Below are 230686 nucleotides of genomic sequence, written 5' to 3' on the forward strand. Positions count from 1 at the left end.
CGGCCAGAGGCCCGGAAAGCGCGGCGTCGAGGTCTTCCACCGGCAATTGCTGCAGCTGTTCCAGCTCCGCTTGCAGCGCTGCCTGGGGCACCCCCAGGTCCAGCAGTGGCTGCCAGAAGCGCGGCAGTTGCTTGAGGGCCTCGCGCACCCGCTGCTGTTCGGTGGGTTGGCTGAGCAACTGGTTCAGCGACAGGTAGCCCTTGAGCTTGCTCAGGTTCACCAGTGGTTGCAGGCGCAGGTCCAGGGCGTCCAGGCGTTCCAGCAGTTGCTGCTGATCGGCAGCGCGCACCAGGAAGAACTGGCTGGTGGGCTGATAGCCGGTGATCCGCGCGATGGCCTGGGCTTCCTGCAACAGTTGCGGCGGCGCGCCGACCCACTGGCGGATGTCATTCTTGCTCTCGAGCTGCCACAGGCCGGCGGCGCAGAACAGCGCCAGCAACACCAGCAGCACCGGGCTCGGCACGCGCTTGAGCAGGGCCGCGCGAACCTTGAGCAAGGCTTCGGCCACTTGCAGCGGCCACTGCGCCGGGCGCAGCTCCACGCCCTTGAGCAGCGCCGGCAGCAGGCACACCGCTGCCAGGTAGGCGCCCACCAGGCCGGCGGCGGAGAACACGGCGATCTGGGTCAGGGCCGGGAACGGGGTCCAGGCCAGGGCCAGGTAGCCGATGCAACTGGTGGCCAGGCTCAGGCTCAGCCCCGGCAGGGTCAGGCGCAGTGCCGGCCAGCTGCGCCAGGGTTTCAGGCTCCAGCTCTTGGACAGGTAATGCAGCGGGTAGTCGACGGCCACGCCGATCAGGCTCGACCCCAGCACCAGGGTCATCACGTGCATGTGGCCGAACAGCGCCACGCAGGCCACGGCGCCGAACAGCATGCCCACCAGCACCGGGACGAAGGCCAGCAGGGCGCGCCAGCGGCGGAAGGCCAACAGCAGCAGCAAAAGAATGCCCAGGGTGGCGCCACCGCCGACCCAGGTGATTTCCCGGGTGGCCTGTTGCTGGCCGTTGGCGGCGTACAGCAGGCCGCTGGCGGCCAACAGTTGGACCTGTTGCTGACTGGCCTGCTCACGGCTGTGGCTCAGCAGTTCGGCCACTTGCAGCGGCAGTTGCATGTCGAAGGCGTTGCCGCCGGTGCGGGCCCGCAGCAGCACCCAGTGCTGGCCGTCGGCCTCGGCGACCAGGGCGCCGCTGCCGATGTCCAGCTGTACTGCGCCGTGTTGCGGCTGGCTGTTCTGGATGCGCCCGGTCAGGCCCAGCCAGTCATCCTGGCTGGGCACCAGGGTAAAGCCGGCGAAGGGGTCGAACAGGCTCTGCACCCGTTGCTGGATAAACGCCTGGGGCTGCTGGACCAGTTGCTCGCGGTCCTTGGCCCCAAGCATCGCCAGGCGGCCTTGCAGCAGTTGCTTGCGCAGGGCCGGCAGGTCGGCCTGGAGGTTCCACTGGACCTTCTCGAACAGCCCGCTGGCCTGCCATTGCTCGGCCAGTTGGCGAGCCATGGCCACCGCCTGCTGGCGCTCGGCATGGCCCACCAGCACCAGGATTTCCCGGTTCAGCGGTTCCTGCATGCGTTGCTCGGCCTGCAGCTCCAGGGCATCCGGCGCGGTGCCGGGCACCAGTTCCATGAGGTTGGCCGACAACGGTGCGCCATGGCGCCATTGCCAGGCACCCAGGGCCAGGACCAGGGCCAGCAGGATCAGGAACAACCGCGGCAGCCAGCGTTCACTCGGCAAAGTCATGTTGCTCCGTCTCGCTGAGCGGCTGGGCGCTGCTGCTGTCCTGCATGCTCAGCACGGTGCGGTCGCCCTGGGCTTCCAGCAGTTCGATGCGCTGCACCAGCTCGCCGCCGTCGATGTTGATCTGGGTGAAGATCTGTTGCAGCAGCAGGGACCGGGGCAGCAGTTGCAACTGCCAGTGCTGCGCACTGCCTTGCAGCTTGAGTTCGAAGTCCCGCTGCAGGCCGCTGCTGTCGCCCTGCAGCACGGCGAGGAACAGGCGGTTCTGTTCGGCCCCGGCGCTCTTGCCCGGGAGCATCTGCCAGCCGCCGCCATCGCGCCGGGCGATGCCCTGGGCGGTGATGCGGTAGTCCTGTTGCAGCGGGGTCTGCAGCAGCCACAGCAGGCCGTGGTTTTTCGCCAGCACGAAGTGGCCCTTGCTGGTCAGCGGCTGGGGCAGGGCCCGCAGGTGTTTTTCCTGGATGAAACGGCCGTGGATCACCTCCGGCCGCGACAGCTGCTCGCTCAACTGCTGCAGATCGAATGCCTGGGCCAGCCCCGGCACCAGCAGCAACACCAATACCCTAGGAGCGAGCTTGCTCGCGAACCGCCGCACCACCGTGCTCAGCGCCGTGTACAGGGCAGCCAGACCGACCCTCTTCGCGAGCAAGCTCGCTCCTACGGTCATGGCAAGGCCCTCGCTACGGCGTCGGTGAAGACCTTGGGCGAGGCCAGTTGCATCTCGCGGCTGGCGATCTCCACCGCCACTTGCACCGAGCTGGCGCGGGTCATGCGCTCGCCCGTGGCCTGGTCGGTGATCAGGTAGTTGATCTTCAGCCGGCTTTCCCACTCCACCAGGCTGGCGCGCACGTTCAGGGTCTGGCCGAACACCGCGCCGCGCACGTAGCGCAGTTGCAGGTCGATCACCGGCCAGGCGTAGCCGGATTCGAGCATCTGGTTGTAGTTGTGGCCGAGCTTGTCCAGCAGGGCGCAGCGGGCGACCTCCAGGTACTTGACGTAATGCCCGTGCCAGACGACGTGCATGGTGTCGACGTCGAAGAACGGCACCTGGACCTGGGTGTCGGCGTGAATCACTCCCTTGCTACGCATGCAGCCTCCAGTGTTGTTCGCCGATGCGCTGCAGGCACAGGCGCAGTTCGCGCTCCAGGGCGCGGTCTTCGATCACCGGCGCAAAATCCTCGGCCAGTTGCCGGTGCATGGCATCCAGGGCCGGTGGCAGTGGCCGGGCATCGGCCTCCTGGCTGCGCAGCCAGACGCCCTGGTTGGCGGCGAGCAAGGTGGCCGCGGCCACTTGCTCGGTGAGCTCGAGCACGCGGATGGCGTCGCGGGCAGCGATGGTGCCCATGCTTACCTTGTCCTGGTTGTGGCACTCGGTGGAGCGCGAGAACACGCTGGCCGGCATGGTGTTCTTCAGGGCTTCGGCGGTCCAGGCGCTGGCGCCGATCTGCACCGCCTTGAAGCCGTGGTTGAGCATGGCGCGCTCGGCGCTGGCGCCGGACAGGTTGCTCGGCAGGCCGTGGTTGTAGCGCACGTCCACCAGCAGCGCCAGTTGCCGGTCCAGCAGGTCGGCGACGTTGGCCACCAGGTTCTTCAGGCTGTCCATGGCGAAGGCGATGTGCCCGCCGTAGAAGTGCCCGCCGTGCAGCACGCGCTCGGCCTCGGCGTCGATGATCGGGTTGTCGTTGGCACTGTTGAGTTCGGTTTCGATAAAGCTGCGCAGCCAGTTCAGGCTGTCGGCCAGCACCCCCAGCACATGGGGCGCGCAGCGCAGCGAGTAGCGGTCCTGCAGGCGGTGCAGGGGCGCGGTGGGGGCGTCGATCGCCAGGTCCTGGCGCAGCCAGGCGGCCACTTGCATCTGCCCGGGGTGCGGCTTGGCGGCGAACAGGCGCTCGTCGAAGTGCTCCGGGTTGCCTTGCAGGGCCACCACGTTGAGGGCGGTGATGCGGGTCGCCAGGCGCAGCAGGTAGTCGGCCCGGGCAAAGGCCAGGCAGGCCAGCCCGGTCATCACCGCGGTGCCGTTCATCAGCGCCAGGGCTTCCTTGGGCCGCAGCACCAGGGGTTCCCAGCCCAGCTCACGGTGTACGTCGGCGGCTTCACGGCGCTCGCCACGGAACATCACCTCACGCTCGCCGGACAGGGTCGCGGCCACATAGGACAGCGGCGTCAGGTCGCCGCTGGCGCCCACCGAGCCTTCCTCGGGGATCAGCGGCAGGATGTCCTGGTCGAGGAACGCCTGCAGGCGCTCCAGCAGTTCTACGCGGACCCCGGAAACCCCGTGGCACAGCGACTGCAAGCGCGCCGCCAGCACCGCGCGGGTGGCCTGGGCGTCCAGCAGCTTGCCCAGGCCGCAACCGTGGAAGGTGTACAGATGGCGCGGCAGGGCCTCGACGTGCTGCAGCGGCACCGCCACCACGCAGGAGTCGCCGTAGCCGGTGGTCACGCCGTAGATCACCCCTTCCTTGTCCAGCAGGGAATCGAGGAACTGCGCGCCCTTGGCAATCCGCTGGCGCCAGGCGGCGTCGCCTTGCAGGCGCGTCGGCACCTGGCGGTTGGCCAGGGCCAGCACGTCTTCGATGCGCAGGGGGTGTTCGCCGAAGGTTACCGGCTCATGGGTCGAGGTCGTCATCGGTCTTCCAGAATGGGTAAAAGTTGAACCATTGTTGCGGGGCTTGCAGGCAGTACTGGCCCAGGCGCTCGGCGTAGCGGGCGGTCCACTGGGCGATCACCTGCTGGCGGTCGCTGCGCTTCCACTGCACGGCCTCGGAGAAGGGTTCGAGGATCACCTGGTAGCGGCCCTGCTGTTTCAGGCACAGCAGCAGGTTGACCGGGCACTTGAGCAGCCCGGCCAGCAGCCAGGGGCCCTGGGGAAAAGCCGCCTGGTGGCCGAGAAAGTCCACCCGCACGTTGCGCCCGCCGTGCAGCGGCACGCGGTCGCCGGCAATCGCCAGCCACTCGCCGCGATCCAGGCGCTGGCTCAGTTGCAGCATGATCGCCGGGTCCAGCTCGCTGACCTGGATCAGCCGCAGGTGGCTGGCTCCGGCTTCGCCCAGCAGGCGGTTGAAGCGTTCGGCGTGCTTGGTGTGCACCAGCACGTTCATGGTCACCTGCTCCCCCAGCTCGGCCAGGGCCCGGCACACTTCCAGGTTGCCCAGGTGCGCACCCACCAGCATCTGCCCGCGTTCGCCGCGCAGCTGATGGCGCAGCTGCGCCGGGTCGACGATCTCGATCTGCTCGATGCGCAGCTTGCCGTTCCACACGTCGAGCTTGTCCAGCAGAGCATCGGCGAAGGCCATGAACTGGCCGAACACCCGCCGCTGGCTGGGGCGCAACTCATCGCGCCCGCTCCAGGTCGCCAGGCGCTCCTGGTACTGCCAGATGCTGCGCCGGGCGCGGCGGCCGAACAGGAAGAAGTAGAACACGATGGCGTACAGCACCGGGCTCAGCAGCCGGCGCCCCAGCACCCGCACGCCGAAGGCGGTGAGCTTCATCAGCCAGAAGCTGCCGCGCTCCTGATGGCTGGCCCAGTGTTCGTTGCCGGGCTCCTTGGGTTGCTCCTGGCTCATGGACGCCACCGCCGCCAGAGGATCAGCGGCAGGCGCGCCAACATGCCGAAGAACAGCTTGGCGTGCATCTTCGAGATCAGGGCGTTGTCGTGGAACAGGCGAAAGTGCGAGAGGCCGTCCTGGGGATAGTGCACCCGGGTCGGCAGCCAGTGCATGGCCTGATTGCGCCAGGACAGGCGCACCAGGATCTCCGGGTCGAAATCCATGCGCCGGCCCAGTTGCACCGAATCGATCAGGGCCAGGGTCGCCGGCAGCGGATAGACCCGGAAGCCGCACATGGAATCCGGGATCTGCAGCGACAGGCTGTTGATCCAGACCCAGACATGGGTCAGGTAGCGGGCATACAGGCGGCCCTTGGGCACGCTGGCGTCGTACTGTGGATAACCGCAGATCAGCGCCTCGGGGCGGGCCTGGGAGTGGTGGATGAAGTTATCCACATCCGCCAGGTCATGCTGGCCGTCGGCGTCCACTTGCAAGGCATGGCTGAAACCCAGCTGCACCGCTTCGCGCAGGCCGGCCATGACCGCGCCGCCCTTGCCCTGGTTGAGGGCCAGGCGGATCAGGAACACCTGGTCGCGGCTGGCCATGCCTTCCAGCACGGTCGCGCAGGCGGGGCTGCTGGCGTCGTCCACCAGCACGCAGGGCAGGCCCCGGGCCAGGAGCGCCTCGACCACCGCAGGCACGGCGGTTTCGTGGTTGTAGACCGGGATGACGGCGCAGGGCCTGTGGCTCGGGGTTGGCCCCTTCGCTGGCAAGCCAGCTCCTACAGCCGTGAAGCCGGAAGAGTTATCCACAGCTGGCCTCCAGGACGATCCGCCCGCTGGAGCAGGGGGCCCCGTCATTCAGGTAGGCGAAATACAGTTTCTGGCGCTGGGCATCGAAGCGCAGGTTGAGCTGGATCCGGTCGCCGGGGCGTACCAGTTGCTGGAACTTCAGCACTTCCATGCCGGCGAAGCGGCCCGGCAGCTGGAGCAGTTGCTGGCCCAGGGCCAGGGCCCAGTCCACTTGCACCACCCCCGGCAGCACCGGGGTGGCGGGGAAGTGCCCGCTGAAATACGCCAGGTCTGGCGGGATCGCCAGTCGCAGCTGCCACTCTTCCTCGTGCTGCACCTGCTCCAGCACCTCTGGTGCTTGCGGGCGCGGCGCCAGGAGCAGGGCCTGGACCTCGGCCTGGGGCAGTTTGCCCTGGTTGTTCAGGGGCATTTGCCGCAGCAGGCGCCAGCGCCGGGGCAGGGCCAGGGCTTCGCAGTGCCGGGACAGGTGCTGGCGCAGGGCCTGGGTCAGGTGGCGTCGGCCCTGGTTGCGCAGGGCATGCAGGCCGGACTCGCTGAGCACCAGCAGGGCACCAAGGTAGGCGCGGTTGTCTTCGATCACCCCCAGGCGTGCTTCCGCCACCCAGTCGTGCTGCTCCAGGGCCTGTTCCAGCATGGGCAGGGAAATGCGCTTTTCTTCCAGCTTGACGATGCGGTCCAGGCGGCCCAGCAGTTCGAAGCGCCCGTCGGCGGCAATCCGTGCGGCGTCGGCGCTGTGTTCCACATGCCCGGCGGGCAGATAGGGTGAGGCGATCAACAGCGCGCCGTCGGCATCCTGGCTCAGCCGTACATCGGCGAAGGGCTGCCACAGGGTCGGGCCCTGGCGCCAGGCGATACCGCCGGTTTCCGAGCTGCCGAGGATTTCCGTCGGCCATTGCTGCAGGCGCTGTTGCAGCCCGCTGGCGGCCTCGGCAGGCAAGGCGCCACCGGAGGAGAACACCCGTCGCACCGGGCTCAGGGCCGACCAGTCGAGGTTGTCACCCATGCGCTTGAGCAGTGCGGGGCTGGCCACCCAGGCGAATGCCGGGCATTCGCGGCTGGCCCGTTGCAGGTCTTCGGGGAAGGGCAATTGTCGGCGCACGAACGGGCGTGCGGCGCACAGTGGCCAGAGCACGCGGAACAGCAGGCCATAGATATGCTGGGTGGCGACGCTGCCGATGATCCAGGCCGGGCCCAGGTCTGCGCCCCACAGCTGCTCCAGGGCCTGGACCTCATTGGCCAGCTGGCGCAGGTTTTTTTCGATGCGTTTGGGTTCGCCGCTGGAGCCTGAGGTGCACAGGCTCAGCCGGCAGGCGTCCAGGTCCAGTTCGGCCGGCTCCAGAGGCGCAGCCGGCAGCGGCTGCAAGGGCGGGTCCTGGTCGGTCAGCCACAGGTCGACGTCCGCCGCCCAGCGCTGGCGGGTCTGGGCCTGCAGGTCGGCGGGGAGCAACACGCTGACCCCGGCGCGCCAGGCGCCCAGCAGCGCCACGGCCAGTTCGACGGCGTCCTCCAGGTGCACGGCCAGGCGCTGCACGCCCCGGGCCTGCAGGGCCGCAGCCAGGCTCAGGGCCTGTTGCTGCAGCTGTTCCAGGTCGATGCCGGGATGGGCGCTGACCACCCGTGATGCGTGCGTCTTGAGCAACAACCGCTCAAGGGGAATCCAGTTCATCTACGGCCTCGTACCCTTTGTCGTAAAAGCCATTCAATGGCAAACAGCAAACCCATCAGCCCGTAGGCGATCAGGCCGTTGTACAACGTCCACCAGCTCAGCGGCGCCCACAGGGTCAGGGCTGCGGCGAGCACTCCGTTACAGAGGAAAAACACACTCCAGGCAATGGTCACCTGGCGGGTATAACGTATGGCCTTTTCCGGCAGGTCCGGCTCGCTGATGCGGGCCAGGCGCTCGGCCACCGGCGGGCCGTACTTCAGGCTCAGGCCGAACAGACCGAGCATGCAGCTGCTGATCAGCACCGGGTACCAGCGCAGCAGCGCCGGCTGGTCGAACCAGGCCAGCAGCAGGCAGAAGACGATCGCCGCCGTGGCCATCCACAGGCTGCCGGGCCGGCGCTCGCCGGTCAGCGCCCGGGCCAGCCACAGGCCGCCCAGCAGCAGGCCGAACTGCCACGGCGCGAAGTGCTCCATGCCGAAGTACACCGCAAAGGGGTAAAGCAGGCCGGCCAGCAACAGGCCGAGGCCGATCAGTCGGCTCATGCGGCCGGCTGGACCAGGCGGTAGACCGCCTCGACCACGTCATTGACGGTGCGCACCGACTTGAACTCTTCGGCGGCGATCTTCTTGCCGGTCTGACGTTTGATGTGGTCGATCAGGTCGACCGCATCGATGCTGTCGATTTCCAGGTCCTGATACAGGTTGGCGTCCAGGCTGATGCGCTCGGGCTCCAGCTCGAAGAGTTCGACCAGGGCATTGCGCAGGGTGTTGAAGATATCGTCACGGGTTTGCATGGTCGGGTCTCAAGCTGCCTTTTTTGCAATGACGAACGCCGCAAGGCTCGCCACGTTACTGAAGTGGTTGCGGGTGTCCTTGGCGTCGGCGTCGATCTTGATGCCGTATTTTTTCTGGATCGCCAGGCCCAGTTCCAGGGCGTCTACCGAATCCAGGCCGAGGCCGTCACCAAACAGTGTCTGATCGTTGCCGATGTCCTGGGCACTGATGTCTTCGAGGCCAAGGGCGTCGATGATCAGCAGCTTGATCTCAAGAATCAGGTCCGGGTGTGTATCGCTCATCTCTGGCGAGCTCCTTGATGAAATAGTGGTGCAAGTGCTCATTGAGCTTGCGCGAAGCCTGGGGCGCCGGGCCCTGGGCTGCAAAGGTTTGTGGGTCTATATCGGCACCGACGTGAAAACTGAAGTGCACACGGCGTTGCGGGATGCGGTACCAGGGCTCGGCCTTGGTCAGGGTAGTGGGGCTGACCTTGATCACCACCGGGGTGATGATCTTCGCACCGCGCAGGGCGATTGCCGCGGCCCCCCGATGAAAGGCGGGCGCACTGCCGGGTTGGGTGCGCGTGCCTTCGGGGAAGACGATCAGCGTCTGGCCTTCCTGCAGCGCCTGGGAGGCGGCATCGAGCATGTCCAGGCTGCCGTCGTTGCTGATGTACTGGGTAGCGCGCACCGGCCCACGGGTGAAGGGGTTGTCCCACAGGCTGCGTTTCACCACGCAGTTGGCGTCGCGCACCAGGCCGATCAGGAACACCACGTCGATCAGCGACGGGTGATTGGCGATGATCATCTGCCCCGGGCGCCCGAGCCGCTCGCTGCCCTGGACTTCGTAGGTGAGCACGCCGCTGCGGGCCATGAAGCGGATGAACCGCCAGAACAATCGGCTGACGGTCTGACGTGCCCGCAGGCGCCGGCTCCGGGCATCGCCCGGCAGGCAGGCGAGCAGGGGGAAGACCACCAGGCGCAGGCACAAACCACCTATTCCGAACAGTGCAAAGCTCAGGGCGGTGGCCAGCAGGCGCCAATAGTAGGCATGGCGGCCCTTGGCGTTCAGGGGTTGCGTTGCCAGGTCCATAGGCGATTCATCCAGGCATGTTGGCAAAAGGGCTGAGCGCCGAGCAGGCTACGCAACAGGTTCAGGGCATGGGGCCACTGGGGCTTGGGAACTTCGCCGGCATGGCTGTCCAGGGTCAGTTGCCAGTCGTCGCCAGGGGTCAGCAGCAGGCCCAGGGCATAGGGGAAGGGCACGTCGTCGATCCAGCTGGCGTAGGCCTCGGGTGGCTGTTCTTCGGTGATCACCAGGAGTACGTGGGGGGCACCGTCGGCCAGCAGGGTAGCGGCCTCCAGCAGGCCATGCTCCAGGCCGTCGCCGGCAGCGGCCAGGGCGGTCATTTCACTGGTTTCGCCACGCATGATCGACCACAGGCCGATCACCGCATTGTGCACCGAGAGGCTGAACTGAGTGGGCGACAGCGGCTGTTCGGCGGCCAGGTCGCTGAGGATGTCGAAGGTGCGTGGGGTTTCGCCGTGACGGGAGATGAACACCAGCGGCAGGTGCTCAAGGCCTTCGGCCAAGGGCCAGCCAACGCTGAAGGCCATGCGTGCCAGGCGACTGAGGCGACGGCGCTGCATGGCGGGAAGGAAGGACACATCGGGGACGGCATCGCAGCTTTCAGGCAGGGCCGGCCGTTGGCTCCAGGCCTGCCAGGCGTCCACGCTTTCGAGCCCAGGGGCCCACGCACGCCATTGAGCGATGTTGAACTTGATCACTTGGTTTCATCCCGCCCCTGCGGGCTTCCTTGACGCGGCATATCGCTTCGATCGGCGACTGGCCTGGGTGACGCAAAGGCGTCAGTGGCGCGCATTATCCCGGTGCGACTGGCTTGTAGCAAATGCTGGTTGGGCTGTTGGTCGCAAAAGCGACGAATCTGACGGGATTTTGGATGTCTAGTTGCCACTATCGGTTTTGCCTGCCTGGATTCCTTTCCGCCGCGCCGTTGCGAGGCTGCCTGCCCAGCGGCGCGGCCGCGCAAACTCGTGCACGCCCGAGGTAGCTAAGAAACGGGGCGGGCTACTACACTCGGTGATCTTTGATACACGGAGGTTTAGACATGCGGCGCGTGGTGTTCAATCAGAAAGGTGGCGTTGGCAAGTCCAGCATTGCCTGCAACCTGGCGGCGGTCAGCGCCAGCGAGGGCTATCGCACCTTGCTGGTGGACCTGGATGCCCAGGCCAACTCGACCCAGTACCTCACCGGCCTGACCGGCGAGGACATTCCCATGGGCATCGCCGATTTCTTCAAGCAGACCCTGTCATCCGGCCCGTTCTCGAAAAAGAACCAGGTGGATATCTACGAGACCCCGTTCGACAACCTGCACGTGATCACGGCCACCGCCGAGCTGGCGGATCTGCAGCCCAAGCTTGAGGCCAAGCACAAGATCAACAAGCTGCGTAAGTTGCTGGACGAGCTGGCCGAGGATTATGACCGGATCTACCTGGATACGCCACCGGCCTTGAATTTCTATGCGGTATCGGCGCTGATCGCCGCTGATCGCGTGTTGATCCCCTTCGACTGCGACAGCTTTTCCCGCCAGGCGCTGTACGGCCTGCTGGCGGAGATCGAAGAGTTGAAGGAGGACCACAACGAAGGCCTGCAGGTCGAGGGCATCGTGGTCAACCAGTTCCAGGCCCGGGCCAGCCTGCCGCAACAGATGCTCGACGAGCTGATCAGCGAAGGCTTGCCGGTGCTGCCGGTGTACCTGGGCAGCTCGGTGCGCATGCGTGAATCCCACCAGGCCAGCATGCCGCTGATCCATCTCGACCCACGGCACAAGCTGACCCAGCAATTCGTCGACCTGCACAACCTGCTGGAAAACGCCTGACCCTCAAGCTGCCGTGAGCGCAGGTTATGCCTGCGGCTCATGGCGGCGGGTCAAATCCCCTGGCTGCGCAACCAGCTCAACAGCTGCGGCAGCGGCAAGGCGCCGCTTTGCCGGGCCACTTCCCGACCGTTCCTGAACAGGATCAGGCTGGGAATCGAGCGAATGCCCAATTGCCCCGACAACTGCGGGTTGGCTTCGCTGTCCAGCTTGGCCAGGCGGCATTTGCCACTCAATTGCGCGGCGGCCTGCGCAAAGACCGGTGCAAAGGATTTGCACGGCCCGCACCAGTCGGCCCAGACATCCACCAGCAACGGCAGGTCGCCCTTGATCTGGCTGGCGTAGTCGCCCTGTTTCAAGTCAAAGGGTTTGTTCAGCAACACCTCGGCCTTGCAGCGCCCGCACTTGGGGTGGTCCCCCAGGCGTTCGGCGGGGATGCGGTTGAGGCCGTTGCAGTGCGGGCAGGGGATCAGCAGTGGCTCGGTCATGGTTGGGTTCCGCAAACAGGGTAGAGCGCCTTAAATGGCGGTGCCCGGGGTGAATATCAAGTCGCCGCTGCCGGGCGGGCGTCGCCCTGGCTTCAGCTGCTGGGCGGGGCCTGTTCGACGCTGACCAGGCGGTCCATGGAGCGGCCGATGTAAAAGGTAAAGGGGCGGCCCAGGTCCATGGCCATACCCTCGCACCGGCCCATGAAGCCTATGTGTTGCAACGGAGAAATCTCCCCATCCTCGTGGTACTGCAAGCCGAGGGAACCGACACTGAAGCCGACGCGGTCGGCCCGGCGATCCGCTCGCGTGCCCCAGGAGGTCTTGATCGCGGACAGTTGGATGCGGTTGTCGAACAGCATCTGGTTGAGCGTGGGGTTGGCGAACCTGATGTTGCCGAACAAGAACTGCGCCGGTTCGCGCTTGTTGTCCTTCCATTCCAGGTAAACGTTGTAATCCCCAGCTCCGCTCCCGGCCTTGCTGCCCATCTGGCTGAACGGCATGCCCGGCGCCTGGAGGGTGGCCTGGTATTGGCAAAACGCCTCGTTGGGCGTGCCGGTGGCCGAGAGCTTGCCGCTGATCAACTCCTCCATCGAGTAATGAAACAGCACATCGGCGTATTTCACCGGCTCGAGCGCCAGCGAGATACGCCGCGGCAAGGCCATGGCCCTCTTGCGGTACTCGGGGCTGGTGTATTTCCCGGTTTCCGGGGCGATCTCCAGCACCGCCTCGAAGGTGCCGGCTGCGCGAGCCTCGACTATTTCGCTGAACAGTTGCCGCAGACGTTGGCGCTGGGTTTCCGGCACGCTGCTGTCCAGGCTGAGGTGCAGGGTCCTGTCGTCCTTGCGATCCATCTCCAGGCCGATGTGGTCAGGCTCGATGCCGATCCCCACGGCCATCTGAGTGATGGTTTCTGCAAAGTACGGCACGATCCGGGCCTGTTTGGGGTCACCCACTTCTTCCTGGAAATGCAGGGTGAGGTAGGTCTGCTTGCAGCCGCAGAGCAGCATCAGCAGCAGGGCGGTGGCGTAGAGGCGGCGGTTCAATGGCAATCCTTGGCGTGCACGGGGTGTTAGCGGTAGTCGACGCTGGTCAAGCGATCCAGGGTCCGACCCATTTGAAAGGTAAAGGGCCGACCCAGGGTCTGCATCTTCTGCTCGCACAGCGCTTGCAGTTCGTCCTTGCGGGTGTCGAAGGGCAGGGCTGCGGTCAGGGTCTGGACACCGATGGAGCCGATGACGATGGCGAACTCATCAAGGGGCACCGGGGCGGGGTGGGTGATTTTCGAACTCGATGGCCAGGCCTGGATGGTTTTCTGTTGCAGGTGGCGGTTCAGGTCCGGGTCGGCGAAATGCACCTTGAGCGCCACCTTGGCAATGTTGCCGCTGCGGGTCAGCAAGGAGATCAGGCCGCGCTCGCTGTTGTCCTGTTCCAGGGCTTCGTAGGCGATCAGTTTCAAGCGCGCGGGCATTGCCAGGTGCGCGGTGATCTTGCAACTGACCGGGCCTTCGATTTCGCTCTCGTTGACAATGGCGCGCATGCTGTCGTCGTAGCTGCGGTCCAGCAGCATGCCGAACTCCGGGTCGAACTCCAGGGTGGCGTCAATGCTGCCCGGCAAGTCGCTGGTGCCGGACGGGGTGACCTTGGCATGGGCATTGTCCAGCTCCAGGTGCAGGTTCATCGAGCTGGCCTGGCGTGCAGCGGTGACCTGTTCGAAGAGGGCCTTGAGGCTGCCCCGCTGTTCCGGGCTCAGGGAGTAGTCCACCAGGCGCAGGTGGATCACCTTGTCATCCTCCTTGTCGCGCTCCAGGGCAATGGCGTCCGGGTCCAGGCCCTGGGCAGCGATTGCGGTGTAGATGCTCTGCTTGTACGCCTCGTGCACCAACTGGTCGGAGTATTGCGGGCCGGCCTTGGGGTCGGAACGCACCGAGTCCTGGAAGTGCAGGGTGGCGAAATCTTCCTTGCACCCGGTCAGGGCGAGCAGCAGGGGCAACAGCGATAGGTAGCGAGGTTTCATGATGGACTCTTGCTGGGGGCGACGAGGGCAGGGTTGGCGACAGGGGCGGGCGGTGAGGATGGCTGCCGCTGCGTCACTGGGCCAGGCGATGCCCGTTGAGGCCGATGACTACGGCGAACTTCTTGGCGATGACCACTTCGGCCAGGTTGCTGGCGGCGAGGAAGCTTTCCATCGGGTAGGGGAATTCCACCGGGATGTCGCCGATCGACAGGTGCTGCAGCGCCTGGGCCGGCAGTTCCAGCCCGTCGCTCGCGCTGCCGCCACGAATCAGATAGACGCTCTCGCTGAGCGGCTGGTAGGACATGCCGCCGCTGCCCTGGATGCGTTGCAGGCTGGCGGTCTGCTGGGCGAGCGCGTCCAGTTCGGCCTGGGTGATGGTGCGGTGCGGTTGCCCGTGCAGGCGCAGGTCCTGCAGGTTCATCCGGTACTTGGCGCGCCGGCTCAGGTAGATGACCGCCGACACCAGGCTGATGACGCCGCAAGCCAGGGTGACGAGGTTGAGGAACAGGTTCATGCGCATCCTTGCAGGTACTGGACATCAGGGGTGCGCATTATCCCTGTCCGTCAGTGGCGGGTCCATGTGCAATCGCAGCTCGCGCCAGTGCCGAGTGTCAAGCAGGCGTTCAACCTGCGGCACGTCCGCAGGCTGGCCGAGGGCTTCCTGGGCTCGATGGATAGCGCCGTCCGGCTCAGGACGAACAGCTGATTTCCAGGTGCTTGCCCCACTCCGGTGGGCGCTCGGCATAGCTGCCCATGCCGGCCTGTTCCTCGAAAGGCCGGCTCAGTACCTGATGCAGGCGGCGCACTTCGCTGTAGTCCCCCGCTTCTGCGGCGTCGATGGCTTTCTGCGCCAAATAGTTGCGCAGGATGTACAGCGGATTGACCGCGTGCATGCGTTCCCGGCGCAGGTCCTGGCCCTGGATCGGATCCCGGGCGACCCGGGCCTGGTACAGCCCGGCCCAGGCATCGAAACCGTCGCGGTCGACGAAGTCGTCCCGCAGCCGGGCCAGCGCCTGTTCTGGAGCCTCTTCCCCCAGGCGGCGGAAGAACAGGCTGTAGTCGACGCCGCTGTTCTGCATCAGTTGCAGCAGGCGTTCCACCAGCTTCTGGTCGTCGTCCTCGGCCTGGGTGAAGCCCAGGCGCCGGCGCATCAGGTCCAGGTAGTGGGCCTGGTACAGCGGCAGGAACAGGCCCAGGGTTTCGCGCAGCGCCTCGACACTGATGAACGGCGTCAGGGCCTGGGCCAGGGCGCTGAGGTTCCACTGGCCGATGGGCACCTGGTTGCTGAAGGAGTAGCGGCCCTGGTCATCGGAATGATTGCAGATGAAGTGGGCGTCGAAGTCGTCGAGGAAGGCGAAGGGGCCGAAGTCGAAGGTGATGCCCAGGATCGACATGTTGTCGGTGTTCATCACCCCGTGGCAGAAGCCATAGGCCTGCCATTTGGCGATCAGCTCGGCGTTGCGCTCGACGATCTCGCGAAACATCGCCAGGTAGGGCTCGGGTTGTTCCAGGCACTCGGGGAAGTGCAGGGCCAGCACGTGCTCGCCCAGTTGTTTCTGCTGCTCGGGTTTCTTGGTGTAGTAGAAATACTCGAAATGGCCGAAGCGGATATGGCTGGGTGCCAGGCGCAGGACCATCGCCCCGCGTTCCTGCTTCTCGCGCCAGACCGGGGTGTCCGACCCGATCACGCACAGCGCCCGGGAGCTGGGGATGCCCAGGGCGTGCAGGGCCTCGGAGGCGAGGAACTCGCGGATCGACGAGCGCAGCACCGCGCGGCCGTCGCCCATGCGCGAGTAGGGTGTCTGCCCCGCGCCCTTGAGGTGCAGGTCCCAATGTTCACCCGCCTGGTTGTAGACCTCGCCCAGCAATAGCCCGCGGCCGTCGCCCAGTTGCGGGTTGTAGGAACCGAACTGATGCCCGGAATAGACCATTGCCCGGGGCTCGGCCTCGGCCCACAGCTTGTGTCCGCCGAACAGTTCGGCGAATACCGGGCTTTGCGCCACGGCCGGGTCCAGGTCCAGCAGCGCCATGGCGGCGGGGCTGGCCGCCACCAGCCTGGGGTGGTCGAGGGGTTCGGGCAGTACGTGGGTCGAGAAGGCGTCGCCCAGGCGGGCGAAGCGGTTGTCGAAGGTCAGTTCGTCGAGGGCTTTCAACGGCCATCTCCCAGCAGAATGTCCGAGCATTCTGCTAGGGATAGAGGCCTTAGTCGAGTTTGCTCGGCGGCGGTTCCTGCAGCGGCTTGCCCTCGGGCGCCGGGACTATGGTCTTGGCCTCCGGCTCGATGGGCACCATCTTGTATTCCTGGCCGTGGAGGTTTTTCAGGTAGACCTCCATCTGCCGGAACGAGATGTTGATGTGCTGCTTCTTGAACTCGCGGTTGATGAAGCGGTTGACCTCGTCCACCACCGGGTTACGGTCCCCCAGTTCGCGCACGTGCATGCGCAGCTCGTGGTCCAGGGTGCTTTCGCCGAAGTTCAGGAAGTACACATGGGGCTCGGGTTCCTTGAGTACCCGCGGGTTGTCCCGGGCGGCCTTGAGCAGCAGCTCCTTCACCAGGTCCAGGTCCGAGCCGTAGTCGACGCCGAGCTTCAGGGTGACCCGGGTGATGGTGTCGGTCAGCGACCAGTTGATCAACTGCCCGGTGATGAAGGTCTGGTTGGGGACGATGATGTCCTTGCGGTCGAAGTCGGTGATGGTGGTGGCGCGGATGCGGATCTTGCTCACCGTGCCCGAGAGGTTGCCGATGGTGATGGTGTCGCCGATGCGCACCGGTCGCTCGAACAGGATGATGATGCCGGAGATGAAGTTGGCGAAGATCGCCTGCATGCCGAAACCCAGGCCCACCGACAAGGCGGCGACCAGCCATTGCAGCTTGTCCCAACTGACCCCGAGGGTCGACAGGGTGGCCACGAAGCCGATCCCGGCGATGGCGTAGGACAGCAGGGTGGTGGTGGCGTAGGCGCTGCCCTGGGCCAGGTCGAGCTTGGACAGCACCAGCACTTCCAGGAGCCCCGGCAGGTTGCGCGCCAGGGCGAAGGTGATGCCGACGATGATCAGCGCGCCGAGCATGTCGCCGATGCTGATGGGCACCATGCTCATGTTGGCGCCGGTGCCGCTGGTGTATTCGTACAGGGTCACGTTGTCGAGGTAGGAGAACACCGTGATCAGGTCCGACCAGACCCAGTACAGCGCGGCCATGAAGCCGCCCAGCAGCGCCAGGCGGATCAGGCGCAGGGACTGCTCGTTGACCTTCTCGATGTCCATGGTCGGTTCTTCGACCACGGCCTCGCCGCTTTCCCCGGCTTCCTTGGCGGCCTGGCGCTTGCTCAGCGCTCGCTGATAGGCCAGGCGCCGCGCGGCGACGCTGAGGCCGCGCACGAAGGTGGCCTCGATCACCAGCCAGAACATCAGCAGGTACAGGGTGTTGATCAGGCGGTCGCTGAGTTTCAGGGCGGTGTAGTAGTAGCCGAAGCACACTGCGATGAACAAGGCGATCGGCAGCAGGGTGAACAGCAATCCCACCGCCTTGCGAAACAACGAGGCGTTCTCGTGGGTCGGGCTGCTCAGCAGCAGGCGGCTCAGCAACCAGGCCATCAGCCCGTAGCAGGTCAGCACCACGGCGATGCCCAGGACGTCATCGGCCAGGGCTGCCGGCTGGTGCTCGGCCACCGCCACCACGGCCACCAGTGCCAGGACCACCAGCCCGAGCCGACGGACCCAGCCCTGGAGGAATTCGACCTGGGGTTTCTCCCAGCGAAAATGCAGCTCGGCCACACCGCCTGGGGCGAGGATCCGGTAGGCGGTGTAGAACACCAGCCAGGCCTGGGCGATCTGCAGCAGCGCCGCGCCGAGGTTGACGTTCTGCCCCCGGGCGTCGGTCTGCAGGGCATAACCGCACAGGGCCAGGGCCAGGCTCACCGGCATCGCCAGCAGAATGTTCACCAGGATCGCCAGCGGTGTGTGCCACTGGCTATCGCGTTTGAAGTGACCGATGTCCTTGTGCACCTTGTTCAGGCGCGAATAGAGGTTCTTGCGCCGCCACAGCAGGGCACCGAGCAACAGCAGCAGCGGCAGGAACAGCAGCGGCCTTTGCGCCAGGCCATCGGTCAGCTCGCTGAGGCTGGAGGCCCAGGGCAGCGTGGTGATCTGTTTCTGCAGGCGCTCAGGGACTTCCTGCAGCCATTCGGCGTCCAGGGGCTTGTTGCTGGGGATCCAGAACATCTGCTCGTCGAGGGTTGCCCGCAGGTTCTGCGAGGTGCTCAGCAGTTGCTTCTGGTTCAGTTGCAGGGTGATGGATTCGTTGAGCAGCGCGCTCAGCTCGCGGTTCAGGCGCTCCAGCAGGTCGGCGCGGGTGAGTGCCAGGTCGATCAGGGTCCGGCGCAGCTGTGGCGTGACCTGCTCCGGTGGCTGGGTCTTGAGCAGGTTGTCGACGTAGCCGCTGGGGCTGCTGAGCAGTTCGCGCTGCTGGTTGATCTCGAACTGGTAGAGGCGGATGTCGGCGATTTCGTCCGCCAGGTCCCGGTCCAGTTTCAGGCGCGGCAGGGCCTGCTTCTGCTTGTAGAGGATCTTCGACAGCAGCAGGCTGCCCTTGAGCACGTTGATCTGTTCGTCCAGGGCGGCGTCGCTCTGGCTCACGCTGTCCAGTTGCTGCTTGGTCTGCAGGTTCTGCTGGGTCAGCTCGTTGAGGCGGTCGGTGCACACCAGCAGGTAGTCGGAGAGCTTGAGGTTGGTGGCGCTCTCGGTGGCCAGCAGGCTGCTGCCCCCGGCCTTCTGCGCCTCGATGGACTGCTGGGTCACGGTCTCCTGGGACTGGGCCAGGCGTTTCTGGTTGATTAGGGTCTGCAGGTCCTGGATCTCATGTTCCAGGCGCGCGGTCTTTTCCATCAGCAGGTCATGCTGGCTGTTGCCCAGGTCCTGCAGCTGGCTGTTGCCCGCCAGTTCCTGGCGGCGCAGGGGAATCAGGGCGTTGATCGCCGCCAGCTCGGCATTGAGCAGGTTGCGCTGGTCGGCACTGAGCAGCTTGCCGCTGTCCTTGCCGGTCTTGAGGGCGGCGTTGATCTGCAGGATCCGCGCCTGGCTGCCGCTGATCTCGGCCTGGGCGCGCTCGGGGCGGGTCTGGGCGGTGATGGTCATGCTGTTGGCGTCCGCCAGGGCCTTCTGCAACTCGCCCTGGGTGGTGGTGCGCTCGGCCAGCAATTGCTCCAGCTGGGCCACTGACAGCGAGGCATAGCGCTGGGCTACCGGCACCACCTTGGTGGCCTTGAGGCGCGCCAGTTCCCGCTGGTTGTCGGCGGTCAGGCGCGGGGCATTGCTCAGTTGCTGCTTCAGGTCCGCCAGGCGGCGTTCGTAGTCCTGCTTGGTATTGAGCTGGCCAAGGGTGTTCTGCAGCAGCGTCTGCAGGGCCTTCTGATCGGCCTCGGGCAGCTTGCGCTCGGCGATCTTATCCAGGTTCTGCTGGACCGACTCGGCACTGGGCGGATCACCGCCCTGTGCGGCGCCGACAGAGAGACTCAGGCCCAGCAGGGCGATAGCGAAAAAGTGGCGCAGGGTAGGCATAGAAGTCGGTCAAGCAAGTAGGGATAGGGGGAACGTGGCGGCGGGGCCGGACGCGTTCCCGAGTTTAGAGGAAGAGTCCGGGGCCTGGGCGACTTCCTTCGGGGAATCTGACGCCGACTTTGCCGATCTTGTTCCCGTCCATCACCGCCACGGTCCAGATGGTGTTGTTCCATTCCACCTGGTCGCCGACCACCGGCGCGCCGCCAACCTTCTGGGCAATGAAGGCCCCCAGGGGCATGTCGGCGTCCTGGCCGTCGAGCTTGAGCCCGTAGAGCGCCGAGACCGCGCCCAGCTGGGCGTCGCCCTCCAGCACGAAGTCGCCGAAGAAGCGCAGGTCCAGGCCCCGCTCCGGTGCCTGGCTGAAGAGTTTGCCGAGGGCCGCCAGGTTGTGTTCATGGCCGATCACGCACAGCAGGTCATCGGCTTCGAGCACGGTACTACCCGACGGATGGAGCAGTTGCTGGCCGCGAAACAGTGCGGCGATCCGCGTGCCTTCGGGCATCTTCAGCTCCCGCAGGGCGGCACCGATGCACCACTTCTCGGCGCCCAGGCGGTAGACGAACAGCTCCCACTCGCTGGTGACGTGGACTTCCAGGGCCGCCCGGGAAATCGGCGCCGGTTCCGGCGGCACCGTGACTTTGAGCCACTTGGCCACCCACGGCAGGCTGGTGCCCTGCACCAGCAGCGAGATCAGCACGATGAAGAACGCCAGGTTGAAATACAGCTGGGCGTCGGGCAGCCCGGCCATCAACGGGAACACCGCGAGAATGATCGGCACTGCGCCCCGCAGCCCGACCCAGGAAATGAAGGCCTTTTCCCGGCCGTGGAAGGCCTTGAACGGGGCCAGGCCCACCAGCACCGACAACGGCCGGGCGAACAGGATCATCCACAGCGCCAGGCCCAGGGCCGGCAGGGCGATGGGAAGCAGGTCATGGGGGGTGACCAGCAGCCCGAGCACCAGGAACATGCCGATCTGCGCCAGCCAGGCCATGCCGTCGAGCATGTGCAGGATGCCGTGGCGGCTGCGCACCGGGCGGTTGCCGATGACCAGGCCGCACAGGTACACCGCCAGGAAGCCGCTGCCGTGCAGGGCGTTGGTCAGGGCGAAGACCACCAGGCCGCCGGCGACCACCAGGATCGGGTACAGGCCGTTGGCCAGGTGGATGCGGTTGACCAGTTGCAGCATCAGCCAGCCGCCGCCCAGGCCAATGATGCCGCCGATGCCGAATTCGCGGATCAGATGCCCCAGCAGGCTCCAGTGCAGGCCGGTCTGGCCGCTGGCGAGCATGTCGATCAGGGTCACGGTGAGGAACACCGCCATCGGATCGTTGCTGCCGGATTCGATCTCCAGGCTGGCACTGACCCGTTCGTTGAGGCCCTTGCCCCCCAGCAGGGAAAACACTGCGGCGGCGTCGGTGGAGCCGACGATCGCACCAATCAGCAGGCCCTGGATCGGGTTGAGGTCGAACAGCCAGGCGGCGGCCATGCCGGTCAGCCCGGTGGTGATCAGCACCCCGACCGTGGCCAGTGACAGCGCCGGCCACAGCGCCACCCGAAAACTCGCGACCCGGGTGCGCAGGCCGCCGTCGAGCAGGATCACCGCCAGCGCCAGGTTGCCCACCAGGTAGGCGGTCGGGTAGTTGTTGAAAATGATGCCACCGCCATCGACCCCGGCGGTCATGCCCACGGCGAGGATGATCACCAGGATCGGGATCCCGAGACGGGAGGACAGTGAACTCACCAGAATGCTTGCACCCACCAGCAACGCGCCGATCAAGAACAGGCTGTTGATGGTCGTCGCATTCAAAGGCAGTACTCCAGGGCGAAATGAGGCAGGCGCAAACTGACCATGCAGTCTGCGTGCCAGCGATTCTAACCTGTTGAATTGTGCCGCTGTCAAAAAGCTTTTCGTGACCGCGGCATGCGCCCCGCAGGCAGTCTCCGACGGGGCGTTGCCAAGGCCCCGATGGCGCTGGCCGGGGGCTTTAGAGGTTGAAGCGCGCGACCATGCTGTTGAGGTCCACGGCCAGGCGCGACAGCTCGTTGCTGGCTGCACTGGTCTGGTTGGCGCCGGTGGCCGACTGCACCGACAAGTCGCGGATGTTCACCAGGTTGCGGTCCACCTCCCGGGCGACCTGGGCCTGTTCCTCGGCGGCGCTGGCGATCACCAGGTTGCGTTCGTTGATCTCGATGATGGCGCTGTTGATGGTGTCCAGGGACAGGCCGGCGCCACGGGCGATGTTCAGGGTCGACTCGGCGCGCTCGGTGCTGTTGCGCATGGAGTCCACGGCGTGCTCGGTGCCGCTCTGGATGCTGCCGATCATGCGTTCGATTTCGCTGGTGGACTGCTGGGTGCGGTGGGCCAGGGCACGGACTTCGTCGGCGACCACGGCGAAGCCGCGACCGGCTTCACCGGCACGCGCTGCTTCGATGGCCGCATTGAGGGCCAGCAGGTTGGTCTGGTCGGCCAGGCCGCGGATCACATCCAGCACCTTGCCGATGTCCCGGGATTCGTTGGCCAGGTCGCCGATCAGGCTGGCGGTGCCTTGCACGTCGGAGCTCATGCGCTCGATGGCCGAGACGGTTTCCTGCACCAGGTCGCGACCGTCGCCGGCCGAGGTGGTGGCGTTCTTCGAGGCTTCCGAGGTGCTCACGGCGTTGCGCGCCACTTCTTCCACGGCGCTGGTCATTTCATTGACTGCGGTGGCGGCCTGTTCGATTTCGTTGTTTTGCTGGGTCAGGCCACGGGCACTTTCTTCGGTGACGCTGTTGAGCTCTTCGGCTGCCGAGGCCAGCTGGGTGGCGGAGCCGGAAATGCGCTGCAGGGTGTCTCGCAGTTTCTCCTGCATCTTGGCCATGGCCTGCAGCAGGCGCCCGGCTTCGTCGCTGCCGTCGACCGTGATCGGCCGGCTCAGGTTGCCTTCGGCGATTTCTTCGGCGGCGCTCAGGGCATTGGCGATCGGGTGGGTGATGCTGCGGGTCAGCAGCCAGGCGAACAGCAAGGTCAGGCCGGTGGCCAGCACCAGCAGTGCCACCACCAGGTTGAAGGCCGAGGAATACTGCTCTGCCGCTTTCTGGTTGGTGTCCACGGTCTGCTGGGTGTTGATCTCCAGCAGGCGGTTGAGCACCGTGTTCATCGCTTCGGAGTTGTTCAGCAGTTCGGTGTTGAGCAGGTTGCGCAGGTCATCCACCTGATTGTTGCGCGACAGCGATTTCATCCGCTCCTCGATCTGCCGGTACTGGCCCAGCAACTGGACGTACTGGTCATAGGCGTTTTTTTCCGCCGGGCTGGTGATGAGTTGTTCGTAGGTGGTCTGGGCGGTGCGGATCTGCTGGTTGCGCATGTCCAGCAGCTCGATGGTCTTTTGCTGGATGTCCGGTTCACGGTTGACCAGCAAGCGATAGGACAGCACCCGCAGGCGCAGGGTCAGCTGGGTAAACTCGTCGAGGCTCTTGATGCTCGGCACGCTGCTCAGGGTGATGTCCTCGGCGGCGCCGCGGATCTTGCTCATCTGGTTCAGGGCGAATACACCGAGGATCAGCATCAAGCCGCCGATCATGGCAAAGCCGAGGAAGGCCCGTGGTGCGATGTTCATATTACGAAGGGACATGGTAAGTACCAAAAAGGGCGCATCCGTGCGGGGGCTTGAGACTGATCTACCGTGACTTATCGGTCGTACGACTAAAGTCTTGAGCCCCGCCGTGGATTTAGCCTTTTGGGTACGCACCCTGCCGGGAGCGTCGCTGGCCGAACGCATCGGCTCCAGGCCCGTAATAGAGCCCTGGAGCCGGAAAAAAGTACTTTTACAGCTGGAATCGGTTCACCAGGTTGTTCAGGTCAACGGCCAGGATCGACAGTTCACTGCTGGCGGAGCGGGTCTGGTTGGCGCCCGTGGTGGACTGTGCCGACAGGTCGCGGATGTTCACCAGATTGCGGTCCACTTCCCGGGCGACCTGGGCTTGTTCTTCGGCGGCGCTGGCAATCACCAGGTTGCGCTCGTTGATCTCGTTGATGGCACTGTTGATGGTGTCCAGGGACAGGCCGGCGCTGCGGGCGATATCCAAGGTCGACTCGGCGCGTTCGGTGCTGTTGCGCATGGAGTCCACGGCGTGCTCGGTGCCGCTCTGGATGCTGCCGACCATGCGTTCGATTTCACTGGTCGATTGCTGGGTGCGGTGCGCCAGCGCGCGGACTTCGTCGGCGACCACGGCAAAGCCACGGCCCGCCTCGCCGGCACGCGCCGCCTCGATGGCGGCATTGAGGGCCAGCAGGTTGGTCTGGTCGGCCAGGCCACGGATCACGTCCAGTACCTTGCCGATGTCCCGGGATTCGTTGGCCAGGTCGCCGATCAGGTTGGCAGTGCTTTGCACGTCACCGGTCATGCGTTCGATGGCCGAGACGGTTTCCTGCACCCTGTCCCGTCCGGCCCCGGCGGAGGTGGTGGCGCTCTGGGAGGCTTCGGAGGTGCTGACCGCGTTGCGCGCGACTTCTTCCACGGCGCTGGTCATTTCATTGACGGCGGTGGCCGCCTGTTCGATTTCATTGTTCTGCTGGCTCAGGCCCCGGGCGCTTTCGTCGGTGACGCTGTTGAGCTCCTCGGCTGCCGAGGCCAGTTGGCTGGCGGAGCCGGAAATGCGCTGCAGGGTATCCCGCAGCTTCTCCTGCATCGTGACCATGGCCTGCAACAGGCGGCCGGCCTCGTCACTGCTGTCGACCGTGATCGGCCGGGTCAGGTTGCCTTCGGCAATCTCTTCGGCCGCGCTCAGGGCATAGGCGATGGGCTGGGTGATGCTGCGGGTCAGCCGCCAGGCAAACAGCAGAGTCAGGGCCGTGGCCAGCACCAGCAGCCCCACCACCAGATTGAAGGCTGTGTTGTATTGATTGGCGGATTCCTGGTCGGCGACGGTGGAGTAGTGGGTGTTGATTTCCACCAATTGATTGAGGGTCGCGTTGATCTTCTCGGCATTGTCCATCAGCTCGGTGTTCAACAGCGTTTGCATCTCGTCGAGCCGATTGTTGCGTGACAGTTCGATCAGTTGGCCTTCCAGCTCGCGGTGGTGGGTCAGCAGGGTGCTGTACTCATCGTAGGCCGCGCGCTCTTCGGGACTGCTGATGAGTGTCTGGTAGCGCTTCTGGGCTTCATCGATCTGCAGGTTGCGCTGGCTGATGGACTCCAGGGTCCGTTGTTGTGCCTGGGGGTCGCGGTTGAGCAGTAGTCGATAGGCCTGGATTCGCAGGCGCAGGCTTAATTGGGTGAACTCATCGACGCTCTTGATGCTGGGAATGGTGTCCTGGGTGATTCTTTCGGTCGCTGCGCGGATCTTGCTCATCTGATTCAGGGCGAAGACCCCAAGAAACAGCATCAGGCAGCCGATCAGGGCGAATCCGAGGAATGCCCTCGGAGCGATGTTCATGGTGCGCAGGGACATGGAGACTACCTCGAGTGAGCGCTGTTTGCGCCTTATGGGTCAGGGACGTAACCGGGCTATCGCGCTGCGAAAAGGCTTCTTGAATGGTCAGGAGCGAATTCAGAAAAGTCCGACGCCATTAAAGAAAAATCCGAGAAAATGGCATGTCCGACGGAGCGTCAGGAACCGTCGCGGAGAATGGCAGTCTCTAGCAGCTCTCGCGGAAGGGTCATCGCCTGTAAAATCAAGGCTTTGCGCCTGGATAGCCCTGGCATCCACGGTGACTTTTCTTTATCGTACGCGCCCTTTGCAAAAAGCCCGGAAGATCAAAATGTTGGAAGCATCCCTCAGCCAATTGGAACAGCTGGTCAGTGACCTGGTGCTACAGAACCAGGAACTGCTCGGCACGAACGAAACCCTCAAGGACCAACTGGCCCAGGCCAAGGACGAGAACGAAAGCCTGCAGCTGAGCCTGATGGAGCAGGAAGAGAAACAAGGCGCCACGGCCGCGCGCATCCAGGCCCTGGTTGAGCGCGTCAGTGCGGGCCCTGCCAACCCATGAAGCATCACATCGATGGGGTAAAGGTCGTTTCGATCCTCGGCGAGGACTACTCGATCAAGGCGCCGGCCGGTCAGGAACAGACCCTGATGGACGCCGCGCTGATGCTCAAGGCGGCCCTGGCCGACACCAAGAAGAAATACCCGACCCTGATCGGCGAGCGCCTGCTGGTACTGGCGGCGATGAACCTGTGCTCGCAACAGATCGAGATGCGCCAGCGGCATGAGCAGGAACTGGAGCGTTACCAGGAGCAGGTCAGTGCCACCGTCGAGGTGATTGCCAAGACCATTCAACAGAATTGATCGAGATGCACACAGTCAGCGGGTAATAGGTTGGACAAACATTATCAATGTTTGTATACAACTTTCCGCGGCTGGCGCGGTATCTCAGCCTCTTATACCAATAAGAAAGAGGTGGTCCATGCAATTCTGGCGACGCAGTATTCAATGGCAGCTGATCCTCAGCATGGGGTCGGCCCTGCTGGTCAGCCTGCTGGTGGTAGTAGCCCTCTACACCGTGCTGATCAATCACCTGACCCAGAACTACCTGGTGGACAGGGCGCTGCCTTCGAGCATCGAAGCCATGCGCAACGATATCGAACGCATCCTCACCCAGCCGCTGACGGTCGCCCGGGACATCGCCAGCAACGGCATGTTGCGCGACTGGCTGGCGGCCGGCGAGGACCCGGCGCAGGCCCAGGTGTTTGTCGACTACCTGGAAGGCATTCGCGCTGAGAGCCAGGCGTTCACCACCCTGATGGTGGGCACCGCGAGCAACCACTACTACAATGAGAAAGGCCTGGATCGCACCCTCAGTCGAGCCAATCCCAAGGATTCCTGGTTCTACAACTTCATCGACAGTGACAAGCCGCGCCTGCTGAACATCGACACCGACGTGGCGACCGGCGAACTGGCGATGTTCATCGACCTGCGGGTCAAGAAGGACGGCAAGCTGGTGGGCGTCGCCGGGCTTGGGTTGAAGATGAAGGAGTTGTCCGAACTGATCCACAACTTCAGCTTCGGCGAGCGAGGCAAGGTCTATCTGGTGCGCGCCGATGGTTTGATCCAGGTCCACCCCCAGGCGCAGTTCAGCGGCAAGCGGCACCTGTCCGAACAGATCGGCGCGGCAGCGGCCGAGGCGGTCATGGGGCATGAGGGCCTGGCCAGCAGCCGCTTCGAACGGGACGGCGAAGCCTTCCTGGCCTTGAGCCTGCCGCTGCGCGACATGGGCTGGTCGCTGGTGGCAGAGGTGCCTGAAGCGCAGATTTATGCCGATGCCCGGCAAGTCCTCTGGCTGGCCACTGCTATCGGCCTGGCCATCGCCGTGATCTGCCTGTTGCTGGTGGTGTGGCTGGCCCGTGGGCTGGTGCGGCCGGTGCGCCAGGTGACCGCCGGGCTGGTGGCGATCGGCAGTGGCGGTGGCGACCTGACCCTGCGCCTGGACGCCAGCCGCGCCGATGAACTGGGAGACCTGGCGCGGGGGTTCAATCGTTTTCTCGACAGCCAGCGCGGCATGATCGGCGAAGTGCTGGCCACCACCGAGCGTTTGCGCTCATCGGTCGGCCAAGTGGCGGCGGTGGTGGAGAACACCGCCGAACGCTCCGGCCGGCAGCAGGAGATGACCGACATGGTGGCGACCGCCGTGCATGAGATGGGCCTGACGGTCCAGGACATCGCGCGCAATGCCGGACAGGCAGCAGACGCCTCCCAGGCCGCGCGGGATGAAGCCCTGCAGGCCCGGGACGTGGTGGGCGGGTCGATCCTGCACATCGAAAGCATGTCTGGGGAAATCGCCCGGGCCGCCGGTGCCGTAGGCGAACTGGCGGAGCAAGTGGCCTCTATCGACCAGGTGCTGGCGGTGATCCGCGGGGTTTCCGAACAGACCAACCTGCTGGCGCTCAACGCCGCCATCGAGGCCGCCCGGGCCGGGGAAATGGGCCGCGGCTTTGCCGTGGTGGCCGACGAGGTGCGGACCCTGGCCCAGCGCACCCAGGCCTCCACCGATGAAATCCAGCAGATGATCCAGAGCCTCAAGCAGGGCGCCGAGAATGCGGTGTCCTCGATGCACGCCGGGCGAGCCGCGACCGGCACCGGGGTTCAGTCCAGCCAGCAGACCGGGGCCTCGCTGACGGCAATCACCGGGCAGGTGGAGCACATCAGCGACATGAACCAGCAGGTGGCGGCCGCCACGGAAGAGCAGTCGGCGGTGACCGAAGAGATCAACCGCAATGTCCAGGGCATTTCCGACCTGGCCCGGGCCACGGCGGCTGAAGTGCGGGCCTGCCGTGAAGACTGCCGGACCTTGCAGCGCCTGGCAGAGGACCTCGCCCGCCAGGTCGGCGGGTTCAAGCTGCGCTGAGTGCCCAGCCTGTAGGAGCTGGCTTGCCAGCGAACCGCACGCTGCGCAATGTCAGGCCGGACGCTTTCGCCGGCCAGCCGGCTCCTACGAGCGCGGAGCGAAGCCTCATGTAGGAGCTGGCTTGCCAGCGAACCGCGCGCTGCGCAATGTCAGGCCGGACGCTTGCGCCGGCCATCCGGCTCCTGCGGCGGTCGCCTCAGAACCAGGCATCCTGCATTTCCAGGCAGGTCGCGTCCCGGGTTTCCAGCAGTGTCAGCTCATGCTGGCATCCCGGCACTTCCCAGGTCAGGAAATACCGCGCGGCCTGCAGCTTGCCCAGGTAGAAGTCCCGATCCCCGGCATCGCCCCGGGCCAGTCCTTCCTCGGCCCGGATGGCCTGCTCCAGCCAGCGCCAGCCGATTACCGCATGACCGAACGCCTTGAGATACAGCGCCGAATTGGCCAGGGTCGTGCTGACCTTGCCCGTGGCCAGATCCCCCAGCAGACCCAGGGTCACGCTTTGCAGGCGCGTCACCAATTGCTCCAGCGGCAGGCGCAGGGCATCCAGGGAGGCATGGGCCTGGGCCCGCACCCCGGTGTCGGCGATCAGGCGGATCAGGCGCTTGAGCCCGGCGCCGCCGTTCTGCGCCAGCTTGCGGCCCAGCAGGTCCAGGGACTGGATGCCGTGGGTGCCTTCATGGATCGGGTTCAGGCGGTTGTCGCGGTAGTACTGCTCCACCGGATACTCCCGGGTGTAGCCGTGGCCGCCGAGGATCTGGATCGCCAGCTCGTTGGCCTTGAGGCAGAACTCCGAAGGCCAGGACTTGACGATCGGCGTCAGCAGGTCCAGCAGTTCATAGGCCTGCTGGCGTTCGGCTTCGCCGTCCAGGGTGGTGGTGTCATCGAACAGCCGCGCCGCGTACAACCCCAGGTCGAAGGCACCTTCGACGTAGGCCTTCTGGGTCAGCAGCATGCGCCTGACATCGGCGTGCTGGATGATCGCCACCGGTGCGGTGGTCGGGTCCTTGCTGTCGGGAAGGCGGCCTTGAGGGCGTTCGCGGGCGTAGTCCAGGGAATAGAGATAGCCGGCGTAGCCGAGCATCACCGCGCCCATGCCGACGCCGATCCGCGCCTCGTTCATCATCTGGAACATGTAGCTCAAGCCCTGATGGGGCTTGCCCACCAGGTAGCCGACGCACGCCCCGTTATCGCCGAAGTTCAGCGCCGTGGAGGTGGTGCCGCGCCAGCCCATCTTGTGGAACAGCCCGGCCAGCAGCACATCGTTGCGCGGCCCCAGGCTGCCGTCGTCATTGACCAGGAACTTGGGCACGATGAACAGCGAGATGCCCTTCACCCCGGGCGGCGCGTCCGGCAGCTTGGCCAGGACCATGTGCACGATGTTTTCCGACAGCGGATGATCGCCGCCGGAGATGAAGATCTTGTTGCCCTTGAGCCGGTAACTGCCGTCGCCAGCGGGCTCGGCGCGGGTGCGCAAGTCCGACAGCGACGAACCGGCGTGGGGCTCGGTGAGGGCCATGGTGCCGAAGAAGCGACCGTCGATCATCGGCTGCAGGAAGCGCCGCTTCTGCTCGTCGGTGCCGAAGCTCTCGATCAGGTTGGCCGCGCCCATGGTCAGGAACGGGTACGACGTGGTGGCCGCGTTGGCCGACTGGAAGTGGGCGAAACAGGCTTGGGACAACAGCGTCGGCAACTGCATGCCACCGGCCTCGAAACTGCGGGCCGCATTGAGAAAGCCGGCTTCGAGAAAGGCATCCACTGCCGGCTTCACTTCCGGGATCAGGATCGCCTGGCCGTTTTCATAGCGCGGCTCGTTCTCATCGCCCTTGCGGTTGTGCGGGGCGAAGAACTTCTCGGCGATATTGCGGGCGGTGCTCAGGGCGGCATCGAAGGTTTCCCGGTTGTGCTCGGCGAACCGCTCGCGCTGGGTCAGGCCTTCGGCATCGAGGACTTCATACAGCTCGAAAGCCAGATTGCGGGAACTGAGCAGCGTCTCGGACATGGCGGCGCACCTTTGAAAGGGGAGAGTGGGCCGAGTCTAGGCGCGTGAATAAAGGCTGGATAGCAAGATTGATCGCGGTGATGCAAAGCCCAAACAGCGGTTGTAGGCGCTGGCTTGTGTAGGAGCTGGCTTGCCAGCGAAGGCGTTATGGAGGGCGATGCAGGGCTCAAGGCCCTTTCGCCGGCAAGCCGGCTCCTACGGAGGGCGGGCAAAAAAAATGGGCGCCGGTGAGGGCGCCCATCGATACAGCAGACCCTTCGGCGATCAGCCGATGGTCATCAGGCTGGCATTACCGCCGGCTGCTGCAGTGTTGACGCTCAGGGCGCGCTCGATCACCAGGCGCTCCAGGGCAATCGTGGTCTCGCCCTGGGACAGGCCCTGGACGCCTACGATCGCACCGGCGCGCTGGGCCACTTGCTGGCAGACGCTGCGCAGCTGGTCGGAGTCGCCGTGGTGCAGGACGGCGTCGAACACCACCTCGTCCTTGGTCCAGTCGGCCACGCGCTGGATGCGCGCCTGGACTTCCTTGGGCAGACGGGCAAACAGTGCCTTGCCGATCTCGCTCTCTGGCCACACTGCCGAGCCGCCAACCGCCAGGACGGCAGCCAGTTGCGTCAGCAGGTCGCCTTCGATTTCCGCCAGGCACAGCACGTGCTCGCGCGGCAGGATGGCGTAGCTGTTGCGCTCGCCGGTCGGGCCGGCCAGCGGGCGGGTGATGCCGCTCTGGGATTGCTCGGCGAACTGTTTGCACAGGGCTCCCAGCTCCGTCAGCTTGCTGCTCTCGGCCCAGGCTTGCAGGGCGTTCAGCGGCTTGAGCAGCACTTCGCGCAGGCGCAGGTCCGGGGTGGCTGCGGCATCGGCACGGGCGAAGGACTGTTCGATGGCATCCACCGGGCGGGTCGACAGCAGGCGGTACAGGTACAGCGGGCCACCGGCTTTCGGGCCGGTGCCCGACAGGCCTTCGCCGCCGAACGGTTGTACGCCGACCACGGCACCGACGATGTTGCGGTTGACGTAGACGTTGCCGGCATGGACGTTGTCCACCACCTTGGCGATGGTTTCGTCGATGCGGGTGTGCACGCCCAGGGTCAGGCCGTAGCCGGACGCGTTGATCTGGGCGATCAGTTGGTCGATTTCCTTGCGCTTGTAGCGCACCACGTGCAGCACCGGGCCGAAGATTTCGCGCTGCAGCTCATCGAAGCTTTCCAGCTCGATCAGGGTTGGCATCACGAAGGTGCCACGCTTGCATTCTTCGCTGTCGGCGATGGCCATCTGGTACACGTTGCGGCCTTTGTCGCGCATGGCCTGGATGTGCTTCTCGATGCCGGCCTTGGCTTCGGCGTCGATCACCGGGCCGATGTCCACCGACAGGCGCTCCGGGTTGCCCAGGCGGTTTTCAGCCATGGCGCCCTTGAGCATTTCGATCACGCGGTCAGCGGAATCTTCCTGCAGGCACAGTACGCGCAGGGCCGAGCAACGCTGGCCGGCACTGTCGAAGGCCGAGGACACCACGTCGATCACTACTTGTTCGGTCAGCGCCGAGGAGTCGACGATCATCGCGTTCTGGCCACCGGTTTCGGCGATCAGCGGGATCGGCCGGCCCTGGTTGTCCAGGCGCCCGGCGATGTTGCGTTGCAGCAGGCGTGCAACTTCGGTGGAGCCGGTGAACATCACGCCCTTGACGCGCTCGTCACCCACCAGGCGGGCACCGACGCTTTCGCCCTGGCCCGGCAGCAGTTGCAGCACGCCTTCGGGAATCCCGGCTTCGAGCAGCAGGCGCACGGCCTGGGCCGCCACCAGTGGGGTCTGTTCGGCCGGCTTGGCCAGTACCGGGTTACCGGCAGCCAGGGCCGCGGCGACCTGGCCACTGAAGATCGCCAGCGGGAAGTTCCACGGGCTGATGCACACTACCGGGCCCAATGGACGGTGGGCGTCGTTGCTGAAGTCGTTGCGCGCCTGCACCGCGTAGTAGCGCAGGAAATCCACGGCTTCACGCACTTCGGCGATGGCGTTGGCGAAGGTCTTGCCGGCCTCGCGGGCCAGCAGGCCCATCAGCGGCTGGATCTCGCCTTCCATCAGGTCGGCGGCGCGCTCGAGGATCGCGGCGCGCTCGGCCGGCGGCGTGGCCTGCCAGATTGGCGCGGCATTCAGGGCGCACTGGATCGCATTGTCGACGTCTTCGACCGTGGCTTCCTGGACGTGGCCCACCACATCGCGATGGTCGGACGGGTTGAGTACCGGCGCCGGGGTTTCGCTGCTGGCGGCGCAACCGAGCATCGGTGCGGCCTTCCAGTGGTTGTGGGCGCTGGCCAGCAGGGCGCAGGACAGGGACGCCAGGCGGTGTTCGTTGGCCATGTCGATGCCGGCCGAGTTGGCGCGTTCGGCGCCATACAGGTCACGCGGCAGGGCAATGCGCGGGTGCGGCAGGCCGAGGCCGCCTTCCAGGGTGGCCATCTGCTCGATCTGGGCTACCGGATCGGCCACCAGTTCCTGGATCGAGATCGACTGGTCGGCAATGCGGTTGACGAACGAGGTGTTGGCGCCGTTTTCCAGCAGCCGGCGTACCAGGTAGGCCAGCAGGGTTTCGTGGGTGCCCACCGGTGCGTACACGCGGCACGGACGGTTCAGCTTGCCCTCGGCAACCTTGCCCACCACTTGTTCGTACAGCGGTTCGCCCATGCCGTGCAGGCACTGGAACTCGTACTGGCCCGGGTAATAGTTCTGGCCGGCAATGTGATAGATGGCCGACAGGGTGTGGGCGTTGTGGGTAGCGAACTGCGGGTAGATGACTTCCGGCACCGACAGCAGCTTGCGCGCGCAGGCGATGTAGGAAACGTCGGTGTACACCTTGCGGGTATAGACCGGATAGCCTTCCAGGCCCTCGACCTGGGCGCGCTTGATCTCGCTGTCCCAGTAGGCGCCTTTCACCAGGCGGATCATCAGGCGGTGACGGCTGCGGCGGGCTAGGTCGATCACGTAGTCGATCACGTACGGGCAACGCTTCTGGTAGGCCTGGATCACGAAGCCGATGCCGTTCCAGCCGGTCAGTTGCGGTTCGAAGCACAGGCGCTCGAGCAGGTCCAGGGACAGCTCCAGGCGGTCGGCTTCCTCGGCGTCGATGTTCAGGCCGATGTCGTACTGCTTGGCCAGCAGGGTCAGGGACAGCAGGCGCGGGTACAGCTCGTCCATCACGCGCTCGTACTGGGCGCGGCTGTAGCGTGGGTGCAGGGCCGAGAGCTTGATCGAGATGCCCGGGCCTTCATAGATGCCGCGACCGTGGGAGGCCTTGCCGATCGAGTGGATGGCCTGCTCATAGGAGGCGAGGTATTTCTGCGCATCGTGCTCGGTCAGTGCGGCTTCGCCGAGCATGTCGTAGGAGTAGCGGAAGCCTTTGGCTTCGAACTTGCTGGCGTTGGCCAGGGCTTCGGCGATGGTTTCGCCGGTGACGAACTGCTCGCCCATCAGGCGCATGGCCATGTCCACGCCCTTGCGGATCATCGGCTCGCCGCTCTTGCCGATGATGCGGCTCAGGGAGGAGGTCAGGCCGGCCTCGTTGTGGGTCGACACCAGCTTGCCGGTGAGCAGCAGGCCCCAGGTGGCGGCGTTGACGAACAGCGACGGGCTGTTGCCCAGGTGCGGGTGCCAGTTGCCGGTGCTGATCTTGTCGCGGATCAGCGCGTCACGGGTGCCCTTGTCGGGGATGCGCAGCAGGGCCTCGGCCAGGCACATCAGCGCCACGCCTTCCTGGGACGACAGGGAGAACTCCTGCAGCAGGCCCTGGACGATACCGGCACGGCCGCCGGCGCTCTTCTGGTTGCGCAGTTTCTCGGCGATCGAGGAGGCCAGCTTGTTGGTGGCTTCGGCGGTGTCGGCCGGCAGGCGCGCCTGCTCCAGCAGCATCGGCACCACTTCCGGTTCCGGGCGACGGTAGGCGGCGGTGATCGAGGCGCGCAGCACCGATTGCGGCAGGATGCTTTCAGCGAACTCGAGGAAGCACTGGTGGGCGTGGTCGGTCTGGACCTCGCCGGCTTCCTCGGTGTCCCGGCTGGCGGTAGCGCTCAGCTCGGTCAGGGTTGCACCACCCTCGAGTTTTTCCAGGTAATTGAAAATCGCCTGCTTGATCAGCCAGTGCGGCGTACGATCAATCGAGGCCGCGGCGGCCTTGAGGCGCTCGCGGGTAGGGTCGTCGAGTTTGACCCCGAGGGTGGTGGTAGCCATATTTTTATCCTCATGTTTGCCACGCACGTGTGGCATCAGCTGGCGGCAAGATTATCCGCGCACTGCAATAGGTGCAACCGGGTGCAACCCATTTTTAGCTGGAAAAAGAAGCAGCTTGTCAGGAATAAAAATCCTGCATGGAGTGGCTTGCCTCCTACTGGTGCCTTTGCTTCTGAAAACGCCATTTCTTGCTCCAAAAAGGAGCAAAAGCGTCGTCAACGACCAGTTTTTGGACAAGGTGCAACTGATTCGACGCAAATTGGTTGCACCTTGTTCGTCTTGTTGCATAGGATTCGCGGCCAAGGTGCAACCGTCCTACAAGACTGGTTCATCGGCTGATGGCTTTCCTGGGGAAACATCAGTCATAAATGCGCGGCCCGCCTGATCGTTTCCCAAGCGTCATCGTTTGGCGGCGGGTGGCAGTGGCCGCCGCACCATAAAAACAAAGCCAGGGCGTAACTCAATGAGTGCAAGCAATCCAACCCTGATCACCTTCGTGATCTACATCGCGGCAATGGTGCTGATCGGCTTCATGGCCTATCGCTCCACCAACAACCTTTCCGACTACATCCTTGGCGGCCGCAGCCTGGGCAGCGTGGTGACCGCGCTTTCCGCCGGTGCTTCCGACATGAGTGGCTGGCTGCTGATGGGCCTGCCGGGCGCCATCTACATGTCTGGCCTGTCCGAGAGCTGGATCGCCATCGGCCTGATCGTCGGTGCCTACCTGAACTGGCTGTTCGTTGCCGGTCGCCTGCGGGTGCAGACCGAGCACAACGGTGATGCACTGACCCTGCCGGACTACTTCTCCAGCCGCTTTGAAGACAAGAGCGGCCTGCTGCGGATCATCTCCGCGGTGGTGATCCTGGTGTTCTTCACCATCTACTGCGCCTCCGGCATCGTCGCCGGTGCCCGCCTGTTCGAAAGCACCTTCGGCATGTCCTACGAGACCGCGCTGTGGGCCGGTGCGGCGGCAACCATTGCCTACACCTTCGTCGGTGGTTTCCTGGCAGTGAGCTGGACCGATACCGTTCAGGCCACGCTGATGATTTTCGCCCTGATCCTGACGCCGATCATCGTGCTGCTGGCCACCGGTGGCGTCGACACCACCTTCCTGGCGATCGAAGCCCAGGACCCGAGCAACTTCAACATGCTCAAGAACACCACCTTCATCGGCGTGATCTCGCTGCTGGGCTGGGGCCTGGGCTACTTCGGCCAGCCGCACATCCTGGCGCGCTTCATGGCCGCCGATTCGGTGAAGTCGATTGCCAATGCCCGGCGCATCTCCATGACCTGGATGATCCTGTGCCTGGGCGGCACCGTGGCCGTGGGCTTCTTCGGCATCGCCTACTTCTCGGCGCATCCTGAAGTGGCCGGTCCCGTGACCGAGAACCATGAGCGGGTGTTCATCGAGCTGGCCAAGCTGCTGTTCAACCCATGGATCGCCGGTGTGCTGCTGTCGGCCATTCTGGCCGCCGTCATGAGCACCCTGAGCTGCCAGCTGCTGGTGTGCTCCAGTGCCCTGACCGAGGACTTCTACAAGGCCTTCCTGCGCAAGCACGCCTCCCAGCTGGAGCTGGTGTGGGTCGGTCGCGCCATGGTGCTGGTGGTGGCCCTGATCGCCATCGCCATGGCTGCCAACCCCGAGAACCGCGTACTGGGCCTGGTGAGCTACGCCTGGGCCGGTTTCGGCGCAGCCTTCGGTCCGGTGGTGCTGATTTCGGTGATGTGGAAAGGCATGACCCGCGACGGCGCGCTGGCCGGGATCATCGTCGGTGCCGTCACCGTGATCCTGTGGAAGCACTTCGCCCTGCTGGGTCTGTACGAAATCATCCCGGGCTTCATCTTCGCCAGCCTGGCGATTGTGCTGGTGAGCAAGATGGGGGCTCCGAGCGCCGGCATGGTCCAGCGTTTCGAAGCTGCCGAGAAGGATTTCAAGCTCAATCAGTGAGTGTTGAACCCCGGCCCTGATTCCCCAGGGCAATGAAAACGGCCCGCTGCGTCATCGCAGCGGGCCGTTTTTTTATGCCTGACGGGCCGGGAGCGGGGTCTTGGCTCAGTGCCGCTCGGCGTCGGGCTGGTTGAGGAAGATCAGCACCCCGAGGATCGCCATGTAGAACTTGAACGCGGCGTCCTGGCCGTTCCAGGTCGGTGACTGCCACATCATGAACCACTCGCCGCCGACCACCATGAAGCCGAAGAACCAGACGCAGAAGCCCAGGCAGAAACCGGCGATGGCCCAGCGTTTGGAGCGGTTGAAGTCGCTGGCCACGCCGTGGCGCGCTCGCCACAGGCCTACGGCGCCGAAGGTCAGGAGCAGCCCGGTCAGGGCTTCACCGGCGATGATCAGCCAGTACCCGGCGTTCCATAGCAGCGGCAGGGTCACGGCCCGGTCGGTGGCGCTGTTGCCGGCGAATACGCTGTCCATGCTCAGCACGTGCTGGACGAAGGCGAAGTTGGAGCCGTAGTCGCTGATGTTGTTGTAGGCCACCAGCAAGGCGAAGGCGGCAACGGCCAGGGTCATGATGATCTTTACGTAACGCACAGTCATGTTGGAGTCCTTTGCGGGTGAGAAATGATCCTGCGGGCTGAGGGCTGGGTAAGGCATTGCTGCCAACGCGGGTTCGGCGAGCCCCGGCGCGATGGCCGGGGCAGGGTGGCAAGGGGCCTGCCGGTGCCGGCTGGCGGGCCCGCTCCGATCAGGCCTGCTTCAAGGCCTGGTCGAGGTCTTCGAGCAAGTCTTCGATGGCTTCGATGCCCACCGAGAGACGGATCATTTCCGGCTTGACCCCGGCCTTGGCCTGTTCTTCTTCGTTCATCTGCCGGTGGGTGGTGGAAGCCGGATGGCAGGCCAGGGACTTGGCGTCGCCGATGTTCACCAGGCGCTTGAAGATCTGCAGCGCATCGTAGAAGCGCACGCCCGCGGCGTAACCGCCCTTGAGGCCGAAGGAGAGGATTGCCGAGGGCTTGCCCTGCATGTACTTGCGCGCCAGTTCGTGGTGCGGGTGGTTCGCCAGGCCGGCGTAGCTGACCCAGGCCACCAGTGGGTGGTTCTCGAGGAACTGCGCCACCTTGAGGGCGTTGTCGGTGTGGCGCTCCATGCGCAGGGCCAGGGTTTCCAGGCCTTGCAGCAGGAGGAAGGCGTTCATCGGTGCCAGCGCCGCGCCGGTGTTGCGCAGGGGCACGGTGCGGGCCCGGGCGATGAAGGCCGCGGGGCCGAATTTCTCGGTGTAGACCACGCCGTGGTAGGCCGGCTCCGGGGTGTTGAGGCTGGCGAACTTCTGCGGGTGGTCGGTCCAGGGGAAGTTGCCGCTGTCGACGATCACCCCGCCCAGGGAGTTGCCGTGGCCACCGACGTACTTGGTCACCGAGTGCACGACGATGTCGGCGCCGAACTGGATCGGCTTGCACAGGATCGGCGTGGCCACGGTGTTGTCCACCATCAGCGGCACGCCGCGGGCGTGAGCGGCCTGGGCCAGGCCTTCGATATCGACGATGTTGCCGGCCGGGTTGCCGATGCTTTCGCAGTACACCAGCTTGGTCTGGTCGTCGATCAGCTCGGCGATGGCCTCGGGGGAATCGTCCCGGGCAAAGCGCACTTCGACGCCGAAGCTCGGCAGCAGGTGGGCGAACAGGGTGTAGGTGCCGCCGTACAGCTGCGGAGTGGAGACGATATTGTCGCCGGCCTGGGTCAGGGTCTGGATCGCGTAGTGGATGGCAGCGCTGCCGGCCGCCACTGCCAGCCCGGCGATCCCGCCTTCCAGGGCGGCCATGCGCTGTTCCAGCACATCGTTGGTGGGGTTCATGATGCGGGTGTAGATGTTGCCGGGCACATCGAGGTTGAACAGGTCGGCCCCGTGCTGGGCGTTGTCGAACTCGAAGGCGACGTTCTGGTAGATGGGCACGGCCACGGCCTTGGTGGTCGGGTCCGACTTGAATCCATGGTGCAGCGCAATCGTTGCGTCTTTCATAGTTCCTCGACTTAGGGTCCGTTACCGCTTGGTGACAGGCCGCGACGGAGGCCCACTTGGCGCAGGGCGAGGCGCGAGGCGCGCGGTTTGGTTGTTCCAAATAAGTTCCGAGCAACGCGGCTTGTCACCAAGCGGTAACGGACCCTGGTTAATCCATTAATGAGTGCAGCAGGCAGGGTGGGCGCCCGCGCAGCAGTCAGTGGTCCCGTGTGTCTGAGTCGCCAGCAACCGCTTGATGTACCTGCTGCTTGGCCGCAGGCAGGCGCGCCAGTGTCCAACAGGCGTGGCGGATCGGCAAGGGGCAGCCGGCCGCGGGAACGCCAGGGCCATCCTTGGCCCAGGGGTGTTTTCAGCGCGGTTGCGACCAGCCCTGGGAGCGGCTGACCGCGCCGCTGAAGGTCTGGCGCCAGGCAGCGGCGGTGGCCGGGTCGATGCGCGGCCGATAGTCGGTACGGGTGTTGTCCAGGGCCGGCAGCTCCAGGCCCAGGCCGCGGGCGGCAAGGCCGGCGCACCCCAGGGCGGTGAGTTCGTCGAAGCGCTGGGTGACGATGGTGCGCTGCAGGATGTCGGCCAGGAACTGGGCGAAATACGGGCTGCGGGCCAGCCCGCCGTCGATCGACAACTGGTCGGTGACGCTCAAGTGCTCGTCCATGGCGCTGATCACTTCGGCGCTGCGCAGGGCCACGCCTTCCAGTACCGCCTGGCACAGGTCCAGGCGGCTGGTGGCGGCGTTCATGCCGATCCATACCGCGCCGGCGCTGCGGTCCCAGTGGGGGCAGGCGAGCCCGGAGAGCGCTGGCACAAAGGCCAGGTCGCGAGAGATCGCCGGGGGCTGGTCGAAGCTCGCCAGTTCCGAGAAGTCGCTGAACAGGCCCAGGCGCCCGGCCCATTCCACTGCCGCACTGGCGTCGTACACGCCACCGTCCATGGCGTACACCGGTTGGCCGTCGGCCTGCCAGGCGATGGTCGCCAGCAGGCCTTTTTCCGGGGCGCGGATGATCTGCTCGCCGGTGACGGTCAGGGCGAAGGCGCCGGTGCCGAAGGTGATCTTGGCGTCACCGGGACGGCGGCAGCCGTGGCCGTAGAGCGAGGCCTGCTGGTCCACCACCGAGGCGCTGATCGGGGGCTGGCCAATGCGCCCGAAGTCGCCGACCGTGGCACGGATCTCGGGCAGTGCCTGCAAGGGAACGCCGAACAGCTCACAGAGTTCGGGGTCCCACTGGCCGGTGGCGAGGTTCATCAGCGAGGTGCGCGAGGCGGTGGTGATGTCGGTGGCGTAGACCCCCGCCAGGCGGTCGAGAAAGTACGCATCGGTGGTGCCCAGGCGCAGGCGTCCGGCATCCAGGGCGGCCTTTGCGGCGGGCAGGTGCTCCAGGATCCAGGCCAGCTTGCTGGCAGAAAAGTAGGCGTCCAGGGGCAAGCCGGCCCGTTCCAGGGTCAAGGCCTCGGCGCCGTTGGCGCGCAATTCCTCGATGCGGGCGGCGCTGCGGTTGTCCTGCCAGACGATCACCGGTGACAGCGGTGCGCCACTGATGGCGTCCCAGGCCAGGCAGCTTTCACCCTGGTTGGCCAGGCCGATGGCATCGACCCGGCCGGTGGCTTCCAGGCAGCGTTGCAGGTTGGCCAGCAATTCCAGCGGGTCGTGCTCGACCCAGCCGGGGCGCGGGTGGTGCTGCTGGTGACGCAGCGACAGTTGGATATCGGCTCGGCCCTGCATGTCCACCACCAGCACGCGGGTGCTGGTGGTGCCCTGGTCAAGTGCGGCTATTCGCATGGTCTTCTCTCTTGTTGTGGGACGGGCCTAGTCGATGCAAATGTCCAGTTGGTCGATGTGCGCCGGCAACTGCAACTCCTTGAGGGGGATCAGCAGGCGGCGCTCAGGCAGGGCGGACACCGGCCGGCTCCAGAGCTCCTTGCCCTGGGCGCTGACCCGCAGCGTGCCGCTGACCGCCCGGCTGACCCGCAGTTGCAGGTGCGCCAGGCCGGGGAGTTCGCCGCGCACCAGTTGCGCCGGCACACCGAGCTTGATCGGCGCGGCGTATTTCAGGGTCAGGGCGTCATGGGCATCAGGCAGTTGGCCACGCAGGGCCAGGGCCATCAGGGCGCCGATGCGCCGCCCCTCACGGTAGGACCAGCCGGCGGTCTCGATGGGCCGCAGCAGGTTGCCGGCGGCAAAGTAGGCCGGGTCCGAACAGCGGCCGAATTGATCGATCCTGGGCCCGCCACTGCCGCTGTCCAGTTGCAGGTGGCTCAGGCGCACCTGGCTCGACTCCGGGGTGAACTGGCCGGTGAGCAGAACACCGTCACAGGGCACCTCGCGAACTTCGCCGTCGGCCATGCGCACGGTGGCCGACTCCACGCGGCCGGTGCCGTTGATCGCCAGCAGTTGCGCGCCCAGGTGCAGGGGAATACCCAGCAACCGTGGGAACAGCGACAGCGGCCAGCGGGCGGTGGCACGGCTATTGGCCTCCAGCACGGCCACCGGGCGGATACCGGCGCGCCGGCAACTGAGCACGGCGGACAGGCTGACCAGTTCGGTGCCGATGATCAGTGGCCGTTCGAAGGGCTTGAGGTGCTGTACATAGAGGAAGTTCTGCAGGGCGCCGGTGTTGATCACCCCCACCGGCCGGTCACCGGACAGCAGGCGTGCCGAGCGCGGGGTTTCCCGGGCACCGGTGGCGATCAGCACCTGCTGTGCCTGGATCGTCAGCGGCCCCTCGGGGCTGGCCAGGCGCAGCAGGCCACCGGGTTCGAGGCTGACCACGCTATGGCGCAGCAGGATCACCACCCCCGCCTTCAGGGCGGCCGCGACGTTGCGCCGGGCATAGGCCGGCCCGCTGAGAATGCGCTGGTACTCGCGCATGCCGAAGGGCGGGTGGGCGCAATGCCGGGGGATGCCGCCGGCTTCGTTCTCACGCTCGATGACGATGACCGGGCCTACGCCCTGGCGCCGTAGCTCGATGGCCGCGGCGAGTCCCGCCGGGCCGCTGCCGATGATGGCCGCTTCGGCCTGGCGCAAAGTTTCAGTGCTGTTCATGGCAACGACCTGTGGCAAGGGGGACGGCCAGGCGACTGACGCTGAGTTCGGCGACCTGGGCCGAGCAGTAGAAACCCTGGCAGCGCCCCATGCAGGCCCGGGTGCGGCGCTTGAGGCCGCCCAGGTCGCCGGGGGCCAGGGGGCCGTTCAGGGCCGCTTCGATCTCGCGCCGGGTGACCAGCTCGCAGTGGCAGACGATTTCGCCATAGCCGGGCTGCTGCCAGTCACGGGGCAGGTGTTCGGCCAGGTTGGGCAACTGCGGCCAGACCGGCTCGCGCACCGGGTAGTGCTGGCAGCGCTGGCTATAGAGTGAGTAGACATGCCGGGCAATGCCCAGGGCGGCGGTGAGCCCGGTGGAGCGGATACCGCCGACGGTGATCCAGTGCCGGGAGTGGTCGGCCGAGATCCGGTATTCCTTCTTTTCGCTGGCGGGGCGCAACCCGGCGTAGGTGGCGGTCACGGGGATGCCGGCAAGCGCTGGAATCCGTTCCACGGCGGCGTCGATCAGGCTTTGCAGGGTCGCCTGGTCGAGGCCGGCGTGGATCCGGTCCTCCTGTTCTTCGGCAGTCGGGCCCACCAGCAGATTGCCGTACACGGTGCGGGTCAGGACGATGCCCTTGGTCCGCTCGTTGGGCACTGGCAGGACGATGCGCTGCAGCAACTGGGCCGCGGCCTTGTCGAAGACCACGAACTGGCCCTTGCGCGGCATGATCCGGAACCCGCTGTGGCCCAGCAGGTTGTGCTCCAGGGTGTCGCCGAACAGCCCGGCGCAGTTGACCACCTGGGCTGCGCGCAGGGAGCCGAGGCTGGTGTGCAGGGTCCAGCAATCGCCGTCGAACTGGCCTTGCTGCACCTCGCATTGCCGGTGCACCCGGGTGCCATGGGCCATGGCCTGTTGCAGATAGCCCAGGGGCGCGGACCAGGGATCGATCAGGTGTTCATCCGGCACCAGCACCGCGCCGACCGCATGGTTGGCCAGCTGCGGTTCCAGGGCCAGGAGCTCGCCGGGTTCCAGCAGGCGCGCGTTATCGACCCCATTGGCCTGGGCCTGGGCGAGGATGCCGGGAAGCTTGGCCTGGTCCTCGGCGTTCCAGGCCACCACCAGGGCCCCGCTCTTGAGCAGCGGCAGGTTCATCGCGCCGTGGATCTCCAGGTACTCCTGGTACCCGGCCTGCATGCACTGCAGTTCCAGGCTGCCGCTGGGGGCATCGAAACCGGTGTGCAGAATGGCGCTGTTGGCCTTGCTCGCGCCCGAGAGGATGTCGCTGCCTTTTTCCAGCAACACCACCCGTGCCCCCTCCAGGGCAAAGCGTCGGGCCATGGCGCAACCGACAACACCGCCACCGACGACGGCCACATCGAAAGTCACATTGTTCGGATAAAGCTCGGTCATATAAATGCCTGTTTCCTGCGGTAGCACCCAAGGATCGGTGCGACAAGCAAAGCATAATATGGGCCATATTTGTTGATTTAATTTGTTATTCGGTCACTAGTCGGTCATTTATTGTGGTTTTAAGGGCCCCGGCCTGTGCGCTACCCGCTGCCGGCCAGCCTTGCCCAGGCGGCGCTTCAGGCGGGGTTGACCACGTGCACTTCGACCTTGGCCTTTTCCAGCGCGGCCTGCAGTTGCGGGCCGGGCTGGCGATCGATCACCAGGCGGTCGATGCGCTCCAGCGGGAATACCTTGAACAGGCCGCGGCGCTCCAGCTTCGACGAGTCGGCGATCACTGTCAGCTGGCGGGCCTGGGCAATCATCCCGCGGGCGATCTCGGCTTCTTCGATGGAGAAGTCCATGGCGCCGTCTTCATTCAGTGCGCCGATGGTGATCACGGCATGTTCAGCGTTGAACCGGGTGATCTGCTCCAGGGCCAGGGTGCCGACGTTCTGGGTCGAGTCGGGGCGGTATTCGCCGCCAATCATGAACACCCGATTGCCTGATTCGCCAATGCAGCCAGCGATTGGCAGGGAGTTGGTGATCACCGTCAGGCGCGTGTGCTGCGCCAGCTCCCGGGCGAAGAACAGGGTGGTGGTGCCGGTGTCGATGAAGATGCTGTCGCCGGCGCAGAACAGCCCGGCGGCATAGCGGGCAATCGCGCGTTTCTCCTGGGCATGCTCGTTCATCCGGGTCTGGAAGGTGTTCTCGTGTTCGCCAGTGGGAGGCAGTGCGGCGCCCCCGTGAAACTTGGTGACCAGGCCGCTTTCCGCCAGTTCGCTGAGGTCGCGGCGGATGGTTTCCTGGGAGGTGGCGGTGATGCGAGCCAGCTCCTCCACGGAGATCCGTTCGCGCTGGCGCAGGAGTTCGAGAATGTGCTGTCGGCGTTCGTTGGGGCGCATGGTGGTTTTCCGTCAGTGGTACTTCGCCACACAAATGGGCAGTTTCTGTTACTTACGCACACCTTTGGCGCAACAGGATGCGGATTCGGTCAAGTTCTCTGGAAAAGTTAAGCATTTAGTTGCCCATTTAACAATGGGTCGCGGTCACCATCCAAGCCATTGCCAGCGGATATCATTGAAAGAACTCAAGATTTTATTGACCGTTAATGAGTTGTTTTTCGGTAATAACCACAACTAATACACATTGTGGCACAGGAAATGCCCTGTATTTCGTTACCGGATCCATCACTTGCCTGTGCGCAGGGGTGGCCGGGCTGGCCTCAACAAGAACGTCCCCGGCGGGGGAACTTATAAATGACGCTCAGAGAGATGAACCCACATGGCTGGATTTGGAAACTACGTCATTTACCTGATCATGCTCGGCGCGGTGCTCGGCGCCCTGTCATCCATCATCAAGCCCGAGAGTGGCCTGGGTAAGGAGTTCGTCAACGGCATCCACTCCATCGGCCCGGTGTTCCTGGCCCAGGCCGGGATCATGGTGGCGATTCCCTACCTGTCCCAGGGTATTTCCCACGCCCTGGGGCCGTTCTTCAACGCCCTGGGCTCGGACGTCTCCATCGCCGCGCTGTCGATCATCGCCGTGGACATGGGCGGCTACCAGTTGGCCAATGCCCTGACCGCCAACCGCGACCTGTGGATCACCGCGATGCTGGTGGGCTACACCTCGGGGGCGACCATCGTCTACCTGATCCCCGTGGGCCTGACCATGCTCGAGCGCAAGGACCACAAGTACCTGGCCCTGGGCGCCATGGCCGGGCTGATCAGCATTCCGTTCGCGGTGCTGATGTCGCTGCTGATCATCACCGCCACTAATCTGCCGGTGCGGGATATCGTTTCCACCAACTCCGAGGCGCTGTACTACCTGTCCCTGGGCTTCGTCGACATGCTCAAGCTGCTGGCGCCGCTGTTCGTGTTCTGCTTCCTGCTGGCGGCGGGGCTGCGCTACCGGCCGCAGATGATGGTCAGGGGCTTTCTGGTGTTCGGCAAGATCATGGATGCGGCGATCAAGCTGATCCTGGCCCTGAGCATCGTCGAGCACTTCACCAAGTTCTTCAGCATCACCTTCGGCGGCTGGGGCTTCGACCCGATGTTCGCCGATGAAAAGGAGCTGTTCCGGGCCATCGAGATCGCCGGCTACATCGGCATCATGCTCGCCGGCACCTTCCCCATCTGCTACCTGTTCCAGCGCTACTGCAAGAAGCCCATGGCGCTGCTGGGGCGCCATCTGAACCTGTCGAGCACCGGTGCCGCGGGGTTCATCATGGTGTTTGCCAACATCATTGCCACCTTCCACCTGTTCAAGCACATGACCGCCCGCGACAAGGTGCTGTGCGTGGCCCTGGGGGTCTGCGCCCAGGCACTGATCGGCGACCACCTGGCGTTCACCGCGAATTTCCAGCCGAGCCTGATCCTGCCGATTCTGCTCGGCAAGCTGTTCGGCGGCTTGCTGGCGGTGGCGATCGCCATCCGCATCTCGGTGCCGGCCGCCCAGCGCTATGAGCAGCAAGAGCAGGAGCAGGCCGCGGCCTTTGCCCTGCAACCTGCGCGGGCCTGACGGCCCGTGTCACCTATCCCTGAAGTCGAGGTAACGATGCGCAAGATTTTCCTGGCCTGCCCCTACAGCCATTCCGAGCCGGCCGTCATCAACGAGCGTTTTCTCCAATGCAACCAGGTCGCGGCGCAGATACTGGAAGCCGGCCATGCGGTGTTCAGCCAGGTGAGCATGTCCCACCCGATCAACCTGTGCCTGGCGGGCAAGGACAATGCCGCCATCGGCAAGCTCTGGGCGCCGGTGGATGCCTTGTACATGGCGATGATGGAGGAGCTGATCGTGCTCGACCTGCCGGGCTGGAAGGACAGCGGCGGGATCAAGCGCGAGATCGAGGTGTTCGAAACGTCCGGGCGGCGGGTCAGCCTGTGGTCGCAAGTCAGCCACGAGTTTGCCTGAAGCCCTGGCCGTGCCCGTCGTCGCCTGCGCCGGGTGCGGCCCCGCTCTGAACTGACGACAGCCTGCGCACAGGGTAAACTTGCCCCCCTGCGCAGGAGCAACCATGAACTATCGTCACGCCTTCCACGCCGGCAATCACGCCGACGTCTTCAAACACCTGACCCTGACCCGCCTCATCGCCCTGATGTCGCGCAAGGAACAGCCGTTCGCCTATCTCGACAGCCATGCCGGCATTGGTCTGTATGACCTTAAGGGCGACCAGGCCACGCGCACCGGCGAGTACCTGGAAGGCATCGCACGGTTGTGGGGCGACGAGGATCTGCCGGCACTCACCGCCGACTACATGGCGGTGCTGCACAAGATGAACCCGGATGGCGAGTTGCGTTACTACCCGGGCTCACCGGAGCTGGCACGGCGTCTGACCCGTTCCCAGGACCGGGTGTTGCTCAACGAGAAACACCCGGAAGACGGCGTGCTGCTCAAGGACAACATGAAGGGTGATCGTCGAGTGGCGGTGCACCTGGGCGAAGGCTGGCACCTGGCACGGGCCCTGCTGCCGGTGGCGGAGAAGCGTGCAGTGATGCTGATCGACCCGCCTTTCGAACAGCTCGATGAGATGCAGCGTTGCGCCGCGTCGTTGAAAGAAGCCATCGGCCGCATGCGCCAGACCGTGGCGGCCATCTGGTACCCGGTCAAGGACCAGCGCGCGCTGCGGCGTTTCTACCAGGACCTGGCCGGTACCGGTGCGCCGAAGCTGCTGCGGGTGGAGTTGCTGGTGCATCCCCTGGACACGCCCAACAGCCTCAACGGTTCGGGCCTGGCGATCGCCAACCCGCCTTGGGGGCTTGAAGAAGAACTGCGCGAGCTGCTGCCCTGGCTGTCGAAGAAGCTCGGCCAGACCCAGGGCGGCTGGCAAATGGACTGGCTGATCGCGGAGTAGCAGCCACAAGCTATAAACCTCAAGCCTCAAGCCTCAAGCCTCAAGCCTCAGCCGACCACTTGCAGCTTGAGGCTTGCCGCTTGTAGCGGCGTCAGATAGGGCAGGTGACGCCAGTGCCGCCGATGCCGCAGTAGCCCTCTGGGTTCTTCGCCAGGTACTGCTGGTGGTACGCCTCGGCGAAGTACACGGTCGGGGCTTCTTCGATTTCAGTGGTGATGGTGCCTAGGCCAGCCTTGGTCAGTTCGGCCTGGAACACCTCCTTGCTGTGCAGCGCCTGCTCCAGCTGGGTCGGGTTGGTGGCGTAGATCACCGAGCGGTACTGGGTGCCGATGTCGTTGCCCTGGCGCATGCCCTGGGTCGGGTTGTGCAGCTCCCAGAACATTGCCAGCAGTTCTTTGTAGCTGACCTTGGCCTTGTCATACACCACGAGCACCACTTCGGTGTGGCCGGTTAAGCCCGAGCAGACCTCTTCATAGGTCGGGTTCGGGGTGAAGCCGCCGGCGTAACCGACAACGGTGCTGACCACGCCCTCGCGCTGCCAGAAACGGCGTTCGGCGCCCCAGAAACAGCCCAGGCCGAAGATCGCGAAGTCGACGTCCTGGAAGAACGGGCCAAGCAGCGGGGTGTCTTCGAAGACAAAGTGCTTTTCAGGCAGAGTCATCGGGGTTTCGCGGCCAGGCAGAGCTTGTTCTTTGGTCGGTAGCACGTTTTTGTTCACCAGAATTTCCGAGCGTAGAACCATGATCAGTCCTCTCAGTCAGGGTGGGATCGAGTAATTAATCAGACACGCAGTTTGCCCGAGTGTTACAGCGCTGTCAGGCAATTGGACCACGAGGATAACGCTTGAGCTTGGCAATCAGCTCGGAGCCGGGAATCGGCCGGTCGAACAGGTAACCCTGGCCGACGTCGCAGCGATGGCGGCGCAGGAAGGCCAGTTGCTCGGCGGTCTCGATGCCTTCGGCCACCACCTTGATCTTCAGGTTGTGGGCCATGGCGATCACCGCGGAGGTGATTTCCATGTCGTCCTGGTTGTCGGGGATCTCGTGGATGAAGCTGCGATCGATCTTGATGATGTCGATGGGGAATTTTTTCAGGTAGCTCAAGGACGAGTAGCCGGTACCGAAATCGTCCATGGCCAGGGTCAGGCCGAGTTTTTTCAGCTGTTCGAGCTGCTGGTGGGTGTCGTCGGTGGCTTCCAGCAGCAAGCCCTCTGTTAGCTCAAGCTCCAGCAGCGAGGAGGGCAGTTGTTCTTCCTTGAGGATGCTGGCAATGGAGGCCACCAGGTCCGGGTCGGAAAACTGTTTGGGCGACAGGTTGATCGCCACGTGCAGATTGCCCATGCCGGCAGCCGTCAGTTGCTTGCTCATGCGGCAGGCCTGGCGGGCGATCCATTTGCCGATGGGGATGATCAGGCCGGTTTCTTCCGCCACGCTGATGAACTGGTCGGGGCGGATCATGCCTTTTTCCGGGTGGTTCCAGCGCAGCAGCGCCTCCATGCCCAGCAGGCGACCGCTGCGCAGGCACAGCTTGGGCTGATAGAACACATCCAGCTCGTTCTGGGTCAGGGCGCGGCGCAGGTTGTTCTCGACGAACAGCTTGTAGCTGGCCTCGGCGTTCAGGGCTTCGGTGAACACCTGCACCTGATGCTTGCCGTTGGCCTTGGCCTTGTGCAGCGCCAGGCCAGCGTTGCGCATCAGGGTCTGCGGGTCGCGGCCATGCAGCGGCGCGCTGGCCAGGCCCACGGACCCCGTGACGCTGATCAGCTGGTTGTCGACGAACATCGGCTTGTCCAGGGTCATCAGCAATTGGCTGGCGATCTGCTGGCCGGTTTCCAGGTCGGTGTTGTCCAGCAACACGGCGAACTCGTTGCTGGCGAAACGCGCCAGGCTGCCGCTGGGGCTCAGGCTGTTGCGCAGGCGTCGGGCCAGGCTGATCAGCAGTTTGTCGCCGGTCTGATGGCCGAGGCTGTCGTTGATCCGCTTGAAGTTGTCGATGTCCACCAGCAACAGGCTGATCGGGGTATCGCTGTCTCGGGCAAAGCGCTCGTCGAGATTGCGGATGAACGCCGGGCGATTGCCCAGGTTGGTCAGGTTGTCGGTGTAGGCCAGGCGCTCGATGCGCTGCTGGGCGAGCTTGGTCTGGGTGATGTCTTCGTAGATGCCGATGTAGTGGGTCAGCTCGCGATTGTCGCCATACACCTTGGAGATCGACAGCTGGCCCCAGTAGGGCTCGAGGTTCTTGCGCCGGCTCTTGAACTCGCCCTGCCAGCTGTTGCTCTTGGCCAGGCTGGAGGGGGCGTCGAACAGCAGCTCGCTGAGGTTCTCCAGGGCCGGCAGCTCGGATAGCCGGTGGCCGTGGACCTCTTCAGTGCTGTACTGGGTGATGGCGGTAAAGCTTGGATTGACGTATTCCACCACGCCGTCGCAATTGACCAGCAGAAAGGCGTTGGCGCTCTGTTCCACGGCGCGCTGGAACAGGTGCAGGGCACTGGTGGCGGCCCGTCGGTTGTGGTTGTTGATGACCTGGGCGAACTGGTCGGCCAACTCGCCGGCGAAGGCGATCTCGTCGGACTGCCAGGCCCGGGTCATGCCGGTCTGTTCCAGGCACAGCACGCCGACCACCTGGCCGTCGATGCGGATGCTGGCGTCGAGCATGGCGTTCACATCCCGCGGGCGCAGGCTCTCGGCCATTTCCCGGGTGCGCGGGTCGCGCATGGCGTTCTGGGCGTCGATGGCACGGCAACTGTGCAGGGCTTCCAGGTAGTCGGGAAAGTTGCTGGCGTCGATGGGCTCCGGCATTTGGTATTCCTGGGTGCCGCGATGGTAGGCGGCAATCGGCACCAGTTGCTGCTCTTCCAGGTTCCAGATGCTCGCGCAATCGATCTGGTAGATGTCGCAGGCGCAGCGAGTGATCAGTTCGGCGGCCTCCTTCAGGGAGTTGCCGCTGCTGTAGCGCTGGCGGGTCAGGAGCAGGATCAGGTCCTGCTGCGCACGTACCCGCTCCAGGTGCTGCAGTTGTTCCTGCTGCGCCCGCTGGTTGAGCTCCAGGGCGATCTGCAGGCGGGTGTTCTGAGTCTCGAGGTCCAGGGTCGGCAGGGGCGAGGCGTTGCTGAACAGCCCTTCGACCACCAGCAGATAACCGCGCAGCAGGTGCCGGTTGTGCTGTTTGTAGGCCTCGCCCAGCTCGAGGATGCTCAAGGGGCCCTGGCCGGTATGCAGGGTATAGCGGATCAGGTAATGGGGGGTGTGGCTCAGTTGCTCCTGGATGGCGTCATGCAACTGATAGCGCGCCTCGGGCTCCATCAGGCTGGCATAGGGAGAGCCGACCAGGGCGCAGAGTTCGACGGCGGGCAGGCCGAACTGGCGTTCGCAATTGGGATCGAGAAACAGCAGCGCCCAGCTCGCTTCATTCAGCCGCTCGAAACGCAACATGCCGAGCCGCGAGGGCACGGGCAACTGCGTCACTACCTCGGCCGCCATACGGCTGGCGGCATCGGGTTGGCTTTTCATGGGGAAACTCGCTTCGAAATTGCTGATCGCGCCGGGCTCACGCCCTCTTTACTGTTGCCTGCGGCAAGGTTGCATCATGGCGCATCGACTGACAAGTAAGATGAAGGCTAAGTGCTATAAACCTGTATCGGCAGGCCGAAGGATTTCTGAAAAGTAACTTTTCAGGGCTTTTGGCTCGGCGACCGGCGGGCAATTGGCGGCGTTTTTCTGGCAAAAAAAGCCCCGCCAAATTGACGGGGTTGAGGTACGAGCGTGGCGCTCGGAAAGGGTGCGCAACCGGCCCGCCCATGACGGGAGGGCCGGCTCGCGGGTTACAGCAGGATGGTGCGGATGTCTGCCAGCAGGTCGCTCAGGCGCTTGGTGAAGCGTGCGGCGGCCGCGCCATTGATCACGCGGTGATCGTAGGACAGCGACAGGGGCAGCATCAGCTTCGGCTGGAAGGCCTTGCCGTCCCAGACGGGCTGGATGGTGGCCTTGGAAACACCGAGGATCGCCACTTCCGGCGCGTTGACGATCGGCGTGAAGCCGGTGCCGCCAATGTGGCCGAGGCTGGAAATGGTGAAGCAGGCGCCTTGCATGTCGTCAGCGGTAAGCTTCTTGTCGCGGGCCTTGGCGGCCAGCGCAGCGGCTTCGGCTGCCAGTTGCAACAGGCTCTTCTGGTCGACGTTCTTGATCACCGGTACCAGCAGGCCATCCGGGGTGTCGACGGCGAAGCCGATGTTCACGTACTTCTTGCGGATGATCGCTTTGCCGCTGGGCGCCAGCGAACTGTTGAAGTCCGGCAGTTCCTTGAGCAAGTGCGCGCACGACTTGAGCAGCAGCGGCAGGATGGTCAGCTTGACGCCGGCCTTCTCTGCAACGGCTTTCTGCGCAACACGGAACGCTTCCAGCTCGGTGATATCAGCCGAGTCGAACTGAGTCACGTGCGGGATGTTCAGCCAGCTGCGGTGCAGGCTCGACGCGCCGATTTGCATCAGGCGGGTCATCGGCACTTCTTCGATTTCGCCGAAGCGGCTGAAGTCGACGGCCGGAATCGGCGGGATGCCCGCGCCACCGGTTGCGCCAGCAGCAGCGGCCGGTGCTTCCTTGGCCTTCTGCATCATTGCCTTGACGTAAGCCTGCACGTCTTCTTTCAGGATGCGACCGTGGGGACCGCTCGGGCTCACCGCGTTCAGCTCGACGCCGAACTCGCGAGCCAGCTGACGCACGGCTGGGCCCGCGTGCACTTTCGCACCCGGCTTGGCAGGCGCGGCAGCCGGGGCTGCGGCCGGTGCAGCAGCGGCCGGAGCAGTGGCTGGAGCAGCGGCGGGTGCCGGAGCGCTGGCAGCAGGGGCAGCCGGAGCCGGGGCAGCAGCAGGCGCCGCGCCTTTGACTTTCAGCTTGAGGATCAGGTCGCCAGTACCGACTTCGTCGTCCAGCTTGATCAGTACGCTTTCCACGATACCGGCGGCGGGCGATGGAATTTCCATGCTGGCCTTGTCGGATTCGAGGGTGATCAGCGACTGGTCGGCTTCAACGCTGTCGCCGGCCTTGACCAGTACTTCGATGATCTTGGCCTTGCCGGCCGAGCCGATGTCCGGAACGTGGATGTCCTGGACGCTGTCGGCCACAGGCGCTGCCGGGGCTGCGGCCGGAGCAGGCGCAGCGGCAGCGGCTGGAGCCGCAGCCTGGGCTGGCGCGGCAGCAGGAGCTGCAGCCCCGGCCACTTGCAGGTCCAGGATCAGATCGCCGGTGCCGACTTCGTCGTTGAGCTTGACGTTGATGGCCTTGACCACGCCAGCGGCAGGCGATGGGATTTCCATGCTGGCCTTGTCGGATTCCAGGGTGATCAAGGATTGATCAGCCTCGACGGTATCGCCGACCTTGACCTGAAGCTCGATGATCTGGGCCTTGCCCGACGAACCGATGTCCGGCACGTGCACCTGCTGCACCGAAGCGGCAGCAGGGGCTGCTGGCGCAGCGGCCGGAGCCGGCGCGGCAGCGGCTTTTTCAGCCTTGGCGGCAGGAGCGGCGGCAGGCGCAGGGGCCGCAGCTGCGGCGCCCTCGACTTCCAGTTCCAGCAGTTCGTCGCCTTCTTTCAGGCGATCGCCCAGCTTCACTTTCAGGCTCTTGACCACGCCGGCCTTCGGTGCAGGGATTTCCATGCTGGCCTTGTCCGACTCCAGCGTCAGGATGCTCTGGTCGGCTTCGACACGGTCGCCGACCTTCACAAACAGTTCAATTACTTCACCTTCACCGCTGCCGATGTCAGGTACGCGAATGAGTTCGCTCACAAAAAGTCTCCTCAGCAGTCCAGTGGGTTGCGTTTTTCCGGGTTGATACCGAACTTGGTAATGGCTTCAGCCACGACCTTAGGTTCGATGTCACCACGGTCAGCCAAGGCTTCCAGGGCTGCCAACACCACGAAATGACGATCGACTTCGAAGAAGTGACGCAGTTTCTTGCGGCTGTCGCTGCGGCCGAAACCGTCGGTGCCCAGGACCTTGAATTCCTTGGACGGGACCCACTGGCGGATCTGTTCGGCAAACAGCTTCATGTAGTCGGTGGAGGCGATGACCGGACCTTTACGGCCGCTCAGGCATTCCTCGACATAGCTCAGCTTCGGTTTCTGGCCAGGGTGCAGGCGGTTGCTGCGTTCTACGGCCAGGCCGTCGCGACGCAATTCGTTGAAGCTGGTCACGCTCCATACGTCAGCGCCGACGTTGAACTCTTCACGCAGGATCTTCGCTGCTTCACGGACTTCACGCAGGATGGTGCCGGAGCCCATCAGCTGCACGTGGTGCGCGGCTTCCTTGGTGTCTTCCTCGAGCAGGTACATGCCCTTGACGATGCCTTCTTCGGCACCGGCCGGCATGGCTGGCTGCTGGTACGACTCGTTCATCACGGTGATGTAGTAGAAGACGTCCTGCTGCTCTTCGGTCATCTTCTTCATGCCGTCCTGGATGATCACCGCCAGCTCATAGCCATAGGTCGGATCAAAGGTGCGGCAGTTCGGAATGGTGGCCGCCAGGATGTGGCTGTGACCGTCTTCGTGCTGCAGGCCTTCACCGTTGAGGGTGGTACGGCCGGCAGTACCGCCGATCAGGAAGCCACGGGTGCGGCTGTCGCCGGCAGCCCAGGCCAGGTCGCCGATACGCTGGAAGCCGAACATCGAGTAGAAGATGTAGAACGGCAGCATCGGCTGGTTGTGGCTGGAGTACGAAGTGCCGGCAGCGATGAAGGAGCTCATGGCGCCCGCTTCGTTGATGCCTTCTTCGAGGATCTGGCCCTTCTTGTCTTCCTTGTAGAACATCACCTGGTCTTTATCGACTGGCTCGTAGAGCTGGCCGACGGACGAGTAGATGCCCAGCTGGCGGAACATGCCTTCCATACCGAAGGTACGGGCTTCGTCCGGGATGATCGGCACGATGCGCGGGCCGATGTCCTTGTCCTTGACCAGTTGTGCAAGGATCCGCACGAAGGCCATGGTGGTGGAGATTTCACGGTCGCCCGAGCCGTCCAGGATAGCCTTGAGGGTATCGAGGGGTGGGGTCGGAATGCCGAAGCTTTGAGCGCGGCGTTGTGGCACGAAACCGCCCAGGGCAGTGCGGCGCTCGCTGAGGTAGCGGGCTTCGGCGCTGTTCGGCTCCGGCTTGAAGAACGGCAGGTTTTCCAGTTCTTCGTCCTTGACCGGAATGTCGAAGCGGTCACGGAACAACTTCAGGCTGTCGACATCGACTTTCTTGGTGTTGTGCGCAGTGTTCTTCGCTTCGCCGGCGCCGGTGCCATAACCCTTGATGGTCTTGGCCAGGATGACGGTTGGCTGCTCTTTGTGGTTGACCGCTTCGTGGTAGGCCGCATAGACCTTGTACGGGTCGTGGCCGCCACGGTTGAGTTTCCAGATCTCGTCGTCGGACAGATCGGCAACCATCGCCTTGAGTTCAGGGGTGTTGAAGAAGTGCTCGCGGACGAACGCGCCGTCCTTGGCCTTGTAGTTCTGGTACTCGCCGTCGATGACTTCGTCCATGCGGCGCTGCAGGATGCCGTCGACGTCCTTGGCCAGCAGTGGGTCCCAGAAACGGCCCCAGATGACTTTGGTGACGTTCCACTGGGCACCACGGAACACGCCTTCGAGTTCCTGGATGATCTTGCCGTTGCCGCGAACCGGGCCGTCGAGGCGCTGCAGGTTGCAGTTGATGACGAAGATCAGGTTGTCCAGCTTCTCGCGGCCGGCCAGGGAGATTGCGCCCAGGGATTCCGGTTCGTCGCACTCGCCGTCGCCCAGGAAGCACCAGACTTTCTGCTTGCCTTCCGGGATGAAGCCACGGGCTTCCAGGTACTTCATGAAGCGTGCCTGGTAGATTGCCTGGATCGGGCCCAGACCCATGGATACGGTCGGGAACTGCCAGAAGTCAGGCATCAGCCAAGGGTGCGGGTAGGACGACAGGCCCTGACCGTCGACTTCCTGGCGGAAGTTGTTCATCTGCTCTTCGGTGATGCGGCCTTCCATGAACGCACGGGCATAGACGCCTGGCGAGGTGTGGCCCTGGAAGTAGATCAGGTCGCCGCCGTGTTCGTCGGTCGGGGCCTGGAAGAAGTAGTTGAAGCCAATGTCATACAGGGTTGCGCTGGAGGCGAAGCTGGAGATGTGACCGCCCAGGTCAGAATCTTTCAGGTTCGTGCGCATAACCATGGCCATCGCGTTCCAGCGAACCAACGAGCGAATGCGGCGTTCCATGAACAGGTCGCCAGGCATGCGTGCTTCGTGGGTGACGGGAATCGTGTTGCGGTACGGCGTGGTGATGGCGTAGGGCAGTTGCGAGCCGCTGCGGGTCGCGAGTTCGCCCATACGGGTCATCAGATAGTGAGCACGGTCTTCGCCTTCTTTATCGAGAACCGATTCCAGGGCGTCCAGCCATTCCTGGGTTTCGACGGGATCGAGGTCTTGCATGGCTTGCTCCAGGGCGGAAAGGCTTCCAGAATCGGTTGCCTGAGTTTGCGACTGGCCTTGTGGGCAGACGATTATAAATTCTTGGATTGCCGGAGGTTGATCCGGCGGCGTGTAGTTTTACTACAAATCGTCGGCCATTTCAGCCTTTCGAATGTATATACGAGTAGTAAAACTACAGAAGAGCGGCTTGTGGCCTCCAGCTGCGTTGTGAGAATAATCGTTACTGTTGGTCGATGACTAACGGGAATAGGTAATAAATTAATGCCAGCTGCTAAAAAAAACCTATTTTCAGCTATTTCTAACTTTTGTTCGACAGTCCATCACGCCGCCTGCCCTCGACATCCGTTCCCGCCCGCGTTTTCCACGCCGATCAAGGATAGCCCATGAGCCTGCCCGCGCTTGCCCCAGTCCCCGCGATTCTCCTGCCACTGGTCAGCCGTGGCGAGCAGTCGTTTCGCAGCGCCGTCGAGGCCCTCGAGGGTGACCCCGGCGTAGCGGACTGGAGCGTCGAGCGCTGGGCCGAGTTTGCCCGGGTGGCGGCCGCCAGCGACTTTTTCATTGAACAGACGCTGCGTGACCCTTTGATGTTGCTGGAGCTGGTACGTTCCGGAGAGTTGGATCGCCGTTTCGCCCCTGGTGAGCTGTGCGGGCAGATTGCCGCCGCGGTGCAGGCCGCCGAGACCGAAGATCAACTGGGGCGCGTGCTGCGCCGCCAGCGTACCCGGCAGCAGGTGCGGATCATCTGGCGCGACCTGACCCGCCAGGCGGACCTGGTGCAGACCTGCCGCGACCTTTCCGACCTGGCCGATGCCTGTATCGATCAGGCCTATCAATGGTTGTACCTGCGTCACAGCCAGCAGTTCGGCATTCCCACCGGTGGCCGCAGCGGCGAGCCGCAGCAGATGGTCATCCTCGGCATGGGCAAGTTGGGGGCGGTGGAGCTCAACCTGTCTTCGGACATCGACCTGATCTTCGCCTACCCCGAGGGCGGCGAGACCGTGGGGGTCAAGCGGCCCCTGGATAACCAGGAGTTCTTCATCCGCCTGGGGCAGCGTCTGATCAAGGCCCTGGATCCGATGACCGTCGATGGCTTTGTGTTTCGTGTCGACATGCGCCTGCGGCCCTATGGTTCCGCCGGCGCCCTGGTGCTGAGCTTCAATGCCCTGGAACAGTACTACCAGGATCAGGGTCGCGACTGGGAACGCTACGCGATGATCAAGGCGCGGGTGGTGGCCGGGGACCAGGTCGCCGGGGCGCAGTTGCTGGATATGCTGCGGCCCTTCGTCTATCGGCGCTACCTGGACTTCTCCGCGATCGAGGCGCTGCGCACCATGAAGCAGCTGATCCAGCAGGAAGTCCGGCGCAAGGGCATGGCCGACAACATCAAGCTGGGCTCGGGAGGCATTCGCGAAGTCGAGTTCATCGCCCAGGCATTCCAGCTGATCCATGGCGGCCGTGATCTGAGCCTGCAGCAGCGTCCTCTATTAAAGGTGCTTGGCACCCTGGAGGGGCAGGGTTACTTGCCGGCGGCGGTGATTGATGAATTGAGGGACGGCTACGAGTTCCTGCGTTACACCGAGCATGCGATCCAGGCGATTGCCGATCGCCAGACCCAAATGCTTCCGGACAACCCCCAGGATCAGGCGCGGATCGCCTTCATGCTGGGCTTTGCCGACTGGAACGCCTTCCATGAACAACTGATGTACTGGCGCGGCCGGGTGGAGTGGCACTTCCGCCAGGTCATTGCCGACCCGGATGAGGACGAAGGCGCGGAAAGCGAGGTGGTGGTGGGCGGCGAATGGCTGCCGCTGTGGGAGGAGGCCCAGGACGAAGAGGCGGCCTGTCGCCAACTGCAGGAGGGTGGTTTCATCGACGCGCCCAAAGCCCTGCGGGCTCTCGCCGGGCTGCGCGGCAGCCCGCAATTGCGGGCGATGCAGCGCTTGGGACGTGAGCGCCTGGACGCCTTCATTCCGCGTTTGCTGGCCCAAGCGGTGGAGCATGCTAATCCGGACCTGGTGCTGGAGCGGGTTCTGCCGCTGGTGGAAGCCGTGGCGCGGCGCTCGGCTTACCTGGTGCTGCTGACGGAAAACCCTGGTGCCCTGCGGCGCTTGCTGACCCTGTGCGCCGCCAGCCCATGGATCGCCGAGCAGATCACCCGCTTTCCCTTGCTGCTGGACGAGTTGCTCAACGAGGGGCGTTTGTTCAAGCCGCCGCAGGCCCCGGAGCTGGCGGCCGAGTTGCGCGAGCGCCTGACGCGCATTCCCGAGGATGACCTGGAACAGCAGATGGAGGCTCTGCGCCACTTCAAGCTGGCCCACCGCTTGCGGGTGGCCGCCTCGGAGATTGCCGGCAGCCTGCCGTTGATGAAGGTCAGCGACTACCTGACCTGGCTCGCCGAGGCGATCCTGGAGCAGGTACTGGCCCTGGCCTGGCGCCAGACGGTGGCCAAGTACGGCGCGCCTCTGCGCACCGATGGCACCCTGTGTGACCCGGGGTTCATCATTGTCGGCTACGGCAAGGTGGGGGGAATCGAGTTGGGCCACGGTTCCGACCTGGACCTGGTGTTCATCCACGATGGTGATCCCCAGGCGGAAACCGACGGCCCCAAACCCATCGACGGTGCGCAGTTCTTCACTCGGCTCGGGCAGCGCATCATCCATCTGCTGACCACCCAGACCAACTCCGGCCAGCTGTACGAAGTGGACATGCGCCTGCGGCCGTCCGGTGCCTCGGGCCTGTTGGTGAGTTCCCTGGGGGCCTTTGCCCGTTATCAGGAGAACGAAGCCTGGACCTGGGAACACCAGGCGCTGGTGCGGGCCCGGGTGCTGGTGGGCAGCCAGGATGTGGGCCAGGCCTTTGAAAAGGTCCGGGCTGCGGTGCTGGGGAAAAGCCGCGACCTGCCCAAGCTGCGCCAGGAAGTCAGCGAGATGCGGGCCAAGATGCGTGACAACCTGGGCAGCCGCCTGACCGCCGCCGGAACCGCGGCCAATGCCTTCGAGGCCACGGCGCCGTTCGACCTCAAGCAGGACGCCGGAGGTATCGTCGATATCGAATTTATGGTGCAATACGCGGCCCTGGCGTGGTCCGAAGAGCACCCGTCATTGCTGCGCTACACCGATAACATCCGCATCCTGGAAGGTCTGGAGCACGTCGGGCTGATGCCGGCGAGCGATGCCAGCCTGCTGCGCGAGGTCTACAAGGCCTACCGCTCCGCGGCTCACCGACAGGCGTTGCAGAATGAGGCCGGAATCATTGCCGGTGATCAATTTGTGACCGAACGACGGGAAGTGTTACGGATTTGGCGTGAGCTGGGGCTAAGCTAATCGGCATAATGCGGCCGCAAATGTATTCGGCGAGCCGCGAAGCTCGCCCCAACCGAACCGACGGTGAAGGCCGCGGTGCTGGATTCTCGAGGCGGGGAGGCGTATGCCTCCCCGGTTCGTTTATGGAAACCACATGAATATTCTGATCGTTGGGCCCAGTTGGGTCGGTGACATGGTGATGGCGCAGACACTCTTCGAGTGCCTGAAACAGCGCCATCCGCAATGCGAGATCGACGTGCTGGCCCCCGAGTGGAGCCGGCCGATCCTTGAACGCATGCCCCAGGTACGCCAGGCCTTGAGTTTTCCCCTCGGCCACGGCGCCCTGGAACTGGCGACCCGTCGGCGTATCGGCAAATCCCTGGTCGGTCAATACGATCAGGCGATCCTGCTGCCCAACTCGCTGAAGTCGGCGCTGGTGCCGTTTTTTGCCGGCATTGCCAAGCGCACCGGCTGGCGCGGCGAGTTCCGCTACGGCCTGCTCAACGACGTGCGCAAGCTGGACAAAGAACGCTATCCACTGATGATCGAGCGTTTCATGGCCCTGGCCTATGAGCCGGGCGCCGAGCTGCCCCAGCCTTACCCGCGCCCGAGCCTGCAGATCGATCCGCAAAGCCGTGATGCGGCCCTGGCCAAGTTCGGCCTGAGCCTGGACCGGCCGGTGCTGGCGCTGTGCCCGGGAGCCGAGTTCGGTGAAGCCAAGCGCTGGCCGTCCGAGCACTACGCCCAGGTTGCCGAGGCGAAGATCCGTGAAGGCTGGCAAGTCTGGCTGTTTGGTTCGAAGAACGATCATGGCGTCGGCGAAGAGATTCGCGGGCGGCTGATCCCCGGGTTGCGCGAGGAGTCGAGCAACCTCAGTGGCGAGACATCCCTGGCCGAGGCCATCGACCTGCTGTCCTGCGCCGATTCGGTGGTGTCCAACGATTCCGGGCTGATGCACGTGGCCGCGGCGTTGAATCGCCCGCTGGTGGCGGTGTACGGCTCCACCTCCCCGGGCTTCACTCCGCCCCTGGCTGACCAGGTCGAAGTGGTGCGCCTGGGGATCGAGTGCAGCCCGTGTTTCGACCGTACCTGTCGCTTCGGTCACTACAACTGCCTGCGCCAGCTCCTGCCACAGCCGGTGAACGAAGCCCTGCAACGGTTGCAGGGCTCTGTGGTCGAGGTTCAATAAGTTGCGGGTACTGTTGATCAAGACCTCTTCCTTGGGGGATGTGATTCACGCGCTGCCGGCGCTGACTGACGCCGCGCGAGCGATTCCGGGGATCAAGTTCGACTGGGTGGTGGAAGAAGGCTTTGCCGAGATTCCCAGCTGGCACCCGGCAGTGGGCAAGGTGATTCCAGTGGCGATCCGCCGCTGGCGCAAGAACATCTGGCAGACCATCAAGAGCGGTGAATGGCGGCGTTTCAAGCAGAGCGTGCGTTCGACCAAATACGATCTGGTGATCGACGCCCAGGGCCTGCTGAAGAGTGCCTGGCTGACCCGTTATGTCCGTGCCCCGGTGGCGGGCCTGGACAAGGACTCGGCGCGCGAGCCCCTGGCTTCGCGCTTCTATTCCCGGCGCCTGGCAGTGGCCCGTGGGCAGCACGCTGTGGAGCGGGTACGCCAGCTGTTTGCCGTGGCCCTGGGCTACGACCTGCCCCAGGGCCTGGGCGATTACGGGCTGAATGTCGACAAGCTGGTGGAGCTGCCGCGCAAGAATCCCTTTGTGCTGTTCTTGCACGGCACCACCTGGGACACCAAGCACTGGCCTGAAGCCTATTGGCGCGAGTTGACCGAGCGCATGGGCATGCTCGGGGTCGAGGTCAAGCTGCCTTGGGGCAATCCTGCGGAAAAGGCCCGTGCCGAGCGCATCGCCAGCGGCCTGAAAAACGCCACGGTCCTGCCCAGGCTGAACCTGGCCGGGGTCGCCCGGGTACTGGCCGATGCCCAGGCCTGTGTGGCCGTGGACACCGGGCTTGGGCACCTTGCCGCGGCCCTGGATGTGCCGACCATCTCACTGTTTGGGCCGACCAATCCGGGGCTGACCGGTGCCTACGGCAAGGTGCAGATCCACCTGGGGAGCAACTTCCCCTGTGCGCCCTGCCTGCAGAAGAAGTGCACCTACCAGCCCACCGCTGTGGACCAGCAGCGTCATGACCTCAAGCGTGAGTGGCCGCTGTGCTTCACGCGCTTGAACCCCGAGCGTGTCGCCAGCCGACTGAGCGCCTTGTTACTGGCTGAGGAGCCGCGCTGATGCAATTGGCTTTTGTCCTTTATAAGTATTTCCCCTTCGGTGGCCTGCAGCGTGACTTCATGCGCATTGCCCTGGAGTGCCAGAGCCGCGGCCATCAGATCCGTGTCTACACCCTGATCTGGGAGGGCGATGTCCCTCCGGGTTTCGAAGTGCTGGTGGCGCCGGTCAAGGCGCTGTTCAACCATCGCCGCAATGAAAAGCTCAGCGCCTGGATGGAGGCCGACCTGGCCAAGCGTCCGGTGGACCGGCTGGTGGGCTTCAACAAGATGCCGGGGCTGGACGTGTACTACGCCGCCGATGGCTGTTTCGAGGACAAGGCGCAGAACCTGCGGCACTCGCTGTACCGTCGCTGGGGCCGCTACCGGCACTTTGCCGAGTACGAGCGGGCGGTGTTCGCCAAGGACGCCAAGACCGAGATCCTGATGATCTCCGAGGTCCAGCAACCACTGTTCATCAAGCATTACGACACCCCGCTGGAGCGCTTCCACCTGCTGCCGCCGGGGATCGCCCAGGACCGTCGGGCACCGGCCAACGCCGCCGAGATCCGGGCGGATTTCCGCCGTGAGTTCAAGCTCAAGGATGATGACCTGTTGCTGGTGCAGATCGGTTCCGGGTTCAAGACCAAGGGCGTGGATCGCAGCCTCAAGGCCCTGGCGGCACTGCCGTCAGCGTTGAAGAAGCGCACCCGGCTATTTGTAATCGGCCAGGACGACCCCAAGGTATTCCAGGTACAGAGCGCTGCGCTGGGCCTGAGCGACCAGGTGCAGTTCATGAAGGGCCGCAGTGATATTCCGCGGTTCCTGCTGGGGGCCGACCTGCTGATTCATCCGGCCTACAACGAAAACACCGGCACCGTATTGCTGGAGGCCCTGGTGGCCGGGCTGCCGGTGCTGGTCAGCGCGGTCTGCGGTTACGCCCATTACATTGCCGAGGCCCAGAGCGGCCTGGTCCTGGATGAGCCGCTGGAACAGGCGCAGCTCAATCAATACCTCACCACCATGTTGACCGACGACGCTGCACGCGCGACCTGGAGCCGTAATGGCCTGGCGTTCGCCGAGACGGCCGACCTCTATAGCATGCCGCAGCACGCTGCGGATGTGATTCTGGCGGAGCAACACCGATGAAGTTGATGCTTGCCGAACCCTTCAAGACCCTCTGGGCCGGACGCGATGCGTTCGCCGAAGTCGAGGGGCTCAAGGGCCAGGTCTACCGCGAGCTGGAAGCGCGCCGTACCTTGCGTACGGAAGTCGACGGCCGCGGTTATTTTGTCAAGATCCACCGTGGTATCGGCTGGGGCGAGATCGTCAAGAACCTGATCACCGCCAAACTTCCGGTGCTTGGCGCCGGCCAGGAGTGGCAGGCCCTCGAGCGCCTGCATCAAGTCGGTGTGCCGACCATGACTGCAGTGGCCTACGGCGAGCGCGGCGCCAATCCGGCAGACCAGCACTCGTTCATCGTCACCGAGGAGCTGGCTCCTACCGTCAGCCTTGAAGACTTCAGCATCGACTGGGTCAAGCAACCGCCGCTGCCTGCGCTCAAGCGAGCGCTGATTGCCGAAGTGGCCCGTATGACCGGGATGATGCACCGCGCCGGGGTCAACCATCGCGACTGCTACATCTGTCACTTCCTGTTGCACACCGACCGGCCGATCACCCCTGCGGGGCTCAAGCTCTCGGTGATCGACCTGCATCGGGCCCAGACCCGGCCGAAGATCACCCAGCGCTGGCGCAACAAGGATCTGGCCGCGCTGTATTTCTCGGCCCTGGACATCGGCCTGACGCGTCGCGACAAGCTGCGTTTTCTCAAGGGCTACTTCCAGCAACCGTTGCGCCAGATCCTGGCCGAAGAGGCTGCGCTGCTGTCCTGGCTGGAAGGCAAGGCGGAAAAGCTCTACGCACGTAAACAACGGTACGGAGACGCGCTCTGATGGCGAGCTGGAACCTGGATCCTGCTTATCAGGCATTGGCGCACGATTTTGGCAGTCTGCAAGCGGTGTTTGAACTTGAGGGCGAGCGCCTGACCCGTGATCCGTTGTCCGAGGTGGTTCGCGTCGAGCGTGATGGGGTCAACTACTACGTCAAGCGCTACACCGGCGCCGGCAAGAACCTGCGGCGCTACCTGGGCAAGCCTCGGGTCAAGTTCGAGTGGCAGAACCTCAAGCGCTTCGCCAAATGGGGCATCCCCACCGCCGATGTGGTGGCCTGGGGCCTGGAGCGGCGTGGCCTGGCCTACTCCCGTGGGGCGATGATTACCCGCGAACTGCCGCGCACCGAAGACTTGTCGGTGCTGGCCGAGCGCGACGATCCGAAGCTCAAGGACCGGCGCTGGGTCGATGGGATCAGCCGGCAGTTGGCCAGCTACACCCGCATCATGCACGACCATCGTTTTACCCATAACGATTTGAAGTGGCGCAACCTGCTGGTCGACGATCAGGACCGGCTGTACCTGATTGACTGCCCGAACGGTGATTTCTGGCGTGGATTCTGGCTCAAGTACCGGATCACCAAGGACCTGGCCTGCCTGGACAAGGTGGCCAAGTATCATCTGTCGGCGACTCAGCGCCTGCGCTTCTATCTGCAATACCGCCAGCGTGACCGTCTGAGCGCTGCCGACAAGGAGCGTATTCGTCACGTGGTGAGATTTTTCGAGGGGCGCGAATGACTGATTTCCTGGCGTCCGAGGAACGAGCGCTGCTGGAGCGCCACGGCCTTGGCACTTTTGACCAGTTGTGGGCGGCGAAGCTGCATGCGGTGGACGAACCCAATACCAGCCGCGGTGGCTACAGCACGGTCTTTCGCCTGGATCTGGAAGGGCAGGGGTTCTATCTCAAGCGCCAGAGCAACTACCTGACCCGGACCCTGCACCGGCCTTTTGGCGAGCCGAGTTTCGCTCGCGAATTCCGCAATATCCGCCGCTATCAGCAGATGGGCATTCCGGCGTTGCAGGCGGTGTTCTTCGGGATGCGCAAGGTGGCCGGAGAGTCCCGGGCGATTCTTTTGACGCGAGCGCTGGATGGCTGGGACGATCTGGACGCTCTGTTGCTGCGCTGGGAACAGCTCGACGAGGCGCAGCGCCAGGCGGTGCTCAAGGCCTGCGGCCTGCTGGCCCGGCAACTGCACGGCCTGCGGCAGGTGCATGGCTGTTTCTATCCCAAGCATATTTTCCTGCAGGCCAGCGGCGAGGGTTATCTGGCGCAACTGATCGACCTGGAGAAAACCCGCCCTTTGCTGTTCGGCCAGCGTGATCGGGTCAAGGACCTTGAGCCTCTGTTGCGGCGGGCCTCGGTGTGGCGTCCCGATGAGGTGCGCAGCCTGCTGGCGGCCTATCTGGATCAGCCGCTGGACAGTTCGCTGGTGGATGCCTGGGGTACGCGCCTCAGTGCACGGAGCAGCCACAAGGAGGCCCGCTGATGCGCTTGTCCGAGTTGAAGAACAGCGGTCGCAGCCCGGCCCTGCCCCTGAGTCTGGACCTGGCAGACGCTGCCGGCCCGGCGCAGTTGCAGTTGTTGACCCTGCTGCGGGTATTGCCGGGCCAGCGTTATGTCGGCGCCGGAGTCTGGCGTGGGCGCCCGGTGCTGGCCAAGTTGCTGGTGGGGCCCAAGGCGGCCCGGCATTTCCAGCGCGAGCTTGCGGGGGTCAAGTTGCTGGCGGAGCAGGGGCTGACCACGCCGTTGCTGCTGGCTGATGGCTTGCAGGAAGGCGAGGGCGGCTGGCTGCTGTTCGAGTTCCTGGAGGGGGCGCAGAGCCTGGGTGACGCCTGGAAACAAGTGGAAACACTACGGGTGCTGGCGGATGAACAGGTCGCCGTGCTGGCAGAGGCACTGGGCGCGATCGCCGAGCTGCATGCCAAGGGCCTGTGGCAGGAGGACCTGCACCTGGACAACTTGCTGCGCCATGACGGCAAGCTGTATTTGATCGATGGTGCAGGCATCTGCGTCGAAGCAGCGGGCCAGCCCCTGTCGCGGCCCAAGGTGTTGGAGAACCTCGGGGTGTTCTTCGCCCAGTTGCCCAAAAGCCTGGAGCCCTTCACCGAAGAGTTGCTGGTGCATTACCTGTTGAGCAATGCCGAGCATGCCTTGCCCCTGGAAGCCCTGCAAAAGCAGGTGAACAAGGTGCGCGGCTGGCGCCTGCGGGATTTTCTCGCCAAGGTCGGCCGCGAATGCACGCTGTTCTGCGTGCAGCGGGGGCCGTTTGCCTTGCGCGCGATTCGTCGTGAGGAAGCATCGGCAATGTTGCCGGTACTCGAACAGGCCGATGCCCTGCTGGACCAGGGGCATTTGTACAAGACCGGTGGCGCAGCCAGTGTCGGCCGGGTCGAGGTGGCGGGGCGCAGCCTGGTGATCAAGCGCTACAACATCAAGGGGTTTGCCCATTGGCTCAAGCGCTTCTGGCGGCCAAGCCGGGCGTGGCACTCCTGGCGTGAAGGCAATCGCCTGGCGTTTCTGGGCATAGCCACGCCCAGGCCTCTGGCGGTGCTGGAGCAGCGTTTTTTCTGGTTGCGCCGGCGCGCCTACCTGGTGACCGAGTACCTGCCCGGGCCGGACATCATCGAGCGCTTTGCGCCGTTCGTGGCCAAAGGCGACGCGCCTGAGGCTGAGCTGCAGGCTCTGGACCAGCTGTTTGCGGAGCTGATCAAGGAACGCATCAGCCATGGCGACTTCAAGGGCCACAACCTGTTCTGGCAGGAAGACCGCTGGTCCCTGATCGACCTCGATGCCATGCGCCAGCATTCGAGCCTGGGCAGTTTCGCGCCGGCGTACGCCCGTGACCGCGCGCGCTTCATGCGCAACTGGCCCGAAAGCAGTGCCTTGTACCAGGTGATCGACCAGCGCTTGCCGAAGACGGCGCACGCCTCCCAGGCTTGAGCCTGCGACCTGTCGTCGCTGGTTGAGCCGTTGAAACGGCCCGCAGGGGCATACCGAGGGCCGGCCGGTGCGCCTCCTGTACCGGCGGCCCCGACCCTTGCCGCTTGCCGCTAGAGGCTTGCCCCTGCTTTTACGTTATAATCCCGCCCTTTCGTTGTTTCTCGCCCCTTGCGAGCACACATCATTTTCAAGGCGCACTGCGCCCGCATGCAGACTAAACGAGGCTAGACCCCTGTGGCATTGACGATTCTTGGCCTGTCCGGCGCCCTTAGCCATGATCCTTCAGCGGCCCTGTACATCGACGGCAAACTGGTTGCCGCCGCTGAAGAAGAGCGTTTCGTGCGCGACAAGCATGCAAAGAACCGCATGCCCTACGAGTCGGCGAAGTTCTGCCTGGAACAGGCCGGGATCAAACCGTCCGACGTCGACGTGGTGGCGATTCCCTTTGCCCCGATCAGCCTGTTCGGCAAGGCGCGCTGGCACTATGCCAAGCGCTACTGGTACGCCCCGGATCGCGCCCTGGATGCGATCCTGATGGGCAACCGTCGCTACAAGCGCTATCGCAACAAGATCGTCTGGTGCCTGGAGCAACTGGGTTTTGATCCGAAGAAGATCAAGATCGAGCCGGTGGAGCACCACCTGGCCCACGCCTCCAGTGCCTACCACTGCTCGGGCTTCAAGGAGAAGACCGCGATCCTCGGGATCGACGGCAAGGGCGAGTACGCCACCACCTTCTTCGGCTACGGCGAAAACGGCAAGATCCACAAGATCAAGGAATTCTTCGACCCTGACTCCCTGGGCGGCCTGTACGGTGCGATCACCGAGTTCCTCGGCTTCGAGATGCTCGACGGCGAGTTCAAGGTCATGGGCATGGCGCCGTATGGCGATGCCAGCAAATACGATTTCTCGCGCCTGGCCAGCTTTGAAAACGGCGAGTTGGTGATCAACACCGACTACGCCAACGTCATCGGCCTGCGTCGCTACAAAGAGAAAGGCAAGGGGTTCTACTTCTCGCCAAAACTCATCGAGTGGCTGGGTCCCAAGCGCGAAGGCGACATCGCCGACGAGCCTTACATCCACTACGCGGCGAGCATGCAGGCCTTGTTCGAGAAGCTGGCCCTGCAGATGATCGACCACTACCTGGGCGACATCCTCAAGGAAACCGGCAAGCTGGCCTTCGCCGGCGGCTGTGCGCTGAACGTCAAGCTGAACCAGAAGATCATCGCCCGTCCCGAGGTCAAGGAGCTGTTCGTGCAGCCGGCTTCCGGTGACGCGGGTACCGCAGTCGGTGCCGCGGCCTATGTGTCCCACGCTCGCGGTGTGCCGGTAGAGAAGATGGAGCACGTCTATCTCGGCCCGTCCTACAGCAACGAAGACGTGATCGCCGCCTGTGCCCGTCACCCGCACAAGCCGGCCTGGCGCCAGATCGACAACACCCCGGAGCGGATCGCCAAGATCATGGTCGACGGCAACCCGGTGGCCTGGTTCCAGGGCCGCATGGAGTTCGGTCCGCGGGCCCTGGGCGGTCGTTCGATCATTGGTTGCCCGAGCGCCGCAGGCGTGGCCGACCGGATCAACGAGCAGATCAAGTTCCGCGAGCGCTGGAGGCCTTTCTGCCCGTCGATGCTCGACACCGTCGGCCCGCAAATGATCAAGGTCGACCACCCGGCGCCCTTCATGACCTTCACCTTCGAAGTGGCTGAAGAGTGGAAGACCCGAGTGCCGGAAGTGGTCCACGAGGACGGTACGTCCCGGGCCCAGGTGCTCAAGCGCGAGTACAACCCGCGCTACTACGACATGATGAAGGCCCTGGAAGTCCTGACCGGCAACGGCGTGTCGCTGAATACTTCGCTGAACCGTCGTGGCGAGCCGATGATCTGCTCGCCTACCGATGCCTTGAACATGTTCTACGGTTCCGATCTGCAGTACCTGATCATGGAAGACATCCTGGTGGTCAAAGACGGCGTGGATCCTTATGACACGCTCGGCTGAGCGCCATGTGCTGCAGTTCTGCCACGGCTATGACGGGCCGTTCCTGGACTGCGCCCGGCAATACGCCAGCCTCTTCGCGGGCAGCGGCTATCGGGTGACCACGGTGTTTCTCACCGGGGCCGCCGATGCCGATGTCGCCGCCGGTTGCGCGTCCGACGAAGTGCTGTTCATGGAGTACAGCTCCAAGGCCATTCGTGGCCTGAAGCTGGGCGCCATCCGCGACCTGCGCAAGATCGCCGCATCACGCAATTTTAGCTTCTGCATCGCCCACCGGTTCAAGCCGATCTACATCGCCTTGCTGGGCACCGGCTTGCCGGTGATCGGTGTCCATCATGCGTTTTCCGATTACAAGCGCGGCAGCCGCAAGCTCTTCGCCCAGCTGTTCCGCAAGCGCCTGAGCCTGCTCGGGGTGTCCGATGCCGTGCGTGACGACATGCGCGCCTGCCTGCCGAAATGGCCGGCGCAGCGGATTCAGACCCTGTACAACCGCATCGACCTGGAGGCCTTGCAGGCCGAGCAACTGAGCGCTGCCCAGGCCCGCAGCGAGTTGGGTCTGTCCGCCGATGCCTGGATTGTCGGCAACGTCGGGCGCCTGCACCCGGACAAGGACCAGGCCACCTTGCTGCGTGGCTTCGCCGCGGCCGTGCCACAGTTGCCGGTACACAGCCAACTGGCGATTCTTGGAACCGGGCGCCTGGAAAAAGACCTGAAATCCCTGGCCCGGGAACTGGGGATTGCCGATCGCGTGCTGTTCCTTGGGCAGGTGGCCCAGGCCCGACGCTATTTCCGCGCCTTCGATGTGTTCGCCCTGAGCTCCGATCACGAGCCATTCGGCATGGTGCTGCTGGAGGCCATGGCCGCTGGCGTGCCGCTGCTGGCCACCGCCTGTGGCGGTGCCCGGGAAGTGGTCGAGGGAGTGGGCATCCTGTTCCCCCTGGGCGACGTCGAGCATATGGCCCAGGGGCTGCAGCACCTGGCCGCGATGGACGATCACCAGCGCCGGGTCTGTGCCGAACTGATGCTTGATCGCCTGCGCGAGCGCTTTTCCGATCGCGCTGTGCGCGACGTATTCTGGCGTTTGCCGCACGTCATCGACCTGACCGCGAGGGGCTGATGCTCAACCGATTTCAAGGCTGGCGCGAACGTGGCTGGTCAGTCATTGACGCCTCGACCTATGCCGATGCCTGGCAGCGTTTCGGGGGCAGTGTGGCCACCCATCCGCTGGTGGTCGAACAACTGGCGGACCTGGCACAGATCCCGGTGCGCTACCTGGCCTGGGAGCACAATGGCCAGTTGCAGGCCGCCATCGCCACCTGGGGACGGGACTTGGCCCTGTCCAAGGATGTGCTCAAGCGTGCCGGCAAGAAGGGCTTGTTCGACATCGGCAATGCCGAGTTGATCCTCCCGGCCGCCGCCGATGCCCAGGCGCCGTTGCGCCATCGCGGGCGTTATCTCTCGGCATTGAACCAGGGCCGTTTCGGCACCCTCAAGCCACAGGCCGAACAGTTGGCCATGGCCCGTACGCCGGAAGAGCTGTCGAAAAAGTTTCGCTACAACCAGCGTCGTGAGTTGCGCCTGCTGGAAGAGGCGGGCGGTGTGGTGCGTGGGGTCGGTGATTTCACCAGCGCGGAACTGGCAGCTATCTACTGTGACCTGTTCCAGCGTCGCTGGGGCTTTGCCGCCACCGGCGCCGAGCGTATGGCCGAAGTACTGGAGCGCTTGCGCGAGCTGCTGATAGGTTCGGTGATTTTCCTTAATGACGCACCGATTGCCGTGCAGTTGATCTATCGGGTTGAAGCGCCGGAGTGGATCAGCGTCGAATACGTCAATGGCGGGGTCGACCCTGAGACCCGTGAATTCAGTCCGGGTAGCGTGCTGAGCTTTCTCAACACCCAGAGTGCCTGGGAGCAGGCCCGGGCCCTGAACAAGCCGCTGCGGTTTTCCTTCGGTCGTGCCGACCGTGAATACAAGGACCGTTGGTGCAATCCTGTGCCGGTTTTCCAGGTATGAGTCAGCCCATGAGTCGCAAGCAGCAATTGCTCAAACGCCATCGCCGGAATAAGCGCATTGCCCTGTTGATCGGGCTGGTGCTGTTGCTGCTGGCCGGCGTGCTGCTGGCCTGGTGGCTGCCGATCCTGCTGGCCGTGCTCGGCTGGCTGGCCCATGAAGCCTGGTTTGCCGATCACCTGTTCTACTCGCCCAAGGATGACTACCACTACGACTTCGGCAGCGAGGCGCAGCAGGTGGCGGTGCGTCTGGAGGCGGGGCGCTTGTTGCTGGATTCGGCGCCGCAATGGGCGGGGGACGAGACCCTGGTGCTTGGGGTGCAGGTCAAGAGCTCCTGGCTGGGGCGCTTCCTGGATCCGGCCATCGAGGTGCTGGGTGGCCCGAGCGCCGATCGCCAGGCATTCGAACGCGGGGTCAACGGCCTGCGCTATCTCAATCTCAGTGGTTTGGCGGGCCCCCTGGGCCGTGGCGAGCTGCAGTTGCGCGGGCGTTTCTGCCGGATCCGGATCCAGCCTCAGTTGATGGCCTGGCGTGATCCGGATTATCGGCGCCAGCGGGTGATGGTGATCGCCCCCCATGCCGACGACGCCGAGCTGGCGGCATTCGGCCTTTACAGCCAGGCCGATGAAACCTGGATCGTGACCCTGACCGCCGGGGAAATCGAGGCCGAGCATTACCAGGCCATGGGCCTGGAGGCGGCCGAAGCATCGCGGCTCAAGGGCCGGCTGCGGGCCTGGGACAGTATTGCCGTACCGCACTGGGCCGGCGTCCCGCAAGCCCAGTGCGTGCAGTTGGGGTACTTCTGCCTGCAATTGTCCGCGATGCAGGCTGCGCCAGAGCAGCCGATCGCCTCCCGCGAGGCCCAGCTGAGCGATATCCGCCTGTTCCGCCAGTTCAATCCGTTTGCGCTGCCGGCCGACCAGGATGGATTGCCGACCTGGAACAACCTCCTGGCCGATCTGCGTGCGCTGCTGCTCAAGGCGCGTCCGCAGGTGATCGTGCTGCCACACCCGTCACTGGACCCGCACCCCGACCATATCTGTGCCCAGGCAGCGGTGATGCAGGCCCTGCAAGGGCTGGAGTGGCAGCCGAGCACGGTGCTCGGTTACGCCAATCACCTGCACGACAATGATCGCTGGCCGATGGGTGATTCGGGGGCAGGCATCGCATTGCCGCCGGTATTTGCCTCGACTGCGGTCCTGCGCCCCTGGTGCCTGGCGCTTTCCCCGGCCGAGCAATATGACAAGGCCATGGCCTTGGGCATGATGCATGATTTGCAACCGAGAATGCCGTTCAAGCGCCGCCTGCGCAGGTCGATACAACGGCTTCTGGCTGGTAGGGTGCCCTCGGCGCTGGGGGAGAATGAGTTCTTTCGCAAGGCGGTCAGGCGCCATGAGCTGTTCTGGCTATTGCAACAGCGATAAACCGACATAACCATAGGGGCATTTTGTGCCCCTAATCACGACAGTGAGTCCTTTGTGATCAATCCTCGCCCGCGAATCTTGTTTCTCATGCCCTACTTCGGGCGCTGGCCTTTCTGGCTGCCGTTCTTCCTCGAGAGCTGCCGGCGCAATCCGGATATCGACTGGCTGTTTTTCAGCGACTGCGGGATCCCGGATAACCTGCCGCCGAACGTCATTTATGAAAGCATGAGCTTTGCCGATTACTGCGCCCTGGTATCCCAGCGCCTGGACATCGACTTTGCCCCCGATGCGGCCTACAAGATCTGTGACATCCGGCCGGCAATGGGGCTGATCCATGCAGACCGGCTGGAGGGCTACGACTTCTGGGCCTTCGGCGATATCGACCTGGTCTACGGTGATCTGCGGGCCTATTTCACGGATGACCGCCTGGCACAGTACGACCTGTTCTCCACCCACGAGCGGCGGGTTGCCGGGCACTTGTGCCTGATACGCAACAATGCACGCCAGCGGGAGCTGTTCAGGCAGATCAAGAACTGGCAGGTACGCTTTACCGATAAGCAGCATCACGCACTGGATGAGGGGGCGTTCAGCCGGATTTTCCTCTGGCGCAAGAACTTCCCGGAGCCGCTGTTCAAGCTGGTGGGCAAGTTCAATCCGGCACGCCGTCGCAGTGAGTTCACCGAGGCGTTCAGCACCCCGGGTGGAGTGATCAAGTGGCATGATGGCAGTCGGGATTTTCCCTCGTGCTGGTACTGGAAGGATGGGCGCCTGACCAATGACCGCGACGCCGACCGCACCTTTGCGTATTTCCACTTCGTGTGCTGGAAGCGCAATGAATGGGCGGCCCTGCCGGACCCTGATCCGCAAGCGGTCCAGGCCCTGGCCAGCGAATCGTCCTGGGTCATCGATGCCACAGGTTTTCACCGGGGAGAGTCATGAGCCAGCGCTTCAAGGTCCTGCAATTGCAGCCGGACTACAACGTCAAGTCCCACGACTTCGCAGACCTGGCGGAGCAGATCGTCAAGGCATTGCCGGCGGAACGCTACGAGGTCACCGCGGCCTTTCTGCGGGGGCGCCCTGGGCCTTCCGATCCGGTGAGCCGGGCTGATCATTCGGTGTATTTCGAGTTTTCCGACAAGTCCCTCAAGGGCATGCGCCTGCGGGCCATGTGGCGGCTGTACCAGTTCTGCCGCAAGGAAAAGTTCGATGTGGTGATCTGCAACCGCTTCAAGCCGGTGAACATGATGCTGACCCTCAACCGCTGGTTGAAGGTGCCGCTGTGCATCGGCATCTCCCATGGGTTCGGCGAGTACGATCGGCTGTACCGTCGCCGCCAGACCCAGCGCCTGATCGACCGGCACTGGCGTTTTGTCGGGGTGTCGCCGGCAGTCAAGCAGTACCTGCTGGATTGCCAGTGCGGCTTCACCGACCAGAATACCTGGGCGATCACCAACGCCATCGATATCGAACAGGCCGAGGCCCTGCAGCATTCCCGCGAGCGTTCCCGGGAGTTGCTGGGGCTGGATCCGTCGGTGCGCCTGATCGGCGCCCTGGGTCGCCTGGTGCCGGTGAAAGGCCAGACCTACCTGTTGCAGGCCTTTGCCCAGCTCAAGGACAAATACCCCGAGGCGCAACTGGCGATCATCGGTGCCGGGCGTGAAGAGGCCAATCTGCGTGCCGAGATCGAGCGCCTGGGGCTGCAGGGCCGGGCACACCTGCTGGGGTTCAAGGAAAACGCCCTGCAATACGTGCGGGCCTTCGATATCTGGACCATGCCGTCATTGGCCGAAGGCCTGGGCCTGGCATTGCTGGAAGGCATGAGCGGGCACCTGCCGGTGATTGCCTCGAATGTGCCGGCGATGTTGCCGCTGATCGAGGGGGCTGGCGGCCTGGCGGTGGAGCCGGCCAATGTGCCGGCCCTGGCAGCGGCCCTGGACACCTATCTGGGGCTTAGCGACGAGGCACTGGCCGCCAAGGGTGAGCAGGCTTATCGCTATCTGCAGAACGAACATGATATCGAGGTGTTCCGCGAGGAATACCGGCAATTGATCGACTCGGGATTGAGTCAGGCGGGCAAGGGGCAGTAATGACGGACCAGCAACCTGTGGTGACAGTGATCATCGCTTCCTACAACCACGCGCCCTACATTGAGCAAAGCATCCTCAGCGTGCTCAACCAGACCTATTCGAACATCGAATTGCTGGTGGTCGATGACGGTTCCAGCGACGACAGTGTCGAGCGTATCCGGCGCTTGCAGGAACAGCATGGTTTCGATTTTCGGGTCCAGCAGAACCAGGGCCTGACCAACACCCTCAATGGCGCCATCGCGCGGTCCAAGGGCAGCCTGATCGTGCCCTTCGGCTCCGACGACATCATGCTGCCCGAGCGCATCGCGACTCAGGTGGCCCATATGGACGGCAAGCCCGAAGTCGGGATCTGTGCCGGCAATATCGAGTTGATCGACAGCGAAGGCAATCTGTTTCCCGAGAAACGCCAGCGTCGGGACGTGCCGTTTCGGCGTCTGGACTTCGACGACATGTTCCTTGAGCGCAAGCCTTACCCGCCGGCACCGACCCTGATGATTCGCCGCGAGGCGCTGGACAAGGTCGGTGGTTTCGACCCGAACATCCGCCTGGAAGACTTGCTGATCGAGTTGAAGATCACCCATGCGGGTTATTTCATCGATGGCTTGAATGTGGTGATGGCGCGCTATCGCAAACACGCCACCAACTCCTACAAGAACCACCGCTTCATGATCGACAACATCCTGCGGACCTATGCCCTGTTCAGCGATCACCCGCTGTACGACGAGGTGCGCTACAAGTTCCTCAGCTCGATGTTCCTCAAGGTTTCCAATCGGGATCGCAAGCTGGCCCGCGAGCTGCTGGCGCAGATTCCGTTCAAGGCCTGGAACAAGAAGACCTGGCGTGGTCTGGCCCGCCTGTGCTTCTCGCCTCTGGAAAAAGACTGAGGCAAGGCCCAGCCTCGAAGCGGGGGCGATCCGGATCTACACAACAAGACAGCCCCTCGGGGCTGTCTTGTTGTGTGTCGGGTGCGGGTGGCGCCTTGATGTCAGTGAAGGCCTTCGGCGGCGCTGGCGGGCGTCAGTGGTTTGAGCAGCCTCAGTGCCTGGACCATGGACGTCTGCTGGGCGTAGCCCGCCTGCAATGCCGGCAGATGCTCCTGGAACAGCCATTGGCTGTCTTCGGCATAGCGTTGCATGTGACGCAGGTTGCGCTGGCGCAACGAGGTTCGCAGCGCCGACGGATAAACCCGCAGGTCGGCCAGGTCGATCAGACCGAACTCTCCATTTTCCAGAACCAGCACATTGGCCAGGTGCAGGGAGCGGAAATACACCCCGCGTTGGTGCAGGCTGGCCATGAACGCGCCAAAACGCTCAATCAGTGCACTGCGCTCCTGCGCTGACGCCGCCGACTGCAGGCTCTGGCGCAGGGTCTGCCCCGGCAGTGGCTGATAGCGCACGGCGCTGCTGCCATCGGCGAGGCGGTACAAGGCCAGAGTGGTCGGCGTGACAATGCCCAGGTCGCGCAGTTGTTCGCTGTTCTCGGCGAAACGTTGGGAATAGGGGTTGAAGCCCCCGGAGGTATACCAGCGCCGAGGACGGAACAGTTTGAGGAAGCTGCCGTCTTCCAGGCGCAGGACCTTGGGCCCTAGGCCATCGGATTCGATGACGTGAGCGTTGGCAGTGAGTTGCTCCAGGGCGGCCGGAGTCAGCGCCTGCTGGGTCAGGGGAGGCGAGCGCCGGGCTCTCTGGCTGATGCACAAGGCGGCGATCAGGGCCAGGGGGATCCACAACAGGAACCAGTGCTCCTTGGGGCGAGAAAGGATTCCGCCGCCTTCTGTCAGGCCGGCGCCGATTCCGAACATCAGCCAGGTCGAGGCGAGAATCAGCAAGGGCATGCTGCGCAGTCGCCAGCTTTTGAACAAGCCCCACAGCTGCATGAACAACCAGGGCAGCAAACCGATGATGCCGACGTAATACAGCACGCCCAAGGCGAAGTTATGGGGTTCTGCCAGGAGATAGCCAATGCCGATATCCACCACCAGGTCCGCGTTGTAGCCATGACCGATCCAGGGGTGAGCGCTGATGTAGTTGAAGACCAGGCTCCAGATCTCGAAGCGGTAGGAGTTGCCGCGCTCGATCAGCATCTGGGAGAACAGCATCAGCACGGTGGCGCCGCCAATCAGCATCCCGGCGAGCAACAGCAGTGAACGTCGGTTCCAGCAGATGAAACAGATCCAGGCAGCGGCCAGGATCAGGGCCACCAGAGGCGTGCGCGAACCTGTGGCAATGACCGTGGCGAACATGATGACCATGGCAGGGACGCTCAGGAGCCAAACCCGGAGGCGCTGGCAGGTCATGCTCAGCCAGAGCCAGTACACCAGGAAGAAACCAAAGATGTGGGAGCTCAGCAGCGGATTGTCGAAGGCGCCTGCGCCAATCATGCGCGAGCCGGGTGTATAGACTTGGCTGAATGCGTAGAGATTGAAGAGCGAGGCGATCAGGGCCACGATTGCGGCACAGAAGAACAAGGGTTGCAGTATGTCGCGGCGATAGCTGACCAGCAGGCTGCAACCGGCAAAGAGCATGAGCAAGTGCAGGGGCGTCTTGATTTCACCGGGCACGCTATCCACTGGCGGTCCCCAGGCAAGACTGATCAGCGTCCAACTAGCGAACAGCAGTACGGCAATAAAAATCGGTTCGCGAAACAGGCTCTTCAGTTCACTGGGACGCATGCACAGTGCAATAAGGGTGGGAATACTGAACAGGCCGTAGTACAGCTTATGCAATATGTTGCGTCCTGGAATGAAGAACAGCGCGCACAGCAGGAGTAGATAGCCGATCGGCAGTATCCACAGGCAAATGAAATCGAATACTCGATTGGACGTATTGCGAAGAGCATTGAGTTGCATGCTTAGACGTTCATCCCGGAAGTTAAGCTGGCCATCATAACGACTATTGTCGGGCCCTGTCGTTTGTCCGTTGAACAATAATCAGCCGTTCGGGGATTCTCGGTGCCGTAGGCAAGCTGTGCTAAAGTCAGCCTCCTTTTTGACGACATTCGCGTGATATGACCGACTCCAGTCCCAGCGCAAGCCCCTCGAGCTTGAAAATCTACTTCCGTCTGCTCGGCTATGTGCGGCCATATATTGGTCTGTTCCTCATCAGCATCGTCGGGTTCCTGATCTTCGCCTCAACCCAGCCCATGCTCGGCTACATTCTCAAGTATTTCGTCGACGGTCTGTCCAATCCCGAGGCGGCGCTGTTCCCCACGGTTCCCTACCTGCGAGACATGCGCTTGCTGCAGGCGGTGCCGCTGCTGATCGTACTGATCGCCGCCTGGCAGGGGCTGGGCTCCTACCTGGGCAACTACTTCCTGGCCAAGGTTTCCCTGGGGCTGGTGCACGACCTGCGGGTGCAGTTGTTCAACAACCTGCTGACCCTGCCCAACCGCTACTTCGACAAGCACAACTCCGGGCACCTGATCTCGCGGATCACCTTCAACGTGACCATGGTCACGGGGGCGGCAACGGATGCGATCAAGGTGGTGATTCGCGAAGGCATGACGGTGATCTTCCTGTTCGGCTCGCTGCTGTGGATGAACTGGCGCCTGACCCTGGTGATGATCGCCATCCTGCCGCTGATCGCCATCATGGTCCGTACCGCCAGCAAGAAATTCCGCAAGCAGAGCAAGAAGATCCAGGCCGCCATGGGCGATGTGACCCACGTAGCCTCGGAAACCATCCAGGGCTATCGCGTGGTGCGCAGCTTCGGTGGCGAGACTTATGAGCAGCAGCGTTTCCTCGCGGCCAGCCAGGGCAACACCGACAAGCAATTGCGCATGACCCGCACCGGAGCCATCTACACCCCGCTGCTGCAGTTGGTGATCTACAGCGCCATGGCGGTGCTGATGTTCCTGGTCCTGTACCTGCGCGGCGACGCTTCGGCGGGCGAGATGGTGGCCTACATCACCATGGCCGGCCTGCTGCCCAAGCCGATCCGCCAACTGTCCGAAGTCAGTTCGACCATCCAGAAGGGCGTGGCCGGTGCGGAAAGCATTTTCGAGCAACTGGACGTCGAGCCGGAAATCGATCGTGGCACCGTGGAACATGCGAGCATCAGTGGGCACCTGGAAGTGCGCAACCTGAGCTTCACCTACCCGGGAACCGAGCGCCAGGTGCTCGACGACATCAGCTTCAGCGTCGAGCCCGGAAAAATGGTGGCCCTGGTGGGCCGGTCCGGCAGCGGCAAGTCGACCCTGGCCAACCTGATTCCGCGTTTCTATCACCATGACAAGGGCCAGATCCTCCTGGACGGCACCGAGGTCGAAGACTATCGCCTGCTCAACCTGCGCCGGCATATTGCCCAGGTTACCCAGCATGTCACCTTGTTCAGTGACACCGTGGCCAACAACATCGCTTACGGCGATCTGGCTGGCGCGCCGCGGGCGGACATCGAAAAAGCCGCGACCGATGCCTACGCCATGGACTTCATCAGCCAGTTGCCTGAAGGCCTCGATACCCAAGTGGGGGAGAACGGCGTGCTGCTTTCGGGTGGCCAGCGCCAGCGCCTGGCGATTGCCAGGGCCTTGCTGAAGAACGCGCCGCTGTTGATTCTCGATGAGGCCACTTCGGCCCTGGATACCGAATCCGAGCGGCATATCCAGGCCGCCCTGGACAAGGTCATGAAAGGCCGTACCACGTTGGTCATCGCTCACCGTCTGTCGACCATCGAGAAGGCCGACATGATCCTGGTCATGGATCAGGGACGGATTGTCGAGCGTGGCAGCCATGCCCAGTTGCTGGCGCAGAACGGCTATTACGCGCGCTTGCATGCCATGGGCCTGGATGAGCCCGCACCGAGCGGGATCGCCTGATCCACTGCGGGGAGCGAGCAGGCTCGCTCCCCGCAGCTCTCAAGGGGTTCAAGGCTCCTTGCCATCATTTGTAGCGCCCTCCTTACAGTCTTGACCAAGGCTAAATATTTCTGCGTTTCACACTTGTTATGGTTCCCGCCTGAATCGTCGAATGGATCGAGAAGGCCAACCTTCTCGTGCGAGTGCCGGAATGCTGCAACGCTTTGTGTGGAAGCTATTACCCAAGACCCAGCGCAATTTCCTGCTGGGGCGCCTGTCGGTGGTGGACCGCCAGGTCGTGAACAAATCGATGTCCGCCAACCTGCGCTTTCCAGATGCCTTCGCCCGCCGCTCCTGCCTGTTCATCCATGTACCCAAGTGTGCCGGCAGCAGCATCTGCTCGGCCCTGTTCGACGGCTGGATGCCCGGGCACCTGCCGCTGTACTGGTACGAACAGCAGTTTCCCCAGGCTTTTGCCAGCAGTTTCAAGTTCGCGTTCGTGCGCGATCCTCTGGAACGTGCCTATTCGGCTTACACCTTCCTGCGGGGCAATGCGTTGGGGCGACGGGACCAGGCCGCCCAGGAACTGGTGAGGCATTACCGGGACTTCGATGACTTCGTCGGTCGCTGGCTGCATGCGGAGACCATCCACAAACAGATGCACTTTGCCGCCCAGAGTGACTTTCTCACCGACTCCCTGGGGCGCCTGTGCCTGGATTTCGTGGGTTACCAGGAACATCTGGGACGGGACTTCCAGCTGCTGTGCGAGCAGTTGCAAATCAGCGCCTGCCTGCCGCACGTCAACAGCACCCAGCAACGCCAGGACACCCCCGTCAGGAATTTCTGTTCGGTACGTACCCGGCGCCAGGTGCGTCGTGTCTATCAACGCGACTACGAGATGCTCGGTTATGAATAAGCCTGCCTGGGTAGCTGCAGACCAGCCGCAGATCCGGCCCTACACGCTCTCGCTGTCCAGCGATGCCCGGGCGGCGCTCAAGCATCAGCAGCCATGCTGCCTGTGGTTGACCGGCCTGTCGGGAGCGGGAAAGTCGACCCTGGCCAATCTGCTGGAGTTGCGGCTCAACGAACTGGGGATGCACACCTTCGTGCTGGATGGCGACAACGTGCGCAGCGGGCTGTGCCGCGACCTGGGCATGGGCGCCGAGGCGCGCAAGGAGAATATCCGCCGCATGGCCGAGGTAGCGCGGTTGATGGTGGATGCTGGGTTGCTGGTGATCGTCTCGGCGATCTCGCCCTTTCGTGGTGAGCGCGACGCCGCCCGGGCGCTGTTCGATCCCGGACAGTTTCTCGAGGTGTACATCAGCACCCCGTTCGACACCTGTGCCCAGCGTGACCCCAAGGGGCTGTATCAAGCGGCGATGGCGGGCCGGATCAAGGACTTCACCGGGCTCGATAGCCCTTACGAGGCGCCGCTGTACGCCGAGTGCGAGATCGATACCGCGAGCGTGGCGCTGCCGGAGGCGATCCAGCGCTTGCTGCAGCTTTTGCCGCGTAAATAAGCCGCAAACAATCTTCGTCGGCACCACACAAGGCATAGAACTAGGCAGCGCCCACCCTGTGTTAATATCGCGCCCCTGTTCATTTTGTATGTGGGATGCTCCATGAAGTTGTCCATGCCGCGATTCGATCAAGCCCCTGTCTTGGTGGTCGGCGATGTCATGCTCGACCGTTACTGGCATGGTGGTACCTCACGGATTTCCCCTGAGGCGCCGGTGCCGGTGGTCAAGGTCGAGCAGATCGAGGACCGCCCGGGTGGTGCCGCCAACGTTGCCCTGAATATCGCCGCCCTCGGCGCGCCAGCGTCCCTGGTGGGAGTGACCGGCGATGACGAGGCCGCTGACAGCCTGGCCAACAGCCTGCAAGGCGCGGGCGTGCGTGCCCTGTTCCAGCGCATCAAGCACCAGCCGACCATCGTCAAGCTGCGGGTCATGAGCCGTCACCAGCAACTGCTGCGCATTGATTTCGAAGAACCCTTCGCCACCGATGCCCTGGCCCTGGCGGCCGAGGTCGATGCCCTGCTCGACGGGATCAAGGTGCTGGTGCTGTCCGACTACGGCAAAGGCGCCCTGCGCAATCACCAGGTGCTGATCGCGGCGGCGCGGGCCCGTGGCATTCCGGTGCTGGCGGACCCTAAAGGCAAGGATTTCTCCATCTACCGTGGGGCGAGCCTGATCACGCCGAACCTCAGCGAGTTCGAAACCATCGTCGGCGGCTGCGCCGATGAGCACGAACTGGTGAGCAAGGGCGCCCAGCTCATGCACGACCTGGAACTGGGCGCCTTGCTGGTGACCCGTGGCGAGCATGGCATGACCCTGCTGCGTCCCGATCACCCGGCCCTGCACCTGCCGGCCCGTGCCCGTGAAGTGTTCGACGTCACCGGCGCCGGGGATACGGTGATCTCCACCCTGGCGGCGGCGATCGCTGCCGGCGAGGAGCTGCCGCACGCGGTGGGCCTGGCCAATCTGGCGGCCGGGATCGTGGTCGGCAAACTGGGGACGGCTGCCATCAGTGCGCCCGAGCTGCGCCGGGCGATCCAGCGCGAGGAAGGTTCCGAGCGCGGTGTGCTGAGTCTCGACCAGTTGTTGCTGGCCATCGATGACGCCCGGGCGCACAACGAGAAGATCGTCTTCACCAACGGCTGCTTCGACATCCTCCACGCCGGACACGTGACCTACCTCGAACAGGCGCGGGCCCAGGGTGACCGGCTGATCGTGGCGATCAATGATGATGCTTCGGTCAGCCGCCTCAAGGGCCCGGGGCGTCCGATCAACAGTGTGGATCGGCGCATGGCGGTGCTCGCAGGATTGGGGGCGGTGGACTGGGTGATCAGTTTCCCTGAAGGCACTCCGGAAAACCTTCTGTCCCAGGTTCGCCCGGATGTGCTGGTCAAGGGCGGCGACTACGCCATCGATCAGGTGGTGGGCGCCGATATCGTCAGTGCCTATGGCGGCACCGTGAAGGTGCTGGGCCTGGTGGAGAACAGCTCGACCACGGCCATCGTCGAGAAGATCCGCAAGACCGACACGGCTCAATAGCCGTACTGGCCATGGCGATCGGCATCCGCCCGGGTGCCGATCCCTGTGGCTCAGCCTTGGCGCCGGGCCTTGGCGGGCACGATCTTGTGCAGGATCTGCCGGGCCTTGCCGGTCAGGCGCGACAGCTTTGAATCCTTTGGTGGCTCGCTCAGGCCACGTTCGCGCAGCCAGTCCTTCCAGCGAATCCTTTCATCACGTACCACCCAGCCATCCTGCTGGGCGAAGCTTTCTGCCAGGTACAGGCCGCGGGTGCTGGCCGGGTGCAGTTGATCCTTCTTCAAGGTATACAGCTCGGCACAGGGCTGGCCGTTGTCCAGGGGCATCAGGTACAGGTCAGGCCGCTTGCGGTCCAGGCGTGCCACCAACTGGTCGCCCTCCAGGCGCTCGTCGACATGGAACAGGCTCAGGGACTTGGCTTCCTTGGGCACATCCAGGCGCAGGTCATAGATCAGTTGCAGCGAGGCCGTGGGCAAATGCACGTAGGCCTGGGGGCGTTCGAGCAATTGCAGGTTGGCGCAGCGAACCGGGCGCGCGGCGCCGGACAGCGGCGTCAGGCGAAAGGGCAAGGCCTCTCGGTAGTGCAGGGCGCCGGCATAGGGCGCAGGCAGCCAGGTGTCGTTGAAGCGTCCGCCGAGCCAGCCTTCCGGGGTTTCCAGCAGGCATTCCTCGGCGATTTCCTGGATGGCGGTGTGCAGCGGCAGGTTCAGCTCGTGGGCCGGCACGTAGCCGGAGATCAGCTTGAGCACCACATCGCCGCGGTCCTGGCGCCGTTGGCGCACCAGCACCCAGTAGTCGCGGTTCTGCCAGTGCAGGGTCAGGCGCACCGAGACCCCGAGGTTGGCCAGCTCCAGGGCGAAACGCTGGTTGTCGGCCACCGTCACGGCGCGCCTGCGCTGCAGGGTCTGGGCGAAGTTCAGCGGCATCCCCACGCTCTGGTAGCTGAGGCCTTCGGGAGTCGCTTCGACGAACAGAGGCAGGGTCTTGAAGTTGCTGGGGTTCTTTCTAATGAGCGGTCGCGACATCTCGGCTCCTTCTTGCGTCGGGGTCGGCCGCGTCGGCGGCATCAGTTGTTGCTTAGGGTCTGTTCCTGTTTGCTGACGAGCCGCGTTGCTGGGCCAAACGGGGCGAGGCAAGGCGCGGGATGGCGCTAATGGTGTGCCCTTGGCAAATCCCGCAACACCGCCTCGTGCCGTTTGGCACCCAACCCGAAGGGCCGCCGTCGCGGCCTGTCACCAACCGGAAGCAGCCCCTATAACCTGTGCCACGGTTGCCACGTTATGGGCCAGGTGCAACGGATTGATGGTCCCGACAATAGCACTGGCGACACCGGGCCGGTCAAACAGCAGTTCGAAGCTGGCCCGCACGGGGTCGGTGCCGGGGCTCAGGCAGGCATGGCCACTGGCGAGGGCCTTTTTCACCAGGATGCCCTTGTGGTGGGCAGCGGCATAGTCAATGACCGCCCGCTCCGCCTGTTCGTTCAGATTGTAGGTAACCATGGCGCAATCGCCTTGCTCCAGAGCCTTCAAGCCGCCATCGACGGTCTTGCCGGAAAAGCCGAAGCCGCGGATCTTGCCCTCTTGCTTGAGCTGCGCCAGGGTCTGGTAGACCTCGCACTGTTCGAGAATCGCCAGGTCGTTGCCGTCGGAGTGCACCAGCACCAGGTCGATGAAGTCGGTTTCCAGGCGTTGCAGGCTGCGCTCCACGGAGCGCCGGGTGTGGGCGGCGCTGAAATCGTGGCGGGAGACGCCGTCGCTGAACTCCTCTCCGACCTTGCTGACGATCACCCACTCCTGGCGCTGGCCCCGCAGCAGCGGCCCCAGGCGTTCTTCGCTGCGGCCATAGGCGGGGGCCGTGTCGATCAGGTTGATGCCCAGGTCGCGGGTCAACTTGAGCAGCATGCGGGCTTCCTGGTCATCCGGGATCTGGAAACCGTTGGGGTATTTCACCCCCTGGTCGCGGCCCAGCTTGACCGTACCCAGGCCCAGGGGCGAAACCATCAGGCCGGTGCTGCCGAACGGGCGATGCAGGTCGTGCAGGGTTGGCTGGCTCATGGCAGCAGTTGCTCCCAGGCCGGTTGCCCCAGGGGCGGCTTGGGCAGGGAGGGCAGGGCGTCACCGTGGAGCGGGCGGACGCCATCGCGCTCCAGCGCGCTCAACACTCGGTCGGCGAAGTCCGGGGCCAGGGCCAGTTTGGTCGGCCAGCCCACCAGCAGGCGCTCCTGTTCGGCGAGGAAGGCGTTGTCCGGGCGCGTCAGGCCCGATTGCGCGGGCTCGGCACGGTCGACGCGCAAGGTGGCCCAGCGGGCGCTGCTCAGATCGATCCAGGGCAGCAATTGGCCCAGCTCCTTCTGCGCTGCGGCGATCTGCTGCGCCGGCTCGCGGGCGACGCCTTCGGCCTCGGCGATGTCCCCGCCCACGTACCAGACCCATTGGCCATCAGCCGCGGGGTGGGTGGTGACGGTGATCCGCGGCTTTGGCCCGCCGCCCAGGCAATGGGCGTACAGCGGTTTCAGGCTCGGCCCCTTGACCAGCACCATGTGCAAGGGTCGCCGCTGCATGGCCGGCTGGCTCAGGCCCAGGGTATCGAGCAGCGCGGCATTGCCGGCGCCGGCACTGAGGACGATGCGTTGCGCACGGACTTCCCGTCCATCGACGCGCAATCCCAGCAACTGGCCATTTTCCAGCAGCGGTTCGATCTGCTGTCCGGCCAGCAGGCTGTCACCGCCCAGGTCGGCCAGGCGCTCGATCAGGCTTGGCACATCCACCACCAGTTCCGCCAGGCGATAGACCTTGCCCTTGAAGCGCTTGTCCTGCAGGGCCGGGGGCAGTTGCTCGCCCTTGACCTGATCGACCCGGCCACGCACGGCCTTGCTGGCGAAAAAGCTGGTGAGGTTGCCGGCCAGGGTGCCGGGAGACCAGAGGTAGTGGGCTTCAGACAGCAGGCGCACCCCGGACAGGTCCAGCTCGCCCGTGCCTGCCAGCGCTTCGCGCCAGCGCCGAGGCATGTCGGCGATGGCTTCCGAGGCACCGGTGAGGGCGCCATGCAGGGCGTACTTGGCGCCGCCGTGGATGATCCCCTGGGACTTCACGCTCTGCCCGCCGCCGAGGCTGGCGCTTTCCACCAGCACAGTGGAGAAGCCCTGGCGGCGCAGACGGGCATTGAGCCAGAGCCCGGCGACGCCGGCGCCGACAATCAGCACGTCAGTGGAAATAGCGGATGGCATGCAGGGACCTCGGAGAACAAATCGAAGTCGCAAGTTTCAAGCTTCAAGCCTCAAGCTGCAAGCAACAACCGGTCATCGCGTCCTCTTGCCGCTATCGGCTCAACGCTTGCAGCGGCTTTCAATGGCCTGCGGTTTTCGAGAACAGCTGGATCACCACCACGCCGAGGACGATCAGGGCCATGCCGAGCATGGCCGGGACATCCAGCTTCTGGCCGTACAGGAACAGCGCGGCGATGCTGACCATGACAATGCCCATGCCGGCCCACACGGCGTAGGCCACACCCACTGGAACCGTGCGCACCACCAGGGTCAGCATCCAGAAGGCCACGCCGTAGCCGACGATGATCAGCGCCAGGGGCAGCGGAGTGCTCAAGCCCTTGACCGCTTTCATTGAAACAGTGGCAATCACTTCCGCGCAGATGGCGATAGCCAGGTAGTAGTAAGCGTTCATGGGAGGTTCCTCGTGTCTTGGACTGCTTTCTGAGGTCGGCATTCTAGAGCTTGTTCAGATGGGGTAAAGTCATTACCTATCTGAATTGAAGATAGGTTGGCCCATGAACATGCAGTGGAACCTGGAGCAGTTGCGGCTGTTTGTCAGTGTCGCCGAGTTGCGTTCGTTTTCTGCGGTAGCCCGCCAGCAACGCAAGGCCCAGTCGGCCATCAGCAGTGCCATTGCATTGCTGGAGGAGGACCTGGGGGTGGGCCTGTTCGAGCGTAGCAGTGGTCGCCAGCCGAAACTGACCGAGGCGGGCAGTGCATTGCTCCAGGAGGCGCGGGAGATCTTGCGTCAGTGCGACCGACTCAACGGCCGGGCACTGGCCCTGATGCGCGGCCAGGAGGCGCGCCTGCGCCTGGCCCAGGACGAGGCGATGCCCTATCAGCCGGTGCTCGATGGCCTGGAAGCCCTGGCGGAACGATTTCCCAGCCTGGAAGTGCAACTGGCCAGCGGCGCCCAGGGTGATGTGGCGCGCAAGCTGGTGGAGCGCCGGGCGGACCTGGGGCTGTTGTTTCACCATGAGCAGATGCCCGAAACCCTGGAGCGTCGGGCCCTGGGCAGCGTTGAAATGGTCACTGTGTGCGGCGTAGGCCATCCGCTGGCCAGCGAAAAGCGGGTCAACCGTCAGTTGCTGGCCCTGCACCGCCAGTTGCTGATCGCTCCGCAACTGAGCGGTTATCCCGGGGGCGAGCAGGTCAGCCCCCAGGTCTGGCGGGCCGACAGCTTCTACGTCATGGCTGAATGGTTGATGCGCGGCCTGGGCTGGGCCTGGCTGCCACGGCATGTGGTGCAGTACCCGGCCTATCAGCAGCAGATGGTGGAGCTGGTCAGCGAATGGACCCCGCCGGCGCTGGTGGTAGAGCTGGTGTGGCGACGTGATGAGCCACTGGGACTGGCGGCGCGCTGGCTGGCGGAACGTTTTGCGGTGCACTTGAAGGCGATCGGCTAAAAAACCGATAAACTCCGCCGCCATGAATAGAACTCTCTACACCGCACTGTTTTACCTGGGGCTGCCGCTGGTAGCGATTCGGCTGTGGTTGCGCTCGCGCAAGGCGCCGGCCTATGCCAAGCGCATTGGTGAGCGTTTCTCCATCGGCTTGCCACCGCTGCAGAGCGGTGGCATCTGGGTGCATGCGGTGTCGGTGGGCGAAAGCATTGCCGCCGCACCGATGATCCGCGCGCTGCTGGCTCGCTACCCGGGGTTGCCGATCACGGTGACCTGCATGACGCCCACCGGCTCCGAGCGTATCCAGGCGCTGTTCGCCAATGAACCGCGGATCCAGCATTGCTACCTGCCCTATGACTTGCCTTGCGCCGCGGCGCGCTTTCTCGAGCGGGCGCGGCCCAGGCTGGCGGTGATCATGGAAACCGAGCTGTGGCCCAACCACATCGACCAATGTGCCCGCCGCGGGATCCCGGTGGCCCTGGCCAATGCCCGGTTGTCCGAGCGCTCGGCCAAAGGGTATGGGCGCTTTGCCGGCCTGACCGCACCAATGCTGGCGCAGATGAGCCTGTTCGCGGTGCAGACCGAAGCCGAGGCCGAGCGCTTCCGTCAGTTGGGGGCGCGCCCCGAGACCGTGGAAGTGACTGGTTCGATCAAGTTCGACCTGAGCATCGATCCGCTGCTGTTGGCGCGGGCCACCCAGTTGCGCGAGCAATGGCAGGCCATGGAGCGCCCGGTGTGGATTGCCGCCAGTACCCATGAAGGTGAAGACGCGGTGGTGCTCGAGGCCCACCGGCAACTGCTGAGTCAATACCCCAATGCCTTGCTGATTCTGGTGCCGCGGCATCCGGAGCGCTTCAACTCGGTATATGAGCTGTGCCAGCAGCAGGGCTTCGCCACGGTCCGCCGCTCCGCTGACGAGCCGGTGCTTGCCACCACCTCGGTCTTGCTGGGGGACACCATGGGCGAGTTGCTGTTTCTCTATGCCCTGGCCGACAGCGCCTTTGTCGGCGGCAGCCTGGTGCCCAATGGCGGCCACAACCTGCTGGAGCCGGCAGCCCTGGCCAAGCCGGTGATCAGCGGGCCGCACCTGTTCAACTTCCTGGAGATTGCCGCGATGCTGCGTGAAGCCGGGGCCTTGCAGGAAGTGGACGATGCCCAGGGACTGGCCGTGGCGGTACAGCGCCTGTTCGAACTGCCCCAGGATGCACGCAAGATGGCCGACGCCGGGCTCAAGGTGCTCAAGGCCAACCAGGGCGCCTTGCAGCGATTGCTCGACGGCCTCGATCGTCTCTTGAAGCACTGATCAGCAGCCCTCTGTAGCCGCTGGCGCAGTCTGCAAACGGCTGCAGAGCCGCCGCAAAGAGCCATGACAGCAGCGCCTTCACTATGCAAAAGGCCACCGGCAAAGGTGGCCTTTTTCATTCCCGCAATCTTCAGGGGCGAGCTTTGAGCTGCTCCTGCGCGGCCTTGGCCAGGTCCGGTGGCAGGAAGTCACGGTCCGGGTTGTAGTCGGCCTTGAGGAAGCGCGACAGGTCCTGCAGGTCCCCGGGGTTGAGGGTGCCGGCCGCCTGCTTCAGGCGCAGGTTGTCGAGGATGTAGTCGTAGCGGCTGTTGTTGTAGTTGCGCACCGAGGTGTACAGCTGGCGCTGGGCGTCGAGTACGTCGACGATATTGCGCGTGCCCACCTGGTAGCCGATTTCAGTGGCTTCCACCGCGCTCTGGTTGGAGATGATCGACTGGCGCCGGGCCTGGACCTGCTCGACATCGGTGTTCACCGCGCGGTGCAGGTTGCGGGTGTTCTCCACCACCTGGCGACGCAGGGATTCACGTTGCTGTTCGGTCTGGCTCAGGCGCGAGTAGGACTCGCGGACCTGGGAGCTGGTCAGCCCGCCGCTGTAGATCGGAATGTTCAACTGCAGGCCGATGGAGCGCTGCTCGACATCACTGCCGTAGCGCGTCAGCGGGTTGGGATTGCTGAAGCCCAGGGCGTCGTTGTCGCCTTTCTTGTATTGGGCCACGGCGTCCAGGGTCGGGGCGTGCCCGGCCTTGCGCTGCTTGAGGGTTTCCTCGGCGGCGCTGACCGCGTAGTTGCTGGCCAGCAGGTTGAGGTTCTGCCGGGCGGCGGTGTCGACCCAGGCCTTGGCGTCGTTGGGGGTTGGAGCGAGGACGGGCAGGGTATGGACGATGCCCTGGATCGAGTTGTATTCACGGTTGGTCAGGGTGATCAGGGCCTCGAAGGCATCGTCGACCTGGCGCTGGGCGACGATCCGGTTGGCCCGGGCGGTGTCGTAGCTGGCCTGGGACTGGAGCACGTCGGTCTTGTCCGAGAGGCCCACGTCGAAGCGTTCGTTGGACTGATCGAGCTGGCGCTTGAAGGCTGCTTCCTCGGCCTTGGTCGAGGCCAGGTTGTCCTGGGCACGCAAGACTGCGAAGTAGTTCTCGGCGCTCTGCAGGATCAGGTTCTGCTCGGTGGCCGAGAGTTGCAGCGAAGCCTGCTCGTTGATGTCCTTGGCGGCCTGCAACTGGAACCAGCGGTCGGCGCGGAACAGCGGCTGGGCCAGGGTGGCCTGGTAGACGTTACCGCTGCGGGTAGAGGTCATCGAGGGTTCATCGAACTTGGTGCGGGTGTTGTTCATGTCCGCGCCGGCCGACAGGTTGGGCAGCAACCCGGCGCGGGCCTGGGGTACCACTTCCTTCTGGGCGCCGTACTGGGCGCGCGCAGCGGCCAGATCGGCATTATTGTCTACCGCTTCCTGGTAGACACTGACCAGGTCGGTCTTGGTGGTCAAAGGCGCTTCTGCTGCCCATGCCATTCCATTGGACGCACAAGACACGGCAACAGCCAGTGAGAGTTTGCGCAGCATTCGGCGATCCCTAGAGTTGATATTACGGAGATAATCCAGGCGCCAAGGCTAAGGCGCGACCCACAGAGCGTCAAGGTTCGACACAGGGCAACGAGTGTAGATGCGCTGGGGGGTGGCAACAATCCTGCAATTACGCCATTCATCATGCTGATCGTACGGGGGTTGGCGTTCTGCTGCGGCTTTGTCTAGACTGGCCCGGTTCTTGTCGGGGTGCCTTGCTATGAGGCTGAGATCGGATAATCCGGATCCCGTTGAACCTGATCAGGTTAGCGCCTGCGTAGGGAACAAGATTTCTCGTCACCCGGCGAGTCCTCTTGTGCTTCGTCCGGGATGTTGTTCGACAATCGAACACCCCTCGCGTACCAAGCACTGCACTCCACTAGTTGCTTAGACAGGGTGCGTCCGTCCGTTACAGGTTCACTCCGACAAAATTCCACTGCCTGGATGCTGTCTGGAGAGCCCGTGATGACTACAAAATTAAAAAACGCTAGCAACCTCAGTGAGTCGGCCCAAGTCGACCAACAATCGGTTCAGCCCTTTACCCGCTCGCAAAAAGTCTATGTCCAGGGTTCCCGCCCGGACATCCGCGTGCCCATGCGCGAAATCACCCTGGACGTGACCCCCACCGATTTCGGCGGCGAGATCAACGCACCGGTGACCGTGTACGACACCTCGGGCCCCTACACCGATCCGAACGTGGTGATCGATGTGCGCAAGGGCCTGGGCGATGTGCGCTCGGCCTGGATCGAGGACCGCGGCGACACCGAACGCCTGGCGGGCCTGAGCTCCAATTTCGGCCAGCAGCGCCTGGCCGATCCGGAGCTGACCAAGCTGCGTTTTGCCCACGTCAACAACCCGCGCCGGGCCAAGGCCGGGGCCAACGTCAGCCAGATGCACTACGCGCGTCAGGGCATCATCACCGCCGAGATGGAATACGTTGCCATCCGCGAGAACATGAAACTGCAGGAGGCCCGCGCCGCTGGCCTGTTGAAGCAGCAACACGCCGGCCACAGTTTCGGTGCCAGCATCCCCAAGGAAATCACCCCTGAGTTCGTGCGTGAGGAAATCGCCCGTGGCCGGGCGATCATCCCGGCCAACATCAACCACGTCGAACTGGAGCCGATGATCATCGGCCGCAACTTCCTGGTGAAGATCAACGGCAACATCGGCAACAGCGCCCTGGGTTCGTCCATCGAGGAAGAAGTGGCGAAGCTGACCTGGGGCATCCGCTGGGGTTCGGACACGGTGATGGACCTGTCCACCGGCAAGCACATCCACGAAACCCGCGAATGGATCATCCGCAACTCGCCGGTGCCGATCGGCACCGTACCGATCTACCAGGCCCTGGAGAAGGTCAACGGGGTGGCCGAGGACCTGACCTGGGAACTGTTCCGCGACACCCTGATCGAGCAGGCCGAGCAAGGCGTGGACTACTTCACCATCCACGCCGGGGTGCTGCTGCGCTATGTGCCGCTGACCGCCAAGCGGGTCACCGGCATCGTGTCCCGGGGCGGCTCGATCATGGCCAAGTGGTGCCTGGCGCACCACAAGGAGAACTTCCTCTACACCCATTTCGACGAAATCTGCGAAATCATGAAGGCCTACGACGTCAGCTTCTCCCTGGGAGACGGCCTGCGTCCGGGATCGATTGCCGACGCCAACGACGAAGCCCAGTTCGGTGAACTGGAAACCCTGGGCGAGCTGACCAAGATCGCCTGGAAGCACGATGTGCAATGCATGATCGAAGGCCCCGGCCACGTGCCGATGCAGTTGATCAAGGAGAACATGGACAAGCAGCTGGAGTGCTGCGACGAGGCGCCGTTCTACACCCTCGGCCCGCTGACCACCGACATCGCTCCGGGCTACGACCACATCACTTCGGGGATCGGCGCGGCGATGATCGGCTGGTTCGGCTGCGCCATGCTCTGCTACGTCACGCCCAAGGAACACTTGGGCCTGCCGAACAAGGATGACGTGAAGACCGGGATCATCACCTACAAGATCGCCGCCCACGCCGCGGACCTCGCCAAAGGCCACCCTGGCGCGCAGATCCGCGACAACGCCCTGTCCAAGGCGCGTTTCGAGTTCCGCTGGGAAGACCAGTTCAACCTCGGCCTGGACCCGGACACCGCCCGTTCGTACCACGACGAGACCCTGCCCAAGGACTCGGCCAAGGTCGCGCATTTCTGCTCCATGTGCGGGCCGAAGTTCTGCTCGATGAAGATCACCCAGGAAGTGCGTGAGTACGCGGCCAACCAGCGCATCGAAGCGGTGGATGTGGACGTCGCCAAGGGACTGGCGGAACAGGCCGAGCGCTTCAAGCAGGAAGGCAGCCAGCTGTACAAGAAAGTCTGACCCCCCCTGTAGGAGCGGGCTTGCCCGCGAACCAGGCGCCGCGCCCTCACCGGTGCGACGCCTTCGCCGGCAAGCCGGCTCCTACAAGGCCCCATTTCTTCGAGAGATCAACATTGAGCACTTCAACCAGTACCTACTCTCCCGAACTCGCGGTGCCGGCCGACAAGCGCGTATTCGGTGCGCGCGATCTGTTTTCCCTGTGGTTCTCCCTCGGTATCGGCCTGATGGTGCTGCAGACCGGCGCCTTGCTGGCGCCGGGCCTGGGGCTGGCCCATTCGCTGCTGGCGATCCTGCTCGGCACGGCGGTTGGCGTTCTGCTGCTGGCGGCGGTGGGGGTGATCGGCAGCGACACCGGCCTGTCGTCCATGGCCGCCCTCAAGCTCAGCCTGGGGCAGCGCGGCGCCAGCCTGCCGGCATTGCTCAACCTGCTGCAGTTGGTGGGCTGGGGCTCGTTCGAGATCATCGTCATGCGCGATGCAGCGAGCCTGCTGGGCACCCGGGCCTTCAGCGAGGGCAGCCTGTGGGCCAACCCGCTGCTCTGGACCCTGTTTTTCGGTGCCCTGGCCACCTTGCTGGCGGTCAGCGGGCCCCTGACTTTCGTGCGTCAGATCCTGCGCAAGTGGGGCATCTGGCTGTTGTTGGCGGCATGCCTGTGGCTGACCTGGAACCTCTTCGCCCGGGCCGACCTGGCGGCGCTCTGGGCCCAGGCCGGGGATGGCTCGATGCCGTTCGCCGTGGGTTTTGATATCGCCATCGCCATGCCTTTGTCCTGGTTGCCGCTGATCGCCGACTACTCGCGGTTCGGCAAGCGTGCCAAGAGCGTGTTCGGCGGCACGGCCCTGGGCTTTTTCATCGGCAATTTCTGGTTGATGAGCCTGGGCGTCGCCTACACCCTGGCGTTCGCTCCCAGTGGTGAAGTCAATGCCTTGCTGCTGGCGCTGGCCGGGGCCGGGCTGGGGATTCCGCTGCTGCTGATCCTGCTGGACGAGTCGGAGAATGCCTTTGCCGATATCCATTCGGCGGCGGTCTCCAGCGGCATCCTGCTGCGTCTGAAGGTCGAGCACCTGGCCTTGGCCATCGGCGTGCTCTGCACCCTGATCGCCTGCCTGGCGCCGTTGGCCCAGTACCAGAACTTCCTGTTGCTGATCGGCTCGGTATTCGCGCCGTTGTTTGGCGTGGTGCTGGTGGATCACTTCATCCTGCGTCGGCGCTTGGGGCAGAACTCGGTGTCGGCCTTGCGCTGGCCGGCGCTGCTGGCCTGGCTGGGTGGGGTGAGCACCTATCATCTGCTGGCCAATCTGTACCCGGATATCGGTGCAACCCTGCCGTCACTGGTGCTGGCAGGGCTGCTGCAATGGCTGCTGGGCCGGGCGTTCAGTTACCGCCAGGAAACAGCTCGGGCTTGAGTACGCCCTTGAGGCGGTCGTAGGGGATCTGCAGCTCGACGTGGCCTAGCACCGAGGGGGCGATGGTGGTGACGTCGTACTTGAGGGTCACGGCGTTGCGGGTCAGCGCCACGTTCTGGGTCTTCTGGAAGGGCCAGGTCTTCACGAATTCGGCCTCGCGATCCAGGTGGGTGCTGATCAGCCAGTTGTTGTGGGCGACCCGTGCGGCCTTCCAGAACATGTCTTCCTGGCCGGGCAGCAGCATGTCTGACAGGTTCAGGGCCTTGTGCTGCTGACGCGAATAGTTGACGAAGCCGCGGCCCGGGGTGCCGTTGGCGGCGCCGGTGTCCAGGTAGCTGGCCAGTTCGATGATCACCAGGCCGTCATGCTGCTCGCGTAGCTTGGATTGCAGGTACATGCCGTGGCGGTCCGGCGCGCTGCGCAGAAACTGCTCGCGGTAGGCCGCCAGGCTGGCCGGCAGCGCTGCATCAGGGCTGGTGCGAGTCATTTGCAGCAGGCGCTTTTCGACGATGGCATCCAGTTGCGGCTCGGCAGGGAAGTGCACGGTGTCGAGGTTGACCAGCGGGCATTCGGCGCCGCTGCAGCCGGGCTTGAGTTGCTCGGACTTGTCCCGGGTGGTTTCCAGCGGGGTCATGTAGCTGGGTTGAAACAGGCTTTGGCAGGCGCCCAGGGTCAGGGCGATACAGGCCACGGAGGCGATTTTGACAAGCGACATGGGCGTCCTTCATAAACCAGGGGGAGGCAAAAGTTACCGGCTTCGACTGCCTGCGGGGCAGTCGGTTCGCCACTAAGCTCAATGGAGGCAATTAGAGTAGGTTTCGCCCCCCGCCGTCTATCCCGCTGAGGGTAAAGGGGCTGCATGATCCACCGCGAGCACGTTAGGATGGCGCGAAGTCGAGGGGGATCCTCGGGTCGAATACGTTGTACACGAGGATTGTTATGACTGACTTTGCCAACTCCACGCCGAGTGCCGTCGAGATCATCCAGCGCGAAAACTGCTTTCAGGGTTTCTACCGGCTCGATCGCCTGCAACTGCGTCATGAGCTGTTTGCCGGTGGCATGGGGCGTGAAATCAATCGTGAAGTCTTTGTTCGTCACGATGCGGTCTGCGTACTGCCGTACGACCCGCAACGCGATGAGGTGGTGCTGATCGAGCAGTTTCGCGTTGGCGCCATGGGCAAGACGGCTTCACCCTGGCTGGTGGAACTGGTGGCCGGGCTGATCGACAAGGACGAGCAGCCGGAAGAAGTTGCCCGCCGCGAGGCACAGGAGGAAGCTGGCCTGGACATCGCGGCGCTGTGGCCGATGACCCAGTACTTCCCGTCGCCCGGAGGCAGCACCGAGTTCGTCCACCTGTACCTGGGACGGTGCGACAGCAGCGCTGCCGGCGGGCTGCACGGGCTGGAAGAGGAGGCGGAAGATATCCGGGTTTCAGTGATGGCCTACGAGGATGCCTTGCAGGCTGTGCGTGATGGTCGGATTTGCAATGCGGCAAGCATCATTGCCTTGCAGTGGCTGGCGCTCAATCGCGCTGAAGTGAGGGGGTTATGGTCGTAAACAAGGTACGCGACCGCTATCGGGTGGATCTCGCGGGGCTGCAAGCTTCCTGCGAGGCCAACTACGCCCGGTTGATGCGTCTGCTGCCCGACATGCGCAACCAGCCCGTGGCGCGTCGGGTCGCGGTGACCCAGGGTGACCAGATGCTCGGTGTGCTGGCCCTGGAAGTGGTGCTGGCCTGCCCGTACACCACCACCTTGCAGGTGCGCCAGGAACACAGCCTGCCGTGGCTGCCGGTGCCGCAGCTGGAAGTGCAGGTCTATCACGATGCGCGCATGGCGGAGGTGGTGAGTGCCGAACATGCCCGGCGTTTTCGCAGCATCTATCCCTATCCCAACGCCTTCATGCATCAGCCGGATGAAAAGGCCCAGCTCAATGTCTTCCTGGGAGAGTGGCTGAGTCACTGCCTGGCCTGCGGGCATGAGTTCGAAGCCGTGCGATAGATGTGAACTGGGTCCGCTTCCCAGGTTTCCTCTTTGTTGTTTCCCCCAGCATAATTGCCCCATTCTTCATGCCTTGTGACTCTGCCCCGGGAGAAACGCCGTGCCAAGCGTATCCGCTCTGACCGCCGACGACTCCGTGTTGCTGGTACAGCTGTCCGACAGCCATCTGTTTGCCGAAGCGGACGCTGCACTGCTGGGCATGAATACCGGCGACAGCCTGCAGCGGGTGATCGAGCTGGTGCTGGCGCAGCAACCACGGATCGACTTGATGCTGGCCACCGGCGACCTGTCCCAGGACGGTTCGCTGGAGTCCTATCAGCGTTTTCGCCAGTTGACCCGGCAGATCCCGGCCCCGGGCCGTTGGTTGCCTGGCAACCACGACGAGCCGCAAGTCATGCAGCAGGCCACGCGGGACAGTGATTTGCTGGAACCGGTGGTGGATATCGGCAACTGGCGCATCACCCTGCTGGATTCGGCGGTGCCTGGCTCGGTGCCCGGGTATCTGCAGGATGATCAACTGCAATTGCTGGCCCGCTCACTGCGCGAAGCCCCAGAGCGGCATCACCTGATCTGCCTGCACCATCACCCGGTGTCCATCGATTGCGCCTGGATGGAACCCATCGGTCTGCGCAACGCCGAGGCGTTGTTTGCCGTGATCGAGGGGTTTGCACAGGTCCGGGCAGTGCTCTGGGGGCATGTGCACCAGGAGATCGATCGCCTGCGTGGCGATGTGCGGCTGTTGGCCTCACCCTCTACCTGCATCCAGTTCGAGCCCCTGAGCGACGATTTCAAGGTTCAGGAGCTTGCGCCAGGCTATCGCTGGCTGCGGCTGTTGCCCGATGGACGGTTGGAAACCGGCGTGCAGCGGGTCGAGGGCTACGCCTTTACCGTCGACTACGGCAGCAACGGTTACTGAACCGGCTTCGTTACCCGCCTTCATCCCTGTAAACTGCGGCTTTTGCCCAGGCCCAATGCACAGGGAGTTCGCATGTCCGGTTCGATCCTCTATATCCATGGCTTCAACAGTGCTCCCGCGTCGATCAAGGCCACCCAGCTGCGCAGCGTCATGGAGCAGCTCGGCCTGGCCGGGCAATTGCGGGTGCCGGCCCTGCACCATCACCCGCGTCAGGCCATTGGCCAGCTGGAACAGGCGATTGCCGAGCTTGGTCGACCATTGCTGGTCGGCAGCTCGCTCGGCGGCTACTATGCGACTCACCTTGCCGAGCGCTACGGCCTGAAAGCCCTGCTGGTCAACCCAGCTGTCAGCCCGCACCGGATGTTCGACGGTTATCTGGGCACACAGAAGAACCTGTACACCGATGAGACCTGGGAGCTGACCCACGACCATGTCGCGGCCCTGGCGGCGCTGGAAGTCGCGCCGCCCCAGGACCCCGAGCGTTATCAGGTGTGGTTGCAGACAGGGGACGAGACGCTGGATTATCGCAGCGCGCAAACGTATTACCGTGCCTGCGCCTTGCGCATCCAGGCCGGCGGCGATCATAGTTTCCAAGGTTTTGCCGGACAATTGCCGGCGATGTTGAATTTTGCCGGCATCACTGCCGATCAGTACCAGGCGATCGACTTCACAGCACTGTGAGCCTTCGCCCCATATTCATTGAACGACTAACGACGAGAACCCATGGCCACTCCCAGCGCTAGCTCTTATAACGCAGACGCCATCGAAGTCCTCTCGGGACTCGACCCGGTGCGCAAACGCCCGGGCATGTATACCGACACCACGCGGCCCAACCACCTGGCCCAGGAAGTCATCGACAACAGTGTCGACGAAGCCCTGGCCGGCCATGCGAAGTCGATACAGGTCATCCTGCACGCCGACCATTCCCTGGAAGTCTCCGATGACGGCCGCGGCATGCCCGTGGACATCCACCCGGAAGAGGGCGTGTCCGGGATCGAGCTGATCCTCACCAAGCTCCATGCGGGGGGCAAGTTCTCCAACAAGAACTACCAGTTCTCCGGCGGTCTGCACGGGGTGGGTATTTCCGTGGTCAACGCCCTGTCGAACCAGGTGCGGGTGCGGGTCAAGCGCGACGGCAACGAATACCAGATGACCTTCGCCGACGGCTACAAGGCCACCGAGCTGGAAGTGGTCGGCACCGTGGGCAAGCGCAACACCGGCACCAGTGTGTTCTTTGCGCCGGACCCGAAATACTTCGATTCGCCGAAATTTTCCGTCAGCCGCCTCAAGCACGTGCTCAAGGCCAAGGCTGTGCTGTGCCCGGGGCTGCTGGTCAGCTTCGAAGACAAGTCCAGCGGCGAGAAGGTCGAATGGCACTACGAAGACGGCCTGCGCTCCTACCTGGTGGATGCGGTCAGCGAATTCGAGCGCCTGCCGGACGAGCCGTTCTGCGGCAGCCTGGCGGGTAACAAGGAAGCGGTGGACTGGGCCCTGCTGTGGCTGCCCGAAGGTGGCGACAGCGTCCAGGAAAGCTACGTCAACCTGATCCCCACGGCCCAGGGCGGCACCCACGTCAACGGTTTGCGCCAGGGCTTGCTGGACGCCATGCGCGAGTTCTGCGAGTTCCGCAACCTGCTGCCCCGCGGCCTCAAGCTGGCCCCGGAAGACGTCTGGGAGCGCATCGCCTTTGTCCTGTCGATGAAGATGCAGGACGCGCAATTCTCCGGCCAGACCAAGGAACGCCTGTCGTCCCGCGAGGCCGCGGCCTTCGTTTCCGGCGTGGTCAAGGACGCCTTCAGCCTGTGGCTCAACGCCAACCCCGAGCTGGGCATGCAACTGGCGGAGCTGGCCATCAGCAACGCCGGTCGTCGCCTGAAGGCCAGCAAGAAAGTCGAGCGCAAGCGCATTACCCAGGGCCCGGCGCTGCCGGGCAAGCTGGCGGATTGCGCCGGCCAGGACCCGATGCGCTCCGAGCTGTTCCTGGTGGAGGGTGACTCCGCCGGCGGTTCGGCCAAGCAGGCACGAGACAAGGAATTCCAGGCGATCCTGCCGTTGCGCGGCAAGATCCTCAACACCTGGGAAGTGGACGGCAGCGAAGTCCTGGCCAGCCAGGAAGTGCACAACATCGCTGTGGCCATCGGGGTCGATCCGGGCGCCGAGGACATGAGCCAACTGCGCTACGGCAAGATCTGCATCCTCGCCGACGCCGACTCCGACGGCCTGCACATCGCCACCTTGCTCTGTGCCCTGTTCGTCCAGCATTTCCGCCCGCTGGTGGATGCCGGGCACGTTTACGTGGCCATGCCGCCGCTGTACCGCATCGACCTGGGCAAGGAAATCTACTACGCCCTCGACGAGGCCGAGCGCGATGGCATTCTCGATCGCCTGGTGGCCGAGAAGAAGCGTGGTAAGCCGCAAGTCACCCGATTCAAGGGCCTGGGTGAAATGAACCCGCCGCAACTGCGCGAAACCACCATGGACCCGAACACCCGGCGTCTGGTGCAGTTGACCCTCGGCGAGGACTTTGCCGCGACTTCGGAAATGATGGACATGCTGCTGGCGAAGAAACGCGCCGGTGATCGCAAGTCCTGGCTGGAGTCCAAGGGCAACCTGGCCGAGGTGTTGGCCTGATGCACAGAGGTTTTGCCCTGGCTCTAGCGCTATTGGCAACCTCGGTGGTGGCCGCGCCGATGCCCGAACTGAGCTTGTTGTCCGAGCATCCCGTTGAGGGCATGCGCGGCGGCAATCTGTCCGGGCTGGCGCTCTGTGGCCAGGATTTGTGGACGGTCTCCGACCGCGATGACGATCAAATCTACAAGCTCGATACCCGCGACAGCGTCTGGCAGGCCGAGACCGTCAAGCTGGAAGTGCCTGCGGTGCCCGACAGCGGCTTGCCCTGGGGGTTGAAGTCGCGGACCTGGGCGGCGTCCTTCGTGCGCGGTGGCGATCTGGATTTCGAGGGCATCTCCTGCGATGCCGCCGGCAACAAGTACCTGGTCAGCGAAGCTCATGCCGCGGTGTTGCAAGTGCCGGCGCAAGGCGCTCCGGCCTGGTTGAAGATCTCGCCGATCATGGTTCGCGAGGCTCGGGCCAGTGGCATGCTCCTGCACTTCAATGCCTTGTTCGAGGGCCTGGCGGTGAACCCCGCCGGCGACCGGATCTGGCTGGCGGCGGAGCGCGAGCGGCGCGGGCTGTTGTTGATCAAGCGCGGGCAGACCACCTGGGATTGCGATGGCGGTTGCGTGCTGCTCAGCGAAGCCGGTTCGGAAATGCAGCCAGCACAGGTGCCCGACGCCAAGGCGGTGTCCCGGGATTTTGCCGACCTGTCACTGTTTGACGGCAAGCTGTTCACCCTGGAGCGCAACGCCTACCAGATCTGTCGCCGGGATGCGCTGAGCGCCAAGGTCGAGCAGTGCTGGTCGTTTGCTGCCCAGGCGCTGGTGGCGCATCGACGTTATCCACAGCCCTACGGGCTGACGGAAGCCCTGGTGGTAGACGCCAAGGGGGCCTGGATCGGTGTGGACAACAACAACGGCGCCCGCGCCGATGGCGAGGCACGCCCCATCGTCTGGCGCTTTGCCGCTCCTGAAGGTGGCTGGAGTAGCAAGCCATGAGCCAGCAACCGGGCAAGAGTGCCGGGCGAGTGATGCTGATCATGGCCTGGGCCGCGGCGCTGTTCCTGGCCACGCGTTTTTTCGCCGATTGGGAAGCTCGTCAGGAAAATCCCAACACCGTCGTCAGTTCGCAACAACATGAGGGTTACATCGAAGTGCAACTGGTCGGCAACAGCCAGGGGCATTTCGTCGCCAGCGGCCATATCAACGGCCAGCCGGTGCAGTTCATGCTCGATACCGGTGCTACCGAGGTATCGATTCCTTCCGGGCTGGCCGAGCGCCTGGGCCTGGAACGCGGGGTGCCGGTCACCCTGAGTACCGCCAACGGGCGCAGCGAGGGTTACCGGACCCGCATCGACCGTCTGCAACTGGGGGACATTGTCCTGCGGGATGTCCGGGCCCTGGTGGCTCCGGGGCTCGATGGCGAGCAGGTCTTGCTGGGCATGAGCGCTTTGAAGAAACTTGAATTCACTCAGCGTGGCGGCACCATGCTGCTGCGCCAGACCACGAACCAATGAGGCCCGCATGAGCGACTCCCTTGATCTCAGCCTGGATGGCGTAGAACGCCGGTCACTGGCTGACTTCACCGAAAATGCCTACCTCAACTACTCCATGTACGTGATCATGGACCGTGCTCTGCCGCATATCGGCGACGGCCTGAAACCGGTACAGCGGCGTATCGTCTACGCCATGAGCGAGCTGGGGCTGGATGCCGACTCCAAGCACAAGAAATCCGCGCGTACCGTGGGTGACGTACTGGGCAAGTTCCACCCCCACGGCGACTCGGCCTGCTACGAGGCCATGGTGCTGATGGCCCAGCCGTTCAGCTACCGCTACACGCTGGTGGACGGCCAGGGCAACTGGGGTGCACCGGACGATCCCAAGTCCTTCGCCGCCATGCGTTATACCGAGGCGCGCCTGTCGCGCTACTCCGAAGTGCTGCTCAGCGAGCTCGGGCAGGGCACCGCCGACTGGGGGCCGAACTTCGATGGCACGCTGCAGGAGCCGCTGGTATTGCCGGCCCGCTTGCCGAACATCCTGCTCAACGGCACCACCGGCATCGCCGTGGGCATGGCCACCGACGTGCCGCCCCACAACCTGCGGGAAGTGGCGTCCGCTTGCGTGCGCCTGCTGGACGAGCCCAAGGCCACGGTGGAGCAGCTCTGTGAGCATATCCAGGGCCCGGATTACCCCACCGAAGCGGAAATCATCACCCCCCGCGCCGACCTGCTGAAGATCTATGAGACCGGCCGTGGCTCGGTGCGCATGCGCGCCGTGTACCGCGTCGAAGATGGCGACATCATCGTCACCGCGTTGCCGCACCAGGTCTCCGGGGCCAAGGTGCTGGAGCAGATCGCCGCGCAGATGCAGGCCAAGAAGCTGCCAATGGTGGCTGACCTGCGGGACGAGTCGGACCACGAGAACCCGTGCCGCATCGTGATCATCCCGCGCTCCAACCGGGTCGATCCCGAGGAGCTGATGCAGCACCTGTTCGCCACCACCGAGCTGGAGTCCACTTACCGGGTCAACGTCAACATCATCGGCCTGGACGGCAAGCCGCAGTTGAAGAACCTGCGAGCCCTGCTGGTGGAATGGCTGGAGTTCCGGGTCGCCACCGTGCGCCGGCGCCTGCAGTTCCGCCTGGACAAGGTCGAGCGTCGCCTGCACCTGTTGGACGGCTTGCTGATCGCCTACCTCAATCTGGATGAAGTGATCCACATCATCCGTACCGAGGAGCACCCGCGGGCCAAGCTGATCGAGCGTTTTGCCCTCAGCGAGATCCAGGCCGACTACATCCTCGACACCCGCCTGCGGCAGTTGGCGCGGTTGGAAGAAATGAAGTTGCGGGCCGAGCAGGATGAGCTGCTCAAGGAGCAGGCCAAGCTGCAGGCCCTGCTCAACAGCGAAGCCAAGCTGAAGAAGCTGGTGCGCACCGAATTGCTGCAAGACGCTGAAACTTATGGCGACGATCGCCGTTCGCCGATCGTTGCCCGGGCGGAAGCCAAGGCGCTGTCGGAAAACGAGCTGATGCCGACTGAACCGGTGACCATCGTTCTGTCGGAAAAAGGCTGGGTCCGCTGCGCCAAGGGGCATGATATTGACGCCACTGGTTTGTCCTACAAGGCCGGCGATGGTTACAAGACCGCGGCTGCCGGGCGTTCCAACCAGTTTGCGGTGTTCATCGACTCCACCGGTCGCAGTTATTCGGTGGCAGCCCACACCTTGCCGTCGGCCCGTGGCCAGGGCGAGCCGTTGACCGGCCGCCTGACGCCGCCGCCGGGGGCAACGTTCGAGTGCGTGCTGCTGCCCGATGACGATGCGCTGTATGTGATTGCCTCCGACGCCGGCTACGGTTTCGTGGTCAAGGGCGAGGACCTGCAGGCCAAGAACAAGGCGGGCAAGGCACTGTTGAGCCTGCCGAACAACGCCAAGGTCCTGGCACCACGGCCGGTGGCCGATCGTGAGCAGAACTGGCTGGCCTCGGTGACCACCGAAGGTCGCCTGCTGGTGTTCAAGATCAGCGACCTGCCGCAGCTGGGCAAGGGCAAGGGCAACAAGATCATCGGCATTCCCGGTGAGCGAGTGGCCAGCCGCGAAGAGTACGTGACCGACATCGCGGTGCTGCCCGATGGCGCGACCCTGGTCCTGCAGGCCGGCAAGCGCACCCTGTCGCTGAAGGCTGACGACCTTGAGCACTACAAGGGCGAGCGTGGGCGCCGTGGCAACAAATTGCCTCGCGGTTTCCAGCGGGTCGATGCCTTATTGGTAGAGACTCTCAATTAAGGGCGGGCTAGAGCGCTCGATCTGCGATTTAAGCGCTGGATCGACGCTAGAACACTGGAGTCATGGCGCATATTCACGGATGATATGCGCTTTCAAACGCCAGCGTGGCTGGGCGTTATTCAGGTTTTTTTGAGTATTTACACTGTGGCTAGCCTTGTGGCCGCCACCTGGATGGGATGATGACTGCTCTGCGCCTTCCTTTTGTTTTCTTGCTCGCTGGCGTTCTTGGCCTGGCGGGTTGCAGCGTACACCAGCCGGTGTCGCTGTATCAGCTGGACAGCGGAAGTCCAGCCCAGCCGGCCAGCGCCGGCATGTCGGTATTGCTGGGCCCGGTGCTGATCGCCGATTACCTGCAACGTGAAACCCTTCTGCAACGCCAGGATGATGGCAGCCTGCAAGCCTCGACCGACGGTCGTTGGGCCGGCAGCCTGTCCTCGGACATCGACCAGTTGCTGCTGCGCCAGGTGGCTGGCCACCTGGACAGCCAGCGTGTGGTGTTGGCCCCGGCCACCAGCGGCTTCACCCCGGATGTACAGGTGTTGCTGTCGATCACCCGCCTGGATTCGGGCAAGTCGCAGCCGGCGGTGCTGGATGCGCAATGGCGCCTGATCGACCGTCGTGGCCAGGTGCGGGATAACCGCATCGTTCACCTGCAGGAGCAGCACGCAGGCACCACGGCCTCCCAGGTCCAGGCTCAAGGCGTGTTGTTGCAGCGCCTGGCCGAGCAATTGTCGGGCGCCCTCAAGCCCCTGGCCAACCAGCCAGCAGTGGCCGAAGTGCCACGCAAGGCGCCACCGGCGCCGGTGGCCAAGCCGACAGAGCAGGAGAAGCAGCCGAAGATTCCGATGGCCACGCCGATCCGCACGGACATGGAAGTGTTCAGGTTCTGAGGTGATTGGCTGCAAGACCAGGCCCGCCCATTGGCGGGCCTTGTCGTTTCTGCAGTGAGCGTGTCTGGTCGATTGCCTTCGCCGGCAAGCCGGCTGCTACCCAGTTCGCCAGGGCTGTTGTAGGAGCTGGCGTGCCAGCGAAGGGCGCCACACCACCCGCCAGCCAGGCACAAAAAAGCCCGCACTGGGCGGGCGTTTTCTTGCACGGCTTCAGCCTTACAGCTTGGCCCGTGTCTCATGCATGCGTGCCAGTTGCCGTTCCAGCATCGACGGATAGGGCTCCATCAGCCGCTCGACACAGCAAGCGCCTTCCGGACTGGCGATCGGACGGATACGCGCCCGCTGACGAATCAGTGCGTCGTCGTTGATCTTGCGCTCCACCAGCAGCAGGTTGCGGCTGTGCTGGGACAGGGCCAGGGCGTCCTGGGCAGTCTCGGTCAGCAGCAGGTCGATCTGGCTCAGGCCGAACAGCTCGTCACCCAGGGTCAGGCCCAACTGCAGTTGCAGGGTGATGCCGCTGTCCGCCACTTCGATCTGCAGGGCGTGGCCCAGGGCGCGCAGCAGCTCGCCGCAGCAGATGGCGTTGGTCAGGTAGTCGTCGCCGCTGTCTTCGCTGTGGAACAGCATCAAGGTGCTACCGTCGTTCAGGGTGTGCAGTTCGCTCTGGTACAGCGACGCAGCCTGGTCGAGGCAGTCGCGATAGCGCTCCAGCAATTCCATCAGGCGCGCGCGGGGCAGGCGGCGCAGTTGTTCCTGGGCGCCCAGTTGCACGGCCAGCACGGCACTGTGCTGAGGTTGTGTCGGAGTCTGAGGCTGTAGCGGCGGCTGGGGTTTGGCGGCAGGAGCCGACGAGTGATCGCGCAGGTCGGCGAAAGGGTCTTCTTCGTCCTGTTCATCTTCTTCGGCGTTGACCTGATGCCGCGGCGCAGGCTTGAGGCCGGCGATCGGGGCGCTTTCGTCAAAGCTTGGGTCGCGCAGGTTGCGCACTTCGAAGGCCGGTTCGTCTTCCTCGGCATCCTCATAGGCGTCGTGGTCTGCTTCCGGCTGGGGTTCGGGCTCGGGTTTCTCGGGTACCAGGCGTGCGTGCAGCTGACGCGCCAGGTCGCCGATTTCGTCCTGGCGCTGGATCGCCGGGGTGTGCTCGTCCAGGTCCCGCAGCCAGACCCGCAGTTGCAGCAGCGGAGTGGAGATGTGCCGCCCCAGGCGCAGGCTCAGGGCCAATGCCAGGGCCAGCAGGATGGCGCTGAGGATGCCCATGCTCTGCAGGCTGATGGTCATCGGTTGCTGGAACTGGGCCATGTCCAGGCTGATCCGCAGGTTGCCGGCGGTCACGTCCTGGAAGGTGATCTTGGTCTGGTAAACGCCCTCGGTTTCACCCAGCAGGCTGCTTTTCGGGCGCTGGCCGGCCTCGGCGAGGATGCGGTTGTCGACACTGTAGATCGCCGCGTGGGCCACCAGCGGGTTCTTGGTCAGGTTGTTGAGCAGGACATTGAGGCTGAGGATGTCGTTGGACACCAGCAGCTCGGTGGCCGAGGTGGCGGTCTGGGTGGTCAGGCTCTGACCCAGGGCGTCGGCTTGTTCGTGCATGGCTTGCTTGAACTGCAGGCCCATCACGCCGGCATAGATCACCAGGGCCAGGGCGACCAGGATCACGTTATGGCTGGCAATGCGCAATGCAATCGGCACACGGCGGTGGCGCAGTGCACGGAAGATCAGCAGGAAGAAGTTATCGGTTTTAACTGGCGTGGGCCGGTTCACTGAGCTCGGCTCTTTTGTCCGTGAAGTTGACGCGCAGTATAGCGACAGGCCCTAGACCGGCAAAGCGCTGGCTGTGCCCGATGGTCACCGAAAGTGGGTAGAATGCGCTTTTTTTCCACCTGCGGGGGTGCGCCTTGCGTGAAATTGTCCTGATAAACATCACCGGCGAAGATCGTCCCGGTCTGACTGCGGCCATTACCGGCGTTCTGGCCCAGGGTGGTGTGAACATTCTCGACATCGGTCAGGCGGTGATCCACGACACCCTGTCGTTCGGCATCCTGGTTGAAATCCCGAGCAACGAGCAGAGCTCGTCGGTGCTCAAGGACATTCTGTTCACCGCCTACAAGCTCGACCAGCAGGTGCGCTTCACTCCGGTTTCCGAGGCGGACTACCAGCAGTGGGTCGACGGGCAGGGCAAGAAGCGCCATATCGTCACCCTGCTGACCCGCAAGGTCACCGCCGAGCAGTTGCAGCGGGTGAGTTCGATCACCGCCCAGTATGGGTTGAACATCGACCATATCGATCGCCTGTCCGGGCGCATGCCCCTGGACATGCCGGCCGATCAGGGCAAGGGCTGCATCGAGTTCTCGGTGCGGGGCGAAGCCGCCGATCCTCAAGCCCTCCGGGCCGAGTTCCTCAGTGTGGCCCAGGAACTGAACGTCGATATCGCCTTCCAGGAAGACTCGCTGTTCCGCCGCAACCGGCGCCTGGCGGTGTTCGACATGGACTCGACACTGATCGAGGCGGAGGTCATCGACGAGTTGGCCAAGGCGGCGGGAGTGGGCGACCAGGTGGCGGAAATCACCGAGCGGGCCATGGCAGGCGAGCTGGATTTTCGTGCCAGCTTCAAGGAGCGCCTGGCGCTGCTCAAGGGCCTGGACGTCAAGGTGCTGGACTCCATCGGCGCCTCGTTGCGCCTGACCGAGGGGGCCGAAACCCTGTTCGCCGAACTCAAGCGCCTGGGTTACAAAACCGCGATCCTCTCCGGCGGCTTCACCTACTTCGCCAAGCAATTGCAAGCCAAGCTGGGCATCGACTACGTGTTCGCCAACGAGCTGGAAGTGCTGGATGGCAAGGTGACCGGCGTAGCCGTGGAGCCGATTGTCGACGCCCAGCGCAAGGCCGACCTGCTGCGCGAACTGGCCCACAAGGAGGGCCTGCGCCTGGAGCAGACCATTGCCGTCGGTGATGGTGCCAACGACCTGCCGATGCTGGCCATTGCCGGTCTAGGGGTGGCGTTCCGCGCCAAGCCGCTGGTCAAGCAGTCGGCCAAGCAGGCGATCTCGACCCTGGGCCTGGATGGCGTGCTGTACCTGTTGGGGTTCCGCGATCGTGACGGGCAGCTCTGAGCCGCTCTCATCCCGGGTGGGGTGAAAACTGCCCCGATAAAAAAAACGCCGCTGATTCAGCGGCGTTTTTTTATTCGTTCTTCCTGCGTCAGGCCTTGGGCTCGCCCAGGCGCTGGCCCATCTGTACCGGCGAACCGGCTGCCAGTTCTTCGGCCCATTTCACCTGATCCGGACCAAACAGCACGATGGCGGTGGAGCCCAGCTTGAAGCGGCCCATCTCGGCGCCTTTCTCCAGGTGGATTGGCGCCCGTGCGGCTTCGTCGTAGCGCACGGTCTTGAGTTCGCGCTTGGGCGGCGTCACCAGGCCGGCCCAGACGGTTTCGATCGAGGCGACGATCATTGCGCCCACCAGCACCAGCGCCATTGGCCCGCGCTCGGTGTCGAAGATGCACACGACGCGCTCGTTGCGGGCAAACAGCTCGGGGACGTTTTCCGCGGTGGTCTGGTTGACCGAGAAGATCCGGCCGGGCACATAGACCATTTCCCGCAGGGTGCCGGCCAATGGCATGTGCACACGGTGATAGTCCTTGGGCGACAGGTAGATGGTGGCAAAGTCGCCGCCCATGAACGGCTGGGCCAGGGTCGGATCGCCGCCCAGCAGTTCCAGCACGCTGTAGCTGTGGCCCTTGGCTTGGAATACCCGGCCATGCTCGATCGGGCCCAGCTGGCTGACTGCACCATCGGCGGGGCTGAGAACCGCGCCCGGGGTCGGGTCCAGTGGCCGTGCACCGTCTTTCAGGGCGCGGGTGAAGAAGGCGTTGAAGTGCTCATAGGCGGTCACGTCCTCCACTTGGGCCTCGGACATGTTCACCTGATACTGCTTGGCGAACCAGCTGGTGAAGGCATTCTTGAACCAGCGCACGCGGCACTCGGCAATGCAGCCGGCCAGGCGCGACAGCAGGTGGTGAGGCAGCAGGTACTGGCTGATGATGAACAGACGCTTTTTCATTGGGTGTCCTTAAAAAACTCAAATCTCTACGGGCGTATCGGGATGATTGCCCCATTCGCCCCAGGAGCCGGCGTAGCCCTTGACCCGTGGGTAGCCCAGCGCCTTGGCCACCAGGTAGGTGAAGCCGGAGCGGTGGTGGGTCTGGCAGTGGGTGATCACTTCTTTGTCTTTGCTGATGCCCAGGTCCGCAAGGATCTGTGGCATGTCGCGGCGGATGCGCAAATGGCGCGCCTGATCCATCCCGGCGGTCCACTCGAAGTTCACCGCACCGGGGATGTGCCCGCCCTTGGCGGCCAGGACCTTCTCGCCGGAATACTCCAGCGGCCCGCGAGCGTCCCAGATCGCCAGGTCAGCGGCGCCGAGGCGGCTTTGCAGGTACTCGCGGGTGGCTGTGGGTTCGTCATGCAGGGTCAGTGGTACGGGGCCGCCTTTCGAGGCGGGAACCTCGGTGGCTAGCGGCAGGCCCTCTGCGAGCCAGGCAGGCAGGCCGCCGTCCAGATAGTGGTAGCGCTGATGACCGATGACGTCCAGCAACCAGATGAAGCGTCCGGCCCAGCCGCCGCCTTCGTCGTCATAGACCACGTAGACCGCGTCCGGGTTGTGCCCGAGCTCGCCGAACAGCGCCTCGAGGGCGGACTGCGGCGGCAGCAGGCCCGGGGCCGGGGCCTGGCCGAGCTGGGTGCGCTTGGGGTCGATGAAGCGTGCCCCGGGAATATGCCCGGCAGCGTAGCGGGCGGCGCTGGTCAGGTCGACCAGGATCAGTTCGCGGGCAGCGAGACGGGCGAGCAAGTCGCTCGGTTCGATGACCAGCGGCAAGCCAGAGAATTCAGACATGGCAGGTTCCCAGGGCGCAAAGGGAGGGATTGTAGCGCAAGCGTCATTGGCTGCGGTTGGTAAAGCTGTGCAAGGCTTTTTCAATGCACTGAGCGGTCTTGCCGAACGCCTGGACGCTGGTTTCCGAGAACGGCACTCCGCCTTGGTCGGCCACGGCCAGCATCAGGACCCGGCCGTTGCACGACAGGGAGCGCATCAGCAGGTGTTCGCCACGAAACAGCTGGCGCAGGACGCCTGGCAAATGGGCAGAGAACTGCCTGTGGTTGCTTGGGGTGATGCGAACCTGCGCGGACTTTTCCAGCAGGCGTTGCAGCAGCGTGCTCTGCTTGGCTTGCAAGGTCAGGCCGGCGGCCTCCTGGGGCAAGCCATGCAGCTGTTGCACCCGCAGGTGGTTCAGGCCGCGATCAACCATCAACAGCATGACTCGCTGCATGCCGCAGGCGGCCAGGGCGTCCCGGGCAAAGCCGGTGAGGTGCACGGCATTGGTAAAGGGGCTGGGGTCCAGCAGCAGCTCGCTGCAGAGTTTGCGCCATTTGCCCAGCTCTGCGGCGGTCGGGGCCGGCGCGGGTTGTTCGCCCGGGTGCAGGCGGCGCGCGTCCCAGGGCCAGAGCAGTGCCTGTGCCGGGTGCCAGAGATCGGGCTGGCTGTCGTTGCGGGCGCTGGTGGCGGCCTGTTGGTGCAGCTGTTGCTGGACCTCGGTCACCGGCATCTGCAGATACAGCCCGGTGAGGTTCTGCCAGCGGCGGCCGTGGGGGTTGTTCCAGGAGTGCTGCGCGGCCAGCGCCATGCCGTTGGCCAGCAGCACGCAATTGGCCGGCTGATTCAGCCAGCGCTGCAGATCCGGGTCGGCGTCCAGGCGCTGCTGTTGGCGCAGTGGATGATCGCCATCGCGGGCGATCAGCATGACCTTGGCCAACTGGTGTTGTTCACGGGTCAGCAGCCGGTAACCTTGTTGCACCCAGATCGGCAGGTGCCAGGCCTGTACCAGGGCCTGGCACAGCTCCATCAGCCGTACCCCGAACAACTGCATCTCGACGTGCCGTGCCGACTCGTGCTTATAGATGACCCGCAGTTCCCACTCTTCCAGGAGCTTTGGGTAGGTCAGGGCCATGGCCCATAGCGGCGACAGAAACAGCAGGCTGCCCCAGTGGATGTCCTGCCACAGGCGGGCCAGGCGTCCGGCGAAAAAGCCGTTGGCTTGCTGGGACGCGTGCTGGCTGACCAATTGCAACTGCCGCAATGCCCGGGGGATTTGTGCCTCCGGCAGGGTCGGTAATTGCTCGAGCAACTCCTGGGTACGCGTGAGGCCCAGGCGATTGACCGCAATCTCCAGGTTTTCTGCCGGCTCGCTCATGCTGCCGTGGGAGTGGCGGTTGGCTTCGCGGATCACGCTCAGGGCCAGCGCTGGGCTGTTCTGCATCAGATCGGCGATGTCCCGCAGTGAGCTGCGGTTGTTGGCGATGGCTTTGCAGACGCGATCATGACTGACCTGCGGCACGGGCAGGCGCACGGCATTGAGGAGCTTTACCCAGGCGTCTAGAGAGGTGGGCGGGGAGGTTGGGACGCTGGTTTCATTGGACATGGTCGGGCGCAATCATCGTCTGCTGTGAACACGCCCAGAACGGGCCAAACTGGCTTTTCGCCTTAACTGGCTATAGTCTGGCGCAGTTTTGCCGATAAGTAGAAGAAGAGTTTTAAGAACTTCCGAATATGACCTTGAACCCGACTCAATAAGTACTCTCCTACCTATGGCTAAAATTATCGGCATCATCGTCGTATTCGCGAGCGTGCTCGGCGGATACGTGCTCTCTCACGGCAAGATCGCAGCGCTGATCCAGCCTTTCGAGGTTCTGATCATTGGCGGGGCTGCCTTGGGTGCATTCCTCCAGGCCAACCCCGGCTACATGACCATGCACGTGCTCAAGAAGTCCCTGGGCATGTTCAGTTCGCGCTTCACCCACACCTTCTACCTGGAAGTGCTGGGCCTGATCTACGAGATCCTCAACAAGAGTCGCCGCGAAGGCATGATGGCCATCGAAGGGGACATCGAGGACGCCGCCGCCAGCCCGATTTTCGCCAAGTACCCTGCGGTGCTCAAAGACGAGCGCATGACGGCCTTCGTCTGTGACTACCTGCGCATCATGTCCTCCGGCAACATGGCCCCCCATGAGCTGGAAGGCCTGTTCGACATGGAACTGTTCAGCCTCAAGGAAGACCTTGAGCATCCTTCCCACGCGGTCAACGGGATCGCCGACGGCATGCCGGGTTTCGGTATCGTCGCGGCCGTACTGGGGATCGTGGTGACCATGGCGTCCCTGGGGGACGGCGACCAGAAGTCCATCGGCCTGCACGTAGGTGCGGCCCTGGTGGGTACCTTCTTCGGTATTCTCGCGGCCTATGGTTTCTTCGGCCCGCTGGCTCATTCCCTGGCCCACGACGCCAAGGAAGAGCTGAATGTCTACGAGGCCATCAAGGCGTCCCTGGTGGCTTCGGCCTCCGGCATGCCGCCTTCGCTGGCGGTGGAGTTCGGGCGCAAGGTTCTGTATCCAGCGCACCGTCCTAGCTTCGCCGAGCTGGAACAAGCGGTCCGCGGTCGCTAAGTCATGGAAAATAATCAGCCGATTATCATCAAGCGCGTCAAGCGCTTCGCTGGCGGACATCACGGAGGCGCCTGGAAAATCGCCTTCGCCGACTTCGCCACGGCGATGATGGCGTTCTTCCTGGTGCTGTGGCTGCTGTCCACGGCCACCCCGGAGCAGAAGATCGCCATCGCCGGTTACTTCAAGGACCCGATCGGCTTCTCGGAAAGCGGCACGCCCTACATCATTGACCTAGGTGGTTCCCCGGAACTGGCGCCGGACAACACCCTCAACCCCGAGATCAAGTCCCAGCCACAGCCGGACAAGGTCACGGTGGACGCCGATCAGGTGGAGGGCATGGCCGAGCAAGTGGAGCGCGAGCGCCTGGAACTGTTGCTGCAGGAGCTGCAGAACAAGGTCGAAGAGAACCCCCAGCTGCAGAAGTTCAAGGACCAGATTCTCTTCGAGATCACGCCGGACGGCCTGCGGATCCAGATCATCGACTCCGAGAACCGGCCGATGTTCGACTCCGGCAGCGCACGCCTGAAGCCGTACTTCGAGGACATCCTGCTGGCCATGGCCGACACCATCAAGGCGGTGCCGAACAAGATCAGCATCAGCGGCCACACCGATGCCAAGCCTTACTCGGGCAGCGGTGATTTCGGCAACTGGGAGCTGTCTGCCAACCGTGCCAACGCTGCGCGTCGGGCTCTGGTGGCTGGGAGTTATCCGGATGCCCAGGTTGCTCGTGTCGTGGGATATGCCTCCTCGTCGCTGTTTGATCGCCAGGACCCGTTCAACCCGATCAACCGCCGTATCGACATCGTGGTGCTGACCAAGAAGGCTCAACGCGCCATCGAGGGTGAAGGTGCTCCCGAGGCACCAGTACCGACCCAGGGCACGGGAGCGCCGGGCGAGGTTCCGGCGGATCCGAACGCCCTGCCGCCGGAGCAGGAGCCGTTGCCGGCCCACGAGCTGCGCGAGCGCTTGAATATCTTCGATGATCCGGCGCCGAAACCCGCCGAGCCGCCGAAGCCCTAACCGACAAAAAAGCCGACTGTGATGTCGGCTTTTTTGTGGGCGCTGGCAGGCTCGGAAGAGCCTGACGGATCTGGGGCTTGAGGTGTTGTAGAGGTGCTTGGCATGGGCTGCTGTCAGCCCAGAGCGAAGGTCGAGGGTAACTCCGCGCAGGCGCGGAGTTACGGGCGGCGGCTCAGTAGCTGCTGTCAGGCAGGCTGGCGAGGATCGAGCGGTAGCTGTTCATCCGCTGTTGCTGGATGCGTCCGTCTTCCAGGGCCTTGAGCAGGGCGCAGCCTGGCTCGCGGTCATGCTTGCAGTCACGGAAGCGACAGGTGCCCAGCAGGTCGTTGAACTCGATGAAACCAGCCTCGACATCGGCCCGGCTGACATGGCCCAGGCCGAACTCGCGGATACCGGGAGAGTCGATCAGCTCGCCGCCGCCGGGGAAGTGGAACAGTCGCGCGGTGGTGGTGGTGTGGGTGCCCTGGCCGGAGAACTCCGACAACGGCCCGACCCGGGTTTCGACTTCCGGTAGCAGGCTGTTGACCAAGGAGGATTTGCCCACCCCCGACTGGCCGACGAACACGCTGATGCGCCCGTCCAGCTGGGCTTGCAGTTGTTCCATGCCGTCGCCGTGATGCGCCGAGACTTCCAGCAGCGGATAGCCCAGTTGGCGATAGACCGCCAGCAGCGCGTTGAGCGCCGGAGCGTTCTGCTCGTCGATCAGGTCGGCCTTGTTCAGCAGCAGCAATGGACGGATGCCGGCGTGTTCAGCGGCCACTAGGTAGCGGTCGATGAGGTTGGCATGGGGCTCGGGCATGGGCGCGAACACGATCACGATCATGTCGACGTTGGCCGCCACCGGCTTGAGCTGGCCACGGCTGTCCGGGCGGCACAGCTCGGTAGTGCGCGGCAATTGCGCGACGATCACCCCGATGCCCTGGTTGCCGGCGCGCCAGACCACCTGATCACCGGTCACCAGGGCCGGCAGGTTGGCTCGCAGGTAGCAGCGGAATACCTGTCCGGCCAACTCGCCGTCGCGGGCCTCGACCTCGACCTGGACGCCGAAGTGGGCAATCACCAGGCCGGTCTGTTCCGGACCCAGGTCGCCACCTTCGAGCGCCTCGACGGCAGAGGACTCGCGTTTGGCGGCGCGGGCAGCGCGCTCACCTTGAATCTTTTCGATGCGCCAGTTTTGGCGACGGTTGAGCTGGCGTTTGGCCATTGGTGTTCCGTGTCGATAATTACGGCGGTTGGGTAAAACGGCGGCGAGTTTAGCACGCCGGGCAGGCCCTCTAGGCTAAACTGCGCAACTACGCCGAGGAGCCCACCCCATGCAAAACCCGCAGAACCTGATTTGGATCGACCTGGAAATGACCGGTCTGAACCCTGACACCGACGTCATCATCGAAATGGCGACCATTGTCACTGACAGCAATCTCAACACCTTGGCTGAAGGACCGGTCATTGCCATCCACCAGAGCGACGAGATCCTCGCCGGCATGGATGAGTGGAACACCCGCCAGCACGGCGGTTCGGGCCTGACCCAACGGGTTCGAGACAGCCGCATCAGCATGGCCGAAGCCGAAGCCCAGACCATTGCCTTCCTCGAGCAGTGGGTGCCCAGGGGCAAGTCTCCGATCTGCGGCAACAGCATCTGCCAGGACCGGCGTTTCCTCTATCGCCATATGAAAGACCTGGAAAGCTACTTCCATTACCGCAACCTTGATGTGTCGACCCTCAAGGAGCTTGCCGCGCGCTGGGCGCCGGACGTGCGCGACAGTTTCAAGAAAGGTGGCACCCACCTGGCGCTGGACGACATCCGCGACTCGATCGCCGAGCTGCAGCACTACCGCAAGCACTTCATCAAGTATTGATGGCGAGCACAGGTTTGCTCGCAGGCGGGCGCGGTGGATCACTCGCGCCGCGTGACCGCCCTCTTTTGGTGCCTGCTTCAACTGAGTAGACTGCGCGCCTTCCCGTAAGGACCGCCATCATGCTGTTGATGCTTTATCTGATCGCCATTACCGCCGAAGCCATGACCGGCGCCCTGTCTGCCGGTCGTCGGGGCATGGACTGGTTTGGCGTGGTGCTGATTGCCTGCGTCACCGCGCTGGGCGGCGGCTCGGTCCGTGATGTGCTGCTCGGGCACTACCCGCTGACGTGGGTCAAGCATCCGGAGTACCTGGTGCTGACCTCGGTGGCTGCACTGGTGACGATCTTTATCGCGCCGCTGATGCGCCACTTGCGCTCGCTGTTCCTGGTGCTCGACGCCGTGGGGCTGGTGGCCTTTACCCTGATCGGCTGCATGACCGCACTGGAAATGGGTCATGGCATGCTGGTGGCTGCGGTCAGTGGGGTGATCACCGGGGTCTTTGGCGGCATCCTCCGGGATATCTTCTGCAACGACATTCCGTTGATCTTTCGCCGCGAACTGTATGCCAGTGTGTCCTTCGCCGCGGCCTGGTGCTACATGCTGTGCATCTACCTGCAGTTGCCCAGCGAGCAGTCGATCCTGGTCACCCTGTTCGGTGGTTTCCTATTGCGCCTGTTGGCGATCCGCTTTCACTGGGAAATGCCCAAGTTCGTCTATAACGACGAGCATTGACGGTTGGCGTGCTGGTTCAGCGCCCATTGCACGTGCTCGCGCACCAGTTCCGAGGGGTAGTCCTGGCGGGCCTTGAGGGCCTCCAGCACCGGAATGCTCGACGGCGCGTTGCCCAGGCCCACCGCGAGGTTGCGCAGCCAGCGCTCGTAGCCGGCGCGACGTAAGGGCGAGCCCTCGGTGCTGCTGAGGAACCGGTCCTCGTCCCACATGAACAGTTCGGCCAGTTCGGCATTGTCCAGGTTGTGCCGCGGCTTGAAGTCACCTTCGCCCGAGGCTCGGGCGAAGCGGTTCCAGGGGCAGACGATCTGGCAGTCGTCACAACCGAATACCCGGTTGCCGATCAGTGGGCGCAGGTCTTCGGGGATGGCGTTTTTCAGCTCGATGGTCAGATAGGAGATGCAGCGTCGTGCATCCAGCACGTAGGGGCCGACGAAGGCATTGGTCGGACAGATGTCCAGGCAGGCGGTGCAGCGCCCGCAATGCTCGGTGGTGTGTGGGGCGTCCACCGGCAGCGGCAGGTCGACGAACAGTTCGCTGAGGAAGAAGTAGCTGCCGGCCTTGCGGTTGAGCACCAGGGTGTTCTTGCCGATCCAGCCCAGGCCGGCCTGCTCGGCAATGGCTTTCTCCAGCACTGGAGCGCTGTCGACGAAGGCGCGATAGCCAAAGGGGCCGATGGCTTGCTGGATGCGCTCGGCCAGTTGCTGGACGCGTTTGCGGATCAGCTTGTGGTAGTCGCGGCCCAGGGCGTAGCGCGAGACATAGGCCTTGGAAGGCTCGGCGAGGCGCTTTGCCATTTCAGTATCGCCGGGCAGGTAGTCCATGCGCAGCGAAACCACTCGCAAGGTGCCGGGCACCAGTTGCTCGGGATGGGAGCGCTTGCTGCCGTGGGCGCCCATGTATTCCATCTCGCCGTGGTAGCCGGCGGCGAGCCAGCGCTCCAGGTGCTGCTCATGCTCGGCCAGGTCCAGGCCGCTGATGCCGACTTGTTGAAAGCCCAGTTCACGGCCCCAGTCCTTGATCGATTGGGCGAGAGCGGGGAGATCCTGGGTAATAGCGGGCATGAGGCGAGAGAAACCGGGGCTGAGGTGCGTATAATTCTGCCAGACATCGGAGCCCGAAGACGCATGCCGCAGACAAAACACCCATTACCTGACGTTCAGTTGCTGACAGCTGGCCATTTGCCGTGTCTGAGTGCGCGTTCCCCGGATGCCCACAAGGGACAGTTCGGCCACCTGCTGCTGATAGGCGGCGACCGTGGTTTTGCCGGCGCCGCTCTGCTGGCCGCAGAAAGTGCCTTGCGCAGCGGTGCAGGGCTGGTGTCCTTGGCTACCCGCAACGAACACGTGGCGGCGGCTGGCGCACGCTTGCCAGAAGTCATGACCCAGGGCACCGATTCGGCCAATCAGCTGATGGGCTTGCTGGCGCGGGCCACGGTGGTGGTGGTCGGTCCCGGGCTGGGCCAGGGGGCCTGGGGCCGCAGCCTGCTGTCGGCGGCGGCCAATGCGTCACTGCCCCAGGTCTGGGATGCCGATGCCTTGAATCTGTTGGCCGGGGGCGAGGTGCAACTGCCGACCGCCAGTGTGATCACGCCCCACCCGGGGGAGGCGGCGCGCCTGCTGGGGCTGTCGATCGGCGAAGTGCAAGGCGATCGCCCCGCGGCGGCGTTGGCGCTGAGCCGCAAGTTTGCGGCTGTGGCCGTGCTCAAGGGTGCCGGCAGTCTGATCGCCAGCCCGGACGGACGCCTGGCCCGTTGTGATGCCGGGCATCCGGCAATGGCCACGGCAGGGTTGGGGGATGTGCTTGCCGGGTTGATCGGTGCGCTGCTGGCCCAGGGGCTGCCGGCATTCGATGCCGCTTGCCTGGCGGTCTGGCTGCATGCCAGTGCCGGTGAGCAGCAAGGGAAATTGGGCCGTGGGCTGGCGGCCAGTGATCTGATACCAGCCATTCGTCAGTTGTTGGAGGAGCAATCACCGTGTCTGAGTTAACCCTTTATCTGGCCGATGAACAGGCCATGGTGGAATTTGGAACGCGCATTGCTCGGGTGACCCAAGGGGTAGGGGTGATATTTCTCGAGGGCGACCTGGGGGCGGGGAAAACCACCCTGTCCCGGGGAATCATCCGTGGGCTGGGGCATGTAGGGGCGGTCAAGAGCCCGACCTTTACCCTGGTGGAGCCTTACGAGATAGGTTCGGTGCGGGCCTTTCACTTTGATCTCTATCGTCTGGTAGACCCAGAGGAACTGGAGTTCCTGGGGATTCGCGACTACTTCGAGGGTGATGCTCTGTGTCTTCTGGAGTGGCCTCAGCGTGGTGCAGGCTTTTTGCCAAAGCCCGACCTGACCATTACCATAACCCCGCATAACAATGGGCGTTCTGTACATCTGTTGTCTCAAGGCTCGCGCGGCGAGTCCTGGTGTGCCGCTTTGGCGTTGGAATTCAAATAATTGATGGGGTTAGGTATGCGCATTCGCGCGTTGGTTGCTGTCGTAGGACTGTTGCTTACGGCATTGGCCGTCGATGCTGTGGCCGCTACACAGGTTCGCAGCGTCCGCCTGTGGCGGGCACCGGATAACACGCGGCTGGTGTTCGACCTGTCCGGCCCGGTTCAGCACAGCGTCTTCACCCTGACGGCCCCCGATCGCCTGGTGATCGACATCAACGGCGCGACTCTGGGCGGTCCGCTGAATGTCGCCACGGCCAACACGCCGATTACCGCCATGCGCTCGGCGCAGCGGACCCCGAGTGACCTGCGGGTGGTCATCGACCTGAAAAAAGCGGTCACGCCGAAGAGTTTTACCCTGGCCCCCAATGCCCAGTACGGCAACCGCCTGGTGGTCGACCTGTTCGATAACCCGGCCGATGCCGCGCCGCCAGTCGCTCCACCCCCTTCCGTGGCGACCGTGCCGGCAGTCCCTGTCACACCGACCGCACCGGCGATCAAGCTGCCTCCGGCTCCTGCGGGCAAGCGCGACATCATTGTGGTGATCGACGCCGGTCACGGTGGCGAAGACCCAGGTGCCTCCGGTTCTCGCGGCCAGCATGAAAAAGATGTGGTGCTGGCCATTGCCCGGGAACTGCAACGCCAGGTCAATGGCCTCAAGGGCTTCCGGGCCGAACTGACCCGTACCGGCGACTACTTCATTCCATTGCGCGGCCGTACCGAGATCGCCCGCAAGAAAGGCGCCGACCTCTTCGTTTCCATTCACGCCGATGCCGCGCCTTCCACCGCCGCTTTCGGGGCCTCGGTGTTTGCCTTGTCCGAGCGCGGAGCGACCTCCGAAACCGCCCGCTGGCTGGCGGACAGTGAAAACCGTTCCGACCTGATTGGCGGTGCCGGCAATGTCAGCCTCGATGACAAGGACCGGATGCTGGCCGGGGTGCTGCTGGACCTGTCGATGACTGCGTCCCTGACCTCCAGCCTGAATGTCGGGCAGAAGGTCCTGAACAACATCGGCCGGGTCACGCCGCTGCACAAGCAGCGGGTGGAGCAGGCCGGGTTCATGGTGCTCAAGTCCCCGGACATCCCATCGATCCTGGTGGAAACCGGCTTCATCTCCAACTCCAACGAAGCCTCGAAGCTGGCTACTGCCAGCCATCAACAGGCCCTGGCCCGCTCCATCAGCAGCGGTGTACGGCAGTTCTTCCAGCAGAATCCACCACCGGGTACCTACATCGCCTGGCTGCGGGATTCCGGGAAGATCGCCCAGGGGCCGCGCGACCACCGGGTCAGTCCGGGCGAAACCCTGGCCATGATCGCCGTGCGCTATCAGGTTTCGGCGGCGGCCTTGCGCAGCGCCAACAACCTGAAAAGCGATGAATTGAAAGTGGGGCAGGTCCTGACCGTCCCTGGTACAGAACTGGCGGCCAAGGAATGAGTGATTCGCTAATCAGTGGCGCCCGCATCGAGCTGCTCAGCCCGCGCCTGGCCAACCAGATCGCTGCGGGCGAGGTAGTCGAACGCCCGGCTTCGGTGATCAAGGAGTTGCTGGAAAACAGCCTGGATTCCGGCGCCAAGCGTATCGATGTGGATGTCGAGCAGGCTGGGGTCAAGCTGCTGCGGGTCCGCGATGATGGCAGCGGCATCTCTTCCGATGACTTGCCCCTGGCCCTGGCGCGCCACGCCACCAGCAAGATCCGTGACCTGGAAGACCTTGAACGGGTGATGAGCCTGGGGTTCCGCGGCGAGGCCCTGGCGTCCATCAGTTCGGTGGCGCGTCTGACCCTGACTTCTCGTACCCGGGATGCCGAGCAGGCCTGGCAGGTGGAGACCGAGGGCCGGGACATGGCGCCGCGGGTTCAGCCAGCGGCGCACCCGGTGGGCACCTCGGTGGAAGTGCGTGATCTGTTTTTCAACACCCCGGCCCGACGCAAGTTCCTCAAGGCCGAGAAGACCGAGTTCGATCATCTGCAGGAAGTGATCAAGCGCCTGGCGCTGGCCCGTTTCGACGTGGCGTTCCATCTGCGTCACAACGGCAAGAGCATCCTCAGCTTGCACGAGGCCAAGGACGATGCGGCCCGGGCCCGGCGCGTGGCGGCGATCTGTGGCTCGGGCTTCCTGGAGCAGGCGTTGCCCATCGAAGTCGAGCGCAATGGCCTGCACCTGTGGGGTTGGGTAGGTTTGCCGACCTTCTCCCGCAGCCAGGCAGACTTGCAGTACTTCTATGTCAATGGCCGGGCCGTGCGTGACAAGCTGGTGGCGCATGCGGTGCGCCAGGCTTACCGCGATGTGTTGTTCAACGGCCGGCACCCGACCTTCGTGCTGTTTTTCGAGGTCGACCCGTCGGTGGTCGACGTCAACGTGCACCCGACCAAGCACGAAGTGCGCTTTCGTGATGGACGCATGGTGCATGACTTCCTGTATGGCACCTTGCACCGTGCCTTGGGCGATGTGCGTCCCGAAGACCAGTTGGCAGCGCCGGCGGCGGTTGCCGGCATCGTGCGGCCAACCGGTATCGAGGCCGGAGAGTTCGGGCCTCAGGGCGAGATGCGCCTGGCCGCCAACCTGGCCCTGGAGCAGCCGCAGTCTCAGCCAAGCTTCAGCGCGCCGGGCAGTGGCGCCGGCAGTGGCTATCAATACCAGTACACGCCCCGCCCCCAGCCGGTGCTGCCGGCAGCGGAGGCCCAGGGCGCCTATCGCGAGTTCTTTGCACCGCTGCCTGGCGCCGCCACTGCAGCCCTGCCAGAGGGGCAGGAGGACATTCCCCCCTTGGGTTACGCCCTGGCTCAGCTCAAGGGGATCTACATCCTCGCGGAGAACGCCCATGGCCTGGTGCTGGTGGACATGCACGCGGCCCATGAACGGATCATGTACGAGCGCCTGAAAGTGGCGATGGCCAGCGAAGGCCTGAGTGGCCAGCCACTGCTGGTGCCGGAGTCGATTGCGGTCAGCCAGCGCGAAGCCGATTGTGCGGAAGAACACGCCAGCTGGTTCCAGCGTCTGGGCTTCGAGTTGCAGCGCCTGGGTCCAGAGTCCCTGGCGATCCGGCAGATTCCGGCGCTGTTGAAGCAGGCCGAGGCCAATCGACTGGTGCATGACGTGCTCGCGGACCTGATGGAGTACGGCACCAGCGACCGGATCCAGGCTCACCTCAATGAGTTGCTGGGAACCATGGCCTGCCACGGTGCGATCCGTGCCAATCGGCGCCTGGCCTTGCCGGAAATGAACGGCTTGCTGCGGGACATGGAAAACACCGAGCGCAGCGGCCAATGCAACCACGGTCGACCGACCTGGACCCAGATGGGCCTGGACGATCTGGACAAACTCTTTCTGCGCGGCCGTTGATGACTCAGCTTCCTCCAGCGATTTTCCTCATGGGCCCGACCGCTGCGGGCAAGACCGATCTGGCCATCGAGCTGTCCAAGGTACTGCCTTGCGAGTTGATCAGTGTCGACTCGGCGTTGGTTTACCGGGGGATGGACATCGGTACCGCCAAGCCTTCCAGGGAGCTCCTGGCAGAATTTCCCCATCGCCTGATCGACATCCTCGACCCGGCTGAAAGCTACTCGGCGGCGGACTTTCGTCACGATGCCCTGGCGGCGATGGCCGATATCACCGCCAGGGGCAAGATCCCGCTGCTGGTGGGCGGAACCATGCTGTATTACAAGGCGTTGCTCGAAGGCCTGGCGGACATGCCCGCAGCGGACCCTCAGGTGCGCGCCGAGCTCGAAGAAGAGGCGGCACGCCTGGGCTGGCAAGCGCTCCATGAACAACTGGCGGCGGTGGATCCCGAGTCCGCGGCAAGGATCCACCCCAATGATCCCCAGCGCTTGAGCCGGGCCCTGGAAGTCTATCGGGTCAGTGGCCTGACGATGACCGCACATCGTCAGCGTCAATTGGCGCAAAGTGCTGAAGCAGGCGCATCGGGACGCAGTCAATTGCCCTATACTGTCGCCAATCTGGCCATCGCTCCGGCGAATCGCCAGGTGCTTCACCAGCGTATTGCACAAAGATTCACACAAATGTTGGAACAGGGATTCATTGACGAGGTCGTAGCTCTGCGTTCCAGAAGTGACCTGCATGCCGGGTTGCCGTCTATACGTGCAGTGGGTTATCGCCAAGTCTGGGATCATCTGGATGGCAAGCTGACGTCAGCCGAAATGCAGGAACGGGGCATTATTGCCACGCGCCAGTTGGCGAAACGACAGTTCACCTGGTTACGCAGTTGGGCTGACCTGCAATGGTTGGACAGCCTCGATTGCGACAATCTGCCACGCGCCTTGAAATACTTAGGGACGATCTCCATATTGAGCTGAGTCCCTGCAATTGCCGTCTATCCTTGGGGGTGTGACGGCTTTGGCCATCTGTTTTCTGATTTTTTATTATTGATCCTTAAAGGAGTGCGGCACATGTCAAAAGGGCATTCGCTACAAGACCCTTACTTGAATACATTGCGTAAAGAGAAGGTTGGGGTTTCCATCTATCTGGTCAACGGGATCAAGCTGCAAGGTACGATCGAGTCTTTCGACCAGTTCGTCATCCTGCTGAAAAACACCGTCAGCCAGATGGTTTACAAGCACGCTATCTCGACAGTGGTTCCAGTTCGCCCAATTCGCCTGCCTAGCGCATCCGAATCCGAACAGGGTGACGCTGAGCCAGGTAACGCCTGATAGGAGTCTCCTTTGTTCTTTGAGCGCCACGGTGGTGGTGAACGGGCCATTCTCGTTCACTTGGATGGTCAGGACCCTGAGGCGCGCGAAGATCCGCAGGAGTTTCAGGAGCTGGCATTATCGGCTGGCGCCGAGACCGTTGCGTTTGTTAGCGTGCCGCGTCATCGGCCAACCGCCAAATACCTGGTTGGCAGCGGCAAGGTCGAGGAATTACGCGACCTGGTCAAAGCCGAACAGGTAGACCTGGTGATTTTCAATCACATCCTCACGCCCAGTCAGGAGCGCAACCTCGAACGAGTCTTCGAGTGTCGCGTGATTGATCGCACGGGTCTGATCCTCGATATCTTCGCTCAACGCGCACGCACCCATGAAGGCAAGCTCCAGGTCGAACTGGCCCAGCTTGAGCACATGAGTACGCGACTGGTTCGTGGCTGGACTCACCTTGAGCGGCAGAAGGGCGGTATCGGTCTGCGCGGCCCGGGTGAAACCCAGCTGGAAACCGACCGGCGCCTGTTGCGCGTCCGTCTGCGGCAGATCAAGGCGCGCCTGGAAAAGGTTCGCAGCCAGCGTGAGCAGTCCCGTCGAGGGCGCAAGCGCGCCGACATTCCGACCGTATCGCTGGTGGGATACACCAACGCCGGCAAGTCGACCTTGTTCAATGCGGTGACCGAATCCGACGTCTACGCTGCCGACCAGTTGTTCGCCACGCTCGATCCGACTTTGCGCCGGCTTGATCTGGATGACCTGGGGCCGATTGTGCTGGCAGATACCGTGGGTTTTATCCGGCACTTGCCGCATAAGCTGGTAGAGGCATTTCGCGCGACCCTCGAAGAGTCGAGCAACTCCGACCTGCTGCTCCATGTGATCGACTCCCATGAGCCTGAGCGCATGGCCCAGATCGAGCAGGTGATGGTGGTGTTGGGGGAGATCGGGGCTCAAGACTTGCCGATCCTGGAGGTCTATAACAAACTCGATTTGCTCGAGGGCGTGGAGCCGCAGATCCAGCGCGATCCAGACGGCAAGCCGCAACGGGTCTGGTTGTCGGCTCGTGACGGTCAGGGGTTGGATCTGCTCAAGCAGGCCATCGCCGAGCTGCTGGGGGAAGATTTGTTCGTGGGCACCTTGCGCTTGCCTCAGCGTTTTGCTCGACTGCGAGCACAGTTTTTCCAGTTGAACGCTGTGCAGAAAGAAGAGCACGACGACGAAGGCGTCAGTTTGCTGGCCGTTCGCCTGCCACGCGCCGAGTTGAATCGGCTGGTCAGTCGCGAAGGTCTGCAGCCGTCGGAATTCATCGAGCAACACACTTTGCAATAAAAGCCTGGGCAAGCGGTTGTGCCGCTGTAGCAGGCATTCTGTAGCATTGGTCGGCGCGCCGTGGGTGCGTCTTTGCTTTATCAGATGGAGAGCGCTATGGCTTGGAATGAGCCGGGTGGCAACTCGAATAATCAGGACCCTTGGGGTGGCAAGCGCCGCAATAATGGCGATCGCAAGGGGCCACCAGATCTCGACGAGGCCTTCCGTAAGCTGCAGGAAAGCCTGAATGGGTTGTTCGGTGGTGGTAAGAAACGTGGTGATGACGGCGGTAGCTCCAGCAAGGGCGGTGGTTTCGGCTTGCTGGGTATCGGTCTTGTCGTGCTGGCGGCCGTGTGGCTGTACAGCGCGGTTTATGTAGTCGACGAGCAGGAGCAGGCCGTGGTGCTGCGCCTCGGCAAATACTACGAAACCGTTGGCCCGGGTCTGAATATCTACTTCCCGCCGATGGACAAGAAGTACATGGAGAACGTCACGCGTGAGCGTGCCTATACCAAGCAGGGCCAGATGCTCACCGAAGACGAGAACATCGTCGAAGTGCCGCTGACCGTGCAGTACAAGATCAGCAACCTGCAGGACTTCGTGCTGAACGTCGATCAGCCGGAAATCAGCCTGCAGCACGCGACCGACAGTGCCCTGCGCCACGTGGTGGGTTCTACCGCCATGGACCAGGTACTGACCGAGGGTCGTGAATTGATGGCCAGCGAGATCAAGGAGCGCCTGCAACGGTTCCTCGACAACTATCGCACTGGCATCACCGTTACTCAGGTGAACGTACAGAGCGCAGCGGCACCGCGTGAAGTGCAGGAAGCCTTCGATGACGTGATCCGTGCCCGTGAAGATGAGCAGCGTTCGCGCAACCAGGCTGAAACCTATGCCAACGGCGTTGTGCCGGAAGCCCGTGGTCAAGCCCAGCGTATCCTCGAGGATGCCAACGGTTACCGCGATGAAGTGGTCTCCCGCGCCAAGGGTGAGGCGGATCGCTTTACCAAACTGGTCGCCGAGTACCGCAAGGCTCCCGAGGTCACTCGCCAGCGCTTGTACCTGGACACCATGCAGGAAGTCTTCAGCAATACCAGCAAGGTATTGGTGACTGGCAGCAAAGGTGGGCAGAACAACCTGCTCTACCTGCCGCTGGACAAGATGATCGACAGTGGTCGTGGCGCCGGCACTCCGGTAACGGGCTCGGCTTCTGCGGCCAGCAATGAAGCGAATGCGCGTGCGGCGGCTGATCATATGCAGCAACAGCAGCAAACGCGTTCTAGGGAGAGTCGCTGATGAGCAATAAATCGCTGATCGCCCTGATCGTGGGCGTTGTCGTGGCGGTGGTTGCCTGGAACAGCTTCTACATCGTCGCTCAGACCGAGCGCGCGGTGTTGCTGCAGTTCGGTCGTGTGGTTCAGGCCGATGTCCAGCCTGGCCCCCACTGGAAAGTGCCCTACATCAACCAGGTGCGTAAGTTCGACGCCCGCCTGATGACCCTGGATGCACCGACACAGCGCTTCCTGACCCTGGAAAAGAAAGCCGTGATGGTCGATGCCTACGCCAAGTGGCGGGTTAAAGATGCCGAGCGCTTCTATACCGCGACTTCCGGCCTCAAGCAGATTGCCGACGAGCGTCTTTCCCGTCGTCTGGAATCGGGCCTGCGTGACCAGTTTGGTAAGCGCACCCTGCACGAAGTGGTTTCCGGTGAACGTGACGCGCTGATGGCTGACATCACTGCATCGCTGAACAAGATGGCGGAAAAGGAACTGGGCATCGAAGTCGTCGACGTCCGGGTCAAGGCCATCGACCTGCCGAAGGAAGTGAACCGCAGCGTGTTCGAACGCATGAGCACCGAGCGTGAGCGTGAGGCTCGCGAGCACCGGGCCAAGGGTAACGAGTTGGCGGAAGGCATCCGTGCCGACGCCGATCGCCAGCGTCGCGTGTTGCTGGCAGAAGCTTATCGCGAGTCTGAAGAGGCCCGCGGTGATGGTGATGCCCAGGCTGCGGCGATCTATGCCAAGGCCTACGGCCAGGATCAGGAGTTCTACGCGTTCTACCGTAGCCTGCGTGCCTATCGTGAAAGCTTCGCGAACAAAACCGACGTCATGGTCCTGGACCCAAGCAGCGACTTCTTCCATTACCTGGAAAAGTCCAAGCCTTGATCAGGCCCTGACCCTGGGCACCCCGCTGGGCGGCTAAAACGCCTCGCGGGGTGATCCTTTGGGAAAACGGGTGTATGATGCGGCAGCCGGGAAATTCCCGGCTTTTTTGCGTCTGCATCTTTGATTGGCCGTGGCTCGTTCAAGAGTCCGGCGAGATTTTTCGAGGAAAATGGTCTGTACAGCTGATTCCTGGCTGCCTGTCCGGCTGAGCTCGCGTCGGATGCGACTGTTTTCTGCTTCACTCTAAGGCTGGCCCCAGGCTTGCCGCCCGGACCATAGGGGAATGGCGTAATGGCAACGGTAGACCGCTGGCTGCTGCCAGATGGCATCGAAGAAGTATTGCCGCCGGAAGCGGCGCGCATCGAAGTGGCGCGTCGTCAGGTGTTGGATCTGTTTCAGAGTTGGGGTTACGAGTTTGTCGTCACTCCCCATATCGAATACCTGGAATCCCTGCTGACAGGCGCCGGCCAGGACCTGGATCTGCGTACCTTCAAGGTCATCGACCCGCAGTCGGGCCGGCAGATGGGCTTTCGGGCCGACATCACGCCGCAGGTGGCGCGGATCGACGCCCACACCCTGCGCCGTGAAGGGCCGAGCCGCCTGTGCTACGCCGGCAGTGTGCTGCATGCTCAGCCGCGGGCCTTGTCGTCCTCGCGCAGCCCGATCCAACTGGGTGCCGAGTTGTACGGCGATGCCAGCCCGAGCAGCGACGTTGAAGTGATCAGCCTGATGCTGGCGATGCTGCAACTGGCCGATGTGCCGGATGTGCACATGGATCTGGGGCACGTGGGTATCTACCGTGGCCTGGCCCAGGCAGCCGGCTTGTCCGGTGCTGTGGAGCAACAGTTGTTCGACGCCCTGCAGCGCAAGGCGATCGATGAAGTCATCAGCCTGACCGCAGGGCTGCCGGCGGATCTGGCTGACATGCTGCGCTCCCTGGTGGACCTGTGTGGCAGTCGCGAAGTGCTGGGTGACGCCCGTCGCCGCCTGGCGGGTGCTCCGACCTCGGTGTTGCTGGCCCTGGATGAATTGCTGACGATCGCCGAGCGCTTGTCGGTGCGCTTCCCGGAGTTGCCGCTGTATTTCGACCTGGGCGAGCTGCGCGGCTACCACTACCACACCGGTGTGGTGTTCGCGGTGTTCGTGCCGGGCATGGGGCAATCCATCGCCCAGGGCGGTCGCTACGATGACATCGGTGCGGACTTCGGGCGCGCCCGTCCAGCCACCGGCTTTTCCACCGATTTGAAAACCCTGGTGACCCTGGGGCGTGCTGAAGTCGAGCTACCGTCTGGCGGTATCTGGATGCCAGACAACACTGACGCGGCACTCTGGCAGACCGTCTGCCAGTTGCGCAGTGAGGGTCAGCGTGTGGTTCAGGCCCTGCCTGGACAGCCATTGGCCGCTGCCCGTGAGGCGGACTGCGACCGGCAATTGATTCAGCAGAATGGGCTTTGGCAAGTATTGCCGCTGGCTTCTTGAGTTTTCCTGCCGGCGGCTGCCGGCACCAAGTTTGCGCGAATGAGGACAAGTGTTATGGGTAAGAATGTCGTAGTCCTGGGCACCCAGTGGGGTGATGAGGGCAAAGGCAAGATCGTTGATCTGCTGACCGAACATGCCGCCGCCGTAGTGCGCTACCAAGGTGGCCACAACGCTGGCCACACACTGGTGATCGACGGTGAGAAGACCGTCCTGCACCTGATCCCGTCCGGCGTGCTGCGCGAAGGCGTGCAGTGCTTGATCGGCAACGGCGTGGTGGTAGCACCGGATGCCTTGATGCGTGAAATCGTCAAGCTGGAAGAGAAAGGCGTACCGGTGCGCGAGCGCCTGCGTATCAGCCCGTCCTGCCCGCTGATCCTGTCCTATCACGTGGCCCTGGATCAGGCTCGCGAGAAAGCCCGTGGCGAACAGAAGATCGGTACCACCGGTCGCGGTATCGGCCCGGCTTACGAAGATAAAGTGGCGCGCCGTGGCCTGCGCATCGGCGATCTGTTCCACCGTGAGCGTTTCGCCGCCAAGCTGGGCGAGTTGCTGGACTACCACAACTTCGTCCTGGTGAATTACTACAAAGAGCCGGCCATCGACTTCCAGAAGACCCTGGACGAGTGCATGGAATACGCCGAGCTGCTCAAGCCGATGATGCTCGACGTTACCGCTGAGCTGCACCAGCTGCGCCGCGCCGGCAAGGACATCATGTTCGAAGGTGCCCAGGGCTCGCTGCTGGACATCGACCACGGTACCTACCCGTACGTCACCAGCTCCAACACCACCGCTGGCGGCATCGCCACTGGTTCGGGCGTGGGTCCGATGTACCTGGACTACATCCTGGGCATCACCAAGGCCTACACCACCCGCGTGGGCTCGGGTCCGTTCCCGACTGAACTGTTCGATGACATCGGTGCTTTCCTGGCCAAGCGCGGCCATGAGTTCGGTGCCACCACCGGCCGTGCCCGTCGTTGCGGCTGGTTCGACGCCGTGATCCTGCGTCGCGCCATCGATGTCAACAGCATCTCGGGCCTGTGCCTGACCAAGCTGGACGTGCTGGATGGCCTGGAAACCATCAACATCTGTGTCGGCTACAAGAACCAGGATGGTGCAGTCATCGACGCACCGACCGACGCTGACAGCTACATCGGCCTGGAGCCGGTGTACGAGCAGATGCCGGGCTGGAGCGAGTCGACCCTGGGTGCCAAGACCCTGCAAGAGCTGCCTGCCGCCGCCCAGGCCTACATCAAGCGCATCGAAGAGTTGGTCGGCGCGCCGATCGACATTATTTCGACAGGCCCGGACCGCAACGAAACCATCGTTCTGCGCCATCCGTTTGCTTGATAAGCCGTTGATGTAAAAAACAAAGGGCCCCTTATGGGCCCTTTGTCGTTTCTGCCTGCCGTACGGCACGACCCTTGCTGTGAAATTTGCTTCTAGAGTGCCATCAGAATAATGGCGTCAAAAGTAGAGGGATTTCCTGTGTCGGCCGTTCTCTCACTGTTACAAAGCCGTTTATTGCGGCCTGTGTTCGTTACTCTCGGTATCGCCCTTTTGGTGCAAGTGCTGGTAGCCGTTGCCCTGACTCGGAGCACGGTAACGGCCCTGGAGGCTGATCTGGCCTCTCGCCTGGGGGTGGACAGCCAGAAACTGGCTGGCGAGCTCGAGCAGGCGGGCAAGGAGGTCACCTCCAGTCTCGAAAGCCTGTCCAGCAGCACCCGCCAGCGCCTTACGGCTGGCCTATCTTCGCGGCTCAAGGAAGAACAGGTCCAGTTGCGGGCGGCTTTGGAGAAGGACCTGAAAGACTCCGCCAATGACATGGCCCAATTGCTGGCTTCCGTAGCGCCTCGCGCCATGTGGGACAGCGATGTGCCCACCCTGTCCGAGTTCGCACGGCGTGCCCAGCGTAATCCCAATGTGTTGTTCGTGGTCTATGACGATGCTGCGGGCGAGCACCTGACTCGTTACCTGAACCGGGAAAACTCGATCAACAAGGCCCTGCTGGAAAAGGGCAAGGGCGATCGGGCCCTGGACAAGGTTCTGGACGCGGCGAAGAACGATCCTTCGGTCTACTACCTCGAGGCGTCGATCAATCCCAATGGGGTGGAGATCGGCAAGGTGCTGATGGGCGTGTCTACGGCATCGGTGGAGGCCGATATCGCCGCGCTCGATCAGCGCTTCGGGGCGTTGATTGCCAGCAGTGATCAGTTGGTAGGCGACAGCCTCAAGGGAGCCTCTGCCGACAGTTCGGCGGCGATGCGCGCGCGCCTGCAGTCGGCCCAGGGCACTGCAGCACAAATGCAGATCAACACCGCCAGCACCGTGCAGGAGGCAGCAGCCACCTTGCGCTGGCAGATTGGCGTGGGCCTGGCGCTGGTGGGCCTGGCCTTGCTGTTGCTGCTGGCCGTGGTGCTGGGCCGGCGCGTGGTAAACAAGCTGCATCTGCTGATCAGCGCCCTCAATGATCTGGCGGCAGGCGAGGGTGACCTGACCAAGCGGGTGCCACTCAACAGCAATGATGAAATCGGCGATATGGCTTCGGCGGTGAACCGCTTTGTGGATAAGTTGCAGCCCATTGTGCGTGAGGCGGGTGATGTGGCGCAGCGTACCGGGGTCGAGATTGGTGCCATGAGCTTGCGTAATGCCGGAGCCGATGCGGCAGCCGAAGCTCAGCGTGACGAGGTGGCTGAAAGCTTGCGGGCACTGTCGCAAATGGCCGATGAGGCCCAGGCGGAAAGCCAGGCCATGCAGGCAGCGCTGCAGCAGGTGGTGGAGATCCGCCAGGCCACTGATGAAACCACGCGGACCTCTGAGCAGGTTGGCAGCCTGATCGAAGCCCTGGCCGGCCAGGTGGACACCGGGGCCAAGGTGATCGAGCGACTGGCTCAGCAGAGCGAGCAGATCGAGGTGGTGCTGACGGTGATCCATGGCATTGCCGAGCAGACCAATCTGCTGGCGTTGAATGCAGCGATCGAGGCGGCCCGTGCGGGCGAGACCGGGCGTGGGTTTGCCGTGGTGGCGGATGAGGTGCGGGCCCTTGCCAGCAAGACCCAGAGCTCCACTGGCGATATCCAGGCTCACATCGGCGCCCTGCAGCAAGGCGCGCGGGAGGCGGTAGCGGCCATTGGTCAGGCTGGGCGTCAGGCCAGTGAAGGCTTGCTGGTACTGCGTGACAGTGCCCGCCTGCAGCAGTCGGTGCAGTCTTCGGTGGAGCAGGTGCACACCGCCATTGGCCTGGCTACCCAAGCTGCGGCGCATCAGGCCCAGGGCGCGCAGGCAGTGCGCGGGCGGGTGGAAACCATCCATGCCCAGGCCGAGCGGGCAGCTCAGGCGGTGGTGGAGACTACTGCCAGTGGCAAGGTGCTGGATGGTCTGGCGGCCCAGCTCAAGGCCAGCCTGGGACAATTCCGTGCCTGAGGCTTGGCTGGCAACTTGCTTCCTGCCAGTGATGGAGCAAGCAAGTTGTCGCCAAGGCCGGCCTCAGCGGCTCAGGTACATCCGCGTCGTCAGCAGGTACACCGGCAGGCCGGAGACCAGGATCAGCAGCGCCGCATAAGGGGCTGCTGCCGCAAACTCCACATTCGCCGTGTGCGCCCAAACCTCAGTCGCCAGGGTGTTCAGTCCGGTAGGGCTGAGCAGCAGGGTGGCGGTCAGCTCCTTCATGGCATCCAGGAACACCAGGGCGAAGGCGGCGCCCAGTGCCGGGAAGATGATGGGCAGGGTCACTCGGCAAAAGGCGCTGAAGGAAGAGGCCCCCAGGGTTCTGGCGGCCTCTTCCAGCTGTGGTGCAGCCTTGTTCAGGGCAGTGCGGATCGGGGCCTGCGCCAGGGGCAGGAACAGTAGGGCGTAGGCGATCAGCAGTAGGGCGGACGTCTGATACAGCACGGGTACATAGTGCAGGGCGAAGTACACCAGGGTCAGCGCAATCACCAGGCCGGGCAAGGCATGCAGCAGGTAGGGCAGGCGTTCCGCCCAGATCGCCAGTTGCCCTTTGTAGCGCACCACCAGCAGGCCCACCGGTACGGCCAATGCCAGGCATAGACCGGCGCCACCCAGGGACAGAGCCAGGGAGGAGAGCAGGGCTTCGCTGATGGCCGCGATCGGAAAGGCCGCCGATGAACCCACTGCCAGCCAATAGGCGAGCATGCCCAGGGGCACGCCGCTGCCGATCAAGGCCAGGACCAGGCAGAACAGCTGCCCGCCGATACTCCAGCGTCCCAGGCGTACCTGCTCTGCATGTCGCGCTGCACCTTGGCCGGTACGTACGTGCCGGCCCTTGCCGCGAACCCGCAGCTCCAGGCCCAGCAGGATCAGGCACAGCGCCAGCAGTACTGCTGAAAGCATCGCCGCATTGGCGTTGCTGAATTCGAGCTCGAATTGCTGGTAGATCGCCGTGGTAAAGGTTTGCAGGCCGATGATCGACAGCGCGCCGAACTCCACCAGCATGTGCAGGGCAATCAGCAATGATCCGGCCAATAGCGAGGGCCAGAGCAGGGGCAGGGTGATCCTGAAGAACACGCCCCAGCGGTTTTGCCCCAGGGTGCGCGCCGACTCTTCCAGGGAGGGGTCGAGATTGCGCAGGGTGGCCGCTACCGGCAGAAACACCAGGGGGTACTTGGACAGGGTCATGACCAGGATCGCGCCGCCAAGCCCTTCGAAGCCGGCGCTCAGCGATACCCAGGTAAAGCTGCTGACAAAGGCCGGCACGGCAAAGGGCAGGCACAGCACCACGCCCCAGATGCGTCGTCCCGGCAGGTCGCTGCGTTCCAGCAGCCAGGCCAGGGACAGGCCGATGATCGCGCAGGCGCTGGTCACTCCGAGCATCAGCAACAGGGTGTTGCTCAGCAAGCGGAACACGTAGGGGCGCCACAGCAGGTGCAGTGCCTCGGCCCAGCCGGCCTGCCAGGTCTTGAGCCCTACATAGCCCAGTGGCAGCAGGCTCAGGCAGACCAGCAGCAGGACCGGAAGCAGCAGCCAGATCGAGGGCCGCTTGCGCCCTGGCACGTAACTGCTGCGCATGGCAGGGGCGGATGGCGATGGGTTCATCAATTCAGGCCGACGTCACGTTCCAGGTCCAGCGCTTCCTCGGCATTGCCGAGGTCGGCAGGGGTCACCTTCGGGGCTTCCAGCTCGCTGAAGGGCTTGAGTCCGCGATCCGATTCCATGCCTTTGTGCAGAGGGTACTCGGCCGTGGTCTGGGTGATGACTCGCTGGCCTTCTTCGCTGGCCATGTAGGCGAGGAATTGCTGGGCCTCTTTCGGGTGTTTGCTGGACTTGAGCACCGCAGCGCTGGACACGGTAATCAAGCCGCCGACGTCGCCACCGGTGAAGTAGTGCAGTTTCGAGTCGAGTTGGCCTTTCTCCCGTTGCAGGGCGAACCAGTAATAGTTGTTCACCAGCACCGTGGCGACTTCGCCGTTTTCCACGGCCTTCAGGGCCACCATGTTGTTGCTGTAGACCTTGCCGAACGCCCGCAGGCCGGTCAGCCACTCTTCGGCGGCGTCCATGCCGTGCAGTTTGATGATGGCCACGGCCTGTTCCTGGAAGGCGCCGCTGGTGGGGACGAAGCCGACCTTGCCCTGCCATTGCGGTTGGGAGAACTCCATGACCGACTTGGGCAGATCCTTCTCTTCGATCAGTTTCGGATTGAAGGCCACGACCCTTACACGGGCGGTGATGCCGATCCAGGTGCCGTTGCCGGCCACATATTCCTTGGGCAGCACTGCCAGCGTCGCAGCATCGGTCTGTGCCAGCAGGCCTTGTTCGCCGAGTTTGTTCAGGGGCGGGGATTCTTCGGTGTAGATCACATCGGCAGGAGAGCGGTCGCCTTCTTCAACGACCTGGCTGGCCAATTGGTTGCTGCTGCCTTTGCGCACATTGACATGAATCCCGGTCTTGGCTTCGAAAGCCTTGGCGACGGCGTCACCGACTTCCTTGTGCTGGCCGTTGTACAGGGTCAGGGAAACCGCATCGGCGGCCTGGGTGAGTGGAGATGCCAGGGTCAGACCCAGCAATGTGATGGTCAAGCCGCGCAGAAGGGAGATTGGAAGGAGGGTATTTCTGAACATCATTCGCAGGTTTCCTCACTGTAGTGCCGCAAAAACTTGTAACAATCATAAACGATATCGTTTCTCATGTGCGGCTTGCGGAGTTCGGATGACTTGAGGTAGAGCGGCGAGAGGGCAGCGACCCGGGGATTTCTCTGGGGGCAGAAACGCAAAAACCCGCTTTCGCGGGTTTTTGTGAGACTTGAAAACAATGCCTTCAAGTTTTGAATTGGTGCCCAGAAGAAGACTCGAACTTCCACGACCTTGCGGTCACCAGCACCTGAAGCTGGCGTGTCTACCAATTTCACCATCTGGGCAGTATCGACGTTGTCGCCGTGTCGATGGAGCGCACTATACGGACCGCGTTTTGATCTGTAAACCCCTGTTTTGGTTTTATTAAATCAAACACTTAGAATGCAAAAACCCGCTTTCGCGGGTTTTTGTTTGAGCCTTGAAACTGATCTAATCTCAAGCTCTTGAATTGGTGCCCAGAAGAAGACTCGAACTTCCACGACCTTGCGGTCACCAGCACCTGAAGCTGGCGTGTCTACCAATTTCACCATCTGGGCAGCATCGTTGACGTCTCCGTCGTCGATGGCGCGCACTATACGGAGGGACCTTTAAGCTGTAAACCCCTACCTTCAAAAAAATCTGAAAAAAGCATCAGCGGGTTGTCCTGGGGATGTATCCGAACCCCCGGCAGGGAATTTTCCAGTGTTGTCTGAGCCTGAAATTTCCCGTTTCAATACGCGTATGCCAAACTAACCCGCATATAGACAAGGTGAAATTTATCTAATGGCCGATTGGCAGTCCCTCGATCCCGAGGCCGCTCGTGAAGCGGAAAAATACGAAAACCCTATTCCTAGCCGCGAACTCATCCTCCAGCACCTTGCTGACCGGGGTTCGCCTGCTAGTCGCGAGCAGTTGGTCGACGAGTTCGGTCTGACCACCGAAGACCAGCTCGAAGCCCTGCGCCGCCGCCTGCGCGCCATGGAGCGTGATGCTCAACTGATCTACACCCGCCGTGGCACTTATGCACCGGTGGACAAGCTTGACCTGATTCTCGGCCGTATCAGCGGCCACCGCGATGGCTTCGGCTTCCTGGTGCCCGATGATGGTAGCGATGACCTGTTCATGAGCCCGGCGCAGATGCGCCTGGTGTTCGATGGCGACCGTGCACTGGCCCGGGTTTCCGGCCTGGATCGCCGTGGCCGTCGTGAGGGTGTGATTGTCGAAGTCGTATCCCGTGCCCACGAGAGCATCGTCGGTCGCTACTTCGAAGAAGGCGGTATCGGTTTTGTCGTGGCGGATAACCCGAAGATCCAGCAGGAAGTGCTGGTCACTCCGGGACGCAACGCCAATGCCAAGATTGGTCAGTTCGTTGAGGTGAAAATCACTCACTGGCCGACACCACGCTTCCAGCCGCAAGGCGATGTGGTGGAAGTGGTGGGTAACTACATGGCTCCGGGCATGGAAATCGACGTTGCCCTGCGTACCTACGATATTCCCCATGTCTGGCCAGAGGCCGTGCTCAAGGAAGCCGCCAAGCTCAAGCCGGAAGTGGAAGAAAAGGACAAAGAGAAGCGCATCGACCTGCGTGATCTGCCGTTCGTCACCATCGACGGCGAAGACGCTCGCGACTTCGACGACGCGGTGTTCTGCGAAGCCAAACCGGGCAAGCTGCGCCTGTTCGGCGGTGGCTGGAAGCTGTACGTGGCGATTGCCGACGTTTCCAGCTATGTGAAGATCGGCTCGGCCCTGGATGCCGAAGCCCAGGTGCGTGGCAACTCGGTGTATTTCCCTGAGCGGGTGATCCCGATGCTGCCCGAGCAGTTGTCCAATGGCCTGTGCTCGCTGAACCCGAAAGTCGATCGCCTAGCCATGGTCTGCGAGATGACCATCTCCAAGTCCGGCGAGATGACCGATTACCAGTTCTACGAAGCGGTGATCCACTCCAAGGCGCGCCTGACCTACAACAAGGTCAGCAGCATGCTCGAGCAGCCGAAAACCAGCGAAGCCAAGCAGCTGCGCAGCGAGTACGCGGATGTCGTGCCACACCTCAAGCAGCTCTACGCGCTGTACAAGGTTTTGCTCGGTGCCCGTCACACCCGTGGCGCCATCGATTTTGAAACCCAGGAAACCCGGATCATCTTCGGTTCCGAGCGCAAGATCGCCGAAATTCGCCCAACCACTCGCAACGATGCTCACAAACTGATCGAAGAGTGCATGCTGGCGGCCAACGTGGCCACTGCCGAATTCCTCAAGAAACACGAAATTCCGGCCTTGTACCGGGTGCACGATGGTCCGCCGCCGGAGCGTCTGGAAAAACTTCGCGCCTTTCTCGGCGAGCTGGGTTTGTCCCTGCATAAAGGCAAGGACGGCCCGACACCGAAGGACTACCAGGCCCTGCTGGAAACCATCAAGGATCGTCCGGATTACCACCTGATCCAGACCGTGATGCTGCGCTCCCTGAGCCAGGCGGTATACAGCGCCGATAATCAGGGCCACTTCGGCCTGAACTACGAAGCCTATACCCACTTCACTTCGCCGATCCGTCGCTATCCGGACCTGTTGACCCACAGGGCCATCCGCAGCGTCATCCACTCCAAGCAGGACACGCCGCACGTTCGCCGTGCCGGGGCCATGACGATTCCGAAGGCGCGCATCTATCCGTACGACGAGGCGCTTCTGGAGCAGCTCGGCGAACAGTGCTCGATGAGCGAGCGCCGTGCCGACGAGGCCACCCGCGATGTGGTGAACTGGCTCAAGTGCGAGTTCATGAAGGATCGCGTGGGCGAGTCCTTCCCGGGGGTGATCACCGCGGTTACCGGTTTCGGCCTGTTCGTCGAGCTGACCGACATCTATGTCGAAGGTCTGGTGCACGTCACGGCCTTGCCGGGCGACTACTACCACTTCGACCCTGTGCACCACCGCCTGGCGGGCGAGCGCACCGGCCGCAGCTTCCGCCTGGGCGATACCGTGGAAGTGCGGGTCATGCGTGTGGACCTGGACGAGCGCAAGATCGATTTCGAGATGGCGGAAAAAACCATCAGCGCGCCGATCGGTCGCAAGAAGCGTGGCGCTGCCGATGTGCCGGCGAGCAAGGTCGTTGAAGAGCCTGCTCCAGCCAAGGCGGGGCGTCGCAGCGCTTCCAAGGAAAAGGCCAGCGAGGCTTATCGTCCGAGCGATGCTGCGGCGAAGAACGCCGAGCTGCGCAAAAGCCGCGAAATGAAGCAGGCGCTGCTGGCCGAAGCCAAGGGCGGTGGTCGGGCATCGTCGGCTGGAAAGCCCGGCAAGTCGTCTTCCGCGCGTGACGGCGACAAGCCCGCCAAGCCGAGCAAACACCGTAAGGGGCCGCCAAAAGCGGGCTCTGCTTCCGGCGCGAAGAGCGGCGGGGCGCGTAAACCTAAGGCGAAGTCATGAGTCAGTTGGAAAAAATCTACGGTGTGCATGCCGTGGAGGCGCTGCTGCGCCACCACCCCAAGCGGGTCAAGCAGATCTGGTTGGCTGAAGGTCGCAGCGATCCACGGGTCCAGGTGCTGGTAGAGCTGGCCGCACAGAACCGGGTGTCGGTTGGTCAGGCCGAGCGTCGGGAAATGGACGCCTGGGTCGAAGGCGTGCACCAGGGCGTTGTGGCTGAAGTCAGCCCGAGCCAGGTGTGGGGCGAAGCCATGCTCGACGAGCTGCTGGATCGCACCGAAGGCGCGCCGCTGCTGCTGGTGCTGGATGGCGTGACCGATCCACACAACCTCGGTGCCTGCCTGCGCACCGCCGATGCGGCGGGTGCCCTGGCGGTGCTGGTGCCCAAGGACAAGTCGGCAACCCTGACGCCGACCGTGCGCAAAGTTGCCTGCGGCGCTGCCGAAGTGATCCCGCTGGTGGCCGTGACCAACCTGGCGCGCACCCTGGAAAAGCTCCAGCAGCGTGGCTTGTGGATCGTCGGCACCGCCGGCGAGGCCGAGCAGGAACTGTACGATCAGGACCTGACCGGCCCGACCATCATCATCATGGGGGCCGAGGGCAAGGGCATGCGTCGCCTGACCCGCGAGCACTGCGACTACCTGGTGCGCCTGCCGATGGCCGGCAGTGTCAGCAGCCTCAATGTCTCCGTGGCCACGGGCGTCTGCCTGTTCGAAGCCATGCGCCAGCGCGGCGTCAAGGCCAAGGCCAGCGCCAAGAAGGCCTGACCGTCCCGCTGTAGGAGCCGGCTTGCCGGCGAACCACGTGCCGTCGTTCATTGTCGGCCACCGGCTCCTTCAGGTGATTGTTCAAATATTCACCAATTGCCTTGCGCCGCTGTTCCCCCTTCTCTACAATTGCGCCCCTTGCCGTGACGGCAGGCGCATATGTGCCTATCTGTGGCAAGACACACCAGTGTCATTCACTCCTTGTCTGACCGCTTATAGGCGGCAGGCTACAACCCGTAAGGAGCATTCATGCGTCATTACGAAATCATCTTTTTGGTCCACCCGGATCAAAGCGAGCAAGTCGGCGGCATGGTTGAGCGTTACACCAAGCTGATCGAAGAAGACGGCGGCAAAATCCACCGTCTGGAAGATTGGGGCCGTCGTCAACTGGCCTACGCAATCAACAATGTTCACAAGGCTCACTACGTGATGCTGAACGTTGAGTGCACCGGCAAAGCCCTGGCTGAGCTGGAAGACAACTTCCGTTACAACGATGCTGTGATCCGTAACCTGGTCATCCGTCGCGAAGAAGCCGTTACCGGCCAATCCGAGATGCTCAAGGCTGAAGAAAACCGCAGTGAGCGCCGTGAGCGTCGTGACCGTCCTGAGCACTCTGACAGCGCCGATGGCGATGACAGCGATAACAGCGACGCCAGCGACAACGCTGACGAGTAATCCACGGACCTTTTGAGGAGCCAATTACATGGCACGTTTCTTCCGTCGTCGTAAATTCTGCCGCTTCACCGCTGAAGACGTGAAAGAGATCGATTACAAAGATCTCAACACTCTGAAAGCCTACGTATCCGAGACCGGCAAAATCGTTCCAAGCCGCATCACCGGTACCAAAGCTCGTTATCAGCGTCAGCTGGCCACCGCTATCAAGCGCGCCCGCTTCCTGGCCCTGCTGGCCTACACCGACAGCCACGGCCGCTGAGATCGGGCAGTCGACAAGTAGTAAGGGATTGAATGCATGCGCGCCTTAGCTGAGTTCATCATGCGCGGTCGTGTGCAGGCCACGTTAGTCGTGGCCGGATCTGCGGCATTGCCGCTGTTGTTCTGGTTGAGTGCCGCTGCGGGTTGCCTTGTGCTCCTTCGGCGCGGTTCGGACGCCCTTGGCGTCCTCGGAGTCGGGGTGCTTTCAGCATTGATTTGCTGGCACTTCCAGAAAGACCCCAGTGCACTGTTGGTGCTGCTTGGGTCTTGCGGTCTGGCGCTGGTGTTGCGCGCCGGCCACTCCTGGAATCGTGTGCTGTTGGCGAGCGTGGCGATTGCGCTGTTGTGTGCAGCGATATTGGGGACGCTGTTCAGTCCCTTTGTCGACGCGGTGACGCAGGAACTTGTAAAGGTCCTGCCACTGATGTTGGGTGAGGTCTACCAGCAGCTTTCGGTAGATCAGCGAGCCAACCTCGCCTCACTCGTTGCACCCATGGTGATCGGTTCGATTGCGATGATGTTCCAGGTCTTCAGCGTGCTGTGCCTGATTCTTGGGCGCTACTGGCAAGCGTCGTTGTACAACCCCGGTGGTTTTGGTCGCGAATTTCGCCAGATCAGAATCCCCAAGGGACCCTTGATGTTGCTGCTGGCATTGATGTTTGTGGGGCCGATTCTGAGCCCGCAAATGTGGATTCTGGTGCCGTTTTGCAGCGTACCACTGGTCCTCGCCGGGCTGGCCCTGATGCACGGGCTGGTGGCGCAGAAAAGACTGGCCAATTTCTGGCTGGTCGGGGTTTACGTCACGCTGCTGCCTTTGATGCACCTGCTCGTCCCGTTGCTCGTGGTCCTGACCATTGTTGACAGCCTGATTGATTTTCGCGGTCGTTTGGCGCCGAAAGACGCCGATGACGGCTCTGCGAACGGTGAAGGTTAAAAGTTAAGAGGATTTTCACATGCAACTGATCCTTCTGGAAAAAGTCGCCAACCTGGGCAACCTGGGCGACAAAGTGAACGTTAAGGCTGGTTACGGCCGTAACTACCTGCTGCCTTACGGCAAAGCCACCGCTGCGACCGCTGCCAACCTGGCTGCGTTCGAAGAGCGTCGTGCTGAGCTGGAAAAACTGGCTGCAGACCGTAAAGCTTCGGCTGAAAGCCGTGCTGCCCAACTGGCCGAGCTGGAAGTGACCATCACTGCCACCGCCGGTGACGAAGGCAAGCTGTTCGGTTCGATCGGCACCCACGATATCGCTGATGCACTGACCGCCTCCGGCGTTGAAGTTGCAAAAAGCGAAGTTCGTCTGCCGAACGGCACCATCCGCAACGTGGGTGAATTCGACGTAGCCGTGCACCTGCACGCTGAAGTTGAAGCAACCGTACGCGTTGTCGTGGTGGCTGCTTAAGCAGTACCAAATCGTCTGGCACCTTGTGTGGCTGACGGTTAACATCGGGCACGATCCTGTTTACAGGTCGTGCCCTTTGTCTTTCTGCAGACCCTGATTTTTAGCCCCCCGAATTCCAAGTGGCCATGAACGATATCTCCGCTCCCGAACAATATGATCTGCAAACCGCTGCCCTGAAGGTGCCGCCGCACTCCATCGAGGCCGAACAGGCCGTGCTCGGTGGTCTGATGCTGGACAACAACGCCTGGGAACGCGTGTTGGATCAAGTGTCCGATGGTGATTTCTACCGGCATGACCACCGCTTGATCTTCCGTGCCATCGCCAAGCTGGCCGACCAGAACATGCCGATCGACGTGGTGACCTTGTCCGAGCAGTTGGACAAGGAGGGCCAGACCTCCCAGGTCGGCGGCCTGGGCTACCTCGGCGAGCTGGCGAAGAACACCCCGTCGGTGGCCAACATCAAGGCCTATGCACAGATCGTTCGCCAACGGGCGACCCTGCGCCAGCTGATCGGCATCAGCACCGAGATCGCCGATAGCGCGTTCAACCCCGAAGGGCGTACGGCCGAGGAGATCCTCGACGAGGCCGAGCGGCAGATCTTCCAGATCGCCGAGGCCCGGCCCAAGACGGGTGGCCCGGTAGGCGTCAACGAGCTGCTGACCAAGGCCATCGATCGTATCGACACCCTGTTCAACACCGACAACGCCATCACTGGCCTGTCCACTGGCTACACCGACCTCGACGAGAAGACCAGCGGCTTGCAGCCTGCCGACCTGATCATCGTCGCCGGTCGTCCGTCCATGGGTAAGACCACCTTCGCCATGAACCTGGTGGAGAACGCGGTGCTGCGCAGTGACAAGGCGGTGCTGGTGTACTCCCTGGAGATGCCAGGTGAATCGCTGATCATGCGTATGCTCTCGTCCCTGGGGCGGATCGACCAGACCAAGGTCCGTTCCGGCCAGCTGGAAGACGATGACTGGCCACGCCTGACCTCGGCGGTCAACCTGCTCAATGATCGCAAGCTGTTCATCGATGACACCGCGGGTATCAGCCCCTCGGAAATGCGCGCGCGGACCCGGCGCCTGGTGCGTGAGCACGGCGACATCGGTCTGATCATGATCGACTACCTGCAGCTGATGCAGATCCCCGGTTCCAGTGGTGACAACCGGACCAACGAGATTTCCGAGATCTCCCGCTCCCTGAAAGCCCTGGCCAAGGAATTCAACTGCCCGGTGGTGGCCCTGTCCCAGCTCAACCGCTCCCTGGAACAGCGTCCCAACAAGCGCCCGGTGAACTCCGACTTGCGGGAATCCGGAGCGATCGAGCAGGACGCCGACGTGATCATGTTCGTTTACCGCGACGAGGTGTATCACCCGGAAACCGAGCACAAGGGCATTGCCGAGATCATCATCGGCAAGCAGCGTAACGGCCCCATCGGTTTTATCCGCCTGGCCTTCATCGGCAAGTACACCCGCTTCGAGAACCTCGCCCCGGGCAGCTACAACTTCGACGACGACGAATAACCGCGCGGCCAACCGCCTGTGGTGGCGAGGGAGTGTGCTGCCGCCGCGGGCGCCCGGTACGCCTGGAGCCCGGCGGTGCCCTCATGCTGGCTCGGTGATTGCCGATCCGCGTCTGCTGCGGGTGAGAGCACAAGCGCGCTGCCTTGCCACAGGTCGTGATCTTGAAACGATGAATTCCGACCCTTTTGGTCGGAATTGGTTATTTTTTGTGCTATATTCCGCGCCCGCGAATTTTCCTGTCATTCATCGCGTCCCTATCTACGCCAACACCGGTCATCGACATGCAAGCAGCCAAGCCATTATTTGACTATCCCAAGTACTGGGCCGAATGTTTCGGGCCGGCGCCGTTCCTGCCCATGAGCAGGGAGGAGATGGATCAGCTCGGCTGGGATTCCTGCGACATCATCATCGTCACCGGTGATGCCTACGTCGATCACCCGTCGTTCGGCATGGCGATCATCGGCCGGCTGCTGGAGTCCCAGGGCTTTCGCGTCGGGATCATCGCCCAGCCCAACTGGCAGTCCAAGGACGACTTCATGAAGCTTGGCGAGCCGAACCTGTTCTTCGGGGTCGCCGCCGGCAACATGGACTCGATGATCAACCGCTACACCGCGGACAAGAAGATCCGCTCCGACGACGCCTATACCCCGGGTGGCCTGGCGGGCAAACGTCCGGACCGCGCCAGCCTGGTGTACAGCCAGCGTTGCAAGGAAGCCTACAAGCATGTGCCGATCGTCCTTGGCGGCATCGAGGCCTCCCTGCGCCGGATCGCCCACTACGACTACTGGCAGGACCGGGTGCGCAACTCAATCCTGATCGATGCCAGCGCCGACATCCTGCTGTACGGCAACGCCGAGCGGGCCATCGTCGAGGTTGCTCAGCGCCTGTCCTACGGCCACAAGATCGAAGACATCACCGACGTGCGCGGCACCGCCTTCATTCGCCGCGATACGCCCAAGGACTGGTACGAAGTGGACTCCACCCGTATCGACCGTCCGGGCAAGGTCGACAAGATCATCAACCCCTATGTGAATACCCAGGACACCCAGGCCTGTGCCATCGAGCAGGAAAAGGGCCCGGTGGAAGACCCCAGCGAAGCCAAGGTGGTGCAGATCCTTGCCAGCCCGCGCATGACCCGGGACAAGACCGTGATCCGCCTGCCGTCCATGGAGAAGGTGCGCAACGACCCGGTCCTGTACGCCCACGCCAACCGCGTGCTGCACCTGGAAACCAACCCGGGCAACGCCCGTGCCCTGGTGCAGAAGCATGGTGAAGTGGACGTGTGGTTCAACCCGCCGCCCATTCCCATGACCACCGAAGAGATGGACTACGTGTTCGGCATGCCCTACCAGCGCATCCCGCACCCGGCCTATGGCAAGGAGAAGATCCCGGCCTACGACATGATCCGTTTCTCGGTAAACATCATGCGCGGCTGCTTCGGCGGCTGTACCTTCTGCTCGATCACCGAGCACGAAGGACGGATCATCCAGAACCGTTCCGAAGAATCGATCATTCGCGAGATCGAAGAAATTCGCGACAAGGTTCCCGGCTTCACCGGGGTGATCTCCGACCTTGGCGGCCCGACCGCGAACATGTACCGCATCGCCTGCAAGAGCCCGGAGATCGAATCCGCGTGCCGCAAGCCGTCCTGCGTGTTCCCGGGCATCTGCCCGAACCTCAACACCGACCACTCTTCGCTGATCCAGCTGTACCGCAGTGCCCGTGCGCTGCCGGGGGTGAAGAAGATCCTCATTGCCTCGGGCCTGCGCTACGACTTGGCGGTGGAGTCGCCGGAGTACGTCAAGGAACTGGTGACCCACCACGTCGGTGGCTACCTGAAGATCGCCCCGGAACACACCGAGGAAGGTCCGCTCAACCAGATGATGAAACCGGGCATCGGCAGCTATGACAAGTTCAAGCGCATGTTCGAGAAGTACTCCAAGGAAGCGGGCAAGGAGCAGTACCTGATTCCGTACTTCATCGCGGCCCACCCGGGCACCACCGACGAAGACATGATGAACCTGGCCCTGTGGCTCAAGGGCAACGGTTTCCGTGCCGATCAGGTGCAGGCGTTCTACCCGTCGCCGATGGCCACCGCCACCGCCATGTACCACTCGGGCAAGAACCCGCTGCGCAAGGTCACCTACAAGAGTGGCGAGGTGACCATCGTCAAGAGCGAGGAACAGCGCCGTCTGCACAAGGCCTTCCTGCGTTACCACGACCCGAAAGGCTGGCCGATGCTGCGTGAAGCATTGCTGCGCATGGGCCGTGGTGACCTGATCGGCCCGGGCAAGAACCAGCTGATCCCGACCCACCAGCCGTCGACCGACAGCTACCAGAGTGCCCGGCGCAAGAACTCGACACCGGCCGGCAGCCACAAGGTGGCCAAGGAAACCAAGATCCTCACCCAGCACACCGGCCTGCCACCTCGGGGCAGTGACGGCGGCAATGCCTGGGACAAGCGCGAGCAGGCCAAGGCTGCGGCATTCGCCCGCAACAAGCAGGCGGCCAAGGAGCGTGCCGACGCGGCCAAGGGCAAAGGCAAGAAGCCGACCCGCAAGCCGGTAGTGCCGCGCTGATTCACGCAAACGCCAGCCGCAGAGCTGGCGTTTTGCCTTTATGGGGATCGGTTTTTTTTGCCCGGGAGTGGGCAACAGCCCCCCTGAGCTTTGCTAAGGTGGCCCGGTTTTTTCAATCTGGTGCCACCGGCCTTGCGCCTTGCTCCGGTGGTGGATGTCCTCTTCAGTTCAAGGATGAGTAGCGTGACCAGCCCGTTAGCCGGCATCGGCATGGATTCCAACCGTTCGCAGTTTTTCGCCCGTCAACGCATCGAAAGCGAGGTCAACCTGCCTCGGCTGTTCGCCGCCATCGATGCCGATCCGGCGATCGTCGGGGCCGGGGTGGTGTACATCGATGCCGACTTCAATGTGGTGACCCTGCGCGAGTTCAAGCCGATCTGCAGCATCACGCCCAAGCGGCTGATCCTGCGGGAGGTGAAGAAATACATCACACCCCAGCAGTACATCGAAGAAGTGAAGAAGAACCCCCGGGAGTCCCGGCTGGCCAGCGAGGCGATGAATGCCACGCTGTCCTGTGGCGCGGCGGTACTGGGCTGGATCGTGGTGCTCAGCGGCAGCATTGCCGTGCCGTTCACCGCGGGTGCCAGTGTCTTCATGGTCGGCCTGGGGGTGGCCGCCGCCACAGCCGGCACCGCGCAGTGCGCGATAGGTGGCGTGCGGGTACTGAATGAAATCCAGAACCCCGAAGCCAACGACGAGATGGACGATGCCGAGTGGTACACCACGGTATCGCCGATTCTCGACGGCATCTCCCTGGTGGGCGTGGGCGGCTCGGCGCTGACCACGGTCAAGCTGCTCAAGGCCAGCAAGGCCTCCGGGGTCGGCAAGAGCTGGTATCAACTGCTGCGTGGGCTCAATCGCCAGGAGCGGGCCAAGCTCACCCGCGAGCTGCTGACCCTGCGCGACCCGAGCCTGACCTCCAAGCTGTTGAAGCTGCGGCAACGGGCCGGTGCACTGCCCAAGCGCTATGCCTCTAGCGAGATCCGCCACGCCACAGTGACCCAGATCAAGGACGCCGTGGGCGGCGGCATGTCGGTCTGGGGGAGCTACCGGGCGGGCAATCTGAAAGAGGGCAAGACGCTGGCCGTGGGGCTGTACGAGGAGTTCAACGAATGAAGGTGGTTGGCGGCGGATCGCTGCGGGCATTCCTCGTACAGTACTTCCCGGTTTTCATGTGCACGGTGCTGCTGGGCTGTTTCAGCGCCTCGACCCTGCTGTCCCTGGCTGGCACCACCTACTGGCGTGGCCTGCCGCCGGCACAGCGCACCGACTATCTGGGGATCGCCCTGCTGGTACTGATACCGGTGCTGGTGCTGGGCAACCTGATGATCATCCGTGGCCGTTCCTGGGCGGTGTGGGTGGTGGCCGGGTATTTTCTTGGCTGCCTGGTGATGACCGCTCCGATGATCCTGTACCACCCCCATCAGGCGGTGTATGCGTTTGCTCTTCTGCTGCCACTGCTGGGGTTGCTGCTGCTCAATAGCAAGCGGCATCGGGAAATGCGCGAAAAACTGCTGGGTATTCGCCATGAGCGCCAGCGCATCAAGAAGGCGGCTGGGCAACCCCGCCGCCGGGGGTGAGGGGGGCGCTGGCGTGCGCTGCATCCGAGTGCGTCCGGTTGCACCTCGACACGCCGATTGCGCGGTTTTGGTGCTCTGCTGCGCCGGGTTGCTGAGCAAACCCTGGAGCTGTGCGCTGGCATAAGTCTTGCGCAGGTTGCTCCACCGCTCAGGCCCGCAGGAGGCACGCCGTGTCGATTCATGTCGGATTGCACCACGTCACCCACTATCGCTACGCCCGCGCCGTGGAACTGGGCCCGCAGATCGTTCGCCTGCGCCCGGCCCCCCACAGCCGCACGCGGATTCTGTCCTATGGGCTGAAGGTCCAGCCCGAGCAGCATTTCATCAACTGGCAGCAGGATCCCCAGGGCAATTACCTTGCGCGTCTGGTATTCCCGGAAAAAACCACCGAGCTGCGCATCGAAGTGGATCTGCTGGCAGAGATGGCAGTCTTCAATCCGTTCGACTTCTTTCTCGAGCCCTACGCCGAACGCATTCCCTTTGCCTATGCCGCCGATGAGGGGCGGGAGCTGGCGCCCTATCTGCAGACCCTGCCCCTGACTCCGACTTTCCAGGCCTACTTGCAAGGCATCCCGCGTGAACCCTTGCCGGCGGTGGACTTCCTGGTGGGCTTGAACCAGCGGCTCAGCGCCGACATCACCTACCTGATCCGCATGGAGCCCGGGGTACAGACGCCGGAGCAGACCCTGGCCAAGGCGTCCGGCTCCTGCCGGGACTCGGCCTGGCTGCTGGTGCAGTTGCTGCGCCACCTGGGGCTGGCGGCGCGTTTCGTCTCCGGTTACCTGATCCAGCTGACGGCGGACGTCAAAGCCCTGGACGGTCCAGCGGGTACCGAGGCGGATTTCACCGACCTGCACGCCTGGTGCGAGGTCTACCTGCCGGGGGCCGGCTGGATCGGCCTGGACGCCACCTCCGGGTTGTTCGCCGGCGAGGGGCACATTCCCCTGGCTTGCAGTCCCGATCCGTCCTCCGCAGCGCCCATCAGCGGTCTGGTCGAGCCCTGCGAGTGCGAGTTCAGCCATGAGATGAGCGTGGAGCGGATCTGGGAAGCGCCCCGGGTGACCAAGCCCTACAGCGACGAGCAATGGCTGGCGATCCAGGCCCTGGGCCGGCAGATCGACGTCGACCTGCTGGGAGGCGATGTGCGCCTGACCATGGGCGGCGAGCCGACTTTCGTGGCCATCGACGACCCGGATGGCGCCGAATGGAACACCGCGGCCCTGGGCCCCCACAAGCGGCGCCTGGCCGGTGAGCTGTTCCAGCGCCTGCGCCAGCACTATGCACCCCAGGGGCTGGTGCACTTCGGCCAGGGCAAGTGGTATCCGGGAGAGCAATTGCCGCGTTGGTCGCTGAACTGTCACTGGCGGCGCGATGGGGTGCCGGTCTGGCGCAACGGCGCCTTGATTGCCGATGAGCATCAGGACTATCAGGCCGACGCGTCGCTGGCCGAGCGTTTTCTCGCCCGTGTCGCCGAGCGCCTGAAGCTGCCGGCGCGCTTTGTGTTCCCGGCCTACGAGGACACTTTCTACTACCTGTGGCGCGAAGGCCGCCTGCCATCGAATGTCAGCGCCGAGGACTCGCGTCTGGAAGATGCACTGGAGCGCCAGCGGTTGCGCCAGGTATTCAGCCAGGGGCTGGACCAGATCATTGGCCAGGTCCTGCCCCTGGCTCGCACGGCCAAGGGTGATCAATGGCAGAGCGGACGCTGGTACTTGCGCGACAGCCATTGCCGCCTGGTGCCGGGGGACTCGCCCCTGGGCTATCGCCTGCCCCTGGCCTCCCAGCCCTGGGTCAGCGCGGCGGAGTACCCGTTCATTCACGCCAGCGACCCGAACCAGGATTTTGCCGAACTGCCGGACCCTGCCCAGCTGGCCGCGATCGGCGATCCTGGGCCCTTGGATGAGCGCCAACCGACCATCGATCAGTCGGCCGATTGGCTGACCCGCACCGCCCTCTGCGCGCAAGCGCGGGAAGGGCGCCTGTACCTGTTCATGCCGCCCCTGGAGCGCCTGGAAGATTACTTGCAGCTGGTCAGCGTGATCGAGGCCACTGCTGAAGAACTGCATAGCCCGGTGCTGCTGGAGGGCTATGAGCCTCCGGCGGACCCGCGCCTGTGCAGCTTCCGGGTGACCCCGGACCCCGGGGTGATCGAAGTCAACGTACAGCCCTCCGCGAGTTGGGACGAGCTGGTGGAGCGCACCGAGTTCCTCTACGAAGCAGCCCGGCAGACGCGCCTGGCCAGTGAGAAGTTCATGATCGACGGGCGTCACACCGGCACCGGCGGAGGCAACCACTTTGTCCTGGGCGGCGCGACCCCGGCGGATTCGCCGTTCCTGCGGCGTCCCGATCTGCTGCGCAGCCTGATCAGCTACTGGCACCATCACCCGTCGCTGTCCTATCTGTTTTCCGGGTTGTTCATCGGCCCGACGTCCCAGGCTCCGCGGATCGACGAGGCGCGCAATGACGCGCTGTATGAGTTGGAAATCGCCTTTGCGCAGATGCCGGCCGCCGGCGAGGAATGCCCACCCTGGCAAGTGGACCGGCTGCTGCGCAACCTGCTGATCGATGTCACCGGCAATACCCACCGCACCGAGTTCTGCATCGACAAGCTGTACGCGCCGGAAGGCGCCAGCGGGCGTCTCGGATTGCTGGAACTGCGGGCCTTTGAAATGCCGCCCCACGCGCGCATGAGCCTGGTCCAGCAGTTACTGTTGCGGGCGCTGGTGGCGCGTTTCTGGCGCGAGCCCTACGCCCCGGACAAGCTGGTGCGCTGGGGCACCGAACTGCACGATCGTTACCTGCTGCCGCACTTTATCGAACAGGATTTTGCCGATGTGCTGGTGGAGCTCAATGCCGCCGGCTACCCGCTGCGGGCCGAATGGTTTGCTGCCCACTTGGCGTTCCGTTTTCCCAAGGTTGGCGACTATGCGCTCAGCGGTATCGAACTGGAGCTGCGCCAGGCCCTGGAACCCTGGCATGTGCTGGGCGAGGAGGGCGGGGCCGGTGGCGCGGTGCGCTACGTCGACTCTTCCCTGGAGCGGCTGCAAGTCAAGGTCAGCGGGCTGACGCCGCAGCGGCATGTACTGACCTGCAACGGCGTGGCGGTGCCCCTGTACCCCACCGGGCGGGTGGGCGAGTACGTGGCCGGCGTGCGCTACCGCGCCTGGCAGCCGGCCAACTGCCTGCAACCGACCATCGCGGTGCACGCGCCGCTGGTGTTCGATCTGCTGGACACCTGGGTGCAGCGTTCCCTGGGCGGATGCCAATACCATGTGGCCCATCCCGGCGGGCGCAACTACGACAGCCTGCCGGTGAACGCCAATGAGGCGGAAAGCCGGCGCATGGCGCGCTTCTTCCGTCTGGGGCACAGCCCCGGCAGCCTGCCGGTACCGCCTCTGGTGATCAACGACGAGCTGCCCATGACCCTGGATTTGCGACGTTTCTAATCCACCTGCAACGCCTGCGAGATAGCCATATCCGGGTGTCATGGCCGTGCGTTAATCTGACTTTCCCTGCCGTCTGCCGAGTGTTCCATGCCTGACTTGCTAGACCGTTACCCGCTGACGGCGGGTACCTACCACGAGTTGCTGGATGACCAGGGCGCGGTCCGGGCGCACTGGCAGCGCCTGCTCGAGCAGTTGCAACGCAGCAGCCCGGCGCAGTTGGCCCAGCGCCAGGCGCTGCTGACCCGGCAGATCCACGAGAACGGCGTCACCTATAACGTCTATGCCGACCCCAAGGGCGCCGACCGGCCCTGGGAGCTGGACCTGCTGCCCCACGTGATTCCAGCGGATGAGTGGCAGCGGCTGGCAGCGGGGATTGCCCAGCGCGCGCGCCTGCTCAACGCGGTGCTGGCAGACCTGTACGGCCCGCAGCGGTTGATCAGCGAAGGGCTGCTGCCGGCTGAGCTGGTGTTTGGCCACAACAACTTTCTCTGGCCGTGCCAGGGCATCCGGCCGCCGCAGGAAACCTTCCTGCACCTGTATGCGGTGGATCTGGCGCGTAGCCCCGATGGACGCTGGTGGGTCACCGCCGATCGTACCCAGGCGCCTTCCGGGGCCGGTTATGCCCTGGAGAACCGAATGATTGTGTCCCGGGCCTTCCCCGACCTGTACCGCGACCTGCAAGTGCAGCACCTGGCCGGGTTCTTTCGCACCCTGCAGGAAACCCTGGCCCGCCAGGCCCCCCGGGATGCCGAGGCGCCGCTGATCGTGCTGCTGACCCCGGGACGCTTCAACGAGAGCTATTTCGAACACCTGTACCTGGCGCGCCAATTGGGGTACCCACTGGTGGAGGGCGGTGACCTGACGGTGCGCGACGCCACGGTGTACCTCAAGACCCTCAGTGGCCTGCGTCGGGTGCACGCCATCATGCGGCGCCTGGACGACGATTTCTGCGATCCCCTGGAGTTGCGCACCGATTCGGCCCTGGGGGTTCCCGGCCTGCTGGATGCGGTGCGCCAGGGCCGGGTGCTGGTGGCCAATGCCCTGGGCTGTGGCGTGCTGGAGTCGCCCGGGCTGCTGGGCTTTCTGCCGAAAATCAGCCAGTACCTGCTGGGTGAAGAACTGCTCCTGCCGTCCATCGCCACCTGGTGGTGCGGCGAGGCGCCGGTGTTGCAACAGGCCCTGGAGGCACTTCCCGAGTTGCTGGTCAAGCCGGCCTTTGCGTCTCAGAGCTTCACCCCGGTGCTGGGGCGTGACCTGAATCCGGAGCAGCGCCGACGTCTCGCCGAGCGCATGCGTGCCCGGCCCTATGCCTATGTCGCCCAGGCGTTGCCGCAACTGTCCCAGGCTCCGGTCTGGCAAGCCGAAGAGGGTTGCTTGCAACCCCGGGCCATTGGCATGCGGGTGTATGCGGTGGCCTGCGAAGCAGGCTATCGGGTGTTGCCGGGCGGCCTGACCCGGGTCGCCGCCGATGCCGATGCCGAGGTGGTGTCGATGCAGCGTGGTGGGGCCAGCAAGGACACCTGGGTACTGGGAGAACGGGTGCCCAGCGGCGAGCAGTGGAAGGCCCAGCGCAGCATTGGCGTCTATGACCTGGTGCGCCGCGATCCCTACCTGCCGTCGCGGGTGGTGGAAAACCTGTTCTGGTTCGGTCGTTATTGCGAGCGCTGTGATGGCAGTGCACGGTTGCTGCGGATCATGCTGGCGCGCTACGTCGATGGCGATGACCCGCGCGCGCTGCTGGCGGCGGTGGACCTGGGGGAAAACCTGATGCTGCTGCCCGACGAAGGCGAATTGCCCGAGCGCCTGCTGCAGGCCCTGCTGGGTGAAGACTGGTCCTTCAGCCTGCGTTGCAACCTGCAGCGCCTGCAGTGGGCGGCGTCCCAGGTGCGTGGCAAGCTGTCCCGGGAAAACTGGCAGGCCCTGGTGGAGTTGCAGCGCGAGTCCCAGGAGCTGGACACCGCGCAACCGGACTTTGGTGAGCTGCTGGACTTCCTCAATCGCCTGGTGATGTCTCTGGCTGCGCTCTCGGGCTTTGCCCTGGACGACATGACCCGGGATGAAGGCTGGCGCTTCCTGATGATCGGCCGACGCATTGAACGCCTGCAGTTCCTGAGCAGCAGTCTGGCGGCGTTCCTGCGAGGCACCGCGGCTTTCGACCAGGCCAGCCTGGAATGGCTGCTGGAACTGGGCAACAGCAGCATCACTTATCGTTCGCGCTACCTGGCGGTGGCCCAGTTGATCCCGGTCCTCGACCTGTTGCTGCTGGATGAGCAGAACCCCCACGCGGTGCTGTTCCAGCTCAAGCTGGTGACCCGCACGCTGAAGCGCCTCAACGACGATTTTGGTGCGCCCCGGGAGCTGGCGCTGCCGAGGCTGGTGCAGCGCCTGGCGCATTTCGACCTGGGTTGCCTGGAGAACGCTCTGTTTGGCGAGGCCAGTGTCCGGGCCGCGCTGGAAGGGCTGGCGGAGCTGTTGGCGGAAATCGCCGAGGTCAGCGGTCAGGTTTCCGATCGCCTGGCCTTGCGGCACTTCGCCCATGTAGAGGGTGTCAGCCAGCAAACGGTGTCGGTCTGATGAGCGCGCGCTACCAGGTTTTCCACGACACCCACTACCGCTACGACAGCCCGGTGTCCCTGGCCCAGCAACTGGCCCACCTGTGGCCTCGGGCCTGCGCCTGGCAGCACTGCACCGAGCGCCAGTTGCTGATCAGCCCGCAGCCCACCTCCCGCCGCGATGAGCAGGACGTATTCGACAACCCGCTGACTCGCCTGGCGTTCGAGCGGCCCCATGACGAGTTGCAGGTCAATGCCCAGCTCAGTGTCGAGGTGCTGGAGCGGCCGGCCCTGGACTTCGCGGCGTCCCTGGCCTGGGACGCCGCCTGTGAGGCCCTGACCTACAGTGGCCGGCCGCTGTCCGTGGCCTTGTTGGAGGCTTGCCGCTTTCGTTTCGAATCGCCCTATGTGCACCTCAAGCAGCGTTTCGTCGAGTTCTGCGAGGGCTGCTTCCCTCCCGGGCGGCCCGTGTTGCAAGGGTGCCAGGCGCTGATGGAGCAGATTCACCGCGAGTTCACCTTCGATGCCGAGGCGACCCAGGTGGCCACTCCATTGGTAGAGGTCCTGGAACGCCGCCGCGGGGTATGCCAGGATTTCGCTCATCTGATGCTGGCCTGCCTGCGCTCGCGGGGGCTGGCGGCGCGGTATGTCAGTGGCTATCTGCTGACTCAGCCGCCGCCGGGGCAGCCACGGCTGATCGGCGCCGATGCCTCCCATGCCTGGGTCTCGGTGTTCTGTCCGGTGCTGGGCTGGGTGGACTTTGATCCCACCAACAATGTGCAGCCGGCGCTGGAGCACATCACCCTGGCCTGGGGCCGGGACTTTTCCGATGTCTCGCCGTTACGCGGGGTGATTCTTGGCGGTGGCAACCATGATCCGGAGGTCCGGGTGACTGTCATGCCCCTGGAGTGATCCGGGGCTTGCGGTGGCGCAGTGATAAACGATTGCACGGCTGCAACGACAGGTTGCAGGGCACAAGGGAGGCAGTGATGTTTGCAGTGTCGATCAAGGGCGTCTTGCAGTCCCCGGACGGTCGGGTGGTGCTGATGCTCAACGAGCGTGACGAGTGGGAATTGCCGGGCGGGCGGATCGAGGTGGGGGAGAGTGCCCCGCAGTGCCTGGCCCGGGAGATCGCCGAGGAGCTGGATCTGCAGGTGAGGGTGGGCGAGCCGCTGGATTCGTACCTGTTCGAGGTGATTCCCGGCAAGCGGGTGTTCATTTCAACCTACCGCTGCCAGTTGCAGGGCGGCTTCGAGCCGAAGGTCAGCCATGAGCACAAGGAGGTCGGCCTGTTCGCCGCCACCGGGTTGCCGGCCAATCTGCCCCAGGGGTATCGCGATTCGATTTTCAGGGCACTGGGCCTGAGCTGATGCTCAGGCCCCGCGCTGCTCAGGCCTGGGGCGCCTGATGCTCGGCGTCGTCGACGCCCACTTCACCTTCCGCATCCGGGCTCAGTGTGCCGGCTTCTTCTGCGGCGGCTTTCTTGCGTTGCAGCTTTTCCTCTTTCTTCTGTTCCTTGGCCAGGTCGCGTTGACGTTTGGCGAAGGAGTAGTTGGGTTTGGCCATGGGCGATCCTCTGGGGTCGAAGGTGAGGTTGAGCGGCGCGTATTCTGCCTGTTATCGGGCCTGGGTGGTTAGCTGGGTTTGCGCTCGGCCCATTTGTCCGGGACAGAGGGCTGCCAGGCGTCCAGGGCAGCCAGCAGGCTGGCGGGCGACTCGCTCATTTGCAGCATGTCACGGTGCGGGGCACGGACGAAGCCTTCGCCGACGATATGGTCGAGAAAACCACTGAGTTTTTCATAGAAGCCGTTCACTTCCAGGAGGCCCAGGGGCTTGTGGTGGTAGCCCAGTTGGCCCCAGGTCCAGACTTCGAACAGCTCTTCGAGGGTGCCGAGGCCACCAGGCAGGGCGATGAAGGCGTCGCTGAGTTCGGCCATGCGGGCCTTGCGGGCATGCATGCCGTCCACCACTTCCAGGCGGGTCAGGCCGCTGTGGCCGATTTCCTTGTCCTTCAGGCTTTGCGGGATGATCCCGATGACTTCACCGCCAGCCGCCAGGGCCGCGTCGGCGACGATGCCCATCAGGCCCACCGCGCCACCGCCATAGACCAGGGTCAGCTTGCGCTCGGCCAGGGCACGGCCCAGGGCCTGGGCGGCTTCACGGTAGGCGGGATTGGCACCGGTGCTGGCGCCACAGAATACACAGACAGAAGTTAACGACATGCCTTGCTCCGAGGTCATTGATGGCATCAGGGTAAAGGCTCCAAGGCGTGGCTCCAAGCATTAAACCGCAGTTGCATGGGTGCCACTGGCGCCACAGGCATAGGCGGCGAGCAGGCTCTGCAGCAGGCTGTTGAGGGGCATGGCGATGGCTCCGGCAGGGATGATGGGGCGATTCTAGGGCCGGGTTTGGACGCTGGCCGCTTGATTGTTTCGATCGGTCCGATAGCAGAGAGTTGTATACAATTTTTTGATGCAAATCATAGGAACTTGCGAGAAATTCAGGCAGTCTTCCGTCCCATGGATTCAGATGGATTTTGTTAACCCTGCCTTGGAGATTCACCATGTTTGCCAAACTCGTTGCGGTATCCCTGTTGACACTGGCCAGCAGCCAACTGATGGCTGCCGAATGCAAGGTCGATGTCGACTCTACCGACCAGATGTCCTTCAATACTAAGGAAATCACCATCGACAAGAGCTGCAAGACCTTCACCGTGAACCTGACCCACTCCGGCAGCCTGCCGAAGAACGTCATGGGCCATAACTGGGTCCTGAGCAAAACCGCAGACATGGCTGGCATCGCCACCGACGGCATGGCCGCCGGCATCGACAAGAACTACCTGAAGGAAGGTGACACCCGCGTCATCGCCCACACCAAGATCATCGGTGCCGGCGAGAAAGACTCGGTGACCTTCGACGTATCGAAGCTGACCGCGGGCGAAAGCTACGAGTTCTTCTGCTCGTTCCCAGGCCACAACTCGATGATGAAGGGCGCTATCGTCCTGAAGTAAGCATCAGGCCCGGCTGCAACAAGAAAGCGCCCCGAGGGGCGCTTTTTTGTGTGCATCCGTAGGAGCGGGCTTGCCCGCGAAGAGGTCCTGAGCCTTGTGCAGCATCAGGCTGCCTTTTCGCCGGCAAGCCGGCTCCTACAGCGCGAGGCGGGTCATGGGGCGAAGGGCATCACGCGTTTGTGCTGGGTCTTGCGGTAGGTGTCGCAGATGATCCTGAAGGCCTCATCGCGTACCGGGTGGCCGTGCAGGAAGGCGTCGATCTCGGTGTAGGTGACCCCGTGGGAGGCTTCGTCCGGCTTGCCCGGGGAGAGGTCCTCGAGGTCGGCGGTGGGCACCTTCTCTACCAAAGATTCCGGAGCACCGAAATACCGGGCGATGGAGCGCACCTGGTTTTTCACCAGCCCGCTCAGCGGCGCGAGGTCGCAGGCGCCATCACCGAACTTGGTGAAAAAGCCCATCACGGCCTCGGCGGCGTGGTCGGTGCCGATCACCAGGCCATGGGCGGCGCCGGCGATGGTGTACTGGGCGACCATGCGCATCCGCGCCTTGGTGTTGCCGAGGACGAAATCCCGGGACACCGCATGCTGTCCCTCGAAAGCCGCCACTTCATTGGCCAGGGCCTTGACCGCCGGGCCGATGTTCACCGTGTGGCGTTCATCGGGGTTGATGAAATCCACCGAAGCCTGGGCATCGTGCTCGTCGAATTGGGTTTCATAGGGCAGGCGCACGGCGATGAAACGGTAGCTGGCATCACCGCTGCGCTCGCGCAGTTCGCGCATGGCGCGTTGGGCCAGCAGGCCGGCGGTCAGCGAGTCGACGCCGCCGCTGATGCCCAGCACCAGGGACTTGAGCCCGGAATTGACCAGGCAATCCTGGATGAAGCGGATGCGCCGGGCGACTTCCGCCTCAAGGGCGGCGTGGTCGGAAAAAGGTGCTTGGACCTTGAGCTGCTGCGCAATCTCACGCTGTACGGCTTGCATGATTCACTCCTTGCCAGGTTGGGCTGGTACTTGGAAAACGTGGCGCAAGTAAGCGACGAAGTTCGGATCCTTGCAATGGGTCTTGCCCGCTTCATCGGAGATCTTGGCGACGGGCTGGCCATTGCAGGCAGCCATTTTAAGCACGATGCTCATCGGCTCGACACCGGGAATGTCACAGGTCAGGTTGGTGCCGATGCCGAAGCTGACATTGATCCGACCCCGCAGTGCACGGAAGATTTCCAGGGAACGGGGCAGGGTCAGGCTGTCGGAGAACACCAGGGTCTTGCTCATCGGCTCGATGCCCAGCTTGTGATAGTGGGCGATGGCCTTTTCCGCCCAGAGGATCGGGTCCCCGGAGTCGTGGCGCAGGCCGTCGAACAGCTTGGCGAAGAACAGGTCGAAGTCGCCGAGGAAGGCATCGGTGGTGATGCAGTCGGTCAGGGCGATGCCCAGCAGACCGCGGTATTCGCGGACCCAGCAATCGAGGGCGGCAATCTGGCTGTCGATCAGCCGTGGCCCGAGTTGCTGGTGGGCCATGATCCATTCGTGGGCCATGGTGCCCAGGGGCTTCATGTTCAGCTCGCGGGACAGGTGGACGTTGCTGGTGCCGACAAAACGCCCGGGGAAATCGTGCTTGAGCACGTTCACCACTTCTTCCTGGACCCGGTAGGAAAAGCGCCGGCGGGTGCCGAAATCCGCCACCTGCAGTTCGGACAACTCTTCACTGCTGGCGTTGGCGCTCAGCCAGTCGAACTTGCGGTACAGCTGTTCGCGGGCCTGTACCAGCAGCACTTCACGGTAGCGATAGCGGTTGCGCACTTCACTGATGATGGCCAGCATCGGCACTTCAAACAGGATCACGTGCAGCCAGGGGCCGCGCAGGCGGATGAACAGCTCGCCGTTCTCGATGCCGGTGTGCACGTAGCGCAGGTTGAAGCGGAACAACCCGAGAAAACGCAGGAAGTCCGGCTTGAGAAAACTGATGCGTTCGAGAAAACCCAGTTGGTCGGCGCTCAGGCTCAATTCCGCCAGGCGCTCGAACTGATAGCGGATCTCGGCCAGGTAGGGCCGTAGGTCCTCGCTGTTACGGCAACGAAACTCCCATTCCACTTCCACGTTGGGATAGTTGTGCAGCACCGCCTGCATCATGGTCAGTTTGTAGAAGTCGGTGTCGAGCAGGTTCTGCACGATGCGATCGGCAAACACACTCTCGCTCATAACGGGAATCTCCATGCTGGCCGCAACAGACAGCGGCGGCTTCAGCTCTTTCTGTGAAGGCGCTAGTGGCGCATAGACGCCCGGCGCTTTGCCAGTGTTTTTTCGTGGTGGGTGATTGTCCGGCCGTAGGAGCTGGCTCGCCAGCGAATCAACCTTCAACCTTGTGCAGGGCTCAAGGGCCTGTTCGCCGGCAAGCCGGCTCCTACGGGAGGGGAGAATCGTTGTGTTCCAGCATCCAGCGCACGAAGTCGCGGACCTTGGGAACCTCCGCCGAATGCTCGGGATAGGCCAGGTAGTAGGCGTCCTGGCTGGGCATCGCGTGTTTCCAGGCGATCACCAATTTGCCCTCGGCCAGCTCTTCCTCCACCAGGAACCGGGGCAGCAGCGCCACGCCGCAGCCGACCTGGGCCGCGCGGATGCACATATAGAAGGTCTCGAAGCGCGGGCCGTGGTAGCTGTGCTCGGTCTGGTAGCCCTGCTGGTCGAACCACTCGTGCCAGCCCTGGGGCCGCGAGGCGTTCTGCAGCAGCACCAGCTCGGTGAGTTGCCGCGGATCGGTCAAGGGCTCGGCAGGCAGGCTGTCGGGGGCGCACACCGCCACCAGTTCCTCGCTGAACAGTTTCAGGCTCTCGGTGCCGGGGCGCGAACCCTGGCCGAAGTAGAACGCCAGGTCGGCGTGGCCCTGGAGCAGCTCGTCCGGCTCCTGTTCGTTGCACAAGTCCAGATGGATGTGCGGGTGGCGCAGGCGCCAGCCCTTGAGCCTTGGCACCAGCCAGCGCGCGCCGAAGGTGTAGGGCGTGGACACCCGCAGCACCTCGGTCTCGCCGCCGTAGGAGCGCAGGTAATGGGTGGACATCTCCACCTGGGTGAGGATCTTGCGCACTTCCACCAGGTACAGGTCGCCGGCCGGGGTCAGTTGCAGGCGCCGGCGCACGCGGCGAAACAGCAGGTGCTGCAGCAGTTCTTCCAACTGCGCCACCTGTTTGCTCACGGCGCTCTGGGTGAGGTTGAGTTCCTCGGCGGCGCGGGTGAAGCTCAGGTGCCGGGTCACGGCTTCAAAGCACTGCAGGGCAGTGATCGACGGCAGGTAGCGTTTGTTCAGCATGGCTTGTCCTTGTTCTTATCGGTGCTGGAGGCCGGCTCAGCATGAATAAACGGAATGATATCTCGCTTAAAGGTCGTTTGTTGGCAAGTCTCGGGCCAGCTACAACTACAGGCCTTGATGGCCGTCGCAGCGGTCGGGATTTTTCGCATTCATCTGTAAGGAGTGACCCCCATGGTTGCCGCATTGCTTGATCGTCTGGGTGTGAACCCGGCTCTGTACCAGTCGGGCACACAGCCTGTGCATTCGCCCATCGACGGCAGCCGCATCGCCGCGGTGAACTGGCAGGGCGCTGCCGAAGTGGAGCAGCAGGTCAGTCGCGCAGAGCATGCATTTGCCCTGTGGCGCAAGGTGCCGGCACCGCGCCGTGGCGAGCTGGTGCGCCAGTTCGGCGAAGTGCTGCGCGAGTACAAGGCCGACCTCGGGGAACTGGTGTCCTGGGAAGCCGGCAAGATCACCCAGGAAGGCCTGGGGGAAGTGCAGGAGATGATCGACATCTGCGACTTCGCCGTCGGCCTGTCGCGCCAGCTCTACGGTCTGACCATCGCTTCCGAGCGCCCGGGCCACCACATGCGTGAAACCTGGCATCCGCTGGGCGTGGTCGGGGTCATCAGCGCCTTCAACTTCCCGGTGGCGGTCTGGGCCTGGAACACCACCCTGGCGCTGGTGTGCGGCAACCCGGTGATCTGGAAACCTTCGGAGAAGACCCCGCTCACCGCCCTGGCCTGCCAGGCGCTGCTGGAGCGTGTGCTGAAGAACTTCAGCGATGCCCCCGAGTACCTGAGCCAGGTGATCATCGGTGGCCGTGATGCCGGTGCCGCCCTGGTGGACGATCCGCGGGTCGCCCTGATCAGCGCCACCGGCAGCACCCGTATGGGCCGCGAAGTGGCGCCGAAAGTGGCCGCACGCTTTGCCCGCAGCATCCTCGAATTGGGGGGCAACAATGCCATGATCCTCGGCCCGAGCGCCGATCTGGACATGGCGGTGCGCGCCATCCTGTTCAGCGCCGTGGGTACCGCCGGCCAGCGTTGCACCACCCTGCGTCGCCTGATTGCCCACGAGTCGGTGAAAGAGGAAATCATCAGCCGCCTCAAGACGGCCTATTCCAAGGTGCGCATCGGTCACCCGCTGGAAGGCAACCTGATCGGCCCGCTGATCGACAAGCACAGTTTCGAGGCCATGCAGGATGCCCTGGAGCAGGCCCTGAGCGAGGGCGGCCGGGTCTTCGGTGGCCAGCGCCAGCTGCAGGACCAGTTCCCCAATGCCTACTACGTATCGCCGGCCATCGTTGAAATGCCCGAGCAGAGCGAGGTGGTGTGCAGCGAAACCTTCGCCCCGATCCTCTATGTGATTGGCTACAGCGACTTCGAAGAAGCCCTGCGCCTGAACAACGCCGTGCCCCAGGGCCTGTCCTCGTGCATCTTCACCACCGATGTGCGCGAAGCCGAGCAGTTCATGTCGGCGGTGGGCAGCGACTGCGGGATTGCCAACGTCAACATCGGCCCGAGCGGCGCCGAGATCGGCGGCGCCTTCGGCGGCGAGAAGGAAACCGGGGGCGGTCGCGAGTCCGGCTCCGATGCCTGGCGCGGCTACATGCGGCGCCAGACCAACACCGTCAACTACTCCCGGGAGCTGCCATTGGCCCAGGGCATCACCTTCGATTGAAGTTGTTCGCGAGCAAGCTGGCTCCTACAGGTCGGTTTGTAGGAGCCAGCTGGCTGGCGAATCGCGATCAGTGCGTTTCAGCGTCTGTGGTTCGTTGATTTCGGAGTCTGGCAATGGCGCTACAAGAACAATGTCTATGGGAAACACTCACCCCGCAACGGCCTGACAAGGCGCCACTCCAGGGCGAACTGACGGCGGATGTGTGCATCATCGGCGCCGGCTTCACCGGGCTGTCGGCCGCCGTGCATTTGCTGGAGCAGGGCAAGCGGGTCTGTGTGGTCGAAGCTCACCGCGCGGGGCACGGCGGCTCGGGGCGCAACGTCGGGCTAGTGAACGCCGGCATGTGGATCCCCCCGGACGAGATCGAGGCCGGTTTCGGCGAGCAGGTGGGCAGCCAGCTCAACCGCATGCTCGGCGCGGCGCCGGCTTTGGTGTTCAGCCTGGTGGACAAGTACCGCATCGATTGCCAGCTGCGCCGCGAAGGCACCTTGCACATGGCCCACAATGCCCGGGGCGAGGCCGATCTGCGCAGCCGTGAAGAACAATGGAAGCGTCGCGGGGCTCCCGTAGAGTTGCTGACCGGCGCGGCATGCGAGGCGGCCACCGGCACCCGCAAGATTGCCGCGGCCCTGCTCGACCGGCGGGCGGGGACCCTCAACCCCATGGCTTACGTCAGCGGCCTGGCCAGGGCCGCCACGGAAATGGGCGGGCGTCTGTTCGACCATTCCCCGGTCACCCGCCTGGAACGCCAGGGCCAGCGCTGGTCGGTGCAGACCGAGCAGGGCTCGGTACTGGCCGAACAAGTGGTGATCGCCTCCAACGCCTACACCGAAGGCGACTGGACCGAATTGCGCCGCAACTTTTTCCCCGGCTACTACTACCAGGTGGCTTCCGCGCCCCTGACCGAAGAAGCGGCGCAGCAGATCCTGCCCGGGGGCCAGGGCTCCTGGGATACCCGCCAGGTGCTCAGCAGCATTCGCCGGGATGCCGAGGGCCGCCTGCTGCTGGGCAGCCTGGGCAACGGCCGCCAGAAGCCCATGTGGTTCCTCAAGGCCTGGGCCGATCGGGTGCAGCAGCATTACTTCCCCTACCTCAAGCCGGTGCAGTGGGAATGCACCTGGACCGGCTGCATCGCCTTCACCCCCGACCACCTGATGCGCCTGTTCGAGCCGGCCCCGGGCCTGGTGGCCGTGACCGGTTACAACGGCCGTGGGGTGACCACCGGAACCGTGGTCGGCAAGGCCTTCGCCGACTACCTGTGCAACGGCGACCCCCAGGCCCTGCCGATCCCCTTCGCAGCCATGCAGCCCCTGGCCGGCGTGGGCTTGCGCAGTTGCCTGTACGAAGCCGGCTTCTCCCTCTACCACGCGGGCCAGTGCCTGCGAATCGTGATCTGAACAAGGAAATAATAGGCTGCCGACGACGCTTTTCGATGCAGCGACTAGCCTGTAATGGTGCGGCTCGTAGCAGTCCCGCACCAGCAGTGTGCAGTTCGGTGACGCGGGCTGTTACAGCAGGGTTGCACGTTGAATTGTGTCGCGGTTGCAATGATGGCACGCATGGGTTGCGCCCATTAAAAAGCAGGGTTTTACCTTCCGCGGTTTAGACGGTTGCACGCCCAATAAAAAAGGGCTCGAAACAGTCGAAATAACAATAAGACAGCGACTTTTTTCAGAATAAAAAACCACTGGCACGGCGCTTGCTCTGAGCAACCTTAGTGAAGTCGCAGTGCCAACTAAAAAAACCTTGGAGCACCACCTCATGTCCCAGACGTTTTACAAGAAAGGCTTTCTGGCCCTCGCAGTGGCAACTGCGCTGGGTGTTTCTGCGTTTGCTCAAGCCGACCTGAAGATCGGCGTAGCGGGTCCCATGACAGGCGCCAACGCGGCATTTGGCGAGCAGTACATGAAGGGTGCACAGGCAGCGGCTGACGAGATCAATGCCAAGGGTGGGGTCAACGGCGAGAAGATTGTCCTGGTGAAAGGCGACGACGCCTGCGAGCCGAAACAGGCCGTGGCCGTGGCCAACCGCCTGGTGGACCAGGACAAGGTGGCCGGGGTGGTCGGGCATTTCTGTTCTTCTTCGACCATTCCGGCTTCCGAGGTGTACAGCGATGCCGGGGTGATTGCCATCACTCCGGGCTCCACCAACCCCCAGGTCACCGAGCGCGGCCTCTCCGCGATGTTCCGCATGTGCGGGCGTGACGACCAGCAGGGCATCGTCGCCGGCGACTACATCGTCGACGTGCTCAAGGGCAAGAAAGTCGCGGTGCTGCACGACAAGGACACCTACGGCCAAGGCTTGGCGGATGCGACCAAGGCGCAGCTGACCAAGCGCGGTGTGACCCCGGTGCTGTATGAAGGCCTGACCCGTGGCGAGAAGGACTTCAGCGCCGTGGTGACCAAGATCCGCGCCGCCGGAGCCGATGTGGTGTATTTCGGCGGCTTGCATCCGGAAGCCGGCCCGCTGGTGCGCCAACTGCGTGAGCAGGGCCTGAAGGACGTCAAGTTCATGTCCGACGACGGCATCGTCACCGACGAGCTGGTGACCACCGCCGGTGGCCCGCAGTACGTCGACGGCGTATACATGACCTTCGGCGCCGACCCGCGCCTGCTGCCGGACAGCAAGGCGGTGGTGGATGCGTTCCGCAAGGCCGGCACCGAGCCTGAAGGCTACACCCTGTACGCCTACGCTTCGATCCAGGCCCTGGCCGCCGGCTTCGGCGGTGCCAAATCCAACAAGGGCGAAGACGCCGCCAAGTGGCTCAAGGCCAACCCGGTGAAAACCGTGATGGGCGAGAAGTCCTGGGACGCCAAGGGCGACCTGAAGATCTCCGACTACGTGGTCTACCAGTGGGACAAGGACGGCAAGTACCACCAGCTGGAAAAACAGAAGTGACATGAGTCCGTCCGGGTCGGCACCACCCCCTGGTGTCGGCCCGTGCTCGTGCAGTACTTGCCTTTTTTCGTAGAGCTGCACAACGGACGTGTTGCGCGGACGGGTGATCCCTGTCCGGCGTTGACGCCCTGTGCCGTCTCTCAAGTCCGTGAGATTGCGTTATGGATGGTATTTTCCTGCAGCAACTGATCAATGGACTGACCCTCGGGTCCGTCTATGGTCTGATCGCCATCGGCTACACAATGGTCTATGGCATCATCGGCATGATCAACTTCGCCCACGGCGAGGTTTACATGATTTCCGCCTACCTCGCGGCAATCAGTCTGGCTCTGCTGGCCTACTTCGGCATCGAATCCTTCCCGCTACTCATTCTCGGCACCCTGATCTTCACCGTGGTGGTGACGGGGATCTATGGCTGGGTCATCGAGCGCGTGGCCTACAAGCCCCTGCGCAACTCCACCCGGCTGGCACCGCTGATCAGTGCCATCGGTATTTCGCTGATCCTGCAGAACTACGCGCAGATCAGCCAGGGCGCCAAGCAGCAAGGGGTGCCTACCTTGCTGGCCGGGGCCTTGAAGGTCGATATCGGCACCGGCTTCGTGCAGCTCACCTACACCAAGATCTTCATCCTGGTGGCGGCGTTCGCCGGCATGGCGCTGCTCACCTACATCATCAAGTACACCAAGCTCGGGCGCATGTGCCGGGCCACCCAGCAAGACCGCAAGATGGCCTCGATCCTCGGGATCAACACCGACCGGGTGATTTCCTACGTGTTCGTCATCGGTGCCGCCATGGCGGCCCTGGCCGGCGTGCTGATCACCATGAACTACGGCACCTTCGACTTCTATGCCGGCTTCGTCATCGGCATCAAGGCGTTCACTGCCGCGGTGCTCGGCGGCATTGGCTCGCTGCCCGGGGCGATGCTCGGGGGGATCATCCTCGGCATCTCCGAATCGCTGTTTTCCGGCTTGATCAACTCCGACTACAAAGACGTGTTCAGTTTCTCGCTGCTGGTGCTGATTCTGATTTTCCGTCCCCAAGGCCTGCTGGGTCGCCCACTCGTGGCGAAGGTATAAGTATGTCTGCTGCCAATAAATCGATTGATATCAAAAAGAGCGTTGTCGACAGCGTCCTGGCCGGACTGATCTCGCTGATCGTGTTCGGGCCTATCGTGGGTGTGGTGCTCGACGGCTACAGCTTCAACCTGCAACCGGCGCGCGTCGGCTGGCTGGTGGCGATCGTGATGCTGGGGCGCTTCGCCCTGAGCCTGTTCCTGCAGACCCCCAAGGGCCTGAAGATTCTCCAGGGCTTCGAAAGCACCGGCTCCGGTGTGCATGTGCTCAAGCCGGATTACAAGTCGCGGCTGCGCTGGATCATCCCGGCGCTGATCGTGATCGCCATCGTGTTTCCGTTCTTCGCCAACAAGTACTTGCTGACCGTGGTGATCCTCGGCCTGATCTACGTGCTGCTGGGCCTGGGGCTGAACATTGTGGTGGGTCTGGCCGGGCTGCTGGACCTGGGTTACGTGGCGTTCTACGCCATCGGCGCCTATGGCCTGGCCCTGGGCTACCAGTACCTGGGGCTGGGCTTCTGGAGCGTGCTGCCCCTGGCGGCGATCGCCGCAGCCTTGGCGGGGTGCATATTGGGCTTCCCGGTGCTGCGCATGCATGGCGACTACCTGGCCATCGTGACCCTGGGTTTCGGCGAGATCATTCGCCTGGTGCTCAACAACTGGCTGTCCTTCACCGGCGGGCCCAACGGCATGCCGGTGCCGTCGCCGACCTTCTTCGGCCTGGAGTTCGGCCGCAAGGCCAAGGACGGCGGGGTGCCCTTCCATGAGTTCTTCGGCATGGACTACAACCCCAACCTGAAATTCCTGTTCATCTACATCGTGCTGTTCCTGGTGGTGTTGCTGGTGCTCTACATCAAGCACCGGCTGACCCGCATGCCGGTGGGCCGGGCCTGGGAAGCTTTGCGTGAAGACGAGATCGCCTGTCGCGCCATGGGCCTGAACCATGTGCTGGTGAAACTCTCGGCCTTCACCATCGGCGCCTCCACCGCCGGGCTGGCCGGGGTGTTCTTCGCCAGCTACCAGGGCTTCGTCAACCCGTCGTCCTTCACCTTCTTCGAGTCGGCACTGATCCTCGCCATCGTGGTATTGGGCGGTATGGGATCGACGGTCGGGGTGGTGATCGCGGCCTTCGTGCTGACGGTGGCGCCGGAGCTGCTGCGCAGCTTCTCCGAGTACCGGGTGCTGCTGTTCGGCGTGCTGATGGTGTTGATGATGATCTGGCGACCGCGAGGGCTGATCCGCATCAGCCGCACCGGTGTCACTCCACGCAAAGGTGCCCTGGCCGAGAGGAGCGCGTCATGAGCGAATACATTCTCTCGGTTGAAAACCTGATGATGCACTTCGGTGGCATCAAGGCCCTCAGTGACGTCAGCCTCAAGGTCAAGCGCAACTCGATCTTCGCCCTGATCGGCCCCAACGGGGCCGGCAAGACCACGGTGTTCAACTGCCTGACCGGTTTCTACAAGGCCTCCGGCGGGCGCATCGAGCTCAATACCCGCGGCCAGCAGACCAACGTCATCAAGCTGCTGGGCGAACCCTTTCGCGCCAGCGACTTCGTCTCGCCGAAAAGCTTCGCCAGCCGCCTGTACTACAAGATGTTCGGCGGTACCCACCTGGTGAACCGTGCCGGGCTGGCGCGGACTTTCCAGAACATTCGCCTGTTCAAGGAAATGTCCGTGGTGGAGAACCTGCTGGTGGCCCAGCACATGTGGGTCAACCGCAACCTGCTGGCCGGCATCCTCAATACCAAGGGTTACCGCAAGGCCGAAAGCGATGCCCTGGATCACGCCTTCTACTGGCTGGAAGTGGTGGACCTGGTGGACTGCGCCAACCGCCTGGCGGGCGAGCTTTCCTATGGCCAGCAACGGCGCCTGGAAATTGCCCGGGCCATGTGCACGCGGCCGCAGATCATCTGCCTCGACGAACCGGCTGCCGGCCTCAACCCCCAGGAAACCGAAGCGCTGAGCGCGATGATCCGGCTGCTGCGCGACGAGCACGATCTGACCGTGGTGCTGATTGAACATGACATGGGCATGGTGATGAGTATTTCCGACCATATCGTGGTGCTCGACCACGGCAACGTGATCGCCGAAGGCGGCCCCGAGGCAATCCGCAACGACCCGAAAGTGATCGCCGCCTACCTGGGTGCGGACGAAGAGGAACTGGTATGACGCAGACCATCCTCGAACTCAAGGACCTGGATGTGTACTACGGACCGATCCAGGCCCTGAAGAAAGTCTCGCTGCACATCAACGAAGGGGAAACCGTGAGCCTGATCGGCTCCAACGGTGCCGGCAAGTCGACCCTGCTGATGTCGATCTTCGGCCAGCCCCGGGCCGAGTCCGGGCAGATCCTCTACCGCGGCGTGGACATCACCCACAAGTCGTCCCACTACATTGCCTCCAACGGGATCGCCCAGTCCCCGGAGGGGCGCCGGGTGTTCCCCGACATGACAGTGGAAGAGAACCTGCTGATGGGCACCATCCCCATTGGCGACCAGTACGCCAGCGAGGACATGCAGCGCATGTTCGAGCTGTTCCCCAGGCTCAAGGAGCGGCGTACCCAGCGGGCCATGACCATGTCCGGCGGCGAGCAGCAGATGCTGGCCATTGCCCGGGCGCTGATGAGCCGGCCCAAGTTGCTGCTGCTGGACGAACCGAGCCTGGGCCTGGCGCCGATCGTGGTGAAACAGATCTTCGCCACCCTGCGTGAGCTGGCGGCCTCCGGCATGACCATCTTCCTGGTGGAGCAGAACGCCAACCATGCACTGAAGCTGTCGGACCGGGCCTATGTGATGGTCAACGGCGAGATCCGCCTCAGCGGTACCGGGCAGGAGCTGCTGGTCAACGAGGAGGTGCGCAACGCCTACCTGGGCGGCCACTGATCGCAATCGTTGTGGATAAGCCACGCCCCGGCGGGATGACCGCCGGGGCGTTGGTGTTATCCACAGCATGGTTTTTTCGCAAGCCGCCCCCCGCGATCCACCGTTTATTCCCCGGGGGCGGTCGAGGAGCCCTGGAGGGCGTCGGACAATTGTGGAAAACATTCTTTGCAAGCTATCAAAACGCGGCATAAAGACGCTGCAAACAGTTGTTTTTCCACTGTTTTGACTTGTCCCCGTTTGCTGTGGAGCGGGCTGTGGGTAACGTGGGAGTAGCTGGCTGGACGCCTTGATCCACGTGGCCTGCAGGCGATTGATTGTTTTTTGAACAGCGGTTTTTGTGGACGCTCAAGGTGCGCTTGTCAACCTTTTTATTGTCGCAGGCGTACCCGAAAAAGGGCTGGGACAAGGCTGTGGATAACTCTGTGGTTAAACTCTGGAAAGACGGCCCTGAGCAGCGTAGTTACTGGCCTCTGGCCTTATCGTCCTTGACCGCTCGGTCATCTTTTACCGGGGTGGCTGCATGGACCCACGGTCGGGGTCAAGCAAAAAACTTCCGTTGAACCAGCGCAAGCCCTGTGGATAGCGGCTTGCAGCCGTTTGCACTTGCCCCCAAAGACTGTGGACCGGCCTGTGGATAAGGTGCGCGCATATGGCTGCGGACCACGTCATGCGTGGCTTTGCGCCTGGTGAGCGTTTTTTGTACAGCCCGGCAGCGGGTGCGAGGGGGATTCGCGACGCTTTACGGCCAAAGGCGCGGTTGCCGCTAAGAGCCGGCCCGGGCATGCTGCGAAGCGTTTTTTATTGATTCGGCGGCTGGCCATCCAGCAAGGAGAACACCATGACTTCCACACTGTTCATCACGGGCGCGACCTCCGGTTTCGGCGAAGCCTGCGCTCGTCGTTTTGCCGAGGCCGGCTGGTCGCTGGTGCTTACCGGTCGTCGTGAGGAGCGTCTCAATGCCCTGTGCGCGGAGCTGTCCAAGCAGACCGAAGTGCACGGCCTGGTGCTCGATGTGCGGGACCGCAAGGCCATGGAGGCGGCAATCGCCAACCTGCCGCCGTCCTTCGGCACACTGCGTGGCCTGATCAACAATGCCGGCCTGGCCCTGGGCGTCGACCCGGCGCCCAAGTGCGATCTGGATGACTGGGACACCATGGTCGACACCAACATCAAGGGCCTGATGTACAGCACCCGCCTGCTGCTGCCACGGCTGATCGCCCACGGCCGCGGTGCCGGGATCGTCAACCTCGGTTCCATCGCCGGCAACTACCCATACCCGGGCAGCCACATCTATGGCGCGAGCAAGGCCTTCGTCAAACAGTTCTCCCTGAACCTGCGCTGCGACCTGCAGGGCACGGGCGTGCGGGTGACCAACATCGAGCCGGGCCTGTGTGAAAGCGAATTCTCCCTGGTGCGCTTTGCCGGCGACCAGGCGCGCTACGACGCCACCTACGCCGGTGCCGAACCTATCCAGCCCCAGGACATCGCCGAGACCATCTTCTGGGTCATGAACACTCCAGCCCATATCAACATCAACCGCCTTGAACTGATGCCAGTCAGCCAGACCTGGGCCGGGTTCGCCATCGAGCGCAACGCCAAGCCCTGAAGCTTGCGCGACGCCTGCAGCCCCGGCGGGATCCGCGCGGCCGGGCGCTGGCGCCGAGTGTTGCCCGGGGCCAAAAGGCGCTCTCGCCGGACCGGCGCCACGAAGCTCCGGCCCGGTGGCGACGGCTTGCCATCCACTGCGGATTGCAAGGCAATCGGGAAGCAGGCTTGGCGGCAGGCGCTACAGTTGGTTGTACTCGGAAATAAATAAGCTGATTCGTTTCAGCTTACGCTCAGCCTTGGCAGGGTAGAATTCCGGCCCGAAATTTCGCTGTCGCCTCACACGGGGCGCTGTCTTCGAAGTTCGCTAGGAGGAATCGTGAGTAACCGAGGTGAGCAGGCACTGCTCAAGCAATCCACCGTACTGATGTTCGCCGTGGCGATCGCCGGTATCGTCACGGGGTTCGTTTCCGGATCCCAGTCCATCCTGTTTGATGGATTCTTTTCGCTGATCGCCACCTTCATCAAGGTCCTGATGCTGATCACGGCCAAGTTGATCGCCAAGGAAAGCAACCAGCGCTTCCAGTTTGGTTTCTGGCACCTGGAACCCATGGTGCTGCTGATCGAAGGCAGCTTCCTGCTGCTGATCGCCATCTATGCGTTTCTCAACGGGGTGTTCGGCATCATCAACGGGGGCCGGGAGATCGAGTTGGGCCTGGTGATCCTCTACGCCGCAGTGTTCACGGTGGTGGAGTTCGCCTACTTCTTCTACGTGCGCCATCGCAACCGCACCCTCAAGTCGTCACTGATCCAGTTCGACAACATCAGCTGGCTGGTGGACGCGATGCTTTCGGTGGGGCTGCTGGTGAGCTTTGTCACCGCCCTGCTGCTCAAGCAGTACGGTCATGGCGAGTGGGCGGCCTATGTCGACCCGGCGATCCTGATCCTGCTGGCCCTGAGCATGCTGCCGCCGGCGTTGAAGATTCTCCGCCCGGCACTGCGCGATGTATTGGGCATGGCTCCTGACCAGCTTGATGACAAGGTGCGCACGGTCATGGAAGAGGCCAGGCAGGCGCATGGCTTCGACGATTACATTTCCTATGTGCAGAAGCACGGTCGGGCGCGTTTCATCGAGATCCATATCGTGCTGCCGGCGGACTATCCGTTGCAGGATGTGGCCACTCTGGACCGGTTGCGCGAGGAGATCTCCAGCCGGCTCGGTGAGGCCGATGCGGCCCGCTGGCTGACCATCAGCTTCACTGGCGACCGCAAGTGGATTGCCTGAGGCCTGAAGGCCTGGTGGCCGCTCGGTTGCTCAACCGAGCGGCCGGGGCCTGGCTCAGGCGAAGTACTGCGCCAGCCCGTGGTAACAGGTGAGCAGATGGTAGGGCGTGGTTGATGGCATGTCCCGCCGGCTGACTGCGCCGCTGGCATCCAGGCACTCGTTCCAGCCCCGGTCATGCAGGAAGTGGGTCTTCAGCGCCAGCAACTGGCGTTGCAGGGCTTCCTGGCTGTGGGGGCGCAGGGTCAGGGCGCGCAGGTATTCGGCCTGGGCCCAGATGCGTTGGGTGGCATCCAGGGGCGGCTGCGTCGGGGGCAGGGTGAGCATCGCGACCACTGCACCGCTGTGGGGGGCCACGCCTTGCTGTTCGGTGTAGGCGAAGGCTCGCTCCAGCGATGCATGCAGCGGGCTGCCCCGCAGTAAGGCTGAAGATTGCAGCAGGAAGAACCATTCGAACTGGTGCCCTGGTTCGAACCAGTTATCCACAGCCCCAAGGGGTTTCTCCAGCATCAGGCCCTGGTCCGGTTCGATGAAGTTGTCTTGCATTGCTTCGCACAGCCCCAGCAGGTCGGCTTGTACTTGCGCATCCTCGCGTACTGCCAGGGTTGCAAGGAAGGCCTCGGCCAGGTGCATCAGCGGGTTCTGCAGAGGGCCGGAGCCCAGGGGCGACCAGTCCTGTTCGAGGCTCGCCTCATACAGCCGGTCTGCGCTGGCAAAGCGCTGGGACACGACTTCCAGGGCGGCATTGAGCACCGACTCCACCAGCGGTTCGCGGACCTTGTCCCAGTAGTGGGCGCAGGCAAAGATGATGAACGCGTGGGTGTAGAGGTCCTTGCGCCGGTCCAGCGGAGCAGCTTGCGCGTCGATGCTGTAGAACCAGCCACCGTGCTCGGCATCGTGGAAGTGCCGTTGCAGGGAGCGGAACAGGGCGGCGGCGCGTTCGGCAGCGAAGGGGGCTGCCGGGTCGCCGATCAGTTGAGAAAAGACATACAACTGGCGCGCGCAAGCCATGGCCCGATAACGCTGTGGCGGCAGCGGTTGGTGCTCGCCGTCCAGGGCTTCGTAAGGCAATGCCAACTGCGGATTCCAGCCTGGACCCAGCCACAAGGGCACGATCACCTCTTGAAAATGCTGGTGCACGGCTCGAAACAGAGCCTTCGATTCAGGCGAGAAGGTGCGGTGGGCTACATCGGGCATTGGCTGGCGTCGTCACGGCAGGTTTGAATGCGCGACATGTTAACAGAGAAGGTCCCGGGGATTGCTTCCCCGGCACCGGCCGGCCAGCGCCGACTTGTTGCGCTGCACCGGCCGGCCCGAATGGCTCAGCCTGCCAGCAGCCACACACCGGCGGCGGCGGAGGCGGCGCCGGCTACGCGCACCAGTGGTGCGGCAGCCCGGGGCAGGACCCGCACCACACCGTAACCGGCGGCGTGCAGGGCGGCGGTGGCGGCGACAAAGCCTGCGGCGTAGGCCCAGGGGCTGGACATGTCCGGCAGCTCAAGGCCGTGGGCCACGCCATGGAACAGGGCAAACAGCGCGGTGGCGGCCACCGCCAGGCTCAACGGCGGGCGTACCGCCAGGGCCACGGCCAGGCCCAGGGCCAGGACAGAGGCGGCAATGCCGCTTTCCAGGGCCGGCAGGTTCAACCCCTCGAACCCCAGCAGGCCGCCGATCAGCATGGTGCCGACAAAGGTGCAGGGCAGCGCCCAGCGCGCCGCGCCTTGCTGCTGCGCGGCCCACAGGCCGACGGCAACCATGGCCAGCAGGTGGTCGAGACCGCCGATGGGGTGGCTGATGCCGGCCATCAGGCCATTGTCACCATGGCCCGGGTGGGCGAAGGCCAGGGCCGGGGTCAGCAGCAGGGCCAGGGCCCCGAGGATTCGGTTCAATGTCATGGGTGGGCTTCCTTGTTGAGTTTTAAGCGTTGCTCTCAGGCCGCGGTCAGCAGGCCCTGGCGTTCGATGAAGGCGATGATTGCTTCCAGACCCTGGCCGGTCTTCTGGTTGCTGAAGACAAACGGCTTGCCGCCGCGCATGCGCTGGGTGTCGCTGTCCATCATTTCCAGGGAGGCACCCACCAGTGGCGCGAGGTCGATCTTGTTGATCACCAGCAGATCGGATTTGCAGATGCCCGGACCGCCCTTGCGCGGCAGCTTGTCGCCGGCAGAGACATCGATCACGTAGATGGTCAGGTCCGAGAGTTCAGGGCTGAAGGTGGCCGAGAGGTTGTCGCCCCCGGACTCCACCAGGATCAGGTCGAGCCCCGGGAAGCGTCGGTTCAACTGGTCCACCGCTTCCAGGTTGATCGAGGCGTCTTCGCGGATTGCGGTGTGCGGGCAGCCGCCGGTTTCCACGCCGATGATCCGTTCCGGTGCCAGGGCCTGGTTGCGCACCAGGAAATCGGCGTCTTCGCGGGTATAGATATCGTTGGTAACCACCGCCAGGTTGTAGCGCTCGCGCAGGGCCAGGCACAGGGCCAGGGTCAGGGCGGTCTTGCCGGAGCCCACCGGGCCACCGATGCCGACGCGCAAAGGTTGTGCGTTCATGAGTTTCTCCTAGGAACGGAACAGGCGGCTGTACTGGCGCTCGTGGGCCATGCTCGCCAGGGACAGGCCGAAAGCGGCGCTGCCGTAGTGGTGGGGGTCAAGGTTGGCGGCGTGCCCTTGAGCCTGCTGCAGCAGGGGCAGCAACTCGCTGGTCAGGCGCTGGGCCGCTTGCTGGCCCAGGGGCAGGGTTTTCATCAGTACCGCCAGCTGGTTTTCCAGCCAGCTCCAGAGCCAGGCGGCCAGCGCGTCTTCGGGGCGCATGCCCCAGGCGCGCGCCGCCAGGGCCCAGCCCAGTGCCAGGTGCGCTTCGTCCTGGCGTGCCAACAGTTCTCGGGCAGGGGCATCCAGTTCCGGCAGGCCTTCGAGCAATTGCTTGAGGGAATAGCCCATTTGCCGGCTTTCCTGGTACAGCTCGCGGGTCTCGCGGCTGGCCCGATGCTCGTCACAGAGTCGTTGCAGCGCGGCCCAGTCCTGATCGGCGGCGGCCTGGCAGTGGGCCAGCAACAAGGGCGCTTCAAAGCGCGCCAGGTTGAGCAGCAACTGGTCTCTGAGCCAGTGTCGGGCGCTGTCGGGATCATTCACCCGCTGTTGCTCCACGGCCATCTCCAGGCCTTGGGAATAGCTGTAGCCGCCAATCGGCAACTGCGGGCTGGCCAGGCGCAACAGGGCCCAGGCGGGGTTCATGGGCGGACGCCGAACTGGTGCAGGCGTGGCGGGTAGTTGAAATCCTCATCGCCGTGGCGTGAATGGTGGTGACCACCGCCATAGGCGCCGTGCTCGGGCTGGAAAGGGGCTTCGAGGGTTTCGGTGGTGGCACCCAGTTGCTCGAGCATGGCCTTGAGCACGTAGTCGTCCAGCAGCCGCAGCCAGCCGTCGCCCACTTGCAGGGCCACGTGGCGGTTGCCCAGGTGATAGGCGGCGCGAGTCAGTTCGAAGGCGTTGCGGCAGCTGACATGGAGCAGGGTTTCGGGGCGGGCGCAGACCTTGACGATGCGCCCGTCTTCGGCCTGGAGAAATTCCCCATCGTGCAATGGCGGCTGGCCACGCTCCAGAAACAGGCCGACGTCTTCGCCGTCGGCACTGAAACAGCGCAGGCGGCTTTTGCTGCGGGCCTCATAGGTGAGGTGCAGTTCGGCAGACCAGGTGGCTTGGGGATCGGTCCTGCGGTGAATCACCAGCATCGGTAAGCTTCCAGCTATGAGCGATACACAAGCCAGAGCAAGGGCCTTGCCAATCACTCGGTGGAAAAGAAAATCCCTTTAGGCACCCGTATCTGCGCCTGAAAATGGGGCAGAATTCTGTTTTATCTTGTTACAAATTGGGCGCTGAACAGATTTATAGCACTGACTTGGTGCAGGCGAAATGCTTTTTGCTGCAACAAGGTGCTGTGCCGAGGGTTGGCGCAAAGGTGCAACCCAGAGCAGGGCGTGGGGATTGGGAGGGGGTGGGCCTACTCGGTGCTGCCGAGGCCTTGCCAATGTTTCAGGCCGATGAAGATGAAGCGCAGTTGCTGGGTGATCTTGGCCTGGGGCGTCAGGTGATCGGGCAGGGCCTGGGCGGGGGGATCGATGATGTCCGGCAGGGTGGCGAACACGCTTTTGACGATCAGGTCGGCCATCACGCTCAGGTCGGCGGCATTCAGGTGCTGCAGCTTGGGCATCAGGGTCAGGTCGGTGGCCAGGTCCGCACTGATGTTTTCGCGCAAATGGGCGATCGCTTGGCGCACCGGCAGCGAACCACCGTATTGCTCACGAGCGAGGAACAGGAATTGCCCGCGCTTGGCCTCCACCACATCGAGGAAGATGCGCACCGAGGCATCGATGATGCCGCCCATGACGAATTCATTGTGGCGCACCAGGCGCAGGGTTTCGCGAAAGGTCTGGCCAACTTCGCTGACCAGCTCCAGGCCCAGTTGGTCCATGTCGCTGAAGTGCCGATAAAAACCGGTGGGCACGATGCCGGCGGCTTTTGATACTTCCCGCAGGCTCAGGCTGCCGAAACCACGGCCACACTCCATCAGGTGCCGGGCGGCATCCATCAGGGCGTTGCGGGTCTGTTGCTTCTGTTCGGCGCGGGGCAGCATCGGCGGGTGAATTCTTGGCTCAATGGGAGCGGCGCACTCTAGCAAATCAGCTTTGCCGGAGTCGAACTGGCGTCAGGACAGTGCAGGGGGGAAGGCGGGGGAAATACAGCACCCATGAAAGTCAAAGCCCGATTCGGTGATCGGGCTTTTTTCCAGGGCCGTCATGGCCTCAGCTCGCAGCTTGATGACGTTCGGCCAGGCGATCGGCACCGCCTTCGGCAACAGTCTGACCTTGTGGAGTGCGGCTGTAGCCGTCTTCAACCAGGCCTTTCTCTTCGAGGCGATCGCGGCCGCCTTCGGCAACAGTCTGGCCTTGTGGGGTACGGCTGTAGCCGTCTTCAACCAGGCCTTTCTCTTCGAGGCGATCACGGCCGCCTTCAGCTACGTTTTGACCTTGTGGAGTGCGGTCGTAGCCATCTTCGGCAACGTTCTGGCCTTGTGGGGTGCGATCATAGCCGTCTTCGGCAACGCTCTGGCCCTGTGGAGTGCGGTCATAACCGTCGGCAGCGACTTTGTTGCGTTCGATCAGGCGATCCGAACCGCCTTCGGCCAGGGTCTGGGTGAACACGCTGTGGCTGGCCTTGACCTGTGGAGTGGCTTGCTCGGCTGCAGGCAAGGCGAAGGCGTTTGCAGCCAGGATCGATAAGGTGAGGCTCAGTAGGATGTGGCGTTTCATGATGGGTTGCTCCTTGGGAGGGCGATAAACTGGGTACGGAGCTAATGTTACCGCCGCTAAATCGATATAAAAGTTCATAAACACAATGGTAATAATCAACAGAATTGATTGTTTGCCCCGAAGGCTCTAGCCCGGGCATTTCCGCCGATGGCTTTTGCACCAGGCTGGGTATTTTCGACCCACTTGTGCGTCACGCCGGGGCGGTTCGAGGTAACACAAAGCTGCCTGAGTGATCAGGAATACGGGTTTTTGCGCCGGATCGGGCACCCGGATTAAACCTGCGCGGGCTTTGTCAGTCGTAGTTTTCATGGCCGGTGGTTTTTCCATCGGCGTTTCATCGATGCGTCGTAGTTTGGCGCCCAGTTGTGTTCAGGAGCCTCGTGCAATGACGCGCACTCGTAAAATTCTCGCCTGGACGGTCACCAGCCTGATCCTGCTCGTGGCAGTGTTGGTGCTGGTGATTGCGTTCTTCGATTGGAACCGGATCAAACCAACCCTCAATGCCAAGGTCTCCGAGGAGCTGCACCGGCCGTTCGCGATCAATGGTGACTTGTCGGTGGTCTGGCAGCGCGAGCCCGACGAGGGCGGCTGGCGCGCCTGGGTGCCCTGGCCGCACGTGGTGGCCCAGGACCTGACGCTGGGCAACCCGGACTGGTCCAAGGCGCCGCAGATGGTCAGCCTCAAACAGGTCGAGCTGCGTATTTCCCCCCTGGCCCTGTTGGCGCAGCGGGTGAGCATTCCGCGCATCGATCTCACCGAGCCTGATGCGGCCTTGCAGCGCCTGGCCGACGGCCGCGCCAACTGGACCTTCAAGTTCGACCCCAAGGACCCCAGCGCCGAGCCTTCCAACTGGACGGTGGACATCGGCGCCATCGGCTTCGACAAGGGGCATGTGACCCTGGATGACCAGAGCCTGAAGACCCAACTGGACCTGCAAGTGGAACTGCTCGGCAAACCGATTCCCTTCAGTGACATCGTCGGAGAGAACGAGGCGAAGAAAATCGCCGAGAAAGGCGCTGAGCCCCAGGCCTATGCCTTTGCCCTCAAGGTCAAGGGCCAGTACCACGGGCAGAAGCTCGCCGGCACCGGCAAGGTGGGTGGCTTGCTGGCGCTGCAGGACGAGCGCAAGCCCTTTCCATTGCAGGCCCAGGCGCAGATTGGCGACACCAGGGTGGAGCTGCGGGGCAGCCTGACCGACCCGCTGAACCTCGGTGCCCTGGACCTGCGCCTGAAGCTGGCCGGCGCCAGCCTGGGCAATCTCTACCCGCTGACCGGGGTGACCCTGCCGGATTCGCCGCCGTACTCCACCGACGGCCACCTGACGGCCAAGCTGCACGACCCGGCAGGTGCGACGTTCAGCTACCAGGATTTCAACGGCAAGATCGGCGACAGCGACATTCACGGCAACCTGACCTATGTCGCCAGTCAGCCGCGGCCCAAGCTCAGTGGCGCGCTGGTGTCCAACCAGCTGCTGTTTGCCGACCTGGCGCCGCTGATCGGTGCCGACTCCAATGCCAAGCAGAAGGCCCGCGGTGGTGAAAGCAAGCAGCCGGCGGACAAGGTGCTGCCGGTGGAAGAGTTCCGTACCGAGCGCTGGCGGGATATGGATGCCGATGTCGAGTTCACCGGCAAGCGCATCGTCCACAGCGCCGAGCTGCCGTTCACCGATCTGTACACTCACCTGGTGCTCAACGATGGCCAGCTCAGCCTGGAGCCCCTGCGTTTCGGCGTGGCCGGCGGCAAGCTCGATGCCCAGGTGCGTCTCAACGGCCGTACCACGCCGCTGGAAGGCCGGGCCAGGCTGACCGCGCGCAACTTCAAGCTCAAGCAACTGTTCCCCACCTTCGAGCCAATGAAGACCAGCTTCGGCGAGCTCAACGGTGATGCCGATCTCGCCGGTCGCGGCAACTCGGTGGCGGCTCTGCTGGGCAGCGCCAACGGCGACCTGAAGATGTTGATCAATGATGGCGCCATCAGCCGCGGCCTGATGGAAATCGCCGGCCTCAACGTCGGCAACTATGTGGTCGGCAAGATGTTTGGCGACAAGGAAGTGAAGATCAATTGCGCCGCCGCCGACTTCGGCATCAAGACCGGCCTGGCCACCTCGCGGCTGTTCGTCTTCGACACCGAGAACGCGATCATCTACATCGATGGCACGGCCAACATGGCCACCGAGCAACTGGATTTGACCATCACTCCGGAGTCCAAGGGCCTGCGCCTGTTTTCCCTGCGCTCGCCGCTCTATGTGCAAGGCAAGTTCATCAAGCCCAGTGCCGGGGTCAAGGCTGTGCCCCTGGTATTGCGCGGTGCCGGGATGCTGGCGCTGGGCGTGATTGCCGGGCCGGCGGCGGGCCTGCTGGCGCTGGTGGCGCCCAGCGGCGATGAGCCCAACCAGTGTGCGCCCCTGCTGGAACAGATGCGTTCGGGCAAGGCGCCGGTGACGGTCAAACCCACCCGTTGAGGCATCTGGCGGGCAGGGCCCGGCCACAAAAAAGCCAGTGCGCCGCCAAGCGCACTGGCCCTGGAGTGGTTGCTAGAGGTCGTTGAGAATGTCCGCCATGTCATCGGCGTGTTCTTCTTCCTGGGCGAGGATTTCCTCGAACAACCGGCGAGTGGTGGGATCCTTGTCACCGATGTACTGAATGATCTCGCGGTAGCTGTCGATGGCGATCCGCTCCGCCACCAGGTCTTCGTAGACCATCTCCTTCAGGGTGTTGCCGGCCACGTACTGGGCATGGGAGTGCTTGGACAGCAGGTCGGGGTTGAACTCCGGCTCGCCGCCGAGCTGGACGATGCGCTCGGCCAGTTTGTCGGCGTGCTCGGCTTCCTGGGTGGCGTGCTCGAGGAACTCGTCGGCGGCCACGCTGGCCTTGAGGCCGTTGGCCATGAAGTAGTGGCGCTTGTAGCGCAGGACACAGACCAGTTCGGTGGCCAGCGACTCATTTAACAGGCGCAGCACCTGTTCACGGTCGGCGTTGTAGCCCTCGGTCACGGCGCCGTTTTCCACGTGTTGGCGGGCGCGTTCGCGCAGGCTTTTTACATCAGACAAATGCTTGTCGCTCATCTCGATCTCCTGGAGGCTAATCCGATTGCGCCAGGCTCTGTTGGCCTGGTCGCTACCTAGGGTGTGAGTGGCGGGTGAGGCAAAAAGTTTTATCGAATGTGGCCGGTGGTCGCTGGCGCGCGCTGGCGGGCCCGGAGCTCAACTGCGGCTCAGCAGCGGATGCCCGGCCAGAAGTGACTCTTCCTGCAGCCACTGGAAGAATGCCCGCACCGGCGGGTGCCGCTCGCGTCCCGGCACGCACAGGGCGCTATAGCCGGCGCCGTCCACCAGGACCTCGGGCCGATAGGCCTGCAGCAGGCCGCTGGCCACGCTCTGGGACACCAGGATGTTGCTTGCCAGCACCAGCCCCTGGCCGGCGATGGCGGCTTGCAGGGCGTACTGTTCCTCGTCGTAGGAGCGGATCAGCGGCTGGTCATCGAGCCAGTTTTCCCCGGCCTGGGCGCACCAGGCTTGCCAGCCATCGGCATAGAGACTGGAGTTGCGCCAATGCACGCTGATCAGGGCCGGCCGCTGGGTCCTGGCCAGGGCCACCTGTTGCGGCGAGCCGTAGACGGCAAAGCGTTCGTCAAACAGGCACAGGCCGTGGAGGTTCAGGTAACCGTCCTGGCTGTAGCGGATCGCCAGGTCGATGCTCGCGTCCTGTTGCAGGTCCACCACCTCGCACCGGGTGTCCAGGCGCAGGCTGATACCGGGGTGCCGGGCATAGAAACGGCCCAGTCGCGGTACCAGCCACAGGGCGGCGAAGGCGGCCGTGGTGGAAACGGTCAACTGTGTGCTGCTGGGCTTGGGGCGCAGGGTATCGACGCTCTGTGCCACGTCCAGCAGCGCGCCATGCAGGCTGTGGAACAGCCGGTTGCCGGACTCGGTCAGGCGCACCTGACGTGGCAGGCGCTCGAACAGGGGGACCCCCAGCCAGTGCTCGAGGCTGCGGATCTGATGGGACACCGCCGTGGGGGTTACCGCTAGGTCTTCGGCGGCGGCCTTGAAGCTCAGCAGGCGTGCGGCGGATTCAAAGGTCCGCAGGGCGGTGAGGGGCAGGTGGGCAAACATGCTGTGCTCCATGGATGAGCTGAATTCATCCGAATGAATATTTACTCATTTGTTGGCGAGTCGCTGAGCTCTTAGCTTTAGCGCGAATGCAGGCCGGAGTTCAAGGCCTTTCCAGTCCAGCTCAGTGAGTAAAACAGATGAGTACAGTTCTTGCGATTCACGGCAGCCCACGAGGCGAGCGTTCCCATAGCCGGCGTCTGACCGAGGCCTTTCTACACGCCTGGCAAGCAGCCAACCCCGCGGGCAGCCTGACTCGGCGCGAGGTCGGCCGAGGTTCGCTGCCTCATGTCAGCGAGGCGTTTATCGCCGCCGCGTTTTATCCACAGCCTGAAGCGCGACCGCTGTCGATGCAGGCCGACCTGGCCTTGAGCGACGAACTGGTGAAGGAGTTGCTCGGCCATCAGCGCCTGGTGATCTCGGCGCCCATGCACAACTTCAGCGTGCCCAGCGGGATCAAGGCCTGGGTCGATCACATCGTGCGCCTGGGGTTGACCTTCAACACCCTGCAGGACAACGGCGTGGCCCAGTATCAGCCCCTGGTCCAGGACAAGAAGGTGTTGATCGTCACCAGTCGCGGTGGCGGTGGCTTTGGTCCGGGAGGTGAGTTCGAAGCGTTCAACCATGCCGATCGCTGGTTGCGCACGGCCCTGGGCTTCATCGGTATCGAGGACGTCACGGTGATTGCCGCCGAGGGCGAAGAGTCGGTGGCCGAGAGGTTCGAGCAATCCTGCGCGCAAGCGCAAGAGCGCCTCCTGGCCCTGGCCCGGACCTTCTGAGGAGCACGCCATGGCCTGGTTGTTTCTGCTGTTGGCGGCGGCCTTCGAGGTCACTTTCGCCATGGGCATGAAGTACGCCGAGGGTTTCACCCGGCCCTGGCCTTCCCTGGTGACCGTGGTGGCTGCGGTGGGCGGCATCTACTTCCTGACCCTGGCCATGCGCGAATTGCCGGTGAGCGTGGCCTACCCGATCTGGACCGCCATCGGCACCCTGGGCACGGTGCTGCTGGGGTTCGCGCTGCTGGGAGAGAGCCTGACGCCGGTCAAGCTGGTGTCGGTGGGCTTGATTGTCGCCGGGGTGATCGGACTCAAGTAGGGAGAGGGCCTGTCATGGCTCTGTCGTCAAAGTGTCACGGAGACTGACGACGCCCTTGGTTATGGTCTAGTTTTCAGCCTGGGCCCATCGAGGTCATCACAAGGATGTCGCTGCATGTCCCAAGAGCTTGCCACGCGTTACCCCCTGGTGCTGGTGCCCGGCATGCTCGGCTTCGTCCGGCTGCTGCTGTACCCCTATTGGTACGGTATCGTCCCGGCCTTGTGCCAGGGCGGGGCCCGGGTGTTCCCGGTGCAGGTCTCGCCGCTCAACTCCAGTGAGGTGCGTGGCGAGCAACTGCTGGTCCAGATCCAGCGGATCATGGCCGAGACCGGCGCCGACAAGGTCAACCTGATCGGGCATAGCCAGGGCGCGCTGACCGCCCGCTACGCGGCCGCCCGCCGCCCGGACTGGGTCGCCTCGGTGACGTCGGTGGCAGGCCCCAACCACGGTTCCGAGCTGGCCGACTACCTGCAGCGGCATTCCCCCGCCCATAGCCTGCGGGGGCGAGTGCTGAGCCTGGTGCTGCGTGGCGTCTCGGCGTTGATGACACTGTTGGAGACCGGCTATCGCGGGCCGAAGCTGGCGGTGGATATCCATGCCTCGCACCAGTCCCTGACCACCGAGGGCGTGGCGCTGTTCAATCGCCAGTACCCCCAGGGGCTGCCCCAGACCTGGGGCGGACAGGGGCCGGAAGAGGTCGCCGGGGTGCGCTACTACTCCTGGTCCGGCACCTTGCAGCCAGGCAAGACCAACCGTGGCCGCAACCTGTTCGACGGCACCAACCGCAGCTGCCGGCTGTTTGCCCGAACCTTCGTCCGCGAGGCCGGGCAGTGTGACGGCATGGTCGGGCGCTACAGCTCGCACCTGGGGCAGGTCATCGGCGACGACTATCCGCTGGATCACTTCGATATCGTCAACCAGTCCCTGGGGCTGGTGGGCAAGGGCGCCGAGCCGATCCGCCTGTTTGTCGAACATGCCCGGCGCCTGAAAGCTGCCGGTGTCTGAGGCGATCCGGGGACCAAGGGCCGGCGTGCAGCGAAGCACGCCATTGGCCGGGCTCGGCCCGAGCCTTCAGGATTTGCAGCTGGCGACCGCGCACTGGTTGCGGCCCAGGACTGTGGTCCAGCGCTCCGACAGAATGACCCCACCCAGGGTCAGCAGGCCGCCTACCAGATGGAACCACGCCAGTTGCTCATGCAGCACCACCGCGGCAATCAGCGCCGTGATCAGCGGCAGCAGATTGAAAAACAGCGTGGTCCGGCTTGGTCCCAGGCGTGCCACCGCTTGCATCCAGGCCAGGGGCGCGAGCATCGAGGCCAGCAGGCAGGCATAGAGCACCAGCGGGATGTTCTGCAGGTTCGGCCCGACCTTGGGCGAGGCGAGGAACAACGGCAGCAGCACCAGTACCGCCACCAGCACCTGCAGGTACAGCAGCACCAGCGGCGGCAGGCGCAGTTGCCACTTCTTCAACAGGGTGCTGTAGATCGCGTAGGCCAGGGTGGCCACCAGCATCATCGCGTCCCCCAGGTTGACTCCATGCTGCAGCAGGGCGGCCAGGCTGCCGGAAGACACCACCACCAGCACGCCGGCGAAGGACAGCACCGCGCCCACCAGGGCTCCGGCAGTCAGGCGCTGGCCGAGGGCGGCGATGGCCATGGCCAGGGACATCAACGGCATCAGGGACAGGATGATGCCCATGTTGGTGGCTGAGGTCAGGGTCGCGGCGTAGTAGGCCAGGCTCTGGTACACCGCCATGCCGAGTACGCCAAGAATGAAGATCCGCCCCAGGTTGGGACGGATCACCGACCAGTGGCGGATCACCGGCCTGAGCATGAAAGGGGTGAACAGCAGGCCTGCCAGCAACCAGCGATAGAAGCCGATCTCCGCGGGAAAGATGGCGCCCACGGCGAGTTTGTTGATCACGGTATTGCCGGCCCAGATGAAGATGGCCAGCAGGGGATAAGCGTATTGCATGGAAACAACCAGAAAGTTGATGAGGGCTGATTATCCCCTGTCCGGATCAATGCCTATACTGCGATCCAGACAACCCGCCCTTGCATCCGGACAGCATGAGCAAAAAACACATCGATCTCCTGGATTTCCACGGGCTGCCTGCGCCGGTGTACTTCCGCTATGCCGACTTCGCCGCCCACAGCCATGCCCTGGAGCACCGCCATCCCTGGGGCTGCCTGGAGTATTCGGCCCATGGCGTGATGCACATGGAAATTGCCGGGCAGCGCTTCATGTCGCCGCCGCAATACGCGATCTGGGTACCGCCGTACACCGCCCACAGTTTCTACACCCCGCAGCCGATCAACTACCGCGCAGTGCTGCTGGCGCCGGACCTCTGCCAGGGATTGCCGCAGCAGGGCAGTACCTTGGCCATCAGCGACATTCTCAAGGCGATCCTCAAGGATTTTGCCGCCCGCGACGTACAGGTTCCCGAGGGCGCGGCCGACTTGCGTCTGGCCCAGGTGCTGCTGGATCAACTGCGCCAGGCGCCGGTGCATACCTGCTACCTGCCGTACGCCAGCAGCCCTGACCTGGCCCGGGTGCTCCAGGCCCTGCAGGATGACCCCGGCAACAGTCAGCCCCTGGCGCATTGGGCACAGCAGGCTCACGTCAGCGAGCGCACCCTGGCCCGGCAATTCGTTCGTGAGCTGGGCATGAGCTTCGGCGAGTGGCGCCAGCGCCAGCGCTTCCTGGCTGCGATCGAGGCCCTGGAACGTGCACGCAGCGTCCAGGAAATCGCCTTTGACATGGGCTACAGCAGCGCCTCGGCGTTTATCGCGATGTTCCAGCGCCAGGCAGGCTGCACCCCGGAGCAATACCGCCGGGCCAGCCTGCAGAACAGGTGAAGGTGTAACAGGCTTTGTCTACACTGCGCAGGAGGCCGTGCCCGTCGGTGCGGTGACCAGGAGAAAACTCCATGAAGATGTTGCGTATCCCTTTGTTGATGGTGGGCCTGCTGCTCTGCTCCCAAGGTTTTGCCGCCACTGCCCAGCAAAACAAGATGACCACCTGTAACGCCGAGGCTACCGCCAAGACCCTCAAGGGCGACGAGCGCAAGGCCTTCATGAGCACCTGCCTCAAGGCGGCTCCGGCCGCTGCCGCGACACCTTCCACCCCTCAGGAAAGAATGAAGTCGTGCAACGCCACCGCCACCACCCAGGCCCTCAAAGGCGATGCGCGCAAGGCGTTCATGAGTGATTGCCTGAAGAAAAAGTGAGCCTGAATCGATGGGGCCAAGGTATCCGGGCCGGTACAGGGCCTTGGTCTGCATCGGTTTTGATGATTTCAGGATCATAAAAGTTATTTAATTTCAATGAGATAAGTCAGAAAGTTACCATTCGTCGCTTTTTTTTAATGTCATAAATTTTACATTTAGACTTGATTCCCTTCGAAAACAGGTGCCGGGATGCACCGCGTGGCCGCTCTAGTACTGGCGTCTGCGAATCAAGGGAATGCAAAGCATGTCGCGTTTTGGCTGGTTCAGGCCTGTAGTAGCGTTTTGTGCTTTATCTGGCTCGTTGACCCTCAGCGCCGCGCCGCTGCAGACGCCGGGTGACCGCGATCTGATCCGTGATCGCCAGCAGCAGTTGCTGCAAGAACAGCAAAAGCGCCTCGACGAACTGCAGCAACTGCCGGGCAAGACCTTGCCCCCCGAACCTGCTCCGCAACCTGGCGAGCAGCGTTGCTTCACCATCAAGACCGTGGTTCTCAAAGGTGCCGACCACCTCTCGACGGCCGACCAGGAACGCCTGGTGGCGCCCTATCGCGACCAGTGCCTGTCGGTGGCGCAGATCAACACCCTGCTCAAGGCCATTACCCACCACTACCTGGAACGGGGCTACGTCACCACCCGCGCCTATCTGCCTGCCCAGGAGCTAGCGTCGGGGCAGTTGATCATCGTCATCGTCGAGGGCCGCCTGGAAAGCCTGGACAGCTCGGCCCTGGCCAGTTCCCGAGAGTTGGCCATGGCCTTTCCCGGGGCCACCGGCGAGGTGCTGAACCTGCGGGAGCTGGAACAGTTGGTGGATCAGCTGAGCCGCCTGCCTTCGCGCCAGGTCGAGTTGGAGCTGTCTCCGGGGGAGAAACTGGGCGACAGCCGCGTCGGCCTCAAGGGCCAGCGTCTGAAGCCGTGGCGGGTGTCGGCGACGCGCAACAACGATGGCGATAAAAGCACCGGCGAGCAGCAGATGGGCGTCGGCCTGGATTGGGACAGCCCCCTGGGGCTGGCGGACCAGTTGAGCCTGCGGGCCAACCAGGATGCGGTCAGCGACCGCTGGCGCCACTCCGACAACCAGAGCCTCTACTACAGCTTGCCCTGGGGCTGGTGGACCTTCAATTACAGCTACAGCCAGAGCTACTACCGCACCCGCAACGATGTCACGGGCTTCAAGTTCGACATGGACGGCGTGAGCAAGAACCAGCAACTGCGCGCCGAACGGGTGCTGCACCGCGACAACCTGAGCAAGACCGGCATGAGCCTGGGCCTCAGCCACCTGCGCACGCGCAACTACATCGATGACAACCTGATCGATGTCTCCAGCAACCGGATCACCGAAACCCAGCTGGGCTTCAATCACGGACGCCGCATCGGCAACGCCCTGGTCAACGCCGACATTGGCTGGCAACAAGGCATCGGCGCACTGGATGCCCAGGCCAGCGGCCACCCCCAGGGCAGCGAGCCGGTGTCGCGCTACAACAAATACAGCCTGACCCTGAGCTACCTGCAGCCGTTGCGGCTGTGGGGCGAGAACTTCAGTTTCGACAGCCTGGCCACCGGCCAGCGCAGTGAGGATGTGCTGTTCAGCCCCCAGCGGATCAGTCTGGGCGGGCTCAATTCGGTTCGCGGCTTCCAGGACCAGAGCCTGTCCGGCAACAGCGGTGGCTACTGGCGCAATCAGCTGCGCTGGCGCCGTGCGGTGACCTGGCCGGTGCTGCAGCCGTTCCTCCAGGAATACGGCATGGCGTTCGCCTATGACGTTGGCGTGATCAAGGCCGATCGCTACAACCATGACGCCAGGGGCCGGATGACCGGCAACGCTTTCGAACTCAATACCCGCGGCCAGTACCTGGCCGCGTCTGTCAGTTTCGCGCGCTCCCTGGAGCGACCGGCAATCATCGAGCGGCGAGAACATCCGGTGTACTTCCGGGTAGACCTGTTCTTCTGACCTGACTCAAACGTTATTGGATGGATGATTCGCATATGGACGTACGCAAGCCTTTTGCCCAATGCATTGCCCTGTCTCTGTCGGGGATCCTGCTGCTCAATCCGATCGTCAGCGTCGCTGCCGGCCTGACCCTGGACCCGGCGGCCGGGGGCAATGCCAGCATTGGTGCCGCGGGCAACGGCGTCCCCGTGGTCAATATCAACGGGGCCAACGGCAGTGGCCTGTCCCATAACAAATTCAGCGAATACAACGTCGGCAGCAATGGCCTGATCCTCAACAATGGCACCGGCCCCACCCAGAACACCCAGCTGGGTGGCTACATCCTCGGCAACCCCAATCTCAAGGGCACGGCGGCCCAGGTGATCCTCAACGAAGTCACCGGCAGCAACCGCAGCAAGCTGGCGGGCTTTACCGAAGTCGCGGGCCAGTCGGCCCGGGTGATCGTCGCCAACCCCCATGGCATCACCTGCAACGGTTGTGGCTTCATCAACACCCCGCGAGCCACCCTGACCACCGGCAAGCCGGTGATCGAGGGGCAGAAGCTCGATCGCTTCCAGGTGGATGGTGGCGATATCAGCATCGAGGGCGCGGGGCTCAATGCGAGCAATATCGACCAGTTCGACCTGATCACCCGCAGTACCCAGCTCAATGCCAACCTCTATGCCAAGAAGCTCAACGTCATTACCGGACGCAACGACGTCAAGGCCGACGATCTGACGGTCACTGCCCGTGATGACGACGCCAGCGCCAAGCCGGCCCTGGCCATCGACAGTTCGGCCCTGGGAGGCATGTACGCCGGGGCGATTCGCCTGGTGGGCACGGAGAAAGGCGTCGGCGTGAACGTCTCCGGGGAAATGGCCGCCAGCACCGGCGACATTCAGATCGATGCCAACGGCAGGGTCACAGTGGCGAACATGGGCGCCAACCAGGCGATCGCGATCAAGGCCCAGAGCATCGACGTGCAAGGCAAGGCCTATGCCGGTACCGACGCGACGCTGCAGGCCCAGGAGCAGATCAAGGTCCAGACCAGCCTCGCGGCCCGTGATCAGGTGCGGGTGGTGGAGGCCGCCCAGGTGGTCAACCACGGCATCATCGAGGCCGGGGTCAACAGCGACAACAGCCGCAACGACCACGGCGAGGTCAAGCTGACCGCCGACCATCTGGAGAATCGTGGCAATGTACTGGCCAGCCGCAACCTGGAACTGACCGCACGCCAGACCCTGAACAACCAGAATGGCGTGATCCAGGGGCCCAAGGTCGAGGTCAAGACCGCGCGCCTGGTCAACCAGGGCGCGCAGGCCCGGATCCTGGCGCAGAACGAGCTGCTACTCAACACCCCGGCGATCGCCAACCTCGACGGCCTGATCCGTTTTGGCGATCGTCAGGCCGCGACTTTGTCCCTCGACACCTTCAACAACAACGGCGGACGCCTTGAAGTGGCCGGGGCCGACCTGACCCTCAACGCCCGCGAGGTGAGCAACCAGAAAGGTTCGATGATCGCCGACCAGGTGGAGATCCGCGCCGATCGCCTGGACAACCAGCAAGGCCTGATCGGTTCCAGCCAGGGCCGCGCCACCTTCAAGGTCAGCGAGCAGTTGAACAACAACGGCGGTCAGTTGCAGGCCCAGACCCTGCTGGAGACCGAGGGCGGGGAACTGCTCAACCAGGGCGGCAAGCTGCTGGCGGACCAGATCAAGGTCACCGGCAAGCGCCTGGACAACAGCCAGAAGGGCCTGATCAGCGCCGAGCAGGGCGCCCTGCAAGTGAGCCTCGATCAGGACCTGGTCAATGCCGGTGGCAAGCTCCAGGCCACTTCGCTCCTCAACCTCAAGGCCGCCAGCGTGGACAACCGCGGCGGCACCCTGGTCGCCCCGCAACTGACCCTCAACAGCGCCGGCAAGCTCGGCAACCAGGGCGGCACCCTCACCGCCGACAGCCTGGAACTGCACAGCGCAGACATCGACAACCAGGGCGGCCTGCTGCAAGGCAAGAACAACCTGCTGCTGGAAGCCCGGGACCTGGCGAACAACCAGGGCCAGGTCATCGGCAACGCACTGACCGCCAACCTCGACAGCCTCAGCCAGAACCAGGCCGGGGTGCTCAGCGCCGAGACCGGCAAGCTGACGCTGACGGTCAAGCAGCACCTGAACAACGCCCTGGGCCACCTGCAGGCCAAGGCGGGCGACGTGCAGATCGTTTCGGGCAGCCTGAACAACCAGGGCGGTGTGGTGGTGGGCAACCAGCTGCAACTGACCAACAGCGGCCTGCTGGACAACCGTGGCGGGCAACTGGCCGCTGATCGGCTGACCGTCACCACCCAGCGCCTGGACAACCAGGCGTCGGGCCTGCTGGCAGCCGGCAGCGATGGCCTGCAGTTGACCTTGACGGCCGACGGCACAGCGCCGGGGCAACTGCTCAACAACCAGGGGCACCTGCAAAGCGACGGGCATCTGCAGATCGACGGTGGTCAGTTGAACAACAGCGGCGGCGTGCTGCTGGGCCGCAGCGTCGGCATCGATGCCGCCGGCCTCGACAACAGCACCAAAGGTGCGGTGGTGGCCAGCCAGGGAGCGCTGGAACTGAACCTCAACCACGGCGCACTGAACAACAACGCCGGGGTCATCGACGCCGGTGACCAGGCGCTGCGAGTGACCCGGGGCGGGCAACTGGACAACCAGGGCGGCACCCTCAAGGGCAAACGCCTGGAGGTGGCGGGCACGGCCCTGGATAACCGCCAAGGGCAACTGCTGGCCGGCAGCGACGGCTTGAACCTGGTGGCCGGCGGCCTGAATAACGCCGCCGGGCTGATCCTGGCCAAGGACAGCCACGGCGAAGTGGCGCTGGGCCAAGGCACCCTGGATAACCGTGGCGGCACCCTCCAGGGCGCGACCCTGGGGATCACCGCCGGGGCTGTGGATAACAGTGCCCTGAACGGCAAGGCCGGGCTGATCAGCAGCCAGGCCGGAGCGCTCAAACTGGTGGTCGACCGCCTTACCAACCAGGCTGGCAAGCTCTACGCCAATGGCCTGCTCAGCAGCACCGGGCAGACCCTGGACAACCGCCTTGGCGGTGAAATCAGCGCCCAGCAGCTGGACTTGAACGTCGCGGCCAACCTCTACAACCAGGGCGGCCTGGTGGAGTCGGCCGGCTCGTTGCTGCTGGTGGGCGGCAACCTCGACAACAGTGCCGGGGGCCGGGTCCGTGCGTTGGGCGGCGAGCAAAGCCGGATCAGCCTCGGCGGCGTCCTCAACAACCAGGGCGGCACCCTGGCCCTGGGCTCCAACGCCTTTGCCCTGAATGCCGCACAACTGAACAACATCGGCGGCGGCATCGAACATGCCGGCGGCGGCCTGTTCAAGCTCGACCTGGGCACACTGTCCGGCTACCAGGGGCGGATCACCGGCCTCGGCCGTGGCGAATGGGATGTGGCGGTGGTGGATCGCAGCGGGCTGATGCAACTCAACGGTGCGCTGGACCTGAGCACCGGGGGCGACCTCAACCTGAGCGCCGGCGACCGCATCGCCAGCGCCACGGGCCTGCGAGTGGGCGCGAGCACCCTGAACAATGCCGGGGAACTGGCCACTGACGGCTACCTGACCCTGGACCTGGGGGGCAACCTGAACAACAGCGGCCTGCTGTCGTCCCGAGGCAAGCTGACGGTCGGCGCCACCGACCTCAACCAGAACGGCGGGCGTATCGCCAGCGGCGGTGACAGCGAACTCAACCTGCGCGGCACCCTGGACAACCTGGGGCGGCTGATCGCCAGCCAGAACCTCAATGTCTCGGCGGCGCAGATCAACAACCGCGGCACCCTCGGGGCGCTGGGGCAGATGCAACTGCGCTCCAGCAACGGCATCACCACTTCGGCCGACACCCTGATCTACAGCGGCGCCGACATGCTCCTGCGGGCCAACGGCCTGGCCAACAGCTACGGCGACATCTACAGCGCCGGCAACCTCAGCTTCGCCGCCCTCGACGGCGGCCGTGCGGCCCTGCTTAGCAACCGCTCCGGGACCATCGAGAGCGAGGGCGACATGAACCTCAATGTGGCGTCGCTGCAAAACGCCATGGACAAGTACCAGGTCGGCGAAGTCATCACCCGGCGCAATATCGAGATCAACTGCACCGACTGCTCCGGCGATCACCACACCGCCACTTACATCGTCAACACCACTTATGAAGGCACCATGGGCGAGCACTCCGCTGGCGCGCGCCTGGTGTCCAACCGTGACCTGACCATCAATGCCGACACGGTGGAAAACGATCAGAGCCTGATCGCCGCCAACCGCGATGTCTCCATCACCGCCAACAACCTCTACAACCGTGGCCTGACCCTGGGCCAGCGGATCGAGACCGTCAGCTATCTGCTGCTGGGGGTATCCCAGGGGGCCTTCCGGGCCGCGGAGCGGGCCACGATCCAGTGGAACGCCAACAACGCCAATCGCGCGCCGGGCCAGCAGGACCCGCTGCCGACCGTGGTGACTCAGTACCCGATCTACCAACCGGGCACTCACACCGTGCTGGTACCGGGAAACCAGACCGCCTACGCCTCCACCTTGCAGGCCGGCCAGCGCCTGCACCTGCAGGTCAGCGGCACCCTCGAGAACGGCGTGCAGAACGAGCAGAGCCGCGCCCAGCTCACCGGGCAGTCGCTGCAGAACAACCTGTCCCAGGTGGGTGGCCAGGTGATCACGGTCAACGCCCAAAGCTCGGCAGCCGCCAACCAGGTGGCCAAGGATGTACAACGCATCGAAAAAGTCGCCGCCGACGGCACGACCCAGGTCAGCTTCGTGCCAGTGGACTTCGCCGGCGTGCCTTTCGCCGCCGTGGACCCGACTTCCCTGTCGAGCTTCCGCGTGCCTCAGGGCGAGTACGGCTTATTCGTCAAGAGCCAGAACCCCCAGGGCCGCTACCTGATCGAGACCAACCCGACCTTCACCGACCTGTCGCGCTTCATGAGCTCGGACTACATGCTCGGCCACCTCAACTACAACACCGACCAGACCTGGCGCCGCCTGGGTGACGGCCTGTATGAGACCCGGCTGATCCGCGATGCAGTGCTGGCCCAGACCGGGCAGCGCTTCCTCGCCGCCGGGCTGACCAGCGACTACGACCAGTATCGCTACCTGATGGACAACGCCATCGCCTCCAAGGACCAGTTGAACCTCAGTGTCGGGGTCTCCCTGACCGCGGCGCAGGTGGCTTCGCTGACCCATGACATCGTGTGGATGGAAACCCGCGAGGTGCAGGGCGAAAAGGTACTGGTGCCGGTGCTCTACCTGGCCCAGGCGGAAACCCGCAACCTGCGCGGCGGCAGCTTGGTGCAGGGGCGCGACATGACCCTGATCGCCGGTGGTGACCTGAGCAACGTCGGCACCCTGCGCGCCAGCAACGACCTGAGCGTGAATGCCGGCGGCAGCCTGTACCAGGGCGGCCTGATCGAAGCCAACGAGCGGGTCAGCCTGATGGCCCAGGACAGCGTGCGCAACGCCCTGGCCGGGGAAATCCGCGGCAACCAGGTCAGCGTCACCTCGATCAAGGGCGACATCATCAACGACCGCACGGCGGTGGCCGTGGGCTATGGCTCGGGCAACCGCACCATCCTCGACCAGGGCAGCCAGATCACCGCGCGCCAGCAGCTGGACCTCAGTGCCGGCCGCGACCTGAGCAACCTCGGCCAACTCGCCAGTGCCGGTGATGCCAAGCTCAGTGCCGGTCGCGACATCGACCTGCTGGCGGTGCAGGATCACACCTTCACCCAGAGCGCGATCCGTCGCGGCCTGGTGACCCACGACACGGTGCAGACCCTGGGCTCCAGCGTGACCACCGGCGGCAACCTGGAACTCAACGCCGGGCGCGACCTGGCAGTGGTGGCGAGCAAGGTCGATGCCGGCCACGACCTGTCCCTGAATGCCAAGCGCGATGTGGTCATCGCCTCGGCCCAGGACGAGCAGTCCTCGACCTTCTACCAGAAGAAGAAAGGCTCCTGGGGCAAGAGCAAGACCACCCAGAGCGCCGACTCCTCGACCACCAACGTGGCCTCCGAGATCAGCGCCGGGCACGACCTGATGGTCAACGTCAGCCAGGACAAAGACGGCCGCATCAGCCTCAACGGCGGGCGCGACGTGACCGTGGTCGGCAGCCAGCTCAAGGCCGGCAACGACCTGCTGGTGGGCGCCACCCGGGACGTCAGCCTGGTCTCGGCCCAGGAGCAGCAGGACAGCGCCTACAGCCAGAAGAAGAAAGGCAGCTTCGGCCTGAGCAAGAGCGGCAACAGCCGCACTTCCAGCAGCACCACCCAGGTGGGCAGCGAGCTCAGCGCCGGCAACGACGCGGTGGTGATCGCCGGGACCAACGTCAACCTCTCGGCCAGCTCCATCGAAGCCAAGCGCGATGCCGAAGTGCGCGCCGGGATGATCGACAAGAATGGCGACATCAACCTGATGGACGCCGCCAACACCTCCAGCAGCCAGAGCGACAAGTACAAGAGCAAGGTCGGGTTCTCCAGCTCCGGCAGCTTCACTTCGATTGCCTCGGCGAAGAAGTCCGGCCAGGAAAACACTCAGTCCCAGAGCGTGGGCAGTGTGGTCAGTGGCGGGCGTGACACCACCCTGCAAGCCTCCCGCGACGTCAACATGATCGGCAGCACCGCGGCGGCCGAGCGCAACCTCAACGTAGGGGCGGGGCGCGATGTCAACGTGCTGGCCGGCAGCAACAGCTCGGACCAGAGCAACTGGAAATCCGAGAAGCATGTGGGGCTGTCCCTGGAGAGCGATCGCAACGGCGTCACCGCGTTCCTGGGCAGCGAAGGTCTCAAGAAGAAGTCGCGCAATGCCGAGCAGACGGTAGCGCCAAGCCAGTTGCTGGCCGGGCAGGATGCAACCATCAAGGCCGGGCGCGACCTGACCCTGGAAGGCTCGCGAGTGGACACCGGGCGCGATATCAACCTGCAGGCCGGGCGCGATATCAGCATCGATGCCGGCAAGGAAACCTCGATCGAGGAGCGCAGCAAGAGCCGTGACCGCAATGGCCTGACGGTCAACGTCAGCCACAACTACGGCAACACCATGGACGCCCTCAAGGGCACCGGCAAAGGTGAGGACAACACCAGCAAGGCGTCCAGCGTGCTGAGCACCGTGGATGCGATCAACCAGTTCACCTCGGGCCCGACCACCGCGACCCACTTCGGTACGGCCAGCCAGTCCAGCAGCTCGCGCCAGGAAGTGCACAGCAACAGCCCTGCCAGCCTTGGTGCCGGACGGGACATCAGCGCCGTGGCCGGCAATGACATCAACATTCGCGGTGGTCAGTTCGACGCCGGGCGCGACATCACCCTGGTGGGTCGCGACATCAATGTGGATGTGGCCCGCGGCTCGGTTTCCGAAGAGAGCAAGACCGCCCGCAGCCAGGGTGGCATCAACGGCCAGAGCGGTGGCGGCAGCGCCCGTGCCGGTATCGGCGGCAGCAACGGTGTGGCCAGCGAGCAGATGAACCAGGGCACCAACACTCCGTCGGTGTTCCTCGCCGGGCGCGATGTCAGCCTTGAGGCGCGCAACGACCTGACCCTGATCGGGACCCAGGTCCATGCCGGGCGCGATATCGACCTGGGAGCCGGCAATGACCTGACCATCCACGCTGCGCAGAACGATTCCAGCAGCGAATCCAGCCGTCGCAGCGGCGGTGGCGAAGTGGGCCTGGCGGTGGGCGGCAAGGATTTCATCTCGGTCTATGCCAGCGTCGACATGGGCAAGGGCCAACTGGACCGGGACAACCAGCGGCAACAGAACGCCAACCTGGTGGCCGGTGATCAGCTGCGTTTCAGCAGCGGCAAGGACACCACCATTGCCGGCGCCACCCTGCGTGGCGGCGAAGTCGTCGGCCGGGTTGGCGGCGACCTGACCGTGTCCTCGGTGCCGGACACCGGCAAGGTCAGCGGCAAGGAGCTGGATGCCAGCGTCACCGTGAGCATCGGCCTGGGCGGTGGTGGCAGCGTCAGCGGTTCCCTGGGCGTGGGCAAGACCACCGGCAAGACCAACTGGGTCCAGGAGCAGACCAGCATCACCGGCAAGAATGGCGTGGACATCCGCACCGAGAAGCACACCCAGCTCGATGGCGCGCTGGTTGCCGCCGACAACGGCAACCTCAAGCTGGACACCGGCACCCTGGGCTTCCGTGACATCTCCGGCCAGGACAAGGAGCACAGCTACTACGTGAACGCGGGCGGCACCTTTGGCTGGGGCGGCGGCGACGGCGCCAAGGCCACCGGTGGCAAGGACGTGGCCTTCACCACCGACAAGAGCCAGGAAGGCAAGGGCAAGACCGGTGCCTCCGGCTGGAGCGTCAGTGGTTATGACTACCGCAAGGAGCGTGAGCAGGAAGTGCGCGCCACGGTGGGCGCGGGCACCATCACCGTGCGCAACGACGCCAAGACCGGCGCGGACTCCACTGCGGGTCTGAACCGCGATGTGTCCCAGGCCTATGAAATCACCAAGGACAAGGAAAAGCGTACCGACCTGTATGTGTCCCAATCGTCCCTGGAGGCGGTGGGCCATCCGGTGCAGACCCTCAACCAATGGGCCCAGGGGCTCAAGGACTATGGCAAGAATGCGTCGGCGGCTTTTTCCCAATACGGTGATCTGACCAAGGCAGCGGACAAGGCACTGGCAGACAACCCGGCACTGGCGCCCCTGGCCTGGATACCGGGGCTCTTGCAGAAAGCCATGGACGAGTCGGCCTACTACACCGGCGGAGTGATGCCGGGCGTCATCAGCCATGGCGGCGTCATCACCCAGGTCCCGGCGCTGCTGACGGGGGACATGAGCTTCTATCATGTGACGATGCAGTACAAAAAGGATAAAGATGGCCATGTCTTCATCGACCCGGAAACCGGCAAGCCGGTTATGGACGTGGATGCGACACGCGAAGGCCTGAAGACCCTGCTGACACCTGACGGTAACGGTGCGGTGTTCACCAACGGGATTCAGAACTCGCTGGATGCGGCGCTGGTCAATGGCGGCATGCAGACCGGCCAGGACCAGTTCATGCAGGCCTACAACCCGGAACACGGCCTGCTGGGCGACCTGGTGGAGTCGCTGTGGGATGTGATGCTCGGCGGTGCCGTGCGTTCGGGGAACGCACGGCAGCTCAGCGACTTCCTCGGCGCCGGTATAGACCAGGGCAACAAGCTGGATGTCTTCGGGCACAGCCAGGGCGGCTTGCTGACGTACCGGGCCATTGCCGGGCTCAATTTCAACGTCAATGGCAATGCGGGTAGCATCCAGCTGTCGGGCGCGCCCGTCGGCTCGACGGACTTCTTCGCGGCGGCCAAGAATGCCGGGTTCGATATCAGTGAAGGGGCGTTCTTCCAGGTCAACCGGCCGACATCGAGCATGCTCTTCAATACGTTGCCGGTGACCGATACAGTGTCCGACTTGCTGGGGCTGAATGCGTGGCACTCGTCCGATACGGTTGCCCGATTCTTCGGCGCCGCGGCCACTTCAGGCAAGTTGTTGGGTGCGGACAGTCCTCACTCCAACTACCTGTGTGTGGCCAAGGACATTTGTGGTGGGGCTGGCAGTAAACTGCAAGACACCTTCAAGCGCAGCGACAAGTACATTGTCCCGACCTTGATCGATCAGTACGGCAACGACAAATTACTGGGCACGCAATGAAGGCTGCACGGATCGCGCTGATAGTACTGACCAGTGGGTTGCTGCCGGCTTGCGGCGGCCCACCCTTGGTCTATGAAAATGCGCGCCTGGATGCCCGAATGCTGTGCCAGGAGGGCGCGAAGCGGGTCACCCTGATGCAGCGTTATTCCTTCGATCTGCCTGGGCCATATCGGCAGGCGCCGTGCGGCACCGTCACCGGTGGCTTCGACTATGAAAAGGGCCGTGACGCGCTGTCGGTCGGTACCTCCGGAACCTTCTCCTACGGTACGGTCCAGGTGACGGCTGCGGCGCTGTACATGCGGGTCAACAGCTTTCTCGATGGCCGGGCGGACGGGCTGCTGTATCCCCGCCAGGCTTTTCTGGATGATCTGCTGGCTCGGCAGGCGTTGCCGTCCCATACCGGGGTCAAGCCCAGCAGCCTGGAGTGGGTGACAGTGCAGGGCTTTCAATGCCTGCGTGCCTACGAGCGCTGGGAAGGGAGCGCGGTGGGCATTCTCGAAGACAAGGTCAAGTACTGGTGCTGGGAACAGGAGAGCGGCCTGCAGCAGCCGTTCTATGTGCATGCCGGGCAGCGCCTGGCCCTCGGCGCCAAGGGCTACGACCTGGATCAGGTGTTCATACTGCCGTTCTTCCAGAGCCTGAAGATCAACCCTTTGCCGGCGCCGGTGCTGGCGAAGGCCCAGGCCGATCTCCAAGGGTTCTGCGCCCATATCAAATCTCGCTACGACCAGAACCTGGTATGGGGGGATGACTACCCCGATAAGCGACTGATCCGGACACAATTGCATTACTGCGGCTACGACGTGGCGCTGCCCGACCTTGCAGCCCCGGTGGCCCGGGCCAAAACCGACTGAACCTTCGCCGGTCACAACACTCCAGTACCCTGTAGGCCCATGCCCTTGGGGCGCCTGCCACTATTCCTCCGGGGTGAAGGCTGGCAGACTGCCGGTCTTTTCCCCGCTGTTTGTCTTGAGGCTATATGCCAGCGTTTTCACAGCGTCATCTGTTGTTCATCAGTTGGATCATCATCTTCGGCGGCCTGCTCCTGGCCTTGCCCTTGCGCCTGCTACCTAGCCTGCTGGCCGGTCTGCTGGTGTTCGAGCTGGTCAACATGCTCACCCCGCAACTGCAGCGCCTGATCGAAGGCCGGCGGGCGCGCTGGCTGGCGGTGGCCCTGCTGGGCACCCTGGTGGTCAGCTTGCTGACCCTGCTGTTCGCCGGAGCCATCAGCTTCCTGCTGCATGAGGCGGAGAACCCCGGGGCGTCACTGGGCAAGTTCATGGTGGTAGTGGACAAGGCCCGGGGCCAGTTGCCGCCGTTCCTCGATTCCTATCTGCCGGCCAGCGCCGCCGAGTTCCAGGCCGCCATCGGTGCCTGGGCCAGCAAGCACCTGAGCGAGTTGCAACTGGTGGGCAAGGACGCGGCGCACATGTTCGTGACCCTGCTGATCGGCATGGTCCTGGGGGCGATCATCGCCCTGCAGCGGATTCCCGACCTGACCAAGCGCAAGCCCTTGGCCGCGGCGCTGTTCGACCGCCTGCACCTGCTGGTCCAGGCGTTTCGCAACATCGTTTTCGCGCAGATCAAGATCTCCCTGCTCAACACCTTCTTCACCGGGATCTTCCTGGCGCTGATCCTGCCGCTGTTCGGGGTCAAGCTGCCGCTGACCAAGACCCTGATCGTCCTGACCTTCCTGCTGGGCCTGCTGCCGGTGATCGGCAACCTGATCTCCAACACCCTGATCACCATCGTCGGCCTGTCGCTGTCGATCTGGGTGGCGGTGGCGGCGTTGGGCTACCTGATCTTTATCCACAAGCTGGAATACTTCCTCAACGCGCGGATCGTCGGCGGGCAGATCAGCGCCAAGTCCTGGGAGCTGCTGCTGGCGATGCTGGTGTTCGAGGCGGCGTTCGGCCTGCCCGGGGTGGTGGCGGGGCCGATCTATTACGCCTACCTGAAAAGCGAGCTGAAGCTGGCGGGCTTGGTTTAACGGCAGCTGCAAGCTTGCAGCTTCAAGCCACAAGCTAAAGCCGCTTTGCTTGCCGCTTGAAGCTTGAAGCTTGAAGCTTGCTGCTGCTTTTATCCGTAGCGCTTCTTGGCTTCGATCGCCAGGCCGCTGCCGATGCTGCCGAAGATGTTGCCTTCCACATGCCGGGCATTGGGCAGCATCGCCGCCACGCTCTGGCGCAGCGCCGGAATGCCGCTGGAGCCGCCGGTGAAGAACACCGTGTCGACCTGGCCGACGCTGACATTGGCGTCCCTCAGCAAACCGCTGACGCTGGTGCGGATGCGCTCCAGCAGGCTGTCGATGGACGACTCGAACAGGGCCCGGCTGAGGTCGACGCTGAGGTCGCGCTCGATCCGGTCCAGTGGCACCAGGCGGTTCTCGGCATGGGTCAGCTGGATCTTGGTTTCCTCGATCTCCATGGCCAGCCAGTGGCCGGCGCGCTGTTCGATGAGCTTGAACAGGCGGTCGATGCCACCGGTGTCCTCGATGTCGTAGCGCATGCTGCCCAGGGCCAGCTGGGACTTCTGCGAGTACACCGAGTTGATGGTGTGCCAGGTCGCCAGGTTCATGTGGTGGCTGGTGGGCATGTAGGCGCCGCTCTTCATCCGGCTGCCGTAGCCGAACAGCGGCATCACGCCCTGCAGGCTCAACTGCTTGTCGAAGTCGGTCCCGCCCACGTGTACGCCGCCGGTGGCGAGGATGTCGTCGTGGCGGTTGTCGACGCCACGGCGCTCGGGGGACAGGCGCACCAGGGAGAAGTCCGAGGTACCACCGCCGATGTCGACGATCAGCACCAGTTCTTCACGTTCGATGCTGGACTCGTAGTCGAAGGCCGCAGCGATGGGTTCGTACTGGAAGGACACTTCCTTGAAGCCGATCTTGCGGGCCACTTGCACCAGGGTGTCTTCGGCTTCCTGGTCGGCGGCGGCATCGTCATCGACGAAGAACACCGGGCGGCCCAGCACCACTTCTTCGAATTCCCGACCGGCGGTGGCTTCGGCACGGCTCTTGAGCTGGCCGATGAACAGCCCCAGCAGGTCCTTGAAGGGCATCGCGGTGCCCAGCACGCTGGTGTCGTGCTTGATCAGCTTGGAGCCCAGCAGGCTCTTGAGCGAGCGCATCAGCCGGCCTTCGTAGCCTTCCAGGTACTCGTGCAGCGCCAGGCGGCCGTACACCGGACGGCGCTCCTCGATGTTGAAGAACACCACCGAGGGCAGGGTGATCTTGTCATCCTCCAGGGCAATCAGCGTCTCCTCGCCGGGGCGCAGCCAGCCGACGGTGGAGTTGGAGGTGCCGAAGTCGATGCCGCAGGCACGGGCCGGGGAGGCGTTGTTCATGTCTTTCGATCCGGTGAAAAAAACGGCCGCGCAGCGTACGCCAGTCCTCGCGCGTTGCAAAGGCCGACTATCTGCTAAATCGCAACCGGTCACGCCTTGAAAGACTATCCTTGACCCCCAAACTTGCAGGCATGAGCCTGGCAGTCCCGGAATGCTCGCAAGATCCGCCAGTGGCTGCCGATAAACTTCTGATGCGCCGTTCAGTCAGAGGATTGAGACCGATCAATTCTCATGCTGCCAGACCGGGCATGCTGTGCTGCACGCCGCGCGACATTGATAACGGATGGTGATTCCCGCGATGGACTTCAAAGACTATTACAAGATTCTCGGCGTGGAGCCGACGGCTGACGATAAGGCGATCAAGGCCGCCTATCGCAAGCTGGCGCGCAAGTACCACCCCGACGTCAGCAAGGAAAAGGACGCCGAGGCCAAGTTCAAGGACGCCTCGGAAGCCTATGAAGCGCTGAAAAGCGCCGACAAGCGCGCCGAATACGATGACCTGCGCAAGTATGGCCAGCATGGCCAGCCGTTTCAGGGCCCGCCGGGCTGGCAGAGCCGTGGCGGCTTTGGCGGCGACGACGGTGGCGACTTCTCGGACTTCTTCAGCTCGATCTTTGGTAACCGGGGGCCAGGATTCGGCGGCCCGGAGCAGCGCCGCAGCAGTGGCCGTCGTGGACAGGATGTGGAAATGGAACTACCGATCTTTCTTGAGGAAACCCTGTCGACCGAGTCGAAGAAGATCAGTTTCCAGGTCCCGCAGTACAACGCGGCCGGCCAGCATGTGAGCAACACCAGCAAGAGCCTGAACGTGAAGATCCCTGCCGGGGTCACCGACGGCGAGCGCATCCGCCTCAAGGGCCAGGGCGCCCCGGGTGTCGGCGGTGGGGCCAATGGCGATCTGTACCTGACCATTCGCTTCGCCCCTCATCCGAAATTCGATGTCGAGGGCGAGGACCTGATCATCACCCTGCCACTGGCTCCCTGGGAGCTGGCGCTGGGTACCGAGGTGGCGGTGCCGACCCTGACCGGCAAGATCAACCTCAAGGTCCCGGCCGGCAGCCAGAACGGCCAGCGCATGCGCGCCAAGGGCCACGGCCTGCTGAACAAGGCCGGCCAGCGCGGCAACCTGTTCGTACAGCTCAAGGCGGTGATGCCCAAGCAGGCCGGCGACGACGTCAAGGCGCTGTGGCAGGAGCTGGCGAAGAAGGCCGCGTTCGATCCTCGGGAACATTTCTGATTCGACACTAGGAGGCGCTGACCATGAGCACCCTGATCGTTCAGCTGGACATGGAAGAGTTCTGTGAAGTGGCTGACCTGCCGGCGGCCTATGTGATCGAAATCGTCGAACACGGCATTCTCGAGCCTCAGGGCCGTGCGCCCAAGGACTGGCGGTTCAACGATGTCGAACTGGCCCTGGCCAAGCGTGCGGCGAAGCTGCGCCGTGACCTGGAGCTGGAATGGGAAGGCGTCGCCCTGGCGCTGGACCTGCTGGAGGAAGTCCAGCAATTGCGCGCCGAGAACCAGATGCTCAAGCAGCGCCTGGGCCGCCTGCTGGTGGACTGAGCGCCCCGTAGGAGCCGGCTTGCCGGCGAAGGGGCCCTTGAGCCTTGCGCAAGCTATGCCGACGCCTTCGCTGGCAAGCCAGCTCCTACGGTTTGCCCCCCGTTCGTTGTAGGAGCCGGCTTGCCGGCGAAAGGGCCCTTGAGCCTTGCGCAATCTGTGCCGACGCCTTCGCTGGCAAGCCAGCTCCTACGGTTTGTCCCCGTTCGTTGTAGGAGCCGGCTTGCCGGCGAAGAGGCCCTTGAGCCTTGCGCAATCTGTGCCGACGCCTTCGCTGGCAAGCCTGCGCCTACGAGCTGGCGCGGGACACCCGTGGCAGGATCACGGTGAAGGTGGTGCCGTCGCTCTCGTTGGAGCTGACTTCGATGCTGCCCTGGTGCGCGGTCACCACTTCCTTGACGATGAACAGGCCCAGGCCAAGGCTGGTGCTGGGGTTGCCCAGGGCCTCGTCGGCGCTGCGCACCAGGGGGTCGAACAGGGTGCTCAGGGCCTCCTTGGGAATGGGCGCGCCATAGTTGTGGATGGTCAGCAGCACCTGCTCGGCACCGCCGGTGAGGGTCACCGTGACCGTGCGGCGGTTGCTGCCGTGTTGCAGGGCATTGCCAATCAGGTTCTGCAGCAGCTGCTCGATCCGTCCACGGTCCCAGATGCCATGGCTGTCGCCATGAAAACTCAGCTGCGGGGTGCAGTCGGGCTGCCCGGCGCAGGCTTCGTCCATGGCCGCCTTGACCGCGCTGGCCAGGTCCATGGGCGCCGGCTCGATGGGCAGGCTGGTGCCCAGGCGGCTGCGCACGAACTCCAGCAAGTCACTGACCATCGCCCCCATGTGCCGGGTGCCACTCTTGATCCGCGACACGAACGCCTGGGCATCGGCGTCCAGCGCCACTTTGCGCGCCAGCATCTCGGTGGACATGCTCACCGCCTGCAGCGGCGCTCGCAGGTCGTGGCCGAGGATCGCCAGGAAGATGTCCCGCGAGCGATTGACCTGTTCGGCATAGGCCGCCGTCGACTCGGCCAGGGCCTCGTCGATGGCTTCGTTGAAGCGGATCATGTCCTGGAAGTACGCCAGCTCCGGCGAGTCCAGGCTGTCGACCCAGAGGCGGATCACACAGGCGCGCAGGTGACGGAATTCCGACGTCATCTGCACCAGATCGAAACCCACGTGGTGGCGCAGTTCGCCATGGCTGGCGGCGGCCGCGTCCAGGCTCGGGGTCTTTTCCGGGCCTTCGCCGCGGGCCTTGGCCAACTGCTCGCCAGGGCTCTGGGCGGTGCACATGTCGCGGGCGGCGGCCAGCAGGATCGACTTGGCGTGGTCGCGCAGTTGCAAGCGGCTCATGGAGTCGGCTTCAGGGGCAATGGACCGGGCGAACTGCTCCCATTTATCAACGATTCGATCTACGTGTTGCACGATGAAATCGGACAGGTGCATGGCCGGATACCTTGCAGGGCAGAGAGTGAGGAGGCGAGTGGCATATTAGCGCCTCGATGGCGTCTTTCAACACGGCCTCCGCTCAGTGGATAGCGCTTCTAGAACAGAAAGTAGCGCTGGGCCATGGGCAGCACATCCGCCGGTTCACACCACAGCAGAACACCGTCGGCCTTGACCTGGTAGGTCTGCGGGTCGACGTCGATGTTCGGCAGGTAGTCGTTGTGGATCAGGTCGGCTTTCTGCACGTTGCGACAGCCCTTGACCACCGCAATGCGTTTTTTCAGGCCCAACTGCTCTGGCACGCCGGCCTCCAGGGCCGCCTGGCTGATGAAGGTCAGGCTGGTGGCATGGCGGCTGCCGCCGTAGCTGGCGAACATCGGTTTGTAGTGCACCGGTTGCGGGGTCGGGATCGAGGCGTTGGCGTCGCCCATCAGGCTGGCGGCAATCGCCCCGCCCTTGAGGATCAGGGTCGGCTTGACCCCGAAGAATGCCGGGCGCCAGAGCACCAGGTCGGCCCACTTGCCGACTTCGACGGAGCCCACCTCATGGCTGATGCCGTGGGTGATCGCCGGGTTGATGGTGTACTTGGCGATGTAGCGCTTGACCCGGAAGTTGCTGTTGCCCGGGCCATCCCCCGGCAGCGGGCCGCGCTGCTTGTGCATCTTGTCGGCGGTCTGCCAGGTGCGGGTCACCACTTCGCCGACCCGGCCCATGGCCTGGCTGTCGGAACTGATCATGGAGAAGGCCCCGAGGTCGTGAAGGATGTCCTCGGCGGCAATGGTTTCCCGGCGGATGCGGCTTTCGGCGAAGGCCACGTCCTCGGCAATGCTCGGGTCCAGGTGGTGGCAGACCATGAGCATGTCCAGGTGTTCGTCGATGGTGTTGCGGGTGAAGGGCCGGGTCGGGTTGGTGGAGCTGGGCAGCACGTTGGCGAAGCCGCAGGCCTTGATGATGTCCGGCGCATGGCCGCCGCCGGCGCCTTCGGTGTGGTAGGTGTGGATGGTGCGGCCCTTGAAGGCGCCGAGGGTGGTTTCGACGAAGCCCGATTCGTTGAGGGTGTCGGTGTGGATCGCCACCTGCACATCGTACTGGTCGGCGACGTTCAGGCAGTTGTCGATGCTGGCCGGGGTGCTGCCCCAGTCCTCGTGCAGCTTGAGGCCGATGGCCCCGGCCTTGACCTGTTCGATCAGCGGCTCCGGCAGGCTGGCGTTGCCCTTGCCGGTGAAGCCGATGTTCATCGGGAAGGCGTCCGCCGCCTGAAGCATGCGCGCCATGTGCCAGGGGCCCGAGGTGCAGGTGGTTGCATTGGTACCGGTGGCCGGGCCGGTGCCGCCGCCGATCATGGTGGTGACGCCGCTCATCAGCGCTTCTTCGATCTGCTGCGGGCAGATGAAGTGGATATGGGTGTCGATGCCGCCGGCGGTGAGGATCATGCCTTCACCGGCAATCACCTCGGTGCTGGCGCCGATGGCGATGCTCACGTCGGGCTGGATGTCCGGGTTGCCGGCCTTGCCAATGGCGGCGATGCGTCCGTCCTTCAAGCCGACGTCGGCCTTGACGATGCCCCAGTGATCGATGATCAGCGCGTTGGTGATCAGGGTGTCCACCACTTCGGCGGCCAGCAGCTGGCTCTGGCCCATGCCGTCGCGGATCACTTTGCCGCCGCCGAACTTCACTTCTTCACCGTAGGTGGTGAAGTCCTTCTCCACTTCGATCCACAGCTCGGTGTCGGCCAGCCGCACCTTGTCGCCCACGGTAGGGCCGAACATATCGGCATAGGCCTCACGGGAAATCTTCATCGCAGCTCCTTACAGAAAACAAAACCTGTAGGAGCTGGCTTGTCAGCGAAGGCGGCCTCTCGGGCCCTTTCGCCGGCAAGCCGGCTCCTACGCGCGTGGCGTCGAGGGGCTCAGAGGTCGCCCATGATGCGTCCGGCAAAACCGAAGACCCGGCGATGACCCGCCAGGTCCACCAGTTCCACTTCCCGGGTTTGTCCCGGTTCGAAGCGCACGGCGGTGCCGGCCGGAATGTTCAGGCGCATGCCGCGGCTGGCGGCGCGGTCGAAGGTCAGGGCGTCGTTGGTTTCGAAGAAGTGGTAGTGAGAGCCGACCTGGATCGGCCGGTCACCGCTGTTGGCAACGCTCAGCCTGAGGGTACGGCGCCCGGCATTGAGTTCGATCTCGCCAGGCTGGATCTGGTATTGGCCAGGAATCATAGGGGTTGTCCCAAGGTCTTGAAGTAGATGGCGGTGGGGGTATAGGTGCCGTCCGGGCTCTGGCAGTAGTTGGGCAGTTCGCCGACCCGGGTATAGCCCAGGGAGCGGTAGAAGTCTTCGGCCGCCGACCCCGCTTCGGTGTCCAGGTAGAGCAGGCCGCGCTTGTGCTGGCGAGCGGCCTGTTCCAGGGCCGTCATCAGTTGCTGGCCCAGGCCCCGGCGCCGGGCGCTGTGCAGGACCTGGAGCTTCTGCACTTCGCCACGATTGCGCCCGTTGGCTTTCATGCACAGCGCCAGTTGCACGCTGGCCAGGACCTTTTCATCGTGGACCACCACCCACAGCAGCAGGCTGCCGTCCTCGACGCCGGCCTGGACCTGATTCAGATAGGCCCGGGCCTGGCTGTCATCCAGGTCGGCCATGAAACCTATCGATGCGCCGTGCTGCACCGAGTCGAACAGCAGGTCGATCAATCCCTGGCGGTAGTGGGCAAAGCTTTCTCCATGGACAAGGCGCAGTTGGGCGGCGTTCATCGACAGGTCACTCCTTGTGAGGGGCGGGCGGTTGGGCCCCGGGGTTGAGCGTCAGTTGCATGAAGGTCAGGTCCAGCCAGCGCCCGAACTTGGTGCCCACCTGGGGCATCTGCCCGGTGATGATGAACCCCAGGCGCTCATGCAGGCGGATCGAGGCGCTGTTGCCGGTTTCGATGGCGGCCACCATCACGTGCTTGTCACAGCCGCGGGCGCGTTCCAGCAGCGCCTCCATCAGGCGCGGTCCCAGGCCATTGCCGCGCTGGTCGCCGCGCACATAGACCGAATGCTCCACGGTGTGGCGAAAGCCGTCGAAGGGCCGCCAGTCGCCGAAAGAAGCGTAGCCGAGCACCTGCTCCTCGGGGGTGACGATCACCAGGATCGGATAACCCTGGGCCTGGCGTGCGCTGAACCAGGCCTGGCGGTTGCCCAGGTCCACCGGTGATTCGTTCCAGATCGCCGTGGTATTGAGCACGGCATCGTTGTAGATATCGCGAATTGCCGGCAGGTCGGCGTGCAGCGCGTCGCGGATGCGATAGGTCATGGCACGGCCTCAGGCGATGGGTTGATGGACGGTGACCAGCTTGGTGCCGTCGGGGAAGGTGGCCTCCACCTGGATGTCCGGGATCATCTCCGGGATGCCTTCCATCACCTGTTCCCGGCTCAGCAGGGTGGTGCCGTAGTGCATCAGCTGGGCCACGGTCTGGCCGTCACGGGCACCTTCGAGCAGGGCCGCGGAAATGTAGGCCATGGTTTCCGGATAGTTGAGCTTGAGGCCGCGGGCCAGTCGCCGCTCGGCCACCAGGCCGGCGGTGAAGATCAGCAGCTTGTCTTTCTCGCGTGGGGTCAGGTCCATCGTGATCAATCCGTTATGGGCAGTTAGAAGAAGTCGGGCGCTTCATGTATTCCAGATCCTCGGCGGCACGGCCTCGCGGCCCAGCAACGCCGGACGCAGCAAGCGCCACAGGTCGATCAGCCAGGCCCGGGCCAGCAGCGCCTCGCTGGCCAGGCAGCGGGCCACCAGCAGGCCGGGCAATTGTGTGAGGTCGCCCCGCACCGGGTGCTCCAGGGCGCGGCAGTGTTCCAGCAGTTCGGCGCTGATCTCGCCGGTGGCCAGCAAGGTGGCAAACACCGGGTGGCCGTCCAGGCCGATGGGTGAGTCCAGCAGGCCATCGCCACCGACGATGCGCTGGCGTTCATGCCACAGCGGCTTGCCGTCACGGCGGATATCCAGGTGCGATTGGAAGTGCCCGTGTGCAAAGTGCTCCCCACTGGCCGGACGTCCCAGGGCCACCACGTCCCAGTAGAACAACCGGGCATCGCCCTGCAGGTCGACCTGGGTACTGAGCTCGGCCTGGGCGGCGCTGAAGACGATGGTCTCCTGGGGCAGCCACTCCAGGGTCGCCCCCGCTGCCACCTGCAGGGCCAGGGTCTGGCCGGCCGGGCCGTTGGCGCGGTACCACTTGGCGGCCCCGGGGCTGGTCAGTTGGGCCCAGGCACCGTTGTCGACCCGGGCACTGATGGCCAGTTGGTCGCCGCCGGCTATCCCGCCGGGCGGGTGCACGATGATGTGCTGGCACACCTGTGGGCCTTCGGCGTACAGGTGCTTCTGTACCCGCAACGGGCCCAGGTGGCGGCGCAGTACCGGGCGCGTGGTGGCGCCGAAACGGGCGTAGGCCAGTTCCAGCTCGGCGTGCCAGCTGGGGGTGAACAGGGCGGTGGCGGCAGGTGAGTTCATGCTGGGTCGTTATCGTTAGGAGGCTACAGATTAGATCGTAACCAGGCCGCGTACACCTTCTGCCTGCATATTTTCCCCGCGGCCCTGCTGGACGATTTCCCCCCGGGACATCACCAGGTACTGGTCGGCCAGTTCCGCGGCGAAGTCGTAGAACTGTTCCACCAGCAGGATCGCCATGTCGCCCCGGGCGGCAAGCTTTTTGATCACCGCGCCGATCTCCTTGATCACCGAGGGCTGGATGCCTTCGGTGGGTTCATCGAGGATCAGCAGGCGTGGGCGGCTGGCCAGGGCGCGGCCGATGGCCAGCTGTTGCTGCTGGCCGCCGGAGAGGTCGCCGCCCCGGCGTTGCTTCATCTGCAACAGCACCGGAAACAGTTCGTAGATGAAGGGCGGAACCTCTCTGGCCTCGGCACCGGGAAAGCGCGACAGGCCCATCAGCAGGTTTTCCTCCACGGTCAGGCGGGCGAAGATTTCCCGGCCCTGGGGCACGTAGGCGATTCCGGCGTGGACCCGCTGGTGCGGCTTGTAGGCGGTGATGGTCCGGCCCTCCCAGTTGACCGCGCCTTCCTTGGCCGGCAGCAAGCCCATCAGGCATTTGAGCAGGGTGGTCTTGCCCACGCCGTTGCGCCCCAGCAGACAGGTGACTTCACCGATCCGGGCTTCGAAGCTCAGGCCGCGCAGGATGTGGCTACCGCCGTAGTACTGGTGCAACTGGTCGACTTGGAGCATGGTCGGGTACTCGAATCTTGTGGGAATTGCGGGGCGCTCTTCGCTGGCAAGCCAGCTCCTACGGGAGGGTGCAGGCGCAGGCTTGCCGGCGAACGGCGATCGCGTTAACGGCCGAGGTACACCTCGATCACCCGTTGGTTTTCCTGCACCTGCTCCAGGGACCCTTCGGCCAGCACGCTGCCCTGGTGCAGCACGGTGACGTGGTCGGCAATCGCGCCGACAAAGCCCATGTCGTGCTCCACCACCATCAGCGAATGCTTGCCGGCCAGGCTCTTGAACAGCTCGGCGGTGAACTCGGTCTCGGCATCGGTCATGCCCGCCACCGGTTCGTCCAGCAGCAACAGCTGCGGGTCTTGCATCAGCAGCATGCCGATCTCCAGGAACTGTTTCTGGCCGTGGGACAGCAAGCCCGCCTGGCGTTGCGCCGAGGCTGTCAGGCGGATGGTCTCCAGCACCTGTTCGATGCGCGCCCGCTGTTCGTCGCCCAGGCGCGCGCCGAGGCAGGCCCACACCGACTTGTCGGTCTTCTGCGCCAGCTCCAGGTTCTCGAACACCGTCAGGGCCTCGAACACCGTGGGTTTCTGGAACTTGCGGCCGATTCCGGCCTGGGCGATCTGCACTTCGCTCATGCGCGTCAGGTCCAGGGTTTCGCCGAACCAGGCCTTGCCCTGGGTGGGCCGGGTCTTGCCGGTGATCACGTCCATCAGGGTGGTCTTGCCGGCACCGTTGGGGCCGATGATGCAGCGCAACTCGCCAACGCCGATGTACAGGTTGAGGTCGTTGAGGGCCTTGAAACCGTCGAAGCTGACGCTGATGTCCTCCAGGGTCAGGAGGGTGCCGTGGCGGGTGTTGAGGCCGCTGCCGGCGGCCTGGCCCAGGCCGATGGCGTCGCGGCTGGCGCCGGCGTCCTTGTTGCTGTCGAGAATAGGTTCGAGCATGAACTCCGCCGTCGCTGTGACTCTCATTGTGCACCTCGTTTGTTCAGCAGGCCGATCACGCCCTTGGGCAGGTACAGGGTCACCCCGATGAACAGCGCACCGAGGAAAAACAGCCAGTACTCGGGAAAGGCCACGGTGAACCAGCTCTTCATGCCGTTGACCAGGCCGGCTCCCAGCAGCGGACCGATCAGCGTGCCCCGCCCTCCAAGGGCGACCCACACGGCGGCCTCGATGGAGTTGGTCGGGGACATTTCGCTGGGGTTGATGATGCCCACCTGGGGCACGTACAGGGCCCCGGCCAGGCCGCACAGCACCGCGCTCAGGACCCAGACGAAGAGCTTGAACCCGCGAGGATCGTAGCCGCAGAACATCAGGCGGTTCTCGGCATCGCGCAGGGCCGTCAGCACCCGGCCGAACTTGCTTCGGGCCAGGCGCCAGCCGCTGTACAGGCTGGCCACCAGCAACAGCACGGTGGCCAGGAACAGCACCGCCCGAGTGCCCGGTTCGGTGATGCCGAAGCCGAGGATGCTGCGAAAGTTGGTGAAGCCGTTGTTGCCGCCAAAGCCGGTCTCGTTACGGAAGAACAGCAGCATCCCGGCGAAGGTCAGGGCCTGGGTCATGATCGAGAAATACACGCCCTTGATCCGCGAGCGGAAGGCGAAGAAACCGAACACCAGGGCCAGCAGCCCCGGGGCCAGCACCACCAGGCACAGGGCCCAGAGGAAGTGCTCGGTGCCGACCCAGTACCAGGGCAGCTCGCTCCACGAGAGGAAGGTCATGAACGCCGGCAGGTCATCGCCCGCGGCCTGGCGCATCAGGTACATGCCCATGGCGTAGCCACCCAGGGCAAAGAACAGCCCGTGGCCCAGGGACAGCAGCCCGGCATAGCCCCAGACCAGGTCCAGGGCCAGGGCGACGATGGCGTAGCAGAGGATCTTGCCCACCAGGGTCAGGGTGTAGGCCGAGACCTGCAGCGGGTTGTCCGCCGGCAGCAGCGACAGCAGCGGCAGGGCCAGCAGCATCAGGAGCAGCAATGCGCCGACGGTGATCGTGACCCTGGGCCCGGCTTTCTGGCTGGCGGTAATCAGCAGTGGTTGATTCATCAGTCGATCACCCGTCCTTTCAATGCGAAGAGTCCTTGCGGGCGTTTCTGGATAAACAGAATGATCAGCGCGAGGATCAGGATCTTGCCCAGCACGGCGCCGATCTGCGGTTCGAGGATCTTGTTGGCGATGCCCAGGCCGAAGGCCGCCATGACACTGCCAGCCAGTTGCCCGACCCCGCCGAGCACCACCACCAGGAACGAATCGATGATGTAGCCCTGGCCCAGGTCCGGGCCGACGTTGCCGATCTGGCTCAGGGCCACGCCACCGAGGCCGGCGATGCCCGAGCCGAGGCCGAAGGCGAGCATGTCCACGCGGCCGGTGGGCACGCCGCAGCAGGCGGCCATGTTGCGGTTCTGGGTCACTGCCCGCACGTTCAGGCCCAGCCGAGTCCTGTTCAGCAGCAGCCAGGTGAGCACCACGACAAACAGCGCGAAGGCGATGATCACGATGCGGTTGTAGGGCAGTACCAGGTTGGGCAGGACCTGGATCCCGCCGGACAGCCACGCCGGGTTCGCCACCTCGACGTTCTGCGCGCCGAACAGCAGGCGCACCAGTTGGATCAGCATCAGGCTGATGCCCCAGGTGGCCAGCAGGGTTTCCAGGGGGCGCCCGTAGAGATGGCGGATCACCGTGCGTTCCAGGGCCATGCCGATCCCGGCGGTGACGAAGAACGCCACCGGCAAGGCCAGCAGCGGGTAGTACTCGATGGCCTGGGGCGCGTAGCGCTGGAACAGCAACTGCACCACATAGGTGGCGTAGGCACCGAGCATCAGCATTTCGCCGTGGGCCATGTTGATCACCCCCAGCAGGCCGAAGGTGATGGCCAGGCCCAGGGCAGCCAGCAACAGGATCGAGCCCAGGGACAGGCCGCTGAAAGCCTGCCCCAGCAGCTCGCCGACCAGCAGCTTGCGCTTGACCTGGGCCAGGCTGGTTTCGGCAGCGGTGCGTACCGCGGCATCGGCTTCGACCCCGGGCTCCAGCAGGCCTTCGAGGCGGGTGCGGGCCAGTGGGTCGCCGGTTTCCCCCAGCAGGCGCACGGCGGCCAGGCGCACCGCCGGGTCGCTGTCCACCAGTTGCAGGTTGGCCAGGGCCAGGCTCAGGGCGTCGTGCACGCCGGGGTCTTGCTCGGCGGCCAGTTGCGCATCGAGGAATTTCAACTGCGCCGGCTTGGCGCTTTTCTGCAATTGGACGGCAGCCGCCAGGCGGCTTTTACTGTCGGCGGCGAGCAGTTGGTGGCTGGCCAGGGCGGTGTCGATCAGGCCCCGCAGGCGGTTGTTCAGGCGCAGGGTCTTGCTTTCGCCGGCGATGTCCAACTGGCCCTGTTGCAGGGCGTTGAGCAGCGCAAGGCGCGTTGGGTCGGGCTGCGCGGCCCAGGTTTCCAGAAGCCGGGCTTGCTCGCTGGAGTTGCCGGCAACGAAGTCTTCGGCATCCCCGGCCTGGGCTGTCCATGGCAGTAACAGCAGGCCGGCGAGGATCAAACGGTAGAGGGCAGTGGGCATATCGGTGTCCTTGAAAGCGCCCGAATAACCTGTAGGACCGAGCTTGCTCGCGATCCGCGCAGCGGCCAGCCGGGCGGTTTCGTTGGAGGTCCTGCGGACCTCATCGCGAGCAAGCTCGCTCCTACGGGGAGGGCGTCAGGTTCGGATCAGTTGCTCTTGACCGCGTAGTCCGGCTTCTTGTCGTTGCCCGGAATGAACGGGCTCCACGGCTGGGCGCGGATCGGGCCCTCGGTCTGCCACACCACGTTGAACTGACCGTCGGGCTGGATCTCGCCGATCATCACCGGCTTGTGCAGGTGGTGGTTGGTCTTGTCCATGGTCAGGGTGTAGCCCGAGGGCGCGGCGAAGGTCTGCCCGGCCAGGGCCTCGCGGACCTTGTCGACATCGGTGGACTTGGCTTTCTCCACCGCCTGGGCCCACATGTGGATGCCCACATAGGTGGCTTCCATCGGGTCGTTGGTCACCGCCTTGTCGGCGCCCGGCAGGTTCTTGGCCTTGGCGTAGGCCTTCCAGGCGGCGACGAACTTCTGGTTCACCGGGTTATCCACCGATTCGAAGTAGTTCCACGCCGCCAGGTTGCCCACCAGCGGCTTGGTGTCGATGCCGCGCAGTTCTTCCTCGCCCACCGAGAAGGCCACCACCGGCACTTCGGTGGCTTTCAGGCCCTGGTTGGCCAACTCTTTGTAGAAGGGCACGTTGGAGTCGCCGTTGACTGTGGAGATCACCGCAGTCTTGCCGCCGGCGGAGAACTTCTTGATGTTGGCGACGATGGTTTGATAGTCGCTGTGGCCGAACGGGGTATAGACCTCTTCGATGTCCTTGTCGGCCACGCCCTTGGAGTGCAGGAACGAGCGCAGGATCTTGTTGGTGGTGCGCGGGTAGACGTAGTCGGTGCCCAGCAGGAAGAAGCGCTTGGCGCTGCCGCCGTCTTCGCTCATCAGGTATTCCACCGCGGGGATCGCCTGCTGGTTCGGCGCGGCGCCGGTGTAGAACACGTTGGGCGACAGCTCTTCGCCTTCGTACTGCACCGGGTAGAACAGCAGGCCGTTGAGTTCCTCGAACACCGGCAGCACCGACTTGCGCGACACCGAGGTCCAGCAGCCGAACACCACCGCCACCTTGTCCTGGGTCAGCAACTGGCGGCCCTTTTCAGCGAACAGCGGCCAGTTCGAAGCCGGGTCCACCACCACCGGTTCCAGCAGCTTGCCGTTGACCCCGCCCTTGGCGTTGATCTCGTCGATGGTCATCAGCGCCATGTCCTTGAGGGACGTCTCGGAGATCGCCATGGTGCCCGACAGCGAGTGCAGGATCCCCACCTTGATGGTCTCGGCGGCCTGGACGGTCCAGGTCATGCCCATCGCGGCAATCGATGCCGAGAGGGTGAAAGCCTTGAGCAAGCTACGACGCTTCATTGTGCGATCTCCATGAACTCTTGGTTTTTTTAAGAGGCAGATGCGGACTACTGAAGGGCTGTTTTGCAAGGGGTGTGCCGAGTCGGTGCAGGGCAGGAAAACCTCGCTTTACGCGCGCGCGCAGGAGAATCGATGCCCCAAGACGAGGCCTGGGCCAGGGCGTGGTGCGCCGGGGTGCGTCATTGTGGTGCTGCCGCACAGCGGCAGCCGCGATCGGCGCGGGGCTTCAATTCACGCCGGGGAAGGAGTCGACATATTTGATGGTGAAGTCGGGAAAGGAGTCGACGATCTGGATCTTGTAATCGGGAAAGCTGTTGACGATTTTCCACTTGCCCGGCGAGTCGGCAAAGGAGTTGACCTGCTTCACCTTCAGGTCGGGGAAGGAGTTCACTACCTTGACCTTGTAGTCGGGGAAGCTGTTGACGAGCTGGATGTTGCCGTAGATTTTCGAGACATCGACAGAGGTGTCGGCCACGGCGCCAAGGGAGGTGCCGAGCAGCAAGGCCAGGAGCAGGGTTTTAAGCATGAGACTCATCCTGAGAGATCGAAGGACGCGATCTTAAAGCACGGGCGACGCTTGTAGGAGCTGGCTTGCCAGCGAAGAGGCCCGCGAATCCGGCATACGGCTCACGGGCGCTTTCGCCGGCAAGCCGGCTCCTACAGGGGCGCGGTCAGCGGCGGCGCATCAGGCCGATGAAGAACAGCCCACCGATGGCCGCGGTGGCCACGCCGATGGGCAGGTCCTCGGGGGCGATCAGGGTACGTGCGGCAACATCCACCCAGACCAGGAACAGGCTCCCCAGCAGTACGCACACCGGCAGCAAGCGGCGATGTTCGGCGCCCACCAGGCGCCGGGCAATGTGCGGCACCATCAGCCCGACAAAACCGATGGAGCCGCTGATGGACACCAGCACCCCGGTCATCAGCGAGGCAATCAGGAACACCTTGAGGCGCACATTGCGGGCATTCAGGCCCAGGGTCACGGCGGTCTGCTCGCCGGCCATCAGGGCATTCAACGGACGGGCCATGCCCAGCAGCAGGGCCAGCCCCAGCAGCACACTGGCGGCGGGAATCGCCAGCAGCTCCCAGCGCGCCAGGCCCAGGCCGCCGAGCATCCAGAACATCACCGCGGAGCTGGCCCGGTGATCCCCCATGAACAGCAGCAGGTTGGCCACGGCCATCATCACGAAGGACACGGCCACGCCGCATAACAGCAGGCGGTCACTGTCCAGGCGGCCGTTGCGGGCGGCGATGCCGAGCACCAGGACCATGCTGGCCAAGGCGCCGATAAACGCTGCCAGGGGCAAGGTCAGCAGGCCGATCACCTGCCCCAGGTGCAGGACCACGATCACCGCGCCGAGGGTGGCGCCGGAGGTGACGCCCAGCAAGTGCGGGTCGGCCAGGGGGTTGCGGGTCACCGCCTGCAGCACCGCGCCGATCAGCGCCAGCCCGGCCCCCACCAGGGCGCCGAGGAGCATGCGCGGCACGCGGATCAGCCAGACGATGTGTTCCTGCCCGGCAGGCCAGTCCACCACGCCGATGCCCAGCGCCTTGTACAGGAGAATCCGCCACACCAGCTCCGCCGGTACCCGTGCCGGGCCAAAGCCCAGGGACAGCACGCAGGACACCAGCAGCAGGGCGCCAAGGATCAGCAGCAGGCAGGCATAGCGACCCTTGATCATTCGCCGTGGAAACCCTTGGCCAGGGTTTCTACCGCCAGCACATTGTCGATGCCCGGGGTGGCCTGCACGTAAGGGATGACGATGAAGCGCTGGTTCTTGATGGCGTCGATCCCCTGCAGGGCCTTGTTGTCCAGAAGGAACTGCTGCTTCTGCTCGGCTGTGACTTCGCTGTAGTCGACGATCACGATCACCTGTGGGTTGCGCTCGACCACGGTCTCCCAGTTGACCCGAGTCCAGCTGGCGTCGACGTCCTCGAGAATGTTGCGCCCACCGGCAGCCTCGATCAGCGCGTGCGGCATGCCCAGGCGGCCGGAGGTCATGGCCCGGTCTTCGCCGCTGTCATAGAGGAATACTCGCGGCGGGTCCTGGGGCAGGTCCTTCTGCACCTGCGCCACCTGTGCCTGCATCTGGGCGATCAGGGCATTGGCGCGGTCCTGAACATCGAAGATCCGGCCCAGGTTGCGCAGGTCGTTGTAGGTGTCATCGAGGCTGGCGGGCGGGCGCTGCATGACGAAGGCGCAGGACTCGGTCAGCTCATAGACATTGATCCCCAGGGGCGCCAGGGTCTGTGGGGTCAGGTCGCCGCCGACGCGCATGCCGTAGTCCCAGCCGGCAAACAGAAAGTCGACGTTGGCGTTGAGCAGGGTCTCCACCGAGGGGTATTTGGCCGCCAGCTCCGGCAGGCCCTCCAGCAGGGTGCTCATCTCGGGTGTCACGGCCTTCCAGCCGCTGATGCCGCTGTAGCCCACCATGCGCGACTTGAGCCCCAGGGCGAGCATCATCTGGGTCATGTTGATGTCATGGCTGAGGGCGTGCTGCGGCGCTTCCTTGAAGGTCACCTGGCGGTTGCAACTGGTGACGGTCAGCGGGTAGCGGGTGGCTTCGGCGAAGGCCTGGGTGGCCCCCAGCGACAGGGCCAGGAACAGGCTGGAGCGAAACAGAAGGCGCAAGGTCATGGTTGGGTAATCCAGGTGATTCGTGGGTAGCCGGACAGGGGGTGTGCATCGATCAGTGCCTCGACCCCGAACACCTCTCGCAGCAACTCCACGGTGAGGACTTGCGCCGGCGTACCGCTGGCGACGATGCGCCCGTGGTCAAGCACATACAGGCGGTCGCAGAAGGCCGCCGCCAGGTTCAGGTCGTGGATGCTGGCCAGGGTGCCGATGCCCAGGCGCTTGACCCGCTGCAGCAGCTCCAGTTGGTAGCGTGGGTCGAGGTGATTGGTCGGTTCGTCGAGGATCAGCAGTTGAGGTTGCTGGGCCAGGGCGCGGGCCAGGATCACCCGCTGTTTTTCACCCCCGGAGAGGGTGGCGAAGGCATGTTGCTCGAAGCCCAGCAGGCCCACCGATTGCAGGGCCTCACGGGCCAGGTGCCGGTCCTCGTCGGTGTCGCCGTCGAACAGGCCCTTGTGGGGCGTGCGGCCCATGGCAACCACTTCTTCCACCGTCAAGCCAAAGGCGTCGGGGAACTCCTGCAGCACCACGGCGATGCGTTGCGCGCACCAGCGTGGCGACTGTTTCCAGACATTCTGGTGACCCAGTTGCACCTCGCCCTGCTCGGGCTTGCTGAAGCGATAGGCGCAGCGCAGCAGGCTGGTCTTGCCGCTGCCATTGGGGCCGATCAGGCCGACGAACTCTCCGGGCGCCACCGACAGGCTGGCCTCACGCAGTTGGAACTGGTGATGGCAATGGCCCTGGCCCAGGGGCGTCCAGGCCAGGTTGCAGAGGTTCAGCGAGGTCATGCCGTGTCCGTGTGGTCCCTGCGCGGTGGCCGCAGGTGAGGTTAAAAGGTGTAGTCAGCGGTGACGAACAACGAGCGTGGTTCGCCGAGTATCCACTGCTGGCCGTCATTGTATTGGCTTTGCGCGTACTGGCGGTCAAACAGATTGTTCAATTGCAGGCCCAGGGTGGTATTGGGCAGGGCCTTCCACGACAGGTTGGCATCGACCACGGTGTAGCTGGGCAGTTGGTTCTGATTGGCCATGTCGGCGTAGCGTGCGTCCACGTAGCGCACCCCGGCGCCGGCCCGCAGGTCATCGTTGATGGCCTTGCTCAGCCACAGGTTGGCGGTGCGGCGTGGTACGTCCACCGGGCGCTTGCCATCGCGGGAGACTTGCACGCCGTCGACGTCCTGCTGGAAGTCATCGTATTGGGCGCGAACGATGGCGGCGTTGGCTTGCAGGTGCCAGGCGCGGGGCAGTTGCAGGTCCAGGCTGGCCTCCAGGCCGTTGGAGGATTGCTGGCCCACCTGCTGTTTCAGGTCCGGGTCGCCCGGGACATCGGTCAGCAGCTTCTTCTTGACGATGTGGTAGGCCGCTAGGGTCCATTCGCCGCGCTGGTCCCAGAACATCTGCTTGAGGCCGATCTCGGTCTGCCTGGCGCTGGACAGGTCGAATTGCTGCTGGCTCTTGCTCAGGGAAATCAGCCCGCCGACCCCGTCGGTGCTGGTGGAGTACTGGCCGTACACAGACGTATCCGCAGTGACGGCGAACACCAGCCCGGCCTTCCAGTTGTTGCCGGTGAGGGTCTTGTCGTCACGCTCGTTCTTGACCAGGTCATCGCGATCAATATGCACGTAGTCGCGGCGCACACCGGTCACCAGGGACCAGCGCTCGCTGAGCTGCAGGCGGTTTTCGGCGAACACCGACATCTGCTTGGTGGTGGTCTTGAACTGGTCGCGGTAGGGGCTGTCGCTGGCAAAGTCGCCCGGGGCCGGGTGGTACAGATCCACCGGCTGGCCGTCGGTAAAGTAGTCGGTGAAGGGCGAGTTGCTCTTCATGTGGAAGCGGATGCGGTTGTAGTCGACCCCGGTCAGGGTCTGGCTGTCGAGGCCGAACACGGTGTGCTTGAAGGTGAAGGTCTGGCGGTCGCCAACCTGTTCCTGCTGGTGGCCAATACCGAAGTTGCCGCTGCGGGTCAGCTGCCGGTCCAGGCGGTTGAAGTTGTAGTTCTCGGCGTTCTGCCAGCGGCGCTGAGCCTTGAGGTAGTACAGCTCGTTGCTGGCACTGAGGTTGTCGGAAATCTGCCATTCGCTGGTCAGGCGGGTCCACTGGTCGTTGTAGTGCTGCTGGTCGTTGCGCACGTTGTAGTTCTTGTCCCGCAGGCTTTTGTGAAAGCGCCCATCGATCAGCGGCGTGCCGAAATAGTTCATCGGCTTCTGGTCGCCGTAGTCGTGGGCCAGGGTGAAGGCCAGGTCGTCACGGGCCTGCCAGCGCAGGGCGGCGCTGACGAAGTCGGCGGAGGAATCGCCTCGGTCGATCCAGCCGTTGCTGCGTTCGCGGTTGAGGTTGAGTCGGTAGCTCAGGGTGTCGCTCAGGGAACCGCCGCTGTCCAGGGCCTGCTGCTGGCGGTCGTAGGAGCCGTAGCCCAGGCGCAGGTGGTTTTCGATTTCGCCGCTGAACGGCTTTTTCGCAATGGTGTTGATCACCGCACCGGTGGCGCCTTCGCCGTACAGCACCGAGGCCGGGCCGCGCAGCACGTCGACCCGCTCCACCGCCCAGGTGTCCACCGGGAAGGTCACGGTGCCCATGCCGGTGTACATGCGGTTGCCGTCATACAGCTGCATTACCGAGCTCTGCCCGGTAAAGCCCCGTGCCGACAGCGACGTGCCGCCGTCGCCCGGGGTGCCGGTGCGGCTGATGCCGGCGCTGCGCGATACCGCGTCCTGGATGCTGCGATCGCCCCGGGCGCGGATCCGCTCGCCACTCAGGCTGTCGGTGCTGGCTGGGGTTTCCAGGGCGCTCAGGCCCAGGCGCGAACCGGCGCTGGTGGGGGTCTTCAGGCTGACGCTGCCGTCGGCCTCGCTGGCCGGGGCGGAGATGGTGCCGGTGGGCAGGGTCAGGGCGGAGTCGTCGGCCTGGGCCAGGGAAGGCAGGGCCATCAGGCAGAGGCTGGGCAGCAGGTACTTGTTCATCGGGACGGTGAATCACTTCTTCCAGAGGGTTGCCCGCAGCGGGGACTGCGGGCGAGGATCTTACACTAGTTGTTATAAAGTAACATTATGGCGGTGCGCAACTGAAGCGCGCGGATTGTATCGAGCCCTCTGGAATGCGCATCTCGCCTGACTCATGTTGAAGATGAGGCGGATTCAGGATCACGGTTCCAACGTGACAGCAGCAAGCGGTCCAGCAACCACACCACGATCAGCGAAGCCCCCACCAGCGGGAAGGCCAGGGCCAGCAGGCCGATGACCAGCATCGCGGTTTTCCAGCGCGGCAGGTCGTGGCGCAATGGCGGTACGCCGAGCCGACCCTGGGGGCGACGTTGCCACCACATGACGATGCCGCTCACGGCGCCGAGCAGGATCATCAGGCACACCAGCAGCACCAGAATCTGGTTGAAGCGGCCGAACATCTTGCCTTCGTGCAGCATCACCCCCAGCTCGGTGGCCCGGGCGACGTTGCTGTAGTCCTTCCAGCGCACATCGGCGAGCACCTTGGCGCTGTACTGGTCGACGTGCAGGGTGGCGTCGTGGCGCGGGTCGTCGGCGAACACGGCGATGGTGAATACCCCTGTCGCAGTGCTCGGCAGGGTGATGCTGTAGCCCGCTTCGACCTGGCGCTGGCGGGCGATGTCCTGCACCGCCTGCAGGCTGATGGCGGGGGCGGCCGGTGCTGCATTGCCAGCGTTGTGGGCCATGTGCTCGGCGTGGTCGCCGGACATCGGCATCGGGGTGTTTTCCAGGGCCCAGGGCACGGTCTGGCGGCTGGCGCTATTGAGCTCGCCGGCCTGCTGGTCGGAGGTCGGCACGTCGTTCCACATGGCCGCCGGGAAGCGGTTCCACAGGTTGGCGTACTGCTTGCCCCAGAAGCCGGTCCAGGTCATGCCGCTGAGCAGCATCAGCAGCAGGAAGGCCGAGCCCCAGAAACCCAGCACGCCGTGCAGGTCACGCCAGAACAGGCGGCCGCGGGCGCCCCAGCGCGGCCAGAGAACCCCGGCCGAAGACTTGCCCCGCGGCCACCACAGGTACAGGCCCGAGACCACCAGGACAATGCCCCAGCTCGCGGCCAGCTCCACCAACCGATCCCCCACGGTGCCGATCATCAGCTCGCCATGAATGGCCCGGGCCATGGCCTGCAGGTTGCCCTTGGCATCCTGCTCGCCAAGCACGTCGCCGTGGTAGGGGTCGATGAACACATTGAGTTCCTGGCCTTTGTGCTGCACCACGAACTGCGCGCTGCGCTCGGCGTCCACAGGGGGCAGGTACTGCTTGATACGGCCCTGGGGGTAGGCCGTTTGCACCCGCTGCAACAGCTCATCGGCGCTGAGGCTGTGGTGGCCGGCGGGCACCTTGAGCAGGCTGGAGTACATCAGCGGGTCCAGCTGCGGCTTGAACAGGTAGACGATGCCGGTCAGGGCCAGCATTACCATGAAGGGGGCGACGAACAGCCCGGCGTAGAAATGCCAACGCCAGGCCAGGTTGTAGAACGACACTTTGGGTCGATTCATCGAGGAACGCTCCGCAGGGCTGTGGATCTGTTTTTATGAGGCGCCGATGGCGGCCTGGTAGCCGGCAGGCCGGCCCCTGAACCAGGAGCCGGCCGCTGGCGTTGGGGGGTCAGAAGCTCAGGTCAACCTTGGTCCAGAGCGTGCGCCCCGGTTCCTTGATCGCCTGTGGGTCGGTCGCCGGGTAGCCGAAACCGGCATTGCCCGCCAGGTTCAGGTGCTCGGCGTAGGCCTTGCCGAACAGGTTGTCGACCCCGGTGCTGAGCTTGAGGTTCTTGGTCACCCGGTAGGCGCCGTTGAGGGAGAACACGCCGAAGCCGCCGCTCTTGCCGAAGTCCTTGCCGACCACGTTGCCCTTGTTCAGGTCCACCCGGTTCTGCGCGGCGACCACGCGCCACAGGGCTCCGGCGCTCCAGTCGTCCTCGCTGTAGGTCAGGCCGAAGCGCGCATCCAGCGGCGGCATCTGCGGCAGGGCCTTGCCGTCGCTGCTGTTCTTGCCCCAGGCGTAGGCCAGGGTCGCATCGGCTTTCCAGTTGGAGGTCAGCTTGTAGGCCGCCCCCAGTTCGCCGCCCATGATCCGCGCGTCAATGTTCTCGGCCCGGGACATGCTCATGCCGCCCATCGCAGAACTGTAATCGAAGAGGATGTAGTCGCGTACCTGGCCGAGGTAGCCCGAGGCCCAGGCTTCCAGGTCTTCACCCTGGTATTGCAGGCCGAAGTCGAGCTGGGTGGTCTTTTCCGGCTTGATCGAATCGAAGGCGTTCACTGAGCCCGCCGGGCCCATTTTCGGCGAGAACAGCTCCCAGTAGTCGGGGAAGCGCTGGGTGTGGCCAAGGCCGACATAGAGCGTGGTCGGGCTGTCGGCCAGGTCATGCTCGTAGCGCACGAAGCCGCTGGGCAGGGTGTCGGCGCGGGTGTCGCCGGCGGTGGGGTTGGGGCGGCTCATCATTCCCGAGCCGATGCTCTGCCGGTAGTCCTTGGCTGAAGCGCGGTCCAGGCGCGCACCGGTGATCAGGCGGTCACGCTCGGCGGCGTACCAGGTCAGCTCACTGAACGCCCCGTAGTTGTGGAAATCCGCATCCTTGGTGCGGGGCAATTGCTTGTAGGTGTCGATGCCGCTGCTGGCGCGGTTGCGGTGTTCGTTGGTCTGGGCGTCCAGGCCGCTGATCAACTGCACATCGGCCCAGCGCCAAGTGGCCTTGATCCGTGCTCCAAGGGTCCGACGGTCGACGTTGGAGGCCATGGGGCCGGCCATCATCCCGGTGCCGGACGGGGTGCGCAGGCTGTAGTTGTCCATCACGTGGTCGGCGTAGTTGTAGTAGACCTGGGCCTCGACCTTGTCGAGAACGTCGCCGATGTTGGATTTCTCGAAGCGCAGGCCCAGGCTTTCACGCTTGAACTGCGAGCCGTCCATGCCACGCCCGGCATAGCGGGCCTCGCCATCGCCCTTGCCGGCGGTGAGCTCCAGCAGGGTGTCGGCGTCCGGGGTCCAGCCCAGGGCCACGTCACCGTTCCACTTGTCGTAGCGCGAGGCCACGGTGTCGTTGTTGCCGTCGCGGTAGTCGTCGGCGTGGGCGGTGTTGCCGATCACCCGCACATAACCCAGGGGGCCACCGGCAGCGGCGTCCAGGGTCTTGTCGAAGCGCCCGTTGGAGCCGGCCAGCAGGCTGGCATTGACCCGGGTGCCGAGTTCGCCGAAGTGTTCCGGCTCACGCTCGAAGAGCACCGTGCCGGCCGAGGCGCCCGGGCCCCAGAGCACGGTCTGCGGGCCCTTGATCACGGTCAGCTTGTCGTAGGTTTCCGGGGAAATGTAGGAGGTCGGGGCATCCATGCGGCCGGGGCAGGCGCCGAGCATCATGCCGCCGTTGGTGAGGATGTTCAGGCGCGAACCGAACATGCCGCGCAATACCGGATCACCGTTGGTGCCGCCGTTGCGCACCAGGGCGAAGCCGGGAATGGTCTTCAGGTAGTCGCCGCCGTCACTGGCCGGCACCGGCTGGCGCGGGTCCTTGGGGTTGGTGACCACGGTCAGGGGCGAGCTGGGGGCGATGGCGGTGATCACCGTCGGGCTCAGCTCGGTGCTGGTGTGCCGGGAGTGGTCCATGGCGTCTTCGGCCAATGCCAGTGGCGTGAGCAGGACGCCGCAGAGCATAGCGATGGCGCTGGTGAAACGCTGGCGCGAAGGGTTCAGGGCAAAGCACTGGAGTGGCTGGGCAACGCCCAGGCGAGTGTCAGCAGAAAACATAGTTGTTCCATCGATCGGTCTTGAATGACACGGCCAGCAATACGCGTCTGTCGCGTTGACAGCCGGCCGTGTGAGATGAGCTAGCGACTCAGCTGAGGATCGGTGGGGCGCGGGTCAGGGCGCCGGGGAACACGGTCTGCCGGGCGTGGCCCAGGCGCGTGGCGGGGATCAGGAACGACTGGGTGGGAGGCGCCGACAGGGCGGCGAACGACAGGCCCGAGGGCAGCGCCGGGCAATTGAACAGCAGGCTGCAGTAGCCACATTTTTCCCAGAGCACATGCTGTTCGCCCTGGGGCTTGCCATGCTCGCCGTGGCTGGGGGGCTCGTCGTGGCAGGCGGGCGCGCCGCTGCCCATGTCCATCGAAGCGGACATGTTCATCGGCATCGCGTGATCCATCGGCATCGACTGGGAAATCAGCGGGCCGATAAAGATCATCAGCATGGCGAACAGGCTGATCCAGCTGCCGCGGCGGACTCGGAGTGAGTCTCGACGCGACACAGGGTGCCTGACGCCAGGCCTGAGCGGGGCGTTCACGGTAGAGGCCGGTCAGTGCTTACTGGGCGTGCTGGTGCTCGTGCGTGTTGTCCGGTGCCTGTTTTTGCACTGCGACTTCGACAGTGACGTTGCCGGCCTTCTCGAAGTGCAGGGTCAGCGGGAAGCGCTTGCCATCGCTGAGCAGGCTGCGGTCTTTGAGCTCCAGCAGCATCACGTGGTAACCCATGGGCGCAAAGGTCACCTCGCCCCCGGCGGGTACGGCGACTGTGGGCACCTGTTGCATCTTCATCAGGTCGCCCTGCATCACGTGTTCATGCAGCTCGGCCTTGCCGGCGATTGGCGTGTCGACGCTGAGCAGGGTGTCGGCAGTCTTGCCCGGATTGTGCACCACGAAGTAGGCCGCGACGGTCGGCGCATTCGGCGGCAGTTCCTGGGACCAGGGATGGGCGATCTGCAACTCGCCGGCCTTGTAGTCGTGGGCGGTGGCGAAGCAGGCAGGCAGCAGCAGGGCGGCCAGCAGCAGGGATTGCTTGACCAGGGAAGATGTGGACATGGCAGTTCTCCAGAACGATTCAAAAACGCAGATCACTTGCGAAAGGGAATCATGCCAGAGGCGGGGCCCCGGGGTTCAGGCTCGGCCACTGCTGGCGCAGGCTGAGCCATTCGAACGGCGGCTGGGGGATGCCCGGCTGGGCCTGGAAGCGCTTGAAATACAGCTGTGGGACATGCCCGGGCAGCGCCACCAGCGGGGCGGAGCCGGAGCAGCACCAACAGTGCTGCATATTCGAGTGATCGTCGTTCTGCGGGGCTTTCTGTTCAAGCTTGCCCAGGGAGATGGCCACCAGCTTGGTGCCGGTGGAAGAGCAGAAGCTGCCCCACAGCAGTTGCTCGTCGAACCCTGAATCGCTGCGCTGCATGGCCCCGGAAAGCGGCATGGCAAGCATGTTGAACAGCACTGCGAAGCAGGCGATCCAGGCAAATGCGAGCCGTTGTCGGGACATGGTGGGCGATCCGTCGGTTGAGCGATCAGGCGGGTATTTAGCCTGATCGCTGTGGATAAGTAAAAAAACACTGTGTGCGGTGTGGTGTCGCAGTGCCCGGTCAAGCCAGGCCGACGTGGAGTTTCAGCCCCAGTGCCTTCATGACCTTGATGATAGTCGCGAACTCGGGATTGCCCTGGCTGCCCAGGGCCTTGTACAGGCTTTCGCGGCCCAGCCCGGTAGCCCGTGCGACCTGGGTCATGCCGCGGGCCCGGGCGATGTCGTTGAGGGCGGCACGGATCAGCACGCCGTCGCCGGTGTCTTCCTCGAAGCAGGCCTCGAGGTAGGCAACCATGTCTTCAGGGGTCTTGAGGTACTCCGCCGCGTCGAAGCGGGTCACTGGGGTGCGCATGTTTCAGCCCTCGCTCATGAGGTCGTGGGCCAGTTGCCTGGCCTGTTGGATGTCGCGTTTCTGGGTGGACTTGTCGCCACCGATCAACAGCAGGTAGATCCGTTTGCCTCGACGGGAGAAGTACACCCGGTAGCCGGGACCGCGATGGATGCGCATTTCATGCACGCCCTCGCCGACGGGCTCGCAGTCTCCGAAGTGCCCCAGTTGCGCGGCCCTCACCCTGGCCAGTACGCGAGTCTTTGCCTGAGGGTCGTTCAGGTGGAGGAGCCAGCGAGTGAACTCCCGAGTCTGCTCGAAGATCAACATCGCGACTGTATTCCTTGGGATACTGACTGGCAACCCATTTGCCAGCTTGATGCTCAATAACGTGACGATCGGTCTTGTGCCGTATCGGCGTCACTGAGGTTGTCCAGGGAGGCTAAGGCATGGGCCAAGGCGGCGCTGTCAGGGGGTTCGCCTGTGGGGGTGAGGCGAGACGTTTTTGTCTGTCAGGCTGTGTACTGTGAGTGCATCGCGGTCAGCAGTTCGGTGACGCTGCTGAACACTCGATCGGCCTCGGGCAGCTCCGGACGCTTGAGTACCAGCACCGGTATTGCACGCTCGCGGGCCACTTCCAACTTCGGCTCGGTGGCGCTGCTACCGCTGTTCTTGCTGATCAGTACATCGATTTGCCGGCGCTCGAACAGGGCGCGCTCGTCCTCGATCAGAAAGGGGCCGCGAGCACCGATCACTTCGCAGCGTTCATTGCCCGCACAGGCTTCCAGTGCACGCAGGGTCCAGAACTGCCCTGCAGGAATCTCGTCCAGGTGCTGCAAGGGTTCGCGGCCCAGGGTGAACAGCGGCCGTTTGAATTCGTCGAGGGCGTCCACCAGTTGCCCCCAATCAGCGACCTCACGCCAGTCATCCCCGGGTTGCGGCTGCCAGGCCGGACGCCGCAAGGCCCAGCAAGCTGTGTTGCTGAGGCGCGCAGCGGCCACTGCATTGGCACTGATCCGGGCGGCATAGGGATGGGTGGCATCGAGCAGCAGGCCGATCCGTTCTTCTCGAATAAACGCCGCCAGGCCATCGGCGCCGCCGTAGCCCCCGACCCGTACCTGACAGTCCAGGTCGCGGGGTACCCGGCCGATGCCGGCCAGGCTGTAGATATGCTGCGGGCCCAAGGTACGGGCGATGGCCAGGGCTTCAGTGACTCCACCCAGGAGCAGGATGCGAGTCATGAAAAGGCTCCAGCATGGCCGACAATGCCGCCCTGGCGATCGATGGCAAAGACCTCCACCTGGACCTGGGACGGCACCACGCTGCGGGCGAATGCCAGGGCGTGCCGGCACACCGCGGCCCCCAGGGCCACCCCGGCGGCGCTGGCCATGGCCAGGGCCTGCTGGCTGGTGTTGGCCTCGCGAATGGCCTGTTGCAGGGCCGGATCGGCACCCTCTTGCGCAGCCCATTCGGCCAGTTGCCCCAGGTCGATGCTGGAGTGACGGCTGTGCAGGTCCATGTGCCCGGCGGCCAGCTTGCTGATCTTGCCGAAACCGCCGCACAGGCTGAGCTTGTCCACAGGCACTTTGCGCAGGTGCTTGAGCACGGCGCCGACAAAGTCGCCCATTTCGATCAGGGCGATTTCCGGCAAGCCGTAGACGCGGCGCATGGTGTCTTCGCTGGCGTTGCCGGTGCAGGCGGCAATGTGCAGGTAGCCATTGGTCTTGGCCACGTCGATGCCCTGGTGGATCGAGGCGATGTAGGCCGAACAGGAAAAAGGCCGGACGATGCCGCTGGTGCCGAGAATCGACAGCCCCCCGAGGATCCCCAGGCGCGGGTTCATGGTTTTCAGGGCCAGGGCCTCGCCGTCGCGGACATTCACCGTGACCTCGAAGCCACCGTGATAGGCCCGCTCTTCGGCCAGGCTCAACAGGTGTTCAGTGATCATCTTGCGCGGCACCGGGTTGATCGCCGGTTCCCCTACGGCCAGGACCAGGCCTGGGCGGGTCACGGTCCCCACGCCTTGGCCGGCGACGAAGCGGATTCCCGGCTCAGGCGTCAGGCGGACCTGGGAATACAACAGCGCGCCGTGGGTCACGTCCGGATCATCCCCGGCGTCCTTGAGGGTGCCCGCTTCCGCGCCGTCCTCAATGTGACGGCAGAATTCCAGGCGCATCTGCACCTGCTTGCCCTTGGGCAGGATGATATCCACCGCGTCCGCGTCGACGCCCCCCAGCAACAGGCGAGCCGCCGCGAGGCTGGTGGCGGTGGCGCAGCTGCCGGTGGTCAGGCCGCTGCGCAGGGGCGCGGGCTGTTCTGCGGTTTCGTCACGCATGCCCTGGCTCCTGTGGCAACGAGCCTGCTGGCGCTAGGGATGACGCCCTGCTCCAGAGTGTTTTCGCGGGGCGTCCCGGGCCTGCAGTACTCATGACGCATCCAGGGGTTTGCACAGGTCCAGCAGGGTAATCGGCAGGGCCTGGCGCCAGGTGTCGAATTCGCCCAGGGGCTGGGCCTGGGCAACATGGATGCGGGTCAGTTCGCCACCGTGCCGGTCGCGCCAGTGCGCCAGGGTCATTTCACTTTGCAGGGTCACCGCGTTGGCCACCAGGCGTCCGCCGGGCTTGAGCTGTTCCCAGCAGGTCTGCAAGACGCCTTCACGGGTCACGCCGCCGCCGATGAACACCGCGTCCGGGCGTTCCAGTCCGGCCAGGGCCTGGGGCGCGCTGCCGCGGATCAGTTGCAGCCCGGGCACCCCGAGGGCATCGCGGTTGTACTCGATCAGTTGCTGGCGGCCGTCATCGGCCTCGATGGCCAGGGCCCGGCAGCTGGGATGGGCGCGCATCCATTCGATGCCGATGGAGCCGCTGCCGGCGCCCACGTCCCAGAGCAGTTCACCGGGCACCGGCGCAAGGCGGGCCAGGGTGATGGCGCGCACGTCCCGCTTGGTCAACTGGCCGTCATGGCGAAAGGCCGAATCCGGCAGGCCGGCCAGGCGCGACAGGCGCGGCGCACCTGCCTCGGCCCGACACTCGATGGCCAGCAGGTTGAGGTCGGCAATCGGTGGGTCGCTCCAATCGTGGGCGCTGCCGTCGATACGGCGCTCCAGGGGCCCGCCCAGGTGCTCCAGCACGCTGATCCGGCTCGGGCCGAAGCCGCGCTCGCGCAACAGGGCAGCGATGGCCGCCGGGCTGTGGCCGTCATTGCTCAGCACCAGCAGGCGCACACCGCTGGACAGTTGGGCATTGAGCGCGGCGATCGGCCGCGCCACCACCGACAGGCTGGTCACTTCCTGCAATGGCCAGCCCAGGCGGGCGGCGGCCAGGGAGTAAGAGGAAGGAAAAGGCAGCACCTGCAGCTCCTCCACGGGCAGTTGGCGCGCCAGGCTGGCACCGACACCGAACAGCATCGGATCGCCGCTGGCCAGCACACAGACCGGCGCCCCGCGCTGACTCAGTACCGGCTCCAGGGAAAACGGGCTGGGCCACAGCTGGCGCTCGCCGCGGATGCACGGGGGCAGCAGATCCAGCTGGCGCTGGCCGCCCACGATCCGCGAAGCGCCGAGCAAGGCATGACGGGCATTCCTGCCCAGGCCCTTGAAGCCGTCTTCACCGATTCCCACTACTGTCAGCCAGGGCGACATCTAATTTCCTCAAACCGAAGGTTCCGATGGGCAAGCTTTTCATGCCTTCGGACAAAGCAGGCATAATACCGCGCCTGCGCTGACGAAGCGCTGTTCCCATACTGCCGGTTGCCCCCTTGAACGAACGCTCGATGTCCACCGCCATTCGCCCCTCGGCCTGCCCGGGGTTGCTGCGCATCGTCCCGGCGCTGGACGGCGGCATCTGTCGGATCAAGCTGGCGGGTGGCGTCATCAGCGCAGCCCAGGCGCTGGCGGTGGCCGATGCGGCGCAGGCTTATGCCGGCGGCGTGATCGAGGCCACCAACCGCGCCAACCTGCAGATTCGCGGCATAGGTACCGAGCACCGGGCGCTGATCGAGGGCTTGCTGGCCGCTGGCCTGGGACCCACCACGGCGGCCGGCGACGATGTGCGCAACCTGATGCTCAGCCCCGGCGCCGGCATCGACCGGCAGATGCTGGTCGACACCCGCCCCCTGGCGGGGCAGATCCTCGAGACCTTGCAGAGCCATCCGCGCTTCCATGAACTGTCGGCCAAGTTCGCCGTGCAGCTCGACGGTGGCGAGGCCCTGGCCATGCTTGGGCATCACCACGATCTGTGGCTGGCGGCGATGCGGCAGGACGGACGCTTGCTGCTGGCCTTCGGCCTGGCCGGCAGCCCTGTGGATAAACCGGTGGCGGCGGTGCCCCTCGAAGCCGGCCATGAGCTGCTGGTGGCGGTGCTGGAGCTGTTCCTGGAACGGGCCCGGCCGGAGCAGACGCGCATGCGCCATCTGCTGGCCGAAATGCCCCTGGAGGATTTTCTCGCGCAACTGCGCCAGCGCCTGGGCGTTGCCTTGCTGGATATCGACGGTTGGCAGCGCCCGGCGGCCGTCGAGGGCTTGCACATCGGTACTTATCCACAGCGCGTGGACCCCCTCCTCGCGACGGGCCCGGAGCGCGAGCCGGTCTATATCGGTGCGGTCACGCCCTTGGGGCGCCTTGACCCGGCGATGCTCAAGGGCGTTGCGCAACTGGCTCGGCAGTACGGTGATGGCAGCCTGCGTTTCACGCCCTGGCAGAGCCTGCTGCTGCCCGGGATTGCCTCGGAGGACGCCCCGGCGGTTACTGCGCAACTGGACCAGTTGGGTCTGCTGTGCCGTCCCGAGCAAGCCCTGGCCCACCTGATCGCCTGCACCGGCTCCAGAGGCTGTGGCAAGGCCCTGGCCGAGACCAAGGGCGACGCCCTGCGGCTGGCGGCCTTGCTGCAGGGCCATGGCCGCCAACCGGAGGTACACCTGTCGGCCTGCAGCCGCTCCTGTGCCTCGGCCCATGTGGCCCCAGCCACTTTGCTGGCGGTGGCGCCGGGACGCTACGACCTTTATTTTCGCGATGCCACGCAGCCGGGTTTCGGCAGGCTGCGGGCCCGCAACCTTACTATTGAAGCGGCAGAGGCTCTGCTCGATGCCCGCCCACGGAGCCACCTTGATGATTGATTACATCCGCGATGGTCAGGAGATCTATCGCAACTCCTTCGCGATCATTCGCGAAGAAGCCAGGCTGGATCGCATTCCGGCCGACCTGGAGAAGCTCGCGGTGCGGGTGATTCACGCCTGCGGCATGGTGGAGGCCATCGATGGCCTGCAGTTTTCCACAGGTGCCGGCAAGGCCGGGCGCGAGGCCCTGGCCGCCGGCGCGCCGATCCTCTGTGATGCGCGGATGGTGTCCGAAGGCATTACCCGGGCGCGCCTGCCGGCGAACAACCCGGTGATCTGTACCCTGCGCGACGACAGCGTGCCGGCGCTGGCCAAGGAGCTGGGCAACACCCGCTCGGCGGCCGCCCTGGAACTGTGGCGCCCGCACCTGGAAGGCAGCGTGGTGGTGATTGGCAATGCCCCCACGGCGCTGTTCTATCTCTTGGAAATGCTGGACGCCGGGGCGCCGAAACCGGCGTTGATCCTCGGTTTCCCGGTGGGCTTCGTAGGCGCCGCCGAATCCAAGGCCATGCTCGCTGCTGACAGCCGCGGCGTGCCCTTCGTGATCATGCAGGGGCGCCTGGGCGGCAGCGCCATGGCCGCCGCCGCGGTCAATGCCCTGGCCACGGAGGTCGAATGATGCAGCAGCCTGGACGTTTGATCGGCCTCGGTGTCGGCCCCGGTGACCCGGAACTGATTACCCTCAAGGCCCTGCGCCTGCTGCGCGAATCGCCAGTGGTGGCGTATTTCGTGGCCAAGGGCAAGAAGGGCAACGCCTTCGGCATCATCGAGGCCCACCTGCAACAGGCCCAGACCCTGCTGCCCCTGGTGTACCCGGTGACCACCGAGGTGCTGCCGGAACCGCTGTCCTATGAGCAGATCATCAGCGACTTCTACGACAGCGCCAGCCAGCAGTTGGCCGAGCACCTGGATGCCGGTCGCGACGTGGCGGTGATCTGCGAAGGCGACCCGTTCTTCTACGGCTCCTACATGTACCTGCACGACCGCCTGGCCGAGCGCTATCAGGCCGAAGTGGTGCCCGGTGTCTGCTCCATGCTGGGCGGCGCCTCCGTGCTGGGTGCGCCCCTGGTGTATCGCAACCAGAGCCTGTCGGTGCTTTCCGGGGTGCTGCCCCATGACGAACTCAAGCGTCGCCTGGCAGATGCCGATGCGGCGGTGGTGATGAAGCTGGGACGCAACTTCCCCAAGGTGCGCCAGGTGCTGGAGGAGCTGGGGCTGGCGGAGCGTGCGCTGTACGTCGAGCGCGCCACCATGGCCAACCAGAAGATCGTGCCCCTCAACGAGGTAGAGCCCATGTCCTCGCCGTACTTCTCGCTGATCATCGTTCCCGGCGAAAGGTGGCAAGGCTGATGGCCCGTTCGCTTGCCGCCATCGTCATCCTGGGCCAAGGCAGCCTGGGCACGGCCCGGAGCATTCAGCGGCTGTATCCCGATGCGTTGATCTACGGCCTGGCCGAGCGGGTCGAGGGTGCGGATCGCAGCTACCAGGAGTTCGGCGCCACGTTGCGCCAGCTTTATCAACAGGACACCCCGATCATCGCCCTGTGCGCGGCGGGCATCGTCATTCGTACCCTGGCACCGTTGCTCCTGGAAAAGGGTGCCGAGCCGCCGGTGCTGGCGGTGGCCGAGGACGGCAGCGCCGTGGTGCCGCTTTTGGGTGGCCTGGGTGGGGTCAATGTCATGGCCCGGGAAATCGCCGCTGGCCTGGGTGTCGCCGCGGCGATCACCACCAGCGGTGAACTGCGCTTCGGCACCTGCCTGCTGAACCCGCCCAGCGGCTATGCCCTGGGCGACCTGGAGCTGGGCAAGCGCTTTGTCTCCGACCTGCTGGGCGGCGAAAGCGTGCGCATCGAAGGCGCCGCGCCCTGGCTGGCCGAGGCCCGGCTGCCGCAAGACCAGCAGGCCCGGCTGACCATTCGCGTCGGCTCGGCCGAGCGCGAGCCCGCCGCCAACGAATTGCTGATCTATCCCCGCAGTGTGCTGATCGCCTGCAACGGCAATATCCATGGCGCCGAGGCATTGCGCGAGGCCCTGCATCAAAAGCGCATCGCCGTGCAATCGCTGGCCTGCCTGCTGGCGGCTGACAGCGACATGGCCCATCGCGGCTTGCATGAGGCCGCTGCCGAACTGGGCGTGCCCCTGCGTTTTGCGCCGGTTGCCAGCAGCGTTGTCGAACTGGCCCAGCGCGCGGTTGCGCAACTGCTGCCGCCCCTGAGCGTGGGTGACGACATCGCCATCGCGGTGGCCAGCCAGCCCCTGGACCCGGAGCAAATCGGCCGCCCCCGTGGGCGCCTGGCCGTGATCGGCCTCGGCCCTGGCGCCGCCGAGCTGATGGTGCCGGCAGTGAAAGCCGAACTGGCCCGGGCCAACGACATTCTGGGTTATGAAACCTACGTGCGCATGGCCGGGCCGTTCCGTGCCGACCAGGTCATGCACTGCACCGACAACCGCGAAGAAATGCAGCGTGCCCGTCACGCCTTCGAACTGGCCGCACAGGGCCGTTCGGTGGTGGTGGTGTCGTCCGGCGACCCGGGGGTGTTCGCCATGGCCGCTGCGGTGCTCGAAGCCCTGCACGAGTCCGGCGACCCGGCCTGGCATCGCGTCGATCTGCAGATCCTCCCAGGCGTTTCCGCCTCCCTGGCCACTGCGGCCCAGGCCGGTGCCCCCCTGGGCCATGACTTCTGCGTGCTGTCGCTGTCGGACAACCTCAAGCCCTGGGACATCATCGAGAAGCGCCTGGACCTCGCCTCCCAGGCCGATCTGGCCTTGGCTTTCTACAACCCGATTTCCCGCTCGCGGCCTTGGCAACTGGGCCGGGCCCTGGAGATCGTGCGCCAGCACCGCACGCCGCAAACCCCGGTGGTGCTGGGGCGTGATATCGGCCGCCCGGGCCAGACCCTGCGGGTGATCACCCTGGGCGAACTGACCCCGGAGCAGGTGGACATGCGCACCATGGTACTGGTGGGTTCCTCCACCACCTGCGTGTTCCCCCGGGCCGAGGGCGGCGAGTGGGTGTACACCCCGCGCTGGTACGGCAACAAACCCGTGTAGGAGCCGGCTTGCCGGCGAAGGCGTCCGCCAGGGCCCTGCAAGGCTCAAGGGCCTCTTCGCCGGCAAGTCGACTGCTACGGGTCGCTGGGCTCGGCAGTCAGCAGCCAGCTGATGAATTCGAAGAAGCTGGCCCATCTGGCGGGAATGCGGCCGGCGACGAAGGCTTCCCAGTCGCCCAGGTCGAAATCCCAGACACCGCCGCTGTGCTTGTCCAGCAAATAGCCGCCTTCGCCTTGCAATGAGGTGAAGGCGACGAAGTGCTGGGGCAGTTCCCAAACCTCGTGGATGAACTCGGTGGCCGCGAGGATCTCCTCGCCGGGTCCGACAAGGTCGAAGAGCATTTCGTTGCTGGCACGGCTGCTGAAGTCGGCGGGGTGGCAGGCCAGGTGGACCTGCGCGAACTCGCTGTCCTGGGCGATGCCCAGGGCTTCCAGGGCTTGGCTGACTTCGCCGGCTTCAGGGCGCGGGCGGTAGCGGGGCTGGGCTTCGATCAGGGCAATCAGGGGTGCTGGAATCATGTTGGGTACTCGGCGGCGCGAGGCCACTTGTCCAGGGGCAGGTGGTCCTGGTGGCGGGCAAAGTGTTCCCGGGCCTGGCCCAGGGTTTGATGGTTCGGTCCGCTCGGCACATCCAGCGCTTCGCTGCCGTCGTCTTCCCAATGGCACAGGTCGCAGATCTCGTACGTGGCCCGCTCCGACAGGGTTCGATAGCCACAGCAGGGGCAGGCCTCCCGGTGTTCGAGGCCTGGGCTGACGAGGTAATCGCCTAGCCCGGCTTCACGCAGGCAGCGCATCAGATACAGGTGGCTGACGCCACGGTATTCGGCGCGCAGGGCGATCAGCAGCAGCGCTGCGTAGCGTGGGTCCTGTGCCTCTTCCGGGGGCTCCGGTTGCGTCAGGATCTGTTGTTGCAGGCTGGGTGCAAGTGTCGCGAACTCAAGGTCGTCGCTGTCTATCCCCCACCAGTTCAGGAGGTGGGAGGCCCGAGCGTCAGCATTGAGGCCGGGCAGCCGGTGTCTGCTCAAGAGGTCGATGGCGGCGTTGGCGGTGAGTGTTTCCATGGGGCTCGGTTCAGGGCCAGGTCAGGGTCAATTGGTCGGGGCGCTGAATGGGGATTCGCACCCTGACCCCGGAGGTCGATTCGGCAAGGACGTATTGATCCTCAATCTCTACCCGGTTGAAGGGGTTGGTGTCCCGCAAGGCAATCAGCCAGATCAGTGCATCCGCATCTTTTTCCTGCAAGGCCAGGAAGCCATCTGCGCCATGAGCGCTGCACTCGCCGGCCCTGGCCTGCCAAGGCCCGCTGCTGGCGACGCATTGCGCCAGGGCCGCGAGGCCCTCGCAGCCCTGGCCGGCGCTGTAGTCCGAGGCCGGCATCCACCGCTTGTTGATCAGTTGGGGATGTTCATGGGGCAGCTCGAACAGGCAGTAGAAGCCAGCGCCCAGGGAGATGGAGTTCTCCCGGGGGTAGCGTTCGTCCTGCCATTGCTGCTGGATGAGTTGGCGGTCTTCACTGCCGGGCATGTGATGTTCCTTATCCGCTGCCGGGTCGAGCCGGTGTCAGGGCACCAGATAGCCCCTGACCCCGGTAAAGATGATCTGCGCCGCCAGGGCGCAGACGAACAACCCCATCAGCCGGCTGACGATCTGCAGGCCCTGGTCGCCGAGGATCCGTTCGATGCGGTTGGACAGGTACAGCACCACGCCCACGGTGAGGCTGGCCAGGGCGATGCTGAGGATCGCGGTGAGCTTGTCGTCCCAGTGCGGCTGGCTGACGCCCATGACCAGCAGGGCACCGATGGTGCCCGGGCCGACGGTGAGAGGAATGGTCAGCGGGACTATGGTCACGTCCTGCTGCACGTTGTCGGTCTGTACCGCCGACTTGCCCTGGGCCATGCCTAGGGCGGAGATGAACAGCACGCTGCCCGCGCCGATGCGAAAGGCGTCCACGGTGATGCCGAACACGCCGAAGATCACCCGGCCGAAGAGGTACAGCAGGACGCTGGAGACCAGGGTCGCCAGGGCGACTTTCCAGGCCAGGCGCCGGCGTTCCTTGAGGGAGTAGCCGCGGGTCAGGCTGATAAAGCACGACAGCACGAAGAACGGGCTATAGAGCACCAGCATCTTCAGGTAAACGCTGAACAGCACGTGGAGCATGGCGGGAGCTCACGACTAAGGAGGGCGAGCGAGAGTTTAACAGGCGCCGCCGAGACTGTCGGCTCAACTGGTGTGCGCGGCGTTGCGTTCGCGCAGGTCGCGCTGGGTCACCCAGTGTTCCACCAGTTCGCGCAGCTGCGAGAGCTCCACCGGCTTGGCCATGTGCCCGTCCATGCCGGCCTGGCGCGCGCGCTCCTTGTGCTCGGCAAGGATG

194 protein-coding genes, 2 tRNA genes, 3 pseudogenes and 1 riboswitch (2 of these 200 running past the window's edge) are annotated in these 230686 nt (G+C 64.0%); of the genes and pseudogenes, 99 read left to right on the top strand and 100 right to left on the bottom strand.

Annotated features, from left to right (window positions below):
* The 12 genes in view from ACZ5BO_RS03615 to ACZ5BO_RS03670 are tightly spaced (at most 31 nt apart) and all read right to left on the bottom strand, a layout consistent with a single transcriptional unit that may run on beyond the window.
* Window positions 1-1732: the 5' portion of an MMPL family transporter gene (locus ACZ5BO_RS03615; RefSeq protein ID WP_464698286.1), read on the bottom strand. Its footprint begins 611 nt before the window's first position; only the first 1732 of its 2343 coding nucleotides appear in the window; its start codon is at window positions 1730-1732; the stop codon falls past the left edge of the window.
* Window positions 1716-2396, bottom strand: a complete 681-nt coding sequence (locus ACZ5BO_RS03620) for an outer membrane lipoprotein carrier protein LolA (protein WP_025130320.1) — start codon at window positions 2394-2396, stop codon at window positions 1716-1718. The genes ACZ5BO_RS03615 and ACZ5BO_RS03620 overlap by 17 nt, the downstream gene beginning before the upstream one ends.
* The gene (locus ACZ5BO_RS03625; protein ID WP_025130321.1) at window positions 2393-2818 is read right to left on the bottom strand and encodes an acyl-CoA thioesterase; all 426 of its coding nucleotides are present in this window, start codon (window positions 2816-2818) and stop codon (window positions 2393-2395) included. The genes ACZ5BO_RS03620 and ACZ5BO_RS03625 overlap by 4 nt, the downstream gene beginning before the upstream one ends.
* Window positions 2811-4355, bottom strand: coding sequence for an HAL/PAL/TAL family ammonia-lyase (locus ACZ5BO_RS03630; protein ID WP_464698289.1), 1545 nt, complete (start codon window positions 4353-4355; stop codon window positions 2811-2813). Before ACZ5BO_RS03630 ends, ACZ5BO_RS03625 begins: the two co-directional genes overlap by 8 nt.
* Window positions 4336-5292 (bottom strand): LpxL/LpxP family acyltransferase, encoded by a 957-nt coding sequence (locus ACZ5BO_RS03635; RefSeq protein ID WP_464698291.1) that lies wholly within the window; start codon window positions 5290-5292, stop codon window positions 4336-4338. The genes ACZ5BO_RS03630 and ACZ5BO_RS03635 overlap by 20 nt, the downstream gene beginning before the upstream one ends.
* The gene (locus ACZ5BO_RS03640) at window positions 5289-6047 is read right to left on the bottom strand and encodes a glycosyltransferase family 2 protein (protein WP_464698293.1); all 759 of its coding nucleotides are present in this window, start codon (window positions 6045-6047) and stop codon (window positions 5289-5291) included. Before ACZ5BO_RS03640 ends, ACZ5BO_RS03635 begins: the two co-directional genes overlap by 4 nt.
* Window positions 6048-6078: 31 nt before the next feature.
* Window positions 6079-7752 (bottom strand): ApeI family dehydratase, encoded by a 1674-nt coding sequence (locus ACZ5BO_RS03645; RefSeq protein ID WP_464698295.1) that lies wholly within the window; start codon window positions 7750-7752, stop codon window positions 6079-6081.
* Window positions 7749-8294: a COG4648 family protein gene (locus ACZ5BO_RS03650; protein WP_464698297.1), complete on the bottom strand. Its 546-nt coding sequence runs from the start codon at window positions 8292-8294 to the stop codon at window positions 7749-7751. The genes ACZ5BO_RS03645 and ACZ5BO_RS03650 overlap by 4 nt, the downstream gene beginning before the upstream one ends.
* Window positions 8291-8545 carry an acyl carrier protein gene (locus tag ACZ5BO_RS03655; RefSeq protein ID WP_025130327.1) on the bottom strand — a complete coding sequence of 85 codons (255 nt, stop codon included), beginning with the start codon at window positions 8543-8545 and terminating at the stop codon, window positions 8291-8293. The genes ACZ5BO_RS03650 and ACZ5BO_RS03655 overlap by 4 nt, the downstream gene beginning before the upstream one ends.
* 9 nt (window positions 8546-8554) lie before the next feature.
* Window positions 8555-8827, bottom strand: a complete 273-nt coding sequence (locus ACZ5BO_RS03660) for a phosphopantetheine-binding protein (RefSeq protein ID WP_025130328.1) — start codon at window positions 8825-8827, stop codon at window positions 8555-8557.
* Window positions 8796-9617: a lysophospholipid acyltransferase family protein gene (locus tag ACZ5BO_RS03665; protein WP_025130329.1), complete on the bottom strand. Its 822-nt coding sequence runs from the start codon at window positions 9615-9617 to the stop codon at window positions 8796-8798. Before ACZ5BO_RS03665 ends, ACZ5BO_RS03660 begins: the two co-directional genes overlap by 32 nt.
* Complete coding sequence (locus tag ACZ5BO_RS03670) at window positions 9593-10312, bottom strand: beta-ketoacyl synthase chain length factor (RefSeq protein WP_025130330.1); 720 nt, start codon at window positions 10310-10312, stop codon at window positions 9593-9595. The genes ACZ5BO_RS03665 and ACZ5BO_RS03670 overlap by 25 nt, the downstream gene beginning before the upstream one ends.
* 341 nt (window positions 10313-10653) lie before the next feature.
* Here ACZ5BO_RS03670 and ACZ5BO_RS03675 point away from each other — a divergent pair, with 341 nt between their 5' ends.
* Window positions 10654-11424 carry a ParA family protein gene (locus ACZ5BO_RS03675; protein WP_464698300.1) on the top strand — a complete coding sequence of 257 codons (771 nt, stop codon included), beginning with the start codon at window positions 10654-10656 and terminating at the stop codon, window positions 11422-11424.
* A gap of 50 nt (window positions 11425-11474) precedes the next feature.
* On the opposite strand, the gene trxC is transcribed toward ACZ5BO_RS03675, so the two are convergent.
* From trxC to ACZ5BO_RS03730, 11 genes and pseudogenes are all read right to left on the bottom strand, one after another.
* Entirely contained in the window at window positions 11475-11909 is a 435-nt protein-coding gene (trxC, locus tag ACZ5BO_RS03680; RefSeq protein ID WP_464698302.1) for a thioredoxin TrxC, read from the bottom strand.
* A gap of 92 nt (window positions 11910-12001) precedes the next feature.
* Window positions 12002-12952, bottom strand: a complete 951-nt coding sequence (locus ACZ5BO_RS03685; protein ID WP_025130333.1) for a hypothetical protein — start codon at window positions 12950-12952, stop codon at window positions 12002-12004.
* 26 nt (window positions 12953-12978) lie between these two features.
* Window positions 12979-13923, bottom strand: coding sequence for a hypothetical protein (locus tag ACZ5BO_RS03690; RefSeq protein WP_464698304.1), 945 nt, complete (start codon window positions 13921-13923; stop codon window positions 12979-12981).
* A gap of 73 nt (window positions 13924-13996) precedes the next feature.
* Complete coding sequence (locus ACZ5BO_RS03695) at window positions 13997-14437, bottom strand: intracellular growth attenuator family protein (RefSeq protein ID WP_025130335.1); 441 nt, start codon at window positions 14435-14437, stop codon at window positions 13997-13999.
* 175 nt (window positions 14438-14612) lie between these two features.
* The gene (selO, locus tag ACZ5BO_RS03700) at window positions 14613-16076 is read right to left on the bottom strand and encodes a protein adenylyltransferase SelO (protein WP_464698306.1); all 1464 of its coding nucleotides are present in this window, start codon (window positions 16074-16076) and stop codon (window positions 14613-14615) included.
* 49 nt (window positions 16077-16125) lie between these two features.
* Window positions 16126-19479 (bottom strand): mechanosensitive channel MscK, encoded by a 3354-nt coding sequence (gene mscK / locus ACZ5BO_RS03705; RefSeq protein ID WP_025130337.1) that lies wholly within the window; start codon window positions 19477-19479, stop codon window positions 16126-16128.
* Between the two features lie 64 nt (window positions 19480-19543).
* On the bottom strand, window positions 19544-21286 hold the full coding sequence (locus tag ACZ5BO_RS03710; RefSeq protein WP_025130338.1) for a potassium/proton antiporter: 1743 nt from the start codon (window positions 21284-21286) through the stop codon (window positions 19544-19546).
* Window positions 21287-21464: 178 nt separating this feature from the next.
* The gene (locus ACZ5BO_RS03715; protein ID WP_371261334.1) at window positions 21465-22337 is read right to left on the bottom strand and encodes a methyl-accepting chemotaxis protein; all 873 of its coding nucleotides are present in this window, start codon (window positions 22335-22337) and stop codon (window positions 21465-21467) included.
* Window positions 22338-22367: 30 nt separating this feature from the next.
* A pseudogene (locus ACZ5BO_RS03720) lies at window positions 22368-23237 on the bottom strand (MCP four helix bundle domain-containing protein); the annotation flags it as partial.
* A gap of 46 nt (window positions 23238-23283) precedes the next feature.
* Window positions 23284-24156 (bottom strand): methyl-accepting chemotaxis protein, encoded by an 873-nt coding sequence (locus tag ACZ5BO_RS03725; RefSeq protein WP_371261335.1) that lies wholly within the window; start codon window positions 24154-24156, stop codon window positions 23284-23286.
* Window positions 24139-24909: pseudogene (locus tag ACZ5BO_RS03730) on the bottom strand (MCP four helix bundle domain-containing protein); the annotation flags it as partial. The pseudogene ACZ5BO_RS03730 and the gene ACZ5BO_RS03725, both read right to left, overlap by 18 nt.
* 310 nt (window positions 24910-25219) lie before the next feature.
* On the opposite strand from ACZ5BO_RS03730, the gene ACZ5BO_RS03735 reads away from it, so the two are divergent.
* From ACZ5BO_RS03735 to ACZ5BO_RS03750, 4 genes and pseudogenes are all read left to right on the top strand, one after another.
* Complete coding sequence (locus ACZ5BO_RS03735) at window positions 25220-25450, top strand: hypothetical protein (protein ID WP_025130341.1); 231 nt, start codon at window positions 25220-25222, stop codon at window positions 25448-25450.
* Window positions 25447-25749: a cell division protein ZapA gene (locus tag ACZ5BO_RS03740; protein ID WP_025130342.1), complete on the top strand. Its 303-nt coding sequence runs from the start codon at window positions 25447-25449 to the stop codon at window positions 25747-25749. The genes ACZ5BO_RS03735 and ACZ5BO_RS03740 overlap by 4 nt, the downstream gene beginning before the upstream one ends.
* Window positions 25750-25912: 163 nt before the next feature.
* A pseudogene (locus tag ACZ5BO_RS03745) lies at window positions 25913-26938 on the top strand (cache domain-containing protein); the annotation flags it as partial.
* 135 nt (window positions 26939-27073) lie between these two features.
* On the top strand, window positions 27074-27805 hold the full coding sequence (locus ACZ5BO_RS03750) for a methyl-accepting chemotaxis protein (protein WP_464701183.1): 732 nt from the start codon (window positions 27074-27076) through the stop codon (window positions 27803-27805).
* 196 nt (window positions 27806-28001) lie between these two features.
* Here ACZ5BO_RS03750 and ACZ5BO_RS03755 read toward each other — a convergent pair whose 3' ends face one another.
* Complete coding sequence (locus ACZ5BO_RS03755; RefSeq protein WP_464698309.1) at window positions 28002-29804, bottom strand: acyl-CoA dehydrogenase; 1803 nt, start codon at window positions 29802-29804, stop codon at window positions 28002-28004.
* Window positions 29805-30068: 264 nt separating this feature from the next.
* A complete protein-coding gene (putA, locus tag ACZ5BO_RS03760; protein ID WP_025130354.1) occupies window positions 30069-34022 on the bottom strand; it encodes a trifunctional transcriptional regulator/proline dehydrogenase/L-glutamate gamma-semialdehyde dehydrogenase in 3954 nt (1317 codons plus the stop codon).
* Window positions 34023-34103: 81 nt separating this feature from the next.
* Here putA and ACZ5BO_RS03765 point away from each other — a divergent pair, with 81 nt between their 5' ends.
* Window positions 34104-34361, top strand: coding sequence for a hypothetical protein (locus ACZ5BO_RS03765; protein WP_464698311.1), 258 nt, complete (start codon window positions 34104-34106; stop codon window positions 34359-34361).
* Between the two features lie 124 nt (window positions 34362-34485).
* Window positions 34486-35970 carry a sodium/proline symporter PutP gene (putP, locus tag ACZ5BO_RS03770; RefSeq protein WP_025130355.1) on the top strand — a complete coding sequence of 495 codons (1485 nt, stop codon included), beginning with the start codon at window positions 34486-34488 and terminating at the stop codon, window positions 35968-35970.
* Between the two features lie 105 nt (window positions 35971-36075).
* Here putP and ACZ5BO_RS03775 read toward each other — a convergent pair whose 3' ends face one another.
* The 6 genes from ACZ5BO_RS03775 to ACZ5BO_RS03800 all read right to left on the bottom strand — a co-directional run bounded on the left by ACZ5BO_RS03775 (window position 36076) and on the right by ACZ5BO_RS03800 (window position 43361).
* Window positions 36076-36570 (bottom strand): DUF2165 family protein, encoded by a 495-nt coding sequence (locus ACZ5BO_RS03775; protein ID WP_464698313.1) that lies wholly within the window; start codon window positions 36568-36570, stop codon window positions 36076-36078.
* Between the two features lie 148 nt (window positions 36571-36718).
* Window positions 36719-37990: an O-acetylhomoserine aminocarboxypropyltransferase/cysteine synthase family protein gene (locus ACZ5BO_RS03780; RefSeq protein WP_025130357.1), complete on the bottom strand. Its 1272-nt coding sequence runs from the start codon at window positions 37988-37990 to the stop codon at window positions 36719-36721.
* A gap of 349 nt (window positions 37991-38339) precedes the next feature.
* Entirely contained in the window at window positions 38340-39764 is a 1425-nt protein-coding gene (locus ACZ5BO_RS03785) for an FGGY family carbohydrate kinase (protein ID WP_464698316.1), read from the bottom strand.
* Window positions 39765-39791: 27 nt separating this feature from the next.
* Window positions 39792-41027 (bottom strand): NAD(P)/FAD-dependent oxidoreductase, encoded by a 1236-nt coding sequence (locus ACZ5BO_RS03790; RefSeq protein ID WP_464698318.1) that lies wholly within the window; start codon window positions 41025-41027, stop codon window positions 39792-39794.
* Window positions 41014-42420: an FAD-dependent oxidoreductase gene (locus ACZ5BO_RS03795; RefSeq protein WP_464698320.1), complete on the bottom strand. Its 1407-nt coding sequence runs from the start codon at window positions 42418-42420 to the stop codon at window positions 41014-41016. The genes ACZ5BO_RS03790 and ACZ5BO_RS03795 overlap by 14 nt, the downstream gene beginning before the upstream one ends.
* 176 nt (window positions 42421-42596) lie before the next feature.
* A complete protein-coding gene (locus ACZ5BO_RS03800; RefSeq protein ID WP_025130406.1) occupies window positions 42597-43361 on the bottom strand; it encodes a DeoR/GlpR family DNA-binding transcription regulator in 765 nt (254 codons plus the stop codon).
* A 379-nt stretch (window positions 43362-43740) separates the two neighbouring features.
* Here ACZ5BO_RS03800 and eutH point away from each other — a divergent pair, with 379 nt between their 5' ends.
* The 3 genes from eutH to ACZ5BO_RS03815 all read left to right on the top strand — a co-directional run bounded on the left by eutH (window position 43741) and on the right by ACZ5BO_RS03815 (window position 46309).
* The gene (eutH, locus tag ACZ5BO_RS03805) at window positions 43741-44976 is read left to right on the top strand and encodes an ethanolamine utilization protein EutH (protein ID WP_464698322.1); all 1236 of its coding nucleotides are present in this window, start codon (window positions 43741-43743) and stop codon (window positions 44974-44976) included.
* Window positions 44977-45012: 36 nt separating this feature from the next.
* On the top strand, window positions 45013-45369 hold the full coding sequence (locus ACZ5BO_RS03810; protein WP_350023535.1) for a DUF1937 family protein: 357 nt from the start codon (window positions 45013-45015) through the stop codon (window positions 45367-45369).
* A gap of 103 nt (window positions 45370-45472) precedes the next feature.
* Window positions 45473-46309 (top strand): 23S rRNA (adenine(2030)-N(6))-methyltransferase RlmJ, encoded by an 837-nt coding sequence (locus ACZ5BO_RS03815; protein WP_464698324.1) that lies wholly within the window; start codon window positions 45473-45475, stop codon window positions 46307-46309.
* A gap of 91 nt (window positions 46310-46400) precedes the next feature.
* Here the strand turns inward: ACZ5BO_RS03815 and msrA are convergent, their stop codons facing one another.
* The 4 genes from msrA to aceE all read right to left on the bottom strand — a co-directional run bounded on the left by msrA (window position 46401) and on the right by aceE (window position 54748).
* Complete coding sequence (gene msrA / locus ACZ5BO_RS03820; RefSeq protein ID WP_464698326.1) at window positions 46401-47051, bottom strand: peptide-methionine (S)-S-oxide reductase MsrA; 651 nt, start codon at window positions 47049-47051, stop codon at window positions 46401-46403.
* 73 nt (window positions 47052-47124) lie between these two features.
* Window positions 47125-49818, bottom strand: coding sequence for a sensor domain-containing phosphodiesterase (locus ACZ5BO_RS03825; RefSeq protein WP_464698328.1), 2694 nt, complete (start codon window positions 49816-49818; stop codon window positions 47125-47127).
* 311 nt (window positions 49819-50129) lie between these two features.
* On the bottom strand, window positions 50130-52091 hold the full coding sequence (gene aceF, locus ACZ5BO_RS03830; protein WP_464698330.1) for a dihydrolipoyllysine-residue acetyltransferase: 1962 nt from the start codon (window positions 52089-52091) through the stop codon (window positions 50130-50132).
* Window positions 52092-52102: 11 nt separating this feature from the next.
* A complete protein-coding gene (aceE, locus tag ACZ5BO_RS03835) occupies window positions 52103-54748 on the bottom strand; it encodes a pyruvate dehydrogenase (acetyl-transferring), homodimeric type (protein ID WP_025130413.1) in 2646 nt (881 codons plus the stop codon).
* Window positions 54749-55131: 383 nt separating this feature from the next.
* Here aceE and glnE point away from each other — a divergent pair, with 383 nt between their 5' ends.
* The 15 genes from glnE (at window position 55132) to ACZ5BO_RS03910 (ending at window position 73560) form a co-directional block, all read left to right on the top strand.
* The gene (glnE, locus tag ACZ5BO_RS03840; RefSeq protein WP_025130414.1) at window positions 55132-58071 is read left to right on the top strand and encodes a bifunctional [glutamate--ammonia ligase]-adenylyl-L-tyrosine phosphorylase/[glutamate--ammonia-ligase] adenylyltransferase; all 2940 of its coding nucleotides are present in this window, start codon (window positions 55132-55134) and stop codon (window positions 58069-58071) included.
* 133 nt (window positions 58072-58204) lie between these two features.
* A complete protein-coding gene (waaF, locus tag ACZ5BO_RS03845) occupies window positions 58205-59239 on the top strand; it encodes a lipopolysaccharide heptosyltransferase II (RefSeq protein ID WP_025130415.1) in 1035 nt (344 codons plus the stop codon).
* A 1-nt stretch (window position 59240) separates the two neighbouring features.
* The gene (waaC, locus tag ACZ5BO_RS03850; protein WP_025130416.1) at window positions 59241-60302 is read left to right on the top strand and encodes a lipopolysaccharide heptosyltransferase I; all 1062 of its coding nucleotides are present in this window, start codon (window positions 59241-59243) and stop codon (window positions 60300-60302) included.
* The gene (locus tag ACZ5BO_RS03855; RefSeq protein WP_464698333.1) at window positions 60302-61426 is read left to right on the top strand and encodes a glycosyltransferase family 4 protein; all 1125 of its coding nucleotides are present in this window, start codon (window positions 60302-60304) and stop codon (window positions 61424-61426) included. Before waaC ends, ACZ5BO_RS03855 begins: the two co-directional genes overlap by 1 nt.
* Window positions 61423-62229, top strand: a complete 807-nt coding sequence (rfaP, locus tag ACZ5BO_RS03860; RefSeq protein WP_025130418.1) for a lipopolysaccharide core heptose(I) kinase RfaP — start codon at window positions 61423-61425, stop codon at window positions 62227-62229. Before ACZ5BO_RS03855 ends, rfaP begins: the two co-directional genes overlap by 4 nt.
* Window positions 62229-62963, top strand: coding sequence for a lipopolysaccharide kinase InaA family protein (locus ACZ5BO_RS03865; RefSeq protein WP_464698335.1), 735 nt, complete (start codon window positions 62229-62231; stop codon window positions 62961-62963). Before rfaP ends, ACZ5BO_RS03865 begins: the two co-directional genes overlap by 1 nt.
* Window positions 62960-63712 (top strand): lipopolysaccharide kinase InaA family protein, encoded by a 753-nt coding sequence (locus ACZ5BO_RS03870; protein ID WP_025130420.1) that lies wholly within the window; start codon window positions 62960-62962, stop codon window positions 63710-63712. The genes ACZ5BO_RS03865 and ACZ5BO_RS03870 overlap by 4 nt, the downstream gene beginning before the upstream one ends.
* The gene (locus ACZ5BO_RS03875) at window positions 63712-65166 is read left to right on the top strand and encodes a lipopolysaccharide kinase InaA family protein (protein ID WP_025130421.1); all 1455 of its coding nucleotides are present in this window, start codon (window positions 63712-63714) and stop codon (window positions 65164-65166) included. The genes ACZ5BO_RS03870 and ACZ5BO_RS03875 overlap by 1 nt, the downstream gene beginning before the upstream one ends.
* 234 nt (window positions 65167-65400) lie before the next feature.
* Window positions 65401-67158: a carbamoyltransferase family protein gene (locus ACZ5BO_RS03880; RefSeq protein ID WP_025130422.1), complete on the top strand. Its 1758-nt coding sequence runs from the start codon at window positions 65401-65403 to the stop codon at window positions 67156-67158.
* Window positions 67142-68272, top strand: a complete 1131-nt coding sequence (locus ACZ5BO_RS03885) for a glycosyltransferase (protein ID WP_464698338.1) — start codon at window positions 67142-67144, stop codon at window positions 68270-68272. The genes ACZ5BO_RS03880 and ACZ5BO_RS03885 overlap by 17 nt, the downstream gene beginning before the upstream one ends.
* Window positions 68272-69168, top strand: a complete 897-nt coding sequence (locus ACZ5BO_RS03890) for an antimicrobial resistance protein Mig-14 (RefSeq protein WP_464698340.1) — start codon at window positions 68272-68274, stop codon at window positions 69166-69168. The genes ACZ5BO_RS03885 and ACZ5BO_RS03890 overlap by 1 nt, the downstream gene beginning before the upstream one ends.
* A gap of 8 nt (window positions 69169-69176) precedes the next feature.
* Window positions 69177-70589 carry a PIG-L deacetylase family protein gene (locus tag ACZ5BO_RS03895; protein WP_464698342.1) on the top strand — a complete coding sequence of 471 codons (1413 nt, stop codon included), beginning with the start codon at window positions 69177-69179 and terminating at the stop codon, window positions 70587-70589.
* A 54-nt stretch (window positions 70590-70643) separates the two neighbouring features.
* On the top strand, window positions 70644-71528 hold the full coding sequence (locus tag ACZ5BO_RS03900) for a DUF6625 family protein (protein WP_025130426.1): 885 nt from the start codon (window positions 70644-70646) through the stop codon (window positions 71526-71528).
* Window positions 71525-72676, top strand: a complete 1152-nt coding sequence (locus tag ACZ5BO_RS03905) for a glycosyltransferase family 4 protein (RefSeq protein ID WP_464698344.1) — start codon at window positions 71525-71527, stop codon at window positions 72674-72676. The genes ACZ5BO_RS03900 and ACZ5BO_RS03905 overlap by 4 nt, the downstream gene beginning before the upstream one ends.
* Window positions 72676-73560, top strand: a complete 885-nt coding sequence (locus tag ACZ5BO_RS03910; RefSeq protein WP_464698346.1) for a glycosyltransferase — start codon at window positions 72676-72678, stop codon at window positions 73558-73560. Before ACZ5BO_RS03905 ends, ACZ5BO_RS03910 begins: the two co-directional genes overlap by 1 nt.
* Window positions 73561-73661: 101 nt before the next feature.
* On the opposite strand, the gene ACZ5BO_RS03915 is transcribed toward ACZ5BO_RS03910, so the two are convergent.
* Window positions 73662-75524: an O-antigen ligase family protein gene (locus tag ACZ5BO_RS03915; protein ID WP_464698348.1), complete on the bottom strand. Its 1863-nt coding sequence runs from the start codon at window positions 75522-75524 to the stop codon at window positions 73662-73664.
* Window positions 75525-75682: 158 nt separating this feature from the next.
* Here ACZ5BO_RS03915 and msbA point away from each other — a divergent pair, with 158 nt between their 5' ends.
* The 4 genes from msbA to hldE all read left to right on the top strand — a co-directional run bounded on the left by msbA (window position 75683) and on the right by hldE (window position 80523).
* Window positions 75683-77488: a lipid A export permease/ATP-binding protein MsbA gene (gene msbA / locus ACZ5BO_RS03920; protein ID WP_025130430.1), complete on the top strand. Its 1806-nt coding sequence runs from the start codon at window positions 75683-75685 to the stop codon at window positions 77486-77488.
* A 190-nt stretch (window positions 77489-77678) separates the two neighbouring features.
* The gene (locus ACZ5BO_RS03925; RefSeq protein WP_025130431.1) at window positions 77679-78383 is read left to right on the top strand and encodes a sulfotransferase family 2 domain-containing protein; all 705 of its coding nucleotides are present in this window, start codon (window positions 77679-77681) and stop codon (window positions 78381-78383) included.
* On the top strand, window positions 78376-78987 hold the full coding sequence (gene cysC, locus ACZ5BO_RS03930; RefSeq protein ID WP_025130432.1) for an adenylyl-sulfate kinase: 612 nt from the start codon (window positions 78376-78378) through the stop codon (window positions 78985-78987). Before ACZ5BO_RS03925 ends, cysC begins: the two co-directional genes overlap by 8 nt.
* Before the next feature lie 102 nt (window positions 78988-79089).
* A complete protein-coding gene (hldE, locus tag ACZ5BO_RS03935) occupies window positions 79090-80523 on the top strand; it encodes a bifunctional D-glycero-beta-D-manno-heptose-7-phosphate kinase/D-glycero-beta-D-manno-heptose 1-phosphate adenylyltransferase HldE (protein ID WP_025130433.1) in 1434 nt (477 codons plus the stop codon).
* Window positions 80524-80573: 50 nt separating this feature from the next.
* Here the strand turns inward: hldE and ACZ5BO_RS03940 are convergent, their stop codons facing one another.
* The 4 genes from ACZ5BO_RS03940 to ACZ5BO_RS03955 all read right to left on the bottom strand — a co-directional run bounded on the left by ACZ5BO_RS03940 (window position 80574) and on the right by ACZ5BO_RS03955 (window position 84197).
* Complete coding sequence (locus tag ACZ5BO_RS03940; protein ID WP_025130434.1) at window positions 80574-81545, bottom strand: hypothetical protein; 972 nt, start codon at window positions 81543-81545, stop codon at window positions 80574-80576.
* A gap of 207 nt (window positions 81546-81752) precedes the next feature.
* Window positions 81753-82574 (bottom strand): aldo/keto reductase, encoded by an 822-nt coding sequence (locus ACZ5BO_RS03945; RefSeq protein WP_025130435.1) that lies wholly within the window; start codon window positions 82572-82574, stop codon window positions 81753-81755.
* Window positions 82571-83746, bottom strand: coding sequence for an NAD(P)/FAD-dependent oxidoreductase (locus tag ACZ5BO_RS03950; RefSeq protein ID WP_025130436.1), 1176 nt, complete (start codon window positions 83744-83746; stop codon window positions 82571-82573). Before ACZ5BO_RS03950 ends, ACZ5BO_RS03945 begins: the two co-directional genes overlap by 4 nt.
* 118 nt (window positions 83747-83864) lie before the next feature.
* Window positions 83865-84197 carry a DMT family transporter gene (locus ACZ5BO_RS03955; RefSeq protein WP_025130437.1) on the bottom strand — a complete coding sequence of 111 codons (333 nt, stop codon included), beginning with the start codon at window positions 84195-84197 and terminating at the stop codon, window positions 83865-83867.
* Window positions 84198-84306: 109 nt separating this feature from the next.
* Here ACZ5BO_RS03955 and ACZ5BO_RS03960 point away from each other — a divergent pair, with 109 nt between their 5' ends.
* Window positions 84307-85191, top strand: a complete 885-nt coding sequence (locus ACZ5BO_RS03960) for a LysR family transcriptional regulator (protein ID WP_177330306.1) — start codon at window positions 84307-84309, stop codon at window positions 85189-85191.
* Window positions 85192-85213: 22 nt separating this feature from the next.
* Entirely contained in the window at window positions 85214-86491 is a 1278-nt protein-coding gene (waaA, locus tag ACZ5BO_RS03965) for a lipid IV(A) 3-deoxy-D-manno-octulosonic acid transferase (RefSeq protein ID WP_464698352.1), read from the top strand.
* Between the two features lie 130 nt (window positions 86492-86621).
* Here waaA and ACZ5BO_RS03970 read toward each other — a convergent pair whose 3' ends face one another.
* Window positions 86622-88052, bottom strand: a complete 1431-nt coding sequence (locus ACZ5BO_RS03970) for a TolC family outer membrane protein (RefSeq protein ID WP_025130440.1) — start codon at window positions 88050-88052, stop codon at window positions 86622-86624.
* Window positions 88053-88248: 196 nt separating this feature from the next.
* A riboswitch (TPP riboswitch) is annotated at window positions 88249-88353 on the top strand.
* 164 nt (window positions 88354-88517) lie between these two features.
* Here ACZ5BO_RS03970 and thiC point away from each other — a divergent pair.
* Window positions 88518-90407: a phosphomethylpyrimidine synthase ThiC gene (gene thiC / locus ACZ5BO_RS03975; protein WP_025130441.1), complete on the top strand. Its 1890-nt coding sequence runs from the start codon at window positions 88518-88520 to the stop codon at window positions 90405-90407.
* A 113-nt stretch (window positions 90408-90520) separates the two neighbouring features.
* On the top strand, window positions 90521-91813 hold the full coding sequence (gene cytX, locus ACZ5BO_RS03980) for a putative hydroxymethylpyrimidine transporter CytX (protein WP_025130442.1): 1293 nt from the start codon (window positions 90521-90523) through the stop codon (window positions 91811-91813).
* Here cytX and ACZ5BO_RS03985 read toward each other — a convergent pair.
* Window positions 91782-92528: an RsiV family protein gene (locus ACZ5BO_RS03985; protein WP_025130443.1), complete on the bottom strand. Its 747-nt coding sequence runs from the start codon at window positions 92526-92528 to the stop codon at window positions 91782-91784. The genes cytX and ACZ5BO_RS03985 overlap by 32 nt on opposite strands.
* A 224-nt stretch (window positions 92529-92752) precedes the next feature.
* Here ACZ5BO_RS03985 and ACZ5BO_RS03990 point away from each other — a divergent pair, with 224 nt between their 5' ends.
* The 9 genes from ACZ5BO_RS03990 (at window position 92753) to ACZ5BO_RS04030 (ending at window position 102017) form a co-directional block, all read left to right on the top strand.
* Complete coding sequence (locus tag ACZ5BO_RS03990) at window positions 92753-93370, top strand: NUDIX domain-containing protein (protein WP_464698356.1); 618 nt, start codon at window positions 92753-92755, stop codon at window positions 93368-93370.
* Entirely contained in the window at window positions 93361-93813 is a 453-nt protein-coding gene (locus ACZ5BO_RS03995; RefSeq protein WP_025130445.1) for a DUF1249 domain-containing protein, read from the top strand. The genes ACZ5BO_RS03990 and ACZ5BO_RS03995 overlap by 10 nt, the downstream gene beginning before the upstream one ends.
* Window positions 93814-93913: 100 nt before the next feature.
* Complete coding sequence (cpdA, locus tag ACZ5BO_RS04000; RefSeq protein WP_464698358.1) at window positions 93914-94729, top strand: 3',5'-cyclic-AMP phosphodiesterase; 816 nt, start codon at window positions 93914-93916, stop codon at window positions 94727-94729.
* Window positions 94730-94801: 72 nt separating this feature from the next.
* Window positions 94802-95410, top strand: a complete 609-nt coding sequence (locus ACZ5BO_RS04005) for a YqiA/YcfP family alpha/beta fold hydrolase (RefSeq protein WP_464698360.1) — start codon at window positions 94802-94804, stop codon at window positions 95408-95410.
* A 42-nt stretch (window positions 95411-95452) separates the two neighbouring features.
* Window positions 95453-97360: a DNA topoisomerase IV subunit B gene (gene parE, locus ACZ5BO_RS04010; RefSeq protein WP_025130448.1), complete on the top strand. Its 1908-nt coding sequence runs from the start codon at window positions 95453-95455 to the stop codon at window positions 97358-97360.
* Window positions 97360-98343, top strand: a complete 984-nt coding sequence (locus tag ACZ5BO_RS04015; protein ID WP_025130449.1) for an esterase-like activity of phytase family protein — start codon at window positions 97360-97362, stop codon at window positions 98341-98343. Before parE ends, ACZ5BO_RS04015 begins: the two co-directional genes overlap by 1 nt.
* Window positions 98340-98861 (top strand): retropepsin-like aspartic protease family protein, encoded by a 522-nt coding sequence (locus ACZ5BO_RS04020; RefSeq protein WP_025130450.1) that lies wholly within the window; start codon window positions 98340-98342, stop codon window positions 98859-98861. The genes ACZ5BO_RS04015 and ACZ5BO_RS04020 overlap by 4 nt, the downstream gene beginning before the upstream one ends.
* A 7-nt stretch (window positions 98862-98868) precedes the next feature.
* On the top strand, window positions 98869-101127 hold the full coding sequence (gene parC, locus ACZ5BO_RS04025) for a DNA topoisomerase IV subunit A (RefSeq protein WP_025130451.1): 2259 nt from the start codon (window positions 98869-98871) through the stop codon (window positions 101125-101127).
* A 179-nt stretch (window positions 101128-101306) separates the two neighbouring features.
* Window positions 101307-102017, top strand: coding sequence for a PqiC family protein (locus tag ACZ5BO_RS04030; protein WP_025130452.1), 711 nt, complete (start codon window positions 101307-101309; stop codon window positions 102015-102017).
* Window positions 102018-102233: 216 nt separating this feature from the next.
* Here ACZ5BO_RS04030 and ACZ5BO_RS04035 read toward each other — a convergent pair whose 3' ends face one another.
* Complete coding sequence (locus ACZ5BO_RS04035) at window positions 102234-103775, bottom strand: AhpA/YtjB family protein (RefSeq protein WP_464698364.1); 1542 nt, start codon at window positions 103773-103775, stop codon at window positions 102234-102236.
* Window positions 103776-103909: 134 nt separating this feature from the next.
* Between ACZ5BO_RS04035 and serB the strand changes: the two genes are divergently transcribed.
* Window positions 103910-105124, top strand: a complete 1215-nt coding sequence (serB, locus tag ACZ5BO_RS04040; protein WP_464698366.1) for a phosphoserine phosphatase SerB — start codon at window positions 103910-103912, stop codon at window positions 105122-105124.
* Window positions 105125-105212: 88 nt separating this feature from the next.
* On the opposite strand, the gene asd is transcribed toward serB, so the two are convergent.
* From asd to ACZ5BO_RS04055, 3 genes are read right to left on the bottom strand one after another with little or no spacing between them, the layout of a single operon-like run.
* Window positions 105213-106073 (bottom strand): archaetidylserine decarboxylase, encoded by an 861-nt coding sequence (asd, locus tag ACZ5BO_RS04045; protein WP_025130455.1) that lies wholly within the window; start codon window positions 106071-106073, stop codon window positions 105213-105215.
* Window positions 106074-106091: 18 nt separating this feature from the next.
* Window positions 106092-106907 carry a thiosulfate sulfurtransferase gene (gene rhdA, locus ACZ5BO_RS04050; RefSeq protein WP_025130456.1) on the bottom strand — a complete coding sequence of 272 codons (816 nt, stop codon included), beginning with the start codon at window positions 106905-106907 and terminating at the stop codon, window positions 106092-106094.
* Between the two features lie 43 nt (window positions 106908-106950).
* Window positions 106951-108489: an HDOD domain-containing protein gene (locus tag ACZ5BO_RS04055; protein WP_025130457.1), complete on the bottom strand. Its 1539-nt coding sequence runs from the start codon at window positions 108487-108489 to the stop codon at window positions 106951-106953.
* Between the two features lie 166 nt (window positions 108490-108655).
* Here ACZ5BO_RS04055 and motA point away from each other — a divergent pair, with 166 nt between their 5' ends.
* Both motA and motB read left to right on the top strand, forming a co-directional pair.
* Window positions 108656-109507, top strand: coding sequence for a flagellar motor stator protein MotA (motA, locus tag ACZ5BO_RS04060; RefSeq protein ID WP_025130458.1), 852 nt, complete (start codon window positions 108656-108658; stop codon window positions 109505-109507).
* A gap of 3 nt (window positions 109508-109510) precedes the next feature.
* On the top strand, window positions 109511-110527 hold the full coding sequence (gene motB, locus ACZ5BO_RS04065) for a flagellar motor protein MotB (RefSeq protein WP_025130459.1): 1017 nt from the start codon (window positions 109511-109513) through the stop codon (window positions 110525-110527).
* 172 nt (window positions 110528-110699) lie between these two features.
* Here motB and rsgA read toward each other — a convergent pair whose 3' ends face one another.
* Entirely contained in the window at window positions 110700-111731 is a 1032-nt protein-coding gene (rsgA, locus tag ACZ5BO_RS04070) for a small ribosomal subunit biogenesis GTPase RsgA (RefSeq protein ID WP_025130460.1), read from the bottom strand.
* 109 nt (window positions 111732-111840) lie between these two features.
* Between rsgA and orn the strand changes: the two genes are divergently transcribed.
* A complete protein-coding gene (orn, locus tag ACZ5BO_RS04075) occupies window positions 111841-112383 on the top strand; it encodes an oligoribonuclease (protein WP_025130461.1) in 543 nt (180 codons plus the stop codon).
* Between the two features lie 116 nt (window positions 112384-112499).
* Window positions 112500-113114: a trimeric intracellular cation channel family protein gene (locus ACZ5BO_RS04080; protein WP_177330307.1), complete on the top strand. Its 615-nt coding sequence runs from the start codon at window positions 112500-112502 to the stop codon at window positions 113112-113114.
* Here ACZ5BO_RS04080 and queG read toward each other — a convergent pair.
* Window positions 113096-114175 (bottom strand): tRNA epoxyqueuosine(34) reductase QueG, encoded by a 1080-nt coding sequence (gene queG / locus ACZ5BO_RS04085; protein ID WP_464698371.1) that lies wholly within the window; start codon window positions 114173-114175, stop codon window positions 113096-113098. The two genes, ACZ5BO_RS04080 and queG, sit on opposite strands and share 19 nt — an antisense overlap.
* 63 nt (window positions 114176-114238) lie before the next feature.
* On the opposite strand from queG, the gene ACZ5BO_RS04090 reads away from it, so the two are divergent.
* From ACZ5BO_RS04090 to ACZ5BO_RS04145, 12 genes are all read left to right on the top strand, one after another.
* The gene (locus tag ACZ5BO_RS04090) at window positions 114239-115099 is read left to right on the top strand and encodes an NAD(P)H-hydrate dehydratase (protein WP_464698373.1); all 861 of its coding nucleotides are present in this window, start codon (window positions 114239-114241) and stop codon (window positions 115097-115099) included.
* Complete coding sequence (gene tsaE / locus ACZ5BO_RS04095) at window positions 115087-115557, top strand: tRNA (adenosine(37)-N6)-threonylcarbamoyltransferase complex ATPase subunit type 1 TsaE (protein WP_025130465.1); 471 nt, start codon at window positions 115087-115089, stop codon at window positions 115555-115557. Before ACZ5BO_RS04090 ends, tsaE begins: the two co-directional genes overlap by 13 nt.
* A 3-nt stretch (window positions 115558-115560) precedes the next feature.
* Window positions 115561-116988 (top strand): N-acetylmuramoyl-L-alanine amidase, encoded by a 1428-nt coding sequence (locus ACZ5BO_RS04100; protein WP_218188939.1) that lies wholly within the window; start codon window positions 115561-115563, stop codon window positions 116986-116988.
* A complete protein-coding gene (gene mutL, locus ACZ5BO_RS04105) occupies window positions 116985-118895 on the top strand; it encodes a DNA mismatch repair endonuclease MutL (RefSeq protein ID WP_464698376.1) in 1911 nt (636 codons plus the stop codon). Before ACZ5BO_RS04100 ends, mutL begins: the two co-directional genes overlap by 4 nt.
* Entirely contained in the window at window positions 118895-119866 is a 972-nt protein-coding gene (miaA, locus tag ACZ5BO_RS04110) for a tRNA (adenosine(37)-N6)-dimethylallyltransferase MiaA (protein ID WP_464698378.1), read from the top strand. Before mutL ends, miaA begins: the two co-directional genes overlap by 1 nt.
* Before the next feature lie 93 nt (window positions 119867-119959).
* The gene (gene hfq, locus ACZ5BO_RS04115; RefSeq protein ID WP_007921378.1) at window positions 119960-120220 is read left to right on the top strand and encodes an RNA chaperone Hfq; all 261 of its coding nucleotides are present in this window, start codon (window positions 119960-119962) and stop codon (window positions 120218-120220) included.
* A gap of 12 nt (window positions 120221-120232) precedes the next feature.
* On the top strand, window positions 120233-121534 hold the full coding sequence (hflX, locus tag ACZ5BO_RS04120) for a ribosome rescue GTPase HflX (protein ID WP_025130469.1): 1302 nt from the start codon (window positions 120233-120235) through the stop codon (window positions 121532-121534).
* Between the two features lie 96 nt (window positions 121535-121630).
* Window positions 121631-122809 carry an FtsH protease activity modulator HflK gene (hflK, locus tag ACZ5BO_RS04125; protein ID WP_025130470.1) on the top strand — a complete coding sequence of 393 codons (1179 nt, stop codon included), beginning with the start codon at window positions 121631-121633 and terminating at the stop codon, window positions 122807-122809.
* On the top strand, window positions 122809-123678 hold the full coding sequence (hflC, locus tag ACZ5BO_RS04130) for a protease modulator HflC (RefSeq protein WP_025130471.1): 870 nt from the start codon (window positions 122809-122811) through the stop codon (window positions 123676-123678). Before hflK ends, hflC begins: the two co-directional genes overlap by 1 nt.
* 291 nt (window positions 123679-123969) lie before the next feature.
* Window positions 123970-125157: an ATP phosphoribosyltransferase regulatory subunit gene (locus tag ACZ5BO_RS04135; RefSeq protein ID WP_025130472.1), complete on the top strand. Its 1188-nt coding sequence runs from the start codon at window positions 123970-123972 to the stop codon at window positions 125155-125157.
* A gap of 54 nt (window positions 125158-125211) precedes the next feature.
* Entirely contained in the window at window positions 125212-126504 is a 1293-nt protein-coding gene (locus ACZ5BO_RS04140; protein ID WP_025130473.1) for an adenylosuccinate synthase, read from the top strand.
* 138 nt (window positions 126505-126642) lie between these two features.
* Window positions 126643-128577 carry a methyl-accepting chemotaxis protein gene (locus ACZ5BO_RS04145; protein ID WP_464698384.1) on the top strand — a complete coding sequence of 645 codons (1935 nt, stop codon included), beginning with the start codon at window positions 126643-126645 and terminating at the stop codon, window positions 128575-128577.
* Window positions 128578-128640: 63 nt separating this feature from the next.
* On the opposite strand, the gene ACZ5BO_RS04150 is transcribed toward ACZ5BO_RS04145, so the two are convergent.
* The 4 genes from ACZ5BO_RS04150 to ACZ5BO_RS04165 form a co-directional block, all read right to left on the bottom strand.
* Complete coding sequence (locus tag ACZ5BO_RS04150; RefSeq protein WP_464698386.1) at window positions 128641-130206, bottom strand: ABC transporter permease; 1566 nt, start codon at window positions 130204-130206, stop codon at window positions 128641-128643.
* Window positions 130206-131231 (bottom strand): extracellular solute-binding protein, encoded by a 1026-nt coding sequence (locus ACZ5BO_RS04155; RefSeq protein WP_025130476.1) that lies wholly within the window; start codon window positions 131229-131231, stop codon window positions 130206-130208. Before ACZ5BO_RS04155 ends, ACZ5BO_RS04150 begins: the two co-directional genes overlap by 1 nt.
* A gap of 206 nt (window positions 131232-131437) precedes the next feature.
* A tRNA-Leu gene (locus tag ACZ5BO_RS04160) sits at window positions 131438-131524 on the bottom strand.
* A 165-nt stretch (window positions 131525-131689) separates the two neighbouring features.
* Window positions 131690-131776, bottom strand: a tRNA-Leu gene (locus tag ACZ5BO_RS04165).
* 226 nt (window positions 131777-132002) lie between these two features.
* Here ACZ5BO_RS04165 and rnr point away from each other — a divergent pair.
* The 14 genes from rnr (at window position 132003) to ACZ5BO_RS04235 (ending at window position 150777) form a co-directional block, all read left to right on the top strand.
* Window positions 132003-134630, top strand: coding sequence for a ribonuclease R (gene rnr, locus ACZ5BO_RS04170; RefSeq protein ID WP_464698389.1), 2628 nt, complete (start codon window positions 132003-132005; stop codon window positions 134628-134630).
* Window positions 134627-135394, top strand: coding sequence for a 23S rRNA (guanosine(2251)-2'-O)-methyltransferase RlmB (gene rlmB / locus ACZ5BO_RS04175; RefSeq protein ID WP_025130478.1), 768 nt, complete (start codon window positions 134627-134629; stop codon window positions 135392-135394). The genes rnr and rlmB overlap by 4 nt, the downstream gene beginning before the upstream one ends.
* A gap of 249 nt (window positions 135395-135643) precedes the next feature.
* Entirely contained in the window at window positions 135644-136069 is a 426-nt protein-coding gene (gene rpsF / locus ACZ5BO_RS04180; RefSeq protein WP_020299424.1) for a 30S ribosomal protein S6, read from the top strand.
* 28 nt (window positions 136070-136097) lie between these two features.
* Window positions 136098-136328: a 30S ribosomal protein S18 gene (gene rpsR, locus ACZ5BO_RS04185; protein WP_002551829.1), complete on the top strand. Its 231-nt coding sequence runs from the start codon at window positions 136098-136100 to the stop codon at window positions 136326-136328.
* 36 nt (window positions 136329-136364) lie between these two features.
* A complete protein-coding gene (locus ACZ5BO_RS04190; protein ID WP_025130479.1) occupies window positions 136365-137261 on the top strand; it encodes a hypothetical protein in 897 nt (298 codons plus the stop codon).
* A gap of 19 nt (window positions 137262-137280) precedes the next feature.
* Window positions 137281-137727 (top strand): 50S ribosomal protein L9, encoded by a 447-nt coding sequence (gene rplI, locus ACZ5BO_RS04195; protein ID WP_020299422.1) that lies wholly within the window; start codon window positions 137281-137283, stop codon window positions 137725-137727.
* A 125-nt stretch (window positions 137728-137852) separates the two neighbouring features.
* Entirely contained in the window at window positions 137853-139250 is a 1398-nt protein-coding gene (gene dnaB / locus ACZ5BO_RS04200) for a replicative DNA helicase (protein ID WP_025130480.1), read from the top strand.
* Window positions 139251-139531: 281 nt separating this feature from the next.
* On the top strand, window positions 139532-141829 hold the full coding sequence (locus ACZ5BO_RS04205; RefSeq protein WP_464698392.1) for a YgiQ family radical SAM protein: 2298 nt from the start codon (window positions 139532-139534) through the stop codon (window positions 141827-141829).
* A gap of 174 nt (window positions 141830-142003) precedes the next feature.
* Window positions 142004-142945, top strand: a complete 942-nt coding sequence (locus ACZ5BO_RS04210; protein ID WP_371261342.1) for an NAD synthetase — start codon at window positions 142004-142006, stop codon at window positions 142943-142945.
* A gap of 2 nt (window positions 142946-142947) precedes the next feature.
* Entirely contained in the window at window positions 142948-143409 is a 462-nt protein-coding gene (locus ACZ5BO_RS04215) for a hypothetical protein (RefSeq protein WP_464701186.1), read from the top strand.
* Between the two features lie 170 nt (window positions 143410-143579).
* Window positions 143580-146855 (top strand): transglutaminase family protein, encoded by a 3276-nt coding sequence (locus tag ACZ5BO_RS04220; RefSeq protein ID WP_464698395.1) that lies wholly within the window; start codon window positions 143580-143582, stop codon window positions 146853-146855.
* Between the two features lie 87 nt (window positions 146856-146942).
* On the top strand, window positions 146943-149429 hold the full coding sequence (locus ACZ5BO_RS04225; RefSeq protein ID WP_464698397.1) for a circularly permuted type 2 ATP-grasp protein: 2487 nt from the start codon (window positions 146943-146945) through the stop codon (window positions 149427-149429).
* Window positions 149429-150319 (top strand): transglutaminase family protein, encoded by an 891-nt coding sequence (locus ACZ5BO_RS04230; protein WP_464698399.1) that lies wholly within the window; start codon window positions 149429-149431, stop codon window positions 150317-150319. The genes ACZ5BO_RS04225 and ACZ5BO_RS04230 overlap by 1 nt, the downstream gene beginning before the upstream one ends.
* A gap of 77 nt (window positions 150320-150396) precedes the next feature.
* Entirely contained in the window at window positions 150397-150777 is a 381-nt protein-coding gene (locus ACZ5BO_RS04235; RefSeq protein WP_025130487.1) for an NUDIX hydrolase, read from the top strand.
* Between the two features lie 19 nt (window positions 150778-150796).
* On the opposite strand, the gene ACZ5BO_RS04240 is transcribed toward ACZ5BO_RS04235, so the two are convergent.
* Complete coding sequence (locus ACZ5BO_RS04240; protein ID WP_177330302.1) at window positions 150797-150973, bottom strand: hypothetical protein; 177 nt, start codon at window positions 150971-150973, stop codon at window positions 150797-150799.
* 68 nt (window positions 150974-151041) lie between these two features.
* On the bottom strand, window positions 151042-151629 hold the full coding sequence (locus ACZ5BO_RS04245; RefSeq protein ID WP_025130488.1) for an LOG family protein: 588 nt from the start codon (window positions 151627-151629) through the stop codon (window positions 151042-151044).
* 341 nt (window positions 151630-151970) lie between these two features.
* Between ACZ5BO_RS04245 and azu the strand changes: the two genes are divergently transcribed.
* Window positions 151971-152417: an azurin gene (gene azu / locus ACZ5BO_RS04250; protein ID WP_025130489.1), complete on the top strand. Its 447-nt coding sequence runs from the start codon at window positions 151971-151973 to the stop codon at window positions 152415-152417.
* Between the two features lie 152 nt (window positions 152418-152569).
* On the opposite strand, the gene nadE is transcribed toward azu, so the two are convergent.
* From nadE to ACZ5BO_RS04265, 3 genes are all read right to left on the bottom strand, one after another.
* Window positions 152570-153397, bottom strand: coding sequence for an ammonia-dependent NAD(+) synthetase (gene nadE, locus ACZ5BO_RS04255; protein ID WP_464698402.1), 828 nt, complete (start codon window positions 153395-153397; stop codon window positions 152570-152572).
* A 3-nt stretch (window positions 153398-153400) separates the two neighbouring features.
* Complete coding sequence (gene pncB, locus ACZ5BO_RS04260; RefSeq protein WP_025130491.1) at window positions 153401-154615, bottom strand: nicotinate phosphoribosyltransferase; 1215 nt, start codon at window positions 154613-154615, stop codon at window positions 153401-153403.
* Window positions 154616-154817: 202 nt separating this feature from the next.
* Window positions 154818-155720 (bottom strand): LysR family transcriptional regulator, encoded by a 903-nt coding sequence (locus tag ACZ5BO_RS04265; protein ID WP_025130492.1) that lies wholly within the window; start codon window positions 155718-155720, stop codon window positions 154818-154820.
* A 171-nt stretch (window positions 155721-155891) separates the two neighbouring features.
* Here ACZ5BO_RS04265 and amaB point away from each other — a divergent pair, with 171 nt between their 5' ends.
* The 9 genes from amaB to ACZ5BO_RS04310 all read left to right on the top strand — a co-directional run bounded on the left by amaB (window position 155892) and on the right by ACZ5BO_RS04310 (window position 167066).
* Window positions 155892-157382: an L-piperidine-6-carboxylate dehydrogenase gene (gene amaB / locus ACZ5BO_RS04270; protein ID WP_464698405.1), complete on the top strand. Its 1491-nt coding sequence runs from the start codon at window positions 155892-155894 to the stop codon at window positions 157380-157382.
* A gap of 113 nt (window positions 157383-157495) precedes the next feature.
* Window positions 157496-158779 carry an L-pipecolate oxidase gene (gene amaA, locus ACZ5BO_RS04275; protein WP_025130494.1) on the top strand — a complete coding sequence of 428 codons (1284 nt, stop codon included), beginning with the start codon at window positions 157496-157498 and terminating at the stop codon, window positions 158777-158779.
* 364 nt (window positions 158780-159143) lie between these two features.
* Window positions 159144-160280: a branched-chain amino acid ABC transporter substrate-binding protein gene (locus ACZ5BO_RS04280; RefSeq protein ID WP_025130495.1), complete on the top strand. Its 1137-nt coding sequence runs from the start codon at window positions 159144-159146 to the stop codon at window positions 160278-160280.
* A gap of 161 nt (window positions 160281-160441) precedes the next feature.
* Window positions 160442-161356 carry an ABC transporter permease subunit gene (locus ACZ5BO_RS04285; RefSeq protein ID WP_025130496.1) on the top strand — a complete coding sequence of 305 codons (915 nt, stop codon included), beginning with the start codon at window positions 160442-160444 and terminating at the stop codon, window positions 161354-161356.
* 2 nt (window positions 161357-161358) lie between these two features.
* On the top strand, window positions 161359-162654 hold the full coding sequence (livM, locus tag ACZ5BO_RS04290) for a high-affinity branched-chain amino acid ABC transporter permease LivM (RefSeq protein ID WP_025130497.1): 1296 nt from the start codon (window positions 161359-161361) through the stop codon (window positions 162652-162654).
* Window positions 162651-163523, top strand: coding sequence for an ATP-binding cassette domain-containing protein (locus tag ACZ5BO_RS04295; protein ID WP_025130498.1), 873 nt, complete (start codon window positions 162651-162653; stop codon window positions 163521-163523). The genes livM and ACZ5BO_RS04295 overlap by 4 nt, the downstream gene beginning before the upstream one ends.
* Window positions 163520-164236, top strand: coding sequence for an ABC transporter ATP-binding protein (locus tag ACZ5BO_RS04300; protein WP_025130499.1), 717 nt, complete (start codon window positions 163520-163522; stop codon window positions 164234-164236). The genes ACZ5BO_RS04295 and ACZ5BO_RS04300 overlap by 4 nt, the downstream gene beginning before the upstream one ends.
* 838 nt (window positions 164237-165074) lie before the next feature.
* Window positions 165075-165842, top strand: coding sequence for an SDR family oxidoreductase (locus tag ACZ5BO_RS04305; RefSeq protein WP_025130500.1), 768 nt, complete (start codon window positions 165075-165077; stop codon window positions 165840-165842).
* A gap of 318 nt (window positions 165843-166160) precedes the next feature.
* A complete protein-coding gene (locus tag ACZ5BO_RS04310) occupies window positions 166161-167066 on the top strand; it encodes a cation diffusion facilitator family transporter (protein WP_025130501.1) in 906 nt (301 codons plus the stop codon).
* Between the two features lie 54 nt (window positions 167067-167120).
* Here ACZ5BO_RS04310 and ACZ5BO_RS04315 read toward each other — a convergent pair whose 3' ends face one another.
* From ACZ5BO_RS04315 to ACZ5BO_RS04345, 7 genes are all read right to left on the bottom strand, one after another.
* Entirely contained in the window at window positions 167121-168260 is a 1140-nt protein-coding gene (locus tag ACZ5BO_RS04315) for an AGE family epimerase/isomerase (protein WP_464698410.1), read from the bottom strand.
* A gap of 125 nt (window positions 168261-168385) precedes the next feature.
* Complete coding sequence (locus tag ACZ5BO_RS04320) at window positions 168386-168958, bottom strand: HupE/UreJ family protein (RefSeq protein WP_025130503.1); 573 nt, start codon at window positions 168956-168958, stop codon at window positions 168386-168388.
* 35 nt (window positions 168959-168993) lie between these two features.
* On the bottom strand, window positions 168994-169608 hold the full coding sequence (ureG, locus tag ACZ5BO_RS04325; protein WP_025130504.1) for an urease accessory protein UreG: 615 nt from the start codon (window positions 169606-169608) through the stop codon (window positions 168994-168996).
* A 9-nt stretch (window positions 169609-169617) separates the two neighbouring features.
* Window positions 169618-170292 carry an urease accessory protein UreF gene (locus ACZ5BO_RS04330; RefSeq protein ID WP_464698412.1) on the bottom strand — a complete coding sequence of 225 codons (675 nt, stop codon included), beginning with the start codon at window positions 170290-170292 and terminating at the stop codon, window positions 169618-169620.
* A complete protein-coding gene (ureE, locus tag ACZ5BO_RS04335) occupies window positions 170289-170789 on the bottom strand; it encodes an urease accessory protein UreE (protein WP_025130506.1) in 501 nt (166 codons plus the stop codon). The genes ACZ5BO_RS04330 and ureE overlap by 4 nt, the downstream gene beginning before the upstream one ends.
* A 269-nt stretch (window positions 170790-171058) precedes the next feature.
* Entirely contained in the window at window positions 171059-171691 is a 633-nt protein-coding gene (locus ACZ5BO_RS04340; RefSeq protein ID WP_025130507.1) for a TetR family transcriptional regulator, read from the bottom strand.
* A gap of 169 nt (window positions 171692-171860) precedes the next feature.
* Entirely contained in the window at window positions 171861-172367 is a 507-nt protein-coding gene (locus ACZ5BO_RS04345) for a hypothetical protein (protein WP_025130508.1), read from the bottom strand.
* 385 nt (window positions 172368-172752) lie between these two features.
* On the opposite strand from ACZ5BO_RS04345, the gene ACZ5BO_RS04350 reads away from it, so the two are divergent.
* Window positions 172753-174828 carry an AsmA family protein gene (locus ACZ5BO_RS04350; protein WP_025130509.1) on the top strand — a complete coding sequence of 692 codons (2076 nt, stop codon included), beginning with the start codon at window positions 172753-172755 and terminating at the stop codon, window positions 174826-174828.
* A gap of 72 nt (window positions 174829-174900) precedes the next feature.
* Here the strand turns inward: ACZ5BO_RS04350 and ACZ5BO_RS04355 are convergent, their stop codons facing one another.
* Both ACZ5BO_RS04355 and ACZ5BO_RS04360 read right to left on the bottom strand, forming a co-directional pair.
* Window positions 174901-175431: a ferritin-like domain-containing protein gene (locus ACZ5BO_RS04355; RefSeq protein WP_025130510.1), complete on the bottom strand. Its 531-nt coding sequence runs from the start codon at window positions 175429-175431 to the stop codon at window positions 174901-174903.
* A 138-nt stretch (window positions 175432-175569) separates the two neighbouring features.
* Entirely contained in the window at window positions 175570-176493 is a 924-nt protein-coding gene (locus ACZ5BO_RS04360) for a LysR substrate-binding domain-containing protein (protein ID WP_464698416.1), read from the bottom strand.
* A gap of 125 nt (window positions 176494-176618) precedes the next feature.
* On the opposite strand from ACZ5BO_RS04360, the gene ACZ5BO_RS04365 reads away from it, so the two are divergent.
* The 3 genes from ACZ5BO_RS04365 to ACZ5BO_RS04375 all read left to right on the top strand — a co-directional run bounded on the left by ACZ5BO_RS04365 (window position 176619) and on the right by ACZ5BO_RS04375 (window position 178578).
* The gene (locus ACZ5BO_RS04365) at window positions 176619-177257 is read left to right on the top strand and encodes an FMN-dependent NADH-azoreductase (protein WP_464698418.1); all 639 of its coding nucleotides are present in this window, start codon (window positions 176619-176621) and stop codon (window positions 177255-177257) included.
* Between the two features lie 10 nt (window positions 177258-177267).
* On the top strand, window positions 177268-177573 hold the full coding sequence (locus ACZ5BO_RS04370; RefSeq protein ID WP_025130513.1) for a DMT family transporter: 306 nt from the start codon (window positions 177268-177270) through the stop codon (window positions 177571-177573).
* A gap of 114 nt (window positions 177574-177687) precedes the next feature.
* On the top strand, window positions 177688-178578 hold the full coding sequence (locus tag ACZ5BO_RS04375) for an esterase/lipase family protein (RefSeq protein WP_025130514.1): 891 nt from the start codon (window positions 177688-177690) through the stop codon (window positions 178576-178578).
* Between the two features lie 66 nt (window positions 178579-178644).
* On the opposite strand, the gene ACZ5BO_RS04380 is transcribed toward ACZ5BO_RS04375, so the two are convergent.
* Window positions 178645-179547 (bottom strand): DMT family transporter, encoded by a 903-nt coding sequence (locus ACZ5BO_RS04380; RefSeq protein ID WP_025130515.1) that lies wholly within the window; start codon window positions 179545-179547, stop codon window positions 178645-178647.
* 95 nt (window positions 179548-179642) lie between these two features.
* Here ACZ5BO_RS04380 and ACZ5BO_RS04385 point away from each other — a divergent pair, with 95 nt between their 5' ends.
* From ACZ5BO_RS04385 to ACZ5BO_RS04410, 6 genes are all read left to right on the top strand, one after another.
* The gene (locus tag ACZ5BO_RS04385; RefSeq protein ID WP_025130516.1) at window positions 179643-180431 is read left to right on the top strand and encodes an AraC family transcriptional regulator; all 789 of its coding nucleotides are present in this window, start codon (window positions 179643-179645) and stop codon (window positions 180429-180431) included.
* 71 nt (window positions 180432-180502) lie between these two features.
* The gene (locus tag ACZ5BO_RS04390) at window positions 180503-180802 is read left to right on the top strand and encodes a PsiF family protein (protein WP_025130517.1); all 300 of its coding nucleotides are present in this window, start codon (window positions 180503-180505) and stop codon (window positions 180800-180802) included.
* A gap of 244 nt (window positions 180803-181046) precedes the next feature.
* A complete protein-coding gene (locus ACZ5BO_RS04395; RefSeq protein ID WP_464698421.1) occupies window positions 181047-182750 on the top strand; it encodes a ShlB/FhaC/HecB family hemolysin secretion/activation protein in 1704 nt (567 codons plus the stop codon).
* 35 nt (window positions 182751-182785) lie between these two features.
* Entirely contained in the window at window positions 182786-192421 is a 9636-nt protein-coding gene (locus ACZ5BO_RS04400) for a hemagglutinin repeat-containing protein (protein ID WP_464698423.1), read from the top strand.
* 98 nt (window positions 192422-192519) lie between these two features.
* Entirely contained in the window at window positions 192520-193275 is a 756-nt protein-coding gene (locus ACZ5BO_RS04405; protein ID WP_236185715.1) for a hypothetical protein, read from the top strand.
* Between the two features lie 125 nt (window positions 193276-193400).
* A complete protein-coding gene (locus ACZ5BO_RS04410; protein WP_016967043.1) occupies window positions 193401-194411 on the top strand; it encodes an AI-2E family transporter in 1011 nt (336 codons plus the stop codon).
* Between the two features lie 89 nt (window positions 194412-194500).
* On the opposite strand, the gene ACZ5BO_RS04415 is transcribed toward ACZ5BO_RS04410, so the two are convergent.
* Entirely contained in the window at window positions 194501-195766 is a 1266-nt protein-coding gene (locus ACZ5BO_RS04415) for an Hsp70 family protein (protein WP_464698426.1), read from the bottom strand.
* 298 nt (window positions 195767-196064) lie between these two features.
* Between ACZ5BO_RS04415 and ACZ5BO_RS04420 the strand changes: the two genes are divergently transcribed.
* A complete protein-coding gene (locus tag ACZ5BO_RS04420) occupies window positions 196065-197003 on the top strand; it encodes a DnaJ C-terminal domain-containing protein (RefSeq protein WP_464698428.1) in 939 nt (312 codons plus the stop codon).
* A gap of 23 nt (window positions 197004-197026) precedes the next feature.
* Entirely contained in the window at window positions 197027-197329 is a 303-nt protein-coding gene (locus ACZ5BO_RS04425; protein WP_025130523.1) for a chaperone modulator CbpM, read from the top strand.
* Between the two features lie 286 nt (window positions 197330-197615).
* On the opposite strand, the gene ACZ5BO_RS04430 is transcribed toward ACZ5BO_RS04425, so the two are convergent.
* The 27 genes from ACZ5BO_RS04430 to cbiE all read right to left on the bottom strand — a co-directional run bounded on the left by ACZ5BO_RS04430 (window position 197616) and on the right by cbiE (window position 223794).
* Entirely contained in the window at window positions 197616-198755 is a 1140-nt protein-coding gene (locus ACZ5BO_RS04430; RefSeq protein ID WP_025130524.1) for a sensor histidine kinase, read from the bottom strand.
* Window positions 198756-198853: 98 nt separating this feature from the next.
* Complete coding sequence (gene ureC, locus ACZ5BO_RS04435; RefSeq protein WP_025130525.1) at window positions 198854-200554, bottom strand: urease subunit alpha; 1701 nt, start codon at window positions 200552-200554, stop codon at window positions 198854-198856.
* A gap of 110 nt (window positions 200555-200664) precedes the next feature.
* Complete coding sequence (locus tag ACZ5BO_RS04440; RefSeq protein ID WP_025130526.1) at window positions 200665-200970, bottom strand: urease subunit beta; 306 nt, start codon at window positions 200968-200970, stop codon at window positions 200665-200667.
* Window positions 200967-201500: a GNAT family N-acetyltransferase gene (locus tag ACZ5BO_RS04445; protein WP_464698431.1), complete on the bottom strand. Its 534-nt coding sequence runs from the start codon at window positions 201498-201500 to the stop codon at window positions 200967-200969. Before ACZ5BO_RS04445 ends, ACZ5BO_RS04440 begins: the two co-directional genes overlap by 4 nt.
* A gap of 7 nt (window positions 201501-201507) precedes the next feature.
* Window positions 201508-202041 (bottom strand): GNAT family N-acetyltransferase, encoded by a 534-nt coding sequence (locus tag ACZ5BO_RS04450; RefSeq protein ID WP_025130528.1) that lies wholly within the window; start codon window positions 202039-202041, stop codon window positions 201508-201510.
* A gap of 9 nt (window positions 202042-202050) precedes the next feature.
* A complete protein-coding gene (locus ACZ5BO_RS04455) occupies window positions 202051-202353 on the bottom strand; it encodes an urease subunit gamma (RefSeq protein ID WP_025130529.1) in 303 nt (100 codons plus the stop codon).
* A 42-nt stretch (window positions 202354-202395) separates the two neighbouring features.
* Window positions 202396-203235, bottom strand: coding sequence for an urease accessory protein UreD (locus ACZ5BO_RS04460; protein ID WP_464698434.1), 840 nt, complete (start codon window positions 203233-203235; stop codon window positions 202396-202398).
* Between the two features lie 30 nt (window positions 203236-203265).
* Window positions 203266-203964 (bottom strand): urea ABC transporter ATP-binding subunit UrtE, encoded by a 699-nt coding sequence (gene urtE / locus ACZ5BO_RS04465; protein ID WP_025130531.1) that lies wholly within the window; start codon window positions 203962-203964, stop codon window positions 203266-203268.
* Window positions 203965-204068: 104 nt separating this feature from the next.
* Window positions 204069-204929, bottom strand: a complete 861-nt coding sequence (gene urtD, locus ACZ5BO_RS04470; RefSeq protein ID WP_464698436.1) for an urea ABC transporter ATP-binding protein UrtD — start codon at window positions 204927-204929, stop codon at window positions 204069-204071.
* On the bottom strand, window positions 204926-206005 hold the full coding sequence (urtC, locus tag ACZ5BO_RS04475) for an urea ABC transporter permease subunit UrtC (protein ID WP_464698438.1): 1080 nt from the start codon (window positions 206003-206005) through the stop codon (window positions 204926-204928). Before urtC ends, urtD begins: the two co-directional genes overlap by 4 nt.
* Window positions 206005-207507 (bottom strand): urea ABC transporter permease subunit UrtB, encoded by a 1503-nt coding sequence (gene urtB, locus ACZ5BO_RS04480; RefSeq protein WP_464698440.1) that lies wholly within the window; start codon window positions 207505-207507, stop codon window positions 206005-206007. The genes urtC and urtB overlap by 1 nt, the downstream gene beginning before the upstream one ends.
* A 146-nt stretch (window positions 207508-207653) precedes the next feature.
* Window positions 207654-208919: an urea ABC transporter substrate-binding protein gene (gene urtA / locus ACZ5BO_RS04485; RefSeq protein WP_025130535.1), complete on the bottom strand. Its 1266-nt coding sequence runs from the start codon at window positions 208917-208919 to the stop codon at window positions 207654-207656.
* A 226-nt stretch (window positions 208920-209145) separates the two neighbouring features.
* Entirely contained in the window at window positions 209146-209445 is a 300-nt protein-coding gene (locus ACZ5BO_RS04490) for a 7(1) septoil knot domain-containing protein (RefSeq protein WP_464698442.1), read from the bottom strand.
* Window positions 209446-209590: 145 nt separating this feature from the next.
* Window positions 209591-210601 (bottom strand): FecCD family ABC transporter permease, encoded by a 1011-nt coding sequence (locus ACZ5BO_RS04495; protein ID WP_464698444.1) that lies wholly within the window; start codon window positions 210599-210601, stop codon window positions 209591-209593.
* Window positions 210598-211557 (bottom strand): ABC transporter substrate-binding protein, encoded by a 960-nt coding sequence (locus ACZ5BO_RS04500; RefSeq protein ID WP_025130538.1) that lies wholly within the window; start codon window positions 211555-211557, stop codon window positions 210598-210600. The genes ACZ5BO_RS04495 and ACZ5BO_RS04500 overlap by 4 nt, the downstream gene beginning before the upstream one ends.
* Window positions 211554-212342, bottom strand: a complete 789-nt coding sequence (locus tag ACZ5BO_RS04505; protein WP_025130539.1) for an ABC transporter ATP-binding protein — start codon at window positions 212340-212342, stop codon at window positions 211554-211556. The genes ACZ5BO_RS04500 and ACZ5BO_RS04505 overlap by 4 nt, the downstream gene beginning before the upstream one ends.
* 41 nt (window positions 212343-212383) lie before the next feature.
* Complete coding sequence (locus tag ACZ5BO_RS04510; protein ID WP_464698447.1) at window positions 212384-214513, bottom strand: TonB-dependent receptor; 2130 nt, start codon at window positions 214511-214513, stop codon at window positions 212384-212386.
* A gap of 152 nt (window positions 214514-214665) precedes the next feature.
* Window positions 214666-216048 carry a PepSY-associated TM helix domain-containing protein gene (locus ACZ5BO_RS04515; protein WP_464698449.1) on the bottom strand — a complete coding sequence of 461 codons (1383 nt, stop codon included), beginning with the start codon at window positions 216046-216048 and terminating at the stop codon, window positions 214666-214668.
* 109 nt (window positions 216049-216157) lie between these two features.
* Entirely contained in the window at window positions 216158-218290 is a 2133-nt protein-coding gene (locus ACZ5BO_RS04520) for a TonB-dependent copper receptor (RefSeq protein WP_025130542.1), read from the bottom strand.
* Window positions 218291-218378: 88 nt separating this feature from the next.
* A complete protein-coding gene (locus ACZ5BO_RS04525; RefSeq protein WP_464698452.1) occupies window positions 218379-218789 on the bottom strand; it encodes a DUF2946 domain-containing protein in 411 nt (136 codons plus the stop codon).
* Between the two features lie 55 nt (window positions 218790-218844).
* Complete coding sequence (locus ACZ5BO_RS04530; RefSeq protein ID WP_029978591.1) at window positions 218845-219339, bottom strand: copper chaperone PCu(A)C; 495 nt, start codon at window positions 219337-219339, stop codon at window positions 218845-218847.
* 49 nt (window positions 219340-219388) lie between these two features.
* Window positions 219389-219787, bottom strand: coding sequence for a DUF2946 domain-containing protein (locus ACZ5BO_RS04535; RefSeq protein WP_464698454.1), 399 nt, complete (start codon window positions 219785-219787; stop codon window positions 219389-219391).
* 100 nt (window positions 219788-219887) lie between these two features.
* Window positions 219888-220178 carry an addiction module antidote protein gene (locus ACZ5BO_RS04540; RefSeq protein WP_025130546.1) on the bottom strand — a complete coding sequence of 97 codons (291 nt, stop codon included), beginning with the start codon at window positions 220176-220178 and terminating at the stop codon, window positions 219888-219890.
* Between the two features lie 3 nt (window positions 220179-220181).
* Entirely contained in the window at window positions 220182-220484 is a 303-nt protein-coding gene (locus ACZ5BO_RS04545; RefSeq protein WP_025130547.1) for a type II toxin-antitoxin system RelE/ParE family toxin, read from the bottom strand.
* A gap of 182 nt (window positions 220485-220666) precedes the next feature.
* Window positions 220667-221395, bottom strand: a complete 729-nt coding sequence (locus ACZ5BO_RS04550; RefSeq protein ID WP_025130548.1) for a cobalt-precorrin-6A reductase — start codon at window positions 221393-221395, stop codon at window positions 220667-220669.
* Window positions 221392-222489, bottom strand: coding sequence for a cobalt-precorrin-5B (C(1))-methyltransferase (locus ACZ5BO_RS04555; RefSeq protein ID WP_025130549.1), 1098 nt, complete (start codon window positions 222487-222489; stop codon window positions 221392-221394). The genes ACZ5BO_RS04550 and ACZ5BO_RS04555 overlap by 4 nt, the downstream gene beginning before the upstream one ends.
* 90 nt (window positions 222490-222579) lie before the next feature.
* Entirely contained in the window at window positions 222580-223794 is a 1215-nt protein-coding gene (gene cbiE, locus ACZ5BO_RS04560; protein WP_464698458.1) for a precorrin-6y C5,15-methyltransferase (decarboxylating) subunit CbiE, read from the bottom strand.
* Between the two features lie 131 nt (window positions 223795-223925).
* On the opposite strand from cbiE, the gene cobG reads away from it, so the two are divergent.
* Genes cobG through cobJ form a run of 4 tightly spaced genes read left to right on the top strand, consistent with a single transcriptional unit; the run spans window position 223926 to window position 228316 of the window.
* Entirely contained in the window at window positions 223926-225266 is a 1341-nt protein-coding gene (gene cobG / locus ACZ5BO_RS04565) for a precorrin-3B synthase (RefSeq protein ID WP_464698460.1), read from the top strand.
* Window positions 225259-225885, top strand: coding sequence for a precorrin-8X methylmutase (locus ACZ5BO_RS04570; protein WP_025130552.1), 627 nt, complete (start codon window positions 225259-225261; stop codon window positions 225883-225885). The genes cobG and ACZ5BO_RS04570 overlap by 8 nt, the downstream gene beginning before the upstream one ends.
* Window positions 225882-226616, top strand: a complete 735-nt coding sequence (locus tag ACZ5BO_RS04575; RefSeq protein WP_177330304.1) for a precorrin-2 C(20)-methyltransferase — start codon at window positions 225882-225884, stop codon at window positions 226614-226616. The genes ACZ5BO_RS04570 and ACZ5BO_RS04575 overlap by 4 nt, the downstream gene beginning before the upstream one ends.
* Entirely contained in the window at window positions 226616-228316 is a 1701-nt protein-coding gene (gene cobJ / locus ACZ5BO_RS04580) for a precorrin-3B C(17)-methyltransferase (protein ID WP_464698462.1), read from the top strand. The genes ACZ5BO_RS04575 and cobJ overlap by 1 nt, the downstream gene beginning before the upstream one ends.
* A 74-nt stretch (window positions 228317-228390) precedes the next feature.
* On the opposite strand, the gene ACZ5BO_RS04585 is transcribed toward cobJ, so the two are convergent.
* From ACZ5BO_RS04585 to ACZ5BO_RS04605, 5 genes are all read right to left on the bottom strand, one after another.
* On the bottom strand, window positions 228391-228834 hold the full coding sequence (locus tag ACZ5BO_RS04585; protein WP_464698464.1) for an SMI1/KNR4 family protein: 444 nt from the start codon (window positions 228832-228834) through the stop codon (window positions 228391-228393).
* Window positions 228831-229376 (bottom strand): CPCC family cysteine-rich protein, encoded by a 546-nt coding sequence (locus ACZ5BO_RS04590; protein ID WP_464698466.1) that lies wholly within the window; start codon window positions 229374-229376, stop codon window positions 228831-228833. Before ACZ5BO_RS04590 ends, ACZ5BO_RS04585 begins: the two co-directional genes overlap by 4 nt.
* A gap of 10 nt (window positions 229377-229386) precedes the next feature.
* Window positions 229387-229839 (bottom strand): hypothetical protein, encoded by a 453-nt coding sequence (locus ACZ5BO_RS04595; protein WP_025130557.1) that lies wholly within the window; start codon window positions 229837-229839, stop codon window positions 229387-229389.
* Between the two features lie 36 nt (window positions 229840-229875).
* A complete protein-coding gene (locus ACZ5BO_RS04600; RefSeq protein ID WP_022642054.1) occupies window positions 229876-230472 on the bottom strand; it encodes a MarC family protein in 597 nt (198 codons plus the stop codon).
* Between the two features lie 63 nt (window positions 230473-230535).
* Window positions 230536-230686, bottom strand: the final stretch of a protein-coding gene (locus ACZ5BO_RS04605; protein ID WP_025130558.1) for a hybrid sensor histidine kinase/response regulator. Its footprint extends 2636 nt past the window's final position; 151 of the gene's 2787 nt are visible here — the last part of the coding sequence; its start codon lies beyond the right edge, outside the window; its stop codon occupies window positions 230536-230538.

It is taken from the genome of Pseudomonas sp. FFPRI_1 (genome assembly GCF_055384485.1).

Coding starts and splice junctions, on each gene's coding strand:
- motB (WP_025130459.1), top strand. CDS start 109,511: ATGGAAAATAATCAGCCGATTATCATCAAGCGCGTCAAGCGCTTCGCT.
- ACZ5BO_RS04155 (WP_025130476.1), bottom strand. CDS start 131,231: ATGATGTTCAGAAATACCCTCCTTCCAATCTCCCTTCTGCGCGGCTTG.
- ACZ5BO_RS03800 (WP_025130406.1), bottom strand. CDS start 43,361: ATGCGCCCCAACGAACGCCGACAGCACATTCTCGAACTCCTGCGCCAG.
- ACZ5BO_RS04240 (WP_177330302.1), bottom strand. CDS start 150,973: ATGGCCAAACCCAACTACTCCTTCGCCAAACGTCAACGCGACCTGGCC.
- ACZ5BO_RS04090 (WP_464698373.1), top strand. CDS start 114,239: ATGCCGCAGACAAAACACCCATTACCTGACGTTCAGTTGCTGACAGCT.
- ACZ5BO_RS04450 (WP_025130528.1), bottom strand. CDS start 202,041: ATGACCTATCGCATCCGCGACGCGCTGCACGCCGACCTGCCGGCAATT.
- livM (WP_025130497.1), top strand. CDS start 161,359: ATGTCTGCTGCCAATAAATCGATTGATATCAAAAAGAGCGTTGTCGAC.
- ACZ5BO_RS03645 (WP_464698295.1), bottom strand. CDS start 7,752: ATGAACTGGATTCCCCTTGAGCGGTTGTTGCTCAAGACGCACGCATCA.
- ACZ5BO_RS04315 (WP_464698410.1), bottom strand. CDS start 168,260: ATGCCCGATGTAGCCCACCGCACCTTCTCGCCTGAATCGAAGGCTCTG.
- amaB (WP_464698405.1), top strand. CDS start 155,892: ATGGTTGCCGCATTGCTTGATCGTCTGGGTGTGAACCCGGCTCTGTAC.
- ACZ5BO_RS03625 (WP_025130321.1), bottom strand. CDS start 2,818: ATGCGTAGCAAGGGAGTGATTCACGCCGACACCCAGGTCCAGGTGCCG.
- ACZ5BO_RS03925 (WP_025130431.1), top strand. CDS start 77,679: ATGCTGCAACGCTTTGTGTGGAAGCTATTACCCAAGACCCAGCGCAAT.
- thiC (WP_025130441.1), top strand. CDS start 88,518: ATGACTACAAAATTAAAAAACGCTAGCAACCTCAGTGAGTCGGCCCAA.
- ACZ5BO_RS03895 (WP_464698342.1), top strand. CDS start 69,177: ATGAGTCGCAAGCAGCAATTGCTCAAACGCCATCGCCGGAATAAGCGC.
- rplI (WP_020299422.1), top strand. CDS start 137,281: ATGCAACTGATCCTTCTGGAAAAAGTCGCCAACCTGGGCAACCTGGGC.
- ACZ5BO_RS04360 (WP_464698416.1), bottom strand. CDS start 176,493: ATGGAGCACAGCATGTTTGCCCACCTGCCCCTCACCGCCCTGCGGACC.
- ACZ5BO_RS04285 (WP_025130496.1), top strand. CDS start 160,442: ATGGATGGTATTTTCCTGCAGCAACTGATCAATGGACTGACCCTCGGG.
- hflC (WP_025130471.1), top strand. CDS start 122,809: ATGAGCAATAAATCGCTGATCGCCCTGATCGTGGGCGTTGTCGTGGCG.
- ACZ5BO_RS03665 (WP_025130329.1), bottom strand. CDS start 9,617: ATGGACCTGGCAACGCAACCCCTGAACGCCAAGGGCCGCCATGCCTAC.
- ACZ5BO_RS03785 (WP_464698316.1), bottom strand. CDS start 39,764: ATGCGAATAGCCGCACTTGACCAGGGCACCACCAGCACCCGCGTGCTG.
- ACZ5BO_RS04370 (WP_025130513.1), top strand. CDS start 177,268: ATGGCCTGGTTGTTTCTGCTGTTGGCGGCGGCCTTCGAGGTCACTTTC.
- ACZ5BO_RS04455 (WP_025130529.1), bottom strand. CDS start 202,353: ATGGACCTGACCCCACGCGAGAAAGACAAGCTGCTGATCTTCACCGCC.
- msrA (WP_464698326.1), bottom strand. CDS start 47,051: ATGGTTCTACGCTCGGAAATTCTGGTGAACAAAAACGTGCTACCGACC.
- ACZ5BO_RS03910 (WP_464698346.1), top strand. CDS start 72,676: ATGACGGACCAGCAACCTGTGGTGACAGTGATCATCGCTTCCTACAAC.
- ACZ5BO_RS04245 (WP_025130488.1), bottom strand. CDS start 151,629: ATGTCGTTAACTTCTGTCTGTGTATTCTGTGGCGCCAGCACCGGTGCC.
- rhdA (WP_025130456.1), bottom strand. CDS start 106,907: ATGTCTGAATTCTCTGGCTTGCCGCTGGTCATCGAACCGAGCGACTTG.
- ACZ5BO_RS04575 (WP_177330304.1), top strand. CDS start 225,882: ATGATGCAGCAGCCTGGACGTTTGATCGGCCTCGGTGTCGGCCCCGGT.
- cysC (WP_025130432.1), top strand. CDS start 78,376: ATGAATAAGCCTGCCTGGGTAGCTGCAGACCAGCCGCAGATCCGGCCC.
- ACZ5BO_RS03985 (WP_025130443.1), bottom strand. CDS start 92,528: ATGTCGCTTGTCAAAATCGCCTCCGTGGCCTGTATCGCCCTGACCCTG.
- ACZ5BO_RS04135 (WP_025130472.1), top strand. CDS start 123,970: ATGGCAACGGTAGACCGCTGGCTGCTGCCAGATGGCATCGAAGAAGTA.
- urtC (WP_464698438.1), bottom strand. CDS start 206,005: ATGAATCAACCACTGCTGATTACCGCCAGCCAGAAAGCCGGGCCCAGG.
- mscK (WP_025130337.1), bottom strand. CDS start 19,479: ATGCCTACCCTGCGCCACTTTTTCGCTATCGCCCTGCTGGGCCTGAGT.
- ACZ5BO_RS04345 (WP_025130508.1), bottom strand. CDS start 172,367: ATGAAACGCCACATCCTACTGAGCCTCACCTTATCGATCCTGGCTGCA.
- trxC (WP_464698302.1), bottom strand. CDS start 11,909: ATGACCGAGCCACTGCTGATCCCCTGCCCGCACTGCAACGGCCTCAAC.
- ACZ5BO_RS03780 (WP_025130357.1), bottom strand. CDS start 37,990: ATGAAAGACGCAACGATTGCGCTGCACCATGGATTCAAGTCGGACCCG.
- ACZ5BO_RS03630 (WP_464698289.1), bottom strand. CDS start 4,355: ATGACGACCTCGACCCATGAGCCGGTAACCTTCGGCGAACACCCCCTG.
- ACZ5BO_RS03970 (WP_025130440.1), bottom strand. CDS start 88,052: ATGCTGCGCAAACTCTCACTGGCTGTTGCCGTGTCTTGTGCGTCCAAT.
- ACZ5BO_RS03795 (WP_464698320.1), bottom strand. CDS start 42,420: ATGACCGAGCTTTATCCGAACAATGTGACTTTCGATGTGGCCGTCGTC.
- mutL (WP_464698376.1), top strand. CDS start 116,985: ATGAGTGATTCGCTAATCAGTGGCGCCCGCATCGAGCTGCTCAGCCCG.
- ACZ5BO_RS04355 (WP_025130510.1), bottom strand. CDS start 175,431: ATGAGCGACAAGCATTTGTCTGATGTAAAAAGCCTGCGCGAACGCGCC.
- ACZ5BO_RS03725 (WP_371261335.1), bottom strand. CDS start 24,156: ATGGTCACGATGCAGGAGAAGCTGCGGGATACCCTGCAGCGCATTTCC.
- ACZ5BO_RS04490 (WP_464698442.1), bottom strand. CDS start 209,445: ATGCTTAAAACCCTGCTCCTGGCCTTGCTGCTCGGCACCTCCCTTGGC.
- parC (WP_025130451.1), top strand. CDS start 98,869: ATGAGCGACTCCCTTGATCTCAGCCTGGATGGCGTAGAACGCCGGTCA.
- ACZ5BO_RS04305 (WP_025130500.1), top strand. CDS start 165,075: ATGACTTCCACACTGTTCATCACGGGCGCGACCTCCGGTTTCGGCGAA.
- ACZ5BO_RS04230 (WP_464698399.1), top strand. CDS start 149,429: ATGAGCGCGCGCTACCAGGTTTTCCACGACACCCACTACCGCTACGAC.
- rfaP (WP_025130418.1), top strand. CDS start 61,423: ATGAAGTTGATGCTTGCCGAACCCTTCAAGACCCTCTGGGCCGGACGC.
- ACZ5BO_RS03990 (WP_464698356.1), top strand. CDS start 92,753: ATGACTGACTTTGCCAACTCCACGCCGAGTGCCGTCGAGATCATCCAG.
- ACZ5BO_RS03660 (WP_025130328.1), bottom strand. CDS start 8,827: ATGAGCGATACACACCCGGACCTGATTCTTGAGATCAAGCTGCTGATC.
- ACZ5BO_RS04520 (WP_025130542.1), bottom strand. CDS start 218,290: ATGTTTTCTGCTGACACTCGCCTGGGCGTTGCCCAGCCACTCCAGTGC.
- ACZ5BO_RS04235 (WP_025130487.1), top strand. CDS start 150,397: ATGTTTGCAGTGTCGATCAAGGGCGTCTTGCAGTCCCCGGACGGTCGG.
- ACZ5BO_RS04030 (WP_025130452.1), top strand. CDS start 101,307: ATGACTGCTCTGCGCCTTCCTTTTGTTTTCTTGCTCGCTGGCGTTCTT.
- ACZ5BO_RS04405 (WP_236185715.1), top strand. CDS start 192,520: ATGCTGTGCCAGGAGGGCGCGAAGCGGGTCACCCTGATGCAGCGTTAT.
- putP (WP_025130355.1), top strand. CDS start 34,486: ATGAGTGCAAGCAATCCAACCCTGATCACCTTCGTGATCTACATCGCG.
- ACZ5BO_RS04410 (WP_016967043.1), top strand. CDS start 193,401: ATGCCAGCGTTTTCACAGCGTCATCTGTTGTTCATCAGTTGGATCATC.
- ACZ5BO_RS04540 (WP_025130546.1), bottom strand. CDS start 220,178: ATGCGCACCCCAGTGACCCGCTTCGACGCGGCGGAGTACCTCAAGACC.
- ACZ5BO_RS03740 (WP_025130342.1), top strand. CDS start 25,447: ATGAAGCATCACATCGATGGGGTAAAGGTCGTTTCGATCCTCGGCGAG.
- rpsR (WP_002551829.1), top strand. CDS start 136,098: ATGGCACGTTTCTTCCGTCGTCGTAAATTCTGCCGCTTCACCGCTGAA.
- ACZ5BO_RS04500 (WP_025130538.1), bottom strand. CDS start 211,557: ATGACCTTGCGCCTTCTGTTTCGCTCCAGCCTGTTCCTGGCCCTGTCG.
- ACZ5BO_RS03940 (WP_025130434.1), bottom strand. CDS start 81,545: ATGTCGCGACCGCTCATTAGAAAGAACCCCAGCAACTTCAAGACCCTG.
- ACZ5BO_RS04395 (WP_464698421.1), top strand. CDS start 181,047: ATGTCGCGTTTTGGCTGGTTCAGGCCTGTAGTAGCGTTTTGTGCTTTA.
- amaA (WP_025130494.1), top strand. CDS start 157,496: ATGGCGCTACAAGAACAATGTCTATGGGAAACACTCACCCCGCAACGG.
- ACZ5BO_RS03815 (WP_464698324.1), top strand. CDS start 45,473: ATGAACTATCGTCACGCCTTCCACGCCGGCAATCACGCCGACGTCTTC.
- ACZ5BO_RS04330 (WP_464698412.1), bottom strand. CDS start 170,292: ATGAACCCCGCCTGGGCCCTGTTGCGCCTGGCCAGCCCGCAGTTGCCG.
- waaA (WP_464698352.1), top strand. CDS start 85,214: ATGAATAGAACTCTCTACACCGCACTGTTTTACCTGGGGCTGCCGCTG.
- pncB (WP_025130491.1), bottom strand. CDS start 154,615: ATGAGCGAGAGTGTGTTTGCCGATCGCATCGTGCAGAACCTGCTCGAC.
- ACZ5BO_RS04430 (WP_025130524.1), bottom strand. CDS start 198,755: ATGCACCTGTCCGATTTCATCGTGCAACACGTAGATCGAATCGTTGAT.
- ACZ5BO_RS03865 (WP_464698335.1), top strand. CDS start 62,229: ATGGCGAGCTGGAACCTGGATCCTGCTTATCAGGCATTGGCGCACGAT.
- ACZ5BO_RS04295 (WP_025130498.1), top strand. CDS start 162,651: ATGAGCGAATACATTCTCTCGGTTGAAAACCTGATGATGCACTTCGGT.
- ureE (WP_025130506.1), bottom strand. CDS start 170,789: ATGCTGGTGATTCACCGCAGGACCGATCCCCAAGCCACCTGGTCTGCC.
- ACZ5BO_RS04005 (WP_464698360.1), top strand. CDS start 94,802: ATGTCCGGTTCGATCCTCTATATCCATGGCTTCAACAGTGCTCCCGCG.
- cobJ (WP_464698462.1), top strand. CDS start 226,616: ATGGCCCGTTCGCTTGCCGCCATCGTCATCCTGGGCCAAGGCAGCCTG.
- rpsF (WP_020299424.1), top strand. CDS start 135,644: ATGCGTCATTACGAAATCATCTTTTTGGTCCACCCGGATCAAAGCGAG.
- ACZ5BO_RS03690 (WP_464698304.1), bottom strand. CDS start 13,923: ATGAAACCTCGCTACCTATCGCTGTTGCCCCTGCTGCTCGCCCTGACC.
- orn (WP_025130461.1), top strand. CDS start 111,841: ATGCAAAACCCGCAGAACCTGATTTGGATCGACCTGGAAATGACCGGT.
- ACZ5BO_RS03870 (WP_025130420.1), top strand. CDS start 62,960: ATGACTGATTTCCTGGCGTCCGAGGAACGAGCGCTGCTGGAGCGCCAC.
- ACZ5BO_RS04375 (WP_025130514.1), top strand. CDS start 177,688: ATGTCCCAAGAGCTTGCCACGCGTTACCCCCTGGTGCTGGTGCCCGGC.
- ACZ5BO_RS03635 (WP_464698291.1), bottom strand. CDS start 5,292: ATGAGCCAGGAGCAACCCAAGGAGCCCGGCAACGAACACTGGGCCAGC.
- ACZ5BO_RS03855 (WP_464698333.1), top strand. CDS start 60,302: ATGCAATTGGCTTTTGTCCTTTATAAGTATTTCCCCTTCGGTGGCCTG.
- ACZ5BO_RS04550 (WP_025130548.1), bottom strand. CDS start 221,395: ATGACTCGCATCCTGCTCCTGGGTGGAGTCACTGAAGCCCTGGCCATC.
- ACZ5BO_RS04015 (WP_025130449.1), top strand. CDS start 97,360: ATGCACAGAGGTTTTGCCCTGGCTCTAGCGCTATTGGCAACCTCGGTG.
- urtD (WP_464698436.1), bottom strand. CDS start 204,929: ATGAGAGTCACAGCGACGGCGGAGTTCATGCTCGAACCTATTCTCGAC.
- ACZ5BO_RS04505 (WP_025130539.1), bottom strand. CDS start 212,342: ATGACCTCGCTGAACCTCTGCAACCTGGCCTGGACGCCCCTGGGCCAG.
- ACZ5BO_RS04205 (WP_464698392.1), top strand. CDS start 139,532: ATGCAAGCAGCCAAGCCATTATTTGACTATCCCAAGTACTGGGCCGAA.
- ACZ5BO_RS04055 (WP_025130457.1), bottom strand. CDS start 108,489: ATGTCCAATGAAACCAGCGTCCCAACCTCCCCGCCCACCTCTCTAGAC.
- motA (WP_025130458.1), top strand. CDS start 108,656: ATGGCTAAAATTATCGGCATCATCGTCGTATTCGCGAGCGTGCTCGGC.
- asd (WP_025130455.1), bottom strand. CDS start 106,073: ATGAAAAAGCGTCTGTTCATCATCAGCCAGTACCTGCTGCCTCACCAC.
- ACZ5BO_RS03905 (WP_464698344.1), top strand. CDS start 71,525: ATGAGCCAGCGCTTCAAGGTCCTGCAATTGCAGCCGGACTACAACGTC.
- ACZ5BO_RS03735 (WP_025130341.1), top strand. CDS start 25,220: ATGTTGGAAGCATCCCTCAGCCAATTGGAACAGCTGGTCAGTGACCTG.
- azu (WP_025130489.1), top strand. CDS start 151,971: ATGTTTGCCAAACTCGTTGCGGTATCCCTGTTGACACTGGCCAGCAGC.
- ACZ5BO_RS03655 (WP_025130327.1), bottom strand. CDS start 8,545: ATGCAAACCCGTGACGATATCTTCAACACCCTGCGCAATGCCCTGGTC.
- ACZ5BO_RS04190 (WP_025130479.1), top strand. CDS start 136,365: ATGCGCGCCTTAGCTGAGTTCATCATGCGCGGTCGTGTGCAGGCCACG.
- ACZ5BO_RS03775 (WP_464698313.1), bottom strand. CDS start 36,570: ATGACTGTGCGTTACGTAAAGATCATCATGACCCTGGCCGTTGCCGCC.
- ureC (WP_025130525.1), bottom strand. CDS start 200,554: ATGAAGATTTCCCGTGAGGCCTATGCCGATATGTTCGGCCCTACCGTG.
- ACZ5BO_RS04380 (WP_025130515.1), bottom strand. CDS start 179,547: ATGCAATACGCTTATCCCCTGCTGGCCATCTTCATCTGGGCCGGCAAT.
- ACZ5BO_RS04385 (WP_025130516.1), top strand. CDS start 179,643: ATGAGCAAAAAACACATCGATCTCCTGGATTTCCACGGGCTGCCTGCG.
- ACZ5BO_RS04590 (WP_464698466.1), bottom strand. CDS start 229,376: ATGGAAACACTCACCGCCAACGCCGCCATCGACCTCTTGAGCAGACAC.
- ACZ5BO_RS03790 (WP_464698318.1), bottom strand. CDS start 41,027: ATGAACAGCACTGAAACTTTGCGCCAGGCCGAAGCGGCCATCATCGGC.
- ACZ5BO_RS04280 (WP_025130495.1), top strand. CDS start 159,144: ATGTCCCAGACGTTTTACAAGAAAGGCTTTCTGGCCCTCGCAGTGGCA.
- putA (WP_025130354.1), bottom strand. CDS start 34,022: ATGGCTACCACCACCCTCGGGGTCAAACTCGACGACCCTACCCGCGAG.
- ACZ5BO_RS04545 (WP_025130547.1), bottom strand. CDS start 220,484: ATGTTGATCTTCGAGCAGACTCGGGAGTTCACTCGCTGGCTCCTCCAC.
- ACZ5BO_RS04350 (WP_025130509.1), top strand. CDS start 172,753: ATGACGCGCACTCGTAAAATTCTCGCCTGGACGGTCACCAGCCTGATC.
- ACZ5BO_RS03945 (WP_025130435.1), bottom strand. CDS start 82,574: ATGAGCCAGCCAACCCTGCACGACCTGCATCGCCCGTTCGGCAGCACC.
- ACZ5BO_RS03810 (WP_350023535.1), top strand. CDS start 45,013: ATGCGCAAGATTTTCCTGGCCTGCCCCTACAGCCATTCCGAGCCGGCC.
- ACZ5BO_RS03960 (WP_177330306.1), top strand. CDS start 84,307: ATGCAGTGGAACCTGGAGCAGTTGCGGCTGTTTGTCAGTGTCGCCGAG.
- msbA (WP_025130430.1), top strand. CDS start 75,683: ATGACCGACTCCAGTCCCAGCGCAAGCCCCTCGAGCTTGAAAATCTAC.
- dnaB (WP_025130480.1), top strand. CDS start 137,853: ATGAACGATATCTCCGCTCCCGAACAATATGATCTGCAAACCGCTGCC.
- ACZ5BO_RS04400 (WP_464698423.1), top strand. CDS start 182,786: ATGGACGTACGCAAGCCTTTTGCCCAATGCATTGCCCTGTCTCTGTCG.
- eutH (WP_464698322.1), top strand. CDS start 43,741: ATGGCTGGATTTGGAAACTACGTCATTTACCTGATCATGCTCGGCGCG.
- ACZ5BO_RS04390 (WP_025130517.1), top strand. CDS start 180,503: ATGAAGATGTTGCGTATCCCTTTGTTGATGGTGGGCCTGCTGCTCTGC.
- hfq (WP_007921378.1), top strand. CDS start 119,960: ATGTCAAAAGGGCATTCGCTACAAGACCCTTACTTGAATACATTGCGT.
- ACZ5BO_RS03885 (WP_464698338.1), top strand. CDS start 67,142: ATGACACGCTCGGCTGAGCGCCATGTGCTGCAGTTCTGCCACGGCTAT.
- waaF (WP_025130415.1), top strand. CDS start 58,205: ATGAATATTCTGATCGTTGGGCCCAGTTGGGTCGGTGACATGGTGATG.
- ACZ5BO_RS04420 (WP_464698428.1), top strand. CDS start 196,065: ATGGACTTCAAAGACTATTACAAGATTCTCGGCGTGGAGCCGACGGCT.
- cobG (WP_464698460.1), top strand. CDS start 223,926: ATGTCCACCGCCATTCGCCCCTCGGCCTGCCCGGGGTTGCTGCGCATC.
- ACZ5BO_RS04300 (WP_025130499.1), top strand. CDS start 163,520: ATGACGCAGACCATCCTCGAACTCAAGGACCTGGATGTGTACTACGGA.
- queG (WP_464698371.1), bottom strand. CDS start 114,175: ATGCCCGCTATTACCCAGGATCTCCCCGCTCTCGCCCAATCGATCAAG.
- miaA (WP_464698378.1), top strand. CDS start 118,895: ATGACTCAGCTTCCTCCAGCGATTTTCCTCATGGGCCCGACCGCTGCG.
- urtB (WP_464698440.1), bottom strand. CDS start 207,507: ATGCCCACTGCCCTCTACCGTTTGATCCTCGCCGGCCTGCTGTTACTG.
- rnr (WP_464698389.1), top strand. CDS start 132,003: ATGGCCGATTGGCAGTCCCTCGATCCCGAGGCCGCTCGTGAAGCGGAA.
- ACZ5BO_RS04415 (WP_464698426.1), bottom strand. CDS start 195,766: ATGAACAACGCCTCCCCGGCCCGTGCCTGCGGCATCGACTTCGGCACC.
- ACZ5BO_RS04150 (WP_464698386.1), bottom strand. CDS start 130,206: ATGAACCCATCGCCATCCGCCCCTGCCATGCGCAGCAGTTACGTGCCA.
- parE (WP_025130448.1), top strand. CDS start 95,453: ATGGCCACTCCCAGCGCTAGCTCTTATAACGCAGACGCCATCGAAGTC.
- ACZ5BO_RS04535 (WP_464698454.1), bottom strand. CDS start 219,787: ATGTCCCGACAACGGCTCGCATTTGCCTGGATCGCCTGCTTCGCAGTG.
- ACZ5BO_RS04595 (WP_025130557.1), bottom strand. CDS start 229,839: ATGCCCGGCAGTGAAGACCGCCAACTCATCCAGCAGCAATGGCAGGAC.
- ACZ5BO_RS03675 (WP_464698300.1), top strand. CDS start 10,654: ATGCGGCGCGTGGTGTTCAATCAGAAAGGTGGCGTTGGCAAGTCCAGC.
- glnE (WP_025130414.1), top strand. CDS start 55,132: ATGAGCCTGCCCGCGCTTGCCCCAGTCCCCGCGATTCTCCTGCCACTG.
- urtA (WP_025130535.1), bottom strand. CDS start 208,919: ATGAAGCGTCGTAGCTTGCTCAAGGCTTTCACCCTCTCGGCATCGATT.
- ACZ5BO_RS04265 (WP_025130492.1), bottom strand. CDS start 155,720: ATGCTGAACAAACGCTACCTGCCGTCGATCACTGCCCTGCAGTGCTTT.
- ACZ5BO_RS04585 (WP_464698464.1), bottom strand. CDS start 228,834: ATGATTCCAGCACCCCTGATTGCCCTGATCGAAGCCCAGCCCCGCTAC.
- nadE (WP_464698402.1), bottom strand. CDS start 153,397: ATGCAAGCCGTACAGCGTGAGATTGCGCAGCAGCTCAAGGTCCAAGCA.
- hflK (WP_025130470.1), top strand. CDS start 121,631: ATGGCTTGGAATGAGCCGGGTGGCAACTCGAATAATCAGGACCCTTGG.
- ACZ5BO_RS04225 (WP_464698397.1), top strand. CDS start 146,943: ATGCCTGACTTGCTAGACCGTTACCCGCTGACGGCGGGTACCTACCAC.
- ACZ5BO_RS04020 (WP_025130450.1), top strand. CDS start 98,340: ATGAGCCAGCAACCGGGCAAGAGTGCCGGGCGAGTGATGCTGATCATG.
- ACZ5BO_RS04570 (WP_025130552.1), top strand. CDS start 225,259: ATGATTGATTACATCCGCGATGGTCAGGAGATCTATCGCAACTCCTTC.
- ACZ5BO_RS04460 (WP_464698434.1), bottom strand. CDS start 203,235: ATGAACTCACCTGCCGCCACCGCCCTGTTCACCCCCAGCTGGCACGCC.
- ACZ5BO_RS04425 (WP_025130523.1), top strand. CDS start 197,027: ATGAGCACCCTGATCGTTCAGCTGGACATGGAAGAGTTCTGTGAAGTG.
- rsgA (WP_025130460.1), bottom strand. CDS start 111,731: ATGGCCAAACGCCAGCTCAACCGTCGCCAAAACTGGCGCATCGAAAAG.
- ACZ5BO_RS03995 (WP_025130445.1), top strand. CDS start 93,361: ATGGTCGTAAACAAGGTACGCGACCGCTATCGGGTGGATCTCGCGGGG.
- ACZ5BO_RS03825 (WP_464698328.1), bottom strand. CDS start 49,818: ATGAAAAGCCAACCCGATGCCGCCAGCCGTATGGCGGCCGAGGTAGTG.
- ACZ5BO_RS03715 (WP_371261334.1), bottom strand. CDS start 22,337: ATGGCCAAGATGCAGGAGAAACTGCGAGACACCCTGCAGCGCATTTCC.
- ACZ5BO_RS04495 (WP_464698444.1), bottom strand. CDS start 210,601: ATGATCAAGGGTCGCTATGCCTGCCTGCTGCTGATCCTTGGCGCCCTG.
- urtE (WP_025130531.1), bottom strand. CDS start 203,964: ATGCTCCAAGTCGACCAGTTGCACCAGTACTACGGCGGTAGCCACATC.
- hldE (WP_025130433.1), top strand. CDS start 79,090: ATGAAGTTGTCCATGCCGCGATTCGATCAAGCCCCTGTCTTGGTGGTC.
- ACZ5BO_RS03620 (WP_025130320.1), bottom strand. CDS start 2,396: ATGACCGTAGGAGCGAGCTTGCTCGCGAAGAGGGTCGGTCTGGCTGCC.
- aceE (WP_025130413.1), bottom strand. CDS start 54,748: ATGCAAGACCTCGATCCCGTCGAAACCCAGGAATGGCTGGACGCCCTG.
- rlmB (WP_025130478.1), top strand. CDS start 134,627: ATGAGTCAGTTGGAAAAAATCTACGGTGTGCATGCCGTGGAGGCGCTG.
- ACZ5BO_RS03755 (WP_464698309.1), bottom strand. CDS start 29,804: ATGTCCGAGACGCTGCTCAGTTCCCGCAATCTGGCTTTCGAGCTGTAT.
- ACZ5BO_RS03890 (WP_464698340.1), top strand. CDS start 68,272: ATGCTCAACCGATTTCAAGGCTGGCGCGAACGTGGCTGGTCAGTCATT.
- ACZ5BO_RS04515 (WP_464698449.1), bottom strand. CDS start 216,048: ATGAATCGACCCAAAGTGTCGTTCTACAACCTGGCCTGGCGTTGGCAT.
- ACZ5BO_RS03695 (WP_025130335.1), bottom strand. CDS start 14,437: ATGAACCTGTTCCTCAACCTCGTCACCCTGGCTTGCGGCGTCATCAGC.
- ACZ5BO_RS03915 (WP_464698348.1), bottom strand. CDS start 75,524: ATGCAACTCAATGCTCTTCGCAATACGTCCAATCGAGTATTCGATTTC.
- ACZ5BO_RS04510 (WP_464698447.1), bottom strand. CDS start 214,513: ATGAACAAGTACCTGCTGCCCAGCCTCTGCCTGATGGCCCTGCCTTCC.
- ACZ5BO_RS03875 (WP_025130421.1), top strand. CDS start 63,712: ATGCGCTTGTCCGAGTTGAAGAACAGCGGTCGCAGCCCGGCCCTGCCC.
- ACZ5BO_RS04340 (WP_025130507.1), bottom strand. CDS start 171,691: ATGCTGCCCCGCGCCGAACAGAAGCAACAGACCCGCAACGCCCTGATG.
- ACZ5BO_RS04555 (WP_025130549.1), bottom strand. CDS start 222,489: ATGCGTGACGAAACCGCAGAACAGCCCGCGCCCCTGCGCAGCGGCCTG.
- ACZ5BO_RS04440 (WP_025130526.1), bottom strand. CDS start 200,970: ATGATTCCTGGCCAATACCAGATCCAGCCTGGCGAGATCGAACTCAAT.
- ACZ5BO_RS04140 (WP_025130473.1), top strand. CDS start 125,212: ATGGGTAAGAATGTCGTAGTCCTGGGCACCCAGTGGGGTGATGAGGGC.
- ACZ5BO_RS03955 (WP_025130437.1), bottom strand. CDS start 84,197: ATGAACGCTTACTACTACCTGGCTATCGCCATCTGCGCGGAAGTGATT.
- ACZ5BO_RS03950 (WP_025130436.1), bottom strand. CDS start 83,746: ATGCCATCCGCTATTTCCACTGACGTGCTGATTGTCGGCGCCGGCGTC.
- ureG (WP_025130504.1), bottom strand. CDS start 169,608: ATGAACGCACAACCTTTGCGCGTCGGCATCGGTGGCCCGGTGGGCTCC.
- ACZ5BO_RS04445 (WP_464698431.1), bottom strand. CDS start 201,500: ATGAACGCCGCCCAACTGCGCCTTGTCCATGGAGAAAGCTTTGCCCAC.
- ACZ5BO_RS04210 (WP_371261342.1), top strand. CDS start 142,004: ATGAGTAGCGTGACCAGCCCGTTAGCCGGCATCGGCATGGATTCCAAC.
- ACZ5BO_RS03650 (WP_464698297.1), bottom strand. CDS start 8,294: ATGAGCCGACTGATCGGCCTCGGCCTGTTGCTGGCCGGCCTGCTTTAC.
- ACZ5BO_RS04320 (WP_025130503.1), bottom strand. CDS start 168,958: ATGACATTGAACCGAATCCTCGGGGCCCTGGCCCTGCTGCTGACCCCG.
- ACZ5BO_RS04365 (WP_464698418.1), top strand. CDS start 176,619: ATGAGTACAGTTCTTGCGATTCACGGCAGCCCACGAGGCGAGCGTTCC.
- ACZ5BO_RS04100 (WP_218188939.1), top strand. CDS start 115,561: ATGGGGTTAGGTATGCGCATTCGCGCGTTGGTTGCTGTCGTAGGACTG.
- ACZ5BO_RS04530 (WP_029978591.1), bottom strand. CDS start 219,339: ATGTCCACATCTTCCCTGGTCAAGCAATCCCTGCTGCTGGCCGCCCTG.
- ACZ5BO_RS03750 (WP_464701183.1), top strand. CDS start 27,074: ATGGTGGCGACCGCCGTGCATGAGATGGGCCTGACGGTCCAGGACATC.
- ACZ5BO_RS04600 (WP_022642054.1), bottom strand. CDS start 230,472: ATGCTCCACGTGCTGTTCAGCGTTTACCTGAAGATGCTGGTGCTCTAT.
- cbiE (WP_464698458.1), bottom strand. CDS start 223,794: ATGTCGCCCTGGCTGACAGTAGTGGGAATCGGTGAAGACGGCTTCAAG.